Below are 230,686 nucleotides of genomic sequence, written 5' to 3'. Positions count from 1 at the left end.
GTATGGTTAGCATATACCATCGTTATCGAATAGATACCTGACATTGCAAGCCCTAAAAACGCTAATAAAATATAGCCTGCTACTGCTTCTTTTAACAAGATAAACAGCCCTAAACTCACAATTGTTCCTCCAATGCTGCCAAAAAGATAGCGTTCGTATGTAACGATTCGAATAATCCATCCAGTAGCCACTCGTCCTATGAGCATAGCCACCCAAAAAACACTTATGCTTAAAGTAGCCTGTGACGGAATTACATCTAGATACACGATAAAAATAGACGAAAGAAAATTATTCATGCTGCTTTCCACTCCGGCGTACATAAAAATCATTACACTAAAAAGAGCGAGTATTTTCCATCTTTGATTTTTAGCAAGCACAGGCGCAGGTTCTGAGTTGGCGTCTGAAGCATCGCTTTCTGAAGTTGAAACAGTCTCTTTTTCAAAAGGAATCATTTTACAGACCACAACCATTAGTAAAGCTAGTACACTTGTTATAAAAAATGAAAACCTCCAGCTGTTCTGTGAAATCAATAAGCTAGCTACTAACGGCATCAACAGCGCACCTAGACCGAATGATACTTCTAAATAACTCATAACAATAGCTCTTCTACCGATAAATACTTCCATCATTAAAGTAGCTACAACTACTTCCAATGCGGCTACACCAATACCGTTTAAAAAATTGAATGCAATAATCCACTCAAATGGAGGCAATAAAAGCATACCTATTTGTGATAGCGCTATCATTAGTGCGGAAATTGTAAGTAAATTCATTTCTCTGAAGCGTCCTAATAAAAAAGAAGATAGCGGAACTCCTATCAAAAATCCTAAAGAACCTACTAATACAAGCTGCCCGCCAACTGTATAGGAAACATGATAATGTATTAACAATTGCGGTAAGACGGATCCTACGGCTGTAATGACTAATCCGCCCAACAAATAAAGTGCATATGAAGCTAGCACAAACTTTTTCATCTTCCCACTCCCTTAAATTCTCTAAAACTTTCTTTCTGTACTTAATTATAAAGCTTTTCCTTTAGTTGTTAACTGAAATTTGAGAAAAAAAACCATTCTTCCTACTCTACTTAATTTCCAGTCATTTATAAGATAAAACAAAAAGAAGAAGACAGGTGTCTCCTTCTTTTTTATTTTTCACTTTACAGTGATGCTTTTAAAATAGCTAAAATATCATCTTTATTTAGTTTCTTAAAGTTACCGAAACCTCCGTGCTCCATTTCACGAGCAGCAATTCCAGCAATTTCGTCTAGTCGCTCTTCTCCGATATCGTAATCTGCTAAGCGAGAAGGTGCACCAAGGCTTGACCAAAAAGCGCTTAGCTTATCGATTCCTTCTAACGCAATTTCTTTGTCACTTTTACCTGCAGTTTCAATATCAAACATGCTTGTCATGACGCGTTTCATACGAGTTACATCTTGATCTACAACGTGTCGCATCCAATTTGGGAATAGGATTGCTAAACCGCCCGCATGAGGAATGTCATATACTGCTGATACCGCGTGTTCAATTGTATGTGAAGCCCAATCTCCAAAGTATCCCATTTGAAGTGTTCCATTTAATGCGATTGTTCCGGAATATAAAATCGTTTCGCGATGTTCGTAGCTTTGCAGATCTTCTAGCAATTTCGGTGCTGTTTCAATTACTGTTTGTAATACGGAATAGCACATACGATCTTGTAAAGGCGTGTTTTTCACGTTATGGAAATATTGTTCGAACACATGACTCATCATGTCTACCATGCCGTAGATAGTTTGATCTCTAGGAACAGACATCGTGTTCACAGGATCTAGTATAGAAAATACAGGGTGCGTAACGGTGCTTCCCCAAACGTATTTTTCATTTGTTTCCCAATTCGTAATAACAGAATCAGGATTCATTTCAGAACCTGTTGCTGCCAACGTTAATACCGTTCCAAACGGCAGTGCTTTTGTAGCCGTTACTTTTTTGTTAATAATATCCCAAACGTCGCCTTCATACTCAGCTCCGGCAGCGATTGCTTTTGTGCAGTCAATAACGCTTCCTCCGCCGACTGCTAACATGAAGTCAATGTTTTCATTTCGGCAAATTTCAATTCCTTTTCGTACCGTAGATAGTCGAGGATTTGGCTCTACGCCCGCTAACTCATGTATATTTACGTTTAACTCTTTTAACAGCGTAAGAACTTGATCGTATAAACCGTTTTTCTTAATGCTTCCTCCGCCATATACAAGCAAAATATTTTTTCCGTATTTCGGGAGTTCTTCTGATAATGCTTGAAGCTGATCTTTTCCGAAGATTAATTTTGTGGGATTATGATAAATGAAACTTTCCATACTATCTGTATACCTCCTAGTTGAATATAAAGTAAGTTGTCGCATTACGCGAACAAGAATGTAAGTATAAATGTAAAACAAAAATTTTTCAAGAGTTAAGTTCTCAAATCGCGTACTTTGTTTTGTTGAGTGATTAAAATGAAGAAAATGGCTTCCTAGACATAAAAAAGAGAGCAAGTAAATGCTCTCTTTAAAGCTCTTTATAAACCATTTTTCTATACGTAACAAAGCCTTCTTTTTCGTAAAAGCTCTCCGCAACCGTATTGTCACTCCAGTAATCCAACTCAATTGTATTTATGTCTTGAGTACGGGCAATGCTATAAATTTCTTTCATCAAACTTGAACCAAACCCTTTGTTTTTGTGGAGTTCTGCGATACTTATTTGATGAACATAAATTGACTTGTAAGCTTTTTTAAACACTGTTTCTGGATACTGCTTTATTTCAACCCAAGCGAATCCTACATGCTGTCCTTCATCTTCTGCTAAAAGAAAGATAAACCTATCGTTTTCCATCACTTTCTTAAAAAATTCATGTATCTTCTGAAAATCATATGTTTGAAAGCGCTCGGGGGATAATTCTACATGCAGTTGATGAACAGACTGATTAAGCTTGGCAATTGTATCAGCATCGAAAGTACGGCTAATCTTCAATTTTTTCTCTCCTATATATCTCGTATTTAGTAGTGGTCGTTATGAATTTATTTCGTTTAATATAGCCGGTGCGTTTGAGGTAAATAACAGATAGTTTTTATTGGTCGTTTTTATAAAGATGCGGTCAGTCGTTCCGTACGGAGGGCCGATTCGAATGGCGTTTGCTTCTTTGCCTCCGTACGTGTCATCTTCCGTTACTTCAAGAATGTCTTCTAACGGAATCGTAAAGTGTGCAAGCTGCCATTTTATAATGAGGCTATCATTTATTTTTTGAACGCTAATAGCTGGTGTAAACATTTTATCCATCCCCTTTGGTTTCTATTAATCTTAACTTTGTCTCTCTGCAACGTGTTCTTTTATCCTTAAAATCGCTTCTTTCGGACAGCCTTGAAAATAGCCTCCGTGATAACAAATAACATGCTCAATCTCATAATTTAGAAACTTTTCGAGTGATTGAACCGCTTGGTCCATATTTAAGGTCGTTTGTTTAACAGGTCCCATTAGTTTTCCATTTACCAATACTAGAGCATCTCCAGCAACCAGCGTTTTTGATTTTCTTAAATAAAAACTAACATGCCCAGGCGTATGTCCGGGAGTAAAAATAACTTCAATACCTCCGCAGTATGGAAGCAGTTGATCTTCTTTTAATACTGTATCTACCTCAACTTTGGGAGGGTTTTTATATAAATATTTTATTTCATCAGGTATAGCTGCTAGTTCTTCGTTACTCATTCGGCTCGCATTCGTTTTAATAAGCGGAAGTTTTCCTTCAATGTACGGCTTATCAAATTCATGAGCATATACGATGATATTTTTATCTGAATTATTTCGTATATCAGTCGCACATCCTATATGATCTAAATCTTGATGTGTTAGAAGAATTACTTTTAGCTGTTCAATAGACATATTTAATTCGTTTAACGCCTCTTTAAGTTGATTGGTTTGGCCAGGCATACCTGTATCAATTAAAATCGCTTCTTCGTTATTCCACACTAATGTAGGATTTAATGTTATGTCTTGATTAAACGCTCTGGCAGTCAACTGTAGCATTTCAACACCTTCTGAAATTCTCATCACAAACCCCTTTTCCTATTAAAGTTACGAAGGTTTTAACCTCCCATAATTGTGCAGATTCCAGTGCTATTCTTGAATTTTATCAATAAACAAAATAAAAACCAGACTGGAAAAAAATCACTTTTTGTGTTATGCTATCTATAGAATGAAGCCTGATACGAATGATTTTTATAAGTAAAAAGGTGAGCCTTGTTGTCTAAGGCTCACCTTTTTTTATTTCTTATCCTCTTTTTGAATACACTCATGCAAAGACACAACCTTGGTTTTCTTTGCTATTTTATATCCCCACCACGTCGCTAAAAAGAGAGGCAGACCGATGTATGAGACCGTCAAGCCGTACCAATCAATTTTGTCGGAAAGTACCGCTTGATAGTTTTGTCCTAAAATAACAATGAGGCACATTCCAAATGCAAGAACAGGACCTAGAGGGAACCATTTTGCTTTATAGGCTAGATCATTTAGATCTTGTCCTGAAGCAACATATGCTTTTCGGAAACGATAGTGGCTGACGGCAATACCAATCCACGCAATAAATCCGCTCATACCTGAAGCGTTTAAAAGCCACATATACATTTGATCACCAAAAACGGATGTTAAAAAGGCAAGACCGCCAATAATAGTGGTTAAAACAAGCGCATTTACTGGAATTCCTCGACGATTAATTTTCCGAAGCGCTTTAGGCGCTTGCCCTTCATTGGCCATTGACCATAACATTCGCGTAGAAGCATATAAACCAGATGTTCCGGCTGATAAAACGGATGTAAGAATAACAGCATTCATCACCGAAGCAGCTGCAGCAATTCCTGCTTTTTCAAAAACAAGCGTAAATGGACTAACCGCAATGTTATCCACATCTCCTCCTAGAAGAGATGGACTTGTGTAAGGAATGATAAGCCCGATTACAGCAATGGCTGCAATATAAAATAGAAGGATGCGCCAAAAGACTTGGCGAATGGCTTTTGGTATATTTTTTTGAGGGTTTTCACTTTCCCCTGCCGCAATACCGACTAGCTCTGTACCTTGAAAAGAAAATCCCGCGATAAAGAAAATGCTTAGTACGGACAGAAATCCGCCGTTGACCGGCGCTTCTTCTAATGTAAAGTTTTTAAAGCCGATATATTCACCGCCGAAGATGCCAAAGATCGTCAGAAGGCCCACTCCGATAAATACAATGATGGTTACTACTTTTACGAGAGCAAACCAATATTCAGATTCTCCATAGCTTTTTACAGATAGGAAATTAAGTAAAAAAATTAAGCCTAAAAACAAAGCGCTCCAGATAATACTTGGCACATCAGGGAACCAAAACTTCATGATAATAGCAGAAGCAGCTATTTCTACAGCGAGCGTAACAGCCCAGTTAAACCAGTAGTTCCAGCCGAGCGCAAACCCGAGAGCTGGGTCTACATAGTGACTGGCGTATGTTGAAAAAGAACCTGATACCGGCATAAACGTGGCCATTTCTCCAAGGCTAGTCATGAGAAAATAAACCATAATTCCAATAGCCCCGTAAGCAATCAGCGCTCCTCCCGGTCCAGCAGTTTGGATGGAAGATCCCGTGGCTAGAAATAAGCCAGTTCCTATTGAACCTCCAATGGCAATCATGGTCATATGACGAGCTTTTAAATGGCGTTTTACATGCTTATCGTCCTGTTTTTTTTCTTCTTCATTACGATTTATATCGACTGCTTCCATACTTATCCCACCTTCATAAAAGAACTATGCGAACATGTTTAACGTAAAGCGTATAAGAATATCCATCTCCTATAAAAAGTAGGAGATGGATCCTTTATTGCTCACTTTGAAAAATCAAAGTAGTTTCGTTTTAATAGACGAGGCAGGCTCATAAGCTGTTCGTACGTTACACTTTTTTCTAAGGCAGAGGTGTTGATTAAAAACAGTTGATCTTCAATGTGTCCAACTGTTTCGTCTGTTTGATACGTAATTCCACATTCTGAACATGTAATGGAAGGCGTCTCTTTAATTTCTATAGCTTTTGTACCGTCAGGAAGCTCCCAATAAACCGTTGCATCCGTCTCCTTGGCTTCATATGATTCGCACCATTGGCACTTCAATATTATTCCTCCTTCGCTCCCGCTGTTTCGTATTTTTTCATTTGCGTTTCAAATTTTTTCTCTTTTAATTGATCGCGCTTTTCACGCTTGTCTTTTAAAGAGCTATGCTCTGGATTTTGATCATACGTTTTCCGGCGGTCAAGACGGTTTAGACCTTCTGGCGTTAAGTTGAACTTTGTATCATCGATAATCGAAAGAACACCATTGCTTTCAAATTTTTCAAACACTTCAGGATATACTTTTTTATAAAATTCTTCTGCGCTTCCACTTTGGTAATTTTGCGGCTCTGGATAAGACGTAATAACACCTTCAAAGTTTCGAAGCACCACTTTATTGGAGCTTTGAGAAATAATATAGTTTGGCTGCAGCGGAATTTTACCGCCTCCTCCAGGAGCATCCACGATAAACGTAGGAACTGCATAGCCGGACGTATGGCCGCGAAGTCCTTCCATAATTTCTAGCCCTTTGCTGATTGGCGCACGGAAATGGCCGATTCCTTCTGATAAATCACATTGATAAATGTAGTAAGGACGCACGCGGATCTTTACTAAATCATGCATAAGCTGCTTCATGATTGGCACGCTGTCGTTAATTCCAGCTAAAATAACCGCTTGGTTTCCAACTGGAACTCCTACGTTCGCAAGCATTTCACATGCACGCTTTGATTCTTCTGTAATTTCAATTGATGTGTTAAAGTGCGTATTTAGCCAAACCGGATGATATTTCTTTAAGATGTTGCACAGATTTTCTGTAATGCGCTGAGGGAACACCACCGGCGCTCTTGTACCGATACGAATAATTTCTACGTGCGGAATATCGCGCAAATTTTTCAAAATATATTCTAAAATATTGTCATTGATTAATAGGCCGTCTCCTCCGGAAATTAATACATCACGAATTTGAGGGTTGGCTGCAATGTAATTAATCGCTGTATCCAGCTGTTTTTTTGGAACGCCCATTCCGATTTGTCCTGAAAAACGTCTTCTTGTACAATAGCGGCAGTACATGGAGCACTGATTTGTAACTAAAAACAGGACGCGGTCGGGATAACGGTGCGTTAAGCCAGGAACCGGTGAATCTTCATCTTCATGAAGCGGATCTTCTAAATCATACCTTGTTTTATGCAGTTCTTCTGAAATAGGAACGGACTGCATTCTGATTGGACATTTCGGATCGTTCACATCCATTAACCATGCGTAGTAAGGAGTGATATTTAACGGAATCGTTTTGGTTGCAATTTTAACACCTTCTTCTTCTTGAGGTGTTAAATTTATGACTTTCTTTAAATCTTCCAATGTTTTAATCGTGTTTGTCAGCTGCCATACCCAGTCGTTCCACTGCTCGTCCGTTACATCTTTCCAAAGCTCGATTTCTTTCCAATGTCTGCTTGCTTTATATAATGTATTTTTCATTTTATATTCCCTCCAAGGTTCATTTTTTGAATAGATGTTCTACTAAGAAATTGACCGCACCATATAATAGCGATCTTCTCCTTCGCCAAACTCTCCTGCTCGCGTTTCTTTAATCGTAAAGTCCATTTTTTTATACAGCTTAACAGCGCCTTCATTTTTTACATTCACAGTCAAACAAACACTTTCAAAATTATCTTTTTGTAGAATCGAAAATATCTCTTCTAAGAACAGCTGTCCAATTCCGCTTCCTTGTTTATCAGAGCGGACGTAGAACCCAAAGATATAAGCTTTTGTGACATCTTTGTAATCTCTAAGCAGCTCGCAAATGGCAATTGGCCTTGCGTCATTTTCCTGGAAATATTGAATGAGCTTTCCGTAGCGCGCTAAAGGTACAAGCGTCTGTTCATCAACGGCTCCCATGCCCGGAAACGCATCTTTTTCAAGTTCAATCATCATTTTTTGCTGCGCGGGACTTAACGACTCTGGGACTTCGATATAATACTGCTCTTTTAATGCATCCATTTTTCTTTCCTCCTTTTTTCACTTTCATATTTTGCATCTTGCAGCGGCCATATTGGACTTGGAAGGTGCTGATAATTAAAGGTCGTTAAGCGATTTGACGCTAAGCCTGGAGCATCCACATAGACGATAGACCCTACAAGCGGTTCAAAAGCGGCTCTGAAATGATTTTTAGCTTTTAAACCAATTATTTTTTTCCTTGCTGGCTCGATACCGATATGGCGAAAAAGTTCAGGATCGTTTGCTGATACCGGCCTTCCAATCAACAAAATATCCAATTCTCCTACTCGAATATGAGCTGCGCCTTTTACATTTACTTTTAAATGCTGATTAAACGGTCCCGAATTGTAAAACTCACCTTCTGATAAGCCAATGACCTTTGCTTCAACTTCAACGGGCTTTCCAAACTCAGGAGAAACTTTTCCTCCTAAGGAAAGAGAGACGTAGCTTCCAACTCCTGCTTGCACGCATTGTTTAATAGATTCAGGGTCATAAAGACCTCCAAACAGTGTCCCCGGCATATTTAGCTTCAGCATGTATTCTAAAAGCTCTGTTGTATCACCGCTTCCACAGCTTAAAGGATTGTCCGCTATATCAGCGAGCACAATTGGCTGTTCGTTTGATCGTTTTAACGCTGTTTGCAGACCTTCTTCAACGGTAGGCAAATCCATGATAAAATCTTCTTTTATACTCCAAAACTGAGAAGCTAGTCTATTTGCTGTTTTTTCTGCTGTTTCAGGATTCAAAGCTGTTACGAGCACGCTTGCTCCCGCAATTGGAATATCAGAATACGGAAAGCCTCCAAAAATGGAAACATTGTATATGTCTTCTTCTTGCTCGGCTTGCTTAGCAAGATCAATCATTTTTTTCATCGGCCCTTCTGCTGTTCGCATATTAATCGACGGCAAAAGCATGGGCAGTTTTTTTAAAGACGCATAATAGATAGCGCTTTCTTTTACTTGTGTTAAAAGCGCTCGCGCAGCGTTAACTCCTTGTTCATACATATCAACGTGAGGATATGTTTTAAAACCAAAGTGAAGCGACGTGTACGTAAGCATATCTTCACTGACATTTGCATGCATATCGAGCGTAGTGGCAATAGGAACGTTATTTCCTATACAGCTTCTTATTTGACCTAACAAATGAGCTTCCGGATCGAAAAGATGCTCTGCTACCATTGCGCCGTGCAAGGCGATTAATAAGCCATCTAGCGGGCCGGCGTGAGTAAGCATATGCAGCATTTGCTTTTCAATTGTGTAATAAGCTGCCGAAGATACAACCCCAGACGGAATTGCAGCTGCACAAACAAGGGGAACGATTTCTACTTGCTTCTCTTGCTTTAATACATCCAAAAATCCCCCTACTTCTGTTTTGGTTCCTGAGTATGCTTTATATATTTCCGTTCCAACAAAATATCCTTCTTGTACAAACTGTTCTATTTCTGTTTTTAATGGACTAAAGCTGTGAGATTCATGATAAAAAAAGGCAATGCCAATGCGATATGAAGACATGTGCTCCTCCTTTTCGCTAAGGTGCGAGATTAATAGTTGGTGTAGACAGACTTCCATTCTGTCATCACATCAAATGCATGATGAGAAACTTCCCTGTGGCCGTTGCCAGACATTTTCATTCCACCGAATGCTACCCCCATTTCAGCATTAGATGTTCCGTTATTGATATAGACTAATCCGCTAACAGCGTCTTTGGCAGCTCGGCTGGCATAGTGCAAGCTGCTTGTATAAATAGAAGTGGAAAGTCCGTACACCGTTCCATTATTGACGCTCATTGCTTCTTCGTAGCCATCTACTTCAATAAAAGCAAGCACGGGACCAAAAATCTCTTCTTGAGCAATTGTGTGATTTGAATAGACGTTATCGATGATTGTAGGCATGTAATAACAAGTTCCTAACTCTGATAAAGCACGACCTCCGAGCGCAATATTCCCACCTTCTTCTACCGCTTTTTGTACGTAATCTTCTACTAAACGGCACTGCTGTTCATTAACAAGCGGTCCTATTGCAACCCCTTCATCAAGACCATTTCCAATCTTCATTTCTTCTGTAAGAGCTATTACTTTTTTCAACAGCTCTTCTTTTACTGAACGCTCCACGATGACTCTGCTAGCTGCGGTACAGCGCTGACCCGTTGTCGTGAATGCTGATTTAACGATTCCCTCTGCTGCTTTATCCAGATTGGCATCTTTTAATACGATAACCGCGTTTTTTCCTCCTAGCTCTAAAGAAATACGCTTTAAGGTTTTGCTGCTCATTTCTGCTAATTGCTGACCAACTTCCGTAGAACCTGTAAATGAGATGATTTTCACTTCAGAGTGCGTAGCAAGCTTTTGTCCAACGATTCTGCCCGATCCTGTAAGCAAGTTAATCGTTCCTTTTGGAAGCCCCGCAGCGTGCAATACTTCCATAAAAATCTTCGCTGAGAGCGCCACTTCTGAAGCCGGCTTCCAAACAACCGTGTTGCCAGCAATTAAAGCAGCAAACATTTTATAAGAAGCGAGAGAAACAGGAAAGTTCCAAGGTGTAATACATGCCACAACTCCAAGCGGTTCGCGCACCATTTTTATATCTCGGTCAGGAAAGCCAGCGGGCACTATTTCGCCAAACAAACGTCTTCCTTCTCCCGCCATATACTGAGCTGTTGCAATGACGACACCAACTTCCCCTATGGATTCTGTCAGTGGTTTTCCCATTTCTTTTGTCATCACTTGAGCTAGCTCTTCTTTTCTGTCTTCAAAAAGCAAAGCTGCTTTTGTTAAAAATGCTGCACGTTCAGGAATAGATGTATTTTTCCAGTGGCTGTAGGCTTTACTAGCCGCGTTTACGGCAGCATCGACTTGACTAGCCGTAGCGGCTGCGCACATTCCGACGAGCTCTTGTGTTGCAGGGTTTATACTTTTAAAATAGGTTTGCTCCTCTTCACTTACCCACTCGCCGTTAATATATAAATCTCCTTGCAGCAGTTCGGTTTTAGTTTGACTCATATCGTTACCCTCCTTTTCATTTAAAAAGCTAGTTAATTGAAACTGCTTCTGTGATGACTTCTTCTAATAAAGACAGCCCTTGATTCAGCACGTCTTTATCAATATTCAGCGGCAGCATTAAGCGAATGGTTTGCCCTTTGACTCCACAGTTCATGATAAGCAGTCTTCTTTCCAGCGCTTTTGATTTAATGGCAGGAACATAAGCAGCTGCTGTTTCAACATGAAATTCAATGCCAATCATCATGCCAATTCCTCTAACCTCTTTAATAGCCGGTAAATGTCCGATAGAATGCTGAAGACGTTTCACAATATCGGCACCTACTTTTTCACTGCGCTCTACAAGCTTTTCTTCTTCAATGATTGAAATGTTAGCTAAAGCAGCTGCGCACGATACTGGATTTCCACCAAAAGTAGAACCATGTCCGGCTGTTGGCCATTTCTCATGCAGTTCTCGGCTTGCTACAATCGCTCCTAGTGGCATACCACCGGAAAGAGCTTTTGCTAAAACTAAAATATCTGGTGTGACTCCAGCATGTTCCGCGGCAAACATTTTTCCAGTGCGCCCGAATCCCGTTTGCACTTCATCAAAGATAAGCAGAATGCCATAATCATTCGCTATGTCTCTCAGTGCGCGTAAAAAGCTAGAAGGAGCAGGGTAATAGCCTCCTTCGCCCATGACTGGCTCAATAACAATCGCCGCTACGCGTGAAGGATCCACTCGCAGTTCAAACAGCTTTTGCAGTTGATTTAAGCAATATGCTTCCGCTTCTTCCTCGTCAATATTAGGAAGCTGACTTGGATACGGATAAGGCGCGTGATACACTTCTCCCAAAATCGGCTCGTAGTAGCTTCGGTACTTGGAGCTTGAAGCCGTAATAGCTGTAGCTCCGAGTGTACGGCCATGAAAAGAACCTTCAAAAGCGATAATCCCTGGTCTGCCAGTGGCCGCTTTTGCTAACTTAAGCGCTCCATCAATAGCTTCTGCGCCTGAGTTTGAAAAGAAAACCGTATCTAAGTTTCCTGGCGTAATTTGCGCAAGTTTTTCTGCCAAATTCACAGCTGTTTCGTAGTATCCGTAATTTAAACCGAGGTGAAGCAGCTGATCTGCTTGTTTTTTAATTGCTTCTACCATCTTTTCATGTGTATGACCTACTGCATTGACAGCTACTCCTGATACAAAATCAATATATTCCGTGCCATCAGCTGTCCAAAATTTCGCACCGTGCGCTTTTTCAATAACAAGCTCTGTTACTCTTGTCATCACGGGTGATAAATGTTTTTTGCCTTTGATTTGAAGCTCTTCTGTTTTATTTTGCACTTTCATATGACTCATCCTTTCTTATGTGCTGATGAAAAATAGAAAACGCATGATCTAGCAATCTCACTATTTCATCAACTTCTGATTTCGTTATATTTAAAGGAGGACTAATAATGATATGTTCTCCTTTATGTCCATCTATAGATCCGGACCCTGGATAAAATACGCCTCCAAGCTCCATACAAATTTCATTGAGCTTTTCGCTGGCTGCTTCACCTGGCTCGAAAAATATCTGTTGATTGGCGTCTTTCATTAGTTCTAATCCAATTAAAAGTCCGCGGCCGCGAATATCTGAAATATACGGATGCTTGCGCTGCAGCGCTACTAAACATTCCATTAAATACGCACCTTGAGTTTCTACATTTTGAAGGATATTTACTTCTTCATACATGTCCAAAGCAGCAAGTCCTGCCGCTATCGAAACAGGATGTCCACTGTACGTATAGCCGTGAAGGAATTTTCCGCCGCTATTTTCTAACAGTCCTTGAATCAGACGGTCATGGACAACCATTCCTCCTAAAGGAGCGTACCCTGCTGAAACTCCTTTACCAAACGTTAGAATATCCGGTTCGATTCCGAATTGTTCCACTGCAAAATCAGTTCCCGTTCTCCCAAAGCCTGTCATCACTTCATCAACAATCAAAAGAATGTCATAACGGCTGCAGAGCTCACGTACTTTTTTGAAATAGTCAAGCGGAGGTACAACAGCTCCTTGCTGACTTCCTACGATGGGCTCTGCGATAAAAGCTGAAATATTTTCTGGACCAAGCTCTAAAATGGTGCGTTCAATATCGGTGATGCAGCTCCAGTTTTGATTTGCCACGCAGTCTTCTTGATTGCGATTATACGGACAGCGATGACAATACGGCGAATAGACGTGCGCAAAATGTAAAAGATTAGGTGTATAAGGATATCGTCTTTTTACGTCTCCTCCAGCTGATAGTGCCCCTATCGTGTTTCCATGGTAAGACTGCCACCTTCCGATTACGATGTGTTTTTGCATCTTTCCGGCATCCCTGTGATATTGCCTTGCTAATTTTAATGCACTTTCATTTGCTTCTGATCCTCCTGATGTAAAATAGACTTTGTTTAAATGAAGCGGCGCCATTTCTCCAATTTTGCCTGCAAGTTTATGCAAAACATCCGTTTCAAAACGTAATGTATGAACAAACGCCGCTTTTTTTGCCTGCTCCGCCATCGCCTCGGCTATTTGCGCAATGCCGTGCCCTAAGTTTGCCGCCACGGCGCCGGAGCAGCCGTCTAAATACTTTTTTCCTTGTTCATCTATTAAGTAGCTTCCTTCACCATGCGTAATCATTGGATACTTTTTTGTTAAATCTCTATGAAAAACATAATCTCTTTTTATTTCGTCCATCTTTCCACCACCATCGCCATTCCTAATCCTCCTGCAACGCAAATAGTAGCCAGGCCGTATCGTCTTTTTTGCTTGTGGAGTTCATGACACAGAGTTGTGATGATTCTTGCCCCGGAGCAGCCTAAAGGGTGTCCAAGAGCAATCGCTCCTCCGTTTACATTCACTTTTTCTGATGTGATGTCCCATTCTCTTAAGCAAGCAATACTTTGAGCGGCAAATGCTTCGTTTAATTCAATCAAGTCCATATCACCTAAGCTTAAACCAGCTTTATTTAAAGCAATTTGCGAAGCAGAAACGGGGCCAATTCCCATTTCCTTTGGAGAGACGCCGGCTGCGGCAAACGACACAATCTTTGCCATAGGCGTTAATCCAAGCTGCTCAGCTTTTTCTTCCGACATCAACAGCATCATTGAAGCGCCATCGTTTCTGCCGGATGAATTTCCAGCTGTCACCGTTCCATTTCTTTGAAAAACGGGCTTAAGCGTACCAAGCTTTTCTTTGCTAGTAAGACGAGGAAATTCATCTGTTGCAAAATGCCTCATTCCTTCTTTTACAGGAACCGGTATAATTTCTTCTTCGAACAAATCAAGTTCTATAGCCCGCCTAGCTTTTTCCTGACTATAAAAAGCAAACTCGTCCTGCTCCGTACGGCTAATGCTATACTTTTCAGCAAGCCACTCCGCCGTCTGTCCCATTGTAAACGTTCCGTATAGCGTTTCAGGCTGTGATTTTGGCTGACTTTCTGTATTAGAGTCATAGAGTGTTAAATCACCAACGTGAAAACCAAAACGAGTGCCTACCGTATAGTGCGGTGCTTGAGACATGCTTTCCGCTCCTCCGGCTAATACCACTTCGGCTTGACCTGATAAAATGGACATAGCTCCATTCATTACAGCCTGCATGCCTGAACCGCACTGGCGGTGCACGGTATAAGCTGGAATACGTTCAGAGAATTGAGCTCTCAGCCCGGCTACTCTCGCTATATTAGGAGCATGAGCGCTTTGTTTCGTCTGTCCGACAATGATTTCATCAACAATCTCTGAAGTATATCCCGCTGAAGACAAATTGTTTTTCATCACAAGAGAGACTAGTTCTTCTGGAAGCGTATCTGCAAGCGAACCGCCAAACTTTCCAATAGGGGTTCGAAATGCATTTACAATCACTGCCATTATGCCGTCACCTCATTGTTTTTATTAAATAATTTAGAAACATGAAAAGAAGCCTCTGTTTTTTGTTTTACTTCCTCTAAAGAAACACCCGGAGCTGTTTCAAGAAGTTCAAGACCAAGATGGGTTACCGAAAAGACAGCTAATTCCGTAATAATCATATCGACTCGTCGCTCTGAAGTAAGCGGATAGGTTAAATTCCTAACTAGCTTTGACTCTCCTTGACTATTCGTATGAAGAGTCGTCACAATCACTTTTTTCGATCCTTCTAATAAATCCATTGCTCCTCCTACGCCAAGAACACTTTTCCCAGGGACAGCCCAGTTCGCAATTCGCCCTGCTTCATCTACTTGAAGCACTCCAAGAATGGATACATTCACATGACCTCCGCGTATCATCGCAAAAGAATCAGCGCTGTTAAAAAATGAGGCACCTTCCAAGACCGTGACGGGAAGCTTCCCAGCATTCACAAGCTCTGGATCTATATAGGTTTCTTCAGGAGTAGGGCCAACGCCGAGAATTCCGTTTTCTGAATGTAAAAACACGTGAACATCGGGTGAAATATAATTAGCAACCAAAGTAGGAATCCCTATCCCTAAGTTCACTACATCTCCTTGACAAAGCTCTTTTGCAGCGCGCCCAGCAATATATTGTTTGACGTTCATCTTATTTTTCTCCTTTCACTACGATATAAGTAACGTATAAATGAGGAGTGATAATTTCTTCAGGAGAAATTTGTCCAACTTCAACCACTTCTTCTACTTCAGCAATCACGATATCAGCGGCCGTTGCCATCATTGGATTAAAGTTTCTTGCTGATTTGCTGTAAATAAGATTTCCGAGTCGGTCTGCTTTTTTAGCTTTTATAAGCGCTACATCTGCGTGCAGCGATTCTTGCAAAACATATTTCTTTCCTTTTAATACTCGTTCTTCTTTTCCTTCAGCGAGCTGAGTCCCTACGCTCACAGGCGTGTAAAATCCTCCAATGCCCGCACCTCCTGCTCTAATAGCCTCGGACATTGTTCCTTGCGGGATAAGCTCCACTTGAAGTTCTTGTTGTTGATAGGCATGCACAACTTCAGGATTGGAAGTGAAATACGAACCTATAGCTTTTTTTACTTGTTTTCTTTGAACCAATATACCCAATCCTTTTCCAGGTTCACCGAGGTTATTACTAATAATCTCTAAATCTTTAAGGTTTGATTTGGCAATCGCCTCAATTAGACTAAGCGGGCTTCCTACAAGACCAAATCCACCTACCATAATGCGTGCGCCATCAGTTATTTTTCCTACTGCTTCTTCGCGCGTGATGATTTTGTTCATTTTGTTTCCTCCTTTTCTTTTTATATTTCACAGCGCTTTACACGAAAAAAACCAAGCAGGACACAATGACTCCCCAAAGAAACAGGAACGTCCCCCATTCTTTGTAAAGCGTGTGTGTCTGCTTGGTTTTAATAAGACCATGAAAAGAGGTTGTCTTCTCACTTTATTCTAACCAAACGCTATGTAATTTTTTGATTCACATTATCCCAGTAACGTTGGATTGCAGCCTGAAGCGCTACGATAATCGCCTGTTGAGATGGAGCAAAATAATAATTTTGAATACGTTCAATAAGAGGTTCAATTCCATCTGCAAGGCAGTAACCAATAAGCAGCTTCCGGAAAAAATTTTGCGTCAGCTCCGTAATAAACGTAAACTCAGCATTTACAATTTTATGCTCTGTCAGATCCACTTCTAGTACAATTCCCGCATGCTTATACATTTCATACATGGAAGTTCCCTGTGGAGCTTTTGCATATCCTGTCACAATGACTGTATTCAGTATTTGCATGCCCCTTAATCTCCTTTTAAAAACTATTTAATTACTCTGCACATTTACACTAATAATTCTGAAAGGTCAAATGAGACTAACTCATATGCTTTTAGTTATGTAAGTGCTTTCATTTTTAAAAAGATATGTTCTTACACAACTAACATTTCGCCTTTTCTAGACAAAATCCTTCTTTTCTTTTAAAAAAACTTTCTATTTTTTTATTTATTCGGCTTTATTGAAATTTATTCGAATCTCCATCAAACTTTTCATCTGCTATACGGATGGACTCTGTTGGACAGCCTTCAAACGCATCTATTAAATCGTCTTCTAACTCTTGGGGCACTTCAACAGTGCCTTGATTATCATCAAGGATAACGAACGCAATTCCTTCATCATCATAATCATAAATATCAGGTGCCGCAGCTCCGCATGCGCCGCACGCAATACACGTTTCTTTATCGACTATTGTATATTTCCCCATGATCATTCTCCTAACTAAGTTTAAAAGTTATTACTTATTACCAGCCGCGTTCTTGCATACGATTTTCTGGTAATAATGATGAAATTTCAATTCCTTTCATTGCACTTCCTAGCCCTTTTGACAAGCTTGCAATGAGTTCATAATCTTGATAATGCGTTGTTGCCTCAACGATTGCTCGAGCAAATTTTTCAGGGTTGTCGGATTTAAAGATTCCTGATCCAACGAACACGCCGTCTGCTCCAAGCTGCATCATTAACGCTGCGTCCGCGGGTGTTGCTACGCCGCCTGCTGCAAAGTTTACAACCGGTAAGCGGCCTTCACGTTTAATTTGCAGTAATAGCTCATAGGGGGCACCTAATAGTTTGGCTTCTGTCATTAACTCGTCTTCATCCATGCCTACCACTTTACGTACTTGAGCGTTGACTTGGCGCATATGACGCACTGCTTCCACGATATTTCCTGTTCCTGGTTCGCCTTTTGTACGAAGCATCGAAGCACCTTCACCAATTCGTCTTGCTGCTTCCCCTAAATCACGGCATCCGCATACAAATGGAACCGTAAATGTACTTTTGTTAAGGTGATATTCCTCATCAGCTGGAGTAAGTACTTCACTTTCATCAATGTAGTCTACACCCATCGCTTCTAGCACGCGTGCTTCAACAATATGGCCGATTCGGGCTTTTGCCATAACTGGAATGGATACAGCGTTCATCACTTCTTCAACAATTGTTGGGTCTGCCATACGAGACACGCCGCCTGCTGCACGAATATCAGCTGGAACACGCTCTAACGCCATAACAGCAACAGCGCCTGCTACCTCTGCAATTTTTGCCTGTTCTGCATTGATCACGTCCATGATAACGCCGCCTTTTTGCATTTCTGCCATTCCCCGCTTCACGCGGTCCGTTCCATTTCTCACCATATTCAATTCCTCCTTTATATGTTCAAACACTTATTATGCAACTTCCATGCCAGTGTTAAAATATAGAAGAAATTAGTAAAAAGTACTGATTTTTATGCCAAATTATTAAGCGGTTTTTAAAAATTTGGCAGGCGAAAGCCAATTTTTTAAACTAAAACAGCTTCCATCCCTATTAGAGACGGAAGCTGTTTTGTTAAGGAACTAACACTAATTTTCCGGTCGTTTTTCTTCCTTGAAGCAGACGATGTACATCTGCTGCTTCTTCAAGTGAAAATGTACCGCCCAGCATTAATTTTAACTGACCGGAATTCACGTAGTTTAATAGCTCATGCAGGCTTTGCTGATAAAGTGCTGGTTTTGCCATCATTTGAGGTAAGAAAAAGCCGAGAACCGACTGATTTTTTTCCATCAGGCGAGCAGGGTTAAACTTTACAGATTTTCCGCTAGCCATTCCGTAAAAAACGAGGCGTCCAAATGGTGCAAGACATTGAAGAGATTCATAGAATATATGCCCTCCTACCATTTCTAAAATAATATCGGCTCCTTTTCCTTCTGTTACTTCTAAAATCCGTTTTTCCCAGCCTGTTTCTGTATAGTTAATCACTTCGTCGGCTCCAAGATTTTTTGCAAGCTCAAGCTTTTCTTTAGAGCTCGCTGTAGCAATAACTTTTCCAGCTCCAAAAATTTTCGCAAGCTGAACAGCTAAGGTTCCGACGCCGCCTGCTGCTGCATGAACGATGACGATTTCTCCTTTTTCAAGGCGACCCATTGTTTTTAAAATATGATAAGCCGTTAGTCCTTGAAGAGGCAAAGCAACGGCCTGTGTTAAATCCACATTCTCCGGCAACGGAATAAGGCCTCTTGAATCTGCCAGCGTGTACTCAGCGTATCCTGTTGCTCGATTAGATCCCAGCAGTGTCACGACTTTTGTACCTACTTTTATCCCTTGTACATCCTCGCCTACTTCAACCACTTCGCCTGCTACTTCAGAGCCTGGAATAAAAGGCAGCGGCGTTTCGACTACATATGCTCCTTCGCGCCGCGCAGCGTCGGCATAATTAACGCCAATTGCCGCAACTTTAATGAGCACATCTTTCTTTTTAGGTACAGGGCGTGCAATATCGATAACTTGCAGAACATCAGGCCCTCCATACTGCGTGAATTGAATAGCTTTCATCTTTTATATCCCCCTCTTATTTCCCTTGAAATAGTGGCTTTCTTTTTTCTTTAAATGCAGATATTCCTTCTTGATGATCCCTCGTTTCTACCATAAGAACTTGCGTTAGCCTTTCTTGTTCAAGCACTTGTTCTAGCGTTAAATGGAATGAATCGTTGACGATTTTTTTCATTTTTCCGTACGCTTTCGTTGGCCCTTGTGATAAACGGCTTGCAAAAGACGTAACCTCATCTTTCAACTGATCTAACGGCACTACACGGTTCAAAAAACCGGCTTTGTAAGCCGTATCGGCATCCAGAGGCTCTGCTAAAAATAGCAGTTCTTTAGCTTTGTGGGGGCCAACGACCTTTGTGAGAAAGTAAAGACCTCCTCCATCTGAAATCAATCCCACTTGAGAAAAGCTTAATACAAATCGGCTTTCTTGTGATGCGATGATAAAGTCAGAAGCGAGAGCTAAATTAAAAGCAGCTCCTGCTGCAAACCCATGAACTGCTGAAATAATTGGCTTCTCTAGATTTTGCATCGCTAAAATACATTCATTTAAACGGCCGATATGTTCATAAACATCAGCTCCCGATGCTTGGCCCATCGTTTTCACATCGCCTCCGGCAGAAAACGAGCGCCCCGCTCCATTTAATATAACCACTTTAATAGACTCATCGCTTTGTGCCTGTTTTATTTCAGCTGTTAACTTTTCAATCATTTCCTCACTGAATGCATTTAAACGATCCGGTCGATTTAACGTTAAAGATAAAATAGTCCCCTGCTTTTCTACTACTAAATCACTCATAATTTCGACTTCCTCCTCTTTGCTTTGTATTAAACGATAAGCCACCCGCCGTCTACTAATAAATCACTTCCCGTCATATACGATGCCTCTTTAGACGCTACAAAAGCAATAACATTTGCAATTTCATCTGGTTTACCTACACGTTTTAAAGCCGTATTTTTTTCGATTGCCTTAGTGAAGCGCTCATTTTCAAGTCCAGGCTGTGTTAAAGGTGTTTCTACGAATCCAGGAGACACAGAGTTTACTCTGATTCCGTGAGGTGCTAATTCAAATGCCATTGCTTTTGTAAAGTTGATTAAAGCAGCTTTAGCAGCGCTATAGTGGGGAATTTGCGCACCTGCTTTATGTCCTGAAAGAGAAGCGATGTTAACAATAGAGCGATTTTCTGCTATTTCTTCAGTTAAAAAAGGAATCAAATGTTTTGTTACAAGAAATACGCTTGTTAAATTGACGTCCTGCACCTGTTTCCACTGTTCAAGCGTTGTTTCTTTGATTGTGGAATTAACAGATCCGCCTGCGTTATTAATTAATAAATGAATTTGTCCGTACTTTTCTTTTATAAACTCAGCAAGCTCTTTGACGTCTTCTTCTTTCGTTACGTCAGCTGGGAAAATATCTGTACATTTTCGTTCACACCGTGTGTCAATAGCGGATGCAGCCTGTATTAGTTTTTCTTTCGTTCGCCCGACAAGAATGACGCGAGCGCCTTCTTTCGCCATTCTTTGAGCGGTCGCTTCTCCAATGCCGCTTCCAGCTCCTGTAATAACAGCTATTTGCCCTTCAAAACGCAGCATAATATCCCTCCTTATACAACATATCGTCCGCTGTCGATAAATTCACGGGCGATGTCTCGATTGCGCATGAACTCTCCTTCACTTTGCAAATCATTCATCCATTTTCCAAGAATTGTGCGGTACTGTCGGTGTTTTTCATCCGTTAACATCCCGTTTATTAATTGTCGAGCCTGCTTTTCAATTTCAAAGAGCGTTTCACTAACAACTGTTGCTGTGAGCTTGCTTTTTAACGTTTCTTTTTCTTCTCCATTTCTGGTTACAGCTTTTTCCACGCGCAGCACAGATGACTCCATAGCGAATAGCCCAATAGCAATTTCTGCTAATTTCATCAGCGTTTCTTGTTCTTGCGCTAGATTTGTCTGAAACGTTTGGAATGCTGTTCCTAGCAATGCAAGAAATAAATGCCTTGTTGTAATAACAGCCTGCTTTTCTCGTGCTAGAAGTTCATTTGAAGATATTTCCCACTGACCGCTCATCAATTCACTAACGGCATGTTCTACTCGTTTGTTCAGCTCTATTTCTCCTTTGCCTGCTTTTTTTAGAAGCTGAGTTGGAAGCAAAAGGCGGTTGATTTCATTTGTACCTTCAAAAATACGATTGATGCGTGAGTCACGGTATACTTGTTCAATTTTATATTCTTGAATAAATCCTGCTCCGCCATGAAGCTGCAGCGATTCATCGGCAATTAAATCAAGAGTTTCCGATCCATACACTTTACACACTGAACATTCCATTGCAAATTCAGCCAGCTGTTTAGCTACTAACTTATGATTTTCACTTTCATATAGTCCACCAAGCGCCTCTTCTAGTAAACCAGCTGTACGGTACTGGATAGATTCAGATGCAAAAATACGAGCCGCCATTTTTGCTATTTTTTCTTTTGAAGCGTTAAATTCCGCAATAGCTGTTTTAAACTGCTTGCGTTCTTTTGTATAACCTAAAGCAAGTTCAAACGCATATTTTGCTGCGCCCATACATGCAGAACCTAAGTTAAAACGTCCAAGGTTTAAGACGTTCAACGCAATCAAGTGACCTTTTCCTACTTGTCCAAGTACGTTTTCTACAGGTACTAAACAATCTTCGTAAATAACTGGACGAGTAGACGACCCTTTGATTCCCATTTTCTTTTCTTCTGGGCCGAGAGACAGTCCTTCAAAATCTTTTTCTACAATAAAAGCAGTAAAATGTTCTCCGTCTACTTTTGCATATGTGATGAACGTATCTGAAAAGGCAGCATTGGTAATGTACTGCTTCGTTCCATTTAATACATAATGCGTTTTTTCAGGATTTAATACGGCTTTTGTTTGGGCTGCAAGAGCATCAGAACCAGCTTCTGGCTCTGTCAAACAGTAAGCGCCAATATATTCACCGCTTGCCAATTTGGGCAAGTATTTTTCTTTTTGCTTTTTGGTACCAAAATACGTAATAGGAAGTGTCGCAATGCATGTATGATTAGAATGAGCGACTCCATATCCGCTTGTCCGGCCGATGATTTCACCGACGAGTCCTTTGCTTACTTTATCAAGACCTAGTCCTCCATATGCTTCTGGAATACTGTGAGCAAGAAGTCCGAGTTCGCCTGCTTTGTGCATCAATTCTACTACTTTATCAAAATCTTGCTGCTCAATGTCACTGTGGTAAGGGTCGACTTCTTTTTCAATAAACTGCTTTGCTGTCTGAGCGATCATACGATGCTCATCCGTTAAGTCTTCAGGTGTATAGACGTGCTGCGCAGATGTTTTTTTAAGTAAAAATGATCCGCCTTTTGCTTCGGTTTTCATTTCAGACATATCATTTCCTCCCCGTTTACTAGCTTTTTCTTCACTACCTTAGGAACTACAGAATAGACGTTTTTCCGGCTTACAAAGCCAATTTCGTCTAGAAAGCCATACTGAGTGAGCATTTCTCCTACGGCTGAGTGTTTCAATATTTCAAGAGATGAATGCTCATAAGCCTTATACAAAAGCAGTGCGGCTTTTGCAGCATCCGTTAAATAAAATGTTTTTAGTTGCAGAAGACAGCTTATAAAGTACCCCGCTCCATATAAATCTTCTAGACAGAAGCGATTGGATGAACCTGAACAAACCAATAAAACAGTTTCATCTTGACTTGGTTGACAAACAGCACTGGCAACCGCTTCTCCGTTTAACAGTGAAGCTGCATAGACATGTTTTGCTTTTTCAGCGTTATGAATGGCCACCGTTCCATTAGTGGTGGACAAAATAACCGTTTTATCTTGAACATGCTGCTTTATCGTGCTGGGGCTTGGATCAAAAAACCCTTCAATCGTTTTCCCTCTATATTCGCCTACAAGCGCAATTTCGTCAGGATTATACGTTTTTGCTTTATTGCGCGCTTCTTCTTCGTTTTTTACGGGAATAACCTCTATTGCTCCTTGTTGTAAAGCAGCCGCAATTGTTGAAGTAGCCAATAAGATGTCAAATATAACGACCGTTTTTCCTTCTAGTTTTTTGGCAAGAAGCTCTTCTTTTTTGAGTATTACGTGAACTTTTCTTTTCATATATGCCCGCGTTCTGTATGCAGAGCATGAATAATCAGCGTTTTTACATACTCTCCAAATTGTGAAAACCGTTTGTCATTTGTTTGGCCTTTTTTATAACGGTAATAAATTTGCTGACAAATGACAGCAAGTTTGAAGTACGCAAACTTCAGGTAAAAGTCAATGTGTGACACATCTCGTCCGCTTTTTTTAGCATACGCTTCCACAAAATCTCGACGGGAATAAAAGCTTTTTTGCACAGTAACAGGTGGGTTCCCCAATCCTCTTTTTAAAAGTTCAGGGTCGCTGTCTTCCATCCAATAGCTCATCGCCACTCCCAAATCAGCAAGCGGGTCTCCAACGGTTGTCATTTCCCAGTCAAATAATCCTACAATTTTATTTCCATCCGGTGAAAATAACGTATTGTTAAGCTTATAATCATAGTGAATAATGGTTGGATGCTGTGAAGTGGGGATGTGTGTGGTCAACCATTTCTTTAGTGCTTCTACTTCCGGTATGTCACTTGTTTTTGATTTTTCATAACGATGAATCCAGCCGTGTACTTGACGTTCTAAAAAACCTTCAGGCTTGCTGATTTCTTCAAGGAGCGTACCTTTATAAGGAACGTCATGAAGCTGAACAAGGACATCCACCATTTGTTCTGAAATACGACGGCAAAGTTCGCTAGTTCCTTTCACGTCTTCTGGAAACGCTGTGTCGATGAGAACACCGTGCTTTCGCTCCATTAAAAAAAAGGGTTTCCCGACCACCGTTTCATCTTCACAAAACACATACGGCCTAGGAGCGAGAGGGAAAGATTTCGATAAAACAGATAAAATCTTGTATTCTCTTTCCATGTCATGCGCTTTTGGCGCAACTGGCCCAAATGGCGGGCGTCTCAACACCGCCTCCCACTCTCCGACTGAAAGAGCGTAGGTTAAATTGGACGCACCCGATCCAAATTGCTTGATTAAAAGAGGCTCTTTAGGTAAATCAAGAATCGAAACACGGAGAAACTGATGCAGTTTTTCCGTGTTTAATTCCTCTCCTTTTCGTACAGGAATGATTTGTGACATTCTTTTACCACCTGCTTTTTTATAGTTAAACAGCTACTTTATAATTCATCAAAAACTGCTTAATGTCCGCTGGAATAGCAATGCTTTTTTGTGCATCAAAATCAAAGTACACGATGACAGCTTCTCCTTTAGCAATCAGCGATCCCGTCTTGCTGTCGGTAATTTCATGGCCAATTGTAAAGCTTTTATTGCCGACATTAGATACAAAGGTTTTAATCGTTAACACTTGATTAAAATATCCTTGCGCAACAAAATCACATTTAGTAGACGCTAAAATATACTCCCACTTTTCTGTATGCATGGATGCTCCCATTTCTTCAAAAAAAGCAATGCGTGCCTCTTCTAAATAAATGAAATAGCTTGTATTGTTAATGTGACCGAGTGCGTCTGTTTCGCAAAAACGCACTTTGACCTGTGTTTCATACATGGTTTTCTCCTCCTTTACTTATGTGAAAAAACAGCGGGACGCTTTTCAATAAATGCTGATACTCCTTCTTTAATATCTTCTGTTTGAAAGACTTCTTCAAACAGCTCTGCCTCAAGTTCAAGACCTTCAGATAGTGTACGATTCATTCCTTCGTTTACCGCTGCCTTAATTCGAGAAAGTGACGGAAGAGAGTGACGGTTAAATTTCTTAGCCAGCTCTTTTGCTTTTTCGAGCCCTTTTCCTTTAGGCGTTACATGATTGGCAAAGCCTGCATGAAGTGCTTCTTCCGCCGAAACAGGACTGCCGGCAAACATCCATTCTTTAGCTTTAGATGCGCCGATTACGCGCGGAAGACGCTGAGTTCCGCCGCCTCCGGGAAACAATCCGAGCTTCACTTCCGGAAGACCGATTTGAGCATGTTCTTCAGCAATGCGTATATCAGCGGTTAGTGAAAGTTCGCACCCTCCCCCAAACGTTAAACCGTTTAACACGACAATTGTTGGTTTTTCAATGTTTTCAAGTTTTTGCAAAACACGATGGGTTTTCATAAACTCTTCTTTAATACCGCTTTGTCCCATTAGCTGTGGAAATTCTTTAATATCAGCTCCAGCCATAAACGCCCGGTCGCCCGCTCCCGTTAAAATGATTGTAATGACATCAGGATCTTTACTAAGCTCTTCATACGTTTCTTCAAGCTGCTGCACAACAGCCTGGCTCATTACATTTAAAGGCGGATTATCAATGGTTACAATAGCTGTTTTCTCTTCTTTTTCAATACGTACAAATTTTTTCATCATTGCTTCACTCCCTGTGTGTGGTATGTGTAAAAACCTTTTCCTGTTTTGCGTCCAAGCTCGCCTTTTTGAACTTTTTCTTCTATGCACGCAGCTGGCTTGTCCTCAGGGTCCCCTGTTTCGCTATAGCGCTGCTGCATCACAAAATATCCGACGTCAATTCCTGAGAGATCCATCAATTCAAAAGGACCGATCGGGTGATTGAGCGCTTTTTTGCAAATCGTATCAATGTCTTCAAAATCTGCGTATCCATTTTCGTAAAGGAAAACGGCTTCTTTTTGCAGCGCTCCTAAAATTCGATTGGCAATAAAACCTGAGATTTCTTTTTTCAGAAGGACTGCTGTGCGATTAATTTGCTTGCAAACTTCCATTGTCGTTTGAGCTGTTTGTTCACTTGTCTTTTCACTCATCACAACTTCTACGCAGTCCATTACAAGAGGAGGAAAAAAGAAATGCATGTTAACGATTTGCTCTGGACGGTTTGTTGCACTTGCAATAAGCGAGTTAACAATTGTTGAACTATTCGATGCTAAAATGGCGTGACTTGGTGCGTACTCATCTATTTCTTTAAAGACGCTTTGTTTTACATCTAACTTTTCTACAACAGCTTCAATCACAAAATCAGCACTTGAAACCGCTTCCTTTAATGTGCTTGTAAAAGACAACCTTTGAAATGCGGCTTCTTTAGCATCAGAGGAAATTTTGCCTTTGTGAACCCACTTGTCTATAATTGCTTCCAGCTTATTTTTTGCCTCTATGAGTGATTGTTCATTCATATCTTGAATAATTGTTTCATATCCTCCAAGTGCACAAAGCATACCAATTTGATGTCCCATTTGTCCTGCGCCAATGACAGCAATACGCTGTATATCTTTACTATTCATGTTATAGCCTCCTTTTAATATAAAAGGAGAGAAAGAGCTTATACTTTCCCACCTTTTACGAGCACTGTCCAGCCTAGCAGCTACTGTGACTGAATACCTTTCATTAACATCTTATAAAAAATAGCCGCAACTTCTCGATCTGACTTTTCACCATCCGGCTGAAACCAAAAATAGCTCCAATTTGTCATTCCTAATATGCCTAGCGTCACGATATCTGAAGGCAAATCTGAACGGAACTGCCCTGCTTCCATTCCTTTTTCAATAATTTCCTGTACGTTTTCTTTAAAACGATCGCGCTTTGGAATGATTTGCTGTAAGTGTTCTTCACTCAAATGACGCATCTCTCGAAAAAACACTTTAGCTCGAAGACCTTCTTTCTCAATATCATGAACAAGTTTAAAAATAATGCTGTGCAGCTTTTCAGGATAAGATATTGTCTTATCTGCAAGAATCGTCTCTTGGTTTTCTATTAATCTTTCAATATATTGAAGGTGAATATCCATTAAAAGCTCTTGCTTGCTTTTAAAATAATAATAAAACGTTCCTTTTGTGACGTTTAATTCATTTACAATATCTTGAATAGACGTTTCTTTGAAACCTTTTTGAGCAAAAAGCTGAATGCTTCGTTCCATCATCAAATCTTTCATCGTCAAACCCTCTCTGTCTTTTCTCATTTTCACAAATTATACCATGGCTTAGAGGGAGCTTTTGAAAAAGTTTGTTTATGTTCAGCTTCTTTACATCGTTTCTTTCACCACTTCTTCTCGCAGTGCTCTTCGTAAAATTTTCCCTACATTGGTCTTAGGAAGCTCAGCGCGAAACTCAAAGATTCGCGGAATTTTGTAAGCTGCAAGATGATGTCGACAATAAGAAGTAAGCTCTTCTTCAGAAAGAGATTTTCCTTCTTTCACTACTAAAATCGCTTTAATTGTTTCTCCTCTGTAAGGATGCGGAACGCCAATGACAACGGCTTCTTTAATGTGGCTGTGCTCATATAAAACTTCTTCAATATCTCGAGGATACACATTAAAACCACTCGCAATAATCATATCTTTTTTGCGATCAACAATGGATAAATACCCATCTTCGTCTATCTGTCCAATATCTCCTGTGTACAGCCAGCCGTTTCTAAGCGCGTGAGCTGTTTCTTCAGGCTGATTCCAATAGCCCTTCATAACTTGAGGGCCTTTAATCACTATTTCTCCAAGCTCTCCTCTTGGCAGTTCTTTTGTTCCTGTAGCCACGTCTACAATTTTATAAGCAGTTTGCGGAACGCCAAGTCCGACTGTGCCTGGCTTTCGTTCACAAAACGGCAGGTTGCAATGCGTCACGGGGGATGCTTCTGATAAGCCGTACCCTTCTAACACTTTAGCGCCCGTTTTTCGTTCGAACTCTTTCATCAGCTCAACAGGCATCGGCGCACTGCCGCTGTTGCAGATACGAATACTTTCGATGTTGTATTCTTCTGCCCGCGGATGATTTGTAATCGCAACATACATAGTTGGCACGCCAGGAAAAATACTAGGCTGCTCTTTTTTGATTGTATTTAGTACTTCTTCCAAATCAAAACGTGGCAATAGCAATATTTCATTTCCGCAAAGAATCGATAAATGCATACAGGAAGTCATGCCAAATACGTGAAACAATGGAATAACAGTTAAGCATTTTTCTTTTCCTAATTCAATATCATGTTTAAATATTTCGTATGATTGAACTGCGTTTGTGTAAATATTTGTATGTGTAAGCATCGCACCTTTAGATGGTCCGGTCGTTCCTCCCGTATACTGAAGAACAGCAATATCGTGTGCTGGATGGATAACCGGCTGATGAAATTCATGCTTGATGGTTAAAAAATCTAGGAAGGAAAGGTCTGGTGATGTAGGAACAAAAGGTTTTTGCAAGCTGACGGTTATCGCTTCTTCTATCTCAACACGATTCCTTATCTCTTGAAGTCTCGTATAAAAATCATCGAGCAGAATTATTTTTTTTGCCCCGGAATCGTTTAAAATATGCTCTAGCTCTTGTTCGACAAGCATAGGGTTGACCTGAGTAACAATGCCGCCCGCTGCTACAATGCCGAAATAGCTTATTATATATTGCGGACAGTTTGGCAGCATAATTGCTACACGATCTCCTTTTTTAATCCCTTTTTTCTGCAGTGCTCCTGCAAATACGCGAACTGAGTGGTACAGCTCCTGGTACGTTAACGTATGCTGATACATGCGCGTGGCTGTGTGAGCAGGATAATGTTCGGCTGTTTCTTTCAGCATATCAAATAGTGAAATATCTTCGATGTGAATGTCATGAGTGTAGGCTTCTGGATAAGGTATAAACCATTTTTTAACGTCTTCCATTGAGTAACTCCTTTCTTATTCACATAGCATGAACTCCACCGTCTACTGTCAGAATATCGCCCGTAATATAATTAGACGCTGCAGAAGCAAGAAAAACAGCCGCTCCTTTTAAATCAGCTTCGGAGCCAAAGCGTTTTAAAGGGGTTTGACTTAGAAAATAATCTTTTCCTTGTTCCATAATCGCACCTGACATTTTAGTAGGAAAAAATCCCGGCGCAATTGCATTAACTTGAATATTATGCTGTCCCCATTTGACAGCTAAATCTTTCGTGAACGTAATGACCGCTCCTTTACTCGTGTTGTACCCGATTGTATCCATATACTGAGGGTCCGTTCCTCCAAGACCCGCAATTGAAGCAATGTTAATAATCTTACCAGCTTTTTGTTTAATCATTTCTTTTCCAGCTTCTTGTGACATTAAAAACGTGCCCGTCACATTAATATTCATCACTTTTTGCCATGCTTCAAGAGGCATTTCTTCAGCCGAAGCTCCCCACGTAGCTCCGCTGTTGTTAATTAAAATATCAATGCGTCCAAATGTTTCAATCGTTTGATGCACGACATTTTTAATATCTTCAGGCTGACTGATATCGCATGCTAAAGCGAGAGTTTTTACGCCCATGGTGGCCAATCGATCAGCCACTTGCTGACATGCTTCTTTTTTTCTTGAACATAGAACAATATTTGCCCCTGCCTCTGCAAGCCCTTCTGCCATTTGCTCTCCTAATCCTCTGCCTCCTCCGGTAATAATAGCTGTTTTTCCAGTTAAATCAAACAGATCCTTTATGTGCATAGGTTGCCTCCTGTTCTTGATAGGATTTTAGCTCAAGTCTTGCAAGCTGTGCTTTGTGCACTTCGTCTGGACCATCGGCAAGGCGCAAAGTGCGGGCATTTGCCCAAAGTGCCGCAAGCGGCGTGTCTTCTGAAACACCTGCTGCTCCAAATGCTTGAATGGCACGATCAATGACTTTTAAAGCCATAGCAGGAGCTATTACTTTAATCATGGCAATTTCTTTCCGCGCTTTTTTATTTCCAACTGTGTCCATCATATAAGCAGCTTTTAATGTTAATAAGCGAGCTTGCTCAATTTCAATACGCGATTCTGCCACCCATTCTTGAATAACCCCTTGCTGAGAAAGCAACTTATTAAATGTAGAACGACTTTGAATGCGCTTACATAATTCTTCCAGCGCTCTTTCAGCTGCTCCTATTAGACGCATGCAGTGATGAATACGTCCAGGCCCTAATCTACCTTGAGCAATAGCAAACCCTTTTCCTTCGCCTAAAAGCATATTGGATGCTGGCACACGCACATTGTCATAATGAATTTCAGCATGTCCATGAGGAGCGTGATCGTATCCAAAGACTGGCAGCATTCGTTCAATTTTAACTCCCGGAGTATTTAATGGAACTAGAATCATAGACTGCTGTTCATATTTAGATGCGTTAAAATCGCTTTTTCCCATGACAATAGCAATTTTGCAGCGAGGATCTCCCGCACCTGAAGACCACCATTTTCTTCCATTGATTACATATTCATCGCCTTCTCTTACAATACTGCACTGAATGTTTGTGGCATCAGAAGAACCTATATCCGGTTCTGTCATAGAAAAGCAGGAGCGAATGTCTCCATTTAACAGAGGCTTTAGCCATTTTTCTTTCTGTTCAGGCGTTCCGTATCGAACCAGCACTTCCATATTGCCAGTGTCAGGAGCTCCGCAGTTAAAAGCTTCTGGTCCAATAATAGAACGGCCCATAATTTCGCAAAGAGGAGCGTATTCTACATTTGTTAGACCTGCTCCGTATTCGCTTTCTGGCAAAAATAAGTTCCATAGCCCAGCTCGCTTTGCTTTTTCTTTTAACTCTTCCATGATTGGAGGAACAGCTGACCATCTAGATGGCTGTTCATTCAGCTGTTGTTCGTATAGCTGTTCATTTGGATAAATATGCTCTTCCATAAAAGAGCTCAATTCTTTTTGCAGCTTCACTACTTTGTCAGAGTAAGAAAAATACACGGTAGTCCCTCGCTTTCATTTACTTACTAACCGGTTGGTATGTTACATATTCATCATAAATGAAGGGAAATAATTCAGCAAGATATTTTTAGAAAAATTCTAAATATTATATTATTTATAAATAAAAAAAAGAGAGGTTGTAACCTCTCTTTTTACGCGGATGTCATTTCCTCAAATACGGCTGATACTTTTTCAAACTCATCATCATCTTCAATTGAAGACCATTCACCATCATCTTCAATTTTTAAAAAGAAAACATCAATTTCTTCTTCTGTTTCAATTAAAACTTCTTCCACAAACGCAACGGCAATATAATCGTGGCCTTCAATCGTCATTTTTCCAAGCACTTCAATATCTTGCTCTTGATCATTTTCATCTAAAATTGTAAAAATCTCTCCCGTTTCAATACGTTCCATCGTATTCCCTCCTATTTTAACCTCATTATTCGTTCACTAACATGTATTCCCCTTTAGAAAAGGTTTCATGCTTATAAAAGTAGAATCTACTTTTTAAAAGGCAAAAGAATGTCTACGGTAGTTCCTTTTCCAAGTTCACTTACAAAGTTAATTTCTCCTCCATGTTCTCGAATGATCTTATAGCACACCATCAGTCCAAGCCCCGTTCCTTTCTCTTTCGTACTATAAAAAGGTTTTCCTAAATGCTGCATTCGTTCCTGCGTGATGCCTGGCCCCTCGTCGCTAAACCGGACAACAAGGTTCTCCTGATTAAATCTTTTTAGTTGAATCGTTACAGTTCCTCCACTTGGCATGGATTCGACGGCATTTTTAAATATATTGCTAAAGACCTGTTTTAACTGGTTTTCTTCGCATAATACGAGAGGAAGATGAAGATCAATCTCTTTTTTTACGTGAATTTTCTCTGTAATCCCCTGCACCTCAGCTAGCTTTAACGTGTTCTCTAAGATATCTTGGACGTGTTTGTCTTTGTAGGTTTTCGCCTGAGGCTTTGCAAGACTCAAGAACTCGTCGGCAATCAATTCGATTCTATCTAACTCATGATTTATCATTTCTACATAGTAAGGCTGACCGCTCGTTTCTTCTAATAACTGCATAAATCCTTTTACCGCTGTTAGAGGGTTTCTGATTTCGTGAGCGATACCCGCTGCTAACTGTCCGACTAAGGAAAGCTGAGCGGATTCACGCAGCAATTTTTCAGTTTTTTTACGTTCTGTAATATCGCGAAACAAAACTTGAATGGCCTGCTTTCCCATATAGGGAATAGGAAAGGCAATGGTTTCGGCATCAATCGTATGACCGTCTTTATGAATAAACTTTTCTTCCTGCAGATCTACAGATTTATTTTCTGTTTTCATTCGATAAATTCGCTGTTTTACAACATCATAGTAATCAGGATGAACAAACTGATAAACACAAGCTCCTAATACATCTTGAGGATTCTTGTATCCTAGTGCTTTAGCTCCTGCAGGGTTGATATAATCAATTTTACCTTCACTATGAACGATAATCGCTTCCGGGGATAACTCAATCAAACTTCGGTAGCGCTGTTCGCTTTCTTTTAAAGCCGTCTCATCCTGCTTGCGCGATGTTATATCTCGATAGACAAACGCAATGCATAACGGCCAATCATTCATATTTTCAACGCGAAATAGTGTGACGCTTACATTAATTAAATGCCCGTCTTTATGCTGTCTGACCGTCTCAAATTCCGTTTTCGATTCCCCTGATTGAATAGTCTTATGAAGTTCGCACACGGGCTCCTTTAAAAACGAAGGTATAATCGGAAGAGGCTTTTGATAAATTTCTTCAAACGTCCAGCCGAATGTATTCTCAAACGCAGGGTTCACTTGAAGCGTTTTACCCTCTAAGTCAACGATAGCAACAGCATCTGCGTTATGATAAATAAAAGGCTGAATCTGTTCTTTTTTCTCCTGATAACTAGTTATATTCACGCAATGTCCCATAATTTCAGGTTTTTCTGTGTAAGATAAAGGGGTTAAGTTTACTACATAGCGTTTATCATTTATTTGAAGCTCGTACATAAGCTTTTTCTTTTTATTTAGCGCTTCGAAAAAATGCTCATACGAGATCCATTCTTCTAGAGGTATTTTTTGCTCAGAAACGCTTTCTCCTTGATACATACTGTAAACAAGATGGTCACCTTTTTGTTTGTAAGCAAATATGATTCCTAGATTCTCAGCTGAATGATTTTCTGCATGTAATCGGACTATTTTTTTATTTTCGTTCATCGTTCATATTTACCTACCCCTCACTAGCATCTTTCCTACTCGTTCTCATTCTCTTAATTTTACATGAGGCGTTTAAAATTTACTAGATAAAGAAGCGGATATTTTCCATTCATTCACATAAAAAAGCGCCTGTATAGGCGCTTTTTTATGTGAATAGGAATTACTTTGAATGATGCATTTTATGACAGTGACGCTTCGGGACAAAACCATTTTGCTCCATATGCTGATAGCGATTTTCCATATGTGAAGAAATGTTTTGACTCTCCGTTTTGCTTAGCACGCCGTACTCCACATATTTTGAAAGTATTTCTTTCTTTTTTTCGAACATTTCTTTGTACAGAACGGATAATTCCTGCTTTTGCTGAGACGTCAGCTGCACGTCTTTTGTTTCTGGCTGAGGATTGTTTTCCGCTAATACAGGCGTCCCGCTCATAAATAAAAAAGCTGCTGCTGCACTTATCATAACCTTTCGCAAACAATCTACTTCCTTTCATCATATAGTAGTTATAGTTTGCGAACTTCTATTTGTTTTCATTCATTCTATTTGCTTAGGACTCAATAGCTCCTCTTACATCATAATCGCTAAGATCAATTTCCATTTCCATTTCAAGTGCTAATTTAGCAAGCTCTGAACCAAGATAAGGACCCGACGTTAAGCCTGAAGCTCCGAGACCATTCGCTACTAGTATTCCTTCGTAAGCTGGAAGAGCCCCAATGACTGGCAAGAAGCCTGGAGTAAATGGTCGAAACCCTACCCTTGTTTCTAAGACTGTGCTTTCTGTTAAGCCAGGAGCAATTAATAAGGCCTTTGAAAAAATTTCATGAAGCCCCCCAGCCGTTACTCTCAAGTCATAACCCGTGTCGTTTTCATGTGTTGCTCCTATGACAATTTGACCTTGTTCAAACGAAAGAATATATTGGTCGCTTGGAGGCATTACAACGGGCCAGTCTTTTGTATCTAAATCAGGAAGATGCAAGTGGACAATTTGTGCTTTTTGAAAGCTTGCTAAAAATTTCACTCCAAGAGGCTCTAGTAATTGATTTGCCCACGCTCCTGCTGTCACGATTGTTGTACTTGCTAGAAGGGTTTGTCCATTTACGGCAACGCCCGTTACTTGATTATTTTCATAAAGTAGTTCTGCGTTTCCTTCTATTATTTTTGCACCGTTTTTCTTCGCTGCATTCACAAGTGCGTTTCGAAGAGCTCTTCCGTTAACGCGAGCGGCTCCACTAATATGAACTGAACTGTATTCTTCCGAAAGAGCCGGAAACAAAGCCTGTGTTTCTTTAGCGGATAAACGTGTAATCTCGCCTATTTCGGGGGCTTCTTCCCGACGCTTATATGCTCGTTCTTCCATTTTTTTAAGCTTTTGTTCATCAGTGTGTAAACTAATTGCTCCTACTCGCTTATATCCCGTATCCGTTTCTCCATCTTCTTCTAATTGCTGAATTAATGTTTGATAGTACTTGGCGCCGCCTTTTGCTAAGCGGTACCATGCTTTATTTCGACGCTGCGAAAGCCACGGACAAACAATTCCTGCTGCTGCATCAGTAGCTTGACCAGCATCCTTGCGATCTATCAATGTCACATCTGCTCCTGCTTTTGCTAAATGATATGCCGTAGAAGCTCCAAGTACCCCAGCTCCAACTACGATGTATGTTTTCATACCGAAACACCCTTTTCTTTCTTCTAGTATTCTCATGCTATATGTATGCAATTTTAGCATAGCAAAAAAAGAAGTCACATACTAGGCGAAGCTATTTTAAGCTTATTTTTAAGCCTTGCTGACTTTGACATATAGCTCCTTTAGTCTCGTAAGCAAAAGCGGTAGAAGTTCTTTTACCAAGATTATAACAGGGTGAAGAAAGCCATAAATAGTGGTAGTACGTCTTTAACGCTGTGGCTTACGGCTTTTCTATGATAGGTGCTGAATAAAAAAATGAAAGAATAAAACCACTATAATATGTAAATAAAAAGAAATAACCATTATTTTAAGGAGAGCGTATGCAATCTTCATTTGTATTATTTTTTATCATTCTTGGTTTACTATTTGGCAAGTGGCGAAGGTATCAAGAATACTACCCTACTTTGCTGTTTTGGGTCACGGGGAATTTGCTTTATGAAGTGCTGCTGTTTCATCACCGCGTATGGGTATTTCACCCTGTTGGTATTGATCATCTTTTTCTACCCGATCACCTAATGGTTTCTCTTGGAATAACCTTAATTATTTATCCGTTTGTTATACCGGTTTTTTTAGGAAGGCTGCCGCTGCATGTAAGCGGCCGGCTGTGGTGGATTCTTTTATGGGCGCTTTTATTTACTGTGATTGAGTTCATTGCTTATGTTAATCACAGTATCACTCATCATTATGGATGGTCGCTGCTATGTTCTTTTCTCTTCAATATTGTCACGTTCTCACTTTTAATCATTCATCAGAAGACAGCGCTGGCTGCTTGGATTCTATCTGGAAGCTTCATAGCTTTTTTATTTATCTTCTTTGATATTCCTATGCCTTAACTTTTCATTGACTAGACAGAGGAAAAGGAAATATAATAGGAGTTACATTTAAATATAATTTTCCTCTCTGAGAATAGAGGTGCATGAAATCAAGAGTCACTTATTGGAGACTAATGGAGTCTGTGAAGATAAGTAAAAGGGATTTCGTGCCGAAGTATATAAACATCCATTGTGTTCATATACTGGTTCAGTATTGAATAAATGCTGAGCTGTCACAAACCACTTGGTTTGTGGAGAGCTATTGAAGAGATGTTGATGCCTAGAATGTAATAATACTTTATTATTATGAAACCAAGACGCGTGAACATCACTTCACGGGTCTTTTTTGTGTTTTTCTACTGACCATCAAAGTTATAGTTGAATGATTTAAATGGAGGGATACGGATTATGTACTTACATGGAACGAGTAAAATTAACAGCAGCAATCATTTAGAAATTGGGCAGTGTGATACGGTCGAACTGAAAAAACAATACGGCACTCCCCTATACATCTACGATCAAGAATTAATTGAGACGAAATGCAAGGCCTTCCATTCAGCCTTTCAAAGAAGCGGATTTTCATATCAAATCGCCTATGCAGGGAAAGCGTTTCTTTGTATGGAAATGGCTAGCCTTTTAACGAAGCTTGATATGTCATTAGATGTGGTCTCAGGAGGCGAATTATTTACAGCTCTTGAAGCGGGATATCCAGCTGAACGCATTCATTTTCACGGAAATAACAAAACGATTGAAGAAATTGAAATGGCTCTTGATGCGAATATTGGCTGTTTTGTTGTGGATAACTTTACCGAACTTGAAGTTTTACATGCCTTAGCAGCTGAGCGCAAACAGAAAGCATCTATTCTTCTGCGTGTTACTCCAGGGATTGAAGCCCACACACATGAGTATATTATGACCGGACAGGAAGACTCCAAGTTTGGATTTGGTCTTTCCAATGACCAGGCTATGAAAGCGGTAAGTTCTGCATTAGAAAAGCCTTACTACGATCTTTTAGGCATTCATTGTCATATTGGTTCGCAAATTTTTGAAGTAGATGGTTTTTCTCGCGCCATTGATATTTTAACTGATTTCTTATTCAGTATTCGTGATAAAATGGAATTTGAAGTAAAAGTTTTAAACGTAGGTGGTGGTTTTGGTATTCGTTATACCGAAAGCGACTCTCCACTTCCAGTTGAGTATTATGTAGATGCACTGACAGAAAAGCTAAGCCGCACGTTAACTGAACAGAATTATACCCTTCCGGAAGTCTGGATTGAGCCTGGAAGAAGCATCGTAGGAGAAGCAGGTACAACGCTTTATACAATCGGCTCAACGAAGGAGATTCCAGGTGTACGCAAATACGTAGGAATTGATGGCGGTATGACCGATAATATCCGTCCTGCTCTTTACGATGCAAAACATGAAGCTGTCTTGGCTAATAGAGTGACGGATAAAAAAGATGAAACAGTATCAATTGCGGGGAAATGCTGTGAATCAGGAGATATGCTTATTTGGGATATCGATTTACCGCGCGTTAATCAAGGAGATTTACTAGCAGTATCCTCTACAGGTGCCTACAACTATTCAATGGCTAGCAATTACAACCGTATTCCGCGCCCTGCTGTTGTATTTGTGAAAAATGGAGAAGCTCGTCTTGCTGTAGAGCGAGAAACATACGAAGATTTGGTGCGTAAAGATGTAAAGCCAGTCGTTACTACGTATGCAATGAGCAAATGATAGCTGTTCTTGCGTAGTAAAGAAGCTATTGTTGTTTGGAGGAAATCTATATGGTTTTAAGTGTATTTAAAACGTACAGATCATCGCTTATTCTGCTTCTCGCTATTTTAATTGGCGGGATAGCAGGATATGCTATCGGGCCCGATGTGGCAGTCGTAAAGCCCTTTGGTGATTTGTTTCTTAATTTAATGTTCATGATTATCGTTCCCCTTGTCTTTTTTAGTGTGGCTTCGGCGATCGCAAACATGAACGAAATGAAACGTCTTGGTAAAATTATGCTAGGTATCGCCGTTGTGTTTGTCGCCACTGCTGCTGTTTCAGCCGTTCTAGGCTTTTTAGGCGCATCACTTTACAATCCGCTGCACAACGTAGATACTTCTGCCATTAAAGAATTAATGGGTGACAGTGAAAATACAGCTGAAAAAATGACGCTTTTAAATCAGCTTGTTAGTACATTTACTGTACCTGATTTTGTTCAGTTATTTTCGAAAGAGCATATTTTACAATTAATTGTCTTTGCCGTTATCTTCGGTATTGCTACCACGATGGCTGGTGAAAAAGGACAGCCTATGGCGAAATTTCTGACTTCGGGTCAAGAAGTATCGATGAAAGTCGTTAAAATTGTCATGTACTATGCTCCAATTGGTTTAGGGTGCTATTTTGCTACTGTAGTAGGAGAACTTGGACCAAAGATCTTGCAAGGGTATGCTAGAGCATTTATTCTTTATTTATTAATTGCAATCGTTTACTATTTTGGCTTCTTTACGCTATACGCATGGATTGCTGGCGGTAAAGCAGGAATTAAGCTGTTTTGGAAAAATGCAGCTGCTCCTTCTATCACTGCTATTGCTACCTGTTCTTCCGCGGCATCTATTCCAGTCAATTTAGACGCAACAAAGAAAATGGGTGTGCCGCTGGATATTGCTGAAACAGTGATTCCATTAGGAGCAAACACCCATAAAGATGGTTCTGTTATCGGTGGTATTCTAAAAATTGTTTTCTTATTCAGTTTGTTCGGCAAAGATATGACGTCTGCTACGAGTATTTTGAGCATATTAGGCGTAGCCTTTTTAGTTGGAGCCGTAATGGGAGCAATTCCTGGAGGCGGTATGATTGGCGAAATGTTAATCATTACAATTTACGGATTTTCGCCAGAAGTTCTGCCCATCATTGCGGTCATTTCCACAATTATTGACGCCCCTGCTACGCTCTTAAACAGTACGGGAAATACAGTAACAGCGATGCTTGTTACAAGGTTTACAGAAGGAAAAGACTGGATTAACAAAATTATCACCACCGATAAAGTCGCCTAGTAAAAAAGCAAAGGGAACAGTCTTAGTGACTCTCCCTTTGCTTTTTTCGTGTGCAGTAATATCGATAGCCGTGTATAAAGTTTGTAAATACGCACATTCTATAGGTATGTTTCATAACCGGACTGGAGGTGTCGTCTAATGAGTAACGCTGCAGGAGGTTCAAAGAAGAATCAACCGAATGATGCGAATCACGTAAGTGCAGAAACAAAAGCTCATCAAAAACGTCTCACTGAGCAAAACAAACAAGAGCATCAAGCTGAAGAGCGAAAATAAAATGACGTCAAAGAACGTTTGGCACAGGCCCTGCGTTCTTTGACGTCATTTTATTTTGAGAGAGCTTAATGACGACGCTCTTTATAGGTCTATCGTACAACCTCCTTTCAAACTTTTACATATTCTATTAATAGGTTTGTAAAAGGAGGAATGATATGGTGTTTTCTTGGATAGAGATTACAGCTGCAGCCTTTGGGCTTTCAGTTATTTTGATAAGTTTTGCATTTTTGCCCGAACGTACAGGCAAAAATCTTTATATTCCTCATCAGCTAGTAGCAAAATCTATGTTTCTCTATAAAAAGATTATTGGTTTTATAAATCAATTTCGACAGAAACTTTAGTTCATTTCCTTTCCTCGTTTTTATTCATTGGATAGCTCCCTTTTTTAATCAGCGCATTTACAGTAAATAATTTAATGGTTAAAATAAAGAGTAAAAAAAAAGGATAAGCAGTTTGCAGAAATGGAGTTTCACATGGAAATCAGAGACTTAGAATACTTTATAGAGGTAGCGAATCATAAAAATTTTACAAAGGCAGCGCTGCAAGTTCATTTGTCACAAACGGCTTTAAGTAAAGCCGTCAAAAAAGTAGAAAATGAACTAGGATTTGAGCTTCTTGACCGTTCAACAAGAGAATTAAAGCTAACCGATGCAGGAGAAGTCGTGTATCATCAGGCAACTAAAGCGCTGTCGGTGTTAAAAGACATGCCTCACTTGTTGGGCGATTTAATGAACTTGCAAACAGGGCAAATCAAGATGGGAATCCCTCCGCTCATCGGGACCTTGTTTTTCCCGAAGATTGCAAAAGCATTTAATGAACAATACCCTAAAGTATCTCTAGAGCTTATTGAATTTGGAGCAAAAAAAATTGAAGCCCTTGTGGAAGAGGCTGGTGTAGATATGGGGATTGTTATGCTTCCTCTCACAAGCGGTCATGATGAGCATTTTCACTTATACCCGTTCGTTAAGGAGAGATTCCTTTTATACGCCCATAAAAACCATCCTTTAGCGAAACGTTCTTCCGTCTGGATGAAAGAATTGGAGCATGAAAAATTCATTATGTTCAGTGAAGAATTTACGCTGCACGACCGGTTAATTCAAGATGCTTTAAAATCAGGATTTGTGCCTTCTATCGCATATAAAAGTTCTCAATGGGATTTAATTATTGAATTAACAGCAGCAGAACTAGGTATTGCTATTTTACCCGAATCGCTTTATGCCAAAGTGAAAGATTCCAATATTATTACGGTACCTATTGCAGATCCTGAAATGATGTGGGAACTTGGAATTATTCTGTTAAAAGAACGCTACAGTTCATTCGCTGTAAGAGAGTTGATTAATTTTCTGACAGCAAAACAAATAACAAATAAGTTGGACGCAAATTAAATAGAGGCTGGGAGATAACGAAATCAATCCACAGCTAGAAGCACCTACGCCTACACACATGAAATTTACGTTCACTATCACCATGAAAAAATCCGACCGAAGAATCGAGATTCTCCATCAAGAATTTGAATTCATCGGTCGGATTTCCCTTCAACAAAACTACTTTTGTCCCAGCCTCTTTATATGTAACACGAGTTCTATCATTCAACAATCCCTACAATGAATCCATCATAGCCTTTGCTTCCAACGGTTTGTATAGCCGTGGCGCTGATTCGTTTTTCTTGAGCCAGAGCATCCATAAATTGTCGAATTCCCTTTACATTTTCATCTTCACTTTCTGAGTTCACCACATGCCCTTGACGAACAACATTATCACAAATAATCGTACTTCCTCGTTTTGATAATTCTAGAGCCCACTTTAAGTAATTTGGGTTATTCGGCTTGTCAGCATCAATAAAGATAAGATCAAACGGCTCTGTTCCCTTATCCTTTAATACAGCTAATGTATCAAGCCCGGGGCCGACAATGACTTCTACTAAGTGGCTTACTCCCGCTCTTTTTAAATTAGCTCGTGCTACTTCTGCATGCTGAGCGCTTAATTCGAGCGTAATCAGCTGTCCGTCTTTCGGAAGAGCTCTGGCTAGCCAAATCGTGCTGTACCCTCCAAGAGTACCAATTTCCAAAATGCGTTTAGCCCCTTTTAATGAAGCTAACAAATGCAGAAACTTTCCTTGACTAGGCGATACGTCGATGGCAGGTAATCCAGCCTCTTGATTTGCCTTCAATACCTCATCAAGAATAGGGTCAGGTTGTATGAGCTTATGATTCATATAAAGATCCACTTCATTCCAAATTTCATATATAGACATTTCCATACTCCTCCACATAAGTGATAAAAGCTTTATTATTCAAAGATACGAATATGTTTTTCTCATATTCAGCTTGTTGCCGTAATCGTTCGTATTATGAATGTGTTCTAGCTCTCTAATAAACTATCCTGCTCGCTCTTAAAAAGAATTGTTATATGTCCATAAAAAAAGACCTTCAGAGAGGTCTTTTTTTATCTTTAAATAATCGTAGCTCAATCCGTAAAAAATATCCGGTACCTTTCTACCGGCTATTTTCTAGAAGACATCTTATTATCCGTTATGACTGAACTTAAATACTATCGGTGTACGTTCTGTTTCTATTTTCCAAATCATGTGATGATATCCTTTGCTCCAGTAATCTTTTACTAAGTAATCGGGAATTCCAAATATGTTTTTCCATACTTTCTGAGCATTCTTGTATCCGCTATCCAAACAAATTTTTTTAATTTCTCTGCTTTGAAGCGTAAGCAGCATAATATGTATAAGCAGTGTTCCTACCCCTTTTCTTTGGTACTTTGGATGAACAAAAACTGTGCCGATTTCAATCCATCCTTGCAGCTCCCCTTTTGTACATGCCATAATTAATTCACTAACAGGGCCATATTCAATGCAGCCAATAATCTTATTGGTGCACGTATCTATTCCGAGCCAAAAGAATCGACATTTCCCATCGCTATCAAGGTCACTTTTTAAATATTGTTCTTTACTTTCAATTTCTATTTGTATATCGTTCACCATGTCAGATAGACCCTCTCTATGAAAGGTATCTGTGATCACTTCATTAAAAAGCTCGTGGAGTTCTGCGCTGTCCTCTATTTTTGGTCTTCTTATTTCAATATGATTCAATGTTCATCCCTCCTGATTATTTCACTGCCAAATATGAAGTTTTACTTTTATTATTTATCAATATATGTTGATAATCCTTTTCTTTTTCTACAGTTTTCCCAACAAAAAAAGCACGAGAAGCTTTAAGTTCTCGTACTTTTTTATAATATGGATTCTGCTTTTCTATTGGGAACTGTTAATACTGATTCACAAAGCTCTGGATTTTACATACGAATTCAGAAAGATTCTCCTTTATCTCTTTATCTTCTGTTTTCGTTACTTGCTCTTGTATGGCATCAATCATTAAACGTGCTCTTTTAGGATCTATAGAGGCCGGCTGGCTGCTATTATTTGATAAACTCTTCAAAATTTGATTAGTCATTTTGTTTTTATCATGAATATAAAATAACATTTGAGGAACTTGATTAATTAACAAATTTACATACCTGCGAAACTCCTCTATCTCATATAATTCTCTTGAAGTACCTTTAAAGCCATCAACGGAAAGCATAAGACTCTGGTAGCCTTTATCACTGCGTTGATTAAGTGCTTTAATGACTTTTAAAAATCGATCGAACTTTAGATAACGTATTTCGTCTTTCTTTAATTCTAAAAATTCAATTTCTCCTTTTTCTAAAAAAGGATCTTTGATAAGACTATTATCATTCATATACATTCTCTCCCTACTAATTTATTAGTTGCAGAGCTTGTTTTGAATTCATTTGTCTATCGTTTTAGTAATTGTTTACCTCTTTTAGGACCGTTTTAAAACCTTTATTTGTAAAACGCTTACATAAATGTTCTCAATTGCCTGACGCGTTGATGGAACCCTATTTATTATCTGATAAATGACGAATGAAAAAGAGCTCCTTTACAGAAGCTCTCTTTTTAAGATTATAGGAATGCTGATAACTTTATATCTTATTTGCCTCTTTTAATACTGCTAATAAGTATTCCCATGTCTTAATAGTAGACGGAATGCTCAGGTGTTCATCAGGTGTATGAACGTCGTACATATCGGGTCCGAGCGAAATGGCATCTAATCCAGGGATTTTTTCTAAGAAAATACCGCATTCAATTCCAGCATGGATGGCGATGATCTCCGCCTCTTCACCATACTTTTCTTTGTAAACCTTTTTACATAATTCGCGAATTTTTGAATCTCCATTGTACGCCCATTCAGGATAATTACCTTTTGTTTCAACTCTTCCCCCGACTACCTGAGCAAGTATGCGCACTTGACTTACTATTTTTTCTTTTAAGCTTTTTACTGAGCTGCGAATTTCATTTTGAAAAACAACCTCAGATTCTGTCGTCGTGATCACACCTAAGTTGGTAGAAGATTCTACTAATCCTTCAATATTCATACTCATGCTTTGAACGCCGTTTGGTGTTAGCATAATAGCTTGTACAATTCGTTCTGTCGTTTCTCTTGTAAAACATTTCTCAACGGAAGAAAATTTGTTTATTTTTACATATACGCTCGGATCAGCCGCTTGTAATTCATTTTTTACTATTTCGTTCCACTCACGAATCTTATTTTCTAGCTTTCCTACCTCAGAAGGCTCAACTGATAGAATTGCTTCTGATTCACGGGGAATTGCATTTGATTTTAATCCTCCGCTAATGCTGCTTAAAGAATAGGGAAGTTCTTGTTGTAAATCATATAAAACTCTCCCTAGCAGTTTATTCGCATTTCCTCTTTCTTTGTCAATTTCCATTCCGGAATGTCCGCCGCGCAGTCCTCCGATGCTTAAGCTATATGTTTCTGAGTTATTGGAAGACGACTCCCAGTTTATAGGAATACGAAGCACGCCTTTTACCCCGCCTGCGCTGCTGACAAGGAGCTTTCCGTCCTCTTCTGTATCAAGGTTAATAAAGATTTTCCCTTCAAAATAAGCTGGATTTACAGCAATGGCTCCGCCCATAGTCGTTTCTTCTTCAGTGGTAATGACTACTTCAAGAGAGGGGTGCGCTATATTTTGAGCATCTAGTAAAGCCAGTGCATATGCAACGGCAATCCCGTTATCAGCTCCTAGCGTAGTACCATTTGCATAAAGCATATCTTCAACAATTCGCAGTTGAAGCGGATCTTTTTCAAAGTCATGGACAGTTCCTTTATTTAACTCGCATACCATGTCCATATGTCCTTGCAAAATGATAGCTGAAGCATGTTCATATCCTTTAGTTGCCGGCTTTTTAATGATTACATTTAAAGCTTTGTCTTGGATAACCTCAAGGCTTCTTTCTTTTGCAAAAGAAACTAAATAGTTACTAATTTCTTTTTCATTTCCAGATTCTCTAGGAATAGCTGAGATTTCGTTAAAGAAATAGAAAACCGGATGTTTAATTAATTCATTTACTGTTTGCACCATATGTATCATCCTTTCTAATCTGTACGCTTTTTTATCCTACTATTTATCTTGACAGTAGAAATAGCATATGAGGCTTTTTTTATGTATCGCCTAGTTATATTTTAACGTTGATTAACTCAATAGAATAGATATAACCTAAAAAAGCATAAATGAGCCCGTTGGACTCATTTATGCTTTTAATGATTTGTTCTATTTTTATTGAGCTGTATATCCGCCGTCCATTACTACCGCTTGACCAGTTACACCTTTTGCTTTATCACTCGCTAAGAAGATAGCGTAGTCAGCAATTTCGCTCACGTCTAGTAATCTTTTTTGAGGGACTAAAGGATAAATAACTTCTTCAAGAACGCTTTCTAATGGTACGTTTCTTGTTTTAGCTAAACCATCTAACTGACCTCTCACTAGTGGTGTATCCACATAACCAGGACAAAGTGCATTAACCGTAATACCGTGTGCTGCACCTTCAAGAGCAGCTACTTTTGTTAGCCCAATTACACCGTGTTTGGCACTGTTATAAGCTGCTTTGCCTGCAAAACCGATTAAACCGTTGATAGAAGAAACGTTAATAATACGTCCGAACCCTTGTTTTTTCATAATCGGAAACGCGTGCTTAATCGCCATAAATGGAGCTGTTAGCATAATTTTAATCATTAACTCATACTTTTCAGTTGGAAACTCTTCGATTGGAGAAACATGCTGCAAACCAGCGTTGTTAATGAACGTATGAACCGCTCCAAAATGTGCGTTTGCTGTTTCAATTAAATGTTTGATTTCTTCTTCTTTTGTTACATCCGCTTTGACACCAAGTGCTTCGAATCCAGCTTCACGAAGATTTTGTGCTGCAGCTTCTACGGCAGTTTGATCAATATCAGATAACACAATTTTCCCGCCGTTTTCAGCGAATCGTTTACCTATTTCAAATCCAATTCCTCTTGCTGCTCCTGTGATTACAATTACTTGATTTTCAACCATGTGTATTCTCCTCCTGTTTTTAAATAATACCGGCTGCCGCTAATGCGACTCCTGCAAATAAAGCGATTGTCGGGATGATAAATGCAACAACAAATACGTCTTTATACGTTTCTTTATGCCGAAGACCAGTTACAGCTAATAGCGTTAACAACGCACCGTTATGCGGTAAAATAGATGCACCTGACGCAACGCTTGCAATACGGTGAAGCGCATCGGCGCTTAAATTCGTCGTTTGAGACAAGTGATACCACGTATCTCCTAATGCTTGAAGCGCAATACCCATACCACCGGATGCTGAACCCGTGATCATCGCTAGCACTTGAACGCTTAACGCTTCTGAAACGAGCGGATTACTCGAAATGTTTAGTAGTACGTGCGTGACATCTTTAAACTCTGGAACTGCTGTAATAACCGAGCCAAAGCCTACTGCTGCACTCGTGTTAATAACAGCCATTACGGATCCTTTTGCTCCTTCATTTATAGAAGAAATAAACGTCTTATAGTGTTTGAAATTAATAAGTAAAATAGAAAAAATACCAATTAATAATGATACGATAGGCTCCCATTTTAAAACGTTTAATGTCACGACAACGATAATCAGCGGTAAAATAGCTAACATTACATTCATCGAGTCCTGCTCTTCACTTGCGGCAACCGATGATTCATTAGGCTCAGTAAACCCTTGATTTTTAGCTTTTAATTTTTTATCGCGATAAGCTAACCATAAATAGCCTCCCACTGCCATAATAAGACCTGAGACAATTCCAATAATCGAACCGGACATTGCATTGGTTTTAAATGTAGCAGTCGGAATCAGATTTTGAATTTGAGGCGTACCTGGAATCGCTGTCATTGTAAATGTAAATGCTCCGAGTGCAATGGTTGCTGGCAGTAAATTTCGCGATACGTTAGCTTCTCGAAATAATGCGATTGCTAAAGGATAAATCGCAAAGACAACAACGAATAAACTGACTCCGCCGTATGTCAAAATGGCTGAAGCAATCAGCACCCCTAAAATGGCTCTTTTACTTCCAAACAATTTAGCAATGCGCTGCGCTAGCGACTTAGCTGCGCCTGTATCTTCCATTAGCTTTCCAAAGACGGCTCCTAATAAAAAGATGGGGAACCATTTTGCAGCGAAATCTACAAACCCTCCCATATACACATCTGTATAAGTAGGCAGTACTTTTAAACCGCTAAAATAAGCAACAAACGTAGCGACAACAGGTGCCACCCAGATAATAGACCATCCTAGATAAGCAAAAAACATCAACAATAACAATCCTACAATAATAACCACACGGTAACCTCCTTTCCTTTTAATACATATACATAATGGATTATTTCACAACACAACAAGTTTACACCCGTTAGTTTTATAAGTAAAATGAATAAAAGGAATCAAAACTATGAATAAAAGTCGTAGTTTATTTAAAAATTCACACTCAATTATTTTTTTCCTATAATTTCACTTTGAGTAGAAGCTATAAAATATACTTCCTTCTTTTTTCCTTGTACAAGCTAAGTTTTTTTCTGTTATATCCCGCGCTCTTCCTTTATTTTCTTTTCTCTTATAAGTTTTTCCGAACATATAGATGGGTATTTGAATGTTATGACACAGAAAAAGAGGCGATCTTATGCTACACTTCATAACAGACTTACTGAAACAATTTGGAATTTGGGGACTTTTAAGCGGACTGGCCATTGAGGCTTCCTCCCTGCCGTTTCCTGGTTCTCTTCTCACCCTTACCTACGGATACTTATTAAACATGCACATAGTGAAATTATTATTAATCGCTCTTGCAGGAAGCGCCGTTTATACAGCTTTTAGCTTTATACCGTATGGGATAGGCTATAAATTAGAAGATAAGGTAAAGAAAAAATTATCAAAAAAGAAAAAAGCATTTGAGAAATCGCAAAAATGGTTTAAAAAATGCGGATTATGGAGTATTGCGATTGCTCGTCCTTTAGGGCTCGGCAACTACATTTCTTACCTTTCAGGGCTATCTAAAGTAAAACCTATGCCGTTTGCTCTGCTCACATTTCTTGGTATCTTTCCTTTGAATATTGCCATGCTTTGGCTAGGACAAATCGGAAACTTTAAGTCCATTCAGTCTTTTATCTCAGATGCACAAACTTATATTCTAATTGCAGCGGTAGTGGCTGTATGCGGATTTTTAATTTATAAGTTCTATTTTAAAAAGAGCAGCTGCAGCGAACAGTCTAGTTCAACTTAAGATTAAGAATATAAAAAAAGACCCCGAGGGGTCTTTTTTTATTAAATGGAAATAACACCTAAGATTAATGCAGCTAGTGTCATCACCGCCGTAGTTCCTAGCGCCCACTTAATTAAAAATCGTTGCAAATCACTAAATTCAATTCCTACCATTCCAATTAATAAGTGAGCTGCTGCTACCAAGGGACTTATCACGTGAACAGGTTGTCCTAAGATAGCAGCTCTTCCAATTTCAGCTGCGCTAATGCCATAACTTTCGGCAGCTTGAGCAATAATCGGCAATACGCCAAAATAAAAAGCATTATTAGACATAAAAAATGTAAAAGGAGCACTTAAAAATGCTACTACAACTGGCAAAAAAGGGCCCATTGCATCTGGAATTATTCCTACAAGTGTATTTGCCATAGCATCAATCATCTTTGTTCCAGACATAATTCCTGTAAAAATACCTGCTGCAATAACAATTGAAACGACGGCTACCGCATTATTTGCATGAGATGAAATTCGCTGCTGTTGATCTTTGATGTTTGGATAATTTATTAGTAATGCAATAGCGAATGCTACCATGAACAAAAGCATCAGCGACATGAAGTCCATAATTAAGCACACCATAAGACTAACGGTAAGCAGAAAATTAAACCATACTAACTTAGGACGTCGATAGTCTGAATATTGCACTGTTCCCTCTACTTCATGTGCGTGTGCAATTTCATTTGCAGAATGTTTAATATTGATAACTCCTAATCTTTTTCTTTCCCTTCTTCCAAGTACAACAGAAACAAACAGCACCCATAGAAGCCCAAAACCCATTACAGGTATCAAAGGCAAAAACAACTGAGATGAATCCAAATTTAATGAACTCATAGCCATAGCAGAAGCACCTCCCCACGGAGTCATATTCATAACTCCCATAGATAGCATCGCTACTCCTGCAAGGATAAGTGGATTCATTTCTAAGCGTTTATATAGCGGAAGCAAAGAAGAAACCGTTATCATATATGTAGTAGTTCCATCCCCATCTAAAGCAACCATCATTGAAAGCACAGCAGTTCCTACAACGATTTTTAGAGGATCTCCTTTTACAACCTTTAAAATGAATGAAACAAGAGGGTCAAACAATCCTGAATCAATCATCAACCCAAAATATAAAATAGCAAATAAAATCATAATAGCTGTAGGCGCAATGTCTTTTACACCCTCGAGCATCATAGGTCCCATTCCACTAGCAAAACCGCCTATTAGACCAAATATGATGGGGATAATGATAAGAGCAACCATTGGGGTAAGTCGTTTTGACATAATTAAATACATGAAGACTGCAACCATTAAAAATCCTAATAAAGAAAGCACAGATATTTTTCCTCCTTTTTGATAACGTTTTCATTTTTATTTGCTACACGTTATTAAAAAGGTATCACTTGTTGAAGCTGGTTCATAGATAACCAACATAAGTTTAATATCTTTTATAAAAGTAATTTTTTTCATTTTTTTCATGCATCATTTCTACATAAAAACGAGATAGCGGATAAAAACCCACTATCTCGTTTTTATGTAAGATTAGTTACTCGATATTTCCGTTCGGGCCTCCCTACACTTCCATACACTATTTCAACCTGCATTTCCTTACACGATACTAAATACTCTAAATACCTTCTCATTGTTGAATAACTGATACCGACTAATTGAGCAAACTCATCTACATTCAAGCTTTCCTGAACTTTGCAAACTTTATCTCTTACCAAACGAAGAGTATGTTTATCAATACCTTTAGGAAATGCTGTTACTGCAGCCGCTGATTGATTGCGGCGACTATGATGTGTTCTAAATAAATGGTCTATTTTGTCTTGATTAATCATTTTATTTTCAGTTAATTCTATTCTCGTAGACTGATAATGTTTTAAAGTAGATAAAAATTTATCAATAATTACAGGTTTCACCAAATAACCAAACGCTCCGCCTCTTATTGCTTCTCCTACTGTTTCAACATCATTGGCTGCCGTTATTAAAATAATGTCGATTCCTCGATACTTCTTTCTAATTTCCCATAGCAGTTCTACTCCATTGATATCTGGCAAAAAGACATCTAATAAAATTAATTGCGGTGTAAATATTGTCAGTAATTCTAAAGCCTGTTCTCCAGATCCTGCTGTCGCAACAACAGTGAAATGCTCTAGTTTCTTAGTAAATTGTTCATAAATTTGTGCAGCTGTAGAATCATCTTCTATAATCATGACATTAATTTGATTTTCAGTCATATCGATTCTTCCTTTTCATTATTTAATAGCTTTGGGATAACTAATGTGAATCTTGCTCCCTGTAACATACTTTTGCTTATGTATAGTTCACCTTTAAGCAACTCTACAGATCTTTTAACAATGGTCAATCCAATCCCGTGATTTTCACCTTTTTTCGTTGTGTAACCATCTATAAAAATCATATTTTCTACTTCTTTTGATATCCCTTGTCCATTGTCTTCAACTTCAAAAATCAGGTCGTTTCCTACATCTGTAAAAGATACTAGCACGTTCCCTTTATGTTCTCGCACAGCCTCGAGCGCATTATCAATTAAATTCCCCAAGATGGAAACAACGTTTTTTGCCTCTTCGATATCTAAAGTACTTGTTAAGTTACTATCTTGATCAATTTCTAAAGTGACGTCTAATTCTTTCGAACGATTGATTTTCCCAAGTAAGCAGGCAGCAATCAAAGGATCCTTCACAGAAGACATTAAAAAAGAAAGAATATCTTGGCGTTCCTTTACCTCTGATGAAATCATTTGCATGACATGCTCATATTTCTTTAACCTTAATAACCCGTAAATCACGTTCAGCTTATTTAAAAATTCGTGATTTTGAGCGCGTAAATTATCAGAGAACATTTTAATTTTAGAAATCTCTTCAGTCAATTCTTCAATTTGTGATAAAGTTCTTATGGTAAGAACGATACCTTGCACTTCTTTTTTTCTTACAATAGGAGATAAATCTAAAATATACTGCTGACCATCTAGTAGAAGGGATTGGTTAGAATACACGCATTGCTCTTCTATTGCTTGATCAATTAGCTGTCCTAAACGGGTGTTCTTTATCTCTCCTCCTATTGCTAAATGAAGGTTATCAAAGAGCTCTCTAGCCCTTCTATTCATCGACGTTACATATTTTTCGACATTTACAGTAACAGTAGCATCTCGAATAGATTCAAGGGTAGCCTCTTTTTCTTTAAAAAGAAAGGAAATTTCCTCTGGTTCCAGTCCAAATATTAGTCTTTTTACCCGCCTTGCAATAAAGAAAGCCCCAAATGCTCCAATAAGAAAAGGAATACAGGACAATTTAATAATTTTTATTCTATAATCATTAATCTGTTTTTCTATATTGCTTACAAGAAACCCTACCGAAGAAACACCTATAACGTTTCCTTGGCTATCCCATATGGGGGTTTTGGCTTTAATTGCAAATCCTGAAATTCCTTTTCCTTTATAAATAATGGATTGATGCTTCTTTAAAGAAGCTTCATTGCTTGTTTTGGTATGTTTTCCAATGTAACTACTATTGGGATGAGAATAGCGTATTCCTTTATCATTGGCGATGGTGACATAATCTGCCCCCGTGGTTTTTCTTATTTTTTCAGCAACAGGTTGGATGTGCTCAGAAGGATTTTTCTGCTTAAAAGCTTTTACAATCATTTTATCTTCAGAAGCTAATTTTGCTACTGTCATAGCTTGATTACCTACATATTTTTCGACAATTTCATCTACCATTGCAGAAAATAAGATGCATACAAGGACGGTACTAACAAGAATAACTACAGTGATGAGTAATGTAATTTGGGCAAGTAAGCTAAGTCTTCTATTCACGTAAAGAGAACGCATACATTCCTCCTTTTAAGGAATTAATAATGAAATAAAATACCGTCTTTTGTTTTAAGTTTAGCATAAAAAAAAGGAAGTTTAGCACCAAACTTCAAATGTTTATAATCAGACTGATAAAGGGAAAAATAAATCGAATAAACGCTTGACTTAAAGTATACTTTAACAATTATAATCAATTCGAAAACATCGCAAATGGAGGAATTAACATGAAATATACAGTAATCACTGGCGCAAGTTCGGGAATTGGATATGAAACAGCTTTAGCTTTCGCAGCGCGCGGAAAAAACCTTATATTAGCTGCACGTAGAGAGGACAAGCTGGATGAGTTAAAAGAAAAGATTGAAAAACTGAACCAAGATGTAAATGTTATTATCCAGTCGGTTGATTTATCCGTGGCAGAAAATGCTCACACGTTTTATGAGTCGCTTAAAGAATATGAGTTAGAAACATGGATTAACAATGCTGGATTTGGAAACTTTGCTTCTGTCGGTGAACAAAAATTAACTAAAATTGAAACAATGCTTCACTTAAATATCGAAGCCTTAACCATTCTTTCTTCTCTATTTGTAAGAGATTATGAAAATGTTGAAGGTACACAGCTTATTAATGTCTCTTCTGGAGGCGGCTACACCATTGTTGCTGATGCAGTCACTTATTGCGCAACAAAATTCTACGTAAGTGCATTTACAGAAGGTCTTTCTCAAGAATTGAAAGGAAGAGGATCAAAAATGCAGGCTAAAGTTCTAGCTCCAGCGGCTACTGAAACAGAATTTGCACAGCGTTCGATGGATATGAGTGATTTTGAATACGAAGGACGAGTACCTAAGTTTCATACGTCAAAAGAAATGGCTGCTTTTATGCTGGACCTTTATGATAGCAATAAAACGGTAGGACTTGTAGATGGCGTGACTTACGAATTTCAATTAAAAGATCCTATCTATCCATATGCAGACAGAGCGACAAGTTCAGATTCTTAAACAGAAAAGCACCCTTTTAGGGGTGTTTTTTTATGGACTCTTGAATGGGTATCTTGTTTATGTGATGAAAATGCTTAAAGATAGTCGTGTTCAAACTCGACTTATACTTGCACTCTTTATTTCCTGATTTTTGTTTCACTTTTTTGCACATACTAACCGAACGGAGGTGACGAAAATGGGTACAAAAAAATCTGCTAACCGAGGTCAAGTAGCTCCTGGTGTTAACCCTCAAGGGCACGGAAAAGATGTTGAATTTTCAACAGAACCGAAAAGTGAACTTGAAAACAAAGCGAAAAAATCAAATACAAAAATTTAACTAAAAAGGAGAAGGTTCCTCTTCTCCTTTCTCCCCCTCTTAACTGCTTTTCCTAAATACACTCTACAGGTCGTTTACTTCTTTCTGCTTCTTATAAAACTGTATCAATAGTATAAAAAAGTATACTATACAACAAAAATGTGCGTACTTGTTAGGATGAATTATATGATTTATGATAAATCTGCAAACGGATTTTACGACAAATTGTATGTTAACTGACTGTTAGTTGTAAGCTATACAGGGTATAGATTACTCTGAACAGTTCATCATTAAATATTTTTACAGAAAGGTTGTTTACACATGAACAATACAGATAAGAAACAAGAAATTTTAGACGCATTTAACTTTCGTCATGCTACAAAAGAGTTTGATCCAGCGAAGAAAATTTCCGATGAAGATTTCCAATTCATTTTAGAAACGGGGCGCTTATCTCCAAGCTCAGTAGGTTACGAGCCGTGGAAATTTTTAGTCGTTGAAAATGAAGATTTAAAAGAAAAATTAAAAGCTGTTTCTTGGGGAGCACAAGGCCAAATTCCTACAGCAAGTCATTTTGTTATTATTCTTTCTCGTACAGACGCAAGATATGACTCTGAATATGTGTTAAATCTTCAGAAAAACGTAAAAGAAATGCCGGAGGATGTATTAGAGACATTAATGCCTCGTTACAAAGATTTCCAAGAAAATGATTTTCACTTGTTCGAAAGCAAGCGAGCGCTATTTGATTGGGCCAGCAAACAATCTTATATTGCACTAGCTAATATGATGACATCAGCTGCTCAAATTGGCATTGATTCTTGCCCAATTGAAGGGTTTAACTATGACCAAGTACATGAAATTCTAAAAGAAGAAGGATTACTAGAAGACGGCAAGTTTGATGTTTCTGTTATGGTTGCGTTCGGCTACCGTATTCACGAACCTAAACGCGAAAAAACAAGAAGAAGTATGGATCAAGTTGTACAGTGGATCAAATAATAAACCAAAAAAAGAAGAGGTGACGTTGCTCACCTCTTCTTTTTTATATCTTTATATGCTGCTATAAAATCACCAGGATCGGTGTGTATGGTATAAGCGAACATTCCTTGATTTGTATGTAAGTACAAAAAGCCGCTTTCTTTTGAAACGCATTTGTAAGAGATGTCAAATACGCTGTTAATGTGAAAGGACTCATTCTCTGTTTCAATATTATCAGTATATAAGCACATGTCTTTTGAATGCTGAATCGTCACTTTTTTTGTTCGTTTTATTTTTCTTTCAACGTATGTATAAGGAATCATAGAAATAATGCTCATAGCACAGCTCCCCTTCTTTATGAATATTTTCCTTTTGGAGCATAAAATATCTCGTTAACAAAACTCTATCACTTACCAAAAAACAATTCCAGAAATACTCTTTCTGGAATTGTTTTTAAGATTGTTGCTCTTTATTTTCTTCATCTTTGCAAAAGTCGATATTACTGTTTGTCATAGAGGCAATAGCAGGAGAGCTATTTCCAAACGAAAAACAAGCTCCTACCGATTTTGTATTGGCCGTGTGACTATTTTGTACAACACAGCCTACGCTTACATTTGAATTGTCTTTTAACCCGTTAGTCACGATATTCTCAATGTTAATAATACATCCCATTTTACCACCTCTTTCGTTTCTATTAACGTATGTCATCTCTGTATATATGTATAGGATGTTCGCCTATTAATGATAAGTTGTTTGCTGCAAAATAGAAAAAAAGAATCTTCGTATACCCTTTAAACAGAGAAGACACTCAAATGATGTCTTCTCCTTAAGTGAATTTAACTTTTCACAGCTTTTTCCCAGTCTGATGCAAACTTTTCAATTCCTTGTTCTGTTAACGGGTGTTTTACTAATTGTTCAATTACAGCATACGGAATGGTCGCAATATGAGCCCCAGCAAGAGCTACTCGTGTGACATGATCTGGGTGTCTGACTGACGCTGCTATAATTTGTGAGTCAATGTGTTGAATTCGAAATAGCTCGGCAATTCGAGATACCAGATACACACCGTCTTCTGAAATATCATCTAAGCGTCCTAAAAATGGCGATACGTATGTCGCACCAGCACGGGCTGCTAGAAGCGCTTGATTCACTGTGAAAATTAACGTTACGTTTGTTTTCACGCCTTTTTTAGCTAGATAACGGGTTGCTTCCAATCCAGCAATGGTCATAGGAAGTTTAATTGTTATATTTTTGTCTCCTCCGTTAATTTTTATAAGCTTTTCTGCTTGCGCAATCATGTCTTCTGCTGTTACTGTGTCGGGGGTGACTTCTGCTGAAACGGATTCTACTTCCGGGACGGTTTTTAAAATTTCTTCGATGCGATCTTCAAACTTTACGCCTTCTTTAGCTACTAGCGAAGGGTTTGTGGTAACACCTGATAATACCCCGATTTTATATGCTTTTTTAATATCTTCCAGGTTAGCTGTATCAATAAAAAATTTCATCATGTATTCCTCCACTCGTTATGTTAAAAACAGCTTTTCAGGGGCATTTTTGCATAACTTTATGTTCAAATGGAATTGCCCTCTTCATATTGTCTTCATAAAATAAAATTTATTTCCTTTCAAATGCTGTATGTTTTTCTCCAAGTTTTCCCTTCTTTAAACTCATCTGAATAACTTCTATTTGTATGTATCATACTAATGATGTTGAAAAACCTCTCAGCTACTCAACTAAAAAACCTCCAGCATTTATGCTGAAGGTTAAGATGCATCATTCTACTCTTAATTTTTTAGTCCTCTATAGCGAGCTGTTTTTAATTCTTGAACGTAGGGTTCAAAGTCCGGCATCTCTACAGCTCTCGCCAATTCAATTGCTTTTTCAATATCGTATGGAATACGCACAAATTGAATAGAAAATGCTGAAGGACTTTCGCCTTGATCCTTTCCTTCTAAGATAAGATAGGAAGCTTGTGGTAAATCAAGCGGGTTTCCTACACTTCCTACATTACACAGCGTTTTCCCTTTAATATGTTGAATAAATGCATTATGTACATCTCCGTAACAGATGACATCCGGTTCTCTTGATCCTTTTATATTTTCCGTATATTCCGTATTAGCAAATAGACTAAGGCGCTTTTCAAGTGAATCCCAGGGTTGAATTCGGTCATAAAGACTTCTAGGTGAAGCGTGAAACATTCTAATTAATTTCCCGCTCATCATAAACTCAACAGAAAAAGGAAGTTCCTTTAAGTATGCTTCTTGGTTTGAACTTAACTTCTCTTGATGCCATTTTAACGCTTCAAATTCCGCAGGCTTTGTAATGAAGTCATCCCAGTTCCCCATTACTGTTACTTCGCACTTTTCTTTTATGATATCAATTGCTTTACTTGAATCCGGTCCTTTTCCTACTAAATCACCTAGACAAATGATGCGATGGATATCTCGTTGTTGTATGTCAGCTAAAACTGCTTCTAATGCAGGGAGATTTCCGTGGATATCTGAAATAACAGCAATTTTGTCCATTGATTCCTCCACTCCTTTTTCATATGTATGTATTCAAGCCTTTTCTTTATTATAACATTTTATGATAAGACCGTTTACTAAAACGGGTCCTCTTCATTTAACAAGCAACGGTATAATTCGAATGGATATAAAAGGGAGGAATAAGAAGTGGATTTTTATGGATTGGGAAGAAATCTATCTTCATTATTTATTAACATAAAATAAAGGAGTACTGTAATATATTTATACGAGTACTCCTTTATTGGTAGTTAGGTAGTATAGAGAGTCGCCAGATACCTCATTTATCTTGCGACTTTTGGTTTATAGCTTATTGAACACCAACTGCGTCAAATGACTTGCCTACTGAAATTACTTCTTGAGAGCCTGAACCGTATAGATCAGCAGCAGCTTGTACTAAACCTGCACGCGCTTGGCTGAACGTTGTAGACTGAGTGAAGTATAGCGTATTGGCACGGTAATAAATTTTCCCTAGCTTATCTCCGCCGATTCCTATTACAGTAACTCCGTAATGAGTTCCTCCGTTAGCTAGCAAGTAGGCAGCTTTGTTAATAATACCGCTATTTGTATGAACCCCGCCGTTGTCACTAGAACCTGTATAGCGCTTTGAATAATGATCCGGATCTCCGTATTTCGCTGGGTTGCTCATTGAACGAAGTGCATCGCCGCTTGTTCCAGGCGTATAAATATCCTCTCCAATTTCCCAATCTGGATTTCGGTTGTCATAGTATTCTACCAACGTTCCGAAAATATCGGAAATCGCTTCGTTTAATGCACCTGATTCATATTGATAGATTAAATTAGAACTTCTTTCTGTCACCGCATGCGTCAATTCATGTCCGATAACATCTAATCCTCCTGATAGCGGAACAAAAGTAGTTCCATCCCCATCTCCATATACCATTTGAGAGCCATTCCAAAACGCATTGTTGTAGCCGCTGCTATAATGAACAGTCGATTTTAGCGGAGCTCCTGCATTGTCATAGGAGTTGCGGTTAAATTTGTTTTTATAATAATCATATGTCACGCCTGCATAATAGTGAGCATCTACTGCAGCTGCATCGCGAGTTGCATTGTACGTATTATCGGTATCGGCCCATAGCGTACCCGGAAGAGATGTACGATTTTTTGCATCGTACGTATAGATTGTAGCGCCTCTTGTATTATCTTGTAAGTAGTAAGTAGAACTAGATAACGTTGTCTTTAAGGATTTAGTATCTCCAAGAACTCCTTTACCTGAGCCAATAGCATTTGTGCCTGTTACAGGTTTCGCTGCCGGCTTTGCCACTTGCTTCACGTCGGCTTTTGGACCAGCTACGGAATCAATTGTATTGTACTTATCCAGTACTTTACCGCTAGTAGCATCAACAAAGTAATAATAGTTGCCTGGTTCAGGATTTAAGAAATTTAAATTTACTACATAAGCATATGTAGTGTCTGAACCATTTCGATAAATATACAGTTCAGATGAAGGAGATTTTTCATACGTCGGCTTAAAGCCTAAGTCTTTTTCAGCTACTTGAATCGCCTTTTTGCTGTCAAGTTGCTTTTGGCCTTTTAGCTTTTCCTTTTTATCTAAATCAGGAGCTACTGTACCTGATACAACTTTTAAGGTTCCATCTTTCGCTACGTGTGCTAATTGAGTAGATCCCCAAACGGGAATATTATTATATACTTGCTGCAAGCGTACCACGGTTGCTTGTTCAATAGGATCTTTCACCACTTCTGTCACTTTAAATGAGTTTTGAGCATTTTCGTTTCCTAATTTATATTTGTCTTTATTTGTATTCATATAGTGAAATACGACGTCTTGAGCCTTCTGCGATGACGGGCCCGAGAGCTTTCCGGAAATAAACTCAGGAGATTTAATTTCTTTGTTATACTTTTCAGTTGAAAGTACATTGTTTGGCGCAGCACTGCTCGTATGTGCAAAAGCAAATGATGAAGAAAGAATACCAACTGATAATAATACCTTTAAAGCCTGTTTTTTCTTTTTCATAGTTTTTTTCTCCCTATCCCTAGTAAATTTAATTACCTCAATTTTTCTGTTAATTGCGATAATTAGCAACATTATAGCAACTAAAAATTACTACGTCTATATATTATTTCAATATTCCTATTATTATGAAAATTAAAAATGATTCCTCTGCAATAAGTCTTTTTTACCTATTTAAACTATATGAAAATCATTTATGTTGATTTTCATACAAGTAAAATAATTCTTCTAGCCAGCTGATAAAAACTAGTAGGATAGGTAGCGTTATTCGTTCTTACTGTCAGTTCTATGAAGCATTTTACAAAAATTACTTATAAGGAAAATTATAAATTTCAGACCATTTTTTCGGCTTAAATATACTCTTCCTCTTCATTTTTTTATTTTTTTAATCTATTAATTAAATTTTTTATATGTTTTTTATGTACGTGCACAACATTATTTTATTATAGTACTGTACTTCTTATGAACGTAAAAAAGCACGAATCTACTAAAATCTTTGTAAATCCGTGCTTTTTCTGATTATTTCAAGCATACACAACCAACGATAACTAATAAAACAAATAGTACAACGATTAATGCAAAACCGCCACCGTAATTACCGTAGCCGCCGTAACCGCCGTAGCCATAACCACCGCCGTAACCCCAGTTACAAAATCCCATTTCACTTCACCTCCGTAGCCTGTTTACTCTATAGCATATGTACAGGCTAGAAAAAATGCTCGCCCATTTATCGCCCTTTTATAACGATAAAAAAGAGATTGAGACATAATGAAATCACTCCAATCAACCGCTAGAAGCAACCAGCTAGATTAAACCCATGTTCGCCATAACAAAAAAATCCGAACGATAAATCGTTCGGATTTCCCTTCAACTAAACTGCTTTTGTCACAGCCTCTTTTAAGATAACAACTATTAACTTATTTACTTTTAGAAGCTTGTTCTTTAAAGCGAAGTATGTAATACGGAACAATACAAATAACCGCCAAAACGAGAGCCGTTAAACTGACTATGCGGGGATTATTAAGCCCGAAAGAATAGTCTCCAAAAGATGCTCCAATTGCAATAATAGCAAAAATAATATACAGAATACGAAATATGTTAATCCACTTTTTCTGTTTAATCGTAACCACTCCTTTGCTTATTTTACTCCAACATAGAATATTATAACTTTACTAAACAACTTGTTGCAAAATTTCTTCTGCCTTTAACTGATTACCTTTTATTTTAACGGTAAACAAATTTCCACATTCGTCCCTTTGTTTACTTCACTTTCAATACTAAGAGTTCCTTTATGCTGCTGGATAATATTAAAGCAGATCATTAACCCTAACCCAATACCGTCTTCTTTAATACTGTAAAATGGTTCACCTAAATGTTTAATGCGATCTTTTGAAATTCCTACACCTTCATCAATAATTTGAATATGAAGGTGATTGTCGTCTTTTTGTCTCAGCTCAACTTTAATTTCGCCTCCGGAAGGCATTGCTTCAATCGCATTTTTAAGAATATTTATAAACACCTGTTTCATTTGATTGCTTTCACAATATACAAGAGGCAATTCTCCATATGAGTGAAGTTCAATAAAAATGTTTTTCATGGTTGCTTGAGGCTGCAGCAATAAAATCACTTGTTGAATTAACAGCTGCAAATCAATCGACTGAAATGTTACAGCCTGTGGTTTTGCCACAGACATGAATTCATCTGTAATCATTTCAATACGCTCAATTTCAGAGGATATAATGTTCATATAGGTTAACTCTTCTTTACTCGCTTTTTCAGTTAATAGCTGCATAAACCCTTTGATGGCCGTTAAAGGATTTCTAATTTCATGAGCAATAGCTGTAGCAAGCTGACCGACCGCTGCTAATTTCTCAGATTTCTGCAACAGCTCTTCTGTTTCTAGGTATTCTGTCCTGTCTCTTGAAACAATAAGAAGCACTTTTTTGTTTTCTATATTGAACAATTTCCCACTATATTCTAGTTTTTTTACTTCTCCAGACTTAAATGTAAACTGTGATTGCAGCGTGAAAGAAAGATTTCCTTGGCGAATTTCTTCAACCGTTTTTCGAACAATGTCAGAATCTCTAGGTATAATATCTTGGCATGGCATGGATAAAAGCTCTTCTCTCGTATATCCAAAGCGCTTACATCCAGCTTCATTTACTTCGATAAAACGAGAAGGAAAATGATTAGAACCTATTTCAAGTAAATAAATTGCATCGTTTGCATATTCAAATAACGTTCGATATTTCAACTCACTTTCCTTAAGCTTACGATGTAACAAGTCAAGCTCTTTTCTCGCTTTTTTAGCCTCAGATATATCCACACATACTCCAGACAAACCTATTAACTCATCTTTCCCATTAAAAATTGGCGAAATAGTGATGCGAAGATCTACTAAACTTCCGTCTTTACGAGCTCTTACAACTTCTACTCGATTGATTGCCTCTTTTTCAGCAACCGTCTTTTTTATATTCTCATGTACGTCCTCACTAAAAGCCCCTGCTATTTCGTAATATGTTTTCCCAACTACTTCGTGGGCTTTCCAGCCATATACTTTTTCGTAGGCTTCATTAACTCGCAAGATCCGCCCTTCTAAATCAGTTATGATCACCGCATCCATGTGATGATTAATAAAAGACTCCAGCTGTTCTTTCGTATATTCTAGTTCTTTTTTCATTATTCTGACAAAAAAAGAATCTTCTTCATCCTTACATGAATCTGATCCAGCATAAGCAGCTTCTTCTGCTACAGCGTAAAATTTACGATAAAATTCTATCGTCGCTACAGCTACTCCCAGTCCGAGAATTCCGAACACTAAATATTCTATTTCGCTATAAAACGGCGACTGAATAGGTGTATTCCAGAAGTAATTCGTCAGTAAGACATGGACGATAAAATGAATAAAAAAACAAAGAAGAGATTGTTTTAATAAAGAAAACTGCTTTCTATATCGAATAAGAGGAAGGGAAAATAAAAAGGTAAAGATTAAAATTAAGATAGTCAGTAACCAATGACTTTCTAAATAGATACTGCACACAGCCATAGTGATACCTGCAACTGCACCGGCTCTATAACCAAAGTATAGAACGGTCAAAATAAGAGGAAGAAAACGTAAATCATATGTAATCTGTTGATACGTAACGCTATATATCATAAGAATAGCAGAAACAATACTTGCATAAATACCACTCATCCATTTGTATTTATGGGCTAGACGCTGCAGCAAAAATATTCGTATCGCAATCATAATGCTGACAAAAAACGAAAAAATACATAAGTTAACAAATAATCCGCTACTAATCACTCCTTCTATTCCTCCTTTACTTGTAAATATGCGTGAAATAATTCCCTTATATAGAGAGTGTAACATGAATAAGCGCTGCTATTTATAAAATTGATAAAAAAAACTAGTCTCGCCCGAGGCAAGACTAGTTTTTTTATTATCTATGCTGATCTTGATACATAGGTCCTTCTGAAATCATATTGCTTTCAGAAACGTACGTAGGATCTGAATGCGCATCTTTATTTAGGCTAGCATTTACCTGCTGTTTTTTGGATAAACTTGAAAGTTTTACTTTGGCACTTCGAACAAGTCCTTTTACTTTTCGGCGTTTCGCAGCATCGCTTAATAGATAAGACGTAATGCCGACTCCTACCGTTGATAGCGTAATACCTGATATCAATGCTTTTTGTTTTCGTTTTCTCATAATAGCTCCTTCCTTGTACCATTTTGAATCTTACAATAACTTTTCCCTCTCAGGTACTCTCTCAAACCCGATTATTCAGATTATTCACTTCTTTAACAAGACGCTGCAGCGTGTCCGCTCCTGCTATTCCATCTGAAAAAAGGCCATACCGATTCTGGAATTTTTTCACTGCAGCGATTAATTCATCTCCATAGGAACCGTCTGCTCCAAACTTCGGAAGAGAAAAACCTAGCGTAAGTAAGTTTTGCTGAATTTGTTTGACTCCTAACCCTCTATCACCTTTGGAATAGACAAATGGTCCTTTTGTATTATTCGTCATAGAGAGATTTGTTGTGACTTCTTTAAAAAATGAGCAGTCCATTTCATTTATATCCACATTTGTAGAAATTCCTTTTACTCTGCCAGAATCCGTATACTGAAACATTGCCCATCGCTGCCATTGACTTAGCTCACCAGGGTGCTGCATACCGCCTTGTCTATTGTTTGCACTATATCTTGCTACCCACAAAGGATACTTACTTATTTCAGTTGTAAAAAAAGTTTTAGCAAAATGATAATTAGTATATACGATAGGCTTAATCCCTGTTGTTTTGTGAACATGCTCGAGCCAGCTTACGGCAAAGCGAGAAACAAATTCTTTGGATTTTTTCTTGTCTTCTTCTAGATCCAAACACGGCGGAAGGTCTAGTTTCATTTGTCCAAGCTGAGCAATAAAAAAAGCAGCTTCTTTCTCCGGGCTATTTGTACAGTGAGCATAATGATAAAATCCTACTCTCAAGCCCGCATTTTTAGCACCTATATAATTTTCATAAGATCTAGGATCTACAAAAGTTCCGCCTTCTGTTAACTTTATATACACCCCTTTCACTGAGGTGTTTTTTATTTCTTTCCAATTAATGATTCCTTGATGATGAGAAACATCGAGAATAATAGGATTATTTGAATGTCGACTTTGCATAGTTTTCACCTCTTTTGCTAGCTTCCTTATGTATACGACGAATATTTTAAAACCCCTGTTTTTCCGGATCTTGATATTGTTTTATAACGATGTGTAAAACGTTGCTCATTTGAATAGCTAAATAAGCTTCGTGTTTTTTGTCATAATAACGATACCATCCTTGCGTATGAATAATAGATTCCTCAAGCTCTTTTACATTTTCTGATTCAACCAATGTACTGATTGATTTTTCATTTCCAAAATAAAACTTCACTTCGTACGTCACTTGAATCCCTCCTTTATAAAGATGTAAATACCCTAATCGTATGTACTTGAATCTAGTACAAGGTAGTGTAAAATTTCTTTTAATCCGCTTTCTCTTTTTATATGTTTATTTAGAACAATGTTCATTTTATTATAAAACAAGAAGCCAAGCATTCTGAGCTGCTTGGCTTCTTGTTTTATTTTGATGGATGAATCATATTAGCTGGATTTACCCATTGCTCAAATTGTTCTTCTGTCAGAAGGCCTGTTTTTACCGCTGCTTCTTTTAATGTCGTTCCTTCTTGATGAGCCAGCTTGGCGATTTTAGCCGCATTTTCATACCCTATGTGCGGATTTAACGCTGTTACAAGCATAAGAGAATTTTCTAGATTATGCTGGATTTTCTCTTTGTTGGGTTCAATTCCTACTGCGCATTTATCGTTAAAAGCCTGCATGGAATCTGTCAGCAGTCTGACTGATTGTAAAAAATTATAAATAATAACCGGCTTAAATACATTTAATTCAAAGTTTCCTTGACTAGCCGCAATTCCAATCGTCACGTCATTCCCTAACACTTGTGCAGAAACCATTGTTAGAGCTTCACTTTGAGTTGGATTTACTTTTCCAGGCATAATAGAACTTCCTGGTTCGTTAGCAGGAATCGTGATTTCACCTAATCCGCTCCGAGGACCGCTTGCCAGCCAGCGTACGTCATTGGCGATTTTCATTAAGTCAGCTGCTAAGGCTTTGAGTGCACCATGGGCATAAACCACTTGATCGTGACTTGTTAATGCATGAAATTTATTAGGTGCTGAGATAAATGTTTTTGCAAGCGTGCTGCTGATTTCTTTCGCTACTTCATCGCCGAAGTCAGGATGTGCATTTATCCCCGTCCCAACAGCTGTACCGCCAATAGCTAGCTCCTTCATATACTCTACGCTTTGTTTAATCATTTCTTCATTTTTTTCGAGCATATGATGCCATCCGCTAATTTCTTGTCCTAGTGTTAGCGGTGTAGCATCTTGTAAATGGGTTCTTCCTATTTTAATAATATCTTTAAACTGCTCTTGCTTCGCAGCAAACGTTTCTTTTAATGTTTTTAGAGCAGGTAATAATTGATCTTCGACTTCTAGTACAGCTGCAATATGAAGAGCTGTAGGGAAAGTATCGTTAGAGCTTTGTGACATATTAACATCATCATTTGGATGGAGCGTTTCGTCGCCGTTTATTAGCTGGTTTCCCCGGTGGGAAATCACTTCATTTACATTCATGTTTGATTGCGTTCCGCTTCCTGTCTGCCATACTACTAAAGGAAAATGTTCATTCCATTTCCCTTCAATAATTTCGTTAGCAGCTTGCACGATGGCTTCCGATTTCCCTGCTGATAGTTTGCCTAGTTTATGATTGCTAATAGCCGCACTTTTCTTCAGAACCGCAAAAGCGCGTATTACTTCAATCGGCATTTTTTCAATCCCTATTGGAAAGTTTTCTTTACTTCTTTGCGTTTGCGCTCCCCATAGTTTATCTTCTGCCACTTTGATTTCTCCAATTGAATCTCTTTCGATACGATAGCTCATAGTTAGAACTCCTTTTCAATATTTTCTTTACCTATTAGTATTGATTATATGGATGAATTTCATGACATAATAACAATTATTCACTGTTGAAAATTCCCTTTTTTCTATTTTTTAAACGGGCTTAACTTATTTGATTATTTAGCTCATAGTTTATTTTGATTTTATGATACAAAAAAAGATCCGAAGAATACGCTCTTCAGATCTTTTTAATAAGTCCAATTTTACTTATGAATCCATACAGCACCAGCTGAATTGTCTTTTGCTTCACCAATTACGTCTAATTTTAATCCGTTTTGAGGAAGCAAGCGGCCTGCATCTTTAATTCTTTCATCTAAATACGATTTTTTATCGTTAAAGCTTGTAACACCATTTGATTCTTTAGATGAAATCGTTCCCCACGTTTTATGAGAATATGACCAAGCAGGTGATTTATCAAATGAGAACGCCGCGTCTGCAATTTGATATCGGCTTGAATTTGCTGTAGTGCTAATACCATTCACATTAAAGTAAAGAACTTTATGAGCATGTGAATCAACTACACCAAGGAATCCTTCACCCGGATGTTGTCCTACCCAGTTATCAAGATAGCTTTCATCTGCGTACCAAAGCAGCATGCCTGTATTATATTTTGCACCGCGCGCGAATTGAAGTGCTTTATCACTGCCTGCATAGTTTCTCCACTCAAGGTAATAATAGTTATCTTTATAGCTGATGCCGTTTGTCTTTTCAAATCCATCTAACGTTACTTTTGGAGCTCCTTCAGCATCGTCCGTGAATACCGTTTTTCCATCTACTACTAAACTAGCATTATCAAGAGCGAATCCTTGAAGAGCAAGTCCGCCGTCCGTGACGTATTCAAATTGAAGCTTGATTTTTTTACCTTTAAACTGCGTTAAGTCATAACTTTTATCTTCCCATTTTCCGTTAGATGTTTCAGCAGAACCATCTGCATTATTCGCTTTATCACCAATTGTATCTAACAGAACTTTTGAACCGTCAGGAAGAATCGCATTTACATATAAGTAATCGTATTCTGCCTCTACTTCATAGAACGCTTTGTAATTAAATTTAGCTGTGTTGGCTGTTGTTAAATCAAACTCTGGCGTTGTCATCGTCGTATGCAGATCGTCTCCGCGTTTACTGTAATAATAGTTGCTTCCAAACTCAGGCTTAATCCCTTGAACAGCTTTTTTAGGTAAATTAATCTTTACAATACCTGGTCGGTTAGATTTTGTGACACTTTGATCAACCACGCTCACAGAGCCCGATTTTGTAATGTTTTTGCTGTCAATTTGTTGAATATTTGCCCAGTTCCCACCCATATTTGCTTGGAAAAACTCTTTATTTTGCGGGGAGAAACTTGTCGGTTCTGTTCCAGCTACTTCACCAGCCCAGCTCCCTCCGCTCATAATTGACCAAACGCCTACCGGCTCACCTTGACCCGTATACTGTGTATCATACTCATCCGGCAAACCTAAATCATGGCCAAATTCATGAGCAAAAACCCCAACTGCTCCGTCTTCTGGTTCGATTGTATAATCATAAGCAGCCATGTTTGTTCCAGGAACTTTATATACTTGTCCCAAAGTAGAGCGGTGAGACCAGATAGCATCGTTTCCTAGTTTACCTCCACCTGCTTCTTGCCCAGTTCCAGCATGAATGACCATTAAGTGATCCACTATGCCGTCAGGCTCATTGCGGTTGCCATCTCCATCGATATCATATTGATCGAACTGATCATAATCTGAAAGGTTAATGCCGCTTTTTGCTGCTGCAGCAAGCGCTTCTTTTACAAGGTTACGAGGCCCTTTAGATCCAGGCGCATTATCGTTTCCTCCCGCTGGATTGTCTGCTCCGTATTCTTTTGCGTTTCCAGGTACGGTTAACCAGTCAGAAACCGTTCCATCTACTGTGTAACTACCTCCAGACTGTTCTTCATAATATTGTTTAAACGTTTTAATTTTCTTTCCGTTGAATAGCGTAAAGTCTTTCTTTCCAAACATTAATTGCTGATAGTGATTTCGGTTAAAGTCTTTTGCATACATGTAACCAGGTTCTTGAACGACATTATTGTGCTTAAAGTCTGCGTATTCGACTAAAAGTACAAGAACTTTATCTTTTCTCACTTGTCCGTTATATTTTGCCTGAGCTGCAGGTTTAACGTTTACCCCGTTCCCCGAATTGTTTCCTTGAGACTTAATGTTAGCAAATTCGCCTCGTTGAAACTTTTCTTTTTGTTTTGTTTGCATTTCTTTCGCTTTCAAATCAATTTTGCTAGCTTTATGTCCTTTCATGCTCTCTTTATGTGCATCTTTTTTGTTTATGTAAGAAGTAACGGCTTTCTTCACTTCTTGCGGTGTTGCACTTTGAGAAATAACTCCTTGGTTTTTCAGTGCGTTAGCCAATCTTTCTTCCGGTACTGTATTCATATCAATTGGTGAACTCGGAAGTTCCTCCGATTGTGCGGTTTTAGCTGAAGCAGTACTTCCATTCATAAGTACTGGTCCCACTCCGCTTAATGTAACAGTTGTGGCAAGAAAAGATGTCCCCAAAATCTTTTTCCAGCTTTTCAAGTAAACCCCTCCATTTTAGAATTTTCAAACTATTAGCAACATTTATTTTATATTCTAAAACTAGGAAGGTCAACTACATTTTACTATATTATTAAAATTTTTTGATTCTAGTAGATAATGTAAAATAGTTTTATAGTATGTAACTAGTTTTCTTTGCCTGACAATTAAAATGTCTGATAAACCCTTCTTGCGTATGCAAATTCCATGCCAAATCGATAACCACAACTAAAACTGTATGAAGCGTATTTTTTTAGGGAATTAGAACCACCTTTTCCGTATTACTATTATATAAAAACAAAAAATTCCCCATTATGGATACAGAAAGATAAAAAAATCACTTCTCGATAGACGAGAAGTGATAACCTTTGTATGCAAGTAAATTTAAGAATGTTCTTTTTGACGATGCAGCAAGATATGATAGAGCGACGTGCTCCAAATAGACATATTGCGCGCTGCGATTTCATAAGGTTTTTCATCAATTTTAAACAAGAAATCCCCTTCATAACTCACGGATTTCCCTTGCTTTTCCAGCTCTTGTTTAACAGCTTCAATCCATTCTACTGCATTCGTATAATGTTTGTTCAAACGAACTTTAATAGTTTGATTCCTGTAATGAATAAAAGATGTAATTCCCCAAAAAATTAAGACAAGAAAAAGTACCATATACAGCAATTGCATGATAACAATCCCCTTCTTCCTTCATTTCATTATTTTCAATGAAGACTTAATTTAGATGAGTAAATATTACTATTCTCCTTTGCTATCGTCATCTCCTTTAAAAAAGTAAATTCCTTTTCCACGTGGGCGTATAAAATAAACCCGTGTACATGCTTGCTCATCTTTTTTACTAACGTTTTCTGTTAAAAAATGATAAGCTAATAGAATGATAAATAGAAAAGGAGGGCGACGAGTTGTCAACTGAACAAGTGAAATTAGCAGCCGTTTTAGATGTTGAAACAACGGGATTAAGTGCTCAAACATGCGATATTATCGAACTGGCAATTGCTGTTGTTTCTTATGATTCTTCTACCGGAGAAATAATCGACATTGTAGAAGAATATGAAGAATTTAATATGCCTTCAACTCCCATTTTCCCGTACATTACAAACTTAACGGGAATTACAAATGAGATGGTCAAAAATAAAACATTAGACGATAAAAAAGTGGAATCATTGTTAACTAGCGTTTCGGCTATCATCGCTCATAATGCTTCTTTCGATCGCAGTTTTCTTTTAAAACGGTATCCATCTTTATTTAACCAAAAATGGCACTGCTCTATGCGTGCTGTCAAATGGAAAGAGTACGGCTTTCCTAACAAAAAACTAACAACACTTCTTGACCATCATAAGATTGAGAGAGAGAACGCTCACAGAGCTATGGATGACGTGAAAGGAACCATTGACTTGCTAAGACAGCAAAATCCTAGCGGAGAGCCCTATTTTTCTGAAGTATTAAAAAAAGCAATGAGCAAACCTAAAAAAACAGCGGCTTCCACTCGTTTTTAACTTAATAAAAAAAGCGCAGCTTCTGCGCTTTTTTTGTTTTTATTTGCCTATTTCTTAAGTGTTGAGTTATATGTTTGAGGAATATGGTTGTAAACAGCGAGGTTGTAAACGCACCGGAAGAAAAAGAAAAGTGCCTGCTTTCAAACCAAAAAATCGCGGAGGAACAAACTGAACAGCTGGTGTTTACAGACATATACGAAATCAGCTGAATTGCTAATAATCTAGAAGATTCAAATTATACTTCTCTTACCTTTTGGCTTTGAAGGTCGTGATGCGTTTGTTCTAGTTCACTTAAATTCAATTCGTACAAATGTCTCCCGTCTTCTGCTTTAAAGTAACCCGATTCAATAATTTGATTCATTAAAAGATCTTTCTTTTGCTCAAATGCTTTTTCAGATGTCATGTTATCATCTCCTTTTTTAGGTGAATATCTTTCATAGAAAAGACGTACACCGCTTGTGGCATACGTCTTGTTGCTTTTCACACTCGTTACCTATGTTTAAAAACAACGCAATCGTTACATTTTATCGAGAAGGCTGCTTACGTCTTGCAGCCATATTGAACATTTTGGTGATGCACTACTTTTATACCCTTCATGATGTTCTTAAAACGCAATTGGAAAAAGATTTTCATAAAATCTGTTTGCCATCTACTGCCCCGCTTTCAAAATGCGGCTGTGAGGCGATTTTTTTTGTTGCTAAACTAACCACCATTAATACAACTAAATTAATAAATAAAGAAATGACGCCGACATTTGTATCTTTAATGATTTGTGGCAACGCAGGAAACAACGTGCCAAGCGTTGTTTCAGTAATCGTTATATACATCACAGACGCAATGCCGGCAACAATACCTGCACACGCCCCGTATTTAGTCACGATATTGTTTTTCATTAAACTAAAAATAAAAGCAGGAAACAGCTGCGTCACAATGCTGTAGCCCATTAGTAAAAGCGTTACAATTGTATTCCCTCCATGAATTGTAAAATAGACTGAAACAAGCGCAATGACTGGTACGAAGCATTTAGCCAGTATCGAAATTTGTTTGCCCGTCGCTGAGGGAACAAGCACGCCGTAAACGTTTTTAGATAGTGACGTAGAAGCTGCCATCAAGAGCATCGATCCAGGCACAAGCGCTGTTAATAAACCAGCTGCGCCGATAAAGCCGACAATCCACGGGTCAAATGTTTGAATGGAAAGACGAAGCAGTGACAAGTCCGCTTCTGCGCCTTGTAGTCCAGGTACCTGCATAAGAGCAGTAAACCCTACAAAAAAGACAAAAAGCAGCATTAACGTATAAATAGGACTTATAATAGAATTCTTTCTAAATACATTCTCGTTTTCAGCTGAATACGTTGCATTAAACGTATGCGGCCACATGTAAAATCCTAATACGGTCAGCATGACTGTAGAAATAAACCACGAAATACTGAGACCTGTCTTGGGAAGAGTAAGAAACGTTGGATTTGCTTGATGCACAGCCTCAAACATTGGCTGTAAGCCTCCGTAGTAATGAAACGGCATATATATTCCTAAAAATAAGACAACAATAAAAATCATAATATCTTTCACAATAGCCGTCCAAGCAGAACCATGTATGCCTGATATCATTAAGTAAACCGTTAATGATATGGCTCCAATCCAAATGGCTGCAGTTGAAGAGATAGAGCCATAAGAAGCTTCAGATACAATAATACCTAGGCCTTTGAATTGTAAAATAATATAAGGAACAATTGCCAGCACCCCTGCACATGAAACAACGATACCAAGAAACGGACTTTTGTATTTTGAAACAAAAAAATCCGGCTGAGACATAAGCTTATGCTGCTTCGCATATCGCCATATTTGCGGACCAATCCAATACCCTAACACGTACGCTAAAGAAATATAGGCTAAAATATAAAACGCCGGCCCTCCTTTCCCATATGCCCAAGCGCTTCCACCTAGAAACGTAAAAGTAGTATAGATTTCACCCGCCATCAAAAAGAAGACAAAAATAGTTCCAAAACCTCTGCCCCCTACGCTCCACTGTTCTAAATCCATTTTTTTGCCCCGCGTAGCTCGAATTCCAAGATAAATAGCTAAAAGTAAAAAACCGAAAATAATAATCAGTGCGGTATTCATTGTTTATCTCCTCCTTTAACAGCAGGATCGAGCTTGTACACAATACCCATAATAAAAGATGTAAGGATTACCCACATAACAATCCAAAAAAGAAAAAAAGGCATCCCTAAAATAAACGGCGTCACTTTGTTAACAAAAGGCAATGAACCTAATATTCCTACAAACGGAAGCAGGCAAAGAAGATAAATTTTTTTCATAGAACTCCTCCTTAATCACACGGCTTATCAGTACTTATCTAAGGCTTTAACTATCTCATTATGTACTTCTCTTATTCTTCTCTTTACACCTCCATTCTTGAGCTAAACGAGACGTTTGTCATAGAAAACCGCCGTTTGTTTGCTCCTTAGTATCTTCCATTTGTCCCCATATGAAAAGGAGTTTGTAAGACATGCTTACAAAATTTTGAATGCAGCAGAATATTATTTCATATTTTCATATACAGAATATAGACAAACAAAAAAACGGAACTGAAAGTAAAGGTCTCAAACAGTTCCGTTTCGATCTAGCATTTCTATACTTTATTCCTCTTCTTTTTTCTTTACACCAAGCGAAGAGAGCGCTTGTTTTAAATGTCCGAACGTTTCAATTTTATTAAAACTGATTCCTACATTAACAGCCGTCTGAGCCATGTCAGGACTCACTCCTGACATAATCGCATGGATGCCTAGCAGCTGCAAAATGTTAATCAAATCAAAAAATTTGTGAGCGACATACGTATCTACATAATTTACACCCGATAAGTCAATGACTAAATGCCTTATATGTTTTTCTGCACACCTTTTTGGAACAACCTCGATAATGGAATCACCTTTGATTTCATCAATAAGCCCTACCAAAGGCAAGACCGCGATGTGGTCTACAATTGGAATAACAGGAAAACTCGTTTCGTCGATTAGCTCTTGCTGAAGACTTATTTTTTGCCTTGTGATTTTATAATACTGTTCGGAAAATTCATTAATGAGTTTATCAAATGTTGTATGATAAACTTCACTCCAAGACAGTATATCTTCTTTTGTAATAGATGAATGTATCAGGCTATATGTTTTGACATATGTCCAAATAATTTTTCTTGTTTTGCTTAGCGCTTCTACCACTTCGTAAATCGGCGTATCAAATTTAATTCTGCTGTTTACTACTTCCGTCGTCCATTTCATCATACGTTGTTTAAAAATCTCTTGATCGTCAAGAAAGCCGCTCGCAATTGTTTCGATCGTATAACGATGCTGCTCGCGCAGCTTTTTCTCAACTGATGCGTCTGCGTCCTTTGAGTAAATCGATCCTTTAATATTACTTCTTTGGTGCAGCCATTCTTCACTGATAGAGGCTGAATTCTCTAAAATATATTCAAAAAGACGTTGATTTTGTTCACTCACTACTGTTTAACCTCCGTTCACTTTCTCCTTCTGTACAATCACTTACAAAACGCACCTTATGAGAAATTCATGCTTCATGTTTTTTCCTCGTCCATCTCTATCATACACGATAACCGCTCTGCATACTTATAGAGAATTAGATATAAACAAGCAGGTATTTGATTATCTACATAGATAAACTGCCGTGTATGATGAAACTATCATTTATTTTGACATGAAAGGATGTTAATTGTATTGAAAAAATCAATTATTTTGTTGGGGCTTCTCGCTACAAGTATTGGATTATCAGCTTGCTCAAACAATACAACAACTTCTTCTGCTACAAACTCTTCTGCACATTCAGGTCATGAACATCATAAAGCTGCAGTTGCTGATATTCGCGAAGAGACTCCAGGAGCAGATGTTTTACCACAGTTTTTGAAGAACCAGCCTAAAGACATGAAGCTAGTTTATCTATCCGTTGCTAAAAATCGTGAACTACTTGAAAAAATCCCTTGCTACTGTGGATGTGGCATGGAAGCGAATCACAAAAATAGCTATGACTGCTTTATTTTTAAAAACAAAAGAAATGGAGCAGTTGTCTGGGATGATCATGGAACAAAATGCGGATTGTGTATAGAAATTGCAGCTAAAGCTATGCTCGACTATAACCGAGGCAAATCAATAAAAGATATTCGCAAAGACATCGATGAAAAATATAAGGAAGGCTATGCACAACCCACTCCTACTCCTTCCTTGTAGAACATTGGCATTGTTCAAGTAAACATTCGCGACAGATATATGTAAAAGTAGAAAACATCAAAAAACACTCAAATAGCTATTTGAGTGTTTTTTGTGTACTATTCTTTCACAAACTCTTTTGTACTTCTTACTGTATCAATCGGACGCACGAGCTTCTCAATTTCTGCACGTTTTGGCTCTAAAAATGGAGGAAGTGATAATTTTTCTCCGAGCGTTTCGTAAGGTTCATCTCCCATAAATCCTGGTCCATCTGTCGCAAATTCAAATAAAATTTGCGGAGCCACTCTTGCATACAACGATTCAAAGAAGTGACGATTCACATAACCAGACGTATGGAAACCGAAGCTTGGCATTCGGTTAATCCATTCTTCAAGAGCCTGTCGATTTTCTACGCGAAAAGCAACGTGATGAACCGTTCCAAAACCTTGCTGAGCCTGCGGAAGTTTTTCGTTGTGTTCGACTACTACTTGCGCACCGTTTCCCCCTTCTCCTACTTCAAATAGATGGAGATTTCCTTCTTGAGCAATCTCTTTAAATAAAAGGACTTTTTCGATCATTTCTTTAAAGTAATTAAACTCGGCGATACGAATAAAGATAGGACCGAGTCCCGTAATAGCGTATTGAAGAGGTACAGGACCTTTTTGCCAAGGAGTGCCTGATTCAACTCCTTGATTTCCTTCATCGGAAATTAACTGATACTGCTGATCATCAAAATCAACAAACGAAAGCGTCTTTTTCCCAAATAGCTCTTGAATCCCCGTATGCTTCACTTCTAAGCGATCAAAGCGCTTTACCCAATAGTCTAAAGCCTCATCATTTGGAACGCGGAAAGATGTTTTTGAAATTTCATTTGTTCCGTGAGAACCTTTTGGAATTCCTGGAAAATCAAAAAAAGTCATGTCCGTTCCGGCACTGCCTTTATCATCTGCGAAAAACAAATGATACGTTTGAATATCATCTTGATTGACCGTTTTTTTTACTAAGCGCATGCCTAACACATAGGTGAAAAATTCATAATTCTTTTCTGCGCTGCTCGTAATAGCCGTTACGTGGTGTATTCCTTTTAAGTGGTTCATTCTACATTCCTCCGGATAAATCGTCTAGTTTATCATTCGTTATTTATCTTTAATTTAAATATCTTTAATTAAAGATAATATACCATGATTAATTTTCCTTTGTCAATAAAGTATGGATGATCTCGGAAGGAAATATGTAGGTTTTTACATTTTAGCAAAATCTCATAAATGAGGACGGACCAAATCGGTAATAAAACACCGTATTGTTGCCTAGTTCATTCTCTAACCTATACTAATTTATTTCTCTTACACGATATCATGTTTTTAAACCTTTGTCCGGTATTGGCTGAGATCATCACCCAACAGGCAAACATCAATTAATTCAATAACTCCCGGCAGCTAACTTTTTTAATCTTTTTATATAAAAGGAATAGTAAGAAAAAACTTCATCACATATACTATATAAATTTATATAAAAGGCAGGGATATCATGAAAGCACAGCGCTTGGTAGATGACAAAAAAGGAACGTACAGCAAGGAAGTTCAGAAGCACTTCAAAATAAAAATAAATGGAAAAATTTACACAAAATCCTCACCGCAACCACCTTCCTCACCCCCTGTGAATAAAAAAAATCTTAAATATAAACCTCAAAATAAAGTTCTACGCACGTATGATAAAAAAGATCAAGTGGTAAACGGCACACAAGAAAGGCTCATAAAATCTGCCAAAACTAGATTAACTAAATACGAAAAGCTTCTATTAAGCAATCAGCTTTCAGAATCCGCGGCTCTTTACTCACCTTTTGGGTTAGAAGAGCTCGTGCGAATGGCTAGTAGAGAGGAGTGAACGATTTGTGTTGGGTGAAAAAGTAATCATTGATACAAACATTTGGGCTTCACATGCGCTTAATTATCCAGAAGTTGTGGAATATATTAATGAACTTATTTCAAATAATACGGAATTTTTAATGCCTACCGTTGTACAAATGGAACTTCTGTCGCATTGGGAAGTAGAAACAAATCCTCAAGTCAAAGCAGTAAAAAATCATTATATTTACGATATGACCGATAAGATTGTAGACGTTACAAGTGAAATTGCACAGCTAGCAGCTCAAATTCGCAGAAAAGCCAAAATAGAATCAAATAAAAAAATTAAAGGCCCGGATGCGATGATTGCCGCATCTGCTTTTATACATAATGCAAAACTAATTTCCAACAATAATAAAGATTTTGCTTGGATTACATTTAATTTCAGCTACCGAGGTCAACCATTATCTTATGTAAATCCTATTAAAGACACGATTGCTTACGCTTCTTTTATTAAAAGCTTTGAATCTCCCAACCTTCCCGGTGCTGATAACTTACAAGAAAACGAGAAGGAAAGTTAATTTGTTTTTGCTTTCAAAATACTCCTTGTCTCCCGCCTTTTTCAAATTAAAAGTTTGATGGGTACATACTCCAATTCTTTCTATATTGAATACAGTAAAAAGCATAAAAACTTAGGCGGTGAAAAGAGTGAATTACCCATATTACCCGGAACAACCTTTAGAAGAGTATCAATATGGCTATGATTATTATTCCAATCCCCAAAAAACTGAAGAAAGATTCCCTTATGGTTATTATCCATATCCTCGCCCACGTCCATTTTATCCTTACCCTTACCCACGTCCTATTTATTACCACCCCCCTTACTTTTACCCTCGTCCTCGTCCGTTTTACCCACACCCAGTGTATTGGAGATAAAAAAGAAGAGCTGTCAGCTCTTCTTTTTTGTTTCTTGATATTTAGACATCTCTTCTTTAATAATGGTCACAAACGCTTCATTTTGCTCAATTTCAAAAACAGTAATAGCTTTTTCTAGGTAAGCTATTCCTTCTTTAAGCTCACCAAGCTGACAGAGTGCTTCTCCAATTTGATAGTGCAGTTCTCCTAATAAATAAAGCGTCTCATGCTGAATACACAGCTCTAGTCCTGCTTGTGCATATTTAACCGACTTTTCATAACGTTCCATTTGCAAAAGCGCATGTGATAATCCATATAAAATTCGAATTTTGACAAGAGGATCTTTTAACTTAGGAAGCAAAGCAATATGCTGCAATCCTTCCATAAACGTACTGAACGCTTTTTTTAAATGACCTTCTTCTTCGTAAATAATGGCAATACTATTTAAAATAGCAATCTCTTTTTCTGAATAAAACTGTTCGCTCGTACGCGTGAACGCAATCGCTTTTTCCAATTTACGAAGCGCTTGCTCAAATTTATTTCCAATATAATAATCACATATGGCTTCGTGCCATAGGAAAAATTGTGCGTGAAAAGGATCTTGAAACATAGGATTATCTTTTTCTTTATCCACCATATGTAACACGGTTGCATAATCGCGTTTTCGTATATAATGCCTAATGGTCGATTTAATTTCTTTTGAATAATCGTTGGGCGTTAGCTCTCCTGCTTCAAAGAAATAATTCATCGGAACCCCTAAGCGTTTCGATAAATGATAGAGAACTTCACTGCTTGCATGAATTTCACCTTGTTCAAATCGATGTAGCTCTTCTTCTGTACAAATTCCTTCTGATAACTCGACAGTTGTCATTTCCGCAATCTTTCGCAGATCTTGAATCAGCTGACCTACTTGTTTTTTATCATTCAAAAAATCACCTTACTTAATGTCAATGAACTCTGTGAAAACAACATTCCATTATGTTTTTATAAGTCTATTGTACCATTTAGGTGGTTTTTTTATCAATAGAAATAAGAAAATAATTCCAAAGGAAATTCTTGAAATTATAATTAAATTATTTCAAACAACCTCCAGCTTCTTCTTTAGTCATATCCCCTCTTTGTACAGCAGTCATAACTTGATCGCAATAGTATGATGTTTGACTATATCCTTCTTCATCAATTTCTTTTTGAATCTGTTCCTTTGCTTCATCGGAGAAATTAGCATCTTGTTCAGCAATGATTTGAGCTTCATATGCTTCATATGCTTCTTGTTCTGCCTGTTCTTTAGCTAATCTTTCTTCTTCTTCCTTATTCAGTTCCTCCTCAATCTCAGCCTCTTCAGCCCATGTTTCAGCTTGATTTGCTTCATAATTATCGATTGTTTCTTGACTAACTGGAGATTCCGCTTCCTTCTTTCTTTTGCTCTGCTTGTTCAGCTGCTATACGTTGTTCTTCGGCAATCTTTTGTTGTCTTTGTTGCTCGGCTATTTCTACTTGTCGTTTAGCTTCCGCTTCTTCTTTTACTTTTTGTTCTGCTAATTCCTTAGCCTTTCTTTCTACTTCAACTTTTGTAGCGTAGGCACGTAAATCTTTCTGTTCATCTTGAATTTGTTGAGATTCAGATTTCTTATTTAATTCTCTTTCATTAGTCTTTTTTTCTGGCTTTACAGCAGTTTCTTCCTTAGAATTCTCAGCGTTCTTCTCTTCCCCTTGGTCACATGCTCCCATAGTGAAACTCAAAGACAACAAAATGCTACCAACTAACAACTTTTTCACAGCATTCTCCCCTTAACTTTTCTCTGTATGGAGTGTTACATTAAACTGATAAATTGATTTGACTAACTAATTTTTCTAAGTCCTTAATTAATTCTTTAGGCGTCCCTATATTGTTCATTACGTCATTACATATCTTTAGAAGCTCAAGTTTAACTTCTATGCTAATTTCCTCAGGTTTTAATTGTTCATTCACAACACACAGCCCCTTAACGAGTAAATAATATCACGAAAAAGGTTATTTTTTTATATATTCAATTATTTCCCTTATCAGTTTTTCGATAATTTTCTTTTTGAATCATTCTCATTCTCTGCATTTTCTTTCCTATAATTAATGTAATCCATCACTATACTTTCTATAGCTTTTAATAATTCTTTTACTTGCTTTTCTGTAAATAAGCATTCTCTAATAGGTTCTCTTATCTTCTTAATCTTCGTGTACTTCTTACCATCTACACCAAAGTGAACCTTATGGTGATGTGCTTTACGATCACTCTATAAGTTTTACTCCAATCCTCTTTAACTTCTATAAGGTGATAGGCTATTTCAATAGGAGTACACCTGCCTTCTTCAAGACAGACTTCATCTAAAGGATTTAATCTCTTCTTCCTATTGCATAATTTAATTCATGGGTTACTAGATTAAAAGGCTTTCCCTTCCTTATCTACTCTCTGTTCCTTGTACTCTTAATGATTATCTTTTTTGCACTTGTCACAATATGTATCATAAGCTAATTGACGACATTCCTCTGTGTTACATATCTTAGATGGCTTCTTAGGCATGTTGTTTAGCCACCTTTTTTACCATTTATTATTTAGCACATATTTTAATTTGCATACTATAGATATAATAAAAAGCCACTCTTCAGAGTGACTTAGCATTAGATTTATTTTTTTACTTCTTCAGGTACATAATCTAAAAGTGTGGATATTATCATATTAAAATGCCATGGAGTAAGGTTATTACCAGCACTTTCTTTTAGCTCAGTTCTTAGTTTTTCGCCCCATACTGGATATTTATTATTACTTTGTGCTTCCTCTAACATATGACCTACTACATTTATTACTTTATAATACTCATTTTCTTTTGCACTGATATAATAATCTTTTTGTTCATAATCCATAACTCCACCTCCTTTTAGTTACTTATTATTTTCTCTTCATTAACCAAATCAAACTTGTTAATTACCTAAAATAAAAAGTCGACCCTATGATTGACTTTCTCGACTGAATTAAATATCATCTCTTTCAGTCGCTTTAAATACTGCTTTAATTTTGTAGGTATCTTTCTTACCTTTTACGGCAGTAACCCTTGTAATCAGTTCAATAATAACCCCTGAAACTGAATGGTATTGCAGGTCCTGAAATAGGCGTCTGCCCCCCACCCAAAAATTTTGGAGCTTTCGCAGGATACCCTAACGGATAATTTCCCCACCAACTGTCAACTTCACCACTAGAATTCAGTACATATCCAGTAGGACGTCCAAAAGAAGGCATGAAATAAGGGTAGAAAGCATAGTTAAAAGGAGTATAAAAATTAGAATAGAACATTTAATCACCTACTTTGTTTCAACTTGTAAAAAACCTTCATTAAGATATGAAATCTTTTCTTTTATTGTGAAGCATCATTTTCAATAACTTCTATAACATTGTCTTTATTTATAACATTGAAATAACTTTAAAAGAGATAATAAGCTATTTTTTTGAAACTCTTTTTAACCTTTTCTCCCTCCAAATACAGAAAAGAACAGCACATCAATGTGCTGTTCTTTTCGAGTTTATATGATTTATGACACTATATATCCTTAAATAGAATCAAATACTTGACGCAGTTGAGCTGCGCTTTTATTGATCGCCTGCTGAGCGAGTGGAACAAATTCATGAAACCCTAAAAACCCGTGAATCATTGTTTCATAATTTTCGTAGGTGACGGGAACACCATGATTTTTTAATGCGTCCGCGTAGTCTTTTCCGCTATCTCTTAGAGGGTCGTACTGTGCTGTAAGAATGGTAGCGCTCGGCAGGCTCGATAAATCTTCTAGTAATACCGGAGCGTTATAGGGATGCTGTTCTTCTTCTTTATTATTTAAGTACTGAAGGCGAAACCAATCCATAAGATCTTTTGAAAGAAGATATCCTTCGGCATTTTCTTTCATAGATGCAGGGTGCTGATTTTTAAATCCTACAGATGGATAAATAAGCAGCTGATGAACAATGGATGGACCTTGTCTTTGTTTTGCTAAAATGCTTGCAACCGCAGCAAGGTTGCCACCGGCACTATCTCCTCCAACGGCAATTTTGTTTGAATCAATATTTAATTGAAACGCGTGAGCTGAAATCCACTCCAAGGCGTCATAGGCATCGTTCACCGCAGCGGGAAATTTACTCTCAGGAGCAAGGCGGTAATCAACAGACACTACAATACAGTTTGTTTCATTTGCATACGACCTGCATATGGAGTCATGAGTATCCAGGCTTCCTAATACCCAGCCTCCTCCGTGATAATAAACAAGAGCGGGAAATGGCCCTGTTCCTTCAGGCTCATACACTCGTATAGTGAGGGTACGTTCATTTAATTGGATTTCTTCATTATATACTTTTTTAACTGCTTCTTTAGAAGGAGTTAAAGACATTTTTTCCATTTCCCTCAGCTGCAGGGGTGTAACGTCCTCTAAAGAAGGACGGGGCATTTCGTTATATTGATTTAGAAATATTTGAATATGCGGATCTAACGGCATTTTTCTTCTCTCTCCTTTCAAGGTAACTCTATATGTAATGATGAATGAAATTTCAGAAAAAATCCAATATATTGTCTTCTCGGCAGGCTTTTGTTTGTTTTAATTAAAAATGGGTATAACAATTAAATAAAGAGGATGATATTCGTATATATTTTATTCTCACCTATATAAATATAAATACGTACAAAGGAGGCACAATGATGATTATTGTTTATATAAGCTTAGCTGTTGTTTTGGCATCACTTGCGTATCTTATTTACGCAGGCGTATCATTTAATAAAAAAATCAAGCCAACTGTGAACTCTTTAAACGCCACTTCTCAACATCTTCAAAACGAAACTGATCATATTAAAGAAAAAACAAACCATTTAAAAGTAACACAAGCAGCGATTAAAACGGATATACAGTACAAAAAAGATTCGGTCAAATATACAGCCAACTCATTTAAACAGCTTGTTAATAGCTTTAAACGTTAAAAAAGGAAACCTTTATAAAGGTTTCCTTTTTTATTACATCGCCTGAGACGTATCTTTAGGAGGTGCAGCCGTTTTGTTTCGGTGATAAATAGCATTAATCTCTCCTCCAATGACGAGAATTAACCCCGTTAAAAATAGCCAAAGCATCAGAACAATTACGCCTCCTAAGCTTCCATAAGTAGCAGAATAATTGCCAAAGTTGCTTACGTAAAATGAGAACCCTAAAGATGTCAGCTGCCATAGCAGCGTAGCAGCGAGTGCTCCGGGCCATACGTGAGCAAAAGGAAATGTTTTATTTGGCGCTAATCTGTATAATACGGATAAAACAAGTACCATAGTGCCGACACCAACAATCCAGCGCAGAATATTTAAAACCACTGTTGTACCTGAAGGAAGAGAAAACCATTCGCTTATCCAATTTAACAAAACCCCTCCGAACACTGGTAAAAGAAGCGATACAACAATTGTTACAATTAATCCAATTGTTAAAAGAATGGACAAGCCTCTTACTTTAATAAACGAGCGCTGTTCTTTCACGTCGTAGGCTTGGTTCATTGCACGAATAAAGGCGTTCATACCGTTTGAAGCGGACCAAATGGTTCCTAAAATCCCTACAGTCAGTAACCCGCCGTTTGGTTGGCTCACAAATTGAGCTACGTTATCTTTAAAGATTGCAGCCGTTTCTCCCGGCATAACGCTTTGAAGAAGATCGATTGCCTCTTCCGGTTTAATCGATAGATACGGAACAATCGATATCAGTAAAATAAGCATAGGGAATAATGATAGCATATAATAATAGGCTTGCTCAGCCGCTAGTCCCGTTGCTTGGTCTTCTTGAATTTCTTTACCAAGACTTTTTCCAAATGATAATAGCTTTTTCATGATAAACCTCTACTTTCTCTTTTTTTGTTCTTTTCCCATTTTATGCACTTTTCAACCTTGAAAGTGGAGAATTTCGAGCAAAATCTCAAATCAAGCGACCATGAGAAAGTAGAATGATGTTTCCTACACAAAAAAAGTTCCGGCTCAAAAGAGCCAGAACTTTTCATCAAAGTGTTTATGTAGAGCAGACTAGCGAATGTGTCCTTGTGCACCGCTTAATTGCTGCTGCGCCATTGCAACAAGATGCTTCGTCATTTCTCCACCAACAGAACCATTTGCGCGAGCCGTTTGTTCCGCGCCAAGCTGAACGTTAAGTCTTCCCGCGATTTCCGTTTTTAACTGATCAAGAAGCTGTTCAGCACCTTGAACTAAAATAGGATTACGATTTGCCATGTTTATCACTCCTTTCCTTCAACAGCTTATATAGGTTAATGTTCCTTTCACTTGAAATTTTATACAATATCCTTCAAAAAAAAGATCCCTGGCTATCGCCGAGATCTTTTTTTCTTTTTAAGCTTTTTTACACTCGTTCAAGAGGCATTGTACAGCAGCGGAAAGAACCGCCGGATTTAATAATTTCAGATATATCAACTTCAATTACTTTATAGCCTCGTTTCCTTAACTCTTCATTCACTTCTGTATTTATTGGCAGACTGATTACCCGTTGATTACCGATTGATAATACATTGGTTCCCATCGTAAACTGCTCTTCTTTTGTTACTTCAATTAAGTCATATTTCATGCGAAGTAAATTTAATTCTTTTTCATGTAAAGCGGGTGAAAATACGAGCGCTTCTGTAGGTGATAAAATATTTAATACACAATCAAGATGAAGATAAGACCGATCAATAGGAATCGGAACAACCTCATACGCTGGAAGCAGCTCTTGGATATGCTCCACGCCTTCTTTACTTGTACGGTCGCTGAGTGCAATAAAAATAGCTTGTCCATCAATCAGCACATCTCCACCTTCAATGGGATGGTCCGGTACCTGATGAAAGGGAATACCTTGCTGCTGCAGCCAATCGGCTAGCACTTGTTCTTCTCCGCTTCGAATTTCGCTGCCCATTTTCGTGACAATAACGGTATCTCCGAGCGTATAGCCAATATCCCGTGTAAATACTTGTTCTGGAAATGGCTCTTGTGCAGATAGTCCGATGACTTCAATCCCTTCTTTTTGAAGACATTCGACAAATTGACGGTGCTGCTTTGAAGCTAAGCTCTCATCAATGTTTTCGTCCGCATAATGCTTTTGTGTTTCATTAATAATTTCTTCAATTTTCATATATGTAGGTGGACAAACGACCACACGTTTTAATGTATCATACTCATTTTTACATCCATAACTATTCGTCATTTTAGCTGGCTGTTTCATTTGCATCTTTTTAAATCCCCCTTCGTGCATTTATGTACAGTGTTCCCTAAATCGCCTGAAACATAAACACGATTTTGCTAAGGAAACACCCCTGCGCATCTATCTGAAAAGCTTTTTCAGGCAAAAAAAACAAAAAAACACAATACTTCTTCTAATTACAATAACTGTTAGTATAAAATAGTCTAGTAACTGTACAAAAAATTGGAGGTAAATATGAATAAAATAGCGAACGCATTATATGCGGGCAGAAAAATTTTATTACTACTGTGGGTCATCCTAATTGTCGGATTTGGCTTTTATGCGGCTAAGCTTCCTTCTGTGCTTGGAGGAAACGGATTTGAAATGAAAGGAATGTATAAAGATACCGAGCAGCTTTTAGTTAATAAATTTGATGTTAGCGAAGCTCAGATCATCGTTTTGTTTGAAAAAAAAGACGGAGTTTCTGACTCGAAATTCCAGCAAACGATCGCTCAGTATATGCAAAAAGCAAAGGACAAATCAGACGCGTCGAAAGTTGACATACCAACGGCTTCTAACAAGATGATAAAAGGAAGCACAGCGTATGGAATTATCCACTTTAATCACGATGATGGAACGATGGATAAACGAGTGGAAAAGATCAGAACTCTTTCATCTGAAGAAAAAGAAGTTAGTGTAAAATTAACCGGTGGTCCTATTATTGAAAAAGATATGAATACAGCAAGCCAAGCAGATTTAGCAAAAGCAGAAGCCATTGGTATTCCTGTTGCTTTAGTTGTGCTTCTTCTAGCTTTTGGCGGCGTGGTAGCCGCTGCAATTCCTCTTATGATAGGAATTGTAACCGTCGTTACCACCATGGGCGTTGTCTATTTCTTTCATCCGTACACAGAGCTGTCCATCTTCATTTTAAACGTGATTCCAATGATTGGATTAGCTCTTAGTATTGACTTTGCCCTTTTATTTATTAATCGCTTTAAAGAAGAAATTCAAACGAAATCGGTAGAACAAGCAATCAAAATCACCATTCAAACAGCGGGACGCTCGGTCATCTTCTCAGGATTATGCGTATTTATTGGATTAGCGGGAATGCTGTTTATTCAAGTTGATATTTTTCAAAACGTCGCTCTTGGAGGAATGGCTGTTGTTTTTATTGCTGTGTTTTCAGCTCTTACGCTGCTTCCTTCCATACTGGCTATACTAGGTACACGCATCAATCGTTTACGCATCTTAAAAATCAGTGAACAAGGCGGTCAATCTAGGTGGCGTTCATTCGCTACATTTGTCATGAAAAAGCCTGTAGCTATGACGATTGTTTCTCTTATTATTCTGTTAGTAGCACTTATTCCCGTTCGAGACATGCATCTAGAAATACCGTCTTCAGAAGCACTGCCAACAAAATACGAGTCTCGTCAAGCTTTTGACACGTATAACGATACGTTTATAAATAAAAACGCGGCAGACGTTTATTTTGTGTTAGAAGCTAAGCAAGATATGCTGAAGGAAAAGCCTTTAACAAATGCCTTTACTTTTATAAAACAATTAAAAGAAGATTCGTTAGTTAAGCAAGTTGATTCTATTTCTACCGCTTTAAACGTAAAATCCAGTGATCAGCTTCAAGCTATGCTGAACAACCCGCAGATAAGCGCGCAGACAAAGCCAGCTGTAGATTCGTTTATTAACGAACATTATATGCTCATAAAAGCTACGCTAGATACAGACCAAAATTCAGATCAAGCAAAAGATTTTGTTCGAAAATGGAAAGAGAAACGTTCACCTTTCACCGTTCATATTGGCGGCTATCCAAAATTCGAACAAGAAATATTTGATGAAATTTATAAAAAGGCGCCTTATGGCCTGGCTCTTGTTTTATTTTCAACGTATGTCATTTTAATGATTGCTTTTCGTTCCGTCCTGATTCCTTTAAAAGCTATCATTATGAATATTTTAAGCTTAACAGCTACGTTTGGTTTACTTGTATGGCTGTTTCAAAATGGACATTTAGGTCTTACCCAATCCAATATCGCTTTAGTGCTGCCGGTCTTTGTTTTCGGCCTTGTATTTGGGCTTAGCATGGACTACGAAGTCTTTTTGATTTCACGCATTCACGAAGTGTATCATCAAACGAAGGATAACAATGTAGCAACGGTAGAAGGCCTAGCTTCCACTAGTAAAATCATTACGAGCGCTGCTTTAATCATGATTGTCATTACAGGAGCCTTTGCTTTTACAGATGTAACGCCTGTTAAACAAATGGGTGTAGGAATTGCTTTAGCTATATTTATCGATGCAACGATTGTCAGAATGCTTCTTGTCCCTTCTCTTATGAAATTGCTTGGAGATGCCAACTGGTGGTTTTTCACTAAAAAAAGCGATAAGTCCAGTTCCAACGAACAGGTAAAATCATGATAAAAAAACCCGCTCAAGTGAGCGGGTTTTTCATTGGAGATTTCTTTATCGACTTAATTTAGCAAAAGCGATAATGCCTTCTTCATCGTCTAATTCCAGTTCTAGTCCTGCTGCGTATGGGTCTACGTTCATTTCAGTATCCAGCCAATAGCGCAGGGCTTCGATAATGTTCAAAGTAATATGAACCTGTTTACGATCATGCACGTATGACTCTGCTGAAAAACCGTAGTCATCATCATACATTAGCTCAATCTCTACTTCTTGAGGCTGAACTTGTTTTTTTTCTGCGATATACAAACACATCGCATTGATAATATCTTGTTCAGAAATTTTTATTGTCTCCAAGATTTCACTTCCTCATTTTTACGCTTGTTGCTACGTACGCTTTGGAATAACTTTACTACAAGAAGAATTAAAGCTACAATCACAAGCATATTTACCATAAAGCCTAAAATTGGGCCTAATGGTCCTAAGCTAGATAATAAGCTTCCAAATAATAAGCCCGCAATTCCTCCCATTAAAAGACCTTTCATTAAGCCGCCGCGCTTTGAACCAGCTGCTGTACTTTTAGATGATGAGTTTTTAGACGTATTGTTTTGCTTAACCGAATTACTGTTATTGTTTTTAAATAAGCTTGATTGGTTATTGCTTCCGCTGTCAAAAGAGCGCTTTCCTGATTTATACCCTTTTGCACTTGCTACGTTTGAACCGTCATGAATAAGTGATCCACCGATTGGTGAAAACACAACCGCTAATGCGATAAATGCGGCCAATAATTTTTTTACCATTGCTTTCCCTCCACTAAATGACTAACGTCACATATGTTTTTTCATATATGATTTCCATATATGTTCCTACGTTTCATCATACCAAAAGGTTTCACTTTTTTATATAAAAATGCATAAAGCTCCATCAAATGTTCACAGGATTAAACATTTAGACGCGTTTCATATGGATATAAGACCCTTTTATGTACACATCAGTGAAATTTATAAAACTAACAAAGACTCTTCATCTTCGTTAACGCTTATTTTACACTTCGCCCAGCATATTACTTTCGCAGAGTTCTGTAGCAAGTCCCCTCTTTTAAAAATACCTTTATACGCTCCCTTCGCTCCTATTGGTAATAAAGGAGATATGAGTTTACATGACGAATACCATACAGGAAACAGCGTCTCAGTATAGTACAATGCATCGAAAAATGGTTCTGAACACCTTTAATATTCCACGTTTGTAGTCGATTCGTAGTCAAATGTTATCTACTCCCCCTTTCATAAATAAGAGCTTTCTCTTATATGAATATGTATAGATAAACTAAAGTTACAAAGGAGAGATATGATGTTGAATGAACAGCTCCCATTATCAACAGCAAATTTATCAGATGCAATGGAAGGTGCCAACCACTTAGACTTTTCTATTAAGCCATTACAGCGTCATTACAAACTATTTGGGCCGGCTCTTACCGTAGATACGCCTGCTGGCAATAATTACTCAGTGCTTGAAGCGATTCGACTAGCGGAGCCCGGAAGTGTGCTCGTTATTGATGGTAAAAGCTACTGTAACCGTGCCTTAGCAGGAGATTTCGTAGTAGCCATGGCGAAGCTTGTTGGAATAAGCGGTATTGTACTAGATGGGGTTATACGAGATCAAGAAGACATCGAAAAGCTCGATTTCCCCGTATTTTGTAAGGGCTCTACGATCGCAGCAAGCAGCAAAAAAGAAAAAGGAAAGGTAAACGAGATCATTTCCTGCGGGGGCGTAAAAATCCGTCCTGGGGACTTTATTGCAGGTGATGACGGTGGAGTGATTGTCATTCCCAAGGAGCAAGCCGAAGAAGTATTAGCAAAAGCGCGAGAAAAATGGCAAAAAGATAAAGACCGAGAGAACGAAGTATTAATTAGCAAAGAAACGGTATATACCTATTTAGATAAAGCCCTAAAATAAAAGACCTCCGCTTGGAGGTCTTTTATTTGTCATATTGTAAAAATTCTAATCGATTTCCAAACGGGTCATGGACAAAAAAACGCTCTCTCCCTGCAATAGGCTCTTCTTCAGAAAGAACGCAGCCCGAATGTGCCAATTTACGTCTAAGCGTCTTGATATCTTCCACGACAAAAGCTGGATGCGCTTTTTTAGCAGGTATGTAGTCATCTTGAATACTGATATGCACTTCTTGAGTCCCACATTGAAACCATATGCCGCCTCTGTTCCTTAAATTTTCCGGCTTAAGAACAGTTTTCATTCCTAAAAGATTTTCATAAAAATTTCTTGCTTCTTGCTCGCATCCTTCTGGACCAAGAAGCTGAACATGATCAATTCCCAGAAACATCCACAAACCCCTTTCAAAAAACGTCTTCCTAAAAGTTATTAATCAATGACTCTAGGATTATGAATAACCTGCAGCTCTTTTACAGCTTGCTTCATTTCGCTTTTGCAAATTGGACAAGTTGGCTGATCTCCGCTTTTAAAGTTATCTCGAACCCAACAATTACACGTATCTGATGTACATTCCCAAACTTTTGTTTCTTCAATAACAGCCGGCTCTAAATTTTTACGATTATACATACACATCGTCTCCTTTAAACAGTACTTTTTAAGTGGATAATAAATGAAGATTAACTTAGCGTGTAAATGCGGTAAATGGTGCAAGATAAAGTGATACTATACATCCGTAAATCAATCTTTGAGGAATAATACGGCGTCTTGAAAGACTAAAATAAAAATGAAGTTATAACAAAGCAGATAGCAGTTGCTTTTCTTAAAACAACGGGATAGTCTGAAAAGAACAAAAATGAAGATCACAAAAATTATATATTTTACTATTATAACAGAGTTTATAATTTTTTACAAATCAGCTTCCATTTACTTGTTTTGCTTTTCATAAAAAAAAGCGAGCACATGATTAGGCTCGCTTTTGATTTCTTATCGAGTTTGTCCGTTTCCACTCATAATATATTTAATTGTCGTAAGTGCAGGAAGTCCCATTGGACCACGTGCATGAAGCTTTTGAGTTGAAATCCCAATTTCAGCTCCAAATCCTAAAGCTCCTCCGTCAGTAAAGCGCGTAGATGCATTATGATACAGTGCGGCTGCATCAACTAATGACATAAAGCGTGAAACGGCTTGTTCATCTTCTGAAATGATGGCTTCGGAGTGTTTTGTTCCATATGTTTCAATATGGTCAATCGCTTCATCCACACTCTCTACTACTTTCATCGCAATTGCTAAGCGTAAATACTCTTCGGCCCAGTCTTTTTCAGCCGCTGGTTTTGCTCCAGGAATTTCACCTACTGTCGCTTTGTCACCATATACTTCAATACTATGATCGTTGAATGCTTGAATCAATTCATCTTTATGAGAATCGAGCCAGTTTTTGTGCACAAGAACCGTTTCTGCTGCGTTACACACCGCTGGTCGATCTGTTTTTGCGTTAATCAAAATCGGAATGGCCTTCTTAACGTCAGCTTTTTCATCGATGTAAATATGACAGTTTCCGACTCCCGTTTCTAACACGGGAACGGTTGCGTTATTGACGACCGCTTGAATCAATGAAGCCCCTCCGCGTGGAATCAGCACGTCAATATGCTCTTTCATTGTAAATAATTCTTGCGTAGCCGCACGATCTGTACTTGAAATAAACTGTACCGCTTCTTTAGGAATTGGCGTTTCATCAAGAGCTTTATGAATAATGTCCACGATAGCTTGATTAGATGAAATAGCTGAAGAGCCGCCTTTTAACACAATAGCATTTCCAGATTTCAACGCTAGCCCTGTTGCATCTACGGTTACGTTTGGACGTGCTTCATAAATCATTCCGATCACGCCAAGAGGCACCCGTACTTGCTTTACATCTAGACCGTTATCCAATGTCCAGCTTGATAAAATATCGCCTGTTGGATCATCTAGCTCAGCAACTTCACGAAGGCCGTTTGCAAATTCTTTTACACGTTCCGCTGAAAGAGCAAGGCGGTCCATAAGCGCTTCGTCAAAACCTTTTTCTTTCCCGTTTTTTAAGTCTACTTCATTTGCTTTTAAAATATACTCCGTGTTGCTTTCAAGTGTAGAAGCAATCGTTAACAGCGCATCGTTCTTTTGCTTTGTTGTTAGTAAACTTAATTGCTTAGCTGCTTTTTTTGCTGAAATAGCTTGTTCTTCTACTGAATACGTTTCATTTGTTTGTAACACCAAATCACTCCTGGATTCGTTTTAGTTTTGTTTGATTTTAAAGTGTGAGGCATAAGAGGTAAATGCAATCATGCAAAGAAAAGGAAGGGCTCCTTTTCTTTACAGCATGTTTGCTTACAAACCGACCGGTACTGGAATTTCTAAGTGACACACTAGACCTTCGCTGTCAACAATCGGTTGATCAATTGGCTCGTTCAGTGCAAGTTCATCAGATGAATAATTTGTCACGCCAAGAGCCAACTCATTGTCATCTTTATCTAGAATACGTACAACTGCTCGTTCACTAAAGTGTCCTTTAATATATTTAACATGCTCGCGAAGTAAAGGCTCTTTATCTTCAATAATTGCACGTTTCGCGGCATCTTCGACTACTATTTCCCCTTCAGGACCAGAGTTAAACGCAATCCACTGCTTTTTCTGATTAAGGTTCGCAGAATCATCTTCAGATTCAAAATACGTTCCTGTTGCATCTCCGTCAACCGCTTGTGTTAAAATGTTTGGCACGCCAGCTCTTCCTAAAAATGCTGGAATTCCTGACGCCATAGCGATTTTGAACGCGTCAATTTTCGAGCGCATACCGCCTGTTCCAACTGAACTTCCTGAATCTCCTGCAGATTCTTCGATGTCTTGCGTGATTTCCCCTACATGAGGAACTAATTTTGCATTTGGATCCTGACGAGGGTCTGCGCTGTATAAGCCATCGATATCCGATAAAATAATAAGCAGGTCGGAATCCACTAGTCCAGCAACTTTAGCTGAAAGTGTATCATTGTCGCCAAATTTTAATCGATTGATGGTTACCGTGTCGTTTTCATTGACAATTGGTACGATACCACGTTCTAACAGCACATTAATTGTATTTCGTGCATTGTTGTAACGATTTTCGTCTGAAAAATCGTCTCTCGTAATTAAGATTTGAGAAGCAACGTATCCATGTGATAGAAACAGTTCTGAATAAGCCTCCATTAACAGTCCTTGACCAATTGAGGCAGCTGCTTGTTTTTCAGGTAAAGAGCTAGGTCGCTCTAAGCAGCCAAGCTTGCGGTATCCTGCAGCTACAGCTCCTGATGAAACCAATAGCACTTCATGACCGCTATCTTTTAAGTCTACGACTTGATCCACAAGGCGCTCGAGCTTCCGTCTGCTGATTTCACCGTGTGAACTTGTTAATGAACTACTTCCAATTTTAATTACAACCCGCTTCTTATTGTCGGGACTCATCAAATCACTCCTAGTGTGTTCTGTATGTTTTCTTGTTTATGATTATTTTTTTGTGGTGAGGAATTCACGAAGAAGATAAGTGACGAATTAATTAGTACTTGCCACTTTTTGTAGTTGAGCACTCATTTCTTTTGAACGCTTTGATGCTCCTTTGACTGCTTGCATCATTGCTTCTCCGCCGCCGTGTTTAGCTAAGGCGTCTAAACCAGCTGCTGTTGTACCGTTTGGAGACGTCACATTTTCACGAAGCTCCGTCGGCGTTTCATCTCTTTCCATCATCATTCTTGCTGCACCGTAAATGGTTTGGGCGCCAATTTCACGTGCTAGCTCAGGATCGAGACCTTCTTCTTTAGCTGCTTTTTCGATATGCTCCATAAGGAAATAAAAATAAGCGGGTCCACTTCCGGCAATTCCTGTGAAAATGTCCATTTGAGGCTCATCAATCACGTACACTTTTCCGATTGCAGAAAGCAGCTCTTTTGCTGTTAGCACAGCATCCATTGCAGCATATTGACCTGGAGATATAGCCGTTGCTGATTGCTGAATCATACTTGATGTATTCGGCATCACTCGAATGACCTGCTGTTCATCATGCAATAACTCTTCCATGTAAGAAGATGAAATCCCTGCAAGAACAGATAGGACAAGCTGGTCTTTGTTGATTTGAGGCTTTAATTCGTTTAATGCCTCTTCAGCGCCTTTTGGCTTCATCGCTAGAATAAAAACGTCAATGTCATCTGTTTTCAGCTCGCTGCGCTTTACTGCTTTGATACCATATCTATTTTCAAGTTCGTGCAGTCGCGCATCATTGCTGCGATTTGTTACGATAATATTTTCAGCAGGTAATTTCTTTGCATTGACCATACCAGAAATCATCGCTTCTGCCATTGATCCAGCACCTAAAAAAGCAACTTTTTGTTTTTGATCCATCAAATCTCCCCTGTCATTTGTTCGTATTTTTGTTCTCGTTTCTTTCAACGGTTCCTATAGTAACATGCTGAAAAAGAGTGTCAAGTTGAATTTAACCGTTTTTTTCCTCCTTGAGCGTATAACCTTATGCGTATGTAAGCGTAAACAAAATTTTTTTAAATATTTTTTTCTGCAAAAAAAAAACGATTTTTTTTATAAAAATACGTTTATATAAGGAAAATCGGGGCATACTATATAGTTTGGACTTTAAAATTTTTTTGCGAAAAATAGAGGAATTTTGAAAACGTTATTTGAACAATATAATAGGTTTGCTAAAATGAACCTATGTACCAGCATCTTGGTTTTTTTTGAAAAATTTACTTTTGATGTAAACCACGCTGTGCTGTCGACATTAAAATAAACAAAACGACATACAATCTAGGAAGTGTCGAAACATTATTGGAGGTTCTATTATGAAGAACAACTCGTTTTCTACAGTTCCATCGTCTTCAGAAGGAATAGAGAAACAGGATTTACACGTTGTGGGAATTGGCGCTTCTGCCGGAGGGTTAGAAGCTATTGAGCAGTTTTTCGCTAATATGCCTTCACCAAATGGAATGGCGTTTATTATTGTACAGCACCTTTCCTCTAAATATAAAAGTTTTATGCCAGAACTTTTAGCAAAAAAAACAGGAATGAATATCAAACTGACACAAGACGGGATGACTTTACAAGAAGACACAATTTATTTAAATCCTCCCCATCATTATGTGACCGTTGTGGATCATACTCTTCGCCTTCGTCCTTATGAAGAAAATGATCAGGTAAAGTATCCGATTGACGCCTTTTTTCATTCTCTGGCCGCTGCAAAAAAACACCGGTGCACAGCCATTATTTTATCGGGAAAAGGAAATGATGGAACAGGAGGAGCAAAAACGATAAGAGAGTATGGCGGAACTGTACTTGTACAAGATGAAAGCACAGCAAAGTACAGAGATATGCCCCTAAGCGCTATTGATGCACACCTTGCTGATTATATTCTTTCTCCTGCTGATATGCCTGACCTTGTGCAAACGCATGTCAGCCAAACTGAATTTACATATAATGAAGAAACGCTGCAATACATTTATTCATTAATAAAGAAGAAAACAGGCATCGACTTCTCTATGTACAAAAAAAACACGGTGCTGCGACGACTTGAAAAAAGAATGGCTTTACTCGATCCGCCCTCTCAAACGATGGAAGAGTACCGGGACTATTTATGTAAGGAAGCCGAAGAAATCGTCGAACTGCAGCGAGACCTGCTGATTGGAGTGACGCAATTTCTTAGAGATAAAGAAGCATTCTCTATTATTGAAGAACAAGTCATCCCTCAATTAGTTGAAAGAAAGATTCATAGCCAAGAAGATGAAATCCGCATCTGGGTAGCAGGTTGTTCTACTGGTCAAGAAGCATATACATTAGCTATTTTGCTTCATGACTATTTATCAACAATCAACCGTTATTTCGATGTCCGAATCTTTGCTACGGACATCGATCGTCATGCAATCAAAAGAGCGAGTCAAGGCATTTATGAAGAAGCGGAAGTTCATTCCTTCTCAGCAGCTCAGATTAATGAATATTTTGAGCAAACAAAACACGGTGGTTATCAAGTTAAAAAAACAATCCGTAAAATGATTGTTTTTGCCCCGCATAATATAGGAAAAGACTCGCCTTTTGTAAACGTTGATTTAATCAGCTGTCGAAATATGATGATTTACTTCCAAGCTGAACTGCAGCAGCGCATTCTGTCTCTTTTTCATTTTTCTTTGACAGAAGAAGGCGTACTTTTTTTAGGTCCTAGTGAAACAACGGGAAATTTGTCTGATTTGTTCCGCCCTATCAACAGTAAGTGGAAAATATTTAAACGTTCGGGGCAGCCCAGCCGACAAATTACAGGAGCTTTTAATCTTTCAAAATCCAGCTTGCATGAAGGTGATTTTTCTAGCGTACCGCTGCCAAGTCAACTTTATAAGCCTCTTCCTTCGCTTAAATTGGATGAGATGTATCAGTCAATGATTGATCATTTTATGAGCCCTTGTCTTGTATTAAATGAATACAACGAAGTGATATTTTGTTCAAAAGAAGCGACTCAGCTTATTAACGTTCCTGTGGGGAAGATTAATTATACCATTTTCAAAATGGTTCCCGTTCATGTCTCTTTAGCCATTGGAGCAGCTATTAAACGCGTAAAAGAGCAAGGTATGAGCGTATGCTGTCAGCACATTGAATTTGTCATAAACAACGTGCAGCGCCGTTTTAATATTACGATATCTGCCCTTCCAACAAATCACTCTCTTTACTTACTTATGTTTGATGAACAGACAGATAGTGCCATTATTGATAAGGAAGAGCCCATGTTTCTTAATCAAACAAGCTCTATTAGTGAGCTTGTAGTAGATTTAGAGCAAGAGCTTCATTACACACAGCAGCATTTGCAAACGACGATTGAAGAGCTAGAAACAGCAAATGAGGAGCTAAAGTCCACGAACGAAGAACTGATTGCTTCCAACGAAGAGCTGCAGTCCACAAATGAGGAATTGCAGTCTGTTAATGAAGAGTTAATTAGTGTTAACAACCAATACGAGCGAAAGATTGAAGAATTAACGGACTTAAACAACGATATTGATAATTTATTAATCAGTACAACTATTGCTACCATCTTCTTAGACGAGCAGCTGAATATTAAATTATTTACGCCGGAAACGAAAACAGTAATCAACGTTCTTCATCAAGATATCGGAAGACCTTTCTTTCATATTTCGCATAACTTTAGATATGACCATCTAATTGAGGACGCAATGCACGTTTTAAGAACAAATAACACCCTTCAAAAAGAAATTCAAAGCTACGATAACCAATGGTATAGCATGAAAATGATGCCTTATCGTACGAACGAGAATTTAATTAACGGTGTAGTTATTACGTTTATTAATATTACAGAAATTAAACGATCAAATGAAGAATTGGCTATTACATCATTTGCAGTAGCTCACAGTCCTACGGGCATTTTTATTACCGATCATCAAGGTAAAATTAAGTACATTAATCAAAAATTCATGGAGCAAAAGCATGCGCCGCAGGAAGTATTTGGACTGCACCTCTATGACTTATATACAAAAAAGCTGGGCGTTAAAAGATTCCCTAAGATTTGGAATGAAGTATATAGAGGAGAAAAATGGAACGGAGAAATTTCCTACGTCCAAGAAGACGGAGAAACCGTTTGGGAACAGTTAGCCTTAATGCCTGTTAAAAATGATCAGGATGAAATCATCCATTACATTGGGTTAAGCGAAGACATTTCGCAGCGCAAACAGTCGGAAATGATGCTCAAAAATTCAGAGATGCTGTCAGCACTTGGACAGCTGGCTGCCGGCATTGCTCATGAAATACGAAACCCTCTTACATCATTAAAGGGCTTTTTACAGCTTATGATGCAAGAAGAAACGTATAAAAAAGAATATATGGACGTTATGATGTCCGAGTTTAACCGCTTAGAACTGATTATTAGCGAACTGCTCATTCTAGCCAAACCCGAAGTCGTAAAATATGAAAATAAGCAGATAAATTTAATTCTTCAAGACGTATGTACACTGCTGCATACACAGGCCATTCTTAAAAACATTACTATTTCAACGGATTTTGAAGAAAAATTACCTGTTGTTCATTGTATTGAAAAAGATATGAAACAAGTATTTATCAACATGGTGAAAAATTCTATTGAAGCGATGGATGACCCCGGGTCTATTCTAGTGGTATCTAAATTTGATCCAGATACAAATCAAGTAGTCGTCCAAGTGATAGATGAAGGAAAAGGCATGCCGAAAGATCGATTAACACGAATTGGCGAGCCTTTCTATACAACAAAAGAAAAAGGAACAGGATTAGGATTGATGGTGAGTCATAAAATCATTAGTAATCATAAAGGAAGCATTTCGTATGATAGTGAAGAAGGCAAAGGAACAACGGTAGAAATCCGATTGCCGCTTTCTTAATGTACTTTGTTCTTCTGTCTTAAGCAGTCAAGCTCCTGATTAATTAAATCTTGAATGTCAAACAAATGTGTAGAGACCAATTCAATATACTCTCCTTTTCCTGCTTCAATTACGTCGGAGCGGATAATACTTAGGAGATCTTGAATGGTTAGCACATTTGTTTTCATTTCTCGAAAATGACGCTGAAGATCAACTAGCTGCATTTTTTTCGCCGTTTCTACATCTGTTTCTCTGACCGAAAAACCTTGGTTCACTTGTGGTGAGTCTTGCATAAGTATAGAGCGAAACTGTTGAAGGGTTGATTGAACACTCGTCATATGCTCATGAATAGGATAGCAGAAAACAGCATGCAGCGAATGGTACGCTTCAGGTTTAAAATGAAAATCAAAAAGAGCAACCGGGTTGGAAAACGTGCGCATATTTACTTCGATTTGCACTTCTTCCTTTCCCTGGAGTGCTCTTTTTACTTTTTCTTGGCTGTCTTCATCAACTAGATCTAAAAAGTTCTGAACAGGCGGGAAATTTTTCGTGACGCTTGGTGTAAATTCAATTATTTCGTTGTCTTTATTGAGTAAAAACATTGGAACCGGAATGTGTTGAATCGGCAAACTGATCATATTTCTTCCCCCATTGCTAACATTTTATCTTGCGTCGAACTTTCTTTATTGTTGATTAGAAGCCAGTCTTTAAAAGCTTGAATATGATTAATGAATATAGTTTTTGAAGATCCTGAAGCCGATAAATCATGCGTGCTGAGAAGCCTGCTGCCTACTAATACAAGAGGACTTTGCGGCATGCTTTCAATCTCAGCAATGTATTTTTGTAAATCAGGCAGCAAATGCACTTGTGAGACGGACAAACATACTACATCAGGATCCCATCTTTCAATGCTTTTTAGAGCGAACGGCAGCGGCAAGTTTGCTCCTAAGTTTTTAACTTCCCATCCGTGTTCGCTCATAAGTCCTGCAATCATTTTAATGCCTAAGTAATGCTCTTCTCCTTCAATACAAAAAAGAAGTGCTCGATTACGCTGAAGCAATTGATGCTGTGATAGATGAAAGCGAGTTAACACATAGTCACAGGTTGCAGTAGCCAAATGCTCGTCCGCGACTGAAATTTTATTTTCTTGCCACCTTTTCCCTATGTCATACATCGCTTCTGTCAGAAACGTATATACGTCAGTTGAAGAATGGCCTTCTTCTATATATATAGCAATGAGCAGCCAGCTTTTTTGAACGTCTCCTTCTAGCAAACAATCAGCTAAAGCCGCTACACTACGAGAGTAAACGATAAGATCACGCCCTTTTCCTAAAGTTACAATAGATCTCTAGGCAAAACTTCTTTTTTGCACGATGGACAACATGCGTAGACGCCTTTATTTTCATCATACTCTACGTTCATCGGCTGCTTGCATGCTCTACATACAGCATGTACGTAGTTTAAATATTTTTCCACTAATAAACGTGTTGCCCCACTTGTTTTCCCGCAATAATAGCAAATAAACCTTACTTTTCCTTTTTTTGTTATCTCTACTTCTCGCATATGCTGACAGGATTCACAGCGATCCCAGCTGCGAAGGTAATTACTCAAAGAATATTGTGGTTTATTTGTTTCTATATGCATTTTTGTTTCTTGATTTCTTGTTTTATCTTCTGTAAAATCAATTGACCGAATAAGCTGTTTAGCGCCTAGCTTTGACTCAATTCTAGCTGCCATAAACGCTTCATTTTTTCCGCCGTAAGGCATATTGATCCATATAGTGGATTCATCGATGATAAGCAGTGACATCGGAACAGCAGATGAAATGACATGAGCACCGTCAATTCGAACTTCTTTTGGTTCACGAGTAAGAACGGTCACTTCACCTTTAAATGAATGTAACATCTCCCGTATTTCTTGAGGAACAAGCGAAGCATAAGGAATACACAATAAAATTTGCTGCCGAGCTTGATATAAATCTTTTTTTAACTGACTGCTGTTCGATGGATGGTACCAAATCAATTTCCGATGCTGAATGACTTCTTTTAAAAATTGCTGAGGTTGGTATACTTTTTGATTTTCGTTAAAGTGGTTGACCAACTTCCATAACGCTCGCTCCTTTGGTACACGCTGCTGGACAAACGACTCGTCTGAAAGCATCATAAATTTTCCTTTTGAACGCGTCACCGCTACATTTACCAATCGGTCGCTATTTTCATTTGTTAAAAGTAAACCTGGTTTTGACTGCGGCTTTGTATCGACCGTATCAAAAATCATGATATCTCGTTCCGCGCCTTGAAATTTGTGTACGGTTGCTGCGATTATATCGCTGGCTGGTTCAATATCTTGAAGAAATGCATTGATCAATTTAGCTTGAGACTTATAGGGAGTCACATAGCCAATAGTAGCCGAAGAAGCTTTGCGTGCCCGCAGTATCAAACTTACCGCCAAAACAGCCGTTATCACATTATAGCGTGAACCGGAAGCGACATCTCGCATAGCGGAAGAATGCAACTGACCAATGTTAAGCATAAGCGCTGCTTCATGAGCAAACGGCCGGCTGCTTGCTACTACTTCTCGACTTGTTGTGACAGATGGATGATCCCCTACTCGATTGCTGTAAATATAGCGATTTGTAAAAGCTGAGATATCTTTATGCATTCTTCTTTGCTTTTTCAACATAAAAAGATGCGGGTGGATCTCACCGCTTTCTACTTGCTCTACAAGACCCGTCTGCTCAAATAAATCTCGCTGCAGCCACTTCTTCACTTCAGCATGAGAAGATTGAGATACCGGGGGAAGCTGTTTAAAATCGCCGCATACGACAATTCGTTTTCCTAACGTAGCTGCAAAAGCAATTTGCGGTGCATATGCCATACTAATTTCGTCTACCACAACCATATCAAATTCACTTTGATAAAGTAATCGGTCAATAGCCGCTTTTGATAAAGTAGTGCCTACAATATACGCTTGATCAAAAACATTTTTCTCCGCTTCAATCCACTTGTTACGAAGGGCGTTTAGCTTTTTGTTAACTTGGTGAAGCTGGTGAGCTCTATTGGGATATCTGCTTAAGTAGACTCGTTCTTCTTGCAAATCACGCATCTCCTGAGCTAAATCCGGATCATCTTCTCCAATGACTTCTTCTACTTTTATATTTTCTAAGCCGCTGCTTTTTGTTGCTCCGTATCGAATGAGTTTTCCTTTTTTCCAAGCTTCTTTCTTTTTTAACTGACGTGCAGTTTCTTGCAGCAAACCGTCCACCGCTGCATTACTGTGAGATAATAAAAGGACACGCTTTGATTTCCGGTAATAGCTTGCCGCGATTTTGGACAGCGTATATGTTTTCCCTGTTCCAGGAGGCCCCCAAATATAAGTAGTACGGTTATAACGCGCTCGCAGCAACACTTCATGAAGAGCGTTCTTAGACGTATACTCTTTATGACGAACAGGACTATCGCCTCTCATAAGACGTTTGATTCTTACTATTTTTTGCTTGTAGTCTTTTGCTTCCGTCAGTCTATCAATGAGCGCCTGCAATAATTCCCATGGTTCGTTATATATATCGAGTTCGTCTACTTCTTGTCCAATAAACGCATCTATTTTAAGGTACAAATCAAATCCTTCCGTTCCGATAACTTCTCCTTTACTTTCTTTATGCTGGTGGACAAGGCGTACCTGAGCTCCATCAAAAAGGTATAAATCGGCTGTGCGTTCAAAGCGGTAAAGATACGCATCTCCCTGCTGCCCTAAGTACTCTCCTTTTCCTACCGTATGCTTTTCTCCGCCGTGTTTCTTCATATAATTAATCTCAATTGAAAGTGCGCGCACCCATGCTTTTAAATATGAAGAGATAGAGCGTTTTTCCATAGATGTCTAACTCCCTTTTTATCCGTTCATTTCTAACTTGTCTATTCTATCATGTCATTTGAATATAGCATAGCTTCTTTCCTCTTCATTTTTATAAAAGGAGAACACCTTTTTTACTAGTCTATCTCTCCAGACAAATTAAGACTTTTTTCATCATAATCGTAAAAAAACTGCGTTTTTTCTATATTTTTAGACGTATTGTTACAAACTTGTAATATAAAACCTACCATTTTGTCATGAGTTTGTTACATATTGCTGATAGAATAAGAGACAACTATTGGAAATAAAGGAGAATTATTAGATGAAAAAACACATTTTTACATTAGGGGCCACAGCTTTAGTATCAATTGGAATTGCAGACGCAGCATCGGCTGACACAGACACGCATAAAGTAAAAGCTGGAGAAACGTTATTCAGCATCTCACAGCAGCATAATGTAACAGTTGAGGACTTAAAAAAGTGGAATGGTCTTTCTTCCACACTAATTTATGCAAACCAAACATTACAAATTGGATCTACATCTACTGACTCTTCATCTAGTTCAACTCCAACTACAACATCTTCAAATCATACATATACAGTAAAATCAGGTGACACGCTTTATCGTATCGCTAAAGACAACGGTACTTCTGTACAGCAGCTAAAAGAGTGGAATAACTTATCTAGTCATTTAATTTATGTGAATCAAGTATTAAAAATAAACGGAACAGGAACAGTTTCATCATCACCTTCAGCACCTGTACAAGAAAAAACAAACGAAACGCAAGCATCCCCGGCTCCTAGCAACAGTAAAAGTTATAAAGTTCAGCCTGGAGATACAATGTGGAGCGTAGCACAGCGACACGGCATTTCAATTTCTCAATTAAAACAGTGGAATAACTTATCGTCTAATACGATTTACATTAATCAAGTGCTACAAGTAGGCGGACAAGCTGCAGCTCAGGCGAAACCATCAACGCCATCACCTGCTGCTCCTTCAACACCGTCAACTTCAGCACCGTCGACTTCAACGCCGGCACCTGCTCCAGCGCAAGAAAGTAAGTCGGTTTCGAAAGAGATTACGGTTGAGGCAACAGCTTATACTGCTTACTGTGCGGGCTGCAGCGGAATCACTGCTACAGGCATCGACCTAAGGTCAAATCCTAATCGAAAAGTAATTGCAGTTGATCCTCGCGTGATTCCATTAGGTTCTCGCGTATACGTAGAAGGTTACGGAGAAGCAATTGCTGGAGATACTGGCGGTGCCATTAAAGGTACTCGCGTTGATTTATTTATGGCATCTCAAAGCTCAGCTTTAAATTGGGGACGCAAAACGGTAAAACTTCAAATTTTAGATTAATCATTAAAAGCAGAAGCGTGTTAGTCGCTTCTGCTTTTTAATTTCTTTTCAAACATAATCATATCGATAGCTTGCAGGCCATTCTCGTAAATTGGTGGAGCGTACTGCAAAAAGAAATTCTTTTTGACACCGCTTTGATAAAAGCCTGCCTTTTTATAAAATGCTATGTTTTCAAGACTGGAGTCCGCTGTTCCTACAATCATTTTAGAATATTGGTTACGTTCATACAGTACTTCTAACTTTTTAATGACTTTGCTGCCGATTCCTTTTCCTCTGTATGCTTCTTTTAAACCGATATTCTTTACTTCTACTGCCGATTCCCCTTCATCGGTGAGGCACTGCACAACTCCTATCTCCTTCTTTTCATACACAATGGTAAATAAGGAACCTTCATTTATATACGACTTCACTACTTTTTCGTCTTCATCCCCTATTAATAGCAGGTTTAAATAGGAAGCGTGCCGGTCTTTATCAATTTCAATAAGGTTGATACTCATTTTCATCCTCCAAAAAATAAGTCAATAATATTGCTGCCTCTTGAAGATGATTTATTATATAGCTCTGAATACCCGCAGCTCGTGCAATATACCACAGTAAATTGATTGTGCTGAACGTCTAAGTATCTAGACAGCCCCGTTCCCGTTGTAGCAATTTCTTTTGTTTTTGCTTCTGTATGTCCGCATTTTACACAACCGTTTTTCCCCATTGCCATACTCCTTTACAAATAAAATAACTTCTTATTTATATGAACGGATATAAAAGGAAAAAGTTTCATTAAATTGATAAATAAAGGAAAGTAAGAAACCGCATATCCAACAGAAGATGCGGTTTCTTACTTTTAATATCAACGGGATGACTGTACACTCGATTTCTATAACAGCAATTCTCTTTTCATAATTTCAACGTTTTTCTGATGACATTGTGCCGTGAAATCAGATGGGAATGCCAATTTGTCGTTTAGCTTATCAAGCGCTTCTTTACTGTCTTCTTTCACTGCAGCTTGCAGTTCATCTAAATAAGAGCTGGCCATCTCCACTCGTCTTTGAATTTCAGCTCGATGATGTGTCGTTTTTCCGTGTCCGGGAACTAGCGTTAGATTTTGGTGCTTAGCTAAAATGTGTCGCGCAGTAGCAAGCGTGTCGCGGTAATCGTTTACACTTTCATATATGTACGGATATTCAAAGTCCGATAAATAATCCCCTGCGATCCATATTGAATTATCGACAATCATAAATAGTCCATCGTTTGTATGACCTTTTGCAAAATAACAGGTAATAGATGTTTCACCTAAGGTAATGTGCTGTTCATTTTCGGTTACCACAATATCCAGCTCCGGGAATATAATATCATGAGATCTTTTTATATAATAGTCATGATCAAACTGCTTAATCATTTGAACTTTTTCTTCTTTGTCCGGATGATTTTTTAAAAATTTGCTGCCGATAAAGGTGGCATTTAATTCTAAGAAAGCGCCATACCCAATGACATGATCAAAATCTCCGTGAGTAAAAAATACATACAGCTTGCGATGATTTAAAATCTCTTGAACATGCTGTTTAATTTCATTAATTTCGTGAGGAAGCCATGTTGGATCAACAACAATCACACAGTCTTTTGTTTCAATCACTGCAGATGTTGTTTGAAATAGCGCGCTTTCAAAAACCGTCATTTGCTCCGTTTTGTATTGAATCATAGAGAACAGCTCCTTATTTTTTCTATCACCCTTATTATAGCGGAAATAGAAAGATAAGGGCGCGTATGACGATTTATAAAACGAAACTATGCAAGATGTGATAAAATGCGGAACCAGCCAAACAATGAAATCCAAATAGGAATACTAAATAAGGTTCCCCAAAATAAACCTTTCAAAAAGTTCCCTTGATTCATTCTGATATTCCTCACCTTCATCGTATGTTGGTTCTTAGTCTAGCTCAGCTTAATGAAATTTTAGTGAAAAATAAAAAAGAAGCAGCTGCTTCTTTTTTATTTATTATAAAATTGGTGATCGTACTTAATTTTCGGCAGCTCGCGTACTTCCTGCGACATTCCTGTTCCGCACATCGGACAGTTATAATCAACCGTAACAAAATCTTCTCTCATCCACCCATTACATGATTCAGATTGACACGCATATACAGTCGTATCCATCATTTGATCTACTTCTTCTTCTACGGCTTTTTTTGCAAAATACATGTGCACAGCTCCCTTTTTTTCTTAGTATATGTAAAATTCCCATTTTTTATTTACAGCTTGATCACTTTTTCATCCAGCGTTATTGGACACCCCTATTTAATTGTGTATAATTAAATAAAAAGCAATAGACTGGAGGCAACATGAATGGAACAACTTTATAAGCAGCTGCAGCTAGAAAATCAGCTTTGTTTCTCAATTTACGCCACGTCTCGAGAAATTACAAAGGTGTACAAGCCGCTGCTCGATAAATTAGGAGTAACCTATCCGCAGTATTTAGCTCTTCTTGTTTTATGGGAACATGAAACACTCAGCGTGAAAAAAATGGGCGAACTTCTGTATTTGGATTCAGGCACCCTTACTCCTATGCTAAAAAGAATGCAGGATCAAGAATTAGTGATTCGTGAACGTTCTCATGAAGATGAACGCGTTGTTTTTATTAGTTTAACCGAAAAAGGAAAAAAATTACGTGATAAAGCTTGTCATATTCCAGAAGAAGTTTTTAGCATGACAAATAAGTCACAGGGAGAATTAGAAAAGCTGAAAGAAACGCTGCAGGAGTTACTGCAATCACTGCATACGTACAATCAAAAATAGACCATATAAAATTGCACATAAAAAAAAACGCCTGGATTTCAGAAAAATCCAAGCGTTTTTTTATTTACTCAACCGTTGTATTTAACGTTACGTTAACATTTCCGCGCGTTGCTTTAGAATACGGGCAGAATTGATGTGCATCTTCTACTAGCTTCTCAGCTACTTCTTGTGAAACGCCTTTAATATGAGCGTTTAACACCACGCCAATTTTGAATCCATCATCAGTGTGGTCTTTTAGTAGACTTACTTCTGCAGTAATAGACGAATCAATGTCTTTTTTTTGTTTCTTAGCGATTAAATTTAAAGCGCCGTCAAAACAAGCAGAATATCCTGCTGCAAACAGCTGCTCGGGATTTGTTCCTTCTTTTTTGTTATTTGGAGAAGGATTTACAAGGGTTAAATCAATAATACCATCATCTGATTTAACTCGACCATCTCGGCCTCCAACCGCTGTTGCTTTAGATGTAAATAGTGCGTCTGACATAAGATCACCTCATAGATTATTTTATGTAATTTCATTGCAGACAATTAAAAAAGTCGCAATCAAATTCATTTTGTAATCACTTTGATTACCGTGATAGTAATGTACTTCCCCTTCTATAATGAGTGTAAACCTATTATTTTATACAAAAAAAGAGAGTTACCTCTCTTCTTTTCCTCTTTGTTTTTTTAAACCGCTTTGAATAATGTTATCTCCATATTTTTCACGCAAACTTTCGACCGCTTTGTATAAAGGCTCTTTTTTTGCTTGTTCTCCGTATGTAAACAAATCCAACTGTTCTTCTTCTTGGAGTTGGTGACTCACTTGAAGAGCAGCTACGCCCAATAAACGAATCGGTTCTCCGTTCCAATGCTTTTGAAATAATACCGCACTGTAATGAAAAAGATCGTTTGGCTCGCTAATTGCTTTAGAAATAGTTTGGCTTCGAGTAATGGTTTTAAAATCACTATATCGTATCGTTAACTGAATCGTTTTGCTTACAACTTTTTTCGCTTTCATACGAGAACTCACTGAGTGCGATAGTTTATTTAAAATAGGCAGAACTTCATGTTCATCTACTGCATTTTGAGATAGCGTCGTAGAGTTTCCAATTGATTTAAACTGTGATTGGCGATCAGGGTTCACCTGTCGATCATCTTGGCCCCACGCTCGGTCTCTCATAACTTCTCCTTTTACTCCGAGAGTTTGTTTAAGAAGACCGGGAGCGGCATTTGCTAGATCACCGATCGTCACCACCTTAATCGCATTTAGCTTTTCAGCTGTCTTCTTACCGATTCCGTGCATTTCCTCTACGGCTTTTGGCCAAAGAACTGTCTGGACATCTCTTTTTCGAAGAACGGTAATTCCTAAAGGTTTTTGCATATCACTTGCAGTTTTGGCTAAAAATTTATTCGGTGCGATTCCAATTGACACAGGAATTTGCAGCGTCTGTATTAAATGCTGCTGAATGGACTTTGCTATGTCAAGAGGAGAGCCTAATTCAGCACAGTTTGTAATATCCAAATAGCCTTCATCAATTGAAGCGGGCTCTAAAAGAGGTGAAATGGTTACTAAATAATCAAACATGTTTTTGGACACTTGGCGATATAATGGAAAATTAGGCTTTATAACAACCAGCTCGGGGCATTTTCTTTTCGCTTCCCAAAGAGGCATAGGCGCATACACTCCGCGTTTACGAGCAATATAGTTACAGGTTACAACAATTCCTCTTCGTTCTTTTGGATTGCCAGCAATAGCAAGAGGCTTATCTTTGAGCGTATGATCATGTGCGGTTTCAACAGATGCATAAAAAGCATTAGCATCAATATGAAGAATAACTTTGCCGTTTTTAGGGTACATCATTTTCATACTATCACCTCTTTCTGTATAATTAATCCCCGAAAGAAGAACGTACATTCTTATTTATTATAACTCTTTTTTCCTAAGTTGTGCGTACCTATACTTTATTTTTATTTTGAGCGAACACTGTGTGTCACTCTCTCGTATTCTAATGAAGAAAGGAGGAAGAAAACGTGATTGATCAGCTTATCGGAGCCATTAACCAATTAGGCTACGGATATTTCTTTTTTATCATTTTAGTCGGAGCCAACCTTACTCCTATTCCTGACCCAGTATATATTATGCTTGCAGGCAGCCAGGCTACGTCTCCATCCGTTCAGTATATTCCAGCTTTTATACTTACCTACAGCGGCATGATGCTTAGCTTATACCTCAAGTTTTTGATAGCCAGTCTTTTTTCAGCTCAGGCGCTTGCGCTATTAAAACGCCCGCGATGGGAAAAGAATGTCATGAAAGTTGAGCGAACAATTCAAGAATATGGATCTCACGCCATCATCGCAAGCTACTTTTTACCAGGAATGCGACATGTGATGCCTTTTTTTCTCGGGGCAAGCGGAATGAATCATCGTCATTACATTAAAGTCTCATTTTCTTTTGGTTTCATTTGGACGCTGGCTTTATTTATTTTCGGTTCCTTTTTTAATACGACATCTTCTTATACTGATGTGATTGAGATCACTTTAGCTTTTTGTGCGATCAGTTTGATTATCTATGCCGTCCAAAGAAGAAAAATACGAAAAAAACAGCAGTAGTTTGTGTAAAAAAGTTCTTTTTCACAAACTGCTGCTGTTTCATTTATATTAAATGACTTCATTATATCCCTTCACAAAGTATTTGCGCGCGCGGTAAAGAGCTGATTTTAACGTAGTCATCTGCATATTTAATAACTCGGCAATTTCTTCATATTTAAATCCTAATCCATATTTTAACAGAAGCAAATTGCGATACTTAGGATTCAATTGATTTAAAATCGCCTGACATTCAGCCGCTTCTTCATTTCTGAGGACCTGCTGAATAGGCGTATACATAACGGGTTCTTCTTTGTAAGAAGACGTATAGCGGTCTTTCACTATTTTACGCCTTCCTAAGTCACAGCGTTTATTTAATGCGACGCGAAACATCCAAGCTTTTATTTTTTCAGGATCGACCATTTCTTGTTTTTCTAAATATTTTAATGCTACTTCTTGCGTAATATCTTCGGCGTCTTGTCTATTCACACCATTTTTTAATAAATAAGCCAGCACCTGATTTAAATAATCTTGTAATTCCTCGCCGCACATAATAAGTTCTCCCTTGTTATTTTAGTTTTTCTTTTAGTTCTGCTGGCAATTCATTTTCATTCAACATATAAATCTGAGGAGTATCTACTTGGTCTTTGTAATAAAAAGCAACAAGATAATCTCCCGTGTCTCGTAAGTTCGCATGTTGAAGAAGTGTTTCTACCTGCTGATTGTTTTTTACTTTAATTGCTTTCTCATCCTTCATTAGAGATGTAAACTCTTCTTGAAGACGATAATCGTTTTTAAGATGAGAAGAATTTTTAAACACTTCGGTTTTTTCTACGTCCTTTGGCATGAGACGAGCACGTTCATATAAACCCTCTTTTTTCAGCCATGCTTCTACTTCGCTATAAGACTTATCCCAAGATGCAGTTTGTACGTACTGTCCTTTTCCATCCATAAACTCAATTGAAGCCCAGCTTTCTTTTGTGCTGTACATTTCATCAAACGTTTCGTTCATCATCGACTGTTTGACTACGTGTATAAGTCCTTGTACTTTATCTGGATTTGTAATGTTGATTGAATTTGACTTTCCTTGAACAGAAAAACTCACGCTTTTAATTTTATCCGTGTTTTTTGTTCGTAAAAGCGGATGGAAATTTTCTTTGTATTCTTTTGTTTCTGCAATTTCTTTATAAAAAGCTTTATAGTCTGAAAATGGAATAAAGTATTCTCGGACCATTTGTTTTCCATTTTTTAATTTATAAGCAAATACAGCCATTTTACCGTTTCTGCTTTCTATTTCACTTTGTTTATCAGGATCCAGCTTCTTATCTTTAGATGCTGTAATTTGTTTTTGCAGCTGACGAACGCTCTGAATCGTTTCTTTACTTGTATAGTAATATGGAGCTTCATAATAGCCATTCATTCCATTTGCATAGTTTTCAGGTTTATCAGTCAATGGATATATATCTTCATCGAAATATACACTTTCAATCTCTGAAGCTGCCGGTACTTTAGTAGAGTAGCCAAATACATCTAAATGAATGATAAAGCCAACGATAGCTGCGGCTATAACAAAGCCTAGATACCCTTTCCATTTCGTAAAGATCCGCCACGTTTTATTTAAGATAATTTGAGCAACTATATAACCTATTAATGAACCAATAATATAGCCTACGACCATCCATGAAAATTCACCTTTCATGCTAATAAAGTAAAATCCGCCTAACATGAGTGAACAAGCGGTTACTCCGTATACGAATACCGGTTTTAACCAGCTAACTGAAATGGTTTGCGTAGCAGCTTCTACTTTTCTTTTTTGGTAGGTGATTAAAGCAATGATGTAAAATAAGACAATGAGTCCAATATAAACAAATGCACTAGTAGAAAAGCTTTTATGAGCTACCATTTGCGCTACGTGTGAAAACGGAACAAGGCTGTCAACATTTTTGTTCACGTAATAGTCATACGCATAACCGTACCAGTAAAACTTTACATTAGATATAGCTAAATAAGAGATTCCGCCGGGTAGAAGAAATAGAACATATAAAAAGATTCCTTGGAGGACAGACATTCCGGTGAACATTCCCGCTAAAACAGTTCCAGTCAGCACAAATAAGTTAATTAAAATACTGTAACCGACCCAGCTTAGAACATCTCCTGTTGTATAAACATCCTCAACGGTTAAAACTCCTTTAACGGCAAAAGTAACGACTCCCGTAATTAAAATAGGAACAACTAAAACCAACGCGCCCAGAAGCATATTTTGATGAAACAGCGTAGAACGCTTAATTGGTAAACTATGAATATAGTCAGCCGCAATCTTCGTTTGGATATATCTAAATAGAAAAATACCAAGTAACACTGGTACAACAAACATAAACACAAATTCCAGCCCATCCAATACGTTAAATAGCGTATCTGGTTTTTCTATATAAGGCTCTACCTTTCCTGTGAAAGTAAAAATCAGTTGTAAAGGTAAAGCGAACAGCAGTACTAGCAAGTATACAAGCCCAATCCATCCCACGTTTCTCATGGATTGAATCCACATGCCGCGGTTAAACGATGATGTTTTCGATTGCATAACCCACATCCCCCATTTCATAAATAAAGATTTCTTCCAGCGTAAGTGGCAAGATGTCAAAAATTAAAGGTTTATACGATCGGACTTTGTTGACTAAGTGATTTTCTTTTCCTCGAACAATACAAAGCAAGACGCTTCCTCGTTTTTCTTGATATAAAATGTCTAGCGTGTCATAAAGCGCTAGCGGCACATCTCCTTCGAATGCAACTTGAATTTTGTGCACATCAGACTTTAAATCATCCAGCTCTTTTTCAATTAATAATTGACCGTGATGCAAGATGCCTACATGATCACACAGATCTTCCACTTCTCGCAGGTTATGTGACGAAATTAAAATCGTCATTTCCCGTTCTGCCACGTCTTGAACAAGAAGGTTTTTGATTTTTTGACGCATTACCGCATCTAAACCGTCGAGCGGCTCATCTAAGATAAGTACATCAGGCATAGCAGACAGCGCTAACCAAAAACCTACTTGACGCTGCATTCCCTTGGACATTCTATGTACCTTTTTATGTAATTGAATTGGGAAAGCTTCTTTTAATTTTTGGAACCGTTCTTCGTTCCAAGTCGGATAGACGCTTCTATAAAAAGACGCTAATTGCTTAATCGTTGTTTGAGGGAAAAAATAAAGAGAATCTGGCATAAAAATAATACGTTCTTTTAAACCAACGTTTTCGAATACTTCCTCGCCGTCTATGGCAATCTTTCCGTGATCCTGCTTGTAAATACCTGCAATGATTTTTAATAGCGTTGTTTTCCCTGCCCCGTTGGAGCCAAGCAGTCCGTAAATAGATCCTTTTTTTATAGAAAGCGTGACGTCTCTTAGAGCTTCCATTTCTTCAAACTCTTTTTTTATCGCCTTCAGTTCAATCACTATCGCTTCCTCCTTTTACTGCTTTTTCAGCCTGTGAAATAAGTGATAGAATTTCATCTTTGTCCATTCCTAAATACATAGCTTCTGCCAACAGCTTTACTAATTCTTCTTTCATCTTTTTCACCTTCTCGTTATTTAGTGTATCAACTTGAGGCGTTACAAAACTTCCTTTGCCTGGAACTGAATAAATATAGTTTTGATGTTCTAGTTCACGATACGCTTTTTGAATTGTATTTGGATTAATCGTTAATTCTTTTGCTAACAGCCGAACAGATGGAAGCTTTTGATCAGCCTTAAAGACTTCATGAATAATAAGCTCTTTCAATTTATCTACTAATTGCTCGTATATCGGCTTACGACTACGAATATCTAAATCGAACATAGTCTGCCTCCCTTCATCTACCCAAAATCATGATGTGTGTACTAGGTGTATTAACTGTATTACTTATCGCATTACAGTTAATATTATAGTATGTTTTCTGGAAAAAACAAGTACTTTTTTTACTTTTGTTACAAATAGATGACAAAAAAGTGTTTAATAGCTTTATAGATGAAATAAAAATAACTGTAAACAAATTGCGCAGGTTGCCTTCGTTGCAAGCTAACATACTCCTTTAAGTCAGCACCTTGTTTTACTTTTCTTAACCAAGTGCCTCTAGTTATTACCATAATAATGTTTTATAATGTTTATAATTAATTTTTTTAATATAAAAGGAGCCATACTCTATGTACTATGATGCGTTAAAGACGTTTGTTTCTGTTGTAGAAGAGCAAAGCTTTACAAAAGCTGCGGAAAAATTAATGATTTCACAGCCAAGCGTAAGCGTACACATCAAAAATCTCGAAAAAGAATTTCAAACTTCCCTGTTCCTGCGTTCACCTAAAATGTTAAAAATCACACCCAGCGGCGAAATTTTATACGATCGTGCTAAACAAATGATTCAAATATATGAGCATACGAAACGAGATATTTACGAACACCATCACCGTGTCAAAGGAATGCTAACGATTGGCGCCAGCTTTACAATTGGCGAATATATTCTTCCTTCCTTTTTAGCAAAGCTTCGTGAACAATATCCTGATATTGATGTAGAAGTGACGATCGGTAATACAAAAGAAATTGCTCAGCTTGTTCGTCATTTCAAAGTGGATGTAGGGCTTATTGAAGGTCACACGGAAGAGTCCGATTTACATATTCAGTCCTTTATGGACGATGAGCTTGCCATCGTTGCGTCAGTGGATCACCCTTTAGCTCAGCTTAAAAAAGTAGAAATTGATGATTTACAAAATCAGCGGTGGGTAGCGCGTGAAAAAGGCTCTGGAACAAGAGAATATTTAGATCACGTTCTAATGTCCAACGGTTTAAAAATGAAAAGCATGCTAACGATCAGCAGCAATCAAGGAATTAAAGAAGCGATTGTTCACGATTTAGGAATGTCTGTACTCTCGCTTTGTGCTATTAAAGAAGATGTAGAACAAAAGCACCTGTCGATTCTCAATGTTAACACCGCTCCTTTTAAGCGCCGCTTTTCTTATATCTATCCTGCTAACAGCGCTCATAAAAAAGTAGCGGAGCTTTTTATACAGCTTTTAAACTAGGGAATGAAATTAAGACATAACTAAATTATTTCAATCTAAAGACTAAAGTAGCTAGTATAAATTACTTGCGACACCGCAGTTGATTTCCGTGCAAGACTTCGCTTTCCGCGGGCGTCCGTTGAGCCTCCTCGTCGCTTCCGCTCCTGCGGGGTCTCACCTGTTCCGCTTTCCCGCAGGAGTCTCCGTCTTGCCCTCCAATCAGCTGCTAGAAGGAACGAAACAGATGAAACTATGTTCACCATAACAAAAAAAAACGAACCACTAATCAAACATGTTGATCAATGGTTCGTTTTTCACTTGGGCTAAAATCCTTTTGTACCGGCCTCTTTTTTTAAATCAATAGCTATATGTCTTTACATTTTCTTAGTGAACATGCGTCTGCTGAGCCGGCATTTTTGATAAACGAACAGCTAAGAAAAAGGCTGTTGTAAGAAACACACCAATTAGAGCAATCACACCTTTCCAGCCGTACGCGCTCCAGCATAAGCCAGCCGCAGTCCCTCCAATGCTCGATCCTGCATAGTAAAAAAACAAATACAAAGACGAAGCCTGCGCTTTGTCATGCGTTGCTCTTCTTCCTACCCAGCTGCTTGCGATGGAGTGACTTCCGAAAAAGCCAAACGTCAGCAGCAAAAGCCCGGTAATTTTTATCCATAAAACGGGATGCAGCGTAACGATTGAACCTATAAGCGTAACAGCAATCGTACATAACAGCACCTTTTTCCGGCCGTATCGATCCGCCAGCGTCCCCATCCAGACTGAGCTGAATACTCCAACAAAGAAAATAACAAAAATAAAACTTACAAGTGTATGATTCCAAGAATACGGAGGAGAAGATAAAGCGTATCCAATATAATTGTATAAAGCTACATTACTTCCAAGCAGTGCAAAACCAATAGCAAAAAGACAAAGCATTCCTTTATCTTGAAGATGACTGCGAAGAGAGCTGGTAAGCTGACGAAGTTCAAAAGACCGGGAAGTAAAGTTCTGTGAATCAGGCAAGTTCATAAAAAAAACAAATGTGGCCAATAAGCTGATTGCGCTTACAACATCAAGAGCTACAGACCAGTTAAAATACTCCGTGAGCACTCCTGTCATAAGCCTTCCCGCTACGCCTCCAAAGGCGTTTCCGCTTATATAAATCCCCATCGCTTTTCCTAAACTTCCGGGTTCAATTTCTTCTCCTAAGTAAGCCATGGCCACAGAAGGCAACCCTGCTAACACGATTCCTTGAATAACGCGAAAAACTAACAGCGTTTCAAAGGTAGAGCTAAATGCTGTCATGATACATAGCAATGACGCAAAAATTAACGATAGGCCCATCAGTTTCTTTCGTCCCCACACTTCCGACAAAGAACCTAAAAAAAGCATACTAACCGCAAGCGTGATAGTCGTTAACGAAAGAGATAAACTCGCAAAAGCCGGAGATATCCCAAATTCTCTAGAAAATTCAGGTAAAATGGCCTGTGTACAATATAAAATTGAAAATGTGTTGAATCCTGCTGCAAAAAGCGCAACGTTTGTTTTGCGAAAAGCCGATGTTCCAATTACGGTATAACTCACAGTTGGTCACTTCCTTTTTTCTCTAAAAAAAGCATATCACGGTTTTTTTATTCTGTATAATTCATTATGTAAATCGTTTTCATGCATTTCGGTAATGAGTAAAATGGCAATAGGAATGGACAACAGCCGGAGTATTTTCAAACGACTGTATGCAAGACTGCTATGCTTTCTTGCTTTACACACAAAAAAAATCGAGCCAATTTTTCATGGCTCAACTTTTTAATTCAATACATAAGATGCTAATACTTTTTGCACGTCGTAAATGCTTTTATCTTTACGAAATTCTTTTGAAATCGGCGCGCTAGAACCAGATACCCAAATATTTAATTCGGCATCTAAATCGAACGTTCCAGCCGTTTCTACGCTAAAATGGGTAATCGTCTTATAAGGAATGGAATGATAATCTGTTTTCTTTCCCGTCACTCCTTGTTTATCAACGATGATTAAACGTTTCGTCGTAAACACCATTAAATCGCGAATGACTTTATACGCTTGTTCCACTCGCTCGTTGGCAATTAAAATGTTTTGTAAATCTTTTTCAGTTCCTCTTATATCTGCTTCTGATGCATTTCCTAATAGTCCATCTAATATACCCATGCTTATCACTCCTTTCTATCTACACTACCGCATTTTGTTCTGTCTGGAAACCCAAAACGTTTTTTTAATGAATTAATTTACTTTCACGCGCTTTTTTTGTTAATTTTGCACTCGTTTTACTAAGAGGCTTATGAAGGAATATACCCACCAGCAGCACGCCAAGCCAAATGCAAAGAAGAACGGTAACATCTTTTCTTACAATATCCGCTAACATGCCTCCTACAACTTCTCTCATCATGCTTATTGCGTAGGTAAATGGCAAAAACGGATTGAGTGCTTGGAAAAAAGCAGGCACGACTTGAATCGGAAATGTACCGCCTGCAGCGGAAAGCTGAAGTACAAGCAAAACAATCGCCATCGCTTTTCCTGCATTGCCAAATATCGCTACAAGCGTATAGACAATCGTCATAAACACGAAGCTGCACAGCAAGCCTAAAAAGATAAAAGGCACTTTGTCTACGACGTACGTTTTGATTAAAAATAAATCGCCTAGCGTCACAATAAAAGCTTGCACAAGAGCAATAGACAAAAACGTTAAAAGTCTTCCAAGATAGACTTCATAGCTTTTGAACCGCTCTTCATCCGCTACTTCTACGCTTAAAATTGAAACTAACAGCAAAGCTCCGACCCACAAGCAAAGCGTTGTATAAAACGGCGACATAGCCGAGCCGTAGTTCGGAATAGGATAAAGTCTTTCTTCTTTTAAAAGAACCGGCTTAGCAAAAAAATCACTTTCTTTTTGTACATCGTTTTTTAACAAATTAATAATATCTTCGATGTTTTCTTTTCGCTGAAATTCGCGTATTTTATCCGCTATATTGTGCACGTTTTGTTCAATTCGCGGAAAGTCTTTTGTTATTTTCGCAAGCTCCTGCTGTCCGAGCAAAATGCCACTCGCTGTTTTAGACAGCACGTTCGAAACATCCGGCATGCTTTTATTGGCTTCATCAAGCAGTGCGTTTGCGCTTGCTGTTTTATCTTTCGCTTCTTTGATAGCTTGTTCAATAGCCGGCACAATCGTAGAAGAATACGAATTCGTTAACGTATTTAATTTAGAAACAGCTTGGTCGGTGCGAGAGCTGAATTTCTCAAGCACACTTGGATCTGGTGCACCTCCATTTTTTGTTTGCTGCTGCAAGTCGTTTACATCCGACAGCTGCTGCTGTAAAAGCGTATGTACACTTTTTATTTGATTAATAACCGGTGAAAGAACGTTCCCTTGAGACACCGCATTTAAATCCGTAAGAAGCGTAAGGATCTCTCCTGTGTCAGCAACTTGTTTTGTTAACTGCACTTTTAGCTGTTCCGCTGCTGCGCTGACTTCAGCCGGCGCTATATCTTTTTCCATCAGCTGATTCTTCAATTCTTGAACTCTGAGAGCTCGTTGTTGAACACGGTGCAGCGTTTCGCTGATCGTTGGCTCAGCGTTTTTTAACACTTCATCGCTTTTAGTTAAAAAAGTGTTTAGCTGCTGAGTCATCTGTGCGCCGTCAGCTGTTAATCTCTCTACTTCAGGAAGAGCGGCCTGAGCTTTCGATACAATAGCTCCAGCTTTTTGAGTGGTGTCATTCGCTTCATTAATCACTTTTTTGATTTCAGGAAGACGATTTTCAAGTTCAAAAATTCGTTGTTCAACTTGTTGAATGGTCGGTAAATCCCGCTGCAGGGTAATACCTAGTTCGTTAAAAACAGAAAAAATGGCTCCATTCGCTGTTTTGACGAATTTTTCACTAATCTGTTGTGTTAAGCTGCTGGCTCCTTTACTTGTAATTTTAGGCGCCACGGCGTTTATTTTTTCGTTTACTTTGTAAATAATGACCGGCTTTTCCAAACGATCTTGAAGAACGGTACCAAGCTTTTGTGAAAAATCTTTTGGAATAACAATACTTGCATAATAGTCTCCGTGCTTTACTCCGTGATCAGCTTTTTCTTTTGAAACAAACGTCCATCCAAGCGTTTTATTTTTCTTTAATGTTGCAATAATATCTTTTCCCACGTTTACGTGCTGCCCTCTTATCGTAGAACCTTCGTCTTCGCTCGTTACTGCAATGGCAATACCTTCAGTCCGCCCGTATGGATCCCAAGATGCTTTTATATTAAACCATGCGTAAAAAGACGGCAGAATCATAAGCGTCAGCACAATGATAATCATCGCCCAATTGGTGAAAATTCTTTTTAAATCGCGCGTATAAATATAAACAGTATTTTTCATATGTCCCACCCAGTTTTATTATTACAAGTTAGCTTATCCATGTTCGAAGAAACATATTTCTGATACTATAGAAAAAGTTAGATATGGTTTTAGTAGAAAGGATGATGAACATGACAGAAAGACTTTATTATAGCAATCCCTACACAAAAACGTGGGAAACAGAAGTGACAGAGACGCGCGCTCTTTCAAATGGCTACGCTTTAACATTAAAACAAACTGCTTTTTATCCAGAAGGCGGCGGACAGCCTTCTGATTACGGTACTATTGCCGGAATTGAGGTAAAAGATGTGTACGAAGAAAATGGAGAAGTCTATCACCTCGTTGATACGCTACCTGTACAAACGAACGTCACGTGTGAAATTGACTGGAATCGCCGCTTTGATCATATGCAGCAGCATAGCGGACAGCACTTACTTTCAGCTCTATTAATTGATACATATGATATTCATACCGTTAGCTTTCATTTAGGAAGCGAAGCTGTCTCTATTGATTTAAATGTGCCTCAGTTATCTCATGAGCAGCTATTACACATTGAAAAAGTTGTAAACGACGCTATTTACAGCAACCGCCCCATTAAAACGTACGAAGTGAAAAAGGAAGACTTACATACTCTTGCGCTTCGCAAAGTGCCCGAGCTAGAAGACGAAGTGGTACGCATCGTAGAAATTGAAGGCATTGATGTTTCTGCCTGCTGCGGTACTCATGTGAACCAAATTGGAGAGCTGGGTCTCATTAAACTTACAAAAACAGAAAAGCAGCGCGGCAATACACGCCTCTTTTTCAAATGCGGTATGCGTGCATTAGCTGATTATCAGCAGTCTCAAGAAATCGTAGCAGAACTTAGCAACAAATTCAGCACAAGCCGTGAATTAGTTGTAGAACGAATTAAAAAATTGGAGACTGAACAAAAAGAGCTGCAAAAACAACTAGAAGAATTAAAAAATGAAAATGCAGCTTTTTTAGCAAATGAATTAGAAGCCAAAAAAGAGGGATCATTTCTGTACCATCACTTTGAAAACCGTACATTAAAAGATGTGCAAGCTTTGACAAAGCAGCTGCTTCAAACGCCTGATACGACGCTTCTTTTTGCTTTTTCAAGTGATCAAAAAGTCTTACTGGCTCACAGCGGCAGTGAGGTAAAATGCGGAGAGCTTTATAAAGAGCTGCTTCCGCTTTACGATGGAAAAGGCGGCGGCGGACCAAAACAAGCTCAAGCCAGCTTTTCATCTTCTGAAAATATGAACGCATTTCTTAGCGCAGTAAAAGAAAAAATAACTGGAGCATAACAAAAAGCCTGTCTTTAAAAAGACAGGCTTTTTCAACACAATCAGCTTACTAAATAGCCAATTAATAACCCAATTGATAAAGTAAATCCAAAAAACGTATTTGTTTGAGCAGTTGCTTTCATTGCAATAAGCTCTCCGCGTACAAATGCTTGTACGGCTTGAATTGGCTTAGGTGCACTAAGAAACACTAAGAAAATCCAAGGACTAATATCGAAAAATACAACTAATGCAACGGTCCAAATATACGCAATGCCGAACAAAGCAGCTAAAAATCTGATCGCATTTTTAGAACCTAATAAAATAGCTAGCGTACGTCGTCCCCCTTTTGTATCTTCTTCTATATCACGAATGTTGTTAGACAAATTAATCGCGCCTACTAAAATCGCAATAGGGAGTGATACAAAGATGCTTTCAGACGTTACGGTATTCGTTTGAATAAAAAATGAAATCAACACGAACATCGCGCCCATGCACAGACCTGAAAATAACTCTCCAAACGGCGTATACGCAATCGGAAGCGGTCCGCCTGTATACAAATAACCAATCGCCATACCGACTAATCCAACTAAAGCAAGCCACCAGCTGCTGTTTGCACATATATATACGCCTAAAATAAGAGCAATTCCATAAGAAATCAGTGCTAAATTTAATACCGTTTTCGGCTTCATTCCGTGTCTGACGATGGCTCCTCCAATTCCTACGGAGTCTTCTGTGTCTAACCCGCGTTTAAAATCATAGTACTCGTTAAATAAGTTCGTCGCAATTTGAATCCACAAACATGAAAAAAGCATCGCTAGGAACATCCAAACGTTCACATGGCCATAAAACATAGCTAGAACTGTTCCAATCAAAACGGGTACAAACGATGCCGTTAACGTATGAGGACGGGTTAATTGCCACAAAATTTTCCCTTTACTGTACTGCTCGACTGCAGCTTTGTTTTCTTTGTTATGACTTGTCATCATCCTCTTCCCTTCTATTACGAACCGTATCTCTATTTAAAAGTGCTGCTTTTAACATAATGAATGATAGCAAACTTACTCTAAGACAATACACGTCCGCCCAACAAAAAAATCACGGAATCCTTTAAAATATAAGTTCCATCTTATATCATAATAATTTATTGCTCTTTTTACAAGATGACCGCTTATACATTTCCGGCTTTTTTCTACAAAAATCTGCTTTGACACGGAAATTCATAGGAAAAAGATTAAAAGCCTGTATGAAAAATGAGATTGAGACATAACTACATCAATGCCATCTAAAGAAGCACAAATGGGATACACGAGCTGAACAGCTTGTGACCCCGCAGCTGATTTCCGTGCAAGACGTCGCTTTCCGCGGGCGGCCGCTGAGCCTCCTCGTCGCTTACGATCCTGGGGGGTCTCACCTGTTCCGCTTCTCCCGCAGGAGTCTTTGCCTTGCCCTCCAATCAACTGCTAGAAGGAACGAAACACATGAAAGCTACCTTCACAATAAAAAAAGCCGAACGAATTGGATTCTCAATCGAGAATCGAACTCGTTCGGATCTTCCTTTAACTAACATACGTTCATACAAGCCTCTTTTTTTATCACTACATCTTAGTAATTAAAATCGTCGTCCCCGTGTCTTCTGCGAAATCTTTTATGAAAACACGAATCGCATATCGCATGATCATGATTCCAAGGAAGGTCTTTAGAACACGCACTGCACGTTCTTTTAAATTTTTTCATATCTTTTCTTAATACGTCATGTATTTTGTTTGTAAGCTCTTCTCGGACACGCTCCCAGTAAATAGCTTCGGGTCTTCTATCCATTCGATATAGAAATAAAAGATGCAGGCCAATCGCTTTATAAGACAGCTCTAATTTTTCGAGTGAACCTTCTATTATCCTTGGTTCAGGTAATTCTTCTCTGTTAACAATTGCATTCATGCTAGCCACCCACTGCTTTTTCAAAGAGCTTTCTTTTGCTGAAAACGGCAGCTGCAAGTAACCATATAAATCAACAATGGGCATTTTCGCTTCAATCAGCGTGTCTTTCACTTCCTCATAAAGCTCACGTTCTTGTGCCAGGTTTGATTTTTGTGTACCTTTTGGATTTTTAAATTTAGCCCACATGTCAAAAAACGTTCCGAGGTCATGATGATATTCTTTAAATCTTCTTAGCATATCTGAAGTAGGCGCAATTGAAAATTTGCTGATTTGCTCGTCTGTTGAAAATAACAGTTCTCTCATTTGCTTTGCATCTTTAGCGAATGCAACTTCTCCCACATTATAGAGACCCTTTCTTCCAGCACGACCTGCAATTTGCTTTAACTCTTGAGAAGTCAACAACCTCCGTTTTTGCCCATCAAATTTCATGTTTTCTAAAAGCACAATTCGTCTAATTGGAAGGTTTAACCCCATTCCAATTGCATCTGTAGACACAATGACAGTTGTTTCTCTATTAATGAACTGCTCAATTTGTTTTCTTCTTGTTTCAGGCGGCATACTTCCATAAATCACGCTCACTTTGTGACCATCTTTTTCTAGCTTAGCTGCTGTCTGGAGCACCTTTTTACGCGAGAAAACAATTAAAGCATCTGCGGGTTTCACTTGTTCAATTTTGAAATTTCGAAGATCTACTTTTAAAGGTATATCTCTTTCGTACTCATAAATTTCTGAGATCACACCGTCTAACATCTCTTCTAACATACTTCGAATGCTTAAACTTCCGATCACATGAACTTGTTTGGCATTAGCTCGGGTTATGGCTTTATACCATGAAAACCCCCGATCTCGGTCTTGAATCATCTGTGCTTCATCAATTACGGTTACATCGCCATGTTCTAATTCACTAAACATTTCTACCGTACCGGCCATGTGCTGAGCGTCTTCAACAATCTTTTCTTCTTCACCTGTTTTTAACGAACAAGCAACTCCGTCTTTATTCAGCTTTTCAAAAACTTCTAAAGCTAACAGGCGAAGCGGCGCTAAGTAGCTACCCGAAGCAGCTTTCTTTAATGACTTTAATGCTGTATACGTTTTTCCTGTGTTTGTATCACCGAGATGAAGAATGTATTCCGTTTCTTTTCTTGGGTCCATTTCGTATTCTGCACCAAAAATATAATTTAACTGTCGCTGTTCTTCTTCAATCAGCTTGTTCTTTTCTTCACGTTCACGTTCTTGTTGTAATCGTCTTTCTTCCAGCTGCTGTGCATATCGCTTTTTATGCTCTTCGATCGTTAAGTTGTGATCTGAAACTTCTAGTACATCGGAAAGCTTTTCTTCTACAAGCATTCTTTTATATTCATAGACCAAATCCGATAAATCACTTCTGAGTGCTTTTATAATATCCATTCGTGTTACCGAATCATTTGTATAAGATTTATACTTTTCTTTAAATGAAGCAGGAAGGTCATCCATAATCATAGTTGGAATGATTTCATAAATTTTATCGGTGATAAATACCTCGTATACATCTTCATACGTTTCAAACAAGATAATCGTTGAATATCTGTCTAATTCTGAGCTTACGTTCCCGGTGATCTCTTGAAAAAAGTCATGAACCGTTTCATAATCATGACGTGTTAAATCGCCGTTTTCTATTAATTCATCTTCAAGCTCAGTATGCGGCGCATAGTTTTCAATATACTTTGAGTTTGTTTCAATGTCTTTTGATAGCTGATGTGAAAGCTGTTCTCTTATATGTAGGTAATACAGCTCTTTGTTTACTTCCAAAATAGGAGCTGCTTCTAAATTTAACTGTAATTGATATCTGGCTTTTCGATCATTAATACTTTGCTGTCTTTCTTTCTCTTTTCTTTCTTCTTCTTTTTTGGCAAATTCAACTCTTGCTTCTCCGTATAGAGATAGCCACTCTGCTTTATTGCCCTTTCCGTACTGCTTTTCTAACCAAGAAAAAGCATCAAATTCTATACCTTTTCTCGTTTCTTTAGCAAATAACTTATCGATAGCTTGAGGTTTATATCCTTTTATCTCAAAGCCTCTTTCTGTTAAATACGATCTTCTGTTTTTCTTAGATACAGAAGAAACAACTATTTTTCTCCACGCAGTCCCCCAGGCTTTTTTAATAAAAGAGTGCCTGTCTGTTAAATACGTCTCTAAATCCGGACATTCGTCTTGTTCACCTAATACGCTTTTTATATCCTGTAGCAATGTATGCTTAGTTTTTTCAATGGCCCTGCTTTGAATAGCCTCTAATTCGAGCATAAAATTCTCCTTTGGAAAGTTTTCCTACATTTATTATAGGAAAGACCCCTTATAGAATCAAATACATTGTTATTACTTTATTTGAGGCTGGATTAAGAACTTCTCTTCCCCATGCTTTTGCTTATTTCTCACCTATTTTCAAGACAAAAAGCTCCTTTAAACAGGAGCTTTCGATACATTTTAGATAATTCAGTCTTTTTTGAATATCTATCAAGCATTTTTGTCGATTCCCTTTGAGTAAGTGATGGAGAGCTGTGAAAGCTTGGTTAACGATACGTGTAAAACACCTGTAAATAAAAAAGCTAAGATTGTTGCGCCTGTGGCTAGGGGGTGAACGTACGTAAAGTAGTAGGCAAATACAGCCCCCACTATGTATGATAGATACACATGAAGGTTAAATCCTTTTGTATACCAATATATTTTATTTTCCTTATCTAAAATAGCTGAAATGTCATAGTGTTTTCGGCGAATGATATAGTAATCAACAAGAACAATCGCAATAATAGGAATAAATAAGACGCCGATCATAAGCAAAAAGCTTTGAAAATTTGTCATTAACCACTCTTTTAATAAAGAACCTAGGACTGTGACAACTCCCATCGTTAGTGCCGGTATCCAAAAGCGCTGCTTTGGGAAAATAGACAAATAAGACATTGTTGCGCTATACAGTACCATTACGTTGGTTGACAACACCGATAAAAAAATGACGATGGCTGCTACTAATCCCAACAGCGGGCTATATGCGCCAATTAAATTTACCGGGTCATACGTTTGCGTCATATTTCCGAGAATGGAAAAGCCGGAAACCGTTGCGCCTAATCCCATCGCAATCAAAGTCGCAACGTTATAGCCTAAATACGTTCCCGCAATTCCCGTTTTTTCAGATTTACAGTTTCGGTTATAATCGCAAACAATAGGAATCCACGTAAAAGCTGTAGCTACTACAATATCAAAAGCTAACATTCCTGTAATACCAGGATTTTCACTTGCTTTCATTTGAATTAATTTTGCTGCATCAAATTCGATAAACAAATAGCTAAACACAACGGTTGCTAAAATGACCATAAGCGTAGCTACTAATTTTTCCGTTGCTTCAATGCCTTTGTGTCCATATATAGAAATAGCTACTACTAGTACTTGAGTAAGAATTGTAAATAGATTGATGTTGCTGTAACCGGTCAAAAAGGTGACGGCATGATTTAAACTTAGCCCTGCCATGTAGGCTTGAAGCCATGCCCATCCTATTAATGTAATAAGATTAACAGCAGCAGGAAGCATAGCTCCTCTTTGTCCAAAAGCAGGTCTCATCAAAACCATGGTTGGAAGACCGGTTCGAGTTCCGATATTCCCCATCAGCACGAGCGGCATAGCACCAACTAAAGAGCCAAGCACAATCACAAATAATGCCTTTAAAAAGGTCATATCGGGTACAAACAGCATTCCGGTAAAAACGGTCGTTACTACCACATTGGCTCCTATCCACATGGAAAATGTAGAGAAGAAGCCCATACTTCTTTTATTCACTGCAATCGGCTGCACATCATCATGGGCGAGACCACTTTTTGTTGTCATCCCTTTTCCACCTTTCACTTTTATTGATACCAATTAGCTCGGGCTAGCTTGGAATTTGTATTCACATGCTTTGTTTCAGTAAAAGCAGCTAATCCTGATGGACCTAGCTCCCGGCCAATGCCGCTTTCTTTAAAACCGCCCCAAGCCGTTTCAATATGAGGCGTATGGTAGCCGTTGATCCAAATCGTTCCCGCTTGAAGCTGTTCAGCAACTCTCTCTGCTTTCATTAAATCATTCGTTAAAATTCCTGCAGCTAAACCAAATCTCGTACCGTTAGCAAGTGCTATGGCTTCTTCTTCACTTGAAAAAGATTGAACAGTAATGACGGGACCGAATATTTCTTCTTGGACGACTTTCATATGCTGCTCCACGTCAATGAGCACCGCTGGCGTTATATAGTTTCCACCTTCGCAGTCAATTAACGTTCCTCCTGTTAATAAATTCGCACCTTCTTCTTGACCTAGCTTAATAAAACTCTGTATTTTATTCAGATGCTCCTTGCTAATAACCGGACCCATCTCCGTTTCTTCTCTTAACGGATTACCAATTTTTATAGCAGCAACAGCCTCCGTAAGAGCAGAAAGAAACGAGTTATAAATAGATTTGTGTACGAGTATACGCGATGAAGCTACACACACTTGTCCTTGGTTAAAAAATGAGCCAAACATTGTCCAGTCTACTGCAATATCAATTTCGCTATCTTCAAAAATAAGAAGCGGAGATTTCCCTCCCAGTTCAAGTGAAACTCTTTTCATCTCTTTTGCACACTGCTGATAAATACGTTTGCCTGTTTCTGATCCTCCTGTAAAAGAGACTTTGGCTACGTCATTGTGTTCAACAAGGGCACTTCCCACTTCACCGTCTCCTGTAAGTAAATTAAACACGCCTTCTGGTATACCAGCTTTTTTACATAGTGAAGCTAACTTTAAAAAAGAAAGCGGCGTTAATTCTGACGGCTTAAACACCACCATATTTCCAGCTGCTAATGCAGGAGCCAGCTTCCACATGCCAAGCAGCAAAGGGAAATTCCAAGGAACGATTAGCGCACATACGCCAATAGGTTCTTGAATGATTTTACTGTTTGTGTCGTCGAACATGTTCTTTGTCCACGGCTGATTTTCTTCTATTAAATTTGCGTAATATCTTAAACAATTAATTGTATCTTCGATATCTAACTGCGCTTCTTTTATCGGTTTGCCAGTATTTAATGTTTCTGTTTCAGCGAATATACTCGCTTCACTTTCTAATAAGTCTGCTAGTTTCGTAAGCACCGCTACACGCAGTGATTTATTTTTCTTCCATTCACTTTGTTCAAAAGCCTGCTTTGCTTTACCTACCGCTTCCTCTACTTGTTGAAGCGACGAGTCAAACACTTCCGCTATAATCTTATTGGTCGCTGGGTTGATTATTTCTCTTTTACATGGTTTTGCTTGTTTCTTATCTATTTTTACATTTACTTGCCCTTTCATAGTCAAACACCCCTCATAGAGAACTCTTATATAAAAATGGGAAGATAATAGTACCTTCCCACTTTTACTGTCTTGCTTATATTCAGTCGCGTGCTTTTACTAACAGCGTTTCTTCTTCTTTTGCTTTTTTTCTTAACGCAATAAGGGTGATAAATTCATAGACAATATTAGCGGCCGCCGCTGCTGTAATTTGGCCATGATCATAAGCTGGCAGTACTTCTACTAAATCAAAACCGACAAAATCAATATTTGTTAAGCCTCGAACGAATTGAAGCGCATCGTCAATACTTGCACCTGAGACTTCAGGCGTTCCTGTTCCCGGCGCGTAAACTGGATCTAAAAAATCAATGTCAAACGATAAAAATACGGGTCCTTCCCCTACACGCTCATGAATAATGTCTAGCATTCTTTCAACGCTAAGCTTTTTATATTCATTTGTCGTATACAGAGCTAAACCTAGATTTTTTGCGTCTTCTAAATCTTCAATGCCGTACAGACCGCCTCGCATACCAATTTGAATCGAACGCGATACGTCGATTAACCCTTCTTCAATTGCTCGTCTGAATACCGTACCGTGATTGTATTTTTGTTCAAAATAACTATCCCACGTATCCGAATGAGCATCAAACTGTATAAGCGCTACCGGTCCGTGTTTTTTTGCAATCGCACGAAGTTCACCAAGGGTCATCGAATGATCACCGCCTAGTGAAATAGGAATAATTCCTTCATTCACAACCGGCGTTAACCCTTCTTCAATTTTTTTATACGTTTCTAAAATATATCCGGGAACAACTGACAAATCACCGTAGTCCACGCCTGAAATGTAGTCAAAAATATTAATCTTTTGTTCTGGGTTATACGGGCGGAGCAAAATGGAGAAATCTCGAATGGCTTCCGGTCCAAAACGTGCTCCTGTTCGAAAAGATTGACCTGAATCAAATGGAATACCTGTGACAATAAAATCCATTTCTGAATTTACTTGTTCTACATACGGAAGTCTCATAAATGTACGTGGTCCGCAAAAACGCGGAGATTCAAATGAATTTTTCGGCTCATATTTTGGCATAATTTATTCCTCCTAGTGGGTTTCATTCATTAGCGCCGCATCATTATTTTAAATACTGACGCTTTTTATTTAGATACTTTTTATTAATGCAAAATGCATGCCAATTTTTATTATCTTATTCCGCGCAATTATGGACGATTTTTAATTCATAATAGAATCAAAACAAAAAAACTGATTCAGTATTGAATCAGCTAATTCATTTTGAATTAAAATCTCATTATTTTATATTGTACTTTCGTAAACGTCTTACGACCGTAGGCTGGCTGATTCCTAATATATTTGCCATTTCATACGTTGTTTGACACTGACGATAAGCGCGAATCAGCCAGTTTTTCTCCACTTCTGCAAGTGCTTGCTGAAGCGTCATTCCCTGAGAGGTTAACGTGTCAAGAGACTCCCATTCTTCTTTTTCACTGCTGCTATTTTCTGAATAAAACGGGAGGTCTTGAGACGAGATGCTGTTTTCATCCGTTGTTAACACAAGGCGTTCAATTGTATTTTCAAGTTCGCGCACATTTCCAGGCCACTGATGTTCAAGAAGCAGATTTAATGCTTCTGCGTGAAAAAATTTCTTCATGCTATATTTTTCATTTTGCTTATGTAACACGTGATAAAGCAGTGCCGCAATGTCTTCTTTTCGCTCTCGAAGCGGAGGAATGGTAATCGGAATAACGTGTAAACGATAAAATAAATCTTCGCGAAACGTTCCTTTTTTGACCATTTCTTCAAGCCGCTGATTTGTGGCTACAATCAGCCTAAAGTTTGCGTGTTTGGCTCGTTCACTTCCAATTTTGGTGACTGTTTTTTCTTGCAGCACTTTTAACAGCTTTACTTGCATATCAAGGGGAAGCTCTCCTATTTCATCTAAAAAAAGCGTACCGTTATGAGCTAATTCAAACTTTCCTATTTTCCCTTTTGTACTGGCACCTGTAAAAGAGCCTGCTTCGTATCCAAACATTTCAGATTCGAACAAACTAGCTGGAATGGCTCCGCAGTTAATTTCAATAAACGGCTCTTCTTTTCGTTCACTTCCACAGTGTAAAGCACGAGCAAAAGCCGTTTTACCAACACCCGATTCACCTAGCAGCACAACCGTTGCATCGCTGTCTGCCACGCGATTAATAATCGACCATACCTTTTTCATCGATTCACTTCGTATGACCATATCATTCGACTGCTGTTCCCGGAGTTCTTCCATTTCGAGCTGATATGTTTTCATTTTCACTTCGAGCTGCTGATAATCTTCTTTTAAGCGCTGAAGCTCTGTTAAATCATGCGAAAAGCTGATGACTCTTTTCATACACTGATGTTCATCATACACGGGAATACCGGTTGCCATTACAACTTTACCCGTTTCTGTTTGTTGCATCAGCTGTACTTCTTTCTTTTTCTTTAACACTTCAATCGTAACGGAAGGTGAAAAGATCCCGCGTTTTTGCAGTTCGTAGACGGTTTGACCGACCAACTCTGACACATCGTATCCATATATATCACGGCAGTTTTGACTTGCTCGTAAAACAAGTCCTTTTTCATCAGTGATCACGATATTGTCGTGAGAAGCATGCAAAATCGCTTCAAGCTCTCGTTCAATCATTCCCCTTCACTCCTCCTTTTTATGTAATCTGATTTTTCTAACATTTATATCTATTATTTTATCAGTAAACTCGCTTATTCAACACAAAAAGCTCCTTTAATAGGAGCTTTTTGTTTACGATAGCTGCTTCATTTTTTGTTTAAACAGTGCTACTTTTATCATAAAATAAGTGATGTTTTCAGGTAATTCTTCTTTGATTGGCTTTAACTTTTCATCGCCTACTGACGAAGCAGCTTGTAAAATTTGCTGTTCGTCTTCATCCGAAAGAAAAGGCGTCCAGTCGATTTCTTTTTCTTCTTCCGCGCATTTAAACAAATGGTTTTCAATGGTAATGCGGCTCAACTCACGTTCTTCAGCAATTTCGTCTAAAGATTTTCCTTGCTGAAATAGCTCATACGTCATTAAGTGAGAGCCTTCTTTTGATGAAGCTCTTGCTTTTTTTGGAGCAGGCGCTGAAACTTCTCGCTTTCGGTCTGGATGTTCTTCACAAAACTGTTTGATTTCAGTCGTGAATCGTTCTCCGTATCGCTCTTGTTTTTGTTCTCCAACTCCTTTTACAGTGGCGAACTGTTCAAGAGTTACCGGAAGTTTTGTACACATATCATGAAGAGTGTCGTCTGAGAAAATAACAAAAGGAGGCACGCCCGCTTCATCTGCTAGCTGCTTTCGAACGGAGCGCAAATGAGCAAACAGTTCGTCATCTTGGACAATTTGCTTCACTTCCATTTGTTCTTTCCTCATCACTTTTTCCGTACCAAGAAGCACCCCTTTTCCTTTGGACGCTACGGATAAAGTAGGAAATGACCCTTGTCCTACTAAAATAAACTGCTCTGAAATCAAATACTCGATAAAATCGCTCACTTCTTTAGCCGACCGGTCGCTCATGACGCCGTACGTTTTCAGTTTATCAAAACCAAAATCAACTACTTTTTTATTTCGAGAACCCGTTAACACTTGAGCAATCATCATTTTACCGAAACGTTCGCCCATACGAATCATACAAGATAACACTTTTTGCGTATCGACCGTTACGTCTATTTCCACGCGATCATCCGTACAGTTGCTACAGCGGCCGCACTCATGTGCTTCACTTTCTCCAAAATAATGAAGAATATACGCTTGCAAACAGCCTTCTGTATGACAGTAGTTCACCATATTTTGCAGCTTTTCAAGATCTTGAATCTGCTTTTTAGGATTCGACGTTGACTGTTCAATCAAAAAGCGCTGCACGCGAATATCTTGAGGTGAATAAAGTACGATACACTCACTTGGAAGTCCGTCACGACCAGCACGTCCTGCCTCTTGATAATAGCTTTCCATATTTTTTGGAAGCTGATAGTGAAGAACAAAGCGAATATTCGATTTATCGATTCCCATTCCGAAGGCAGACGTGGCTATCATTACCTGAACATCATCTTGAAGAAAGCGGTTCTGCTCTTCATCACGGCTGCTTGCGTTCATACCAGCATGGTATTTTGATACGTTAACTCCTGATTTTTGCAATCTAGCGTGAAGCTCTTCAACATCTTTACGCGTAGCGGCATAAATGATGCCTGCTTCTTGGTCATTTTTACGGATATACTGATCGATATAACTGATTCGATCCTGACCTTTCACAACAGCGAACGATAAATTTTCACGTTCAAACCCAGTCATCACCGTGTACTCTTCGTTAATATGAAGAGCTCTGCAAATATCTTCACGCACTTGAGGCGTCGCAGTAGCCGTTAGCCCCATCACAATCGGCGCATTAGACAGCTTGCTGATGAGTTCATTGATACGCAAATAACTTGGTCTGAAATCATGCCCCCACTGTGAAATACAGTGCGCTTCATCTACCGCTACAAGCGGGATAGGAAGCATTTGAAGCTGTTCTAAAAACTGCGGAGACTCCAGTCGTTCCGGCGCTACATAAAGTAACTTATATTCACCAAGCGCTACTTCTTCTAAGCGCTGCTGTACCTCCGTGTGAGTCAGCGAGCTGTTAATATACGTGGCCGGAATACCAGCTGCATTCAGCGTGTCCACTTGGTCTTTCATCAAGGAAATCAACGGAGAAATCACCAGTGTTGTACCTTCTAATAATAATGAAGGAATTTGATAACAAAGTGATTTCCCTCCTCCTGTTGGCATAATACAAGCGGTATTGTGCCCTTCTAAAACATAACGAATCGACTCTTCCTGTCCTTTTCGAAACGAATCATAACCAAAATAGGACTGTAAATGTGTTAAAGCTTGTTCAAACTGCAAAATAGCGTCCTCCTTTAAAATAAGTAGAAATAGTAGTTGAGGGATTCATTAGAAGGAATTGAGACGTAGGATTTTATTTTATCAAATCTTAGAGGAAGTTGCACAGAATTCGTTGATTTAAGGATATAGCAAAAATGATAAGCGAAAAGCCATCAACTTATAACTCTCTTTCCTATCACAAACAATCTTTTTATGTATGTCAGGACTCCTTTCCTAAAAATCTTTCCCCATTCCATTCTTTTTTCCTGTATACTTAAGAATAGGAAAGAGGTGCTTATCACGAGACATCCTGTAGAAACGATTTATTATTTAGAAAATCCACAGCGTAATATCTCAACATATGCTTCCACAACTCAGTTAACGGTTGAGTCTGTTGTGAAAGATGTGTTTGGTGTTGCTTGCGTAGCAGATATTCAAATTATGCTTCAATATAATAAAGAATTCCGCAAAAGTATTAGTCAATTACACAATGCGATGGACGATGATCTTACGTTAGAAATGGTTTTTCGAGTTGCTTCAAAAGAAGATTTGCTTCGATTTAAAAAACGTTTACTTGAAAGTAGTTTAGATGACGCAGAAACGTCAATAGACTGTCCATTCAGCGCAACCATTCAATTACAAGATGGTCGATATACATGGAACGAGTCTACTTCTGTTTATGAAAAACAAAAAGAACGTCTTTCATCTTAAATTTCTCTATTTTTATGTATGCAAAAAGCCTGGATCTTAGCTGTTTAAGATCTAGGCTTTTTGCAGTTTGTACTGTACCTTAAAAGGTCAAAAAAAAGATGCAGGAAAAAGGCTGGCTAAAGCCTTCTTCTGCTTATTGTCCGCCAGATTCTCCTCAAAGATAACCGCGCTGTTTCCTCTTCTCCTATGTTAGACTTTTTAACTCAATTTTATGAAATAGGTTTTATCTCTTCCAATAACGTGTATACACAAAGCAAGAGGATAAGTTACTTAAACTTCTCTTCATTACTAAACATATTCTAGAAAGTTGTCTATCATACAAGGAGGTTTTTTGAAATGGTAAATGTAAAAGTAGTTGAAAATGGCGTACAGGCAAAAGATACAATCGAACAATTTTTGCGTGAAGGATTTACAAAAGACGAAGTTTATTTACTTGCACACCATCAAGATCGCTCCGAGGATTTAACAGCTGCAACAAATACAAACAATATCGGCCTTTCTGAACAAGGTGTTTTTGATGCGATTGCGAATGTATTTCGTTCTCGAGGAGACGAGCTTCGTGCCAAAATGCGTTCATTAGGCCTATCACAGCCGGAAGCTGAACGCTATGAAGAAGAATTAGATCACGGCAAAGTAATCGTGGTTGCATCAAAAGTTGCTTAATCTAAAAGCCCTACAGCAGGGCTTTTTTATTTTTGTCTTCTGCCCTTTTTCCCCTTTCATTAAAGAAGTCATCCCTACATATTATTATGAAGATAAGAGTTACTGTGAGGAGTGATATATTTGATTATAGGAATTGAGTACACAAAGCGTGTGAAAAATGGATTAGTCGTTAAAAATATTCCTTACAAGATACACGATAAACCTTGTGATGAAGGCTGCTGTAAAAATGATAAAACGATAGGCGTCAGAGACAAATTAAGGGTTAATTGGCTGTTAAACGTTTTTATGCCCAGTAAAAATATAACGGTATTTGATTATAAATATTGGTCAGAAGAGCTAACTTCTTTATGGAGAGAGTATCGGAGAAAAACTGTATAATACTCAAGATAAAAAATCTCCTTGATGAGCAAGGAGATTTTTTTCTATTGACTTTATCTTCTAGCACCAACCTATTTATTAAGCATTTCAACAATTTTTATACCTTTAGATGTTTGTACCATCACTATTATAAATTGCTGAATGGGATGCTTTTTCTTCCACTCATCATAATCAATTTTATATGTAACATTTCTTAGCTGTGTTTATCCTTTTCTGCTGAAGGTAATAATGAAGATGCATAAACTATATAAAGGGTGAAAAGTTATGATTAACGTCATTGAGACACTACTTGATTATATAAAGAACTCTTCTACAGATGATCCGCCCCCTCGCCCACATATCGGTGAGACTATGGGATGCTGGCTGTATTTTACTGCTTTAGCGGAAGAAATACCTGCCTTAGAAACTTGTCTTAATACAACAACCAACAGTGAACTGCTTAAGCTTGCTCAAGACTCAAAAAACCTGGCTGAATCTCAGATTGATACACTAAAAAAATTAATGATTAAAGAAGGAATTCCCCTTCCTGAAATACCGGCTACCAAACCGAAATCCGACCCTAACAGTATTCCATTAGGAGCAAAAGCCACGGATTCTGAAATCGCTAACTTAATATCTATAAAAATTGCCTCTAATATCGTCATGTGCAGCACGAATATGGGACAATCTATTAGAACCGATATTGGATTAATGTGGTTGAAATTCCACACTGAAAAGGTCATATTAGGATCAAAAATAAAAATTCTAATGCAGCAAAAAGGATGGCTCAAAATTCCGCCTTATTATTATCCACCTGGAGCCCCTCATAACTCTAATTGAAGTGTTCTTAGGTAAAACAGCATAGATAATCTTACATCCAACACATTTAACGAGGTGCTTGAACATGGATTTCCCTACAATTCATACAAATTTTTGGGACGCAGTCATTGGTGTTCCTGTCGTATTAATCGTGACGCAGCTGATCAAATGGCTTTTTCATCCTAAAAAGCAATTTGTTCCGACTATCGCTTTAGCTGTCGGCGTGCTTTTTTCAGTATTGATCAGTCACCCTCATCATATTATTGCCGGATTGTTTATGGGATATTTTTATGGATACGCCGCAATTGGAAGCTATGCAGGTCTTAAAACAACGTGGAGAACGATTAGAAAAGATACGTCTCCTTATTCATCAGACTAAAAACCAGCGAAGTATTCGCTGGTTTTTTATTCTTCATTGCTTATTTCTTCTGCTCCTAGCTCTTTGGCTAAGTGAACAACCGATTGATTGATTTTCCATACGTAATAAATGTTATGCAGCAGCTGCAGATGCTGTAAGTTTCTTGATTGAACGGACGTATCAAAATAATCTAAAGATTGTTCAATCTTTTGTCTTACATCTTCAAGCGTGTATACATACGTTCCTCTTTCTCCTCGTAATGCTTTTTCAAGCTGAGTGAAGTTGCTTGCCACTTTCTCTTCCACTTCCTTTACTACGCCATGAAATTCTGCTTCCTTATAAAAAGCTTCGTTTCTAGTAGAAGATGCCACCAAATGCTTAGCGTAATAATTAATAGCGGTAAAAACAGTTAAAAATTGCTGAAGACGTGAACGGCCAACGAAACCTTTGATAATAGGATCTGAATCGACATGAAGCTGTTTTAGCTTTTTTTCTAATTCCATTCCTTTATCAGCTAAATTGGCAAATGCGTACTGATTCGTAAAACGATGTAAATAAGTATGAACAAATTCTTTTAAAGCCGCTACGTATTCTACTGAAGTGTCGGTTATTTTATCTCTTGTTCTTTTAGGAAACACAAGAGCAGATACGGCTAAGCCAATTCCAACTCCTACGACCGTATCTAACACGCGGGCCAGCAATAAACTCTCTGAAATTCCGCCAAGAAGCATGTCATACATAAAGGCCAGCATCATCGTAATCCAAAAACTCATAAACGAATACGTAATGGGAAAGAAATAAAAAGCCATAAACACACAGATAAAAAGCAGCGTTACTTCAAGTATTCCAGGGGAAACGTAGCTTGCAACAACAAAGCCGACAGCTGCTCCTAAAAGCGTGCCTACGCTTCGCTGCACGGCTTTTACAAACGTACTTCCTATCGTTTCTGTACCGAGAAGCACTAAATAGCCTGCTAAGAGCGCCCAATATTGATGCGATGGAGATAAAAACGAGCCAAATATTAATGTCGCAACAGCAGTGATGACCGCTTGAATAGACTTTTTCGTAGACGGTTTTAATCCTTTTTCTTCATCATTATCCTCTTCGTCTTCTTGTTCTTCCGCTTCTTTTTGAGGCTGTTTTTCTTGTTTCACAATTGCTTGCTGCAGCTCATACGCTTCATCAATGACATGATTTGATATCGTTTCGATACGGCGTATTAAGTAAAGCCAGTCTTTATACCTTTCGTCTTGAGGTTCGAGTTCGCTTAATTTTTGGCGCAGCTCTTGCAAATGCTGAGCTGCATCCGTTAAGGAATGAGTAGGATTTTCATTTAATACCTCTGCTTCGCGAATCGATTCCACTAGCTTTAACAGCACCTGCTGAATATCAAAATGATTAAATGCCTTTAATTCACTGAGTTTTCGGATCGCCGGAGAATATGTCTGCAGCAGCATCACTGTATCAAATACATAAAGGCGCATTTGCTCAGCTGTTACGCCAGGCCATATGTCGTGAGGATCTGTATTTCCAAGCTCTTCTGATGCTACACGGGCATACTCCGCTAGTTTTTTAATATTGCGGTTATACTGTTTGATTTGAGCTGGTTCAATTTGTTTCTTTTGAATTAACTCAATAATTAAATCAAGCACCAAATTTACTTGAATATGAAAGGATTTCATTGAAGACCTTAGCACGTTGGAAGGCCGGTCTTTAAAAATAACAAAATTATAGATAAATGCACAGCAGGCTCCTACTATAACGCCAGCTAACAGCCACGGCAGCTGAGAAAATGTAACGTGTAAAATAGAAGCAAAATAAAACGACATAAATGCTACCATCGACAGAGAGAAGTAGCGAATACCAAATTTCTGTAAATAAAAAGACAAAAACACCAATAGAACGAGAAAAACATTTTCTGCTTGTCCATATCGTGATAAAAACGAGCCAATTCCAAGAGAAACGGCGCTAGAAAGTGCTACTAAGACGGTTGTCACTTTTTTTGCTTTTGTTGTTTCATCATTTACAACCAATATACCCATCAGGCCGATTACGCCGGATAAAATAGCAGCGGTAATTTGAGAGCTTCCCGCTGCTTTTAATACAATCAGCATAATAACGACCGCTGTAATGACACTGATTGTAGCTTTAGAAGCTGTTTTGAGCCTTTTTCGTCCAGGATCTGCAGCGACTAAGCGACTAAACCAATATGAAAAAATAAACACCCTCTCCTTTCGTGCTGTAAAGTTCTTTGTAGAAAGAGTAATATTATTACTTATACCCTTTTTAATTCTTTTCTATCGTATGTAAGTATGTTTTTCACTATAACATTGCAAACGGCTAAAGAGCTAAACAAATGATTAAAAACACATCTGTTTTCTGTCAGATGTGTTTTTAAAAAATAATGGTTCATTACAGTGTAAGAGAAGAAATTTCCCACCCGTTTGTTAACGGATTTCTTTTTAAAGTAAAAACCATCGTTGTCTTGTGAGCCCCTTTATTTTCGTAATAAATAAGGCAATCTACGGAGATTTTCTCTTTTGTTTTATACTTTTTTGCATGAAATAAGTCCGTTTTATAATAAATGGTGGAGATACTATGCAGCTTTGCCCATAGCTTATGCTCTTGCTTTACGCGCAAAACCGGCTGCATTAAGGCATCGTCATCTTGCTTTAATCCGGTTAAAAACATATTGACGACTTCTGCCGGCTCAGCTTTTAATGCATATTCATCAAGCTTTCCTCCTGCTTTTAATACCATTAACTGATGACCTGGATCTACATTTTGGGACTTGTGAGTCGTACTTCCTGCAAAATGAATGCAAAAATGACCGGGGAACCCATTGTCAAGCGCACCGGCTCCATGAGGCATTCCATTCATGGAAGCTGCAAGCATTTTTCCTTTAAATGGAATAAGAACAGCTCTTCGGTTCCAGCTCCATTTTCCATTATATAAGTGCTTCATTACTTTCGTATCTTGACGTGTAAGCGGCTGAACATCTGCGTGGTGTGAGCCTGCTCTTCGCTGCACATAAAAGTAAAAACCGGTTTCTACATCGATTACTTTAAATTTTTTTCCCTTTGGCAGTAAGGTTTCTACACGTTTCCACTTTAATACTTTTCCTGTGTCGCTTACCGGAAAGTACGTAAGGTTTTCTTCTGCTTTCATCTTTTGGGGATGCACAAAAAAACTAATAAGCATAAAGACTAAAATCATTAATTTTATCATTGTCTACCCTCATTACCTTGTAGTTTCTCTATGTAATATGCGAAAGTACACATACAATTATAAATAGAAATTTTTACACGCTCGTCTCATGGAAAATAATACAAAAAAGAGCTTGTGAATCCTATACATTAAACGGTTCATTTTATTCATACTAACAGGTGAAAGCGAGGTATATGATATGAATTTCACTTGGATGGTTGGACTTTTAATGCTTATTCAACCTCTTTCTACACAAGACCACCTATCTATTACTCATGACGGTAAACCAATTGAACGGATTGAACGGGACAAAGTGGCAGTACCTCTTCTTCCTGTACCCATGGTGGATTATGATCGATACAATCTTCTTCTAAAAGAATTGGATAAAAAAACATATAGAGAGCCCATAAATGCCCGCATTGATAAAAGCGGACAAATTGTTCCTGAGCAAGCGGGTGTCAAACTATATCATAAAGATTTTGCGGAGAAATTTTATACTTATTTTTTTAACGGCGGTACGTCAATCTTAGAAATCCCGACGCTTCCTGTTCCGCCTCGCGTGGATAAGGAGCTGCTTGCAACGATTCGTATTAAGCAAATCGGTCATTATCATACGGTATTTAACCCCCATAATAAAAATCGTTCTCACAATATTTCTCTTGCAGCTGAATCACTAGACAGCAGCGTCATATTTCCTGGGGAAGTTTTCTCTTTTAATCAAACCGTTGGAAAAAGAACGGCAGCAAAAGGGTATATGCGTGCCCCAATCATTGTAAAAGGAGAGTATTCTGAAGGAGTTGGAGGAGGAATTTGCCAAGTTTCTTCTACTTTATTTAACGCCGTCGATAACGCTGGCGTCACGATTACGCAGCGCTACTCCCACAGCCGCAGTGTTTCCTACGTACCTCCTGGGCGAGACGCTACCGTCAGCTGGTATGGACCTGACTTTCATTTTAAAAATACGTATAGTGATCCTTTGTTGATTCGAGCACAGGTGCAAGGCGGAGTCGTAAGCGTAGCCGTTTATTCTACCGATGCGATTGAATATAAGCCTCGCCGCGTGCCTTGGTCTTCTAATGAACCCTTGCCAAAAGAGAAAAAACCTAAATCACATGTTCATAGTGACATTGCTGATTAAAACATAAAAAAGCAAGGAGTAAGTTCTCCTTGCTTTTATTTATACAGCTTTTGTTTCATCCGCTTCTTTAATCGCAGCATTTTTATCTACCTTTGTAGTTCGATCGTATTTGGCTGGATTTTGAGCAATTTTGACTAACGCAATAAGAACACCTATACCTAAAAACAGTGCAGGAACTCCTCCTAGATTGGCTAACATTTTAATTCCGTCTAGCTTTGCAAAACTAATCATTACCCATCCTACCAAACTTACGGTCACACCCCATACTACTTTAATCATAATGCCCGGAGACGGACTTTGAGGAGAAATCCCCGATGAACTGATTCCGCCCATCGCTTCCATGTTAGAATCCGCGGCTGTAACGAAGGAAATGAACACGATAAACAAGTAGAACGGAATAACAAATTTCGCAAATGGTAAAGCAGCAAATACTGCATACAAAACGGCTTCAGGCCCGTTTTGTGCCATAATATCTGCGAGTTCCCCTCCTGTCATTTGCATATGAATCGATGTTCCGCCAAATATCGTCATCCATACGCCTCCAAAAAAGGCTGGTAAAATAAAGTTAACAAGAATCATCGTTTTCACTTTATATCCATATGCAATTCTTCCTAAAAATAATGCGGTGATAGCGGCCCATGAAAACCAGCTTGCCCAATAAAAAGTAGTCCATGACTGCGGCCACGTATCACCTGCTGCCGCTCCTGTAAATAAACTTTTTTCAAAAAAATGAGTAAAATAATTACCCGCCGATTCCGTTCCTAAATTTAAAATATAAGAGCTTGGTCCTACAATAAAGATAAAGATGGCAATTCCATAGAATGCTTTCATATTAATATCTGATAAAATTCTAATTCCTTTCATTAAGCCGCTTGATGCGGATAAAATAAAGGTAATGGTAACGGCAGCCGTTATAATCGCCCACAGTAAAGGGTTGCTGGCAATACCGCTCAAATGATTAACGCCTCCTGCTAAATTTAAAACACTCGTTCCAAGAGAAGAGGCCATTCCAAGAGCAAGAGTGTACAAACATACTGCATCAATTACTTTTCCTGTTTTCCCGTTAATTTTATCCCCTAAAATCGGAGCTAGCGTAGACCCTAGACTGAACGGTTTTTTCATATTGTAATAAGCAAATGCAAATACAATTGCAGGTACGCAATAAATTGCATATGGCGAAATGGTCCAGTGAAGATACATAGAAGACATAGAGAAAATGGCTGCTTCTGGAGAATTCGGTTTAATTCCTAACGATTCAGGAGGTGCAGATACATGGTAAATCGGTTCCACAATCCCCCAAAACGTAACGCCTGCAGCTATTGTTGTACATAAGGTAATCGCAAACCAGTTGCCAAATTTAAGAATGGGTTTTGCATCAGGTCCTCCTATTTTAACATTGCCAAGCGGTGAAAAATAAACACCAATGCATGCAATTACCATCAGCAGCCCGCTAATGCTAAACAGCCAGCCTAGATTGGAAATAACCCAATTATTTGCATTAGTTGTAACTGTAGTAAATGTTTCACGGTTTGTAAAACTTAGTAATGCAGCTCCAATTAACAATAAAAATGGAGGCCAAAATACAGCATGTCTGATCTTTTTCATTACGCTTCCTCCTGCCTAATTAATGAGATGGTACATACCGCTTCTTGGAAACGGTATGTGCTTCTATCAAACTTTCGACGCTCCTACGCTCATAATTGCATGTGCAAACTGCTGTAAATCATCTTCACTGGCAAAACGTGCATTATTTACTCTCATCGGTTCATTTTCAACTGAAAGCATCACGTCCACAAAGTCAGAGATGTTCACAGCCGGTTCATGCCCCTCTCCAATCGCAAGGTTTAATCCACTTACAGCCACTAGACGCTTAAATTCTTCTGCCCCTGCATAAGCAAGCTCTTCCTTCGTTGAAAATGTTTCTTTTACTCCCAAAGCTCTTGCTACGTCTGCATACAGTTCCACTGCACCTTCAGTATTCCAGTCGTACACAGCGTGCAAGGCAATTGAAACCGCACGGCCGTGATGGATTTTCCCGACTGTTCCCAAGGCGTGTCCTATGCAGTGTGCAAGCCCCGTTCCTCCTTGTTCGATTGCCATTCCTGCAAGCGTTGCCGCTATCGCGAGGTTTCCTCTTGCCTCTAAGTTTTCAGGTTGTTGCAGAGCTGTTTCTAAATTTTGACTCACTAATGAAATCGCTTGAAGGCTCAGCGCTTGAATAAAAGGGTTCGTACGCTTGCCTGTGCATGCTTCAATTGCATGTACAAGCGCATCTAACGTAGTGGCAGCTGTCAAGAAATCCGGCAGTTTTGTAGTAAATCGCGGTTCTAGTATCGCTAGTTCCGGTGCCATATCTTGATCCCACGCCCACACCTTGACTTGATTATGTGTAGAGAAGACAACCGTGCTCGTGACTTCTGCTCCTGTACCGGAAGTAGTGGGAAGCATAATCGTTTTCACTTTCTTTTTCGCAAAAGGGTTCGCCATGAGAGCATAATGCATCGTTTCATACTGATCACCTGCAACTAGCGCAGCCATTTTAGCCACGTCCATAGCTGAACCGCCTCCAAGACCAATGACGCACTTTATCTGTTGTTCACGAATAAGCTGTGCAGCAGCATCTATTGAAGCGGCCGTAGGATCACTTTTCACATCATGAAAAACGAACGTTTCTACACCATTATTTTGAAGCGCTTTCAATGCAATGTCTGCTAAACCAACTTTTATTACCCCTGGATCCGTCACTAACACGGCTCTTTTTTCCCCGCTCACTGCTTCAACATCTTTTCCAATTTGCAAAGCTCGGTCTACTCCATACGCTATGCTTGTTTTTGTTGTAAATTCAAATACTGAATTCATTGTTTTTCCCCTTTCTTAGCTCATTTACATTATGAAACGATGTCAAATTCATCTCCGTTTTCTAACGAATCTTGAGATGCAATTGATGGAAATTCGATTACTGACCGGCCTACGTTTACACAATTACAATCGTGAAATGATTGAAAAGCTTCGTTAATATCGTCAAGCTGCATGCGCCCAAGAATCAGTTCGTCTAACATAAATTTTCCGTCTAAATAAAGCTGAGCAATTTTAGGGAAATCACGAAACGGCTGCGTGTCTCCGTAAAAGCTTCCTTTCAATATTTTGCCGACACGATGAAACCCTCCGCCTGGTAAACTGATAGACATGGATGGGTTAAAGGCTCCTACTACAACTACCGTGCCTCCTTTTCTCGTTCCATTCCAAGCAGATTCAGTAGCTTTTGTATGACCCGAGCAGTCAATCGCGAAATGGACGCCGTGGCCTCCTGTTAAAGCTTTTAAAGCTTCACTTGCTTCTTCTGAAGCTACATTTATCGTATGAGTAGCTCCGAATGTTTTAGCAAGTTCCAAATTAGCTGGTTTTACATCGCATGCAATAATTTTGCTCGCTCCTGCAATCCGAGCCCCTTGAATGGCGTTAATGCCTACTCCTCCGATGCCAAAGACGGCTACGGTAGAACCCGGCGTAACTTTGGCTGCGTTTACAGCTGCTCCGTACCCCGTCGCTACACCGCATCCAATTAAAGAGGCTTGAGCCATCGGCATCTCATCAGGAAGCTTAATACAAGACATTTCCGGCACCACCGCATATTCAGCAAAAGTGGAAAGCAGCGAGTTGTGAAAAACCAGCTCTCCATCTTTGCTTAATCGAGAGGTACCGTCTAACAGCGTTCCGTTAAACATCGGACCAAAAGCTGAATCACACAGATGTACGGCCCCCGTCACACAAAACTCACACGTGCCGCAGTAAGGAACCCAGCTAAGCGCTACTTTATCTCCTACTTTTACCGTTTTTACATTCAAACCGACTGCCGTTACAATACCTGCACCTTCGTGTCCTAAAATAGTAGGCGTTGGTGTAGAAGGATCTTCCAAAGCATTTAAATCACTATGACACACGCCCGTTGCTTCTATTTTCACAAGTACTTCATTGGCTTTTGGTGCTGCTAAATCCACCGCTAAAATTTCAAGAGGCGCATTAACGCCCGTCATGACCGCTGCTTTCATCTTCATCATACTTTCCTCCAGCTTTTTAATTTAATAAGCCATCCATATTGCTTTTACTTTTGTGTAAGATTGAAGAGAATGAATCGCATATTCTTTCCCCCATCCGCTTTGTTTCCATCCTCCAAACGGGCTAGCAAAATCATAGCAGCCGTATTTATTGATAAAAACCATGCCTGCTTCTAGCTTTTTTGCTACACGATTGGCTCTTGATACATCTTTTGTCCAGAGTCCAGCTGCTAAACCATAAATCGTATCATTCGCAATTTGCACCGCTTCATCTTCTGTATCAAATGGAATCACACACAGGACAGGGCCAAAAATTTCTTCTTGTGCAATAGTCATCTTATTATCAACATCTGCAAAAATAGTAGGACGGATAAAATACCCGTGCTTATTATCTCCGCTCATATCGCGCTCGCCGCCCGCTGCTAGCGTAGCTCCTTCACGTATGCCACTCTCGATATAGTGCAAGATTGACTGCATATGAGATTCAGAGACTTGAGCTCCTTGATTTGAATCAGGATCAAAAGGGTTGCCGCACTTGTAGCTATTTGCATAATCTGCTAGCTTATCAACTACTTGCTTATAAATGTCACGCTGTACTAACAAGCGCGTAGGCGCTGAGCATTTTTCTCCTTTATGTGTAAACAAGCCGTAAAAAGAACGTTCAATCGCTTCATTCAAATCCGGTGCATCGCTAAAGATAATATTAGGTGATTTCCCTCCAAGCTCAAGCGTGACAGGCTTTAAATTAGAGTCAGCAGAATCGTGAACCAATTGTTTGCCTACTCCTGTGCTTCCAGTAAAAGATACTTTATCAACTCCCATATGACGGCTGATATGAGAACCAATCGATCCTTTTCCTAGAATTAAATTTAAAACACCTGGCGGTAAGATGTTTGCTTCATCGATGATTTCTACCAAGCGAATCGCAGAAAAAGATGTGGTGCTAGACGGCTTTAAAATAACGGTGTTCCCCATTGCTAGAGCCGGCGCTAGTTTCCATGCGGCCATATCGATTGGAAAGTTAAATGGTACAATTTGACCGCATACACCGATCGGATCGCGGGTTGTATAACTCACAAAATCTCCTTCCACCGGATTATTTTCACCGTAATATTTATCCGTCCAGCCAGCGTAATACTCAAATAAATCGGACGCTTCTTGCACATCATCATGGTATGATTCTGTATAAAGCTTGCCGTTATCAAGAGACTCTAATGTGGCGAGCTCTGCCTGATGTTTTTTAATTAAGCTGCTTATTTCTCTTAAAATTCGCGCGCGTTCTTTTCTTGTAACGCTTGGCCAAGGACCGTGGTCAAACGCGTGTCTAGCTGAGGCTACTGCTTCATCGATATCTTGTTTTGCTGCACTTTGAATTTGACCATTAATTTCTCCGTTTGCAGGGTTAATAGAATCTATTAATTCGCCGCTTGAACTCTCTTGCCACTTGCCGTTGATGTATAGTTTTTTAGGCTCTTTCAGCCACTCTTTTGCCCATACCAATGCAGGTTGTTCCATTCCTTTAAATAAGGTTTTTTCATTTAGTTTTGTCATATTCACGTTCCCTCCATTTTTTGAGTCCTTCATATCCTGTCTTTTTTAAACGATCTGCAACGCGGCTGTAGCCATGCTTTTCTTTCATTTCTACAATCAATGGAATAAACGATTGAGAAAGCTGCTGACAGCGCTCTGAATTAGCTGATAAATCTTGCACACAAAAAGTCGCAAAATTCCTTACAGCTTTTGTTAAAAACTGAATGCTGTCTAAAATATTAATTCCAGCAGCTCCTTCAAATACATTTAAATTCAATTCTCCATGTTCAAGGGCAGCTTGAACGGTTCTGTCACACCCTAACACTTGAAAACAGCATTGAATCAACGTTTCTGGTACAACCGGGTTGACTTTGCCCGGAAAAAATGAGGAACCTGCTTGAACAGACGGCAATTGAATTTCTCCAAAGCCAGCTTCTGGTCCGGAAGACAGCAGTCTTAAATCTTTAGCAAATTTTATAAAAGATGTAGCCAGCTGTTTTAATTCGTTCGAAACATTAGCTAAATCATCAATATTTTGTGCTGCATCAAATAAATTAGCGCGGTGGTAAAGCCCCATACCAGATAGACGAGACAGCTGCTGAACGACTTTACTTCGGTATATTTCTGATGCTCCCGTCCCAGAGCCAATAACCGTACCTCCAAGATTAACAGCGTGCAGTTCTTCTGCAGCTCTTTTTAAATAGTGCGTACGCCGTGAAAAAACCGCTTCATATCCGCTGAATATATTACTAAGCGAAATACTCATCGCATCTTGCAAGCAAGTCCTTGCGATTGTCATCACAGGCTGGAACTCTTCAATCTTTTTTTGAAGAATAGAATGGAGATGCTCCATTTCTTTTTCTAAAAAATGATAGCTTTTAATAATCGCAATTCGAATAGCGGTATGACACACATCAGAAGTTGATTGAGATGCATTTACATGTTCAATCGGATGAACGGGAAGATGATGTGGCCACTGCTGGTTTATCCAGCCTGCTATTACTTCGTTCACATTCATATTCGTCCCAATACCGCCTCCGCCGTGCAGCACATCAATCAAAAAATGATGTTGATAAGCAGTGCTTTGCAATTGGTCACATGCATTTGATATGGATTCTCCAATGTCTTTTGGAATTACGCTAGCTTCTACATTTGTTAAGGCAGCTGCTTTTTTTACGGTTAACAGTGCATACACGTAGTCCGGATATTCATGCAATCTTTTATTAGAAAATGATAAATTTTCAATTGTCCGGGCCGTCTGAATGCCATACAAAACCTCTGCTGGGAGCTCAACTTTTCCTACACTATCTTCTTCCACACGCGTTTTCTCCACCTGTGTTCACCTGCTTTTTAAAATTAAAATTTCATATAAACTGTTTTTACCTGTAAAAACTCTTCAAATCCATGCTTGCCATCGTCTCCGCCGATTCCCGACTGCTTCCAGCCGGAGTGATAGCCTTGATACGCCTCGCCCTGCTGGCGGTTCACGTATACTTCACCGCATTCTAGCTGCGTAGTCAGCTCCATTACGTAGCGATAGCTGGATGTATATACATTAGCGGTTAAGCCGTATTCAGAATCGTTCGCTAGATCAATTGCTTCTTCAAGAGATTCAAACGAGATAATTGGAAGAACGGGTCCAAACACTTCTTTTTGCACGATGTTCATTTGTTGCGTGCACTGATCTAACAGCGTTGGCGGATAAAAGCTGTCACCTAATTCCTCTAGCAAATAGCCTCCGCATAATATAGCGGCTCCTTCTTCTGCGGCCTCAAGTACCATTTGATGAACGCGATTTGCTTCAGATTTGTTAATCAGACAGCTCATTTCTGCATCTGGATTAGCCAAACCATCTTTCACTTCTACATTTTGAAACGCTTTCAATAGTTTAGTAGTAAACGCTTCTTTTACACTTTTATGAACGTATACACGCTCAGTATTATTGCAGACTTGACCGGAGTTAGCTAACCTGCCTCCCTTAATTGCTTCAACCGCTAAATCAATATCGGCATCTTCCATTACAATAGCAGGAGCTTTTCCGCCTAATTCAAGCGATGTCCGGATCATATGACGAGAGCATTTTTCCATAATGCCTTTGCCTACTTTAGTACTTCCGGTAAATGTCACCATGTTCACATCAGGAGATGAAGTTAACGTTTCTCCTACAATGTCATCCATACCTGTTACGATATTAATAACACCTTTTGGAAAGCCGGATTGATGAATGCACTCCGCTAATGCTAAAGCAGATAAAGAAGATTTTACGCTTGGCTTGACTACAACCGTATTACCTGCGACAAGCGCCGGCACGATTTTTCTCATCAAAACATAAATTGGAAAATTCCAAGGTACAATCACCGCGACTACGCCAAGAGGCTCTTTATAAGAAATAATCTTTTCTTTTACGTTATCGCTGTCTACTACGTGACCTTCAATGCGTCTTGCCCACTGAGTTTGGTATTCGCCAAGCTCCGCTCCGTAAAACACCTCTGATTTCGCTGCATTTAAAGGTTTTCCCATTTCCTGTGTAATAGCTGTTCCAATGCGTTCAATATGTTCTTCTGTTTTCATGTTTGTTAAAAATTTTTTAATTTGTTCAGACCGGTCATATGAAGGACGAAGCTTCCACTCTTTAAAAGCTTGTTTAGCGCAATAAACAGCGTGCTCTGTTTCTTCTATACTGCAGGAAGAGACTTGGGCTACGACTTCACCCGTTCCTGGGTACGTAACATTCATTTGATTGCTGCTTTGAACAAATTCTCCGTTTATATAAGCACTATATTTCTTCATTTTGTGTTCACCCTTTATATCAGTTAAATAGAAACTGTATTTTTTTCACCCACGTAGAAATGATTAATTTCGTACTGCTTTAAAGCTTCTTCATCCAAATCGATACCTAAACCCGGCTGTTCTGGAGCTACTAAGTAACCATCTTTGTCGATCATAAGTGGTTTTTGCTGAATATAATCTCTCCGTTCGTTAGACCATGCCGGAGGATCATAAGGAAATTCTAAATACGGACAGTGGCTGACCGCCGCTGCTAGATGTAAATTTGCCAGTAAACCAATGCCGTTTGTCCATGTATGCGGGCTGAACCAAGCGCCGCTTCCTTGAACAAGATCCGCAACTTTTTTCGTTTGCGTAATTCCTCCTGACAATGCTACATCCGGCTGATAAACGTCTAATGCATTTACTTTGTTCAACTCTCTAAAGTCATGCATATGACGGTTCATCTCTCCCCCTGCGATTCGAATACCTACTGAGTCCCGAAGTTTTGCCATCAGTTCAAACTGATGAGAAGGCAGTGGTTCTTCAAGCCAAAAAACTTTCAGCTCTTCGAGTTCTTTCGCTACTTGATAGGCCATTTTTAAATCCCACGTCCGTTCAACGTCCCAAGGCATTTTCCATCCTTGATTTGCGTCAACCATAATTTCTAGCTTGTCGCCAACTGCTTTTCTGACCGCTTCCACTACTTGAATATCGTCTTTTACATCTTTGTGATGAAAACGAATTTTCATTGCTTTGAACCCTTGCTCTACAAATCGAACCGCACGTTCCGCACGTTCTTCAGGAGTCACGATTTCTCCCGTTGAAGCATAAGCGAGAAGCTTGTTAGATCGGGCTCCAAGCAGTTTATAGACGGGCTGTTTTGTTGCTTTTCCCATCAAATCCCATAGAGCTAAATCAAGCGGCCAGCATCTTCCATAGTGAAAATCTATATTTTGTATCACTTGTGCATGTCGTTCAATGGCAAAAGGATCTTGACCGATAAACAAATGTTCATGTCCCTCAAGCCCCATCATTAAATCTCCTGATCCCACTCCCGTTATTCCTTCATCCGTATGTACATAGACAACGGTAGAAGCAAACTTCTTGCGGGGCTCGGGGTCCCAAGCTGCTTTAAAAGGCGGATTTAAAGGCAGTAAATAATGTTTGATCTCTATTCCCGTAATTTTCATTGAATACTAATCTCCTTACATTTCAGCATTTTTACTTTCACTTATATCTATTGCAAGATGCGTGCCAAGTTTAAATGATTGATGTAATCAATACTTAATAGAAAACAAAAAATAAATTGTAGAAAATTCACACAATTAACTGTAGAAATTTTCTACACTCTACAATAAAAAAGAGGTTGAGACATAACGAAATAAATCCAATTGAAAGACGAACAAATGAGATACATGAGCTGGACTGCTTATGACACCGCAATTGATTTCCGTGCAAGACTTCGCTTTCCGCGGGCGGCCGCTGAGCCTCCTCGTCGCTTTCGCTCCTGCGGGGTCTCACCTGTTCCGCTTTTCCCGCAGGAGTCTTCGCCTTGCCCTCCAAATCAACTGCTAGAAGCAACGAAACAAATAAAACTATATGCACCATCACAAAAAAAACGAACCACTCATCAAACAGGTTGATGAATGGTTCGTTTTTTACTTGGGCTCAACTACTTTTGTCCCAGCCTCTTTTTTTATTATATCTATCAACGAGTAATCAAGTGATTTTCCAGTAAAAATTTATAGGCAACATCTGATACGTCTTTGTGTAAAATATCAACTTGGTAATTCAGCTCTACCATCTTTTTATTCGTTAGTTTACTTGATAGTTCATTTAAAGTGGAAACAACAGACGGATAACGGCTTGCTAATGATTGTTTTACTACAGGAGCCGCATAATAAGGCGGAAAAAGAGATTGATCTTCCTTTAGTAACACAAGGTCGTATGCTTGAATTCGACTATCAGATATCATTCCAATCCCTACGTCTACTCTGCCTTCTTTCACCGCCAAAGGAATAATTTCTGAATCGATTCCAATGATTTCAGTTGAAACGGACTTTAACTCATAGTTATTAGCTAATTGCATCAAGCCGTCTTTTCTTTTTAGAAATTCATTGTTTGTAGCTATCTTTACTTCTTTATTTTGCTTTTTTATGTAGGAAATCAAGTCAGAAACAGAGTTTAAATGATGCTCCTTTGCAAAAGAACGGTTAACTAAAACCCCCCAGCTGCTGTTAAAATGGCTAGTGTTCAGCCACGTTAAGTGGTTTTTCGCATCCGTTTCTTTCACCAGCTGATACAACTTTTTTTCATTATAAACCGGCTCTTGGTTTTGATGCACAATCCTTGCCGTACTCGTATATTCCCAGTACATATCAATATAGCCCGCCAAGCTTGCTTTTCGAATAGAATCGCTGTCTAAAAAGCGCCTTTCGTGTACAGTAGCTCCTTGTTCTTTTAATAGAAGCGCGGTCATTTTCATTAGTAGATATTGCTCTGTCATAGATTTCGACCCAACTGTAATACTAACAGAATCGAGAGACTTCTTTTCTTCCCTAAGAGGGGTAGTACTGTGCTGCTGACATGCTCCCAGTACTGTAAAACACAGTACTAGTAAGCTGAATATTTTACGATAGGTCATTTCTTTCATATCCTTTTTCTAAAATTTAAGACCCATTTTTTTCATTTTATAAATTAACGTATGGCGAGCAATTCCTAGTTTTTGAGCTGCTTTCGTTTGATTGCCTTTCATTTCTTCAAGAGCGTTTTTAATCATTTCTTCCTCTACTTCACCTAATGCATGTGATAAGTTTGTTTGTTTTGCTTTCACCTGCTGATTCCTATATGAATGAGACTCTTGCTTATTAAAAAGATATGTTAAATCAGAGAGCTCAATTGTCCCATACCGTTTTAAAATATGAACTCTTTCAATCGCATTTAACAGCTCACGAATATTTCCCGGCCACTCATAAGAAATTAGCTGTTGAAGTGCCGCGTTTGAAACAGCAAGCGTCTTATTGTATTTTGTATTTAACTTTATAATGTGGTGATGAATGAGCGGCTCAATATCTTCTTTTCGGTGCCTTAGAGGAGGAATGGTGATCTCCATTAAATTTAATCGATAGTATAAATCTTCCCGAAATTTCTTTTGTTCTACTAACTGTTGAAGCGGTTTATTTGTAGCTGAAATAATTCGGACGTCCAAGGATTCATACTCGTTGCTTCCGAGCTGCATTACTTTTTTTTCTTCGATTACATGCAATAGCTTTGCCTGCATGCTTAACGAAATTTCTCCAATTTCATCTAAAAAGATTGTACCGCCGTCCGCAGCAGAAAACTTTCCTTTTTGAGAAGAAGCAGCCCCTGTAAACGCTCCTTTTCTATAGCCAAACAGTTCACTTTCAAGAAGGGCTTCTGGTATGGCTGCGCAGTTGATAGCCACAAAAGGATTGTTTTTTCTATGACTCTGCTCATGTATCCATTTAGCCATCGCGGTTTTACCTACTCCGCTTTCACCTAGAATTAAAATGCTAGCGTCTGTATCTTTTACGTACTCTACCATTTCCACTAACTTGTTCATTTCTGAGCTTTTTGAAATAAAGTCTTTGTCTTTACCTTTTTCCATCACGGCATCCGGTTGCTTGTCCGTACATAGCGAAGCAATAATATTCTTTAGTTCTTCAAGTTCAACAGGCTTATTCAAATAATCAGCAGCCCCTATTTTCATAGATTGCACAGCGCTCTCAACATTTCCGTATGCAGTAAGCATGATTACTTTTGATTGCGTTACCTCTTTTAACTTCTTTAACACATCGATCCCCGTCATATCCGGAAGCATATAATCTAGTATCACCACATCGATATCCAGCGTTTTAGCCATTTCGATTCCTTTTCCTCCAGTATATGCCGCGTGCGTATGAAAACCAGATTTCTGAAGCTTTTTGGCTACCAGCTTACAAAGGTTCTGTTCATCATCAATCATTAACACACTGCACTTATTCTCCATGTTTTTTAGCCTCCTTTTGTATTTTTCTGTTTGGGAAAACGACATGTAATGGTTGTCCCTTTGCCTTCTATACTTTCAATAAATAATTCTCCTCCATGTTCTTTTACAATATCTCTTGCAATCGTTAACCCTAGTCCTGAACCTGTTTCTTTCGTTGAGTAAAAGGGATTAAACAGCCACTCTAAGTCCTGCTTGTTAATGCCTGAACCCGTATCTTCTATACGAACAACCACATATTCTTCGTTCATATTCATCGTTTGAATGGAAGCGATAATATACCCGCCCTCATCCATTGCTTCCATTGCGTTTAAGACAATATTTAAAAACACTTGAATCAATTGATCATAGACCCCTGCAATCAAACATTTTTCCTCAAAGTCTTTTACAATGCTAATGTTTGCTTCATTACACTTTAAACGCAGTAAATGAAACACTTCTTCTAACACTTGTACAAGTGACACTTCCTTCTTTTCCTTTTGACTCATGTTTGCAAAATTAAGAAAATTATTTGTAATCTCTTTGAGACGGTTTACAACGATGAATACATCCGCAGCAAGCTCTTTTACTTCTTCTGAGCAGGCGCTTTCTTCCGCTTCATCTAGCAAAAGTTCAGCTGATCCTGATAAAATGGCTAGAGGATTCTTTATTTCGTGGGCAATTCCTGCCGTAATTTGCCCAATAGACGCCAGCTTATCACTTTGCTGCAGTCTTAGCTGTAACTGCTTTATTTCGGTAATATCTTGCATGACCGCGATAATCCCCATCACTTCACTTGTGTCGGTATAAAAAGTAGAGGTCGTAACTTTAACAATTCTTTTTCTGCCGTCTGAATCGAGAATATAGCTTTCTACCTCTTCCATGTCTTTTCCCGATGCCAATGTGTGAAGCAAAATAAAATCTACGCTTTCCGATTTTATTGGTAAATCTTCTAAGTTAACACCAATCATGTCCTGACGCTGAAAAGCAACCATTCTTTCAAACTGCTGATTCACGTATGTAATTTTACTCCTCGGGTCAATTGTAATAATTCCATAAGGAATTCCTTCTAATACATCGTGAAGGTATCTCTCACTTTGCTCAAGCATTTTTTGTTTTTCATAATTGCTATTTCCCATTTCAATAATTGTACGTGTCAATATACTCAGCTCATCATCCCTTGCCGGCGCTTCTTTATTTAATGGCACGAACGTTTGAGAATTCCGGTACGTTTTTGCATAGCTTGTAAGCTTTACGATTGGCTGTAAAATATTTTTGATGCCTAACCATATAAAAAATAAAGCAAGCAGCAATATACTAATAAAACTAACGCGCAGTAAAAGAGATAATTTATGTAAAGGAGAAAAGGCTACGTTAGTCGGTACACCATAAACCAAGTTCCAGCCTTCTTGGTTCGTTTGATAAGCTGCTAAACTCTCTTGTCCATTATGATTTATTTGAGTATAGCCAGAAACGTTTGGTATTTTGTCTACTGAAAACTTCTTGTTAAGCTGCTTATCGCTTGTAGATGCGATGACATTTCCTTTGCGATCTGCTAAAAAACCGAAGTGTCCTCGTGACAGGCTGACGCTTTTTAACACCTCTGATAAATAATCCCGGCTTAGTTCTGCAACAATAATTCCTTTAAATTCTTTATCCTTAGTAAGAACGGGTACAGAAATGGTTACTACTTTTTGATGACGATAATTTTGAATAAGATCCGATAAAGCGTACGTATGTGTCCAATACACCTGGGTAAAATTAGGGTGATGATAAATTAAATTGTTTTGACTTGAAGCAAAAGGCGTTTCAAACTTTACGCGTTTTTGTTCATTGATATAGTAAATGGAATGAATAACTGAACTTTGTGAATTTGCTTGTTTAGCTCGGTTATACATTCTATTTATGTTAAGATCTGACTCTAGCCCCTCTCCTGCAATAAGCTGCAGCTGCGAAGCCACATGCTCAATTTCTGAATTCAGCCTTTTAGCTATAATATCTTTACTTGCAATGTTTTGAACCTTTACATCTTCTTTAATAATTTTGCTTGCATAACCCGTAATGATGTAATAAATGATGATGCCCGGTACAATTAAAATAACCGTAAATAAAAGAAGATATTTAGTTGTAATACTTTTCGAAATAGGAAAGTTCACCTTATGCCCTCTCTTTTTTGTTTGCTTCTTCATAAATGTAAGCGTTATTATCTTTATTAAAAGTATAGCAGATATCGATCGTAATAGGGTTTTTAATTGTTCAACCGTTCATCATAGCCGCTAATGGGTAAGTAATTCTCTTAAAAGCTAACGGACGTTTAAAACACAAAAAAGCCTAAAGAAATTTCTTTAGGCTATTCAGTGATCTAATTAGCAGCCGTAGCCGCCACCGTAACCACCGCTATAACAACTACATCCGATAATTACTAATAGAATAAATAATACAACTAATAAAGCGAAACCAGAACCAAATCCACATCCAGCATTAGACATACAAGCACTCCCTTTCAACGTAATTTTCTGTTGCTAAAACAAAGAAGGTTCAAACATGGGGTGTTTCTCATGGATAGGTTATTGTATGTCTGCCTAGACGTTTTGGTTTGCTGTCCTGCTCATTTTTTAAAAATTGGGCTTGTTTTCATCTTTACAACTCGTAAAATGTAATTCCTTAAGAGTAAAGCTCATTTCCACTCTTCCTTTAAAATCGCGTAATAATATTCATCCCACCATCCTTTTTCAGTTGGAATACATTTTTTGAAATACCCTTCTCTTCTCATCCCGATCTTCTCCATAACACGATAAGAAGAAATATTCTCAGGTTGACAAGTAGCAATAACCCGATGCAGTTTCATTGTATTAAAGCCATAGTCCACGATTGCTTTTGCCGCTTCTGACGCATATCCTTTCTGATGATAGAGGGAATTAAATACCCAGCCAATTTCATAAGTATGGTCCTCAAAATAGTTGAAAAAGACGATATGACCAATTAGGATTTTTTCGTTTTTTAATAAAACTGGAAAATTTTTAACGTTTTCTTTCATATTTTCATTTACAAATTTCTTCGCATCATCCTTACTAAAAACACCTTCTGGTATGTATTTCATGACATTAGCATCAGAAGTATATGTGTAGACATCTTGCCAATCTTCATATTTAAATTTGCGTATTAGTAGTCTGCTAGTCTCAATGTTCATGTGGTTCTCCCCTATCTCAAAGCTATCTTTCTATACGCTTGTTTCGATAGCGAAGAGATAAAAACCTCTTTGCACCAAGTTACTAGTGCTTTTGTTGACGCTTCTTTAAAACAAGGTAAAGCGACTCTGCAAAAAAGAAAAACAAAAGAGAAAAAAGGACAAATAATTCGGCCACTTCCATTACACGAAACGGGCTTAAAGCATTGTATAGTGCCTGCAGTACGTTCGCTCCTTGAAAAAGATCAATTCCTACAGAAAGAGCAATCACAGATCCAAATAGCAGCAGGCTAACTCCAATAATTTTCATTCCTTTCACTCCTTACCTAATGGTTACTTACCTCATAGGGTCGTCATTTTCATTTACCGTCATGCAAAAGATATTTTGTTAAAAATTACATAATTATACGGTTTTTGGTCAAATTAATAAAAACTATAGTAAGGGTGCTTTCATTTATGCCTTCGTTTTTTAAAAATCAAAAACTTAAAAATAAGCTTGAACCTCAGGCAGATCAAACAAACAGCGAACAAACAGCTTCTTCTCTTAAGAATCTGCTGTCGGAGAACCTTACCTTAATCAAAGAGAAAACTGGAAACAGCTCAGATATTGTGATTCGTCATTTTAAACTAGGTGTCAATAACAGCTTGGCTGCTGCTATCGTCTATATAGAAGGGATTGTAGATAATCAGGCTATTCAAGATTACTTACTGCAGTCTCTGATGAAAGATAATCAAAAAAATGACCTAAACGATCAAAATGCATTAGAGTTAATCTCCGAAGACATCGTCACAATCGGCAACGTATCGTTTGCAGACAACTGGAATGATTTACTTTCTTCTTTGATGTCAGGCGATAGCCTTCTTATTGTCGACGGCATAAACCGCGTACTCAGCGTGAGTACACAAGGCGGTGAAAAGCGTGCCATTTCAGAATCTACTACCCAAATGGTAGTGCGGGGACCAAAAGGTGCCTTTACTGAGTCTATTGGCACAAACTTAGCCATGGTGCGCCGAATTATTAAAACACCCGACTTATGGCTAGAGTCGATGAAGATTGGCCGAGTAACTAAAACGGATGTCACTCTTATGTATATTCATGGCATCGCAAACGATAAAGTTGTGAAAGAAATTCGAAAGCGATTAAAAAACATTGATATTGATAGTATTTTGGAATCAGGTTATGTTGAGCAGCTGATTGAAGATCAAACGGTCACTCCTTTTCCCACTATTTACAACACAGAAAGACCCGATGTGGTGGCGGGTAACCTTTTGGAAGGAAGAATTGCTATTTTTGTGGACGGAACTCCTTTTGTCCTTATTGCTCCAGCGTTGTTCATTCAATTTTTCCAATCGGCTGAAGATTACTACGCACGCTTTGATATTGCCACGTCCATTCGTCTTTTGCGGGTGTTTATGTTTATGATTTCACTTATCGCGCCTGCTACGTATGTAGCGGTTACAACATTTCATCAAGAGATGGTACCTACAACGCTTATTGTAGCTCTTGCAGCACAGCGAGAATCCGTTCCATTTCCCGCGTTCGTGGAAGCTTTTTTTATGGAAGTCACCTTTGAAATTTTGCGTGAAGCAGGTATTCGTTTACCAAAAGCTATCGGCTCAGCTGTATCGATCGTTGGAGCTCTTGTTATTGGGCAAGCAGCAGTTCAAGCAGGGATTGTCTCACCAGCTATGGTTATTATTGTATCGATTACAGCCATTGCTAGCTTTGCCACACCATCTTTCGATATGGCTATTTCAGCGCGTTTAATTCGTTTTTTATTTATACTAGGAGCGGCTACATTCGGTTTCTATGGCATTATCCTTATTCTTTTAATGGGGGTTGGACACCTATGCAGCTTACGTTCATTTGGTGTTCCTTACATGACCCCATTAGCACCCTTTATTCCTGCAAGCAATGAAGATACATTGCTGCGGTTACCTTGGTGGACGATGAGAAGAAGACCTAAATTAATTAGTGATAACAAAGTTCGTCAAAGCAAACATCAAAAGCCTGAGCCTCCTTCTTCAAGAGGTATGATTAACCAGGAACTTGAAAAAGGTGATCAAAATGAAACGTAAAAGTTTATTTTTACTGGTAATGACCATAATGATGGTATTGCTTACGAGCTGCTGGAGTAAAAAAGAATTAACAGACCTTGCATTTGTATCGGCAATGGGCATTGATAAAACGAAAAACGGACGGTATGAGCTTACCTTTCAAATTATTAACCCGGGAAACGTAGCTGGCTTACAAGGGGGCGGCGGTACCCAAAGTCCGCCTGTTACGATCTATTCTGCTTCTGGCGATAATTTAGTTGAAGCAAGCAGACGCGCTTCAGCTAGAATTTCCCGAAGACTTTATTATGCCCATACCAACTTAGTCGTGATCGGAGAAAAACTAGCGCGTGAAGAAGGAATTAACATTCTTATTGATTCTATTGATCGCGATCCTGAATTTCGAATTACGACTTCCCTAGTCATCGCAAACCAGTCAAGTGCTGCTGATTTGGTAAAAGCACTAACGCCTGTCGATAAAATTCCAGCAAACAAAATTATGAAAACGCTGGAGTTCACTCAAAGAAAATGGGGAGAAAATCTAAAGGTTTCCTTTCAAGAAGTGATGAGGTCTCTCGAATCTCCCGGAGGAGAAGCACTAGTCTCGGGTTTTCGTTTAGTTGGAAATCCTCAACAAGCAGAAAAATTAGATAACCTCCAGCAAAGCGCACCAGAAGCTACCCTTCGTGCTTCTGGCATTGCTGTTTTTAAAAATGGAAAGTTAATCGACTGGTTGTACAATAGTCCAGCCAGAGGCAGCGTTTGGATTCTTGATAAAATACAAGGAACGGATATTAATATAGATTGGAAAGGAAAAAAAGAAGCGCTTGCCTATCAAACAGTTCGTCAAAAAACGGATGTATCTGTAAAAATGAAAAAAGGAAAACCTTACGTGTCCGTTCACACTCGCGTAGAAGGCGATCTTGGAGAAGTGGAGGTCCCTGTTGATACACGTCAACCTGCCGTAATCAAAAAAATGGAAAAAGCTGCAGGTAAAGAAATAAAAAAAGAATTACAAACAGCTATTAAACAAGCTCAGACAGACAAAGTTGACATCTTTGGGTTTGGAGAAGCACTGGAACGCACGCGCCCCAATCAGTGGGAAAAATTCAAATCAGAATGGGATGACGTTTATTTTCCAAAATTAGATGTAGACGTTACAGTAGAAGCTTACATTCGCCGAACGGGTCTGCGCAATAAATCGTTTCTCTCTAGCGTAAAAGAAAAACAACAATGAGGTAAGGAGGTTCTGGCTATATGGAAAAAGCAAAAATCAGCGCCACTCAATTATTCATTCTCATGGTATTATTCGAACTGGGGAGCGCTTTATTAGTTCCTCTTGCAATGAGAGCGAAGCAAGATGCATGGCTAGCTATTTTAATTGGAATGCTGTTCAGCTTTTTTTTCTTCTTAGTCTATCATAAGCTCTATTCCTACTATCCGGACCTCCTGCCTACAGAGTATATGCAGAAAATTTTAGGTAAGGTACTGGGAACGCTTCTTGCATTCGTATATATTGTTTATTTTTTATACGATGCATCACGAGTTCTAAGAGATTTCGGAGAAATGCTTCTTACTTTTGCTTATCCCGATACGCCTTTATTTATTGCTAATGCTTTATTAATGCTGGTCATTATCTATATAACACGAAAAGGAATTGAAGCGATAGCGAGGTCAGGAGAGCTTCTGTTTATTTTTATGTATTTTCTGGCTGTTGCAGGCTTCATTTTAATTATTAGCTCAGGATTAATTGATTTTAAGAACTTACAGCCGGTATTAAAAGAAGGAGTGCTCCCTGTTGCAAAAATTGCTTTAACCGAAACGCTGTATTTTCCTTTCACAGAGGCTATTGTATTTACCATGCTTCTTCCTTATTTGAGCAATCCCAAAAAAGCGAGTGTCACCATGCTATGCGCAACGGGATTAAGCGGAATTAATCTAATTATTACGATGATCATTAACATTAGCGTGCTTGGAGTTGATCTGACGACAAGATCACAGTTCCCTCTTCTTAGTACTGTCCAAACGATCCAAGTAGCTGATTTTTTAGAGCGTCTAGATGTATTTTTTATGTTCGCTATGGTGATTGGGATTTATTTCAAAGTTAGCATCTTGTTTTATGCTTCTATAATAGGTACAGCTACTTTATTTAAAATTAAATCTCCTTCACGTCTAGCGTATCCTTTAGGCATCATTGTGTTATTTTTGTCGATTACAATCGCTAGTAATTTTCAAGAACACCTTTATGAAGGACTGCACGTAGCGAGATTTCTTTTGCATATGCCGCTATTTTCTATCGTACCCCTACTGCTTCTGATTATCGCCTTTTTGAAGAATAGGAAGAAGCAGCACAGATAGTGTATCTCTACTAAATAAAAAAATGGCGTTAAAATTATTGAGGTGATGTGCGTGTATATATGGTTTTATGATCATTTTGTTAATACCATCTTATTTCCGCTTACTTGTATCATCCTAGTGTGCCTGTCATTAGGACTGTATGCATACTTTAAATTAAAAAAAATGAAAAATTGATACTAGACGGCTATTTTTCTCATTCAAAATAAGAAAGATACAACAAGATAGAAAGCAACTGTTATTCCCGCTGCAATTAAAGCTGGCTTTAATTTATATTTGGCATATTCAATAACAGATAAATCTAATATTTTGGCGATGGTATTCGTATCATCGCTTAAAGGTGAAGAAAACGCTCCAAAGGAACCGCTCGCAAACACCGCACCGATAATTAACGGCAAAGAAAGATCTGCAGAACTTGCAAGCGATACGCCAAGCGGCATTAAAATCCCCCACGTTCCCCAAGCAGATCCGATAAAGTAAGAAATAGCGGCTCCAAAGATAAACATGAACGGAGTGACAAACATTTGAGGAATCCACTTAGAATGTGCCGTCACGAAATTTGAAAAACCTAAGTCTTCTGTCACAGCGGATAATCCCCATACTACCGATAACAACAAAATAACGGACATCAAGTCATTGCCTCCTGTGATAAAACCATTAAGCAAATTCTGTAATGTAAAGCGCTGAAACAAGAAAAAAATGAGGGTAATTAACGTAGTCATAATTAAAGCTACTACCATCGCTTCTAACACGTCTGCTTTAATAAATGCTTCAAAAAAGGTGTGACTCTTACGATGTCCACTCCACCATGTTAAAAGTAAGGTAAGTGAAATCACAACAAGTAAAGGTACTAACAAATTCCAAGGCTTAGAAGGCAAATCCTTCGATACGCAAGGATGACAATCATGCCAATCTTTTTCGTCTTCTTCCTCGAGCTTCATAGGAGCCGTAGACGTTGAATGATGAAAAAAGCTGAAATAAATCCCTACTAAAATAATCACAATCGAAAAGAAATTATAAGGAATGCTTTGAATAAACAAAGAATAAGCGTCTTGTTTTATGCCTTGATGATCAATTGCCATTTGAATGATTGAGACCATATATCCCACAAATGCCGTTGCCACGGGAATTAAGACGATAACAGGAGTAGCAGTTGTTTCAATAACAAACCCTAGCTCTGCTGTCGTCATTTTCACTTTTTTCAGCAGCGCTCTCATAATGGGCGCGATCGTCACAAAACGAAAGGTGGGAGCACTGAATGTTCCAATGGTTGAAACATAGGTTAAAATAAGAGCTTTTTTTCTTGTATCAATTCTTTCTGCAGCTGTTTCCACAAAACCTTTAACTCCTCCAGCCATCTTAATCATTCCGATAAGCCCTGAAAACGCGTATAAAAAGACAACGATTTCTATATTACTTTTATTTCTAAGAGCTTGTACAACGTAGTGAAGTAACTTTTCAACACCTCCGACAATCGAATGATCAATCAAATAAGCGCCTACTAATAAGCCTAAAAACAACCCTGGCAGCACTTGTTTGGTGAAAATAGCTATTGGAATAACAATTAAAAACGGTATAATTGAAAACCAACTAGATTCCATAGGACTCTCCCCTATCTTAAAAACCATATTAGACGTCTTCACGTATCGTTCATTAGCTTTTAATGTAACCCCAATAATATGTGTATATTCATGAAAGCAATACGTATAAGCAGCACTGATTGAATAAACTATTTCTAATTAAAAACAGCATAGTAAAAATCTTTATTTCTACAACAAAAAAAGCAGTTTGCACATGCAAACTGCTTTTGAAAAGAAGCGGAAGACGAGGTTCGAACTCGCGACCCCCACCTTGGCAAGGTGGTGTTCTACCACTGAACTACTTCCGCGCAATATATAAAAGTAAAGATGCGGGTGAAGGGACTTGAACCCCCACGTCATAAGACACTAGATCCTAAGTCTAGCGCGTCTGCCAATTCCGCCACACCCGCGTGTGAATTGAAAAATAACTCCAAAATGGCAGGGGCAGTAGGAATCGAACCCACACTGACGGTTTTGGAGACCGTAGTTCTACCTTTAAACTATGCCCCTAGAAATGATTTCTTCAAAAGAACCTCGTTTATTGACGACGCTATATTATAATAAAACATATATGGAATTTCGTCAATAGGTCTTTTTATGAATCATGACTAGTACTGGCGACTTCAAAAAAACTGTGAGGCATATCACAGCTTTTCACACTTCCCACCACCAGTTGCAGCACCTTTTATCCTCTACCATTTATTTTTATAAGCTTTCTGCAAAAGCACTTTTTCAGGAAAAGTGCAGAACTATACAAAATGTCTCCAAAATCGCGTGAAGACTGAAAGAATATGGAGGAGTGCAGATTTTACAGGAGGCACGTTTTTTTGAGAATCCGTATTAAAACCCACAGGTTCCCCCTCATTTCCCACAAGCGTACTGTGAGAAATTTTAGTTTCAATAGCCCCTGTTAGCTCGGCTGCAAATTCGTCACTATCTATCATAACCATAGATTCAGTATTTAAAAATACAGAACGTGAATCTAAGTTAAAAGAACCAACTGCGCTCAAACGCTGGTCGTAAACAACGGATTTCCCGTGAATGGAATAAGGCTGTTGATATTCATAAAGCTTTGAAGCCGCTTTTATGACGCGGTTTTTCACTCCTAAGTATGCAGAAAAAGCCATAGCATTCGGAGTGGACGTAATAGAATTCGTTAAAATAATTCTTTGCACTTTAGATTTTACTGACTTATCTATATACTGTTCCATCTCTTTTGTTGGTACAATATAAGGACTTTGAACGACAATGGATTTTTCAGCTTGCTCAGAAAGCTTAATAAACGTTTTCCATATAAAAGGGCTTTTATTCATTCTTTGAATAGGATTTGCAATAAAAGAAACCTTTCTTGTAGGCATCGTTGATTCTCTCCATACAATATAAGGATGGACAAAGGGTTCGTTTGCTTTTTTGGCCTCTTCGTATTGATCTATTAACAATTTCTTTCCTGAAAGGCCACGAAATTGTTTAGTTTTCTTGAGCTTCGGAAAAGCTTTGCGCGTATACGGGTGGTTCCATAATTTCTCTACATACTTCTCCATTGAGAGAATGACACTATTACTTTCTTGCTTTGTATTATAAATCAGCACATCACGGTCATAGACAAAATTTTTATCCGGTTGACTGGCCAAGTATTTATCTCCGATATTTCGTCCTCCACTAATACCTAATTGGCCATCGACTACTATTATTTTATCGTGAAGACGGTTATGCCATGTCCAAGGTTTAAGAATAGTAAAGGGCTCATAGTACTTTAATTCAATATTATTGTGGAAAGCTAGAGCATAAAGAACATTTTTTCTCTTGCCTTTTAGCCCATGAGAGATCCCGTCTAACAGCACTCGAATACGTATACCTCGGTCCGCAGCTTCGAATAAAGCACCCATAAGTAAATCCGACGAACGACCTTTGCCGATGGAAAAGTACGCAATATCGATTGTATGCCTCGCTTCTTGAATCATCTGCATCCGAACAAGCCCTGAAAAATAACCGTTTTCCAAAAGCATAACACGGTCTGTGGATTCTTTCTTTCCGTAAAAATTCTCAGTATTCATTACTTTTAAGTCTTTTCCCTTGTGCAAAGGGACATAAAACAGTACCACTGCAGTTACGAATACATATATGAAGTACAATACGACAATCATTATTAGTATATTTATTAGCATGTTTCCTGTCACAATCCCTTTCCATTCTTATCGTTCTGTTTTTATTAGGATTCTTACTTTTTTAACTTCTATACCTTTTAAAATAAGAATGGAACGATGGATTATTTGTTACACTACTGTTGATTTCCGTGCAAGCCTTCGCTTCCGCTCCTGCAGGGTCTCACCTATTCTGTTTTCCCTATAGGAGCCTTCGCCTTGCCCTCCAAACAACTGCTAAAAGCCATTATATACACGAAACCTACATTCACTCTGCCAATAAAAAAAAGCAGAAGTTCATTATCTTCTGCTTTTGCAATTTATACTCTATTGTGAACCTGCTGTAAGTCTAAGTAAAACAGCTACTCTTTTATTGATTAAGGTCGTTTTCCATATCTTTTATGTCTTGCTGAAACTCAGTTAAACGCTGACGCTGTGTTTCAGAAGCATTTTCAAGCGCATTTTCGATTTGCTGAGAGGCTTCGTTCACTTCACCTATCGCTTGCTTCGCTTCATGTCCATACGATGCATCATTTTTAGCTTCATTTGCCTGTTCATATGCATCTACTGCTTCTTTATGCCCCTGCTGTGCTGCTTGAAATGATTGTTGTTTATCTTTGTTATATGGGAATTTTTTCATCATAGTGCTCCTTTCCATTTGTTCACTCTATAGTGTGGCATTTTTCCACTTATTCATACGACGTTTCGATAGGTTGAAGCTGCGTAAATATTCCGCATAACAAATTCCTTTATTATTTAAGAGCGTCCAATGATATCTTTTATCCCTTGAAATACTTTCTATATTTTACATAAATGTATAATCACTTTCTTTAGCGGACATCATACGAATAGCCTATTTGAACGTCAAAATATATTGGGGTTGACTGCATGCACTTGTTTCTTTCCTTTTTGATCATTTGTGCAGGGATTATATGGATGGAAATAAAAAGATTACCTCAACACTCTCATAAAAAAGAACGGAAAATTTTTATTGTATTCATGACAATCAGTATCATGATCGCTCTTGCAAAAATCTTTCGGCTGCCTCTACCGAACCCTTCTGATTGGGTAGAAGCAATGTTTCAGCCTTTAAGTCACTTATTATTCCGTTGGATCACTTAATTCGTGTATATGGCAAAAGGATGTGCTCATTTTGCTTAATGAAATCAATATTTCGGCTGCGCAATTTCGCAAGCTAGTAACTTTATATAGCATCGGAAGCACAATTATTGTTGTGCCTGCTGCTATTACGGCTGATGCTCATCAAGACGCCTGGATTGCAGCACTTTTCGGTGTAGCATCAGGAATTGGCTTAGTTTTGCTTTTTACCTCACTAGGAAAAATGTTTCCAACGCTTACGCTGATGGAAATGAACGAAAAAATTTTAGGTAAACTGTTTGGAAAGATTGTTTCTGCTGTTTTTGTATTATCCAATTTGTTTATCAGCAGTCAAGTTCTTTACTATGTAGGGAATTTTCTCACTACACAAATTCTTCCCTACACGCCGCTTACAGCCATCCACATTGCGTTTATGAGTGTGGTTATCGTAGGAGTACGCCTAGGAATAGAAGTTATTGCACGAAGTGCCGAGATTTTATTCCCTTGGTTTGTCGGATTGTTCGGACTTCTGATTTTGTCTATGATTCCGCAAATTAAAATAGAGCATATTCAGCCTGTGTTCGAAATACATCCAAAAGCTTTTATTCGGGCTGTTTTAACGTTTTTAAGCATGAGTTCTTTGACTTATACGATTCTGCTTATGATTTTCCCTTCCCATACACCAGACACAAAAAAGTCCACTCAATCTTTTTATATAGGGAATATAGCCGGTGGACTAGTGATGGTTACGTTAATCTTACTCGGAATTTTAGTGCTTGGTCCTTATTACTCCCAAATCACCATGTTTCCAAGCTATGAATTAGGAAGAAGAATTGATGTAGGAAACTTTCTTCAAGGAATTGAAGTAGTCATTGCTATTTTGTGGTTTATTACTCTCTTTTTTAAGCTTTGCATTTACTTTTACGCTACTCTTTTGGGGTTTGCCAATGTATTTCATATAAAGGACTACAAGCTATTTTCTTTTCCAGTCGCACTCATCATGATTACACTTTCCCTTATTGTGTATCCAAGCGTTTCTTATCAAAAAGATTGGGATACAAAAACGTGGATTCCCTACAGCTTACTTGTAGGCATCTTATATCCGCTTTTCCTTTTAATTGCAGGATTTATTCAAAACAAAAAGCAGCATTCTTCTAACAGCGACTAAAAAATCAAAAACCTTTAATAGAGAATGCACCTTCAGTATAAGTAGTTATTTTTCTGGAAAATATAACATTAATTATTCATGTATAGGAGCTAGTCTATGCTAGGGGTATTCGGGTTACTTATTGTTTGCACGCTCGTCATTTGGTTTGAAGTACCTAACTTACGGCAAAAAAAAGCGAAGAAAGAATTATGGCTATTCTACACAGTTCTTGTAATTGGAACGTCCGTAAGCATCTGTAAAGCACTGGGTTTGTATGTTCCAAATCCTTCTGATTTATCAGCTGCTATCTTTAGACCAATCAGCATATTTTTACTTCATTTATTATCTTAATACGTAAGACGAGGAAGTGAATACCGTGAAACCTGTAGTTAAAATTTCAACGATTCAATTTCGCATGCTCGTCATGCTTTATACAATTGGAAGCACAATTGTTATTGCTCCAGCGGCTATGACTGTTGATTCTAAGCAAACCGCTTGGATTCCGGCTATCCTTGGAGTAGCATGCGGATTTGTATTAGTGAAAGTATATATAGCTCTCGGACTTTTATTTAAAGATAAAAATCTGGTAGAAATCAATGATGTAGTATTTGGAAAATATCTAGGAAAAGGTGTATCTTGTTTATTTGTCCTATCTACTGTCATAACGTGCAGCCGCATTGTATACTACGTCGGAAGTTTTTTAAATACCCATATTATGATGGAAACGCCGCTGCTTGCTATTCACATTATTTTTATGCTTGTGGTTGTTTTCGGGGCAAGACTCGGGCTAGAAACAATTGCACGCTGCTGTGAAATCTTTTTCCCGTGGTTTGTTGGCCTTCTCGGGATTTTTATTTTTTCACTAACTCCTCAAATGAAACTTGAAAATCTTATGCCTTTAATGGACATTCACTTAAAGCCGCTGACTCATTCGGTTCTTATCTTTCTTAGCATTACTTATTTTACTTTTGCTCCTTTGATGATGATTTTCCCCCTTCATTTAAGAAAACCTGAAAAAGGAGCTAAAGCTTTAATGAGCGGCAGCCTGCTAGGTGGATTTATTATGGTAATTGTTATTTTTTCTTGTATAATCGTTATTGGTTCTTATCATTCTTCAACTACCATGTTTCCCGTATATGAAATGGCTAAGCGAATTGAGGTGGGAAATTTTTTGCAAGGAATCGAGGTAATTATTGCCATTATATGGTTTCTTACTCTTTTCTTTAAAGTTTCTCTTTATTTTCATGCTTCCATCGCTGGACTTTGTCATATTTTTAACATCAATGAAACTCGATTTCTAACGTTACCGATGGGATTAATTGTTACGACTTTTTCCATTATTGTGTACCCAACCATTACCTATCAAAAAACATGGTTAGCCGAAACGTGGATTCCCTATAGTTTTTTGATGGGAGCTTTATATCCTTTTATTCTTCTTATCATAGGATGGATTCGTTTTAAACCAGCTAAAATAAAAATAAAAAAGATAATAAAATCCACATAAAAAAAGGTTGAGACATAACGAAATAAATCCAATCGAAAGACGAACAAATGAGATACATGAGCTCTGGACTGCTTATGACACGGCAATTGATTTCCGTGCAAGGCTTCGCTTTCCGCAGGCGGCCGCTGAGCCTCCTCGTCGCTTTCGCTCCTGCGGGGTCTCACCTGTTCCGCTTTTCCCGCAGGAGTCTTCGCCTTGCCCTCCAATCAATTGCTAGAAGGAACGAAACAAATAAAACGATGTACACCATCACAAAAAAAGCGAACCACTCATCGAACAGGTTGATGAATGGTTCGTTTTTTACTTGGACTCAACTACTTTTGTCCCAGCCTCTTTTTTTATGCTTGAAGCGCTTGAAGCCCTGCTTGGTTTAAGAAATGCCAAGGCTTATTAAAGTGGGGTTGAAAGAAAAAGTCCATAAAGCCAAGCTCATCGATCGTCATTTCCTGCTGTACGCATACGGACAATGTATTAATTGCTTGAGTAGCATCAATTTTAGAAATAACCTGTGCACCTACAATTCGTCTCGTTTCTTCTTCATATACTACTTTTAACGTAATATTTTCGTACGTTGGCATGAATTCTGGTCGGTTATTTTCTGATATTGTGATACTTTTCACATTCATATCAAAAAGAGAAGCCGCTGTTTCAGTTATGCCGGTAGATGCAACATTGTAATCATAAATATGCAAGCCTGATGTTCCTTGTGTTCCCATATACTTGATCGTCGGTTTAACAAGGTTTTGAGCAACTAATGTTCCCATTCTAACCGCATTTGTAGCAAGCGGAATATAGGCATGTTTCTTAATCGGATTGTAGTAAATCGCACAGCTATCTCCGGCCGCAAATATATCTTTTTTGCTTGTTTGCATATATTCATCAACCACAATTGCGCCGTTTGGAAGCATGTCTACCTGCCCTTTTACTAAGTCTGTGTTTGGACGAAAGCCAACACACAAAATAACAAGATCCGCTTCATATTCACCTGCAGTTGTCACTACTTTTTCAACAGATCCATCGCTGCCTGCAAATTTAGTAACCGCTTGGTTTAATGCTAATGTAACTCCCCGCTTTTTAAATTCCGTTTCCATCAAGCTTGTAAACTCTGGATCAAGATATTTATTTAAAATACGATCAGCACTATCAATGAACGTGACTTCTTTTCCATACACTTCAAAGGCTTCTACTAATTCTGCACCAATATAACCCGCACCAATTACGGCGATTTTTTTTGCTTGTTTTGCTTTTTCGATAATGTGATTAGCATGCTGATAGTTTTTACAAAGCACAACATTATTTAAATCGATGCCTTCAAGGTTTGGAATAATCGGCCATGATCCAGTTGTCATCACTAATTTATCAAATGTATCTTCAAATTCTTCGTTTGTTTCTAAGTTTCGCACCGCTATTTTTTTGTCTTCTGTATCAATATTCGTCACTTCGTGTTTCATTTTCATATTTACACCCATCTCTTGCAATTCAGACGGTGAAGAGTAAAATAAACCATTTGCATCTTTTACGACCCCGCCTACATAGAGCGCAATTCCACAAGACAAAAATGAAACATTATCATTTCGCTCATAAACTGTAATTTTAGCTTCTGGATAAAGTTCTGCCATATTTTTTACTGCTGCTGTTCCTGCATGTGTACACCCTACTACTGCAATTTTCATAGATGATATCCCCCTTAGGATTATAGAAAATATAATTTGTGAAGTTTTTCACATATATTGTGAAATGTTTCACATATCTTTTACAATTCTTATTATACAAACATGTTTGTTCTTTTTCAAGATATATGTGAAAAAAATCACATACTTTTTTAAAAAAATATGTTACAGGGTTCTTTAAATAGCATTGAAGCTTGATATGATGCACTTTTTTTGTTGATGCGCTGCTGATGAACAATTTCATCAGCTTGTTTTTTCACGTAGAAACTCACTATCCAATGCACTCTCTAACAAAAAAAATAAACCGGATAAAATAATCATCGCTAAAATAGATACACGGATTCCGCTTACAAGCAAGTCTGCTATATAAACCGATAGAAAAGTAAAAAATATGTCCACAAAAGCCGCAGATGCTACAAATAATACTCTGTTCATCCTAGCATTCTTCATTAAAAAAATAAGCGCCTTTGAAAAAAGCTCTGTGAAAGAGCCAAACACAAAAATAAAAAATAGAAATAAACATATGGCCCAGTAAGAGTCATACTCCACTCCCATCACTCTAAGGAAGCCTATAAAACCAAAAAAGTAGCTTCCCATTAAGATAGCTAAAATGATTAGTACCATCGTTCCTACTATAAAGAACGCGATTAACCGATTCATTCCCCTGCTTTTTCTTTTCATTGTTCCACGCCACCTTGCTTACTCATCACTTAATCCATATTATACCAAAAAAAGTGCGATACCATGGTATCGCACTTCTACGTTAATTATCTTTTTTATCTTGAAGAGCTTGTTTTAAAGCATCTCCCAAGCTTGAACCAAATGCTCCGTCATCGTTGTATTTGTTAAGAAGCTTTCGTTCTTCTCGTTTTGAAATCTTTTTCTTTTTGTCCTCGGCTTTTTCCACTACTTGACATGAACGGCATTGGAAGTACGTACCCGCTTTTCCTGAATGAATTTCCATTCGTTTATGACACTGCGGACAGCGTCGGTTCGATAGTTTAGGGTCTTTTGCGCGTCTATAGCTGCACTCAAGGCTTGAACAAACGAGCACTCTTCCTTGCTTTGTTTTCTTTTCTTTTAAGAACGAACCGCATTCTGGGCATTTAGAGCCCGTTAAATTATGGGGTTTGTACGTTTGATTACTTGTTTTTACTTGTTTAACCAGCTTTTCCGTTTGCTCGCGAATATTTGTTAAAAACTCTTTTGCATTTCCTTTTCCTTTAGCAATTGCTTCTAAGTCACGTTCCCATTTAGCCGTAAGCTCAGGAGACTTTAACTCGTCTGCTACTAAGTCAATCAGCTGCTTTCCTTTTTTTGTTGCGTGCAGACGGTTATTTTGGCGATCAATGGATTCGTTTTGCAGAAGTTTTTCAATAATATCTGCGCGTGTTGCCGGCGTACCTAAGTTGTGTTTTTCCATTTGTCCAAGAAGATCGGCTTCTGTATAGCGCTGCGGCGGCTCTGTAAATGCACTTTTCATCGTTACATTTTGAATGAGCAGCTTGCTGCCTTCTTTCATATCAGGCAGCTTCACCGTTGCTTCTGAGTCTCCACCAGAAACTTTTTTGAAGCCTGCATTCACAACTTGCTTTCCGCTCGCTACCAACAGTTCCCCGTTTACTTCAAGCTCTGCTTTAACCACTTCATACTCATATGCAGGATAAAACAATGAGATAAATCGCTTTGCAATTAAGTCATACAGCTTTCGTTCATCAGCTGATAAGTCCTGTAAAAACACAGGCTGATCCGTTACGATAATCGCATGGTGATCACTTACTTTTTCATTATTAACCACTCGCTTTGGCAGCTGTGCATTTTTTAAAATTGGACGAACTTCTTCTTTATATACAGCAGAGATGCTTTCCAAGCGCTCTTTCATAGTGGAAACCATATCTGTTGTTAAATAACGAGAATCTGTACGTGGATACGTTACTAACTTATGCTGTTCGTACAATTTTTGAAGTACATTTAATGTCTTCTTAGCAGAGAAGTTAAAGCGTTTATTAGCGTCGCGCTGCAGTTCATTTAAGTCATAAGGAAGCGGCTGCGCTTCTTTATGCATTTTACGCTTGATTGTTTGCACAACTGCTTCACCTGATAATTTTGAGTGCAGCTCTTTTGCACGTTTCTCATCAAAAATGCGCTTTTCATTACCCTTTTGCCAAGCTGCTTCAAACGACGAAAACTGAGCTGTAAGCGTCCAATATTCACTAGGTTTGAATGTGTTAATTACTTGTTCACGCCCAATTATCATCGCAAGCGTCGGTGTTTGTACACGTCCCGCTGATAATGGTTCTTCGTATTTAGTCGTTAACGCTCTCGTTACGTTTAAACCGATAAGCCAATCGGCTTCTGAACGGCAAACCGCTGAATCATACAAACGATTAAACTCTTTTCCTGGTTTTAGCTGTTTAAACCCGTCACGAATCGCTTTGTCCGTTTGAGACGAAATCCAAAGACGTTTAAACGGCTTGTTCCAGCGTACCTTTTCCATAATCCAGCGTGCTACAAGCTCTCCTTCACGCCCTGCATCAGTCGCAATAATTAACTCGCCAATATCCTTTCTTTTTGCTAGATCGGATACTGTACGAAACTGAGAGCTCACTTTACGAATTACTTTTAGTTTCATTTTCTCAGGCATAATTGGCAGATCTTCTAATCGCCATGTTTTATATTGGTTATCATAATCCTCTGGTGTTTGTAATTCAACTAAATGGCCGAGTGCCCATGTTACGACATACTTTGGCCCTTCAATATACCCTTTTTTTGTTTGTGTGCTGCCAAGCACGCGCGCAAGATCACGTGCTACACTTGGCTTTTCTGCTAATACAAGTGATTTCATTTTATGTATACCTCCAATTCACTTGTTCCATTATACATGATTGTATACTTTTTGTACGACTTCAAGATTAAGTTTACATAATCATATTATAATAAATAAAGCTGAAGAATTTCTCTTCAGCTTCTAGCTACTTCTTTTTATAAAATAATCGCGAGATAATTAAACCGATAGCTCCTAAAACGATAAATAACAAGGCTCGTATAGCCATTGGGATAAAAGGTAAATCATATAAAACGAGTTTAAAAAGTGTTAAGAACAAAATGCCCACGCCGACATATGTTGCTGTTTTAAAATTTCGAAGTGATCCTATTACGAATGCAGCAATGGACAAGCATAGCCAAACGGCCGTCATAATAAGCGTTTGTGTATTAGCGGAAAGATCAGTGGTTCCAGCGACCGTCACTTCCGTTGCAAAAATTAAAGAAAGAATAGAAAAAACAATACTTCCTCCAATTTTGAACGTATCGTGCTCATCTTTTTCTGTTTTTTGAATACTGATCCATACAAATACTAGAATAGAAGCTAACACAACAACCCAGTTTAATGTCGGAAGAGACAGCACTTGTTCGATTGGTGTAACTAAGATATACGTGGCACTCAGTATATAAATCGTATAAGAAAACAGTTGATGAAGTAGATTTTTATACGTCATGGCGATATAGTAAACAGCAAGTCCTTGAATCACATATAAAATGACTCCTTCTCTTAAATCGACGAGCTGATGAATAAAAAACGCTACTGCAACAATTAAATAGGTAATAAAAAATTCAAATTTCTCTTTAGAACTTCTTACTGTGTAAACACCTAATGCGTAAATAATAACTAGCGCAAGCAGCACCATGGTGGTCGTGCCATCGTCAAAAACGGCAAGCAGCCAGCCGTACGTAACTGCTAAACTCGATAGAAGGGTAAACGCATATACTTGGAGTACGGATTGTGATAGAAAAAAGCTAGAAATTAAGCATAAATGCTGAATCAGAATCGCCATACCTAATAACGCTTTTACACCATTATCACCAACAAACGAGTAATAAATGAGTAGCGTAAGATTTAATAGTACCGCGGAAAGAACATATAAAATTGAATATTTTTGTTTGATTGCCACATATAAAAAGGCAATATACAGAAGCGTTTCATAGCCAATGAAAACCAGAGCATTAGGCGAATTACTTTCAATAAGAAAAGGAACTAGTACGCCTCCAACCGCGCTAATAATCCCTAATGCCTGTGAACGATAAAAGACTGTTGCTGCAATTCCTAAGATGATCCAACTCGCATTTAGCATAAAAGCAAGCGTTGGTCCTGCTAAATGATATAGGCTATGCATCGCAAACGTCGTTAACATGAGAATAGGAATAGCTCCTCCTACAAGTACTTGCCCGAGCACCAGCCTACCCTTTTTGATTTGAAAATGACCTGTCACAGCAAAACCTATCGAAACAACGAAACCGAGAACAACTTTTGCTTTTTCATTCATTAATCCATAGTCAGAGGCTGCTTTAAATCCCCATAGCACGCCAATAATAAATACGAAAATAAAAATTCTCGGCAGCCATGTTTGAAAAAGGACTTTTTCCCAATCAACAGGCTCTTCTATTGCCTGTGAGCTTTTAGCTGCTGTTTGAGCAGGACGTTTAGTCGTCTCCTGGCGCAGCTTGGGAGGAGCGTGAACTGCTGGTCTTGGAGAATTTGTTTTATATACAAGCGACTTTAGCTTGGCTACGTCTTCTTCTAAACTGCTTATTTTTCGTTCAAGCTCTTCTATTCTTTCGTTTTCCATATTTCCTCACCCTTTCTCTTTAAAGTATTTGTGATTTTTATATGTATACCTTACAGCACTTAACTATTATACCATTAAAAGGAATATCACTTAAAAACATTCTATTTTTAGCAAAAAAAAATACAGCGCCCTTTTCAAAAGAAAAGTTCGTTGTATAGGATGTGCTGCATTTTTTATGTCACTTTCTCGCTGTATGTACTGTGAAATCCCGCTTCGATATGGGCTACTTGAAAGCTATGATGACCAATTAAATATTTAACAATATCCACACGGTCAATTTTACCTGGCTTATTGTTCATTGCTTCTCGCACCATAGATTGAAATGTTTCTTTGCAAAACTTCTTTTCATGAAGCAGAATCGTTTCACAATACTCTTCATGGTCTCCCTCTGAAATACGATAATAATGCATTTCTTTCACCCCTTTTTAGTGTTATACCTATTACATACCCCAAATATTGCTATTTTAACAAATTAATTTTATTATTCTTTATTTTTCCATTTATATATAATTTACAGCGCAACGTTTCGAAACTCATCGTTATAAATGCTAATTTGAAGACGCTGAGAAAAACGTTCTTCTTCAATGTAGGTCTCAGGCATTAATCCAACAGGATATACCTTAGGGTTTTCGCCACTTCCTAATATGTATACATACATCTTTCCTTCGTTTGTATATCGAACCTTCGTCGAAATACCTCCTTGCCCTTGAAGAGGCGCATAAACCGCTCTTACATTATCTCTAATTTCTTGTACAAATCCATGTAGTTCAACATCCGAATCGTAATAGTGGTTTGCTTCATACAAGCCGTAAATACGAGACTTATCGATATCACATAATATGTTCCAAAATTCAGATAAATCTTCTTGGAACAACACTTGAATAAAATTTCGTGCAGCTTCTTGCTGTTCTTTTGTTAATTCTTTTGTTAGCGCAAACTCTTCATTTTTTAACATCTCAGTCACCTCCCTTATGTATGTAATACGACAAGAGATACAAATAACCTCTTTTTTCAGCTTATTAGCAACCAATTTATTTTTCACATTAAAAATTGAAAAGCTATCTCGACTAAGATGTCAAAATAACTTTTCAATTACTGTAGAATAATTACGTAAAATACTCGATTTTCGCATTTGGAAAATACTGATCAATGTAATATTCCAACGTCTCTCTCAATTCTTGTTCTTCATCTTTTGCGTATACATACTTTCCAATCCCGTAACGCCCCCATTTGTAACGGCGCTCTTCTTCATTCATCTCAAGCTTTGTTTTCGGATAGTTTTTCTCAATCACTCGTTTGGCCGGCTTGGTAAAGCGATGCTGAATCATTTCAAATGTAATATCATCTCTTGACTCTTCAGGTATAGAAGCATCAAGCTTTTCAAACAGCTGACGGTATCCCTCTTGCCAACCTTCATGGATGTAAATAGGCGCCACAATAAAGCCAAGTGGATATCCGGCTTTTGCAACTTTATTAGCAGCTTCAATCCTGTAATCAAGAGGAGATGTACCAGGTTCAAAGTTTTTTATAACATAATCTGCGTTTATGCTAAAGCGAAAGCGCGTGCGACCATTATGTTTAGCATCCAATAAATGATCCACGTGATGAAATTTAGTCACAAAACGCAGTTGACCTAGTTCACTTTCTCCAAAATATTCAATCGCGCGCTTTAATGAATGTGTTAAATGATCAATTCCTACGATATCAGATGTACAAGCCGCTTCAAATCGCGTTATTTGAGGGGCTCTTTCCTGCATATATTGCTCTGCTTGACCTAATATTTCTTCAACATTCACGTACGTGCGAATATACGGTTTGCTTCCCATTGTTGTCTGCAAATAACAATAGTGACAGTGCCCCATACACCCTGTTGCAAAAGGTATTGCATATTCAGCTGACGGTTTAGATGTATCAAATTTCAAGGTTTTACGCACACCAACTACTAAAGTAGACTTGGCATTGCGGTATTTTTGCAAATCATTCTTTCCCGGTATATTACGCACTTGATTATGAGAAGTTGTTTGACGAATTTCAATTCCCATCTTCTCAAATTTTTCTTTTAATTGAACACCAAGCGGGTACTCCATTGCCCCTGGCTCAATGTATACTAATTGAGGTACAAAAGGTTTTATCATCATGTACACTTCCTTTTTTCTAATACTAATAGCGTTTGAAAAATAAAAAGACTCTATCCATGGTAATTATTTTCCACATCAAAAAAGACTCTCTATTTAAGAGAGCCTTTCGTCAATCATATTGTTCATAATCAAATATCTTGTTATACATGTTCTCTGCTTCTTCATACGTTGAATACACAGCATCATCTTCAGCTAACAAATGATAAGACTCATGCAGAAACAACGCTTTTTCACCTTTATTTTCAGGATGTTCAACAATTTCAGCTTGATTAATATTGGCAACGTTTGCCGTATGAGGATTTCGGTAAATAACAAATACTTGATCTCCTACTTGATATTCTTTTTTCTCCACGATCATCATCCTTTTCTTCTTTCTTTACTCGTATGATGTCCGCTTTTACTCATTTTATCCGATAAAAACACGTGGTGAGATCATCAAGAATTTATACGCTTTTACGCTCAATAAACCGAAAAGGAAGCTCAATTTTTTGAGGATCCTTGCTCCTAACTAGTTTAAAAAGCGTTTCGCCCATTTCTTTGAGAGGAAGTTCGATCGTTGTGATTTGTAAATAAGAAGAAAGCGGATGATTATCAAAACCAATAATAGCTAAATCGCCTGGAACTGATATACCCGCTTGTTCGCACTGAGCTTTTATACCAATAGCGACTTGATCGTTTGTTACTAAAAGCGCCTGAGGCCGATTTTTCATCTGCACCAATTTTTTCACCACTTTTTCACCATCTGTCACGTTCAAACAGCCTTGAAACACCCATTCCGGATGATAAGGCTCATTTATTCTTTCTACATATTCTTTGTATGCTTGCTGCCTCTGTTGACTATTTGTACCCGTCATTCTTCCAATACAGTAGCCAATATCCGTATATCCTTTTTCTTTTAAATACATGAGCGCTTTCTTAAAAGCTGCATAATGATCAACGTATACGGAGCGAATAGAACGATTTTGTACGTTTTCGCACACGGCTATCGGCCCGTACTGCTGATAATATTCAATCGTGCTCCAGCTGCCTGCTCTAGAACAAATAATCACTCCATCAACCTGCTTTGTTTTTAGCATATGAAGCGCTTCTTCTTCTTTTTTTACATCATAGTTCGTCTGACAAATAACAAGCTGATACTGCTTTTCTAACGCTTGAGAGGCCACTCCTTCTAAAAGCAGACTGAAATAAGGATGATTAATAAAAGGCAAGACGACAGCAATCATATTTGTTTTCCCTTTTGATAAGTGAACGGCATTAATGTTTTGTTCGTAATTAAGTTCTTGAATTACTTCTTCTACCAGACGGCGCTTTTCTTCTTTTACATACGGATGATGATTTAAAACCCGTGACACGGTCGAAACAGATACACCAGCTTTTTTTGCGATATCTCGGATATTTGTCATGTTTTCACCTTTTTCTCTTGCGCTGAAACGCGTTTCATACTTTATTCTCATTATAAAGTGAAACAGCAATAAGCTAAACCCGTTACAATCATGTTTTTATTCACTTATATAAGGAGGTCATATCATGGGTATTTTATTATTCATTTTATTATGCGGAATTGAAATCGGAGGAGCGGCTTATGCACTTAAACAAAATGAGACACTTTGGAAGGAGCTAGATGAAAAAAAGCCGACTGATTTTTTCAAACAGTAAAAAACCCTTAAAAAGAATGTTCTTTTTAAGGGTTTGATATTACGCAGCTTCTTTAGATGATTTTGATTTTTTATTTAAACGAGGAAAGCCAATTACAATCGCAATGATACCGCAAACCGCTGTTAACATTGGATAGAATGTAAATGGAATAATCTCAATTGGTGAAACTTTAGCAAATCCTGCTGCTAGAAGCATTTGTGCACCGTAAGGGATAAGCCCTTGAACGCTGCATGAAAACAAGTCGAGCAGACTGGCTGATTTACGATTATCAATTGAATACTTATCAGAGATTTCTTTCGCTAACGGACCTGCTGTAATAATTGAAATCGTGTTATTAGCCGTGGCTAAATTGGTTAAACTTACTAATCCAGCGATGCTGAATTCTCCGCCTTTTTTTGTTTGAATACGTCGTGTTAATAGGTTCAATAAGAACTGAATACCGCCGTTATAGCGAATGAGTTCAACCATTCCGCCAATTAACAGAGATAAAATAATTAATTCCGACATTCCGCCAATACCTTCTGTCACAGTTTTAGCAAGAGAAGAAAGCGTGTAGCTTCCGTCAGCTAATCCAATCACGCCGGCTAATACAATTCCTCCGGTTAAAATGCTTAATACGTTTGCACCAAATATGGCAGCAACGAGTACGCCGACATAAGGCAAGATTTTAAACCAGCTAAAATCTTTAATTTCTACTGATGACGTATTGCCTAGCGTCATTACAAGTAATAAAATCACTGTAACAATCGCTGCAGGAAGGACAATAAAAAAGTTTACTTTTAATTTATCTGACATATTTGTTTTTTGAGTACGAACTGCCGCAATGGTCGTATCAGAGATTACGGATAAATTATCTCCAAACATTGCACCACCAACAACAGCAGCAATTGCCAATGTAATGGATACATGCGCCTGCTCACTGATTCCTACAGCGATAGGCCCTAACGCAGCGATCGTTCCCATTGACGTTCCCATCGAAATTGAAATGAATGCGCCAATAACAAAGATTCCGACTACCACTAAGCTTTGCGGAAGCGCAGACAGAGCTAAGTTTACCGTTGAATCAACAGCTCCCATGCCTTTAGCGACTTCTGAAAAAGCACCTGCTAAAATAAAAATAAGTACCATAATAATGATATCAGGATGCCCTGCTCCTTTAGCAAAGCGTTCCACTTTTACATTAAGTGAATCTTTGCGGTTCATAGCCAGCGCCACAATGGCTGCAATGATAATAGCTACTAATACAGGCAGCTTATAAAAATCTCCCGTTATAATTCCTGATCCGACAAACAGGACTAAAAAGACGCCCAGCGGTAACAGCGCCCAGCCGTTTCCTTTTTGTTGTTCCATTCTTAACACCTCTTGTTTACGTAATAAAAAAAGACCTCTTCTTATTGATAAGAAGAGGTCTCTTATTTGTATCATAAGATTACCCTTCTCATCTTCCAAACGAAACATCGTCTGCTGGATTTGGCACCGCACTGCGTACAGCCAGTTGCCGAGACATCGTAGGGCCAGTCCCTCCGTCTCTCTTGATAAGAAGTTTGTAGTTGTTTTAAAAATAGTCTTTCACTACTGTAATCTCTTTTTATTTAATTGTCAAATGCTATTTTAGAAAAATATATAGTGTGAAAATTCTCACATCAATTAGCTACGTCACGTTTTAAAAACGCCACCCATGCTACCCCCATAAAGAAGACAAAGTGTGCAACTAAGATGAAGATTGAAAATGGAATTGTCATTCCGTCAAACATCGTCTTCATTCCGTCCATATACTGCACAAAGTTTGTGTTGGCGAACAGTAAAAATTTCCCCCACCATAGACCAAACTGTGATACTATCCCAGTTACTGCTTTCGCCCCAATACTTACGACAATAGCTAGACTTGAAGCAAGCGCGCTGTTTCTAAATAAAGACGACAGCATGAATGCGAACGTCATCATCATAAACGTTTCCATATACGCGCTGTCATACGTAAGCGTAATGTTTTTAAGCAGCTGCGCATCTCCTTCTAGACTGGCAAATCCAAAGAACAATGCTCCCCATACAAACGAAAAAAGCAAATAGCTCAGCAAGTAATACAAGCTAATTAAAACGAGCGTTATGTACTTGGACGTTAAAATCGTTGAACGTCTAGCAGGGCGAATTAAAAGAAGCTTAATGGTACCCGCTTCAAACTCTTTTGCAACCATTGATCCTCCAACAGCAAGCGCGAAAAATTGAACGAGGATCAGCATGCCTGCACTAAATGACAGGAAATTCAATATGTTGTCTTCCGTTCCTGCGCTGTTTGCTACTTTCTTCATTAAAAGAGCCATACAAAGAGTTAAGATGCCGATTGTAATAAACGTGACTTTTGTACTTCTTTTGTAAAACCATTTCATATGTTCATTTTGAATTAACTTAAGCATGGTGCTCTCCCTCCGTAACGGACATAAACGAATCTTCAAGCGTCTCATACACAGGAGTGATTCGGTAGACTAAAATATCGCTGTCCACTAATTTTCTATTTACAGCTGGAATTTGTTCTTTTACAATCGCCACGTCGATAATATGTGATCTCATCGTTACTTCAAATTCTTGTGATAAAAGATCCGCTGCTTTTTGCGCGTCAGACACCTCAAATTCTACGTACATTCCTTGGTCTTGACGATTTGGAGATAGATCTTGAATGGCTTTTAACTCACCGTCTTGAATAATGCCAACGCGGTCACATAATGCTTCTACCTCTTTTAATAAGTGGCTCGCGATTAAGATTGAAATTCCTTCTTCCCTGCAAAGCGTTTGTAAATATGTACGAAATTCTCTCATTCCCGCTGGGTCTAGACCATTTGTTGGTTCGTCTAGTAAAAGCAATGCAGGCTTATGTAAAATGGCTTGAGCTACTCCTAAACGCTGTCTCATCCCAAGGGAATACGTCTTCACTTTTGCATGAATGCTGTTTTCAAGCTTTACTAAAGCAATCACTTCATCCAAGCGTTCTGATGTGACCCCTTCATGCATATTCGCAAAGTGTTTTAAATTTTGATAGCCCGTCAGATAATCATAAAACTCAGGGTTTTCAATAATCGCTCCAATTGATTTCATAGCTGAAGTAAACTGTTCTTTTAAAGGAAACCCATTGACGGTAATTGTTCCCTTTGTTTCTTTAATGAGTCCTACTACGGTACGAATTAGCGTTGTTTTTCCAGAGCCGTTCGGACCAAGCAATCCGAAAATCTCACCGCGCTCAACCGATAAGGATACATCATGCAAAATGGTTTTCTTCCCAATTACTTTACTAACATGATCTACTTGTAGCACTGTTTCTGTCATCAGGTACATCCTTTCTTTAATTAGCAATACGCTTTCTATTGTTTCTCTTTTTTAACTATTTGTCTACTATAACCTTATTTTTGGAAAAGTAGCCCATTCAAATCATTCGTATTATCCGCTTACATTTGATAAAATAAAACAAACTTTAGTTAGAGGAGGACTTCTACATAATGAACTTAACCGTATACCTTGCCGGGCAAATTCATGATAACTGGCGAGACGAAATTAAAAACCAAGCGGAACAATTAAACCTTCCCCTTACCTTTGTCGGTCCCATGACAGACCATGACCGCTCCGACAACATTGGAGAAGAAATTTTAGGAAAACAGCCTAATGCTGTCTTAAAAGATGAAGCTGCTTCTCAAATTAATAATTTACGCACACAGGTGCTCCTTAAAAAATCTGATGTGGTCATTGCTTTATTTGGTGAAAAATACAAGCAGTGGAACAGCGCAATGGATGCGGCGACAGCCATCGCATTAGATAAACCGCTAATTTTGGTTCGCCCTGAAAAACTGCACCACCCGCTTAAAGAACTGTCAAACAAAGCGCAAGTTGTAGTCGAAACGCCAGAACAAGCTCTTCAAGCATTAGCTTATATTTTTGAATAACAACAAATAAGAGCTGTCGAAAACCGGCAGCTCTTATTTGTTGTTTGTTGAAGGCTCTGTACGAAGCATACGATGAGTATTTCGTGGGAAGTTCCGAGATTATTATTTTTTTAGGTTTTTTTCATTTTTGACATAACGATAAGCAAAGTTACAGTCAGGTGCTTACTTTTTTGATCCGGATGCTCCATAATCTTTAATCGTTAACTTCACATCATAGTTAATTGGCACTTCACTAAATGTTTGATCCCAATTTCCTTTGACCCTCATCCATGTTTTAGGCTGCTTAATTCTCAATTGATTTCCGAAACCTGCAACATCAACTTTATATTTTGTTTGCATTTTTTCTAGTACGTTTCTTACCAGGTACTTTACTTTTTTTTCTGAAGTTTTTTGCGCATTCTGTAAAAATTGATTATTAAAAGAGCTCCCTGAGGTCATCCAACTTTCAGATAGCCTTCCCACTGATTCAATGTGTACATCAAAAGAGATATTATCTCCTTTAACATGGGGTTGAATGTGACTTTTCATAGACTCTATTTCATATACAATCAGCTGACCGGTCTTTTTATCAAAGCTTTTTACTAGCCCGCCTTTCCCTTCCCCTGTAATCCAAGCCAAACCATCTAGTTCTTCTTCATTCAAAAAACCAATCATTTTGCTTGTTTCCCCTTTAATTATACCAGCACCCGCAAATTTGATTTCTCCATTTGCTGATAATACATTTTGCAACAGAAAACTAGATCCAGTTTGAATCTTGCTTGCTAATTTAATAAGCGGCATGGGCGGTAAAACCCGCGTTGTTCGATACGTATTGTCTATCATTCCATACAGGTGAAAAGCTGGGATCTCTCCTGCTGTTTTTGATTCTAACGTGTCGCTAGCTCTTCCTTTACTAATAAACACAAGGCAACTAGGTCTAAAATCATTGTCCCGAAGAGTTTGGTCCACTAATTGCTCTAAACTATACGCTCGTGCAAGGGCCTCACTGATAACCATTACTTTCATATGAGGACTAGTTAAAGGAGTGTCACTTCTTAAAGATAATTCACGAAGCATTTGAAAAGGAGAATCTCCTGTTTCCGAAATATTTACGTAAGATTTCTGCTGCGGTCCTCCTTGTTTAGTGGTTGAACTTGCGACTTGAGGAGTGATAAGTTGATAAGTTGACGTAATCAGGTTCTTTTTAGTATACCCTTCTCCTTGTTCATCAAATTCTTTTTCAGCTATGGACTCCTTACCTTTATCATAGGCCACACCCACTCCAAAACTTTGCTCTTCAATTTCATGACTGCTCCAGCAGCCTGCCAGAGGAAAGAGCAAAAAAACAGAAAACAAAACCAATAGGTACTGGAAATGGTTAAAGGTTTGTTTCATATTTTACTCCCTTTACTTTTGAAATAATGAGAAGAAGCAGCGGCAAAAAGCCAAATAAAACTAAGGCGATATTGCCAATCATATCTCCCAATTTAAATACATCATTAATATTTTTAGGAATCATGGAAATAAGATATATGACCGGAAGCAAACCATACATAAATGGATGAATGTTTTTTTGGAAAAGCTGAGACAGTCCTAATGAAGCGGCGTAATGGTTAATAGTAAAAGAAGCAAACATCTGCATGATCCATACAACTAGCAGCAAGGAATCAAATCGTTCAAAAATCAAGCCTGTCAGCTCAAAACTCCTTATTAAATCAAGCGTTGGCCATGTTCTTATTACTACTCCATCAATCGATAACGCTCCAATCACCATTACAACAGTAATCACATAAATAAATATAGGAATAGTAATTCCAACTAGCACAGCTTTTCCTGCTTTGTGCGGTTCTTTCATAAAAGCTAAAATGATTAACATGATTTCAGGACCGGTGAATGCAAGAGCAGTTGTTTTTACCCCTTTTAGTCCAGGAAGGACTCCTGATCCAAGTACGGGGCGCAGATTATCTATTTCAAATATTTTCATACTCATAAAAGCTACCAGTAAAAAAAGAATAACGGTAATAGGGAATATAATTTCAAACAGTCGAGCGATCGGATTAATGCCCCCTCTAATTAAATAGAGGCTTATCCACATAAATGGCATAATAATAGCCCACGTCGGCGTTCCTTCCAGCAAGAGATATCCGGTTACTTCTGCCAATGAACGGGCGTGAAAACCACCAAGCAGTAAAAAATAACCTATCATAAGTAAGCTAATTAACTTACTCAACCATTTCCCTGTAATTTCTTTACTGTATTGATAAAACGTCTTTCCAGGGAATTTCCGGCTTAACTTCACCATGATTATCGCTGCTATCATGGTGACTATTCCTCCTAGAATAACAGTTAACCACACATCTGGTGTTTTCACTTGTTCCGCAGCTGTTCGAGGCAACGTCAGAATACCAGTTCCAAGTATAAAATTGATGACAATAATAGCTGTTTGTGGCGTCGTAATACGATCTTTTGAATTTATCATTACCTCTGATTCACTTCCTTTTATCATAAGCTGCTATCCTTTTCGTAGAGAATCTTTGGTGTGCATCATCTTTGGACGTCTTTTCATCATCATAAGAGGCATACGGACCATCAAGTCTTTCCATTCACTTAAACGATAGGGTACCGCTGGACTCATGTAAGATACGCCAAAACTTTTTAGTTTCACCAAATGACTGGTCATAAAAAGGAAAAATAAAACGACGCCGTATAATCCAAGTATGGCAGCACATAGCATAGCTATGAAGCGAAGAATACGCAATGAAATCCCGACGCTATATTGCGGAATAGCAAACGATGAAATGGCAGTTAACGCCACAATAATCACTAAAATAGGGCTAACAATCCCTGCCTGCACAGCAGCTTCTCCAATAATTAATCCACCGACAATTCCCATTGCTGGACCAATTGGTTTTGGTAATCTGAGTCCAGCTTCTCTCAAGATTTCGATAGCTATTTCCATGAATAAGGCTTCTATAAGGGCTGGAAACGGCACTCCAGACTTTGTTCCTATAATGGAAATAGCCAATTTAGTCGGAATCATCCCTGGGTGGAACGAAATAAAAGCAATATACAAAGCCGGTGTAAAAAGGGAAAGAACTACTGCAATATAACGAAGAAAACGAATAAATGTACCGGGAATCCACCTTTCATAATAATCTTCCGGCGACTGTAGCATCATGCTAAACGTAACGGGGGCAATCAAAGCAAAAGGCGTCCCGTCTAATAAGATGGCTACTCTCCCTTCCATCAAAGCAGCAATTACACGATCAGGACGCTCCGTATTCTGCACCTGAGGAAATAGGCTAAGGTAATTATCTTCAATGAGTTGTTCCACATATCCTGACTCCGGTACATTATCAAGATCAATTTTTTTAATTCGTTTTTCTACTTCTTCAACTAGTTCTGGATCAACAATTCCCTTTATGTAAGCAACAACTAAGTCTTTTTTGGAACGCTTTCCTACTTGAAATTTCACCAGCGACAAATTTTCAATGTCTCCGCTTCCTCTTAATAAAGAAGTATTATCACTTAAAGATTCAGTGAAGCCTACTCTCGGCCCTCTCACTAATGCTTCTGATACGGGCTCTTCAATCGTCCTTGTTTTCACTTTGCTTGTACCAAGAATTAAGGCAGGTGATATTCCGTCAATTAAAAGAGCCGTAGATCCTGTTAAGACTTTTGATGTTACTTCTTTAATGAAATGAACCTCTTCTACATCACTGATTGATAATACTTGGCTTTTAATAAACTGTTTTGAAAGGCTTTCCTTTACGTAAAGCTGATCTTGTTGGTATTCTTTTGAAAAATCAGCCATCAATGATGACAAAATATGTTTTTCAATAAGATCTTTATCTGATAGCCCCTCTACAAAAATAATAGCTGCCTGAATGCCTGTACGTCCTATAATAAACTCCCGAAAATGAACGTCGGAGTTATGACCAATTTCATTTTTAACTGCTTTTAGAGTTAAAGCTAAATGATCCGTAACATGATTAGATGAATTTTGAGATGTAAATTCCTGTTTGTTTTCCTTTTCATTCGCATGGTTTCCTATTTTTTTTATTGTTGATCTCCATTTTTTCACTTTCATCACTCTTCCTCTGAATTACGAATCCCGCTTAATAATTTGTAGATTATATACGGGATGAAAAAAACCAGAACTGCTTGTATAAAAACTGGCCCTTCTGGAAGATAGGAAACAACTAATTTCCACATAATCATCACCCTATTTATGTCCATATCAAAGCAATTTTAGAAATAAGCATCCGTAAAATATCAGTGTTTACTTCATAGAAATTCTTTTATTTACCAGGTAGTATTATTCTTCTTTTTGTTTCTTATACAAAGGAATACAACATCCATCTTAAAAATGAAAAAGAGCTGCTTACTGAAGGCTTAGATATACTAGTTTGCTGCTCAAAGTTTTGGTGAATGCTAGAATAATCAAGCGTTACCGCTCAAAAAATCCCTTAAATGGTTGACGAGTGCTTAAAGTGTCGGTTACACTTTATGTTTGAAATATTGTATTCATATCGCTCTTATCTCAAAAGAATGGTATAATTTTATAGATATTGAATTTGGAGGACTGCTCATACATGATTACAGTTAGTAATGTAAGTTTACGATTTGGCGACCGAAAGTTATTTGAAGATGTGAATATTAAATTCACGCCTGGTAACTGCTATGGATTAATCGGCGCAAACGGTGCTGGAAAATCAACGTTTTTAAAAATTTTATCTGGTGAAATTGAATCTCAGACTGGTGATGTACATATGGGCCCTGGCGAACGCCTTGCTGTCTTAAAACAGAACCACTTCGAATATGAAGATCAAGAAGTTATGAAAACCGTTATTATGGGGCACGCTCGCCTTTATGAAGTAATGCAAGAAAAAGATGCTATTTATATGAAAGCAGACTTCACAGATGAAGACGGAATGAAAGCAGCTGAGCTTGAAGGTGAATTTGCTGAATTAAACGGTTGGGAAGCAGAATCAGAAGCGGCTATTCTTTTAAAAGGATTAGGTATTTCTGAAGATCTTCACGCAAAAAAAATGGCTGAACTAACGGGTAGTGAAAAAGTAAAAGTGCTTCTTGCACAAGCTTTATTCGGAAAACCTGATGTATTACTTCTAGATGAGCCTACGAATAACTTGGATATCCAAGCAATTCAATGGTTAGAAGAATTCTTAATTAACTTTGAAAACACAGTCATTGTTGTATCACATGACCGTCACTTCTTAAACAAAGTATGTACGCACATTGCTGACCTTGACTTCAGTAAAATCCAAGTCTACGTTGGTAACTATGATTTCTGGTATGAATCAAGTCAATTAGCACAAAAAATGGCGTCAGATGCAAACAAGAAAAAAGAAGAAAAAATTAAAGAGCTTCAAGCCTTTATCGCTCGCTTTAGCGCAAATGCATCGAAATCAAAACAAGCAACGTCTCGTAAAAAATTGCTTGATAAAATTTCATTAGATGACATCCGTCCTTCTTCTCGTCGTTACCCATACGTGAACTTCACGCCGGAACGTGAGATTGGAAATGACGTACTTCGCGTTGAAGGTTTAACAAAAACAATTGACGGCGTAAAAGTACTTGATAACGTAAGCTTTATTATGAATAAAGATGACAAGATTGCTCTTGTAGGCCGAAACGAACTTGCAAATTCAACATTAATGAAGATTTTAATGGGTGAAATGGAAGCAGACAGCGGTACGTACAAATGGGGTGTCACAACGTCTCAAGCCTTTTTCCCAAAAGACAACTCCGAGTACTTTGAAAACGGAGATTTAAACTTAGTAGACTGGCTGCGTCAGTATTCACCTAATGATCAAAGCGAAAGCTTCTTACGCGGTTTCTTAGGTAGAATGCTATTCTCTGGTGAAGAAGTGTTGAAAAAAGCCAACGTTCTTTCCGGAGGAGAAAAAGTTCGCTGTATGCTTTCTAAAATGATGCTAAGCGGTTCAAACGTTCTTTTACTAGACGACCCTACGAATCACCTTGACTTAGAATCAATCACAGCACTAAATAATGGACTTATCAGCTACAAAGGTTCAATGATTTTCACATCTCATGACCATCAGTTCGTTGAAACGATTGCAAATCGTGTAATTGAAATTACGCCAAATGGAGTAATTGACAAGCAAATGACGTACGATGAGTATTTAGAAGACAGCAACCTGCAAAAACAAGTAGCTAGTATGTACGCTTAATAAGAAATCCCCTTTCTATAGAGAAAGGGGATTTTTTTATATACGCACCTCTTGATTTAGCGATGACTTCGGAGAATACGTTAAAAACGCTAAGCTAGCAAATACTAGTGCTGCTCCGCATATGTTCACCAAAGTTAGAGATTCTCCTAAGAAAAAGACGCCAAGTAAAAAAGCGGTAACGGGCTCTGCTAACGATAACGTTACGGCGGTAGACGCTTGCACTGACTTAAGCGCTGTAGAAAATAATACATAAGCAATCGCCGTCGTAAGTATTCCTAAATGAAGAGCAATCCCCATTCCATTTAAAGAGACCAGCCAGCTCATATCGTACATAAACCAGCATGGTATCAGTAAAACGGCGGCGGCTGTGAACACAAGCGAAGCTCCTACTTGCGGATCAACATGCTGAACAATTTTTTTATTGACAGTCGTATAGCAAGCAAAAGACGCCCCTGCTCCTATCGCCATACCCAAACCTATCACGTCGATTTGAGTATCTTTTCTTAACAACAAGCAGCAGCACCCTATAATACCAGTAACCGTAGCAAGCAACCATTTTTTTGTAGGTTTCTTGCGGTACACTATGTAATCTAATACTCCTGATAAAACAGGCGCACTGCCAATTGCCACCATTGTTCCTACTGCAACACCCGTTGTGATAACGGCTGAAAAAAACAGCGGCTGATAAGCGGCCATGCTTGCTGCAGCAACCGCAAGAGGCAAAATAGGAAGACGTCTTACGTCCACTTTCTTTCGTTGTATAAGACAAGCTCCAAGAAGCGACAGTCCCCCTACCGCTAAACGTACGGCTCCAATCGCCACGGAATGCGCTTCAGCAGATGCTAAAGCTTGGGCAGTCCCTGTTGTTCCCCATAGTACAGCTGCACATAAAATAAGTATTTTTGATAATGAAGTATTCATCGTTTCATCTCCTTTCTTTTATCATAGCTAAAAGAAAGAAAAAAGTTTTTCCGCTTTTATGATCTTATTTGTCTGTTTTTAAGATACTTCGATATCGCGTCGGTGAGACTCCCTCTTGTTTTGCAAACCATTTCGTAAATGAAGACAAGCTGTGATAGCCCACTTCATGCGCAATATACGTTACCGAGTAGCTGCTCTCTTTTAGCAGTTCTTTTGCTTTATTTAAACGTATATGCGCTACATAGCTTTGAGGCGAATAACCCGTTTTTTGTTTAAACCAAGTGGAAAAATAGGCAGGATGATAATTTTCCAGCTTAGCAAGACTTTCTATATTTAACTCTTGATTGAAGTTAGCATGAAGGTAATCAATGGATTTAAACGTTTGTTTCTTTGGCAAATAATGCTGAACGTAACGGACTAAATCTTCAAGCGCCCCCCTGTCAGTGCTTTTTTGAAGCCCCTCAAGTAACAGGTAGCGAAGTGCTTTCCACGTTGAATCCCATTGAATAAAAGCTGCTTCTTGAGAAAGATGCGCACTTTCTGTAAATTTCAAAGGAATATCAACAACCAAACATTCATTTGTATTTTTAGCTTGATACGTATGCAGTTGACGAGGCGGAATGTAAAAGCATCCTTCTTGCAGCGTTAAGTGCTGCTCGCTTGCTTGAATATCAAGAGCACCTGCTAGCGGAAACAAAAGCTGACTGTAGTTATGATCATGAGTATGAGGTGAATAGCTGTAGGCTCTTTTTTCGCAAATAATTTCACGTAGCGTATCCATTTTGTTCTCCTTTCCTTATTTCCTGTCTCATAGAAGCTGTTCTATGCCGTCCAAAACGGTTCCCAGCGCCCTTAACGATTCTGCTGGAGCATATAAAACATCCAATGAATGATCGGCATTTTCGATGACCGCAATATTCATTGGATTTGTTTTTAATCGATAAACTTCTTCAGTATAATAGTGATCACCACTTCCTATTACAAGAAGACCTTTGTGAGAGCTTTTTAGTAAACTTTCAAACAGTTCTGTTCTTGTTAAAAGCGGCGTCAGTAAAAGCATCACTGCGTCTTTGTAAACTTCATCTTTCATAACTCGCTGAATTAGAGGAATGGTCCCAAGCGATTTCCCTGCAAATATGATATCTTTATAGCTATTTTGAGGCAAAACGTCCTGCAGCACTAAACAAATGTCTTTCATCATAACGTCTGCAATCTCATCTGTAGACTTTGTCATCAGCTCTTTTGAATATGTATAGTGAATCTGAACCACGTCAATTCCGTGTTTTATCATCAGCATCGTTACATAATACAACAGGGGCTTTTCGTACGTATAGCCTAGCCCTGAAAACATAAAGCAAATGCGAGGCCCTCCTGTTTTAATATATGTATAGGTAATCTTATTAGTTTGGCTGCTTACACTTTTTTGCTCTACTTGCATGTCACTCCTCCTTTTTAAATATTCTAACATTTAATTACGTAAAAAAACCCCATCTTTTTCTTAGAAAAATGAGGGTTGAGGAAATAGCTCTGCAAGCAGTTGATAAGACTTCTTTTTTGCTTCATAATCATGGATATTTGTAATAATTAAAAATTCGTCGTTATCGTATTTTTGCTGCAGCTGCGTTAATCCTTGTTTTACTTCAGCTGGATTTCCTACGATCATACGAGGACGATTGGTGCTTATTTTTTTAAGCTCTTCTTCTGAATAAGAACGATTGCGCACTTCTTCTATCGATGAAACCGTTGTGTCTCCGCCTTTGGCTACTTTCAACAGCCAATCATCTAGCGTTTTGGCGTGCTCCTCGGCTTCTTCTGTTGTTTCTGCACATACAACAAATACACATACGTTGGTTTTAGGCTTTGATTGATACGAAGAAGGGATAAATTCTTGTTTATAATGACGAATGGCTTCTTGTCCACCAACTGAATAAATAAAGTGTCCAAACGTAAAAGAAATGCCCAGCTCAGCAGCTGATCTTGCTCCTCTTTTATTGATACCAAGATGCCACAGTTCCGGCTTTGTTTCACTTAACGGATAAGCTGTCACACCGTAATACGGATGATCAGACGGCAAATTATGCTCAAGATGCCCTTTTAACGCCTGAATTTGACGCGGAAATTCATTGAGGCTTTTACGTACTCCATCTGTAAGCGCTATCCGCGTCAGCGCATCTCCTCCCGGTGAGCGTCCAAGACCTAAATCGATTCGGTTCGGAAACAGATTTTCAAGCAGCTGAGCATCTTCTGCTACTTTATACGGACTGTATTGAGGAAGAAGGACTCCTCCAGATCCAATTCGGATTCGGCTCGTTTGAGAAGCTAAGTGCGTCATTAAAAGAGTTGGAGATGAGCCTGCAAGACCGTTCGTATTATGATGTTCCGCTACCCAAAAGCGGTGGTAGCCCAACTTTTCCGTTAATTTTGCCAGTTCCACCGTACGTTTTAACGCTTCCTTTGGTGTTGATCCGCTTGAAACTGGAGACTGATCCAATACGCTTAGCTTAATCATAGCTGATTCTTCCTTTCGATTTTCAATTTCTATTGTATCTATTGTAGGAGAAAAATATGAATTCGTCTTGAAATTTGCTTCACGCTCATAAAAAAAGCAAATGCTAAGGCGCGTTTGCTTTTTCTTTTTCTTATTTTGCTTCGTGTATTTCTTTCACACGCTTATCGCTCGGCAACAGCCATGTTAACAGCCCTAGGATTGGTAAATAGCTGCAAAACAGCATAATAAACTGAAGGCTGAAGACATCGGCTAATTTACCGAATACAACAGCTCCTAAAGCTCCCATCCCAAAAGCAAGCCCTACAATTAAGCCGGAAACCAAGCCAATTTTCCCCGGCATCAGCTCTTGAGCATAGACGACCGTGACGCTGAAACTTGACTGGAGAATAAAGCCGATTAGTATTAAAAGAGGCGCTGCGACTCCGAGAGAAACGTGAGGGAGTAATAAAGTAAACGGTACTGACCCTAACATAGAAAACAATAAAATATTTCGTTTTCCGAAACGATCGGCAAGCGGACCTCCAAAGAATGTTCCAAACACCCCTGCAATCATAAATAAAAAAACGTAAAGCTGAGCGCTTTTGATAGGCAAATTAAATTTTTCAATAATATAAAACTGAAAGAAATTAAGGATGCCTGCTCCGTACCATGAACGTGCAAAAACGAGAAAAATTAAAAGTCCAATCGCAAAAATAATTTGCTTGTTCATCGTAAATGAAGCATCTGACTGCTTTTTCTTCAAGCGTTGACGAGTAGCTAACTCTGATTTATACCATTTAGACACGCTGTATAAAACCACTACGCCAATACCTGCAATTAACGTAAACCAAATTGTTCCAAACTGACCAAGTCCGATAAAGATAAATGCCGTAAACAGCGGAGCCATCGACTGTCCAGTATTCCCGCCAACTTGATAAATAGACTGTGCCAGCCCCCGCTTTCCTCCTGCTGCCATATACGCTACGCGAGAACCTTCCGGGTGAAAAATAGCGGATCCGAATCCTACAAATAAAACAGATATAATCACAAAATAAAAATTTGGCGCTAAAGCGAGTCCAACCATACCAATCATGCTTAAACACATTGCAATTGGCAATAAAAACGGCGAGGGACGCTTATCGGCAAATACGCCGAATACCGGCTGCATAATCGATGACGTCATGTTTAAAGCAAAGGCAATCCAGCCGATTTGCGTGTAGTTTAAATTCATCGATTTTTCAAGGACTGGAAAAAGTGCCGGTATAACAGACTGCATACAATCATTTAGAAAATGTCCTAAACTAATAGCAAATAAAATACGGTAAATCGTCGCCGGCTGCGCTTGCTGCGTTCGTGCTGCTGCTTGCATTCATAACCCTTCTTTCTTATTTAATCTACATTAAAACTGTTAAAGTCTTACAATGTCTTTTTCTATTATACAGTGAAAAGTAAAATTATAGTTGTTTTCTTTTTTATAAAAAAGGGAAAATTGCCTGTGAGGTGAGAACAGTGAAAAAACATGTGCATATGATTGTAGACGGACGCGTTCAAGGGGTTGGGTTCCGTCACTACACGCAGCTAAAAGCAATGGAATGCTCCATTAACGGATGGGTACGAAATCGAGAAGATCAAAAAGTAGAAATTGATGCTGAAGGTGAAGAAAGTAATATCCAAAAATTTATTGAAGAAATTAAAAAAGGTCCCTCGCCGTTCGCTTCTGTCAGCAATGTGGAAGTAAAGGTAGTAAACACCCCTTCCCACACCCATTCTTTTCGCGTAAAGTACAGTTAAAATACTCGCTAAATTAAGATAATTTTTGATAAAATGGAAAAGTAAGCGATTTTATATCATCTACATATAAGGGGGAAAAAACGATGGTTGAAAACAAAATTGTGTTAATTACAGGTGCAGCTCAAGGTATTGGTTATCAAATTGGTGAGCGCTTTGCTGAAGACGGAGCGACTGTTGTCTTAACTGACTTGAATGAAGACGGAGTTAAGAAAGCAGCAGACAAATTGAAGACAAAAGGCTACGAAGCATTAGGCATTAAAGCAGATGTGACAAATGAAAGTGACATTGAACAAATGATTGCTCAAACGGTTGAAACATATGGCCGCCTTGATGTATTAATTAACAATGCTGGCATGCAATTTGTTTCCCCGCTCGAAGAATTTCCTACTGAAAAATTTGAACTTTTAACGAAAATTATGCTTGTTGCACCTTTTGTTGCGACTAAGCATGCGTTTCCTATTATGAAAAAGCAAAAATTCGGCCGCATTTTGAACATGTCTTCCATTAACGGATTGATTGGTTTCTCAGGAAAAGCGGCATACAACAGTGCTAAGCACGGCGTGATTGGCTTAACGAAAGTGGCTGCTCTTGAAGGTGCGGAGCACGGCATTACGGTAAATGCGATTTGCCCTGGTTATGTTGATACACCGCTTGTTCAAAATCAATTAAAAGATTTAGCACGTACGCGAAATGTAGCGCTTGAAAAAGTACTAGAAGAAGTTATTTATCCTCTTGTTCCTCAAAAACGCTTGCTGGCAGTTGATGAAATTGCAGACTACGCAATGTTTTTAGCAAGTGATTTAGCAAAAGGCGTCACCGGCCAAGCTGCTGTGATCGATGGAGGATATACGGCTCAATAAAAAAAGAGTGTCAGTTAGACTGGCACTCTTTTTTTATTTATTGAATTTCAAATTCTCCTAAAGAACCGGTCGTCTGACCTGCTTTTACTGCTTCTGCGTATAAATAATACGTTCCCGCTGGAAGAGCTTCACCATTAATTTTTCCGTCCCACGTTGCGCTAGAGAATCCTTTTCCTACATTCGTATACGAACTTAACAATTCCCCTTTTTCTAGCGTTGCATCGTAAATGTAATAGCTAAGCTTCTCTGCTCCTCCTGGTAAATAACTGCCGTATTCAAATGAGCCATTTCCTAGTACATCTACATACGCAGAAGTAACGCGAGGATAATCCGGCTCTTTTACAAATAAGATCGTTGGAACATCGTACGTTTCTTTATTGTTACTTACCGTAATGGTCCCTTCGTAATAGCCAGGAGATAATTTCCCCGCATCTACTTTTACATTGAGATTTACTTTTTGCGTTTTTCCTGCATTAACAACTAAATCGTTTGTTGATTTAACGTCAATTGCTTGATGGCTTTTCTTAAATTTCACTTTGACCGAGTATTTTTGACTGTGATTTGATAGATTTTTAATCTTAAAGCTTTGTTTTTCTACTTGTTTCCCTTTATCTTTATAAAAGACGCCGTACGAGTGACTTCCTGGGGTGATAAGCGTTTTTGCTTTAATTGCATCTACTACGCGCATGCTTCCTGCACCTTGCGTATTATGAGGGTAAATGAGCCCGTTGCGGTCACGAAGCAGTTCCGTTGTGTTCATTAAAGATGCTTTTACGTCTTCTACTTTATAATTGGGATGCGCCTGTAAAATTAACGCTGCTGCTCCTGCTACGTGCGGTGCGGCCATACTTGTGCCTTGTTTTGATCCATATCCATGAGGATTGCTCGGATCATCTGTTGGCACTGTACTGATAATATCGACTCCCGGTGCCGAAATGTCCGGCTTAATCATCCACGTATCCACAACGGGTCCGCGAGACGAAAAGTCAGCCATTGTTTCATCGACTGTCTGATCAAATGTTGCGTTAAAAGAGCCGGTGACGGATCCTTTTGCTAAAGAAGCTATCAAAGCTTGTCCATCGGCTTTCGATAGGCGAATACTCGGCAGAGATGTACCTGGAATATCAGGAATTGTTCCTTCTACGTTATTGTAAATGACTGTTGCAACAGCGCCGGCTTTTTTCGCATTGTCAACTTTATCTACAAATGCAATGTCACCGCGGGAAATAACCGCTACTTTTCCTTTTACATCCTTTCCTTCAAAGTCTTCTGGTTTTCCAAGTCCGACAGGGACAAATTCATAATTTTTACCGCTTGCATCCAGTAACGCCTTGTCGTTTGGAAAGCCCATTACTTCAGCTGAAGCATAGCTTGCGTTATCTACGGTTAATGTCGTTTTATACAAATTGTAAGGAAGCTGAGTCGCACCAACTGAAATAGCTTCACGAGACGTTCCCGGAGAGCCTACTGTCCAGTTAGCTGGTCCACTGTTTCCATTTGATGTAACGGCTACTACTCCTTCTTCCATTGCCCAATCTAATGCAATACTCGTTGCCAAGTCCGGATTATTAATCGTATCTCCAAGCGACAGGTTCATTACATCCGCCCCGTCTTCTACCGCACGTTCAATACCGGCAATTACGTCTTCTGTTGAACCTGTTCCTCCTGGGCCTAGTACACGATACGCAAGTAAATGAGCATCAGGAGCTATCCCTTTAATTTTCCCGTCCGCTGCAATTGTTCCCGCTACGTGCGTACCGTGCGTTGTCGCTTCGCCTTTTGGATCTCCAGCCGGCGTTTCTTGAGGGTCTTTGTCATCATCAACAAAATCCCATCCTTTATATTTCTCAAACGCCGACTTTAAATCCGGGTGGTCGTAATCAACGCCTGTATCGATAACAGCTACGGTCATATTTTTACCTGTATATCCTGATTTCCACGCTTGATCTGCTCCCACGTAGTAAATGCTTTTATCCATTTCAGAACCGTATTCTTCGGCGCTCACTTCTTTCGATTTCACTTCTGTTGTATGATATTCAACGCTTGGATAAATAGCTTTTACTCCAGGTAAACTTGCTACTTTTTCAAGGTCATTAGCCGGAAGTTCCGCTGAAAACCCAGAAAACACTTGGTCGTATTCTCGCTTTACTTTTGAAGTTTTAGAAGCTTTTGAAAGTTCTTTTTTCACTTCGTCACGCGCTTTTTTAATCTTTCCTTTACTTTGCGCTACTCCTTTTTTCTTGGCTTCCGCTACAGACTCTTCATTTAACTCCACAATAACTTTTACTTTTTTAGCCGATTTTAAGTTATAGTCTCCTTGAATTTTAACTAGTGACGGTTCCAGCGCCGGCTTTGAATTTCCATTAGCCGATGCTCCCATTGCAAAAGAAGATAAAGCAACCGAAAATGCTACTGTACTCAATACAGCCCGAATTGATACTTTTTTCATCGTTTTTCCCTCTCCATTTCTCTCTATAATTCGTACGACTATGTATGTCTTCATCCCCAAAACATACGCATCTTTTACTTAGCTAATGAGCTAAAAACTAGAATAGTATGGAAGTTCTATATATTACTATAAAATCCTTGAGTCTATGGAATCATTTTATATATTTCTCCAAATTGAGCACTACTGCTCAAAAAAGGAAGAATTTTGTCTGTTCTTTGCTTTTTCACCACTTTTTTATTCCTCAAATTATGAAAGAATTAGATGAATATACAAGAATACTGACGAATTTCTGTTAATTTAGCTATTTCGATGAGGGACTCATTCCTACTTTCTCTTCGTTTACTTATAAGGTTTTTTTATTATTTTAAGAAAATTGTTCTTATAAGCGTTTTTTATTTTATTAATTATTATTTAGAACATAGTTTAATTAAATATTAAATATCACATTTAACTAAATGAAATTTTTAAAAATTACGAATAATAAAAGTAGTTCGTGCAGATACTAACGTCAACGCTCGCAAAAAGGGAGGTATGATTATGATAGATTTAAATTTCATCCTACTCATCCTTGATCTTCTTTCATCTCTTGTCACGATTGGCATCTACTTTACAACTAAGTAAGTGCTTAACCTTCTCTTTACTCTTCTAGCGTATGTACTTAAGCTATCACAAAAAAGAAGCAAGCCAATTTTTACTGGCTTGCTTCAACTATATAATAAAGTAGTTAGAGTGGAAGGGATTTATCCGCGTCTTCCGCCTCTGCCACCTCGTTTTGATTCAGTGCTGCGTTTTAGTGTAGATAAATTATCTTCACTATCTTTTAAGAAACGCGCCATTTTTTGTTCGAAGTTTTCCTTTGGTTGGAAGTTGCTTTTAGAACGATTATCATTATTTCTTGCCTGACGTGGCGGGCGTTGTGAATAAGAAGATGAGGGTCTTTCCGGTTTATCTATCGCTTTTTTAATCGATAATCCAATTTTTCCGTCTTTCTCATTAACGACTTTCACTTCAATTTCTTGACCAACTTTAAGATGGTCATTAATGTCTTTTACATAGCTGTCAGCTACCTCACTAATATGTACAAGCCCAGTTTGACCTCCAGGTAATTCTACAAATGCTCCAAAATTAGTAATACCTGTTACTTTACCTTGTACCTTGCTACCTACTTCAACTGCCATAAAAAATGTTCCTCCTCAATAATATTAAAAGCACTTCATTATACCAAAGTGCGTAAGAATAACAAAGTGTGTATGAGAAAACAATTCATTAAATTACACTTTTTCCGCCTCTTTTTTGTTTTTTGAAAGAAATCAGTCAAAATAATGCCCATATTAGATATCCCTAATATGGGCATTTCTCTCATTTCCACCATTCATCAAACATGCTAGCCGGTAACTGACGCTTATGTTCAGTAATACGATAGCGCTGTTCAATTTTTTCAGCAGCTTCTTGTGATACTTCTTTTCCTTCCAAATAGTCGTCTAGTTCATCATAAGAAATTCCTAGTTCCGTTTCATCAGATTGACCAGGACTATTATCTAATAAGTCAGCTGTTGGTACTTTTTCGTACAATCGTTTATCTGCACCTAATTCTTTTAGCAATGCTTTTCCTTGACGTTTTGTTAATCCCGTTAGAGGCAGCACGTCTGCTCCGCCATCTCCGTATTTTGTAAAAAAGCCTGTTACTGCTTCTGCTGCATGATCGGTTCCGATAACTAAAAGGCCGTTTTCTCCTCCGATTGCATACTGTACGATCATACGCGTACGTGCTTTGACATTTCCTTTATGAAAATCAGACAGCGCTATATCTGTCGCACCTGTAAACGAACTTTCAAATGCTTCCACCGTGTTTTTAATATTAAATGTATATGTTTCATTAGGTTTAATAAATTCTAGTGACGCCTTCGCATCTGCTTCGTCATGCTGCGTGCCATGAGGCAAGCGAACGGCTACAAATTTTGCTTCATATTCTTCTTTTCGCAATTCGTCTACAGCAATCTGCGCTAATCGTCCAGCTAAACTAGAGTCCTGCCCTCCGCTTATACCTAATACAAAGCCTTTTGCATTTGCTGACTTTAGGTAGTTTTTCAAAAAATCAACGCGGGCACGAATTTCTTGTGCTGGATCAATTTCAGATTTCACATGTAGCTCTTTTCTTATTTTTTCTTGCATGTCTGACATGATACATGCTCTCCTTCCATTATATGTAGATTTCTTACTGATACAAACCATGTTCTTTACTATAAAAATAACAGAGATCAGGCATTAAATATCGTGGTTCTCCGCCCCTGGCAAATTCTTGACGAATATAAGTAGAGCTGATTTCCATTGCAAGCCCCTTATCAAGAAGCTGAAACCGGCCGTCGTCATAATTTCGAAGCAAAGGAGAATGACTAATAGCTTTCAACATGTCTATTCCCTCTCTTGCCATGATGATAAACTGGTTTTCACTAATAAGTTCATCTGCTTTCTTCCACTTGCCCTCACCAATATCTTGCAGTAAGTCGGCTCCCATAATAAAAAATAAGTCAGCGTGTGGGAGCAATTTTTTAAAGTGCTCCATAGTGTAGTATGTGTAATGATAGCCGGGCAATACGTCTAGCTCATACGTATCGAGCAAAAATTTCGGGTTGTCTTTAATCGCTAAGCTAACCATATTTACACGGTGTTCATCGGACGTTTGGAGCTTTTTATCTGTCCGTTTGTGCGATGAAGGCAAGAAGATAATAGCATCTAACTTCTTTCGATGCGCAACCGTTGATGCCGTCCAAAGATGAACGTTGGTAACCGGATCAAAAGATGAACCATAAATCCCAATTTTCGCTCCTTTTTCTAAAAGCGTATCTATTTTCTTATCAGGGTTTAGCTGTTGAAAATAAGCAAGCGTATCTGACATGTCTCCAGCTCCCTACTATTTTTTATTTAGGGCTTCCGCTACTTTTTGTTTTACGTACGCAATTTGACGCGTTTTATTTTCCCAACACTTTTCGCTTAAATCTACTGGATATTCTTCTGGATTGCGCGTGCGCTTATATTCATCCCAAAGCAGCTCTAAATTATCTTTTACGTACTGCTGAATTTCCTGAAGTTCTTCTGTTTCATACACAAGCTTTCCGTTTACAAAGATATCATGATGAAGTTCTTTTGCCTCAAAATTTGTGACGAATTTACTGATAAACGTATGAACAGGATGGAACATTTTTAAACGTTCTTCGCTTTGAGGGTCTTCGTCTTCCATCGTAATATAATCCCCTTCAGATTTCCCATTCAAATTATTAATAATACGATATACGCGCTTTAACCCTGGTGTACTGACTTTTTCAGGATTCGCACTAATTTTAATCGTATCCATCATCTCGCCATTTTCTCCTTCAATAGAGACGAGTTTATACACTGCTCCAAGCGCCGGCTGATCATATGCAGTAATGAGCTTCGTACCAATTCCCCACATGTCTATCTGTGCACCTTGCGACTTTAAATGCATAATCGTATCTTCATCTAAATCGTTGGAAGCAACAATTTTTGTCTCTGTAAACCCTGCTTCATCCAACATTTGACGAGCTTTTTTAGACAAATAAGTTAAATCGCCGCTGTCTAAACGAATTGCCGTAAAATTAATTTTGTCTCCTAATTCTTTTGCTACTTTAATCGCATTGGGAACTCCTGATTTTAAGGTGTCGTACGTATCAACTAGAAACACACAGTTTTTATGGCGACGAGCGTATTTATGAAATGCAATATATTCATCTTTATAAGCTTGCACCATTGCATGGGCATGCGTTCCTGCAACTGGAATTCCAAATTTCTTTCCTGCACGCACGTTAGAAGTAGCACCAAATCCGCCAATATAGGCTGCTCTTGTTCCCCAAATAGCAGCATCCATTTCTTGAGCGCGTCGCGTTCCAAACTCCATTGCCACTTGATCTCCTACTACATGTTTGATTCGGGCTGCTTTTGTTGCAATCAGCGTTTGGTAATTCACAATATTTAAAATCGCTGTTTCTACAAGCTGAGCTTCAATTAATGGTGCTTCTACACGTAAAATTGGTTCATTATGAAACACAAGCTCACCTTCACGCATACATCGAATTGTCCCAGTAAATGTAAGGTCTTTTAAGTAAGCTAAATAATCTTCTTTAAAACCTAATTCTTCGTGCAAGTACGTTAAATCAGATTCGCTAAATTTAAATGCTTTAATATATTCAATAATTCTTTCTAATCCAGCAAAAACAGCATACCCATTCCCAAAAGGAAGTTTGCGGAAAAAAACTTCAAAAACAGCCTTCTTTTGATGAATGTTATCTTCCCAATACGTTTCTCCCATATTAATTTGATATAAATCGGTATGTAGCATTACGCTGTCATCTGTAAACATATTCATTGATTTCCTCCACTTTTATGTCCTTAAATAATTTCTGCTCTGAGGCAAGATTTAAAGTGTTCGAGCGCCCACTCATGGCCTTTTTGATTAAAGCTCGCTACGGCTTTTTTATAAATATAAATAGCAAATCCTTTATTATAAGCATCTACTGCTGTATGAAGTACACAGATATCCGTACATACACCTGCTAAGTAGACATCGGTAATCTGTCTTTCTCGCAGTTTAATCTCCAGATCTGTTCCAGCAAATGCGCTGTATCTCGTTTTATTTATCCATTCTACATTTGCCTTTGATTGATACACATTATATAAATCGTTTAACTTTCCGTATAGCTTCCTTCCTGCAGAACCTTCAATATTATGAGGCGGAAACAGCGCTGATTCTGGATGCAAGGAATCATTTTCTTTATGAAAATCAATGGCAAAGACGACATACTCGCCTTGCTCAATAAATTGACGCGTGATATCGCTTATGGATGTTTCAATGTGTCGCCCTGGTTCTCCGCATGTCAAAGCCCCGTTTTCAGCTACAAAATCATTGGTATAATCAATGTTAATCAGTGCTTTTTTCATTATGTTTCCCCCTCATAAATAAAAATTAACAGTTAACATATTGTTAATTATTTGAATTGAAAGTTTTTTCTTTTAATAGCGTGCTGTATAGATTGGCTTCATCACATTCATCTCAACAAACCGGTAGAGCTTTGTTGGCTTTTTAGACGTTCTCGTCGTTGTTTTTCCGTCTACTTCTTCAATGAATGGCAGCATTCTTATTTTTCGTGCAAACGCCTGATCACTTTTAATTGCCGCATCATCCGTTACGGTAAGCAGCACAGCCTGCAGTTCAGAGTATGTAAACTGAGAAGGCAGAAACTTCTGAGCAATAGTCGTTTGCAATAAATCTTTCTTAATTTCCTTGATTGCATCTCGAATGATGATTTCATGATCAAAAGCTAAAGGCAATGAAAAGATTTCATCTATTTTAAATAATTCAACTCGAGCAGCATCATCATTCGCTTTTCGTTTTATTAGACTATCTTCTGGGACAATTGCATAATGTGCGTTTGTGATGACCCATCCCCTATCGTCTCTTCCGGGCTCATCATAGACACCATAGTGTTTTAAATGGATATCGTTCACGCCCGTTTCTTCTTCGAGCTCTCTTTTAGCCGCTTCAAAAGCTGATTCATCAGGATGGACAAATCCGCCGGGAAGCGCCCACTTTCCTGCTTCGCTGTTCTTTTCTCCCTCCGCGTTTAGCATTGCTCGCTGGATAAGCATTAATTTTAAATTCATTTTAGGTGGTTTGTATGGTTCTTTTTCTTCCGTCACAATCGTAAATACAGCAATATCTGACGTATAGCCATAGGGTTTAGGGTATTCTTTTTTCATTTGATTCGTCATTGCTTTTTTGTTCGACATTCAGCATTTCTCCTGATCACTCTTTTTACAATTAACAATATGATTAATGTTAATTATATTTGTTTTATGGAAAATGTCAATACTTTTCCCACTAATTATAAAGAGAAGGTAATTTATGTTGTAAATAACGTTATGTTTCGTATTTTTTAAAGTTTATATGCATAAAAAGCCGAGTGAAGAAGTTCTCATTCCCCCTCTTCCCTCAGCTTTTTTCCTTTTAATTAACGTGCTGCTAAACCAATCATCATTTTACCGTCTTTAAAATATTCAATGACATAGTCAACAGACGGACAGTAAATAAACGCTTCTTCTGTAAGATCAGCTGTTTGTTGGAAAAACGTTAGAGCCTGAGCTAAATCGACGCTTACGGCTTTAGTTGCTCGTTTCCAAAATAAAACAACCTGATGTTCTTTTATATTCATCTCTTGAAGCCATTTTTTGATTTCTTCAATATGCCGGGCGGACTTTTTAATTAATACTTTTCTCCAATTAATTTGCATGATTGTTAAAAAAGGAAAGGTGTTTGAAAGTTTTTCGAAGTAAATGCTTGTCTGCTTTTTCGTTAGCAAATCTGCACTGTTACCCAATGTTTGAATATAATGTTCTACTTTTGTCATAATCATCCTCCAGTCGAAATTGGAGTTTGCTAGAATTTTCAGAGACGTTCTCTACTCTTCTTGCTAAAAATCCTGCAGCTTTCCAACCGTGCTTTTTCTCAACAATGTTTAAATTTCACCTTTTTATACAAATTATTCAAAATAATTTGTGTATTTTAGTTTACCATAAAACTTAATCTTTGACTTTGTTTATGTAAAACCTTATTTGTGTTTCGACCAAAGAACGAATTCCATAGAAGAAAAGCTATAAAAAAGTTGACATTAACATTTATAAAAGTTAATATACTTACTAAAAGTAACTTAATTGCATATAACAAACAAGGTGAAGAAAATGAACTATCAAACAGATGTGTGTATAATAGGAGCCGGACCAGGCGGTGCTCTACTAGCCTATCTACTGGCTAAACAAAATATATCAACTATACTGATAGAGAGATCTGATAAGCTTGGAAAAGAATTTCGAGGCGAACATTTAAATGAAGATGGAGAAATGATTCTTAAAAAACATCATATATTTGAAGAAATTGAAAGCTTAGGCCTCCTTCGAATGTCTAGGGTCGAATACTGGAAAGATGGACATGTATTCAAAACGATAGAATCTGAACTTGGACATGCAGGAATTCATGTTCCACAGCAGCATCTTCTTCAGTCTATAGATAGCCGAGCAAGCAGCCATCCCTCCTACAAACTTATGCTGGGCACAAAAGTAACGGAGCTAACGCAAAATGAAAAAGGACAATATACTGGAATAAAATCTCAGCAAAAAGGCCGGGGTGAAATAATAGTTGAAAGTAAAATCATTATTGGAGCAGATGGTCGATATTCAACTGTTCGCAAACTTGCGCACATAAAAAACAATATTCATAATCATGGATACGATTTGCTTTGGGCGAAAATTCCTGCACCTGAGAAATGGGAACCTACTATTCGCTTTACGGTAGTGAACAATCAGCAAATGGCACTGTTTACACAGACAGGCGGCTTTATTCAAATAGGCTGGAATATTAAAAAAGGGTCCTATACTTTTCTAAAGAAGCAGTCTGTCCAGCCTTTTCTTGATCAGCTAATTCTGGCATTTCCTCAATTAAAAGAAAGTATGGAGCAGAACCTTCATTCATGGAAAGATTTCATTTTATTGTCTGTTTATAGCTCTCACTGTGATACGTGGGTAAAAAACGGATTAGCAATCATAGGAGACGCCGCGCATACTATGACTCCAACCGGCGCATATGGTATGAATGCCGCTATAATGGATGCTGATGTTCTTTCTCAAATTTTACCTAACTTACTTTCTCAAGGTTCCTTAGAAGCTGGAAAATTAAAAGTATTTGAAAATGCAAGAAGAAAAATAGTAGAAGATTTGCAGGCTCAACAAGTGGTGACCGAAGATTCTTTTATGGAAAAATTCACAAATTCCTTAAAGATCGAAAAAGAAAATATTACTCTTTATTAATTTCAATAAAACAAAAAGAAGCTACCTCTTTGTCGAGCGTAGCTTTGCTGTTAATAAACCTTATCATATATAAGCAGATTTTTCTCATTCAGCTTTCCCACTTTTAAATGTTAGTACGTTAATTTCAGGTGAGTCAAAAAGCCGAAAATTCAAAAATGGGATGGGACCGTTGCTTCCTAATCCTGCACTAACATATTGCTTAATATGTTTGTATTCCCACAGTCCTTTAACTCGATCTTGAGGAGGAAACAGGCCACTCTTTTCATACCATGCTTCCGGGACAAAAAGTGCGCCGAAAAATGGAATACGAAATTGCCCTCCGTGATAATGCCCAGCCATAATTAAATCGTAATACCTAAAGGTAACGCTGGGATCTGCAAGAAGAGCATCGATGTGAGAATCAACTACTGGAAAGTGATTCAACCCAATAATAAGATTTGTGGTTTCCTTTTTCGGATAATTTTTGTTTTTCAACAAATTATTTCTGTCTTTTTCTAATTTATTCTCTGTCTTCAACGACCAGTCAAAGTTAACAAACTGAGCATAGGCATTTCCCCTTTTTACTGTATACGTGGAATCAAGCAGCTTAACGCCCTTTTTTTCCATATGTTTAACAAATTCACTTTTCTCAAGACTATTTGAAGAAGTACGATAGCTTTTAGGATCTGTATTTCCGGGTACAAATAAAGCAGATCGTTTATTTTCAATACCTTCTATTAACGTGTAAAACGGCACGGCGTTTGTACTATTATTTTTCATCATGTCACCAGTAAAAACAATAGCATCATAATGAATTGAATTAATAGCATTTATTAGTCTTTCTTGATTTTCCCCAAATTCTTTTTCATGCAAATCTGTAATTTGAACAATAGAAAATCCTTCAAGCTCTTTAGGTAAGTCCTTAATTATGATGTCTTGCTTAGCTATAGTAATTCGTTGATTATCCCAAACTGTATATCCAACTACTACAGCTATTAAAAAGAAAGAGGCTGCTATCACTTTTCCTTTCATCTTTCTCACTAGCATCCCCTCCTATGTATGAAGATTAAAAAGTGGTACAGACTTCTTTATAAGTTAAACTCTCTATAAATTCGAATCTTAAGACCCTAGAACTTTCACCAAACTATTACATCTCTGCTTATATAACATAAGTAAACTATAAGAATACGAACGTTGTTTTGACGTCTCTTTTAACTGAGAAGTTACTTCAAACCTATTCGGTAATAACCAGCTGCGCATTTCACTTAAACTATGCCAAACAGAATCATAGCTGAAAAATTGATAATCCATAAAGGCAAAATATTTTTTAATTCCTTTCTTTTCTTGTTCCAATGTTGAAGACATAGAACCCTTGAATTGATTTTCTATAGAACTTAATTTCTTTATTTCGTTCAATATGCTGTACTGACTGTACACGATGGACAATGTTCGAACCATCCTCTTATATGTTTGATGACGTTTTGCATCCTTAAAGAGAGTTTCATAGCTTATCCTATCTTTTACAACCTCAATTATTTGAATAATATCTAAAAAGTGCTTAGGCGAATCTAAATTGTGCCTCCAACCGTGAAGACATATCATATAAAACGTATGATAGTCGGATAAAGTCTTTACAAACTGAAAGCCTTCTAACCTTACTGCTTCACCCCAAAACTCTTGGATGTTGAAGTTAGCAGTTTTTTCTTTCAATATATCCCAATGAATTTCAACTGTTAGCGGGATAGCCAATCCAGGGATTTCTTTACTAAAACTACTGTGAAAGTGAGAAGGAATAAATTCTTCTTCAATTTCAAAATTCATGGATTTTACTGCTTCTTTCGCTTTATTTATGTCTTTCCTTTTAACTAAGATATCGATATCTGAAGTCCCTCTAGCACCTATGTGACCAAAATATTTTTCAGCAAAGTAGACTCCCTTAAGAGGTATAACTTCTATCTGTTCTTCTTCAAATTTTCGAATAATATGATCCGTTTGATTTTTAATAAATAAATTTTGATATAGTGTTTCTTGATATTTTTGCTTGAGTCTTGTTTGAAAAAATAAAGGAGTATTTCCTAGCTTTCCTTTTTCTTTCAATAAGGAGTAGACTTGTGGGGAAATGAAATACAATTCAATCTCTTTTATTACTTCATAATAAAATTCATCATCACTTGGTAGATTAGCGTTAGAATCGTAAAGGTATGTTATGAGTTTATCGAGCAAAGTACTTCTTCCCTCCTATTATTTAGCTTTCAGCATGATTGGATTCTGTTCACTGATTTCTTGTGCGTTATTTAATCTGCGGTACATTCCACTTTGTCTCATTAACTCTTCATGGGTGCCCTTTTGAACAACTTCTCCTTGATCCATTACCACAATGAGATCTGCATGTTGAATAGTAGACAATCGATGGGCAATCATGATAGTTGTACGATTAACCATTAAACGGTCCAATGCTTCTTTTACCAAATGTTCCGTTTCACTGTCTAGTGCTGAAGTTGCTTCGTCTAATAGAAGAATAGGCGCATCTTTTAAAATGGCTCTTGCGATGGCTAATCGCTGTCTTTGACCTCCTGACAGCTTAGCTCCTCGTTCCCCGACTTCTGTTTCATAGCCGTTAGGCAGCGTCATAATATGATCATGAATATTTGCATGAACAGCGGCATTAATCATTTCTTCTTCCGTAGCCAAAGGTCTCGCTATCATTAGATTATCTTTTATCGTACCGCTAAAAAGAAATGTCTCTTGAGGAACGTATGCAATTGAACTTCTTAGTTCTGAAATGGTTAACTCATCAATTGAATGTCCATCGATTGAAATAGTGCCAAAATGAGGTTCATAAAAATGTTGAATCAAATTAAAAAGCGTTGATTTTCCGGCACCACTTGGACCAACTAGCGCTACTGCTTTACCAGCAGGAATGTATAAGTTGAAATCCTTGAATACAATCGCGCTCTCATGATAGCTAAATGTAAGATTTCTAACCTGTATATCCTTTTGAACAAGCGTTGCGGAAGTATAGTGAGGCAGCGCCTTCGCTTGAGTTGGATAATTAAGTAGTTTAGTAATTCTTTCTAACGCTGACACAGACCGCTGATAGCCAGCCCACTGTCCAGCTAGTCCTGTCAAGGGAGAAATCAACTGGTTCACAAGGTTAATAAACGTTAATAATGCACCAATCGTAATAATCTTGTCTGTTACAAAAAAAGCACCTATAATTAAGCTAATAAGAAACGCAATGGCTCCAATTGCTTCGCTTCCAGCGTAAAACCAGCCTCTTAACTTTGCCTCTCTCATTTCCAATGAATAAAGCTGCTCGTTCTTTTGTCTATAATCTCTATAAAACAGTTTTTCCAATGTAAAAGATCGAATTACAGTAAATCCGTGAAACGTATCATTCAGTTTTTTAATAATATTGCTAATTAATTCATTCATGATACGGCTATTATTTCGAAGTAAAACCCCAAATATAGCTCCACCAGTAATCGCAATAGGAGATACGAGCACAATTAATAACGATAATTTCCAATTAATTTGAATTAAATAGATAAAGGCAGCGATAGAAATGATAGGAAATCTAACTAGATTGATTAAGCCTCGTCCAATTACGCCTTCAACATTATGTATATCGTTAGTGAAATGAGACAACAATTCGCCGGAATGTAAATTTGAAACATCTCGTTCTCGTAAAAGTAAAATATGTTTATATAAATCCAAATTCAGGTCTCGCTTGACGGCATTGACCGCAATTGTTTCAAGGTATGTATCAATAAAATTAGCTGTAATACTTGTTACTGACAACCCTACACCAATAGCTACTAGCCACTTAAGCCGTTCAAAATTACCATGAACAGCAGCATCGGTAATGTTTCCAATAAACCATGCAGATAATAAAGTAAGGGTAATTTCAACAAATAACAAAATAAACAGTCCAATATAAGCACCTTTATGCTTCATTACGTATGGCCAGAGCCACTGAACCATGCTTTTTGTCTCTTTGATAGAAATATATTCGCGGATGTCGAATTGCTTTATCTTTTTTAAACTAATCATAACGACATCCTCCTTTCAATCTGCTTTTTTCCATTCTTGATAGTTTATATACCTTCGTAACAGCACTGACAGAAGAGGAAAAGCAAGAATGAGCTTTCCCCACAAAACAGCAGCTACATTTTTTTCTTGAATCGTCACTGATTTTTTTTGAATAACAACAAGTTTTCCGATAATCTTTTCTTGGGTAACCAGATCATCCACCCCGTAGTTCGTATCACCTTTAAAAATATAACATTCTTCTTCTTGAACGTAGGAACAGTTTAAAAGTCGATGAGCAATGAGTTTATTAGCTGGACTTTCAAATAAAACAATGTCTCCTCTTTTTAGCGGAGAATGCTTTATTGAAGTAAACCGGCAAATATCTCCTCGTTTAATAAGAGGATACATACTCGTTCCTTCAGCAGGAAGTTCAAGTAATCCATTCCGATCAATCAAAGCTTTTAGTATATGCCCCTGCTTATCATCAGCTTGCATACTGTTCAACAAGGCCGCAATCAATTAACTTATTTAAAAAATGCTGTATATCTCCTTTAATCAATTCAGCTTCTGTATTGTAATAGGCTGCAACAGCTTTAATAATTTCCGCAAGCGTTTTTTTATTTTCTATTACCTTCCAACAGTAGCCTCCTACTTCGTTTAAAGTAGTCACTGTATAGGCCTGCGGATTTAAAACCACCCACTCTGAGTCTACTTCCATTACTTCATAACCGCCTTTTTGAATATAACTTGTCACGATGACATCAACTCCCAAAATGTATTATTTTTTTGAAAATGAAGCTCATACACAGGAACTTGTTTAACTAACAGTTTTAACAGGACCATGATTGTTTTCGTTTCTTCAGGTTTATAAGACCAGTAAAACACTTTATCTATTAGCTTCATCAACGCTTCTATTCTCCTTACCTCTATCCGTTGATTAGATAGTGACTGATGCAATAGCTGAATACTTTCTAAAGGTGTGTTTTTTTCACTTCCCTTGGCTTTTAACTCACTCCTAAACGGTGAGTTAAAAACTGTTACACTCCCTTCTGTAATCTTTAAAATCGTAGCTTCATCAGAAAGAAGTTCCCTTGGCATTGATAACTTTGCTGCAGTCGACTTTCCGGCTCCTGAATGCCCTGTAAAAATATGCGCCTTACCGCTGTTAATAACACACGATGAATGGAGAAGAATCCCCCAGTTATGATGAACGATGAACGAACTGTATAAGTTCATAAGAGCATGTTTTAAAGCCAATTCATCGTGGATAGCTACGTTAGCCAGTTTATACTCTGAATCTACTTCAATTAAATAGTCTGCTCTTTTAAAAGTAATTGTATTGAGTTTTTCTTCTATAGCGACTTCATAATCTTGAAACGAAACACCATAGCCATTTGTGATTGTGACGGTCAGATCCGGCTGGTTTTCGGCTATACTAACACATAAAAAATATTGTTTGAGTATTTTCCATACGTCATCAAATTCTGTTTTAATATCAATATAGTGATCCCCTATTTTTGTATGCAACGTCTTCATTATTCGTCTCCTCAATCAATTTCTCTTAAAACAGCAGTCAATGGAACACCATTGACTTTCTGCTTTATATATTGCTGTATTAAGTAAATAAAATAGCTAAAAAATATTTTATTTATTTTTCCCTTTTCCTTTTCCTGGGGCACCTGCACCACCTGGAGTAGGATTTGGATTCGTAGACGGCCAGTTGGAACCATTGTTTCCTTTTCCAGGATGATCTAAGTTTCCTTTTCCAGGATTCCAGCTTTGAGCGGTTTCAAAACGGATTGGCTGATGATTTAACACTTCTGGAGCGCTATAAGTCTTCTCTTGCATATGATCACCACCTTTCAATTAGTTCTTTATTAAGAACGATTGGTTTTAAAAATTTAACTCACTGCTGTTTAGTAACGGTCTAATGAGCAACTTCCATTTGTTTTCCTAGTAATTGACTAAATGTATTACTCTTTTCTTCAGCAAGTTGAGTAAAGCCGCCTTGTTGAATAATTTCACCTTGCTCCAGCACGATAACCTGATCAGCATTACGGATTGTAGACAGACGATGAGCAATAACAATAATCGTCATTTTTCCTTTTAATCGTTCCAATGCTTCTTGAATTTTCGTTTCATTTTCCGTGTCAAGCGCGCTCGTTGCTTCGTCTAAGACTAAAATAGATGGATTGCGTAAAATAGCACGGGCTAGCACAAGCCGCTGCCTTTCTCCTCCTGAAAGCTTAATTCCTCGGTCTCCAATTAATGAATCTAGACCTTGCGGAAGCCTCCTTACAAATTCTGCAGCCGATGAAAACTCAAGCGCTTCCCACATTTGCTGTTCACTTGCGTTAGGTTCTACTAACAATAAATTTTCTCTTATACTCGCATTAAACAAAAAAGGATCTTGTGGAACATAGCTAATAGCTCGTCTTAACGATAATAAATTATCTTTTGATAACGGAATCCCATCAATTAAAACCTGACCTTTTTCAGGCTGATTAAGTCCCATCAACAAATCTATCAGCGTGCTTTTCCCAGCACCGGACCGACCTACAAAAGCTGTCATTTGATTAGATGGAATGATTAAATTAATATGCTGCAAAGCGTAAGATGCACCTTGGTTATAGCGAAAATAAACGTTTCTGCACTGAATGTCTTTTTTAAATTGAACTGGTTCGACACTTTGATTAGCTTCTTTTTCAAATTCTCTTGCATTTTTGCATTCATCTTGCAAGGCTTTCACAGCTTTAAATGCTGGTAGAGTTGTCGCAATCTGTTCCATAGAGGCTTGAATACCGGCGACTTTTGGCCATAATCGTGAAAAAATAAGAATGATAAGCATTAATTGGCTTGCTTCAGCATGAAACAACTTCACTGCAGCATATATAAAGGCTGCAACTAATACAGCAGATGATATTTTATAATAAGATTGTGACGTTGTATTTAGCTTAGTATATTCAACTTGCTCATTTTTCATTTCTTCTGTAATTGATCGGTACCAGTTCATTCTCGATTCTTCTAAAGTATTACTTTTAATATCTTTAATTCCGTTAATCTGATCGGTTATCCCTGCAAGATAGCTTTTTCCCAGCTCAAAGTTTCTATTGCCCAATGTCAGCGATCGTTTGAGAAATTTACGGTTCAGAAAGATAATCACTACACCGCAAAGCAATACAAAAAGAGTTATTTTAGGTGAAAGCCAAAATGCCAGCCCAATTTGTATGCACGTAAATATAAGAGAAGCTATAAACTGCAAAAACGAGGTTGTTCCTCCACTAGTACGAGCAATTTCTGTAAGTACTATATTAATAAGATCTGACTTTCTTTTTTTTATAAAGAACTCCCAGTTCGCATGAAGTAAGGTGCTATAAGTCTCCATTTGCATATGTCTAAGAAAACCGAGCTGAATGACTCTATTTTGAATCGTTATCTGTCGTTGTAATATAGTTTGACCAGTAACTATTAACACATAAATACTCAAAATTAGAAGCAAGGTCATAGATACAGGGGTATTTTGTAAAAATGAAAATACCCTTAAAATTGATGGTCCTCCTGTATCAAAATCCACGATACCACTTAAGCTAATCATCGGAATTAATAATAAAATCCCGATACCTTCAAGTAAACTCATAAACACCGTTGCTAAGAGGTTAATATAGAGCCTTTTGCCAGCAAACGAACGTATTTGCTTCAAGAAGTATACAAGCTGTTTCATTATGTTCTCCCCTTACGTAACTCATCTTTTTTAGTCTTCCTCCAAGCCCATAAAACAGGACGCAAAGGAAAATATAAGAAATGAAGTTTTTTAGGCAAAGGTAACATCTCTGCATCTTCAGGGTAAGGATGCAATAAACTTGCGGTAAAGAAAAGTTTTTGTTGAGCAGACATTAATGAGAATAAATGGCGACTATGATATTTGGATACATATTCAGGCACGGGATCAGTATGTAAATTTATCATAGTTTCAAGATAAAAGACTGCCTCTTGAGCTAGTTTTTGGGATCGTTTGCTTATTAATAAAGGTTTCATTTTTTTTTCTACCCTCACGTTTAACAACTGTGAGGCCAAAATAATTGCCTGTCCCCCTACATAAGGATTATGATAAGTCGTAAATAAAGTATAAAGTTTTACCCAATCAATTTTTCTTTTCACTATTTGCTGAATATCAATCAGCCAGCGAAGGCGAGACCAGCCATGACGCGCTCCGTGAGCCACAAGAAATTGAAATAGGTCTTCTGTGCCTAATAAGTACACAGGATAACTGGTAATTGAACTTTTCTCTTTTCGCTTCCATAGTTCATCAAAACATGGTTCCTTTCCAGGACCTGGGTGTAATCTCCAATGAATTTCTAGTTTTATTTCTGTATGAGGATGAATATATGTGACATGATGATGCCTCCACTTCCAGTCATTTAATACAGTGTGAATATAATCATCCTTTTCATATCCAAGACTTACTAAAAGGTCTTCTGCTTTCGCAAGATCTTGAATTGGAATAAGGAAATCTAAATCACTGGAAGTACGAAGAGAGATATCTCCATACAAACATTTAGCCAAAATGGGACCTTTTAAAAATAGAGTCTGTATTTGATGTTTAGAAAAGAGCAGGCTAACTTTTTCCATTTCTGCACTTAAACAAAGCATTTGAAATGTATTTCTTTTATATTGTCTATTTAAAAATTGAACTACATAGGTTGGGACTACATCCGCATCCAACATTTTTATTTTGAAATTTATCGCTGGATAAACACGATGATGCAGCGTCAGTTTGATAAAAAGGTTCCAGTCAATATCTCGACATAATCCTTCGCTATATTTTTCAAGGTATTGTTCATTCCCTTCCTTCAATAATTCAAGAATTAGTTTTAATTCCTTAGGCATGCGGTCTAAGTTGAGTATGTTATCCATAATTTTCTCCTTCACGCTTTTTCACACTGATTTCCTTTCCAAACTTAGCTATAACGGTAAATTTCGCTTTACCTTCTGCACCGGAAATAAAAAATGGACCGCTGCGCAACCATGCATGTGCAATTAATTTTCCGTTTTCATCTTTAGCAGTACCTAAATAAAGTGTACTTTCAATCTTCCGTTTTTCTAACATCTTCATTCCTGCAATTGCTTTAACGAGACATTGACTTTCCCAAAAAGTGTAACGGCTCATAATATGAAGAGATTGGGCTATATCCTTTAGAACTTTATCATCGGATGAACTAGTAGTGAACGCTGTTTCCCTCATTTGCTGTCCTAAGGAAGGAGATATTTTAGAAAAAGGTAACGTTTTAAGAAAACGGGCCCATCCTAAATAAATAAATGCCTCTATCAACAACAGTTTTGCTCTCATGTTCAATTTTAAAAAAACCGTTATTTTTCGCAAAATTTTCATTTTTCCCTCCCACGGATAAAAAAACATTGAAACTAAGAGCGATTATTCTCTGCTACTTGAATTAAACCTTCTTTTATCAGCCCACTTAAAAAAGCAATGACTTGTTCTTCACAATCGGATTGTTCGACATTATATTGAGTTACTAATGTAGAAATTAATTCGCTTACTGAAATGGGTTCTTTAATTTTCTCCCATATTTCTCCACCTATTTCACCTAAATTATAGTACTTACCATTGCTGATACTTAACATCACTTTTTCTCCATCCATGTCACTGGCGATATGGCCTGTTCCTTGACTAACTAATTGATTCATCGAAATGTCTTGATTTTTAATCATTTGTTTTCTCTCCTTTTTATTGTAGTTAAAATTAAGTCTGTTAAATCATAAGCCGTAAAACCAGAGATTGGTCGATGCAATCGGTAAAGGTCAACTTTATTAACGATTTTTGCTGATGCATTAAAGTGCCATTTCATTAAACCAGAGAGTTCAATGAAAAAATTACGGTATGTATGGTTGAAAAGCATATGAAGCCTTTCTAATTTTTCAATAGACTGAATTTTAATTTCATTACTGTCGTTTTTAATTAATTCAAATATACCAGCAAGAGGATAAGCTTCGGTGGCAAACTGAGATTCTACTGGAATAGTAAACTTGGTTTCCCGGTCAAAGATTGGACGGTAACAAGTTGATTCCATTCCAAGTTGAGTTAAGCTTTCCTGCCATAATTTTTGTTGTGGATACGCTGGCCTTACAATAGGAATATTCTCTTCAGTAAACGTTACGGGTATGACATCATCACTTAGAAGCTGATATCCTCTCTTTAAAAAAGCAGAGGCAAGCGTTGATTTACCTGCACCCGATTCACCTACTACTGCATAGGCCTTTCCATCAATAGCTATAGCACTTCCATGTAAAGGGAAGATTTTTCTTTGTATTAATAATGCTCCCATGCATGTTCCTAGAATATATAGCCTACTCAAGTCTTCATTAAAGCCCTCTGTCGGAGAAACCGTAATCTCTTTACCATCTTGAATTAGATAAATAGCTAAACCAGGAACTTTAAACATACACAGGTTTTCTTTTACGATAAAATACGCGCCTGATTTGTTTTTTTTCGACCATAGTGTGGTTAAATCCCCCTTCTTAACTATGATTTCTACTGATCCTCCCGAGATACTTATTTCAGGTAGTTCAGGTAAAGGAATTTCACTGAGTAATTTTAATCCAAATGCCTCATACACAACCTTTTTGGTAGTATCTATCATTGAGACTCACCTTTGTTTGTAAATAATTTTTTCATAATAGATACCCTCCTGTACTTTTTCAACAACATAGTCATTACCTAATAAAATCAAACACTTAAGTTCATTATAAAGAACAAAAAAGATAAAAAAAATACTTTTACGTGAATATGTTAGAAAAAATCGCTTAGTTAAAACAAAGTTATTCTTTATAAAGAACAATATCTAAAATAAAGTTATCACCTTTTCTTGATGGTGTCAATCACTTAAAATTACTACCTATATCTTGAGTAATAAATATTCTAAACAATAACTTACTTAACTGCCTATTTTATTTATTTCATTAGGATATGAAAATCAGAATTTAGCACCTCACTCTAACTTTTAAAATAAAAGCCCCAAATACACTATTATGTATAAGGGGCTTTCAAAAATTCGAGAAAAATGAAACAAGAGAGGTTAATATAAGATCAAATTTTATATTTTATTTGTCTCAACTCGTAAAACGTTTCCATGTACCAGGGTTATCTTTATCAACATCTTTACCTGGTACATATGCTTCATCCGTATAAGGACCATAGACTGTAGAAGCCATTGTCATTGTAATATCTAACGTTTCCAATACAGGTATTTGCCACTCTTTCTTCATCATCTCACCTCCTCTCAATTAAATTTTTTTATAAAGCGATGTACGATTAAACTACGCATCATTATCTTATAATAAGGATTAATTGCATGCTTTGCATGCACGCCTTCATGAATATTAGACATCGCTTCTTTTATTCCTTTCCCATCTAAAAATTCAAGAATTGTTTGATCTTTACTAAGTTGGTGCAGCTCATCCGTAAATTCACTCCAGTGCGGCATCATACGATGGACCCAATCCGCACCTTGAACACCACGAATTCGTTGATTTAACCTCACTGTATCAGGTAAAAGCTTTTCTGTTGCTCTTCGAATCAGAGCTCGATCCATTCCTTTTTGAACATACTGTTCCTCAGGCAAAGACAAGCAAAAACGAATCACTCTAAGATCATTGGTGGGATCCCGCTTCCATAATGGGTAACGCAAAGATAATTTGGTTGCAAGTGTATTACTTGCATTCCAATGAAAAATATCTTCAAAATGCCTTTTTCTCTGTTCATATATATTTGTTGCTGAAAACCATCCTGTTTCATCTATACCGTAGTTTTGCAGCTTATGAAAAACACCTGTTCTTTTTGCAAATTCTGGGTTAATCAGCATCGGAAACTCATATGAATCTCCTAGTGGAAAAAGTCGCTCAATAAAAGGAAACGCTACTCTTGCAATAACTGGGATTCTTCGAAATCTACTTCCTCCAGCTTTGTGGCTATAGTGGTGAAGTTCGCTAGCTAATCGAATCCATTTTAATTTTTTTAAAAGAAGAGCATAGTAATCAATAGCTGAACCCCAGGATATGCTTAAATTCCCCCTACCGCCATTTAGCAACACTCCTACACCTTCCTCACTAGCCTTCTCAAACATCCCTTTTAACCAGAAAGAATTTTCAAAAAATTTATAAGGCATTTCCATAGTGTTGAGAAAATCATCAATTTCCGAATAGGAATCTCTTCCTTCAAAATCTAAATAATGATCTTTGATACCACCTATATGCCGTACAGTTGATTGAATAAAGGGCGTTTCGTTTGGCATTAAGTGTTTAGGTGTAAAATCTTTAAAATCATTAGGAGGAACATAGCTAAATGTATATAGTTGCTTACGTGTCCCACTAAGACTTTTTGCAGCGAAACTAACAATTGAACCTGAGTCTAAACCCCCACTCAACTGAGCTCCAACTTGGCGATAAGTGCGTAAACGCGAAGTAACTGCTTTTTGAAACACTTCTTGAAACGCTTCTATATACTCTTCATTAGATTTCAATTTTAATGGTTGGACGGAAGTTAATGTACAATATTGCTTAATCTTTATTGTTTCTTCCATCACGGTAATACTATGTGAAGGGGGCATCTGTGCTATATTTTTATATGGGGTTAGTGATGCATCTACCACATCAATCATTCCAGAAATCGCCAAAAATTCCGCAAGCCACTGTTCATTTAATTTCTTTTCTACATAGGGTAGTGATAATAATGGTTCTATGGTAGTACAGAAAGCAAATCTATTTGTATCATGATAAAAGTAAAGGGTTCTACTTCCCGAAAAATCTCTCGCACCAAAAAGTATTTGCTTTCTCTCATCCCAAATTACAAAAGCAAAATCACCTACTAAATATTTTGGAGACTCCTCTCCCCACTTGTGATAGGCAAGTAAGATTAATTGACTATCCGTCATCGCTTTTCTTTCAATATATTCAACCTGCAGTTTCTCGAATAATTCATCTCGATTGTCGATAATGGCATCAGCTGTAATTGCTAGCTGCCTTTCATAATCACAATAAGGCTGCTGCTCTCCTACTGATTCCGGTGTAATCCATTGTGCATGGCAACCAAGAAAGATATTTTTCTTATGCGATATTTGAATATCATTAGCAGGGTATTTTTGTAAAGATTGCATAACTCTATTCACATGCTCGACAGGTACAGGTTCATTATTAGAATGATAAATACCAGCAATTGCACTCATGATTTTCTCCCTTTCAAATATGTATCATGATAAAACTTATTCTTTTTAAAGAACGACCATTTAAAATAATTTATTTTTATATTTTAAATCGTTTTAATTTAACTTTATACATTCCAAATCATTTTTTCTATCCAGTTTATATTGTTCTTTATAAAGAACAATATAAACAAATTATATCTCATTTACATCAGATGTCAATAACTCAAAAGAAAATTTCAGATGATATTTTAATTAACGCATGCATTTACCGTAATTTAACAATAATTACCGTTTAGTCCAAGCAATAAGAGGAAATTTCGAATTTAATATTATAAGGAAAAAATAAAGATGAGCATCTCTTTTTATGCTGGAAACTTCTTTACTCTTTTTATTAAAGGTATAACAATTAACGGGGGGATTTGCATTGGCATATAAGATACAAATCAGCAGTAGTTTAAAGAAGGATTTACCAATTTTAGATATTGGGGAATTTGGATTATGCACAGATACAGCTGAATTATTTATTGGTTCTGATTCTGGTAATATCCAAATAGCAAATAAAAATGAAATTGGGCTTTTATCAGATTTAACAACTACCGATAAAGAAAATTTAGTTAATGCAATTAATGAAATAGAAAGAAAAATTAGTGACAATCACGGAGCTACTAGTTTAGATGAGTTGAGTGACGTAGATATATCCACATTATCACCTAAAAATGGGGATATTCTCAAATATGAAGCTGGCATTTGGAAACCAGCAACAAATTTATCAGGTACAATATCCTCATCTCCTTATGTAATTGAACTCAATAGGTGGAATATTAAAAACGATGGAACTTCTTCGAAAACTACTACCCAGGGTATCAATGATGCAATTATTTGGGCTAAGTCTCAAGGCGTTAACCATGTAATATTACCTAGTGGTTTTTATAAACTAAAGCTAAAACCATGGGTATGGCAAGATGCTGTTTCATTATCCTTCACATGTATTAATATGGTAAATGACCTTCACTTTGAAATGGCAGATGGTTGCATACTAGAATTAGAAGGTAACAGTTCTCCAGGCTACAGTATTTTTCAAGTTAAAGATGTTAAAAACGTAAAGATTTCTGGCGGTAAGATAATCGGAGACCGAAAAACACATTATTACGAAATTGGTGTGAAATTTGTTCGGGGTGGAATCAACCCTGATGGATCATTAAACGATAATCCTAATTTCATAAGAAGTGAAATAATTGATAGATTTAGGGATCCAGGACTTTTAAACAATTTCAGGCTATGGAAAATCGAAGGCATAGACGTATCCAAAGGTTATAGCTTTTATCAGTACAAAGACACAGTTTCTAATAACACATTAGTTGGTTTTAGAAATAACGGACAATTTGCTCCATCAGCACCAACAGGCAGAGGATGGCTCTTACAACCTAATATAGAAGCAAACAACAAAATGGTTTTCACTATTGATATTACTAATACCCCATTAACAGATAATCAAATTACGGCTATTACTGCGAAAGTTGATAATGAAAGATATACTCATGAATGGGGACAAGGAATCGAAATAGCAGGTTCAAATCATGTAGAAATTAAAAACACAGAGATATGTGATTGTACTGGAGATGCTGTTTCAACAGGTTGGTTACAATACCGAACTAATTCATCTGACTATACTCAGAACGAAATGGGACACCACATTTGGGTTCATGGTTGTGATATACACCACTGTAGAAGACAAGGTATTACTCTTGCTTCAGCAAACGATGTATACATTTATGATAATAAGATTCATCATATAGGTAAAGCAGACGATAATGTTACATCAGACTTTCGCAATGGAATCCCTCCCATGTTTGCAATAGATATTGAGTCTATGGTAGGTGAAAGCAACATACCATATAAACAGCCTTACTATAATAAAGATGGTTTAGAGCTGAACTTTAGATTATATATTTTTAATAACTACATTCACAATAATGAAAGAGGTCACTTTGTGAATGCAGATGGTAATCATATAACTTTAGAAAATAATACTTTTGAAGGTTGGAATGTCGGAGGCGTTAGTTCTTATCCTACAAATATGTATATAAAGTATTTAAATAATACTTTTGTTAACACAGAACTTATTGTATCGGGTGACAATTATGTAAATGGCTTAGTTGGTCAACAATCTAATCTTAGATTAATGGACGTTAGAGGTTCTGTTATCCAAAACGTACGTTTGAATAATGGTATCTTTTATGGAAATGCAAACTATGGTTATTTTGGTACACCTACAGTTGATGTTTCAACGAGTTCGTTTATTGTCAATAATCATGGTATGGGAAATACAGCTAAAATTTGTTTTGAACAATGGGTAGGAAAAGTTCCTAGCGATATTAATGTGGATAAAATATACTATGTAGTAAATCGTACTACTAATTCTTTTCAAATATCTGAAACCGAAGATGGACCTCCTGTCACATTTTATGATTCTGGGGAGTCGGGATTTAATGTTAGCCGATTTAATTATGGAAGGTGCTATATTAATAATGTCGTTATTGAAAGAGACTGGAATACTGGTGGAACAACACCAGGCTTTGCAGTAACTGCAGCAGGTAGCATTATTCAGAATGTCACAGTTAAAAATCATAGTGTAAGTATTAATGGAAACGGATCTAATATTTATGTAGGCAGGCCCCTAATAGTTGACGGTTTAACTATTATAGATGGCAGTGCGAATATTAAAGATTGCAATATATTGAATAGTCAATTCATCAGAAACAGAAACAAGTCAATTAGTCCTGACTTAAAATTTGGCGATACACCTTTTCCAGAGACAAGGATTAATATCAAGAACAGCCTATTTAGAAATATCGACGCAACTTTAATAAATTCTACCGTAGATAATTGTTCATTTTATAACGTAAAGCTTAGTAAAACTGACAACAACACCCAAACAGTTTTGAACCATTGCTATTTAGAAAATTCTATAGTTGATGGGTACTGGCTAGAACTAAAAAAAGGATATTTAATTACAAGATGTACTCTTCTCAATACAACTATGACTGTAAATAAAAATCCTGGAACAACCTTGTTACTAGAAAATATTGATATCACTAATTCCACAGCTGACCTTAACGCACCTAGCGTAACTGTTAACCCTAATGGCGGAATATATAATACAGATAAAATGGTAACATTAGTAGCAAATGAAGATGCAATTATTTACTATACCTTAGACGGAACGCTTCCAACTACATCTAGTATTCAATATTCTGCGCCCCTTAAACTTTCAAATCCCACTACCCTAAAAGTCATTGCAGTAGATGCTGCTGGTAATCAAAGTAAAGTTAAATCAATTCAGTTTAATATAGATAAAACTCCTCCAACCAATGTTACAAATTTAACTGCTACACCGTTTAATGATAAAGTTAATTTATCCTGGACAGCTAGTACTTCTAACGATGTATTAAACTATGAAATATATAATGGGGATACACTCATTGGGTCCGTTAACAGTACTACTTACACTGTTACTGGCCTTCTAGCTTCAACTCAATATTCGTTTACTGTTAAAACGATAGACAAAGCAGGAAACAAATCCTCTGGTATTTCTATTATAGTTACTACTTCACAAGATACTACACCGCCAGAAGAGATTTCAAACTTACTAGCGAGCAGTATCACTTCAGACTCGATTGGATTAACTTGGACTCGAAGCCCATCATCTGATATTGCATGTTACGAAATATACCAAGATAATGTGTTATTAAACGGAAACATTACAACTACAAATTACAGTGCAACTGGATTAAAAGCAAATATACAATATAAGTTGACTGTAAAATCAAAAGATATCAATGGAAATGTTTCTAATGGTATTAATATTACAGTAAAAACTTCAACCATATCCGCTAACTATGTAACAAATGGCCTTATTCTATATAAAAACAACCCTACTAATAATTCAATTGTGGCAAATCCAGATAGCTATTTTATGAACAATGATAAATTTACAATCTCATTCACTGCAAAAATCCCTAAATATGGTGATTTAATTAGTAGATATGAATTGGGTGGATCTCAAAATAAAATATTGTTAGAGCGCAATGGAAACAATGCTTTTGGATTCTCACTGTGGGGCGCTAGCTCTAACATATCAGTTACTTCTCCTCAGTATGCAGACGAATCTTTATATTATCACATTGCTGTAATAAGAACCCATACAACATTGTCAATGTATGTAAATAATATTAAAGTCTCCGAATCTGGAATAGCTAATAATTTTTACGCTAAACCTTCTTTCCTCCCGCTCATTATAGGTGATAAAGCAATATCTGTCTTATTTAGAAACATAGCATATTATAATAGAATATTAACTCCTGAAGAATTAGCCCTTAACTTTAATGCGCTTAAGTAATATGATTACATTTTTAATTTCCCTAAAATAATAATTCAAAAAGACTAGAATACCTTTAATAATTAAATCATTCTAGTCTTCTATATTTCTGCGATTATTTCTTTACTCTTTTCTTTTTTAATTTTGCCACTTTTTCTACAAACCATTATTTAGATACAATGGTATGTCAACACTAAACTAGACAGTTTTTTTAAGGTGTTTCATTTTGTATTGAATAGGACTCATATAATCAAGGGTTCCGTGGATACGCAAGTGATTAAACCAATGGACATAGTCTTGTAATTCCCTTGTTAATTCTTCTAGACTAGCGAAATTTCGCCCGTTCACAAATTCCGTTTTAATGATTTTAAAGGTAGCTTCAGCGACCGCATTGTCATATGGACAACCTTTCATGCTTAACAATCGTCCGATCGTAAATATCTCTAGTGCTTTATCTATGAGGTTATTTTTAAATTCATTTCCTCGGTCCGTATGGAAGAGCTGAATTTGATGAAGATTTGCTTTTATGGGTGCAAACGCTCGATAAACCAAGAGGGCATTCTTATTGGCTCCTACACTATAACCAATGATTTCTCGATTAAAGAGATCGACAAATACACATATGTAAGACCATTTTTTATCTACTCTTACATACGTGAGATCACTGACGACAACGGACAACACTCTCTCTTGCTTGAACCGTCGGTTCAATTTGTTTTTTGTTCGGATTCATTTGGTTCAGTAGAACGTGGTTTAAACTGAGCGACTGTGTAGATAGAAACTAAACCTTGCTCTTTCATGATGCGGCTAATGCGGCGTCTTGAGACAACTTTCCCTTGTTTCTTTAACTCATACTTAATTTTGCGTGTCCCATAAACCTGACGATTGGCATGGAAAATGTCTATGATGGCAGAGGTAACGTCATCTTCCGTCGGACGTTCCTTCGCTTCATAATAATACGTACTTCTCGGGAGTTGTAGGACTTTGCACATTGCTGATATCGAGTATTTGTGTTGGTTATTTTTAATCACTTTTACTTTCGTCCTAGTATCAGCGCGGCTTGCTTTAAAATATCATTCTCCATTTCTAATTGTTTATTTCGTTTGCGAAGCTCCATCAGTTCTTTTTGTTCCTCGGTCAGGTTATCTTTTTCGTTAAACGAACCAGATGTTTGACTTTGCTCTATCCACTTATCTAAAGACGAAGGAGTCAAGTCATATTCACGAATGATCTCTTTTCTTGGTTTTCCGTTCTGATACAGCTGCACCATCTGTTGTTTAAATTCCTTTGTAAATGTTCGACGTTCTCTTCTGGTCATTGTAGATGCTCCTTTAGTATGTTATCTGTAGTCTACTTGACCTTAAAAATTCTGTCCAACTGAGTGTAGCCTATCCAGTTTTTATTTATTACATACTATAATGATGAAATTATTATTACCGCTAAAACTAACATTTAACTTTTATAAGTAACTTTTTTATTTATTTTAAATCGTTCTAATATCGTTCCCATTATGTTTTTAATTATATTAAATAAATATTTGAACTCCTTGGTTTTGTAAAAAACTAATATATATATCGTATTAATAGTTATTAAACAGATAATCCCCTTTAAAACTAATGTTACGAAAGTGTCGGGTTCTATAAGACTCCACACTAAATTTGTCGTAAAATAGGTTCCTGTAGCTATAATTGTAAAGTAAAAATATCTTACGAAATACATTATTATGGGTTTATTAAATACTTTTTTATAGACTAAATAAGGTGTTACCCAAAAAGGCACGACTAGGGCACTAATAAGAGTTCCGATAAAAACACCTGCAATGCCTATGTGCCGAACCACAATAATTGAAATAACTAGATTAACAGCCGCCTGAAATAAAGGGGCAAACCTGTCTTCATGAAAAATTCCTGAAGTTGTTTTCACTGTAGAAATTGAATTTCTCATGCCTCTTTCATAAAAAATAATAATTAGTATTACTACTACACCTTTACTCATTAAAAATTCGGATCCTATCCAAATAGCAATGAACGGTTCTAACATGATTAGTAGCAAAATACCCAGAGTTGAATATAGCCAGAAGCTCAATAACATAGTTACTTTATAAATGCTATAAACCTTCTCTTTAGTTTCTTGTGCTATTAAATTCCCAACACTATGGTAAATATTACTGAAAACTTGATTTACGAAAGTCCTACAAATTTCTATTAGCATATTATAATTAGAGTACAATCCAACTGCTGTTACGCTGACAAATGTAGATATGATAATATTGTCAGTACCAAACACAAGATATGTTCCAATATTCTGCAAAACAATAGCCTTTATATTCCTAATAATGTTGATTTTAGTTTCGTTGTCTAATTTTCTAGTTACTTTATTTTTTAAAAATGGATACATTTTATTTACAATGGTGGCTAAAATGGTAGATGTAACTATTGTTATAAAACAATCTGCAGCTAAGTATAAAATAAAGTTTTTGGTATAATATAATATACCTATTTTAAGAGAAACAGATGCAATTGAAGATACAGCGTAGACTCCTGTCACCATATATGTTTTTTGGCATACGCTTAAAAAGTTATTTTTGTGTAAGTACAAGTATGGTAAAACAGTATTAATCAAAAAAATTAGATAGATCAAATGAATGTTTTCTACACTAGTACTCTTCGTAAAAAGTTCAAGAAAGGGCATAATAGATAGACCTACAAGCAATACAACTAAGGCAATCACCATATATGCTTTCTTATATAAATTCATTAGAACATTTATCTTTTCCTGATCATTTTCTGCTACTGGCTTATAAAGACTATAAACAATGCTTGAACCTACACCCGCTTCAGCTAATGCTAACATTGCCAGTATACTAGTGAACAATCCACTAATTCCTAGATATTCTACACCTAAATAATTAATAAATATCGTTCTTGAAACAAAGCTTAGTGAAGTAATAATAATTTGATTCCCTAAACCTGTTGCTATATTGATGATTGAGTGTTTAGTTCTCATTTTATCTCCTTTAGGTCCTACATATAAGAATTATAAACATATATCTATTCAATATATTTAGTAACCTACTTAACAAATCCTATTTTACTTTTCAGTTGTTCATACATACCCTTCTTATCATTATCTGATATATTTCCTTTTATTGTATAGTTACTGTCATATATATTGGTTACAGAATCATTAAGTTGTTTATTAATTTTAATTTTATATTCTTCTAAAGTAGATATAATTCGTGCCGGGTTACCAGCTACTACGCTATTTTCCGGGATAGATTTTGTTACTATGCTACCAGCAGCAACGATTGAATTTTCACCAATGGTTACTCCCGGCATAATTAAAGCTCGAGCACCAATAAATACGTTATCTTTTATACTAATGCTACTAATCTTTGTATAATCATTTAGCATCTTAGTGCTAGCATCATGTGCTAATAAATACGCTTCAGGTGCTATAGTGACATTGTCGCCAATTCGTATCAACCAACAATGAGAATAATCAAATATTACACCTGGCTGAATAGAACAATTATTTCCAACTCTCATTCCCATTCTAATAAGATCTTCTAACCATATTTCTTCTAGCAGAAATTTTTTAAATCTTGCTCTAAAGTAATTTTTAATTATTTTCAACATACAGTTTTCACTTCCTTAGAGTAGGAATAGCGTTTATCATTCTTATACAAAACCCTTGCGTAAATGGCAATATATTAAATAGCATTGCATATACCCCTATATCCTTCGTATCTCCTTGAGAAAAATCAACTTCTCCGTTTCTTCGTGTAACTGTCATTAGATAATTTATAGCTTTAGTAGTACTATCTAAACAATCTTTTTCAATTTCATCAATTTTTGAAGCATTAATTAAAAACCACCCTAGCGTAGCAGTAGTAGAAGAATCCGCTCTAGATTCACTTCTGGTAACTGTCCAGTTCCAACTACCATTTTTTTGCTGGAAGTTCATAATCGCTTTAGCAAATTTTATTACACTTTCTTCTAATTCCAATTTATATTTACTATCTGCCGGAAGCTCAATCCATGAATCTATAAGACCAATAGCAAACCACCCTAGCCCTCTTCCCCAACCGTACAATCCTAACGGTATTTTATTATCTACCTTATAGGCATGACACGGGATAGAGTATCTTTCTAACATGCCATATCGTTCGTACTCTTTAATTTGTTTTGCTGCTAAGTCTATGCATTCACCTTTATTGTATTTTGTTCCATAAGCAATTAAAAAAGGACATATGAAACCTATCGTATCTACATACCTATAGCTCGGCATAGATTTCCTATATTCAACTGTGCCTTCTTCGCCTATATGCTCTTTTATCATTTCCCATGTATAATCTAATGCTTTTCTGTACCTATCAGTTTCTATAAAATCCAATTTCATGACAGCATAAGCTAATATTGCCCCATCTACATGTACAGGCTTCTGTTTCCATTGACCAGCACTATCAAACTTGTTGTTTAAAAACTTTACTATCTCATTTTCAGTTCTGCGATCCTTTTTATTTTTTAAATATTCTGATAATCCCAATAATATAGGTGCCTCTTGCCAGTGCTGTATAGCACTTTTTGTATACTTTCCTTTTAACATATCTAATACAATTAAACGTGTATTATCAGTTACCTTTATCTTTGGAGTATCATTTAACCAACTAACTGCTTTCTCAGTAATTAATTTATTCCAGATGTTTTTATTGTCATATCTCCCTATATGAATCCGCCCCAACCAGTCTTTAAATATAGGAATAATATCTATTAGTATAACTATTACTATTAGAGTGATTACTAAAAATACACTTGTTTGAATAATCATTTCTATGTCCTTTCTTATCCTGCATTAAACAATTTATATAACTTTTCTATCTCAGACTCAGTTCCCAGCTTTTCGTTTGACAAATTGTTCGTTAGTTTCCCTCTTAAATAATCATCATCTAGTAATCTTTTGATTCCCTCAGCAATTGATGAGGATGTCATATTTACTATTAACCCCGTTTCCTGATCTTTGATTTGATCTTTAACTGTAGTAAAATTAGTTACTACAATTGGCTTATGAAGTATCTTTGCTTCATCAATAGCTATAGATTTGCCTTCAAACCTGGAAGGGTGAACATAAATATCTGCATCTTTTATGTATGGATATGGATTTTCTTTTAAGCCTAGTAGCATAAAGTTCTTTTGAAGACTGTAAGCTTTAATTAGCTTTTCAAGCTTATCTCTATCTTCTCCTTCTCCAATAACGTACCATTTTACTTTGTATCCACTATCAATTAAATTCTTACATGCTTCTACAGCCATCTCAAACCCTTTTTGATGGTGTAACCTACCTAATGAAACTAAATTTATCCCATGATATTTTATTTTCGAATCATTCAATGACATTTTGTTTATAACTTTCGGTGAAACAATATTATACATCACTTCAACTTTGTCTTTGTATACAGGAAACCTTTGTTTTAAAACACTAGCGCACTCTTCAGATACTGTAACGATATTATCCAGTTTATCGAAATATTTTTGATCAATTTCAGGATCCATTCCAAGCTTGTCATAATCATTATGAATAAATCCTATTTTCTTTTCTGCATTTACTTTGTCTATACAAAAATAAATAGGGGTTTTTTCCAGGTATCCAATTGCAACGTCATATCTCTTGTTTATTCTTTTTAACGAGTATGATAAATGTTTCCAAACTCTTTGTTCACACCGCACTCTATTTTTTTCATTTTGGAAAATAATCCCTGCTCTTATCCTTGACCAAGCTATATCAAATTTGCCTTGTTTTATGCAGCTTTTAACAGCCTCTTTTGCGGACATATCAAAATATTTATATCCAAAAGGCTCTGTTAGTAAATTAACTTGTGGAGGTATCTTAGAAAGAAAGAGTCCCTCATGTTTAAACAACAATAGATCCACATTGAACTGGGAGTAATTTATTGTTTCTAATAGAGAAATGAGAGCCTTTTCTGCGCCACCACAATTTAAATTATTCATTACAAATAAGATATTTTTTTTCATTAAGATGATCACCACCTATAATATTTCATACAATTTATGGATTTCTTCTTCTGTCCCTAACTTTTCTGCAGATAAATTTTTTATAATTCTTTCCCTGAACTTGCGATCCTGGGATAATTTTTCAACACCCGCAGCAATAGCATTCGAATCCAAATCTACAATTAAACCGTTTTCTCCATTATTTATTTGATCTTTTGCTGTTTTAAAATTAGTAACAATTATTGGCATATGAAGAATTTTAGCTTCGTCTATTGCAATAGATTTACCTTCGTACCTAGAGGGTTGTATATATATATCTGAGTTGCTTATATATGGATAAGGATTTTCCTTTGTCCCTAATAATTTAAAATTATTAGTTAAGCCACTTCTTTCTATTAAACCTTCTAATTGCTCTCTTTCGTTCCCCTCACCTAAAACACACCAATTTACTTTATGACCTTTTTCTATTAATAGCTTACAAGCATCTATAGCAATATCAATACCTTTTTCATGACTTAACCTGGCAATTGTAATGATATTAATATGATTTTTTTGATTAATAATATCATAATTTATTTCTGTGCCAGATAAACTTTTTATAATTCTAGGAGATACAATATTGTAGATAACTCTTACATTATCTTTTAGATGCATGAATGTTTCTCTTAAAGAATTTGCACATTCTTCAGAGACGGTAACGATATGATCTAGTTGCTTAAAAAATGGATTATCGTAACGATAATCCATTCCTGAATTTGAATAGTTTGTATGAATCCAACCAATTTTCTTTTTAGAATTTACTTTGTCGACTACAAAATAAATAGATGACTTTTCAAGATACCCAACAGCTACATCATATTCTTTTTCTAGGTTATCAAATGACGAACTTACGTATTTCCATGCAGTCTGTTCCGCTTTAGTAGAATTTTTGATTACTCTATTTATTAAAGTGAACATTAATCTAAAACATGCTAAATTAAATTGGCCAGCTTTTAAAAATAACTTTATGGATTCCTTAACTTCGTGTTTGAATTTTTTATAATTAGCGGGTAACTCTAATATATTAACCTCTTCGGGGATTGAATTTATAAATAAGCCAGCTTTATGAAATAGAAATAAGTCAACATTGTATGAATTATAATCAATTTGAGATAGTAAATTTACTAAACTTTTTTCTCCACCGCCAGCGGATAAACTTGGCATCACGAACAATATATTTTTCTTCATTTTACACCTCAGGTTACCTATTTAATTCATTTAAATAGTCAACTGCTTTATATGACATTTTTTGAATTCTTGGTACGGATTGCTGTAAATTTTCCCTTATTATCTCTTCTTCTTCCACCATTTGATCAAAATTAGCTTTTAACTTGACACTATCAGAAATATCATCGATTCCTAAAACTAATTTTTCTTCCCCGAAGAGATCTTTAGCAATTCCTTTCGACTTTACACTATACCCCAATACCATAGTAGGAACATAAGAAGAGTAAGCTGCTATTGTTGCATGCGTTCTTGCTCCAATAAAAAATTTCATTCTTGCTATATAACCTTTATATTGTATTGCGTTTAAATTCTCTGGCAATAACAGGACTCTTCCTGTATTTTTAAATTCTTCATAATAATTTTTTAAAACTTCATAATCATTATTTCCTTCTTGAATGACATGTGGAGTCAAAGCAATTGTTAAATCTGTAGTATTCAATATATGATTAATGAGAACTCGTACCGCTGCCCGAGACTGTTTATTTCTATTCCAAACAAGCGGACTAAAATTTAACCCTACTGTTTTTCCTTCTTTCCACCCTTCAGGCAACTCTAGCTCTTCTTTTTCCATTGTAAATGCAGGATCTGCACATAATTTAACATTTGTAAGCCCCTTATTTTTCAACATATTGTAAGTAAGAGTTTCCCGTGCTAGTATTAAATCAAATGATTTCAGGTCTTCTAGTTTTTGTGGTGATATGTCTTCTTCCCCAATAGAACATCCCCATAAAACCAATTTCTTTCCCTGCGCTTTTATTCTTCTATCTATTTCGTACCAGCCAGGTTGCTCTCCATAACAATAGTTATCTCCGCCGATGGACAAAAATACATCTATATTTTTTATATGCTTAATTATATTATGTTCAATTTTACCTAAAGCATAAGACTGGTCATTAAAAACCTTCACTTTAATTGAAGATAGTATCCAATCAAGTGAATATTTTTTTATGTGTTTCTTTGAACCATCATAAATTCCATCTAATTTAACTAATATTTTATCTGTCTCAGGCTGCCCAGACGCTAAATATATTTCTGTTCCATTTATTTTTTCTTTTATTATATCATTAGAAGACCTCACAATAGCTTCACACCCTCTATTAAGACTGCCATCATGGGCAAACATCATAACCTTCATTAAAAAATACCTCCAAATATTATTTATTCCGTACTCTGCTGTACGCCGTAGCAAAGTATAGTCCTAAAGTTGATTCTCTTTTTATCATATTAATAATAAACTTTTCATAGTTTCCTATTGTATTGTAATTTTCGTTACAATAAATCGGTAACGCTTCTTTAACATATTTATTACTTATCATTTCCTTTATATATCTGTACCTCATTTTAAAGCTCAATTCTTCAGCTGGGTGAGAATATACATGTACGTATGACATCACATTTTTTATAAGCTTTAATGCTTTGAATTTTTGTACCTTAACTTTGTTAATGGTACCCATCAGGTTTTCAGGTAATTCTAGTCTATAAACCTCTAAGGCTCTTTGAAAATAGTCCTTTTCTGCTACATTTCTAGTAGCACTTCCTTTAACCTCTCTGTAATGATATCCCGTATAATTTATATATATCATAGTATCGATACACCCTATAAAACTCATATTAAACATTCCATCTTCACCAAGTGGAACATTTTCAGGAAACCTTATAAGGTTTTCTTTTAATATTTTATGCCTATAGAGTTTATTACAAGCAGTATTTAAGTCATCAGCCTTAAGAAAATAAGGCAATATTTCTCTCTTTATGTAACTTTCATCTAAAATAATACCAATTGGAAAAGAATATTTAGTGATTAACTTATGTCCTTCTATCTCACTTTCAAAGTTTGATAAAATAAGATCATAATTATTTTGCCTTGCACAGTTATATAATGTTTGATACATGTCTTTTTCTATATAATCATCCGCATCCACAAATCCTACATATTCCCCTAAAGCTATTTCTAAGCCATTATTTCGCGCAATACTGACTCCGTGATTCTCTTGATTAATTAGCTTTACCCTATTGTCTTTTTTTCTATAGTTCTCTATAATTTGAACACTATTATCTTTTGACCCATCATTTACGAAAATAAATTCGCATTGTTCAAGCGTCTGGTTTAAGAGTGACTCAATGCATTCAGTAATATATTTTTCTACATTGTATACAGGTATAACAACACTTACTTTTACGTTATTCATTAAATCACTCCTTTCCTACAATCTATCTTTGTGTAAAATGCTATAACTACCATTAACTTCTATTAACTGGTATAATTTTTCTAATTCTTTGCTGTTATTGAAGTCTACAGTCTTACAATTATTAGATAGCTTACTTCTCAATTGTTGATCTCTGTATAAAGTTTCTATTCCCTCTGCTATCTCTTCGATTGACAGTCCACAAATATATCCATCAAGTCCATCCTTAACTTGACTTTGGGCAGTAGCATAATTAGTAATCAAGACCGGCTTATAAAGAATTTGAGCTTCCCCCACCGTAACAGCTTTTCCTTCGTATCTAGACGGTTGAACATATAGATCGGCTTCTTTCATATAAGGGTATGGATTGGTTTGTTTCCCTAAAAGAACAAAACAATTTTCCAAACCATTTTCTTTTATTAGCTCTTTTAACATTTTCTCATCTCCGCCATATCCAACGACATACCAGGCAATGTCTTTATAACCTTTATCTTGCAACAGTTTCAAAGCTTTAACTGCATTATCAATTCCTTTAGCATAAGATAACCTTGCCACTGTTATGATTTTAAACCTTTGATCATTTAGCATAGGGTTTTCAACTTTCTCATTGGCTAAGGTTCTAACAAAATCTGGAGAGGTAATGTTCTCCATAACAATAATCTTCTTTTCTAAACTAGGATATTTTTGAATAAATGCATTTTTACATTCTTCCGATACCGCTACAATGTAATCAAATTTATTCCACATTTGAATATCTACTTTTTCGTCTGTATCTACCGTAGAAAAATCAGTATGTATCCAAGCAATTTTTGTCTTTGCTTTTACTTTCTCTGCGATAAAGTAATGAGGCCATAAGTAGCTGATAGCAAGATCGTATTGCTCTTCATGCTTAGGAAGAAAAGGCAATGAATATTTCCACATATATTGCATTTGCTTATAGCCCTTTTCGGAAGACCGGCTTAAATTTGCTTTATACTTTGCCATTAGCCTTACTAGTCCGAGTAGTATTTTTCCAGATTTTAAAGCTTGTCCTATCGACATTCGAAAGGTTTTATAGGCTACAGATTCTTCTAATAAGTGTGGTTGATTTGGAAGCAAGTTCATAAAATCTCCAGTATGACTGTATAGCATCAAATTAATCCGATAATGTTGATAGTCGAAGTTATTTAGCATACTGATAAGACTTCTTTCCACTCCTCCAACTTCCATGTCAAAAGAGGAAATTAATACCTTTTTCATATATTCCTCCATTATTTATTATGATTTGTAAATATTTATTAGGTGGTAAATCCCTCGATTTAACGAATATCCATTTTTTTCAAAAGCATCAATAATCATACTTGTATCTTTTTCCTTTGTATTTACTCGTTCAATTATTTTATCGGCCCACACATCAGGGCTATCGGCTAGTGAAAGTTGTGACACTAACCCTATATTTAAATCGGCTTCTGGCTGAATAGCTTCTGATACCACACATGGTAATCCACTTGCCTGAGCTTCTAACAGCACTAGTCCTAGACCTTCATATAAAGAGGGAAACACAAAGACATCCATACTATGAAACATAGTGGGTATGTCCTCTCTTACTCCCGTGAACTTAATGCTGTTATGTATTCCTTCTTTTTTAACCTGTTCTTCAATTTGTTGTTTTAAAACCCCGTCTCCAACTAATAGCAGCTCAGCTTCAGGATTCTTTTCAAGTATTTTTTTCATAATTTGTAATAAAAACGTATGGTTCTTTGCTTCCATAAATCTGCCAATGTGTCCAATAATTATTTTATTTTTTATCCCCTCTTCACCTTTAAATCTATTAACTTCTGATTGAGGACATTTTAAGAAATGCGCGTAATCAATTACGTTAGGAAAATAGGAATAACTTTTCTTAGTCAAGCTTCTTTGTCCAAATAAATAGCTTCCTGCACCAGCACTACAAGCTAACAAATTCGTTGAAAACGTATTAATTATAGATTTCATTAACTGAATATAAATTTTTTTTATAAAATGGTCACTATTGTCTAAAGTTGTGTGAGCATGAGAGATTCTTACTTTAACACCAGCTAAAAAAGCAGCCATAGTAGCAATTCCACAATGAAACAAAGTATGAGCATGAACAACATCGTAAGGGCCATATTTTTTTATTGCTATATATATTTCTTTTATGGATTGAGTTTTCGATAGTTTTATTATTCTACCACCTAAAGCTTTTATCTCTTCGTCATAGTGAGCATCTTGTTGGCTATACGAAATAAAATCAAACTGGACTTTCTTTTGATCAATATTTCTATAGATATTCATTAGCATTGTTTCTGTCCCTGCTCTATTCATTGCTCCTACAACTTGAAGAACTCTTATTGGTTTGAAATTACTCATTGATCTCTTCCTTTGGATTTATAATTAACGGTTAAGATTTATTTACTAATTATTTTTATTTTCTACCTTCTCATTCTGCCATTTTATAAATTCAATAATAGCTTTATACTCTGGAAGCTGTTCTTTTCTAACCCCCAGTTTTTTTAATTCGTTTACGAAATGAAGCCATTCACTTTCTAAAAAATGTGAGGGTTCATGCTTAATTTCGATAAGTGTATGTAAATCTACATTTAACACAGCCACAATTCTTTCAACTACTTGGATAGAAGGATTATCATTTAGATTACGCTCGATATTACTTAAATACGACTTGGACATATTAGCTCTTTCAGCCAGTTCAGATAATGTAAGTCCCTTTTTTTTGCGGATTTTATGAATTTTGTCTCCAATCATTCATCCTTACCTCATATTTTCTAATATTGGACGATTCCTTCTTTATTTAAGGCTCCTAATCCTTTTTTTAGACATCTAATGACTTTATTTTGTTCATTTTCCGTCATACTTGAACCTGATGGAAGGCAGATGCCAGTTTTAAATAGCTGGTGGGCTACGTCTTTATTTTCATCATGGGGATAGTAACGAGCTCCTTTAAAAAAAGGCTGCATATGGAGGGGCTTCCATACCGGGCGCGCTTCAATATTTTGTTCCGTGAACGCTTGTACCAGCTCTGCTGCAGATGTTCCTGCTTCTTTTTCATTAACAGTTAAAACAGTAAGCCAACGATTTGTTTTCGTATTTGATAGCTCGGGCATGAATGCAATACCTGATAAACCAGATAATTCTTGATAATAATGCTCGAAAATTTTTCTTCGTGTTTCTACTCT

At 37.7% G+C, this 230,686-nt stretch carries 216 protein-coding genes, 3 tRNA genes, 2 pseudogenes and 2 riboswitches (2 of these 223 cut by a window edge); of the genes and pseudogenes, 43 read left to right on the top strand and 178 right to left on the bottom strand.

Annotation, left to right across the window (positions count from 1 at the left end):
* The 36 genes from LJY09_RS11795 to LJY09_RS11620 all read right to left on the bottom strand — a co-directional run.
* Positions 1 to 974: the 5' portion of an MFS transporter gene (locus tag LJY09_RS11795; RefSeq protein ID WP_098112613.1), read on the bottom strand. Its footprint begins 232 nt before the window's first position; 974 of the gene's 1,206 nt are visible here — the first part of the coding sequence; its start codon is at positions 972 to 974; the stop codon falls past the left edge of the window.
* 182 nt (positions 975 to 1,156) lie between these two features.
* Positions 1,157 to 2,329, bottom strand: coding sequence for an iron-containing alcohol dehydrogenase (locus tag LJY09_RS11790; RefSeq protein ID WP_098112612.1), 1,173 nt, complete (start codon positions 2,327 to 2,329; stop codon positions 1,157 to 1,159).
* 190 nt (positions 2,330 to 2,519) lie between these two features.
* Positions 2,520 to 2,981, bottom strand: a complete 462-nt coding sequence (locus tag LJY09_RS11785; protein WP_028413326.1) for a GNAT family N-acetyltransferase — start codon at positions 2,979 to 2,981, stop codon at positions 2,520 to 2,522.
* A gap of 39 nt (positions 2,982 to 3,020) precedes the next feature.
* Positions 3,021 to 3,278, bottom strand: coding sequence for a SunI/YnzG family protein (locus LJY09_RS11780; RefSeq protein ID WP_098112611.1), 258 nt, complete (start codon positions 3,276 to 3,278; stop codon positions 3,021 to 3,023).
* Positions 3,279 to 3,308: 30 nt separating this feature from the next.
* The gene (locus LJY09_RS11775; protein WP_028413328.1) at positions 3,309 to 4,055 is read right to left on the bottom strand and encodes an MBL fold metallo-hydrolase; all 747 of its coding nucleotides are present in this window, start codon (positions 4,053 to 4,055) and stop codon (positions 3,309 to 3,311) included.
* 213 nt (positions 4,056 to 4,268) lie between these two features.
* On the bottom strand, positions 4,269 to 5,750 hold the full coding sequence (locus LJY09_RS11770) for an amino acid permease (protein ID WP_028413329.1): 1,482 nt from the start codon (positions 5,748 to 5,750) through the stop codon (positions 4,269 to 4,271).
* A 101-nt stretch (positions 5,751 to 5,851) separates the two neighbouring features.
* On the bottom strand, positions 5,852 to 6,130 hold the full coding sequence (locus tag LJY09_RS11765) for a YokU family protein (protein WP_013057076.1): 279 nt from the start codon (positions 6,128 to 6,130) through the stop codon (positions 5,852 to 5,854).
* A gap of 2 nt (positions 6,131 to 6,132) precedes the next feature.
* The gene (gene ablA, locus LJY09_RS11760) at positions 6,133 to 7,542 is read right to left on the bottom strand and encodes a lysine 2,3-aminomutase (protein ID WP_028413330.1); all 1,410 of its coding nucleotides are present in this window, start codon (positions 7,540 to 7,542) and stop codon (positions 6,133 to 6,135) included.
* A 42-nt stretch (positions 7,543 to 7,584) separates the two neighbouring features.
* Positions 7,585 to 8,064 carry a GNAT family N-acetyltransferase gene (locus LJY09_RS11755; protein WP_028413331.1) on the bottom strand — a complete coding sequence of 160 codons (480 nt, stop codon included), beginning with the start codon at positions 8,062 to 8,064 and terminating at the stop codon, positions 7,585 to 7,587.
* On the bottom strand, positions 8,052 to 9,572 hold the full coding sequence (locus LJY09_RS11750) for a M81 family metallopeptidase (protein WP_228307749.1): 1,521 nt from the start codon (positions 9,570 to 9,572) through the stop codon (positions 8,052 to 8,054). The genes LJY09_RS11755 and LJY09_RS11750 overlap by 13 nt, the downstream gene beginning before the upstream one ends.
* A 29-nt stretch (positions 9,573 to 9,601) precedes the next feature.
* Entirely contained in the window at positions 9,602 to 11,059 is a 1,458-nt protein-coding gene (locus tag LJY09_RS11745) for an aldehyde dehydrogenase family protein (protein WP_028413333.1), read from the bottom strand.
* A gap of 28 nt (positions 11,060 to 11,087) precedes the next feature.
* Complete coding sequence (locus LJY09_RS11740; RefSeq protein ID WP_028413334.1) at positions 11,088 to 12,383, bottom strand: aminotransferase class III-fold pyridoxal phosphate-dependent enzyme; 1,296 nt, start codon at positions 12,381 to 12,383, stop codon at positions 11,088 to 11,090.
* Entirely contained in the window at positions 12,367 to 13,752 is a 1,386-nt protein-coding gene (locus LJY09_RS11735; protein ID WP_098112608.1) for an aminotransferase family protein, read from the bottom strand. Before LJY09_RS11735 ends, LJY09_RS11740 begins: the two co-directional genes overlap by 17 nt.
* Positions 13,740 to 14,921 carry a thiolase family protein gene (locus LJY09_RS11730; protein WP_028413336.1) on the bottom strand — a complete coding sequence of 394 codons (1,182 nt, stop codon included), beginning with the start codon at positions 14,919 to 14,921 and terminating at the stop codon, positions 13,740 to 13,742. Before LJY09_RS11730 ends, LJY09_RS11735 begins: the two co-directional genes overlap by 13 nt.
* Positions 14,921 to 15,583 (bottom strand): 3-oxoacid CoA-transferase subunit B, encoded by a 663-nt coding sequence (locus LJY09_RS11725; RefSeq protein WP_028413337.1) that lies wholly within the window; start codon positions 15,581 to 15,583, stop codon positions 14,921 to 14,923. The genes LJY09_RS11730 and LJY09_RS11725 overlap by 1 nt, the downstream gene beginning before the upstream one ends.
* A 1-nt stretch (position 15,584) precedes the next feature.
* Complete coding sequence (locus LJY09_RS11720) at positions 15,585 to 16,241, bottom strand: CoA transferase subunit A (RefSeq protein ID WP_028413338.1); 657 nt, start codon at positions 16,239 to 16,241, stop codon at positions 15,585 to 15,587.
* 179 nt (positions 16,242 to 16,420) lie between these two features.
* Positions 16,421 to 16,750, bottom strand: a complete 330-nt coding sequence (locus LJY09_RS11715) for a DUF3870 domain-containing protein (protein WP_013057066.1) — start codon at positions 16,748 to 16,750, stop codon at positions 16,421 to 16,423.
* A gap of 214 nt (positions 16,751 to 16,964) precedes the next feature.
* Positions 16,965 to 17,213: a ferredoxin gene (locus LJY09_RS11710; RefSeq protein ID WP_013057065.1), complete on the bottom strand. Its 249-nt coding sequence runs from the start codon at positions 17,211 to 17,213 to the stop codon at positions 16,965 to 16,967.
* A 37-nt stretch (positions 17,214 to 17,250) separates the two neighbouring features.
* Positions 17,251 to 18,135: a pyridoxal 5'-phosphate synthase lyase subunit PdxS gene (pdxS, locus tag LJY09_RS11705; protein ID WP_028413339.1), complete on the bottom strand. Its 885-nt coding sequence runs from the start codon at positions 18,133 to 18,135 to the stop codon at positions 17,251 to 17,253.
* A gap of 193 nt (positions 18,136 to 18,328) precedes the next feature.
* Positions 18,329 to 19,312 (bottom strand): quinone oxidoreductase family protein, encoded by a 984-nt coding sequence (locus LJY09_RS11700; protein WP_028413340.1) that lies wholly within the window; start codon positions 19,310 to 19,312, stop codon positions 18,329 to 18,331.
* A gap of 16 nt (positions 19,313 to 19,328) precedes the next feature.
* Entirely contained in the window at positions 19,329 to 20,102 is a 774-nt protein-coding gene (locus tag LJY09_RS11695; RefSeq protein WP_028413341.1) for an enoyl-CoA hydratase/isomerase family protein, read from the bottom strand.
* Positions 20,103 to 20,131: 29 nt separating this feature from the next.
* A complete protein-coding gene (locus tag LJY09_RS11690) occupies positions 20,132 to 20,893 on the bottom strand; it encodes an SDR family NAD(P)-dependent oxidoreductase (protein WP_048021471.1) in 762 nt (253 codons plus the stop codon).
* A 14-nt stretch (positions 20,894 to 20,907) separates the two neighbouring features.
* Positions 20,908 to 22,686, bottom strand: coding sequence for an acyl-CoA dehydrogenase family protein (locus LJY09_RS11685; protein WP_228307748.1), 1,779 nt, complete (start codon positions 22,684 to 22,686; stop codon positions 20,908 to 20,910).
* A complete protein-coding gene (locus tag LJY09_RS11680) occupies positions 22,674 to 23,417 on the bottom strand; it encodes a 2-phosphosulfolactate phosphatase (protein ID WP_228307747.1) in 744 nt (247 codons plus the stop codon). Before LJY09_RS11680 ends, LJY09_RS11685 begins: the two co-directional genes overlap by 13 nt.
* The gene (locus LJY09_RS11675; RefSeq protein ID WP_228307746.1) at positions 23,414 to 24,472 is read right to left on the bottom strand and encodes a phosphotransferase family protein; all 1,059 of its coding nucleotides are present in this window, start codon (positions 24,470 to 24,472) and stop codon (positions 23,414 to 23,416) included. Before LJY09_RS11675 ends, LJY09_RS11680 begins: the two co-directional genes overlap by 4 nt.
* 25 nt (positions 24,473 to 24,497) lie before the next feature.
* Positions 24,498 to 24,899: an acyl-CoA thioesterase gene (locus LJY09_RS11670; RefSeq protein WP_155010159.1), complete on the bottom strand. Its 402-nt coding sequence runs from the start codon at positions 24,897 to 24,899 to the stop codon at positions 24,498 to 24,500.
* A 14-nt stretch (positions 24,900 to 24,913) separates the two neighbouring features.
* A complete protein-coding gene (locus LJY09_RS11665) occupies positions 24,914 to 25,696 on the bottom strand; it encodes an enoyl-CoA hydratase (protein ID WP_028413346.1) in 783 nt (260 codons plus the stop codon).
* Positions 25,693 to 26,577 (bottom strand): 3-hydroxyacyl-CoA dehydrogenase family protein, encoded by an 885-nt coding sequence (locus LJY09_RS11660; protein ID WP_033578977.1) that lies wholly within the window; start codon positions 26,575 to 26,577, stop codon positions 25,693 to 25,695. Before LJY09_RS11660 ends, LJY09_RS11665 begins: the two co-directional genes overlap by 4 nt.
* 80 nt (positions 26,578 to 26,657) lie before the next feature.
* The gene (locus tag LJY09_RS11655) at positions 26,658 to 27,224 is read right to left on the bottom strand and encodes a TetR/AcrR family transcriptional regulator (RefSeq protein ID WP_028413348.1); all 567 of its coding nucleotides are present in this window, start codon (positions 27,222 to 27,224) and stop codon (positions 26,658 to 26,660) included.
* 90 nt (positions 27,225 to 27,314) lie between these two features.
* Positions 27,315 to 28,931 (bottom strand): long-chain-fatty-acid--CoA ligase, encoded by a 1,617-nt coding sequence (locus tag LJY09_RS11650; RefSeq protein ID WP_155010161.1) that lies wholly within the window; start codon positions 28,929 to 28,931, stop codon positions 27,315 to 27,317.
* Positions 28,932 to 28,950: 19 nt separating this feature from the next.
* Complete coding sequence (locus tag LJY09_RS11645) at positions 28,951 to 29,724, bottom strand: SDR family oxidoreductase (RefSeq protein ID WP_033578975.1); 774 nt, start codon at positions 29,722 to 29,724, stop codon at positions 28,951 to 28,953.
* On the bottom strand, positions 29,702 to 30,946 hold the full coding sequence (locus LJY09_RS11640) for an acyl-CoA dehydrogenase (protein WP_028413351.1): 1,245 nt from the start codon (positions 30,944 to 30,946) through the stop codon (positions 29,702 to 29,704). The genes LJY09_RS11645 and LJY09_RS11640 overlap by 23 nt, the downstream gene beginning before the upstream one ends.
* Positions 30,947 to 31,098: 152 nt before the next feature.
* A complete protein-coding gene (locus LJY09_RS11635; RefSeq protein ID WP_013057050.1) occupies positions 31,099 to 31,362 on the bottom strand; it encodes a DUF1292 domain-containing protein in 264 nt (87 codons plus the stop codon).
* Positions 31,363 to 31,448: 86 nt separating this feature from the next.
* Positions 31,449 to 33,173 (bottom strand): PAS domain-containing sensor histidine kinase, encoded by a 1,725-nt coding sequence (locus tag LJY09_RS11630; protein ID WP_155010162.1) that lies wholly within the window; start codon positions 33,171 to 33,173, stop codon positions 31,449 to 31,451.
* Between the two features lie 160 nt (positions 33,174 to 33,333).
* Complete coding sequence (locus tag LJY09_RS11625) at positions 33,334 to 33,648, bottom strand: YckD family protein (RefSeq protein ID WP_155010163.1); 315 nt, start codon at positions 33,646 to 33,648, stop codon at positions 33,334 to 33,336.
* 73 nt (positions 33,649 to 33,721) lie between these two features.
* Complete coding sequence (locus LJY09_RS11620) at positions 33,722 to 34,840, bottom strand: NAD(P)/FAD-dependent oxidoreductase (RefSeq protein ID WP_033578972.1); 1,119 nt, start codon at positions 34,838 to 34,840, stop codon at positions 33,722 to 33,724.
* Positions 34,841 to 35,178: 338 nt separating this feature from the next.
* Between LJY09_RS11620 and LJY09_RS11615 the strand changes: the two genes are divergently transcribed.
* From LJY09_RS11615 to LJY09_RS11595, 6 genes are all read left to right on the top strand, one after another.
* Entirely contained in the window at positions 35,179 to 35,691 is a 513-nt protein-coding gene (locus LJY09_RS11615; protein ID WP_028413355.1) for a CBO0543 family protein, read from the top strand.
* Positions 35,692 to 35,757: 66 nt separating this feature from the next.
* A riboswitch (Lysine riboswitch) is annotated at positions 35,758 to 35,940 on the top strand.
* Positions 35,941 to 36,078: 138 nt separating this feature from the next.
* On the top strand, positions 36,079 to 37,407 hold the full coding sequence (gene lysA / locus LJY09_RS11610; protein ID WP_014460106.1) for a diaminopimelate decarboxylase: 1,329 nt from the start codon (positions 36,079 to 36,081) through the stop codon (positions 37,405 to 37,407).
* Positions 37,408 to 37,457: 50 nt separating this feature from the next.
* The gene (locus LJY09_RS11605; RefSeq protein ID WP_033578970.1) at positions 37,458 to 38,720 is read left to right on the top strand and encodes a dicarboxylate/amino acid:cation symporter; all 1,263 of its coding nucleotides are present in this window, start codon (positions 37,458 to 37,460) and stop codon (positions 38,718 to 38,720) included.
* A gap of 138 nt (positions 38,721 to 38,858) precedes the next feature.
* Positions 38,859 to 38,993, top strand: a complete 135-nt coding sequence (locus tag LJY09_RS27640) for a hypothetical protein (RefSeq protein ID WP_013057043.1) — start codon at positions 38,859 to 38,861, stop codon at positions 38,991 to 38,993.
* A gap of 155 nt (positions 38,994 to 39,148) precedes the next feature.
* On the top strand, positions 39,149 to 39,334 hold the full coding sequence (locus LJY09_RS11600; protein WP_028413357.1) for a hypothetical protein: 186 nt from the start codon (positions 39,149 to 39,151) through the stop codon (positions 39,332 to 39,334).
* 132 nt (positions 39,335 to 39,466) lie between these two features.
* Positions 39,467 to 40,378, top strand: a complete 912-nt coding sequence (locus LJY09_RS11595; protein ID WP_098112601.1) for a LysR family transcriptional regulator — start codon at positions 39,467 to 39,469, stop codon at positions 40,376 to 40,378.
* Between the two features lie 200 nt (positions 40,379 to 40,578).
* Here LJY09_RS11595 and LJY09_RS11590 read toward each other — a convergent pair whose 3' ends face one another.
* The 6 genes from LJY09_RS11590 to LJY09_RS11565 form a co-directional block, all read right to left on the bottom strand.
* Positions 40,579 to 41,265: an O-methyltransferase gene (locus LJY09_RS11590; protein WP_028413359.1), complete on the bottom strand. Its 687-nt coding sequence runs from the start codon at positions 41,263 to 41,265 to the stop codon at positions 40,579 to 40,581.
* A gap of 252 nt (positions 41,266 to 41,517) precedes the next feature.
* Complete coding sequence (locus LJY09_RS11585) at positions 41,518 to 42,093, bottom strand: GNAT family N-acetyltransferase (RefSeq protein WP_028413360.1); 576 nt, start codon at positions 42,091 to 42,093, stop codon at positions 41,518 to 41,520.
* Positions 42,094 to 42,268: 175 nt separating this feature from the next.
* Positions 42,269 to 42,742, bottom strand: a complete 474-nt coding sequence (locus tag LJY09_RS11580; protein WP_034266114.1) for a hypothetical protein — start codon at positions 42,740 to 42,742, stop codon at positions 42,269 to 42,271.
* 244 nt (positions 42,743 to 42,986) lie between these two features.
* The gene (locus LJY09_RS11575; RefSeq protein ID WP_228307745.1) at positions 42,987 to 44,447 is read right to left on the bottom strand and encodes an aminoacyl-histidine dipeptidase; all 1,461 of its coding nucleotides are present in this window, start codon (positions 44,445 to 44,447) and stop codon (positions 42,987 to 42,989) included.
* Positions 44,448 to 44,642: 195 nt separating this feature from the next.
* A complete protein-coding gene (locus tag LJY09_RS11570) occupies positions 44,643 to 45,419 on the bottom strand; it encodes a 3-hydroxybutyrate dehydrogenase (protein WP_028413363.1) in 777 nt (258 codons plus the stop codon).
* A gap of 19 nt (positions 45,420 to 45,438) precedes the next feature.
* Positions 45,439 to 46,719 (bottom strand): GntP family permease, encoded by a 1,281-nt coding sequence (locus tag LJY09_RS11565; protein ID WP_014460118.1) that lies wholly within the window; start codon positions 46,717 to 46,719, stop codon positions 45,439 to 45,441.
* Positions 46,720 to 47,056: 337 nt separating this feature from the next.
* On the opposite strand from LJY09_RS11565, the gene LJY09_RS11560 reads away from it, so the two are divergent.
* Complete coding sequence (locus tag LJY09_RS11560) at positions 47,057 to 47,656, top strand: DedA family protein (protein WP_014460120.1); 600 nt, start codon at positions 47,057 to 47,059, stop codon at positions 47,654 to 47,656.
* A 41-nt stretch (positions 47,657 to 47,697) separates the two neighbouring features.
* Here LJY09_RS11560 and LJY09_RS11555 read toward each other — a convergent pair whose 3' ends face one another.
* The 3 genes from LJY09_RS11555 to LJY09_RS11545 all read right to left on the bottom strand — a co-directional run bounded on the left by LJY09_RS11555 (position 47,698) and on the right by LJY09_RS11545 (position 51,520).
* Complete coding sequence (locus tag LJY09_RS11555; RefSeq protein WP_034266108.1) at positions 47,698 to 49,005, bottom strand: CitMHS family transporter; 1,308 nt, start codon at positions 49,003 to 49,005, stop codon at positions 47,698 to 47,700.
* A 197-nt stretch (positions 49,006 to 49,202) separates the two neighbouring features.
* Positions 49,203 to 49,910 (bottom strand): response regulator, encoded by a 708-nt coding sequence (locus tag LJY09_RS11550; RefSeq protein WP_098999322.1) that lies wholly within the window; start codon positions 49,908 to 49,910, stop codon positions 49,203 to 49,205.
* Positions 49,907 to 51,520: an ATP-binding protein gene (locus LJY09_RS11545; protein ID WP_034266101.1), complete on the bottom strand. Its 1,614-nt coding sequence runs from the start codon at positions 51,518 to 51,520 to the stop codon at positions 49,907 to 49,909. Before LJY09_RS11545 ends, LJY09_RS11550 begins: the two co-directional genes overlap by 4 nt.
* Positions 51,521 to 51,726: 206 nt before the next feature.
* Between LJY09_RS11545 and LJY09_RS11540 the strand changes: the two genes are divergently transcribed.
* The 3 genes from LJY09_RS11540 (at position 51,727) to LJY09_RS11530 (ending at position 53,785) form a co-directional block, all read left to right on the top strand.
* Positions 51,727 to 52,497, top strand: a complete 771-nt coding sequence (locus LJY09_RS11540; protein WP_028413364.1) for an SDR family NAD(P)-dependent oxidoreductase — start codon at positions 51,727 to 51,729, stop codon at positions 52,495 to 52,497.
* A gap of 175 nt (positions 52,498 to 52,672) precedes the next feature.
* Positions 52,673 to 52,813, top strand: a complete 141-nt coding sequence (gene sspL / locus LJY09_RS11535) for a small, acid-soluble spore protein L (RefSeq protein WP_013057030.1) — start codon at positions 52,673 to 52,675, stop codon at positions 52,811 to 52,813.
* A gap of 300 nt (positions 52,814 to 53,113) precedes the next feature.
* Complete coding sequence (locus LJY09_RS11530; RefSeq protein WP_047750986.1) at positions 53,114 to 53,785, top strand: NAD(P)H-dependent oxidoreductase; 672 nt, start codon at positions 53,114 to 53,116, stop codon at positions 53,783 to 53,785.
* Between the two features lie 29 nt (positions 53,786 to 53,814).
* Here the strand turns inward: LJY09_RS11530 and LJY09_RS11525 are convergent, their stop codons facing one another.
* The 13 genes and pseudogenes from LJY09_RS11525 to LJY09_RS11465 all read right to left on the bottom strand — a co-directional run bounded on the left by LJY09_RS11525 (position 53,815) and on the right by LJY09_RS11465 (position 68,021).
* The gene (locus LJY09_RS11525; protein ID WP_028413366.1) at positions 53,815 to 54,102 is read right to left on the bottom strand and encodes a hypothetical protein; all 288 of its coding nucleotides are present in this window, start codon (positions 54,100 to 54,102) and stop codon (positions 53,815 to 53,817) included.
* Positions 54,103 to 54,217: 115 nt separating this feature from the next.
* On the bottom strand, positions 54,218 to 54,436 hold the full coding sequence (locus tag LJY09_RS11520; protein ID WP_033578963.1) for a spore germination protein: 219 nt from the start codon (positions 54,434 to 54,436) through the stop codon (positions 54,218 to 54,220).
* A gap of 164 nt (positions 54,437 to 54,600) precedes the next feature.
* Positions 54,601 to 55,269, bottom strand: a complete 669-nt coding sequence (fsa, locus tag LJY09_RS11515) for a fructose-6-phosphate aldolase (RefSeq protein WP_028413368.1) — start codon at positions 55,267 to 55,269, stop codon at positions 54,601 to 54,603.
* Positions 55,270 to 55,548: 279 nt separating this feature from the next.
* The gene (locus tag LJY09_RS11510; protein ID WP_028413369.1) at positions 55,549 to 56,289 is read right to left on the bottom strand and encodes a metallophosphoesterase family protein; all 741 of its coding nucleotides are present in this window, start codon (positions 56,287 to 56,289) and stop codon (positions 55,549 to 55,551) included.
* Between the two features lie 307 nt (positions 56,290 to 56,596).
* Positions 56,597 to 58,195, bottom strand: a pseudogene (locus tag LJY09_RS11505) (M4 family metallopeptidase); the annotation flags it as partial.
* Between the two features lie 606 nt (positions 58,196 to 58,801).
* The gene (locus tag LJY09_RS11500; protein ID WP_028413371.1) at positions 58,802 to 58,942 is read right to left on the bottom strand and encodes a YjcZ family sporulation protein; all 141 of its coding nucleotides are present in this window, start codon (positions 58,940 to 58,942) and stop codon (positions 58,802 to 58,804) included.
* Between the two features lie 559 nt (positions 58,943 to 59,501).
* Positions 59,502 to 61,589 (bottom strand): PAS domain S-box protein, encoded by a 2,088-nt coding sequence (locus LJY09_RS11495; RefSeq protein WP_155010164.1) that lies wholly within the window; start codon positions 61,587 to 61,589, stop codon positions 59,502 to 59,504.
* Between the two features lie 136 nt (positions 61,590 to 61,725).
* The gene (locus LJY09_RS11490; protein ID WP_028413373.1) at positions 61,726 to 61,992 is read right to left on the bottom strand and encodes a hypothetical protein; all 267 of its coding nucleotides are present in this window, start codon (positions 61,990 to 61,992) and stop codon (positions 61,726 to 61,728) included.
* A 61-nt stretch (positions 61,993 to 62,053) separates the two neighbouring features.
* Positions 62,054 to 62,950 (bottom strand): GH25 family lysozyme, encoded by an 897-nt coding sequence (locus LJY09_RS11485; protein WP_155010165.1) that lies wholly within the window; start codon positions 62,948 to 62,950, stop codon positions 62,054 to 62,056.
* A 46-nt stretch (positions 62,951 to 62,996) separates the two neighbouring features.
* On the bottom strand, positions 62,997 to 63,215 hold the full coding sequence (locus LJY09_RS11480) for a hypothetical protein (RefSeq protein ID WP_155010166.1): 219 nt from the start codon (positions 63,213 to 63,215) through the stop codon (positions 62,997 to 62,999).
* A 175-nt stretch (positions 63,216 to 63,390) separates the two neighbouring features.
* Positions 63,391 to 64,770 (bottom strand): class II fumarate hydratase, encoded by a 1,380-nt coding sequence (gene fumC / locus LJY09_RS11475; protein WP_028413375.1) that lies wholly within the window; start codon positions 64,768 to 64,770, stop codon positions 63,391 to 63,393.
* 221 nt (positions 64,771 to 64,991) lie between these two features.
* Positions 64,992 to 67,343, bottom strand: coding sequence for an immune inhibitor A domain-containing protein (locus LJY09_RS11470; RefSeq protein ID WP_099330986.1), 2,352 nt, complete (start codon positions 67,341 to 67,343; stop codon positions 64,992 to 64,994).
* A 381-nt stretch (positions 67,344 to 67,724) separates the two neighbouring features.
* Positions 67,725 to 68,021: a hypothetical protein gene (locus tag LJY09_RS11465; protein ID WP_028413377.1), complete on the bottom strand. Its 297-nt coding sequence runs from the start codon at positions 68,019 to 68,021 to the stop codon at positions 67,725 to 67,727.
* 233 nt (positions 68,022 to 68,254) lie between these two features.
* Here LJY09_RS11465 and LJY09_RS11460 point away from each other — a divergent pair, with 233 nt between their 5' ends.
* A complete protein-coding gene (locus tag LJY09_RS11460; RefSeq protein WP_028413378.1) occupies positions 68,255 to 68,848 on the top strand; it encodes an exonuclease domain-containing protein in 594 nt (197 codons plus the stop codon).
* 235 nt (positions 68,849 to 69,083) lie between these two features.
* Here the strand turns inward: LJY09_RS11460 and LJY09_RS11455 are convergent, their stop codons facing one another.
* The 4 genes from LJY09_RS11455 to LJY09_RS11440 all read right to left on the bottom strand — a co-directional run bounded on the left by LJY09_RS11455 (position 69,084) and on the right by LJY09_RS11440 (position 72,344).
* On the bottom strand, positions 69,084 to 69,251 hold the full coding sequence (locus LJY09_RS11455; RefSeq protein WP_080754423.1) for a Fur-regulated basic protein FbpA: 168 nt from the start codon (positions 69,249 to 69,251) through the stop codon (positions 69,084 to 69,086).
* A 226-nt stretch (positions 69,252 to 69,477) separates the two neighbouring features.
* A complete protein-coding gene (locus tag LJY09_RS11450) occupies positions 69,478 to 70,971 on the bottom strand; it encodes a sodium:solute symporter family protein (protein WP_099330985.1) in 1,494 nt (497 codons plus the stop codon).
* The gene (locus tag LJY09_RS11445; protein ID WP_028413380.1) at positions 70,968 to 71,168 is read right to left on the bottom strand and encodes a DUF3311 domain-containing protein; all 201 of its coding nucleotides are present in this window, start codon (positions 71,166 to 71,168) and stop codon (positions 70,968 to 70,970) included. Before LJY09_RS11445 ends, LJY09_RS11450 begins: the two co-directional genes overlap by 4 nt.
* A gap of 321 nt (positions 71,169 to 71,489) precedes the next feature.
* On the bottom strand, positions 71,490 to 72,344 hold the full coding sequence (locus LJY09_RS11440; RefSeq protein WP_028413381.1) for an STAS domain-containing protein: 855 nt from the start codon (positions 72,342 to 72,344) through the stop codon (positions 71,490 to 71,492).
* Positions 72,345 to 72,578: 234 nt separating this feature from the next.
* On the opposite strand from LJY09_RS11440, the gene LJY09_RS11435 reads away from it, so the two are divergent.
* Entirely contained in the window at positions 72,579 to 73,085 is a 507-nt protein-coding gene (locus LJY09_RS11435) for a PCYCGC motif-containing (lipo)protein (RefSeq protein WP_028413382.1), read from the top strand.
* Positions 73,086 to 73,183: 98 nt separating this feature from the next.
* Here LJY09_RS11435 and LJY09_RS11430 read toward each other — a convergent pair whose 3' ends face one another.
* Positions 73,184 to 74,161: a ring-cleaving dioxygenase gene (locus LJY09_RS11430; protein ID WP_228307743.1), complete on the bottom strand. Its 978-nt coding sequence runs from the start codon at positions 74,159 to 74,161 to the stop codon at positions 73,184 to 73,186.
* Positions 74,162 to 74,955: 794 nt separating this feature from the next.
* Between LJY09_RS11430 and LJY09_RS11425 the strand changes: the two genes are divergently transcribed.
* Entirely contained in the window at positions 74,956 to 75,489 is a 534-nt protein-coding gene (locus LJY09_RS11425; RefSeq protein ID WP_028413385.1) for a PIN domain-containing protein, read from the top strand.
* 368 nt (positions 75,490 to 75,857) lie between these two features.
* On the opposite strand, the gene LJY09_RS11420 is transcribed toward LJY09_RS11425, so the two are convergent.
* The 5 genes from LJY09_RS11420 to LJY09_RS11400 form a co-directional block, all read right to left on the bottom strand.
* Positions 75,858 to 76,751 carry a helix-turn-helix domain-containing protein gene (locus tag LJY09_RS11420; protein WP_028413387.1) on the bottom strand — a complete coding sequence of 298 codons (894 nt, stop codon included), beginning with the start codon at positions 76,749 to 76,751 and terminating at the stop codon, positions 75,858 to 75,860.
* A gap of 461 nt (positions 76,752 to 77,212) precedes the next feature.
* Entirely contained in the window at positions 77,213 to 77,599 is a 387-nt protein-coding gene (locus LJY09_RS11415; protein WP_098999316.1) for a hypothetical protein, read from the bottom strand.
* A 40-nt stretch (positions 77,600 to 77,639) separates the two neighbouring features.
* Positions 77,640 to 77,792, bottom strand: a complete 153-nt coding sequence (locus LJY09_RS11410) for a hypothetical protein (RefSeq protein WP_155017243.1) — start codon at positions 77,790 to 77,792, stop codon at positions 77,640 to 77,642.
* 690 nt (positions 77,793 to 78,482) lie between these two features.
* Positions 78,483 to 78,719, bottom strand: a complete 237-nt coding sequence (locus LJY09_RS11405; RefSeq protein WP_223546589.1) for a hypothetical protein — start codon at positions 78,717 to 78,719, stop codon at positions 78,483 to 78,485.
* A 681-nt stretch (positions 78,720 to 79,400) separates the two neighbouring features.
* Entirely contained in the window at positions 79,401 to 80,333 is a 933-nt protein-coding gene (locus LJY09_RS11400) for an alpha/beta hydrolase (RefSeq protein WP_098112591.1), read from the bottom strand.
* Between the two features lie 200 nt (positions 80,334 to 80,533).
* Here LJY09_RS11400 and LJY09_RS11395 point away from each other — a divergent pair, with 200 nt between their 5' ends.
* Positions 80,534 to 80,809 carry a hypothetical protein gene (locus tag LJY09_RS11395; RefSeq protein WP_228307742.1) on the top strand — a complete coding sequence of 92 codons (276 nt, stop codon included), beginning with the start codon at positions 80,534 to 80,536 and terminating at the stop codon, positions 80,807 to 80,809.
* A 33-nt stretch (positions 80,810 to 80,842) separates the two neighbouring features.
* Here the strand turns inward: LJY09_RS11395 and LJY09_RS11390 are convergent, their stop codons facing one another.
* The 3 genes from LJY09_RS11390 to LJY09_RS11380 all read right to left on the bottom strand — a co-directional run bounded on the left by LJY09_RS11390 (position 80,843) and on the right by LJY09_RS11380 (position 83,072).
* Positions 80,843 to 81,691, bottom strand: coding sequence for a YihY/virulence factor BrkB family protein (locus tag LJY09_RS11390; protein WP_028413391.1), 849 nt, complete (start codon positions 81,689 to 81,691; stop codon positions 80,843 to 80,845).
* Positions 81,692 to 81,880: 189 nt separating this feature from the next.
* Positions 81,881 to 82,084 carry an alpha/beta-type small acid-soluble spore protein gene (locus LJY09_RS11385; protein ID WP_013056997.1) on the bottom strand — a complete coding sequence of 68 codons (204 nt, stop codon included), beginning with the start codon at positions 82,082 to 82,084 and terminating at the stop codon, positions 81,881 to 81,883.
* A 127-nt stretch (positions 82,085 to 82,211) separates the two neighbouring features.
* Positions 82,212 to 83,072, bottom strand: a complete 861-nt coding sequence (locus LJY09_RS11380; protein ID WP_028413392.1) for a dimethylarginine dimethylaminohydrolase family protein — start codon at positions 83,070 to 83,072, stop codon at positions 82,212 to 82,214.
* Positions 83,073 to 83,279: 207 nt separating this feature from the next.
* Between LJY09_RS11380 and LJY09_RS11375 the strand changes: the two genes are divergently transcribed.
* On the top strand, positions 83,280 to 85,451 hold the full coding sequence (locus LJY09_RS11375) for an MMPL family transporter (protein ID WP_028413393.1): 2,172 nt from the start codon (positions 83,280 to 83,282) through the stop codon (positions 85,449 to 85,451).
* Positions 85,452 to 85,496: 45 nt separating this feature from the next.
* Here the strand turns inward: LJY09_RS11375 and LJY09_RS11370 are convergent, their stop codons facing one another.
* Both LJY09_RS11370 and LJY09_RS11365 read right to left on the bottom strand, forming a co-directional pair.
* Positions 85,497 to 85,796 (bottom strand): YxcD family protein, encoded by a 300-nt coding sequence (locus LJY09_RS11370; RefSeq protein ID WP_014460159.1) that lies wholly within the window; start codon positions 85,794 to 85,796, stop codon positions 85,497 to 85,499.
* Positions 85,784 to 86,239, bottom strand: coding sequence for a hypothetical protein (locus tag LJY09_RS11365; RefSeq protein ID WP_028413394.1), 456 nt, complete (start codon positions 86,237 to 86,239; stop codon positions 85,784 to 85,786). The genes LJY09_RS11370 and LJY09_RS11365 overlap by 13 nt, the downstream gene beginning before the upstream one ends.
* A 550-nt stretch (positions 86,240 to 86,789) precedes the next feature.
* Here LJY09_RS11365 and LJY09_RS11360 point away from each other — a divergent pair.
* Complete coding sequence (locus LJY09_RS11360) at positions 86,790 to 87,395, top strand: RraA family protein (RefSeq protein WP_034266024.1); 606 nt, start codon at positions 86,790 to 86,792, stop codon at positions 87,393 to 87,395.
* 22 nt (positions 87,396 to 87,417) lie between these two features.
* On the opposite strand, the gene LJY09_RS11355 is transcribed toward LJY09_RS11360, so the two are convergent.
* The 5 genes from LJY09_RS11355 to proC form a co-directional block, all read right to left on the bottom strand.
* Positions 87,418 to 87,780, bottom strand: coding sequence for a VOC family protein (locus tag LJY09_RS11355; RefSeq protein WP_028413396.1), 363 nt, complete (start codon positions 87,778 to 87,780; stop codon positions 87,418 to 87,420).
* Between the two features lie 38 nt (positions 87,781 to 87,818).
* Entirely contained in the window at positions 87,819 to 88,016 is a 198-nt protein-coding gene (locus LJY09_RS11350) for a cold-shock protein (RefSeq protein ID WP_013056990.1), read from the bottom strand.
* A gap of 357 nt (positions 88,017 to 88,373) precedes the next feature.
* Positions 88,374 to 89,636: a glutamate-5-semialdehyde dehydrogenase gene (locus LJY09_RS11345; protein WP_028413397.1), complete on the bottom strand. Its 1,263-nt coding sequence runs from the start codon at positions 89,634 to 89,636 to the stop codon at positions 88,374 to 88,376.
* Positions 89,637 to 89,750: 114 nt separating this feature from the next.
* Positions 89,751 to 90,857, bottom strand: a complete 1,107-nt coding sequence (proB, locus tag LJY09_RS11340; protein WP_028413398.1) for a glutamate 5-kinase — start codon at positions 90,855 to 90,857, stop codon at positions 89,751 to 89,753.
* Between the two features lie 87 nt (positions 90,858 to 90,944).
* Positions 90,945 to 91,787 (bottom strand): pyrroline-5-carboxylate reductase, encoded by an 843-nt coding sequence (gene proC, locus LJY09_RS11335; protein ID WP_028413399.1) that lies wholly within the window; start codon positions 91,785 to 91,787, stop codon positions 90,945 to 90,947.
* A 452-nt stretch (positions 91,788 to 92,239) separates the two neighbouring features.
* On the opposite strand from proC, the gene LJY09_RS11330 reads away from it, so the two are divergent.
* Positions 92,240 to 95,800: a CheR family methyltransferase gene (locus LJY09_RS11330; protein WP_028413400.1), complete on the top strand. Its 3,561-nt coding sequence runs from the start codon at positions 92,240 to 92,242 to the stop codon at positions 95,798 to 95,800.
* Here the strand turns inward: LJY09_RS11330 and LJY09_RS11325 are convergent.
* Genes LJY09_RS11325 through LJY09_RS11315 form a run of 3 tightly spaced genes read right to left on the bottom strand, consistent with a single transcriptional unit; the run spans position 95,797 to position 99,649 of the window.
* Positions 95,797 to 96,417, bottom strand: a complete 621-nt coding sequence (locus LJY09_RS11325) for a hypothetical protein (RefSeq protein ID WP_028413401.1) — start codon at positions 96,415 to 96,417, stop codon at positions 95,797 to 95,799. The two genes, LJY09_RS11330 and LJY09_RS11325, sit on opposite strands and share 4 nt — an antisense overlap.
* Entirely contained in the window at positions 96,414 to 97,091 is a 678-nt protein-coding gene (locus LJY09_RS11320; protein WP_261763673.1) for a cobalamin B12-binding domain-containing protein, read from the bottom strand. The genes LJY09_RS11325 and LJY09_RS11320 overlap by 4 nt, the downstream gene beginning before the upstream one ends.
* Before the next feature lie 23 nt (positions 97,092 to 97,114).
* Positions 97,115 to 99,649 carry an AAA domain-containing protein gene (locus tag LJY09_RS11315; RefSeq protein WP_028413403.1) on the bottom strand — a complete coding sequence of 845 codons (2,535 nt, stop codon included), beginning with the start codon at positions 99,647 to 99,649 and terminating at the stop codon, positions 97,115 to 97,117.
* A gap of 301 nt (positions 99,650 to 99,950) precedes the next feature.
* On the opposite strand from LJY09_RS11315, the gene LJY09_RS11310 reads away from it, so the two are divergent.
* Complete coding sequence (locus tag LJY09_RS11310) at positions 99,951 to 100,988, top strand: LysM peptidoglycan-binding and 3D domain-containing protein (RefSeq protein ID WP_028413404.1); 1,038 nt, start codon at positions 99,951 to 99,953, stop codon at positions 100,986 to 100,988.
* Between the two features lie 20 nt (positions 100,989 to 101,008).
* Here LJY09_RS11310 and LJY09_RS11305 read toward each other — a convergent pair whose 3' ends face one another.
* From LJY09_RS11305 to LJY09_RS11290, 4 genes are all read right to left on the bottom strand, one after another.
* Positions 101,009 to 101,485 carry a GNAT family N-acetyltransferase gene (locus LJY09_RS11305; protein WP_028413405.1) on the bottom strand — a complete coding sequence of 159 codons (477 nt, stop codon included), beginning with the start codon at positions 101,483 to 101,485 and terminating at the stop codon, positions 101,009 to 101,011.
* Positions 101,486 to 101,487: 2 nt separating this feature from the next.
* Positions 101,488 to 101,694, bottom strand: coding sequence for a zinc ribbon domain-containing protein (locus tag LJY09_RS11300; RefSeq protein WP_016764047.1), 207 nt, complete (start codon positions 101,692 to 101,694; stop codon positions 101,488 to 101,490).
* 165 nt (positions 101,695 to 101,859) lie between these two features.
* Entirely contained in the window at positions 101,860 to 102,681 is an 822-nt protein-coding gene (locus LJY09_RS11295; RefSeq protein WP_028413406.1) for an MBL fold metallo-hydrolase, read from the bottom strand.
* Between the two features lie 290 nt (positions 102,682 to 102,971).
* Positions 102,972 to 103,181: a cold-inducible protein YdjO-related protein gene (locus tag LJY09_RS11290; RefSeq protein WP_014460174.1), complete on the bottom strand. Its 210-nt coding sequence runs from the start codon at positions 103,179 to 103,181 to the stop codon at positions 102,972 to 102,974.
* A gap of 144 nt (positions 103,182 to 103,325) precedes the next feature.
* Between LJY09_RS11290 and LJY09_RS11285 the strand changes: the two genes are divergently transcribed.
* Positions 103,326 to 103,775, top strand: coding sequence for a MarR family winged helix-turn-helix transcriptional regulator (locus LJY09_RS11285; RefSeq protein WP_014460175.1), 450 nt, complete (start codon positions 103,326 to 103,328; stop codon positions 103,773 to 103,775).
* Positions 103,776 to 103,839: 64 nt separating this feature from the next.
* Here LJY09_RS11285 and LJY09_RS11280 read toward each other — a convergent pair whose 3' ends face one another.
* Positions 103,840 to 104,259 (bottom strand): organic hydroperoxide resistance protein, encoded by a 420-nt coding sequence (locus tag LJY09_RS11280; RefSeq protein ID WP_016764045.1) that lies wholly within the window; start codon positions 104,257 to 104,259, stop codon positions 103,840 to 103,842.
* 156 nt (positions 104,260 to 104,415) lie between these two features.
* The gene (locus LJY09_RS11275; protein WP_047751006.1) at positions 104,416 to 105,624 is read right to left on the bottom strand and encodes a DNA polymerase IV; all 1,209 of its coding nucleotides are present in this window, start codon (positions 105,622 to 105,624) and stop codon (positions 104,416 to 104,418) included.
* A gap of 164 nt (positions 105,625 to 105,788) precedes the next feature.
* Here LJY09_RS11275 and LJY09_RS11270 point away from each other — a divergent pair, with 164 nt between their 5' ends.
* Positions 105,789 to 106,367: a DedA family protein gene (locus tag LJY09_RS11270; protein WP_028413408.1), complete on the top strand. Its 579-nt coding sequence runs from the start codon at positions 105,789 to 105,791 to the stop codon at positions 106,365 to 106,367.
* 48 nt (positions 106,368 to 106,415) lie between these two features.
* Here LJY09_RS11270 and LJY09_RS11265 read toward each other — a convergent pair whose 3' ends face one another.
* From LJY09_RS11265 to LJY09_RS11250, 4 genes are read right to left on the bottom strand one after another with little or no spacing between them, the layout of a single operon-like run.
* Positions 106,416 to 106,895, bottom strand: a complete 480-nt coding sequence (locus LJY09_RS11265; RefSeq protein ID WP_028413409.1) for an RNA polymerase sigma factor — start codon at positions 106,893 to 106,895, stop codon at positions 106,416 to 106,418.
* A 16-nt stretch (positions 106,896 to 106,911) separates the two neighbouring features.
* A complete protein-coding gene (locus tag LJY09_RS11260) occupies positions 106,912 to 108,921 on the bottom strand; it encodes a DUF6449 domain-containing protein (RefSeq protein WP_028413410.1) in 2,010 nt (669 codons plus the stop codon).
* The gene (locus tag LJY09_RS11255) at positions 108,896 to 109,795 is read right to left on the bottom strand and encodes an ABC transporter ATP-binding protein (protein WP_028413411.1); all 900 of its coding nucleotides are present in this window, start codon (positions 109,793 to 109,795) and stop codon (positions 108,896 to 108,898) included. Before LJY09_RS11255 ends, LJY09_RS11260 begins: the two co-directional genes overlap by 26 nt.
* Positions 109,788 to 110,177, bottom strand: a complete 390-nt coding sequence (locus tag LJY09_RS11250; RefSeq protein ID WP_013083081.1) for a GntR family transcriptional regulator — start codon at positions 110,175 to 110,177, stop codon at positions 109,788 to 109,790. Before LJY09_RS11250 ends, LJY09_RS11255 begins: the two co-directional genes overlap by 8 nt.
* Before the next feature lie 344 nt (positions 110,178 to 110,521).
* On the opposite strand from LJY09_RS11250, the gene LJY09_RS11245 reads away from it, so the two are divergent.
* Positions 110,522 to 111,394 (top strand): selenium metabolism-associated LysR family transcriptional regulator, encoded by an 873-nt coding sequence (locus tag LJY09_RS11245; RefSeq protein ID WP_013083080.1) that lies wholly within the window; start codon positions 110,522 to 110,524, stop codon positions 111,392 to 111,394.
* 363 nt (positions 111,395 to 111,757) lie between these two features.
* Here the strand turns inward: LJY09_RS11245 and LJY09_RS11240 are convergent, their stop codons facing one another.
* The 3 genes from LJY09_RS11240 to LJY09_RS11230 all read right to left on the bottom strand — a co-directional run bounded on the left by LJY09_RS11240 (position 111,758) and on the right by LJY09_RS11230 (position 115,766).
* The gene (locus LJY09_RS11240; protein WP_028413412.1) at positions 111,758 to 112,957 is read right to left on the bottom strand and encodes an MFS transporter; all 1,200 of its coding nucleotides are present in this window, start codon (positions 112,955 to 112,957) and stop codon (positions 111,758 to 111,760) included.
* Between the two features lie 219 nt (positions 112,958 to 113,176).
* Positions 113,177 to 113,554: a PH domain-containing protein gene (locus tag LJY09_RS11235; protein WP_028413413.1), complete on the bottom strand. Its 378-nt coding sequence runs from the start codon at positions 113,552 to 113,554 to the stop codon at positions 113,177 to 113,179.
* Positions 113,555 to 113,618: 64 nt separating this feature from the next.
* Positions 113,619 to 115,766, bottom strand: a complete 2,148-nt coding sequence (locus tag LJY09_RS11230) for a YhgE/Pip domain-containing protein (RefSeq protein ID WP_028413414.1) — start codon at positions 115,764 to 115,766, stop codon at positions 113,619 to 113,621.
* A 110-nt stretch (positions 115,767 to 115,876) separates the two neighbouring features.
* On the opposite strand from LJY09_RS11230, the gene LJY09_RS11225 reads away from it, so the two are divergent.
* Positions 115,877 to 117,052: an alanyl-tRNA editing protein gene (locus tag LJY09_RS11225; RefSeq protein ID WP_028413415.1), complete on the top strand. Its 1,176-nt coding sequence runs from the start codon at positions 115,877 to 115,879 to the stop codon at positions 117,050 to 117,052.
* Positions 117,053 to 117,093: 41 nt separating this feature from the next.
* On the opposite strand, the gene LJY09_RS11220 is transcribed toward LJY09_RS11225, so the two are convergent.
* From LJY09_RS11220 to recQ, 8 genes are all read right to left on the bottom strand, one after another.
* Positions 117,094 to 118,014, bottom strand: a complete 921-nt coding sequence (locus LJY09_RS11220) for a 1,4-dihydroxy-2-naphthoate polyprenyltransferase (protein ID WP_025752322.1) — start codon at positions 118,012 to 118,014, stop codon at positions 117,094 to 117,096.
* Positions 118,015 to 118,248: 234 nt separating this feature from the next.
* Positions 118,249 to 118,488, bottom strand: a complete 240-nt coding sequence (locus tag LJY09_RS11215; protein WP_028413416.1) for a hypothetical protein — start codon at positions 118,486 to 118,488, stop codon at positions 118,249 to 118,251.
* 145 nt (positions 118,489 to 118,633) lie between these two features.
* Positions 118,634 to 121,246 carry a helicase-related protein gene (locus LJY09_RS11210; protein ID WP_028413417.1) on the bottom strand — a complete coding sequence of 871 codons (2,613 nt, stop codon included), beginning with the start codon at positions 121,244 to 121,246 and terminating at the stop codon, positions 118,634 to 118,636.
* 210 nt (positions 121,247 to 121,456) lie between these two features.
* Entirely contained in the window at positions 121,457 to 122,818 is a 1,362-nt protein-coding gene (locus LJY09_RS11205) for a purine-cytosine permease family protein (RefSeq protein WP_028413418.1), read from the bottom strand.
* Positions 122,819 to 122,838: 20 nt separating this feature from the next.
* A complete protein-coding gene (locus LJY09_RS11200) occupies positions 122,839 to 124,287 on the bottom strand; it encodes an aldehyde dehydrogenase family protein (protein ID WP_028413419.1) in 1,449 nt (482 codons plus the stop codon).
* 82 nt (positions 124,288 to 124,369) lie between these two features.
* Positions 124,370 to 125,353: an agmatinase gene (gene speB / locus LJY09_RS11195; protein ID WP_028413420.1), complete on the bottom strand. Its 984-nt coding sequence runs from the start codon at positions 125,351 to 125,353 to the stop codon at positions 124,370 to 124,372.
* 217 nt (positions 125,354 to 125,570) lie between these two features.
* The gene (locus LJY09_RS11190; protein ID WP_028413421.1) at positions 125,571 to 126,947 is read right to left on the bottom strand and encodes a sigma-54 interaction domain-containing protein; all 1,377 of its coding nucleotides are present in this window, start codon (positions 126,945 to 126,947) and stop codon (positions 125,571 to 125,573) included.
* Between the two features lie 114 nt (positions 126,948 to 127,061).
* Entirely contained in the window at positions 127,062 to 129,197 is a 2,136-nt protein-coding gene (gene recQ / locus LJY09_RS11185; RefSeq protein WP_028413422.1) for a DNA helicase RecQ, read from the bottom strand.
* Positions 129,198 to 129,467: 270 nt separating this feature from the next.
* Between recQ and LJY09_RS11180 the strand changes: the two genes are divergently transcribed.
* From LJY09_RS11180 to LJY09_RS11160, 5 genes are all read left to right on the top strand, one after another.
* Positions 129,468 to 129,887, top strand: coding sequence for a hypothetical protein (locus tag LJY09_RS11180; RefSeq protein WP_028413423.1), 420 nt, complete (start codon positions 129,468 to 129,470; stop codon positions 129,885 to 129,887).
* Between the two features lie 336 nt (positions 129,888 to 130,223).
* Positions 130,224 to 130,550, top strand: coding sequence for a YflT domain-containing protein (locus LJY09_RS11175; RefSeq protein ID WP_013056955.1), 327 nt, complete (start codon positions 130,224 to 130,226; stop codon positions 130,548 to 130,550).
* A gap of 120 nt (positions 130,551 to 130,670) precedes the next feature.
* Positions 130,671 to 130,928, top strand: a complete 258-nt coding sequence (locus tag LJY09_RS11170) for a hypothetical protein (RefSeq protein WP_028413424.1) — start codon at positions 130,671 to 130,673, stop codon at positions 130,926 to 130,928.
* Between the two features lie 264 nt (positions 130,929 to 131,192).
* The gene (locus LJY09_RS11165) at positions 131,193 to 131,747 is read left to right on the top strand and encodes a DUF3231 family protein (RefSeq protein WP_033578924.1); all 555 of its coding nucleotides are present in this window, start codon (positions 131,193 to 131,195) and stop codon (positions 131,745 to 131,747) included.
* A 64-nt stretch (positions 131,748 to 131,811) separates the two neighbouring features.
* Positions 131,812 to 132,105: a hypothetical protein gene (locus LJY09_RS11160; protein ID WP_028413425.1), complete on the top strand. Its 294-nt coding sequence runs from the start codon at positions 131,812 to 131,814 to the stop codon at positions 132,103 to 132,105.
* Between the two features lie 26 nt (positions 132,106 to 132,131).
* Here the strand turns inward: LJY09_RS11160 and LJY09_RS11155 are convergent, their stop codons facing one another.
* A complete protein-coding gene (locus LJY09_RS11155; protein ID WP_098112575.1) occupies positions 132,132 to 134,309 on the bottom strand; it encodes an FUSC family protein in 2,178 nt (725 codons plus the stop codon).
* Positions 134,310 to 134,496: 187 nt separating this feature from the next.
* The gene (locus tag LJY09_RS11150; RefSeq protein WP_028413427.1) at positions 134,497 to 135,312 is read right to left on the bottom strand and encodes a hypothetical protein; all 816 of its coding nucleotides are present in this window, start codon (positions 135,310 to 135,312) and stop codon (positions 134,497 to 134,499) included.
* Positions 135,313 to 135,490: 178 nt separating this feature from the next.
* On the opposite strand from LJY09_RS11150, the gene LJY09_RS11145 reads away from it, so the two are divergent.
* Complete coding sequence (locus tag LJY09_RS11145; RefSeq protein WP_028413428.1) at positions 135,491 to 136,429, top strand: VanW family protein; 939 nt, start codon at positions 135,491 to 135,493, stop codon at positions 136,427 to 136,429.
* Between the two features lie 39 nt (positions 136,430 to 136,468).
* Here the strand turns inward: LJY09_RS11145 and LJY09_RS11140 are convergent, their stop codons facing one another.
* From LJY09_RS11140 to LJY09_RS11110, 7 genes are all read right to left on the bottom strand, one after another.
* A complete protein-coding gene (locus tag LJY09_RS11140; protein ID WP_034327768.1) occupies positions 136,469 to 138,034 on the bottom strand; it encodes a BCCT family transporter in 1,566 nt (521 codons plus the stop codon).
* 66 nt (positions 138,035 to 138,100) lie between these two features.
* On the bottom strand, positions 138,101 to 139,288 hold the full coding sequence (locus LJY09_RS11135; RefSeq protein WP_028413429.1) for an iron-containing alcohol dehydrogenase: 1,188 nt from the start codon (positions 139,286 to 139,288) through the stop codon (positions 138,101 to 138,103).
* A gap of 29 nt (positions 139,289 to 139,317) precedes the next feature.
* Positions 139,318 to 140,487, bottom strand: a complete 1,170-nt coding sequence (locus LJY09_RS11130) for a Zn-dependent alcohol dehydrogenase (RefSeq protein WP_223546581.1) — start codon at positions 140,485 to 140,487, stop codon at positions 139,318 to 139,320.
* Positions 140,488 to 140,508: 21 nt separating this feature from the next.
* Entirely contained in the window at positions 140,509 to 142,035 is a 1,527-nt protein-coding gene (locus LJY09_RS11125) for an aldehyde dehydrogenase family protein (RefSeq protein WP_028413431.1), read from the bottom strand.
* Positions 142,019 to 143,347: a lyase family protein gene (locus tag LJY09_RS11120; protein WP_028413432.1), complete on the bottom strand. Its 1,329-nt coding sequence runs from the start codon at positions 143,345 to 143,347 to the stop codon at positions 142,019 to 142,021. Before LJY09_RS11120 ends, LJY09_RS11125 begins: the two co-directional genes overlap by 17 nt.
* Positions 143,348 to 143,370: 23 nt before the next feature.
* Positions 143,371 to 144,804, bottom strand: coding sequence for an aldehyde dehydrogenase (aldA, locus tag LJY09_RS11115; RefSeq protein WP_028413433.1), 1,434 nt, complete (start codon positions 144,802 to 144,804; stop codon positions 143,371 to 143,373).
* Between the two features lie 23 nt (positions 144,805 to 144,827).
* Positions 144,828 to 145,973 (bottom strand): mandelate racemase/muconate lactonizing enzyme family protein, encoded by a 1,146-nt coding sequence (locus tag LJY09_RS11110; RefSeq protein ID WP_033578916.1) that lies wholly within the window; start codon positions 145,971 to 145,973, stop codon positions 144,828 to 144,830.
* A 201-nt stretch (positions 145,974 to 146,174) separates the two neighbouring features.
* On the opposite strand from LJY09_RS11110, the gene LJY09_RS11105 reads away from it, so the two are divergent.
* On the top strand, positions 146,175 to 146,426 hold the full coding sequence (locus LJY09_RS11105) for a hypothetical protein (RefSeq protein ID WP_028413435.1): 252 nt from the start codon (positions 146,175 to 146,177) through the stop codon (positions 146,424 to 146,426).
* A 65-nt stretch (positions 146,427 to 146,491) separates the two neighbouring features.
* On the opposite strand, the gene LJY09_RS11100 is transcribed toward LJY09_RS11105, so the two are convergent.
* The 6 genes from LJY09_RS11100 to LJY09_RS11075 form a co-directional block, all read right to left on the bottom strand.
* Positions 146,492 to 147,427: an ABC transporter substrate-binding protein gene (locus tag LJY09_RS11100; protein ID WP_176521395.1), complete on the bottom strand. Its 936-nt coding sequence runs from the start codon at positions 147,425 to 147,427 to the stop codon at positions 146,492 to 146,494.
* An 18-nt stretch (positions 147,428 to 147,445) separates the two neighbouring features.
* A complete protein-coding gene (locus tag LJY09_RS11095; protein ID WP_028413437.1) occupies positions 147,446 to 148,792 on the bottom strand; it encodes a sigma-54-dependent transcriptional regulator in 1,347 nt (448 codons plus the stop codon).
* A gap of 5 nt (positions 148,793 to 148,797) precedes the next feature.
* Entirely contained in the window at positions 148,798 to 150,924 is a 2,127-nt protein-coding gene (locus LJY09_RS11090; RefSeq protein ID WP_028413438.1) for a sensor histidine kinase, read from the bottom strand.
* Positions 150,925 to 151,134: 210 nt separating this feature from the next.
* A complete protein-coding gene (locus LJY09_RS11085) occupies positions 151,135 to 151,257 on the bottom strand; it encodes a YjcZ family sporulation protein (protein ID WP_013056948.1) in 123 nt (40 codons plus the stop codon).
* 188 nt (positions 151,258 to 151,445) lie between these two features.
* Positions 151,446 to 151,958 carry a GNAT family N-acetyltransferase gene (locus LJY09_RS11080; RefSeq protein ID WP_028413439.1) on the bottom strand — a complete coding sequence of 171 codons (513 nt, stop codon included), beginning with the start codon at positions 151,956 to 151,958 and terminating at the stop codon, positions 151,446 to 151,448.
* Between the two features lie 82 nt (positions 151,959 to 152,040).
* Positions 152,041 to 152,265 carry a YczF family membrane protein gene (locus LJY09_RS11075; RefSeq protein ID WP_028413440.1) on the bottom strand — a complete coding sequence of 75 codons (225 nt, stop codon included), beginning with the start codon at positions 152,263 to 152,265 and terminating at the stop codon, positions 152,041 to 152,043.
* A 146-nt stretch (positions 152,266 to 152,411) separates the two neighbouring features.
* Here LJY09_RS11075 and LJY09_RS11070 point away from each other — a divergent pair, with 146 nt between their 5' ends.
* The 3 genes from LJY09_RS11070 to LJY09_RS11060 are packed head-to-tail and all read left to right on the top strand — an operon-like array spanning position 152,412 to position 156,368.
* The gene (locus LJY09_RS11070) at positions 152,412 to 154,034 is read left to right on the top strand and encodes a spore germination protein (RefSeq protein WP_098112571.1); all 1,623 of its coding nucleotides are present in this window, start codon (positions 152,412 to 152,414) and stop codon (positions 154,032 to 154,034) included.
* Entirely contained in the window at positions 154,024 to 155,247 is a 1,224-nt protein-coding gene (locus tag LJY09_RS11065; RefSeq protein ID WP_028413442.1) for a Ger(x)C family spore germination protein, read from the top strand. Before LJY09_RS11070 ends, LJY09_RS11065 begins: the two co-directional genes overlap by 11 nt.
* A 20-nt stretch (positions 155,248 to 155,267) precedes the next feature.
* On the top strand, positions 155,268 to 156,368 hold the full coding sequence (locus tag LJY09_RS11060) for a GerAB/ArcD/ProY family transporter (RefSeq protein ID WP_028413443.1): 1,101 nt from the start codon (positions 155,268 to 155,270) through the stop codon (positions 156,366 to 156,368).
* A 197-nt stretch (positions 156,369 to 156,565) separates the two neighbouring features.
* Here the strand turns inward: LJY09_RS11060 and LJY09_RS11055 are convergent, their stop codons facing one another.
* From LJY09_RS11055 to LJY09_RS11030, 6 genes are all read right to left on the bottom strand, one after another.
* On the bottom strand, positions 156,566 to 157,966 hold the full coding sequence (locus LJY09_RS11055; protein WP_028413444.1) for a Na+/H+ antiporter NhaC family protein: 1,401 nt from the start codon (positions 157,964 to 157,966) through the stop codon (positions 156,566 to 156,568).
* Positions 157,967 to 158,181: 215 nt separating this feature from the next.
* Positions 158,182 to 158,253, bottom strand: a tRNA-Gly gene (locus tag LJY09_RS11050).
* Positions 158,254 to 158,273: 20 nt separating this feature from the next.
* Positions 158,274 to 158,355 (bottom strand) — tRNA-Leu (locus LJY09_RS11045).
* 26 nt (positions 158,356 to 158,381) lie between these two features.
* A tRNA-Trp gene (locus LJY09_RS11040) sits at positions 158,382 to 158,455 on the bottom strand.
* A gap of 239 nt (positions 158,456 to 158,694) precedes the next feature.
* Positions 158,695 to 160,089 carry a phospholipase D-like domain-containing protein gene (locus tag LJY09_RS11035; protein ID WP_416339301.1) on the bottom strand — a complete coding sequence of 465 codons (1,395 nt, stop codon included), beginning with the start codon at positions 160,087 to 160,089 and terminating at the stop codon, positions 158,695 to 158,697.
* 367 nt (positions 160,090 to 160,456) lie between these two features.
* On the bottom strand, positions 160,457 to 160,726 hold the full coding sequence (locus tag LJY09_RS11030; RefSeq protein ID WP_014460213.1) for a hypothetical protein: 270 nt from the start codon (positions 160,724 to 160,726) through the stop codon (positions 160,457 to 160,459).
* A 296-nt stretch (positions 160,727 to 161,022) separates the two neighbouring features.
* Here LJY09_RS11030 and LJY09_RS11025 point away from each other — a divergent pair, with 296 nt between their 5' ends.
* The 4 genes from LJY09_RS11025 to LJY09_RS11010 all read left to right on the top strand — a co-directional run bounded on the left by LJY09_RS11025 (position 161,023) and on the right by LJY09_RS11010 (position 163,835).
* Entirely contained in the window at positions 161,023 to 161,208 is a 186-nt protein-coding gene (locus LJY09_RS11025) for a hypothetical protein (protein ID WP_028413446.1), read from the top strand.
* 22 nt (positions 161,209 to 161,230) lie between these two features.
* Positions 161,231 to 162,352: a GerAB/ArcD/ProY family transporter gene (locus LJY09_RS11020; protein WP_224980117.1), complete on the top strand. Its 1,122-nt coding sequence runs from the start codon at positions 161,231 to 161,233 to the stop codon at positions 162,350 to 162,352.
* 96 nt (positions 162,353 to 162,448) lie between these two features.
* A complete protein-coding gene (locus LJY09_RS11015; RefSeq protein ID WP_028413448.1) occupies positions 162,449 to 162,682 on the top strand; it encodes a hypothetical protein in 234 nt (77 codons plus the stop codon).
* Positions 162,683 to 162,707: 25 nt separating this feature from the next.
* Positions 162,708 to 163,835, top strand: a complete 1,128-nt coding sequence (locus tag LJY09_RS11010) for a GerAB/ArcD/ProY family transporter (protein WP_028413449.1) — start codon at positions 162,708 to 162,710, stop codon at positions 163,833 to 163,835.
* Positions 163,836 to 163,907: 72 nt separating this feature from the next.
* Here LJY09_RS11010 and LJY09_RS11005 read toward each other — a convergent pair whose 3' ends face one another.
* From LJY09_RS11005 to LJY09_RS10960, 10 genes are all read right to left on the bottom strand, one after another.
* Positions 163,908 to 164,045 carry a hypothetical protein gene (locus tag LJY09_RS11005; RefSeq protein ID WP_186806706.1) on the bottom strand — a complete coding sequence of 46 codons (138 nt, stop codon included), beginning with the start codon at positions 164,043 to 164,045 and terminating at the stop codon, positions 163,908 to 163,910.
* Positions 164,046 to 164,173: 128 nt separating this feature from the next.
* Positions 164,174 to 165,508, bottom strand: coding sequence for an FAD-dependent oxidoreductase (locus LJY09_RS11000; protein ID WP_028413450.1), 1,335 nt, complete (start codon positions 165,506 to 165,508; stop codon positions 164,174 to 164,176).
* Positions 165,509 to 165,748: 240 nt separating this feature from the next.
* The gene (locus LJY09_RS10995) at positions 165,749 to 166,186 is read right to left on the bottom strand and encodes a YrvL family regulatory protein (RefSeq protein ID WP_028413451.1); all 438 of its coding nucleotides are present in this window, start codon (positions 166,184 to 166,186) and stop codon (positions 165,749 to 165,751) included.
* Between the two features lie 82 nt (positions 166,187 to 166,268).
* Entirely contained in the window at positions 166,269 to 168,350 is a 2,082-nt protein-coding gene (locus tag LJY09_RS10990) for a DNA topoisomerase III (RefSeq protein ID WP_228307740.1), read from the bottom strand.
* A 127-nt stretch (positions 168,351 to 168,477) separates the two neighbouring features.
* A complete protein-coding gene (locus tag LJY09_RS10985; RefSeq protein ID WP_224980114.1) occupies positions 168,478 to 170,130 on the bottom strand; it encodes a DUF2339 domain-containing protein in 1,653 nt (550 codons plus the stop codon).
* A gap of 173 nt (positions 170,131 to 170,303) precedes the next feature.
* Entirely contained in the window at positions 170,304 to 170,540 is a 237-nt protein-coding gene (locus LJY09_RS10980) for a hypothetical protein (protein WP_013056931.1), read from the bottom strand.
* Between the two features lie 101 nt (positions 170,541 to 170,641).
* Complete coding sequence (locus tag LJY09_RS10975; protein WP_028413454.1) at positions 170,642 to 171,085, bottom strand: hypothetical protein; 444 nt, start codon at positions 171,083 to 171,085, stop codon at positions 170,642 to 170,644.
* Between the two features lie 151 nt (positions 171,086 to 171,236).
* Positions 171,237 to 172,265, bottom strand: a complete 1,029-nt coding sequence (gene splB, locus LJY09_RS10970; protein WP_025752275.1) for a spore photoproduct lyase — start codon at positions 172,263 to 172,265, stop codon at positions 171,237 to 171,239.
* Between the two features lie 112 nt (positions 172,266 to 172,377).
* On the bottom strand, positions 172,378 to 172,626 hold the full coding sequence (locus tag LJY09_RS10965; protein WP_033578899.1) for a transcriptional regulator SplA domain-containing protein: 249 nt from the start codon (positions 172,624 to 172,626) through the stop codon (positions 172,378 to 172,380).
* An 85-nt stretch (positions 172,627 to 172,711) separates the two neighbouring features.
* Positions 172,712 to 173,671 carry a LacI family DNA-binding transcriptional regulator gene (locus LJY09_RS10960; RefSeq protein WP_028413456.1) on the bottom strand — a complete coding sequence of 320 codons (960 nt, stop codon included), beginning with the start codon at positions 173,669 to 173,671 and terminating at the stop codon, positions 172,712 to 172,714.
* 124 nt (positions 173,672 to 173,795) lie between these two features.
* On the opposite strand from LJY09_RS10960, the gene LJY09_RS27635 reads away from it, so the two are divergent.
* A complete protein-coding gene (locus tag LJY09_RS27635; RefSeq protein ID WP_255219815.1) occupies positions 173,796 to 173,924 on the top strand; it encodes a hypothetical protein in 129 nt (42 codons plus the stop codon).
* 39 nt (positions 173,925 to 173,963) lie between these two features.
* Here LJY09_RS27635 and LJY09_RS10955 read toward each other — a convergent pair whose 3' ends face one another.
* From LJY09_RS10955 to LJY09_RS10945, 3 genes are all read right to left on the bottom strand, one after another.
* Positions 173,964 to 175,274 (bottom strand): Na+/H+ antiporter NhaC family protein, encoded by a 1,311-nt coding sequence (locus LJY09_RS10955; RefSeq protein ID WP_098999819.1) that lies wholly within the window; start codon positions 175,272 to 175,274, stop codon positions 173,964 to 173,966.
* Between the two features lie 85 nt (positions 175,275 to 175,359).
* Positions 175,360 to 175,466: riboswitch (SAM riboswitch) on the bottom strand.
* 101 nt (positions 175,467 to 175,567) lie between these two features.
* Positions 175,568 to 176,335, bottom strand: a complete 768-nt coding sequence (locus tag LJY09_RS10950) for an ABC transporter permease (protein ID WP_034265853.1) — start codon at positions 176,333 to 176,335, stop codon at positions 175,568 to 175,570.
* Positions 176,328 to 177,239 (bottom strand): ABC transporter ATP-binding protein, encoded by a 912-nt coding sequence (locus LJY09_RS10945; protein ID WP_098999818.1) that lies wholly within the window; start codon positions 177,237 to 177,239, stop codon positions 176,328 to 176,330. Before LJY09_RS10945 ends, LJY09_RS10950 begins: the two co-directional genes overlap by 8 nt.
* 170 nt (positions 177,240 to 177,409) lie before the next feature.
* On the opposite strand from LJY09_RS10945, the gene LJY09_RS10940 reads away from it, so the two are divergent.
* Positions 177,410 to 177,850 carry a YtoQ family protein gene (locus LJY09_RS10940; protein WP_025752263.1) on the top strand — a complete coding sequence of 147 codons (441 nt, stop codon included), beginning with the start codon at positions 177,410 to 177,412 and terminating at the stop codon, positions 177,848 to 177,850.
* Between the two features lie 162 nt (positions 177,851 to 178,012).
* On the opposite strand, the gene LJY09_RS10935 is transcribed toward LJY09_RS10940, so the two are convergent.
* The 3 genes from LJY09_RS10935 to LJY09_RS10925 are packed head-to-tail and all read right to left on the bottom strand — an operon-like array spanning position 178,013 to position 181,919.
* Complete coding sequence (locus LJY09_RS10935; protein ID WP_228307739.1) at positions 178,013 to 179,224, bottom strand: Ger(x)C family spore germination protein; 1,212 nt, start codon at positions 179,222 to 179,224, stop codon at positions 178,013 to 178,015.
* Positions 179,208 to 180,335 (bottom strand): spore germination protein, encoded by a 1,128-nt coding sequence (locus tag LJY09_RS10930; RefSeq protein ID WP_028413461.1) that lies wholly within the window; start codon positions 180,333 to 180,335, stop codon positions 179,208 to 179,210. Before LJY09_RS10930 ends, LJY09_RS10935 begins: the two co-directional genes overlap by 17 nt.
* A gap of 6 nt (positions 180,336 to 180,341) precedes the next feature.
* Positions 180,342 to 181,919, bottom strand: coding sequence for a spore germination protein (locus LJY09_RS10925; RefSeq protein WP_228307738.1), 1,578 nt, complete (start codon positions 181,917 to 181,919; stop codon positions 180,342 to 180,344).
* Positions 181,920 to 182,424: 505 nt separating this feature from the next.
* Between LJY09_RS10925 and LJY09_RS10920 the strand changes: the two genes are divergently transcribed.
* A complete protein-coding gene (locus LJY09_RS10920; RefSeq protein WP_013083037.1) occupies positions 182,425 to 184,044 on the top strand; it encodes an ABC-F family ATP-binding cassette domain-containing protein in 1,620 nt (539 codons plus the stop codon).
* A gap of 36 nt (positions 184,045 to 184,080) precedes the next feature.
* On the opposite strand, the gene LJY09_RS10915 is transcribed toward LJY09_RS10920, so the two are convergent.
* The 5 genes from LJY09_RS10915 to LJY09_RS10895 all read right to left on the bottom strand — a co-directional run bounded on the left by LJY09_RS10915 (position 184,081) and on the right by LJY09_RS10895 (position 188,822).
* The gene (locus LJY09_RS10915) at positions 184,081 to 184,965 is read right to left on the bottom strand and encodes a DMT family transporter (protein WP_098999813.1); all 885 of its coding nucleotides are present in this window, start codon (positions 184,963 to 184,965) and stop codon (positions 184,081 to 184,083) included.
* Between the two features lie 64 nt (positions 184,966 to 185,029).
* A complete protein-coding gene (locus LJY09_RS10910; protein ID WP_028413465.1) occupies positions 185,030 to 185,746 on the bottom strand; it encodes a helix-turn-helix transcriptional regulator in 717 nt (238 codons plus the stop codon).
* A gap of 27 nt (positions 185,747 to 185,773) precedes the next feature.
* Positions 185,774 to 186,403, bottom strand: a complete 630-nt coding sequence (locus LJY09_RS10905) for an alpha/beta hydrolase (protein ID WP_098999812.1) — start codon at positions 186,401 to 186,403, stop codon at positions 185,774 to 185,776.
* A 60-nt stretch (positions 186,404 to 186,463) separates the two neighbouring features.
* Complete coding sequence (locus tag LJY09_RS10900; protein WP_098999811.1) at positions 186,464 to 187,474, bottom strand: LLM class flavin-dependent oxidoreductase; 1,011 nt, start codon at positions 187,472 to 187,474, stop codon at positions 186,464 to 186,466.
* Between the two features lie 130 nt (positions 187,475 to 187,604).
* The gene (locus tag LJY09_RS10895; protein ID WP_028413468.1) at positions 187,605 to 188,822 is read right to left on the bottom strand and encodes an MFS transporter; all 1,218 of its coding nucleotides are present in this window, start codon (positions 188,820 to 188,822) and stop codon (positions 187,605 to 187,607) included.
* A 140-nt stretch (positions 188,823 to 188,962) separates the two neighbouring features.
* On the opposite strand from LJY09_RS10895, the gene LJY09_RS10890 reads away from it, so the two are divergent.
* On the top strand, positions 188,963 to 189,244 hold the full coding sequence (locus LJY09_RS10890; RefSeq protein WP_028413469.1) for an acylphosphatase: 282 nt from the start codon (positions 188,963 to 188,965) through the stop codon (positions 189,242 to 189,244).
* 83 nt (positions 189,245 to 189,327) lie between these two features.
* Positions 189,328 to 190,104 carry a 3-hydroxybutyrate dehydrogenase gene (locus LJY09_RS10885; protein WP_013056911.1) on the top strand — a complete coding sequence of 259 codons (777 nt, stop codon included), beginning with the start codon at positions 189,328 to 189,330 and terminating at the stop codon, positions 190,102 to 190,104.
* 37 nt (positions 190,105 to 190,141) lie between these two features.
* Here LJY09_RS10885 and LJY09_RS10880 read toward each other — a convergent pair whose 3' ends face one another.
* The 8 genes from LJY09_RS10880 to LJY09_RS10840 form a co-directional block, all read right to left on the bottom strand.
* The gene (locus LJY09_RS10880) at positions 190,142 to 192,553 is read right to left on the bottom strand and encodes a S8 family serine peptidase (protein WP_028413470.1); all 2,412 of its coding nucleotides are present in this window, start codon (positions 192,551 to 192,553) and stop codon (positions 190,142 to 190,144) included.
* A gap of 740 nt (positions 192,554 to 193,293) precedes the next feature.
* Positions 193,294 to 193,731 carry a S1 domain-containing RNA-binding protein gene (locus LJY09_RS10870; protein WP_013056909.1) on the bottom strand — a complete coding sequence of 146 codons (438 nt, stop codon included), beginning with the start codon at positions 193,729 to 193,731 and terminating at the stop codon, positions 193,294 to 193,296.
* 181 nt (positions 193,732 to 193,912) lie between these two features.
* On the bottom strand, positions 193,913 to 194,734 hold the full coding sequence (nadE, locus tag LJY09_RS10865) for an ammonia-dependent NAD(+) synthetase (protein WP_014460241.1): 822 nt from the start codon (positions 194,732 to 194,734) through the stop codon (positions 193,913 to 193,915).
* Positions 194,735 to 194,768: 34 nt separating this feature from the next.
* A complete protein-coding gene (gene nadD / locus LJY09_RS10860) occupies positions 194,769 to 195,449 on the bottom strand; it encodes a nicotinate (nicotinamide) nucleotide adenylyltransferase (protein WP_028413472.1) in 681 nt (226 codons plus the stop codon).
* Between the two features lie 15 nt (positions 195,450 to 195,464).
* A complete protein-coding gene (locus tag LJY09_RS10855; RefSeq protein ID WP_028413473.1) occupies positions 195,465 to 196,934 on the bottom strand; it encodes a nicotinate phosphoribosyltransferase in 1,470 nt (489 codons plus the stop codon).
* A 23-nt stretch (positions 196,935 to 196,957) separates the two neighbouring features.
* Positions 196,958 to 197,506, bottom strand: coding sequence for a cysteine hydrolase family protein (locus LJY09_RS10850; RefSeq protein ID WP_228307737.1), 549 nt, complete (start codon positions 197,504 to 197,506; stop codon positions 196,958 to 196,960).
* Positions 197,507 to 197,578: 72 nt separating this feature from the next.
* On the bottom strand, positions 197,579 to 198,355 hold the full coding sequence (locus LJY09_RS10845; protein ID WP_028413475.1) for an NUDIX domain-containing protein: 777 nt from the start codon (positions 198,353 to 198,355) through the stop codon (positions 197,579 to 197,581).
* Between the two features lie 221 nt (positions 198,356 to 198,576).
* Entirely contained in the window at positions 198,577 to 198,972 is a 396-nt protein-coding gene (locus LJY09_RS10840) for a CDI toxin immunity protein (protein ID WP_014460246.1), read from the bottom strand.
* Positions 198,973 to 199,303: 331 nt separating this feature from the next.
* Here LJY09_RS10840 and LJY09_RS10835 point away from each other — a divergent pair, with 331 nt between their 5' ends.
* Positions 199,304 to 200,425, top strand: a complete 1,122-nt coding sequence (locus tag LJY09_RS10835) for an FAD-dependent monooxygenase (protein ID WP_108674690.1) — start codon at positions 199,304 to 199,306, stop codon at positions 200,423 to 200,425.
* 84 nt (positions 200,426 to 200,509) lie between these two features.
* On the opposite strand, the gene LJY09_RS10830 is transcribed toward LJY09_RS10835, so the two are convergent.
* The 14 genes from LJY09_RS10830 to LJY09_RS10765 all read right to left on the bottom strand — a co-directional run bounded on the left by LJY09_RS10830 (position 200,510) and on the right by LJY09_RS10765 (position 213,672).
* Positions 200,510 to 201,436 (bottom strand): metallophosphoesterase, encoded by a 927-nt coding sequence (locus tag LJY09_RS10830; protein WP_226313326.1) that lies wholly within the window; start codon positions 201,434 to 201,436, stop codon positions 200,510 to 200,512.
* A gap of 87 nt (positions 201,437 to 201,523) precedes the next feature.
* On the bottom strand, positions 201,524 to 202,627 hold the full coding sequence (locus LJY09_RS10825) for a nucleotidyltransferase domain-containing protein (RefSeq protein ID WP_228307736.1): 1,104 nt from the start codon (positions 202,625 to 202,627) through the stop codon (positions 201,524 to 201,526).
* 18 nt (positions 202,628 to 202,645) lie between these two features.
* Positions 202,646 to 204,457, bottom strand: coding sequence for an ABC transporter ATP-binding protein (locus LJY09_RS10820; RefSeq protein ID WP_228307735.1), 1,812 nt, complete (start codon positions 204,455 to 204,457; stop codon positions 202,646 to 202,648).
* Positions 204,458 to 204,472: 15 nt separating this feature from the next.
* Positions 204,473 to 204,892 (bottom strand): signal peptidase I, encoded by a 420-nt coding sequence (locus LJY09_RS10815; RefSeq protein WP_189643461.1) that lies wholly within the window; start codon positions 204,890 to 204,892, stop codon positions 204,473 to 204,475.
* A 28-nt stretch (positions 204,893 to 204,920) separates the two neighbouring features.
* Positions 204,921 to 205,190: a PqqD family protein gene (locus tag LJY09_RS10810; protein WP_098626851.1), complete on the bottom strand. Its 270-nt coding sequence runs from the start codon at positions 205,188 to 205,190 to the stop codon at positions 204,921 to 204,923.
* Positions 205,187 to 205,972, bottom strand: coding sequence for a hypothetical protein (locus LJY09_RS10805; protein ID WP_226313293.1), 786 nt, complete (start codon positions 205,970 to 205,972; stop codon positions 205,187 to 205,189). Before LJY09_RS10805 ends, LJY09_RS10810 begins: the two co-directional genes overlap by 4 nt.
* Positions 205,973 to 206,080: 108 nt before the next feature.
* Entirely contained in the window at positions 206,081 to 206,284 is a 204-nt protein-coding gene (locus tag LJY09_RS10800; protein WP_098626850.1) for a hypothetical protein, read from the bottom strand.
* 79 nt (positions 206,285 to 206,363) lie between these two features.
* Positions 206,364 to 208,157 carry an ABC transporter ATP-binding protein gene (locus tag LJY09_RS10795; protein ID WP_108674684.1) on the bottom strand — a complete coding sequence of 598 codons (1,794 nt, stop codon included), beginning with the start codon at positions 208,155 to 208,157 and terminating at the stop codon, positions 206,364 to 206,366.
* The gene (locus LJY09_RS10790) at positions 208,157 to 209,350 is read right to left on the bottom strand and encodes a nucleotidyltransferase domain-containing protein (protein WP_228307734.1); all 1,194 of its coding nucleotides are present in this window, start codon (positions 209,348 to 209,350) and stop codon (positions 208,157 to 208,159) included. Before LJY09_RS10790 ends, LJY09_RS10795 begins: the two co-directional genes overlap by 1 nt.
* Complete coding sequence (locus LJY09_RS10785; RefSeq protein WP_228307733.1) at positions 209,343 to 209,825, bottom strand: lasso peptide biosynthesis B2 protein; 483 nt, start codon at positions 209,823 to 209,825, stop codon at positions 209,343 to 209,345. The genes LJY09_RS10790 and LJY09_RS10785 overlap by 8 nt, the downstream gene beginning before the upstream one ends.
* 32 nt (positions 209,826 to 209,857) lie before the next feature.
* Positions 209,858 to 210,163, bottom strand: a complete 306-nt coding sequence (locus LJY09_RS10780) for a lasso peptide biosynthesis PqqD family chaperone (protein ID WP_228307732.1) — start codon at positions 210,161 to 210,163, stop codon at positions 209,858 to 209,860.
* Positions 210,160 to 211,092, bottom strand: a complete 933-nt coding sequence (locus LJY09_RS10775; RefSeq protein WP_228307731.1) for an aldolase — start codon at positions 211,090 to 211,092, stop codon at positions 210,160 to 210,162. The genes LJY09_RS10780 and LJY09_RS10775 overlap by 4 nt, the downstream gene beginning before the upstream one ends.
* 469 nt (positions 211,093 to 211,561) lie before the next feature.
* Positions 211,562 to 211,717: a paeninodin family lasso peptide gene (locus LJY09_RS10770; RefSeq protein ID WP_108674682.1), complete on the bottom strand. Its 156-nt coding sequence runs from the start codon at positions 211,715 to 211,717 to the stop codon at positions 211,562 to 211,564.
* 14 nt (positions 211,718 to 211,731) lie between these two features.
* Positions 211,732 to 213,672 (bottom strand): lasso peptide isopeptide bond-forming cyclase, encoded by a 1,941-nt coding sequence (locus LJY09_RS10765; RefSeq protein ID WP_228307730.1) that lies wholly within the window; start codon positions 213,670 to 213,672, stop codon positions 211,732 to 211,734.
* 403 nt (positions 213,673 to 214,075) lie between these two features.
* On the opposite strand from LJY09_RS10765, the gene LJY09_RS10760 reads away from it, so the two are divergent.
* Positions 214,076 to 218,050: a chitobiase/beta-hexosaminidase C-terminal domain-containing protein gene (locus LJY09_RS10760; protein WP_228307729.1), complete on the top strand. Its 3,975-nt coding sequence runs from the start codon at positions 214,076 to 214,078 to the stop codon at positions 218,048 to 218,050.
* 177 nt (positions 218,051 to 218,227) lie between these two features.
* On the opposite strand, the pseudogene LJY09_RS10755 reads toward LJY09_RS10760, so the two are convergent.
* The 12 genes and pseudogenes from LJY09_RS10755 to LJY09_RS10700 form a co-directional block, all read right to left on the bottom strand.
* A pseudogene (locus LJY09_RS10755) lies at positions 218,228 to 219,347 on the bottom strand (IS3 family transposase).
* Positions 219,348 to 219,481: 134 nt separating this feature from the next.
* Complete coding sequence (locus tag LJY09_RS10750) at positions 219,482 to 221,035, bottom strand: lipopolysaccharide biosynthesis protein (RefSeq protein ID WP_228307728.1); 1,554 nt, start codon at positions 221,033 to 221,035, stop codon at positions 219,482 to 219,484.
* 65 nt (positions 221,036 to 221,100) lie between these two features.
* Entirely contained in the window at positions 221,101 to 221,667 is a 567-nt protein-coding gene (locus LJY09_RS10745; RefSeq protein ID WP_228307727.1) for an acyltransferase, read from the bottom strand.
* Positions 221,668 to 221,674: 7 nt separating this feature from the next.
* Positions 221,675 to 222,859 carry a glycoside hydrolase family 88 protein gene (locus LJY09_RS10740; protein WP_228307726.1) on the bottom strand — a complete coding sequence of 395 codons (1,185 nt, stop codon included), beginning with the start codon at positions 222,857 to 222,859 and terminating at the stop codon, positions 221,675 to 221,677.
* 14 nt (positions 222,860 to 222,873) lie between these two features.
* On the bottom strand, positions 222,874 to 224,061 hold the full coding sequence (locus LJY09_RS10735) for a glycosyltransferase (protein WP_228307725.1): 1,188 nt from the start codon (positions 224,059 to 224,061) through the stop codon (positions 222,874 to 222,876).
* A gap of 15 nt (positions 224,062 to 224,076) precedes the next feature.
* Positions 224,077 to 225,267 carry a glycosyltransferase gene (locus LJY09_RS10730; protein ID WP_228307724.1) on the bottom strand — a complete coding sequence of 397 codons (1,191 nt, stop codon included), beginning with the start codon at positions 225,265 to 225,267 and terminating at the stop codon, positions 224,077 to 224,079.
* A 13-nt stretch (positions 225,268 to 225,280) separates the two neighbouring features.
* Positions 225,281 to 226,441, bottom strand: a complete 1,161-nt coding sequence (locus LJY09_RS10725; RefSeq protein ID WP_228307723.1) for a polysaccharide pyruvyl transferase family protein — start codon at positions 226,439 to 226,441, stop codon at positions 225,281 to 225,283.
* Between the two features lie 19 nt (positions 226,442 to 226,460).
* Positions 226,461 to 227,495: a glycosyltransferase gene (locus LJY09_RS10720; RefSeq protein WP_228307722.1), complete on the bottom strand. Its 1,035-nt coding sequence runs from the start codon at positions 227,493 to 227,495 to the stop codon at positions 226,461 to 226,463.
* Positions 227,496 to 227,510: 15 nt separating this feature from the next.
* Entirely contained in the window at positions 227,511 to 228,731 is a 1,221-nt protein-coding gene (locus LJY09_RS10715) for a glycosyltransferase (protein ID WP_228307721.1), read from the bottom strand.
* A gap of 18 nt (positions 228,732 to 228,749) precedes the next feature.
* Positions 228,750 to 229,862: a glycosyltransferase family 1 protein gene (locus tag LJY09_RS10710; RefSeq protein WP_228307720.1), complete on the bottom strand. Its 1,113-nt coding sequence runs from the start codon at positions 229,860 to 229,862 to the stop codon at positions 228,750 to 228,752.
* 45 nt (positions 229,863 to 229,907) lie between these two features.
* Complete coding sequence (locus LJY09_RS10705; protein WP_228307719.1) at positions 229,908 to 230,255, bottom strand: helix-turn-helix domain-containing protein; 348 nt, start codon at positions 230,253 to 230,255, stop codon at positions 229,908 to 229,910.
* 20 nt (positions 230,256 to 230,275) lie between these two features.
* Positions 230,276 to 230,686, bottom strand: partial view of a DegT/DnrJ/EryC1/StrS family aminotransferase gene (locus tag LJY09_RS10700; protein ID WP_228307718.1) — the 3' end only. 762 nt of this gene lie beyond the right edge of the window; only the last 411 of its 1,173 coding nucleotides appear in the window; the start codon falls outside the window, past its right edge — the gene reads right to left on this strand; its stop codon occupies positions 230,276 to 230,278.

The sequence above is a fragment of the Priestia sp. J2 genome, from assembly GCF_020790095.1.
GTDB classification, from domain to species: Bacteria; Bacillota; Bacilli; order Bacillales; family Bacillaceae_H; genus Priestia; species Priestia zanthoxyli.
Note: the sequence above shows the minus strand (reverse complement) of the source record. Positions and strands in the feature narration are given on the sequence as shown.

What these genes read in the sequence shown, in the direction of transcription:
- LJY09_RS11790 (WP_098112612.1), bottom strand. Translation starts at nt 2,329, where the DNA reads ATGGAAAGTTTCATTTATCATAATCCCACAAAATTAATCTTCGGAAAA.
- LJY09_RS11780 (WP_098112611.1), bottom strand. Translation starts at nt 3,278, where the DNA reads ATGTTTACACCAGCTATTAGCGTTCAAAAAATAAATGATAGCCTCATT.
- LJY09_RS11775 (WP_028413328.1), bottom strand. Translation starts at nt 4,055, where the DNA reads ATGAGAATTTCAGAAGGTGTTGAAATGCTACAGTTGACTGCCAGAGCG.
- LJY09_RS11770 (WP_028413329.1), bottom strand. Translation starts at nt 5,750, where the DNA reads ATGGAAGCAGTCGATATAAATCGTAATGAAGAAGAAAAAAAACAGGAC.
- ablA (WP_028413330.1), bottom strand. Translation starts at nt 7,542, where the DNA reads ATGAAAAATACATTATATAAAGCAAGCAGACATTGGAAAGAAATCGAG.
- LJY09_RS11755 (WP_028413331.1), bottom strand. Translation starts at nt 8,064, where the DNA reads ATGGATGCATTAAAAGAGCAGTATTATATCGAAGTCCCAGAGTCGTTA.
- LJY09_RS11750 (WP_228307749.1), bottom strand. Translation starts at nt 9,572, where the DNA reads ATGTCTTCATATCGCATTGGCATTGCCTTTTTTTATCATGAATCTCAC.
- LJY09_RS11745 (WP_028413333.1), bottom strand. Translation starts at nt 11,059, where the DNA reads ATGAGTCAAACTAAAACCGAACTGCTGCAAGGAGATTTATATATTAAC.
- LJY09_RS11740 (WP_028413334.1), bottom strand. Translation starts at nt 12,383, where the DNA reads ATGAAAGTGCAAAATAAAACAGAAGAGCTTCAAATCAAAGGCAAAAAA.
- LJY09_RS11735 (WP_098112608.1), bottom strand. Translation starts at nt 13,752, where the DNA reads ATGGACGAAATAAAAAGAGATTATGTTTTTCATAGAGATTTAACAAAA.
- LJY09_RS11730 (WP_028413336.1), bottom strand. Translation starts at nt 14,921, where the DNA reads ATGGCAGTGATTGTAAATGCATTTCGAACCCCTATTGGAAAGTTTGGC.
- LJY09_RS11725 (WP_028413337.1), bottom strand. Translation starts at nt 15,583, where the DNA reads ATGAACGTCAAACAATATATTGCTGGGCGCGCTGCAAAAGAGCTTTGT.
- LJY09_RS11720 (WP_028413338.1), bottom strand. Translation starts at nt 16,241, where the DNA reads ATGAACAAAATCATCACGCGCGAAGAAGCAGTAGGAAAAATAACTGAT.
- LJY09_RS11715 (WP_013057066.1), bottom strand. Translation starts at nt 16,750, where the DNA reads ATGCAAATACTGAATACAGTCATTGTGACAGGATATGCAAAAGCTCCA.
- LJY09_RS11710 (WP_013057065.1), bottom strand. Translation starts at nt 17,213, where the DNA reads ATGGGGAAATATACAATAGTCGATAAAGAAACGTGTATTGCGTGCGGC.
- pdxS (WP_028413339.1), bottom strand. Translation starts at nt 18,135, where the DNA reads ATGGTGAGAAATGGAACGGACCGCGTGAAGCGGGGAATGGCAGAAATG.
- LJY09_RS11700 (WP_028413340.1), bottom strand. Translation starts at nt 19,312, where the DNA reads ATGAAAGCTATTCAATTCACGCAGTATGGAGGGCCTGATGTTCTGCAA.
- LJY09_RS11695 (WP_028413341.1), bottom strand. Translation starts at nt 20,102, where the DNA reads ATGAGTGATTTAGTAGTAGAAAAGCAGGGGACTATTTTATCTTTAACG.
- LJY09_RS11685 (WP_228307748.1), bottom strand. Translation starts at nt 22,686, where the DNA reads ATGTCTGAAATGAAAACCGAAGCAAAAGGCGGATCATTTTTACTTAAA.
- LJY09_RS11680 (WP_228307747.1), bottom strand. Translation starts at nt 23,417, where the DNA reads ATGAAAAGAAAAGTTCACGTAATACTCAAAAAAGAAGAGCTTCTTGCC.
- LJY09_RS11675 (WP_228307746.1), bottom strand. Translation starts at nt 24,472, where the DNA reads ATGTCACAAATCATTCCTGTACGAAAAGGAGAGGAATTAAACACGGAA.
- LJY09_RS11670 (WP_155010159.1), bottom strand. Translation starts at nt 24,899, where the DNA reads ATGTATGAAACACAGGTCAAAGTGCGTTTTTGCGAAACAGACGCACTC.
- LJY09_RS11665 (WP_028413346.1), bottom strand. Translation starts at nt 25,696, where the DNA reads ATGATGAAAAAATTTGTACGTATTGAAAAAGAAGAGAAAACAGCTATT.
- LJY09_RS11660 (WP_033578977.1), bottom strand. Translation starts at nt 26,577, where the DNA reads ATGAATAGTAAAGATATACAGCGTATTGCTGTCATTGGCGCAGGACAA.
- LJY09_RS11655 (WP_028413348.1), bottom strand. Translation starts at nt 27,224, where the DNA reads ATGAAAGATTTGATGATGGAACGAAGCATTCAGCTTTTTGCTCAAAAA.
- LJY09_RS11650 (WP_155010161.1), bottom strand. Translation starts at nt 28,931, where the DNA reads ATGGAAGACGTTAAAAAATGGTTTATACCTTATCCAGAAGCCTACACT.
- LJY09_RS11645 (WP_033578975.1), bottom strand. Translation starts at nt 29,724, where the DNA reads ATGCACATAAAGGATCTGTTTGATTTAACTGGAAAAACAGCTATTATT.
- LJY09_RS11635 (WP_013057050.1), bottom strand. Translation starts at nt 31,362, where the DNA reads ATGGAACGTATTGAAACGGGAGAGATTTTTACAATTTTAGATGAAAAT.
- LJY09_RS11630 (WP_155010162.1), bottom strand. Translation starts at nt 33,173, where the DNA reads ATGAACGAAAATAAAAAAATAGTCCGATTACATGCAGAAAATCATTCA.
- LJY09_RS11620 (WP_033578972.1), bottom strand. Translation starts at nt 34,840, where the DNA reads ATGAAAACATACATCGTAGTTGGAGCTGGGGTACTTGGAGCTTCTACG.
- LJY09_RS11615 (WP_028413355.1), top strand. Translation starts at nt 35,179, where the DNA reads ATGCAATCTTCATTTGTATTATTTTTTATCATTCTTGGTTTACTATTT.
- lysA (WP_014460106.1), top strand. Translation starts at nt 36,079, where the DNA reads ATGTACTTACATGGAACGAGTAAAATTAACAGCAGCAATCATTTAGAA.
- LJY09_RS11605 (WP_033578970.1), top strand. Translation starts at nt 37,458, where the DNA reads ATGGTTTTAAGTGTATTTAAAACGTACAGATCATCGCTTATTCTGCTT.
- LJY09_RS27640 (WP_013057043.1), top strand. Translation starts at nt 38,859, where the DNA reads ATGAGTAACGCTGCAGGAGGTTCAAAGAAGAATCAACCGAATGATGCG.
- LJY09_RS11600 (WP_028413357.1), top strand. Translation starts at nt 39,149, where the DNA reads ATGGTGTTTTCTTGGATAGAGATTACAGCTGCAGCCTTTGGGCTTTCA.
- LJY09_RS11595 (WP_098112601.1), top strand. Translation starts at nt 39,467, where the DNA reads ATGGAAATCAGAGACTTAGAATACTTTATAGAGGTAGCGAATCATAAA.
- LJY09_RS11590 (WP_028413359.1), bottom strand. Translation starts at nt 41,265, where the DNA reads ATGTGGAGGAGTATGGAAATGTCTATATATGAAATTTGGAATGAAGTG.
- LJY09_RS11580 (WP_034266114.1), bottom strand. Translation starts at nt 42,742, where the DNA reads ATGAATGATAATAGTCTTATCAAAGATCCTTTTTTAGAAAAAGGAGAA.
- LJY09_RS11575 (WP_228307745.1), bottom strand. Translation starts at nt 44,447, where the DNA reads ATGGTGCAAACAGTAAATGAATTAATTAAACATCCGGTTTTCTATTTC.
- LJY09_RS11570 (WP_028413363.1), bottom strand. Translation starts at nt 45,419, where the DNA reads ATGGTTGAAAATCAAGTAATTGTAATCACAGGAGCAGCAAGAGGAATT.
- LJY09_RS11560 (WP_014460120.1), top strand. Translation starts at nt 47,057, where the DNA reads ATGCTACACTTCATAACAGACTTACTGAAACAATTTGGAATTTGGGGA.
- LJY09_RS11550 (WP_098999322.1), bottom strand. Translation starts at nt 49,910, where the DNA reads ATGACTGAAAATCAAATTAATGTCATGATTATAGAAGATGATTCTACA.
- LJY09_RS11545 (WP_034266101.1), bottom strand. Translation starts at nt 51,520, where the DNA reads ATGCGTTCTCTTTACGTGAATAGAAGACTTAGCTTACTTGCCCAAATT.
- LJY09_RS11540 (WP_028413364.1), top strand. Translation starts at nt 51,727, where the DNA reads ATGAAATATACAGTAATCACTGGCGCAAGTTCGGGAATTGGATATGAA.
- sspL (WP_013057030.1), top strand. Translation starts at nt 52,673, where the DNA reads ATGGGTACAAAAAAATCTGCTAACCGAGGTCAAGTAGCTCCTGGTGTT.
- LJY09_RS11530 (WP_047750986.1), top strand. Translation starts at nt 53,114, where the DNA reads ATGAACAATACAGATAAGAAACAAGAAATTTTAGACGCATTTAACTTT.
- LJY09_RS11525 (WP_028413366.1), bottom strand. Translation starts at nt 54,102, where the DNA reads ATGAGCATTATTTCTATGATTCCTTATACATACGTTGAAAGAAAAATA.
- LJY09_RS11520 (WP_033578963.1), bottom strand. Translation starts at nt 54,436, where the DNA reads ATGGGATGTATTATTAACATTGAGAATATCGTGACTAACGGGTTAAAA.
- fsa (WP_028413368.1), bottom strand. Translation starts at nt 55,269, where the DNA reads ATGAAATTTTTTATTGATACAGCTAACCTGGAAGATATTAAAAAAGCA.
- LJY09_RS11510 (WP_028413369.1), bottom strand. Translation starts at nt 56,289, where the DNA reads ATGGACAAAATTGCTGTTATTTCAGATATCCACGGAAATCTCCCTGCA.
- LJY09_RS11500 (WP_028413371.1), bottom strand. Translation starts at nt 58,942, where the DNA reads ATGGGATTTTGTAACTGGGGTTACGGCGGTGGTTATGGCTACGGCGGT.
- LJY09_RS11490 (WP_028413373.1), bottom strand. Translation starts at nt 61,992, where the DNA reads ATGAGAAAACGAAAACAAAAAGCATTGATATCAGGTATTACGCTATCA.
- LJY09_RS11485 (WP_155010165.1), bottom strand. Translation starts at nt 62,950, where the DNA reads ATGCAAAGTCGACATTCAAATAATCCTATTATTCTCGATGTTTCTCAT.
- fumC (WP_028413375.1), bottom strand. Translation starts at nt 64,770, where the DNA reads ATGAGCTATCGTATCGAAAGAGATTCAATTGGAGAAATCAAAGTGGCA.
- LJY09_RS11465 (WP_028413377.1), bottom strand. Translation starts at nt 68,021, where the DNA reads ATGCAATTGCTGTATATGGTACTTTTTCTTGTCTTAATTTTTTGGGGA.
- LJY09_RS11455 (WP_080754423.1), bottom strand. Translation starts at nt 69,251, where the DNA reads ATGACATCTGAAAAAGCATTTGAGCAAAAGAAAGATCTTTTAATGAAT.
- LJY09_RS11450 (WP_099330985.1), bottom strand. Translation starts at nt 70,971, where the DNA reads ATGAATACCGCACTGATTATTATTTTCGGTTTTTTACTTTTAGCTATT.
- LJY09_RS11445 (WP_028413380.1), bottom strand. Translation starts at nt 71,168, where the DNA reads ATGAAAAAAATTTATCTTCTTTGCCTGCTTCCGTTTGTAGGAATATTA.
- LJY09_RS11430 (WP_228307743.1), bottom strand. Translation starts at nt 74,161, where the DNA reads ATGAACCACTTAAAAGGAATACACCACGTAACGGCTATTACGAGCAGC.
- LJY09_RS11405 (WP_223546589.1), bottom strand. Translation starts at nt 78,719, where the DNA reads ATGGATTATGAACAAAAAGATTATTATATCAGTGCAAAAGAAAATGAG.
- LJY09_RS11400 (WP_098112591.1), bottom strand. Translation starts at nt 80,333, where the DNA reads ATGCCGTTAGATCCGCATATTCAAATATTTCTAAATCAATATAACGAA.
- LJY09_RS11395 (WP_228307742.1), top strand. Translation starts at nt 80,534, where the DNA reads ATGATTATTGTTTATATAAGCTTAGCTGTTGTTTTGGCATCACTTGCG.
- LJY09_RS11390 (WP_028413391.1), bottom strand. Translation starts at nt 81,691, where the DNA reads ATGAAAAAGCTATTATCATTTGGAAAAAGTCTTGGTAAAGAAATTCAA.
- LJY09_RS11385 (WP_013056997.1), bottom strand. Translation starts at nt 82,084, where the DNA reads ATGGCAAATCGTAATCCTATTTTAGTTCAAGGTGCTGAACAGCTTCTT.
- LJY09_RS11380 (WP_028413392.1), bottom strand. Translation starts at nt 83,072, where the DNA reads ATGCAAATGAAACAGCCAGCTAAAATGACGAATAGTTATGGATGTAAA.
- LJY09_RS11375 (WP_028413393.1), top strand. Translation starts at nt 83,280, where the DNA reads ATGAATAAAATAGCGAACGCATTATATGCGGGCAGAAAAATTTTATTA.
- LJY09_RS11365 (WP_028413394.1), bottom strand. Translation starts at nt 86,239, where the DNA reads ATGGTAAAAAAATTATTGGCCGCATTTATCGCATTAGCGGTTGTGTTT.
- LJY09_RS11360 (WP_034266024.1), top strand. Translation starts at nt 86,790, where the DNA reads ATGTTGAATGAACAGCTCCCATTATCAACAGCAAATTTATCAGATGCA.
- LJY09_RS11355 (WP_028413396.1), bottom strand. Translation starts at nt 87,780, where the DNA reads ATGTTTCTGGGAATTGATCATGTTCAGCTTCTTGGTCCAGAAGGATGC.
- LJY09_RS11350 (WP_013056990.1), bottom strand. Translation starts at nt 88,016, where the DNA reads ATGTATAATCGTAAAAATTTAGAGCCGGCTGTTATTGAAGAAACAAAA.
- proB (WP_028413398.1), bottom strand. Translation starts at nt 90,857, where the DNA reads ATGAGTCCCGACAATAAGAAGCGGGTTGTAATTAAAATTGGAAGTAGT.
- proC (WP_028413399.1), bottom strand. Translation starts at nt 91,787, where the DNA reads ATGGATCAAAAACAAAAAGTTGCTTTTTTAGGTGCTGGATCAATGGCA.
- LJY09_RS11330 (WP_028413400.1), top strand. Translation starts at nt 92,240, where the DNA reads ATGAAGAACAACTCGTTTTCTACAGTTCCATCGTCTTCAGAAGGAATA.
- LJY09_RS11325 (WP_028413401.1), bottom strand. Translation starts at nt 96,417, where the DNA reads ATGATCAGTTTGCCGATTCAACACATTCCGGTTCCAATGTTTTTACTC.
- LJY09_RS11315 (WP_028413403.1), bottom strand. Translation starts at nt 99,649, where the DNA reads ATGGAAAAACGCTCTATCTCTTCATATTTAAAAGCATGGGTGCGCGCA.
- LJY09_RS11310 (WP_028413404.1), top strand. Translation starts at nt 99,951, where the DNA reads ATGAAAAAACACATTTTTACATTAGGGGCCACAGCTTTAGTATCAATT.
- LJY09_RS11305 (WP_028413405.1), bottom strand. Translation starts at nt 101,485, where the DNA reads ATGAGTATCAACCTTATTGAAATTGATAAAGACCGGCACGCTTCCTAT.
- LJY09_RS11300 (WP_016764047.1), bottom strand. Translation starts at nt 101,694, where the DNA reads ATGGGGAAAAACGGTTGTGTAAAATGCGGACATACAGAAGCAAAAACA.
- LJY09_RS11295 (WP_028413406.1), bottom strand. Translation starts at nt 102,681, where the DNA reads ATGATTCAATACAAAACGGAGCAAATGACGGTTTTTGAAAGCGCGCTA.
- LJY09_RS11290 (WP_014460174.1), bottom strand. Translation starts at nt 103,181, where the DNA reads ATGTATTTTGCAAAAAAAGCCGTAGAAGAAGAAGTAGATCAAATGATG.
- LJY09_RS11285 (WP_014460175.1), top strand. Translation starts at nt 103,326, where the DNA reads ATGGAACAACTTTATAAGCAGCTGCAGCTAGAAAATCAGCTTTGTTTC.
- LJY09_RS11280 (WP_016764045.1), bottom strand. Translation starts at nt 104,259, where the DNA reads ATGTCAGACGCACTATTTACATCTAAAGCAACAGCGGTTGGAGGCCGA.
- LJY09_RS11275 (WP_047751006.1), bottom strand. Translation starts at nt 105,624, where the DNA reads ATGAAAATGATGTACCCTAAAAACGGCAAAGTTATTCTTCATATTGAT.
- LJY09_RS11265 (WP_028413409.1), bottom strand. Translation starts at nt 106,895, where the DNA reads ATGTGCGGCGAGGAATTACAAGATTATTTAAATCAGGTGCTGGCTTAT.
- LJY09_RS11260 (WP_028413410.1), bottom strand. Translation starts at nt 108,921, where the DNA reads ATGCAATCGAAAACATCATCGTTTAACCGCGGCATGTGGATTCAATCC.
- LJY09_RS11250 (WP_013083081.1), bottom strand. Translation starts at nt 110,177, where the DNA reads ATGTTCGATTTAGATATTCGTAGTCGTAAGCCGATATACGAGCAATTA.
- LJY09_RS11245 (WP_013083080.1), top strand. Translation starts at nt 110,522, where the DNA reads ATGTACTATGATGCGTTAAAGACGTTTGTTTCTGTTGTAGAAGAGCAA.
- LJY09_RS11235 (WP_028413413.1), bottom strand. Translation starts at nt 113,554, where the DNA reads ATGGGTATATTAGATGGACTATTAGGAAATGCATCAGAAGCAGATATA.
- LJY09_RS11230 (WP_028413414.1), bottom strand. Translation starts at nt 115,766, where the DNA reads ATGAAAAATACTGTTTATATTTATACGCGCGATTTAAAAAGAATTTTC.
- LJY09_RS11225 (WP_028413415.1), top strand. Translation starts at nt 115,877, where the DNA reads ATGACAGAAAGACTTTATTATAGCAATCCCTACACAAAAACGTGGGAA.
- LJY09_RS11220 (WP_025752322.1), bottom strand. Translation starts at nt 118,014, where the DNA reads ATGACAAGTCATAACAAAGAAAACAAAGCTGCAGTCGAGCAGTACAGT.
- LJY09_RS11210 (WP_028413417.1), bottom strand. Translation starts at nt 121,246, where the DNA reads ATGCTCGAATTAGAGGCTATTCAAAGCAGGGCCATTGAAAAAACTAAG.
- LJY09_RS11205 (WP_028413418.1), bottom strand. Translation starts at nt 122,818, where the DNA reads ATGACAACAAAAAGTGGTCTCGCCCATGATGATGTGCAGCCGATTGCA.
- LJY09_RS11200 (WP_028413419.1), bottom strand. Translation starts at nt 124,287, where the DNA reads ATGAAAGGGCAAGTAAATGTAAAAATAGATAAGAAACAAGCAAAACCA.
- speB (WP_028413420.1), bottom strand. Translation starts at nt 125,353, where the DNA reads ATGCCAAAATATGAGCCGAAAAATTCATTTGAATCTCCGCGTTTTTGC.
- LJY09_RS11190 (WP_028413421.1), bottom strand. Translation starts at nt 126,947, where the DNA reads ATGATTGAACGAGAGCTTGAAGCGATTTTGCATGCTTCTCACGACAAT.
- LJY09_RS11175 (WP_013056955.1), top strand. Translation starts at nt 130,224, where the DNA reads ATGGTAAATGTAAAAGTAGTTGAAAATGGCGTACAGGCAAAAGATACA.
- LJY09_RS11165 (WP_033578924.1), top strand. Translation starts at nt 131,193, where the DNA reads ATGATTAACGTCATTGAGACACTACTTGATTATATAAAGAACTCTTCT.
- LJY09_RS11160 (WP_028413425.1), top strand. Translation starts at nt 131,812, where the DNA reads ATGGATTTCCCTACAATTCATACAAATTTTTGGGACGCAGTCATTGGT.
- LJY09_RS11150 (WP_028413427.1), bottom strand. Translation starts at nt 135,312, where the DNA reads ATGATAAAATTAATGATTTTAGTCTTTATGCTTATTAGTTTTTTTGTG.
- LJY09_RS11145 (WP_028413428.1), top strand. Translation starts at nt 135,491, where the DNA reads ATGAATTTCACTTGGATGGTTGGACTTTTAATGCTTATTCAACCTCTT.
- LJY09_RS11140 (WP_034327768.1), bottom strand. Translation starts at nt 138,034, where the DNA reads ATGAAAAAGATCAGACATGCTGTATTTTGGCCTCCATTTTTATTGTTA.
- LJY09_RS11135 (WP_028413429.1), bottom strand. Translation starts at nt 139,288, where the DNA reads ATGAATTCAGTATTTGAATTTACAACAAAAACAAGCATAGCGTATGGA.
- LJY09_RS11130 (WP_223546581.1), bottom strand. Translation starts at nt 140,487, where the DNA reads ATGATGAAGATGAAAGCAGCGGTCATGACGGGCGTTAATGCGCCTCTT.
- LJY09_RS11125 (WP_028413431.1), bottom strand. Translation starts at nt 142,035, where the DNA reads ATGACAAAACTAAATGAAAAAACCTTATTTAAAGGAATGGAACAACCT.
- aldA (WP_028413433.1), bottom strand. Translation starts at nt 144,804, where the DNA reads ATGAAGAAATATAGTGCTTATATAAACGGAGAATTTGTTCAAAGCAGC.
- LJY09_RS11110 (WP_033578916.1), bottom strand. Translation starts at nt 145,973, where the DNA reads ATGAAAATTACGGGAATAGAGATCAAACATTATTTACTGCCTTTAAAT.
- LJY09_RS11100 (WP_176521395.1), bottom strand. Translation starts at nt 147,427, where the DNA reads ATGACCTATCGTAAAATATTCAGCTTACTAGTACTGTGTTTTACAGTA.
- LJY09_RS11095 (WP_028413437.1), bottom strand. Translation starts at nt 148,792, where the DNA reads ATGGAGAATAAGTGCAGTGTGTTAATGATTGATGATGAACAGAACCTT.
- LJY09_RS11085 (WP_013056948.1), bottom strand. Translation starts at nt 151,257, where the DNA reads ATGTCTAATGCTGGATGTGGATTTGGTTCTGGTTTCGCTTTATTAGTT.
- LJY09_RS11080 (WP_028413439.1), bottom strand. Translation starts at nt 151,958, where the DNA reads ATGAACATTGAGACTAGCAGACTACTAATACGCAAATTTAAATATGAA.
- LJY09_RS11075 (WP_028413440.1), bottom strand. Translation starts at nt 152,265, where the DNA reads ATGAAAATTATTGGAGTTAGCCTGCTGCTATTTGGATCTGTGATTGCT.
- LJY09_RS11070 (WP_098112571.1), top strand. Translation starts at nt 152,412, where the DNA reads ATGCCTTCGTTTTTTAAAAATCAAAAACTTAAAAATAAGCTTGAACCT.
- LJY09_RS11065 (WP_028413442.1), top strand. Translation starts at nt 154,024, where the DNA reads ATGAAACGTAAAAGTTTATTTTTACTGGTAATGACCATAATGATGGTA.
- LJY09_RS11060 (WP_028413443.1), top strand. Translation starts at nt 155,268, where the DNA reads ATGGAAAAAGCAAAAATCAGCGCCACTCAATTATTCATTCTCATGGTA.
- LJY09_RS11055 (WP_028413444.1), bottom strand. Translation starts at nt 157,966, where the DNA reads ATGGAATCTAGTTGGTTTTCAATTATACCGTTTTTAATTGTTATTCCA.
- LJY09_RS11035 (WP_416339301.1), bottom strand. Translation starts at nt 160,089, where the DNA reads ATGATTGTCGTATTGTACTTCATATATGTATTCGTAACTGCAGTGGTA.
- LJY09_RS11030 (WP_014460213.1), bottom strand. Translation starts at nt 160,726, where the DNA reads ATGAAAAAATTCCCATATAACAAAGATAAACAACAATCATTTCAAGCA.
- LJY09_RS11025 (WP_028413446.1), top strand. Translation starts at nt 161,023, where the DNA reads ATGGAAATAAAAAGATTACCTCAACACTCTCATAAAAAAGAACGGAAA.
- LJY09_RS11015 (WP_028413448.1), top strand. Translation starts at nt 162,449, where the DNA reads ATGCTAGGGGTATTCGGGTTACTTATTGTTTGCACGCTCGTCATTTGG.
- LJY09_RS11000 (WP_028413450.1), bottom strand. Translation starts at nt 165,508, where the DNA reads ATGAAAATTGCAGTAGTAGGGTGTACACATGCAGGAACAGCAGCAGTA.
- LJY09_RS10995 (WP_028413451.1), bottom strand. Translation starts at nt 166,186, where the DNA reads ATGAAAAGAAAAAGCAGGGGAATGAATCGGTTAATCGCGTTCTTTATA.
- LJY09_RS10990 (WP_228307740.1), bottom strand. Translation starts at nt 168,350, where the DNA reads ATGAAATCACTTGTATTAGCAGAAAAGCCAAGTGTAGCACGTGATCTT.
- LJY09_RS10985 (WP_224980114.1), bottom strand. Translation starts at nt 170,130, where the DNA reads ATGGAAAACGAAAGAATAGAAGAGCTTGAACGAAAAATAAGCAGTTTA.
- LJY09_RS10980 (WP_013056931.1), bottom strand. Translation starts at nt 170,540, where the DNA reads ATGCATTATTATCGTATTTCAGAGGGAGACCATGAAGAGTATTGTGAA.
- LJY09_RS10975 (WP_028413454.1), bottom strand. Translation starts at nt 171,085, where the DNA reads ATGTTAAAAAATGAAGAGTTTGCGCTAACAAAAGAATTAACAAAAGAA.
- splB (WP_025752275.1), bottom strand. Translation starts at nt 172,265, where the DNA reads ATGATAAAACCTTTTGTACCTCAATTAGTATACATTGAGCCAGGGGCA.
- LJY09_RS10965 (WP_033578899.1), bottom strand. Translation starts at nt 172,626, where the DNA reads ATGATCGTGGAGAAAAAAGAATATCAAGTAGGAGATCAAGTATTTGTT.
- LJY09_RS10960 (WP_028413456.1), bottom strand. Translation starts at nt 173,671, where the DNA reads ATGACAAATATCCGAGATATCGCAAAAAAAGCTGGTGTATCTGTTTCG.
- LJY09_RS27635 (WP_255219815.1), top strand. Translation starts at nt 173,796, where the DNA reads ATGGGTATTTTATTATTCATTTTATTATGCGGAATTGAAATCGGAGGA.
- LJY09_RS10955 (WP_098999819.1), bottom strand. Translation starts at nt 175,274, where the DNA reads ATGGAACAACAAAAAGGAAACGGCTGGGCGCTGTTACCGCTGGGCGTC.
- LJY09_RS10950 (WP_034265853.1), bottom strand. Translation starts at nt 176,335, where the DNA reads ATGCTTAAGTTAATTCAAAATGAACATATGAAATGGTTTTACAAAAGA.
- LJY09_RS10945 (WP_098999818.1), bottom strand. Translation starts at nt 177,239, where the DNA reads ATGACAGAAACAGTGCTACAAGTAGATCATGTTAGTAAAGTAATTGGG.
- LJY09_RS10940 (WP_025752263.1), top strand. Translation starts at nt 177,410, where the DNA reads ATGAACTTAACCGTATACCTTGCCGGGCAAATTCATGATAACTGGCGA.
- LJY09_RS10935 (WP_228307739.1), bottom strand. Translation starts at nt 179,224, where the DNA reads ATGAAACAAACCTTTAACCATTTCCAGTACCTATTGGTTTTGTTTTCT.
- LJY09_RS10930 (WP_028413461.1), bottom strand. Translation starts at nt 180,335, where the DNA reads ATGATAAAAGGAAGTGAATCAGAGGTAATGATAAATTCAAAAGATCGT.
- LJY09_RS10925 (WP_228307738.1), bottom strand. Translation starts at nt 181,919, where the DNA reads ATGAAAGTGAAAAAATGGAGATCAACAATAAAAAAAATAGGAAACCAT.
- LJY09_RS10920 (WP_013083037.1), top strand. Translation starts at nt 182,425, where the DNA reads ATGATTACAGTTAGTAATGTAAGTTTACGATTTGGCGACCGAAAGTTA.
- LJY09_RS10915 (WP_098999813.1), bottom strand. Translation starts at nt 184,965, where the DNA reads ATGAATACTTCATTATCAAAAATACTTATTTTATGTGCAGCTGTACTA.
- LJY09_RS10910 (WP_028413465.1), bottom strand. Translation starts at nt 185,746, where the DNA reads ATGGATACGCTACGTGAAATTATTTGCGAAAAAAGAGCCTACAGCTAT.
- LJY09_RS10905 (WP_098999812.1), bottom strand. Translation starts at nt 186,403, where the DNA reads ATGCAAGTAGAGCAAAAAAGTGTAAGCAGCCAAACTAATAAGATTACC.
- LJY09_RS10900 (WP_098999811.1), bottom strand. Translation starts at nt 187,474, where the DNA reads ATGATTAAGCTAAGCGTATTGGATCAGTCTCCAGTTTCAAGCGGATCA.
- LJY09_RS10895 (WP_028413468.1), bottom strand. Translation starts at nt 188,822, where the DNA reads ATGCAAGCAGCAGCACGAACGCAGCAAGCGCAGCCGGCGACGATTTAC.
- LJY09_RS10885 (WP_013056911.1), top strand. Translation starts at nt 189,328, where the DNA reads ATGGTTGAAAACAAAATTGTGTTAATTACAGGTGCAGCTCAAGGTATT.
- LJY09_RS10880 (WP_028413470.1), bottom strand. Translation starts at nt 192,553, where the DNA reads ATGAAAAAAGTATCAATTCGGGCTGTATTGAGTACAGTAGCATTTTCG.
- LJY09_RS10870 (WP_013056909.1), bottom strand. Translation starts at nt 193,731, where the DNA reads ATGGCAGTTGAAGTAGGTAGCAAGGTACAAGGTAAAGTAACAGGTATT.
- nadE (WP_014460241.1), bottom strand. Translation starts at nt 194,734, where the DNA reads ATGTCAGACATGCAAGAAAAAATAAGAAAAGAGCTACATGTGAAATCT.
- nadD (WP_028413472.1), bottom strand. Translation starts at nt 195,449, where the DNA reads ATGTCAGATACGCTTGCTTATTTTCAACAGCTAAACCCTGATAAGAAA.
- LJY09_RS10855 (WP_028413473.1), bottom strand. Translation starts at nt 196,934, where the DNA reads ATGAATATGTTTACAGATGACAGCGTAATGCTACATACCGATTTATAT.
- LJY09_RS10850 (WP_228307737.1), bottom strand. Translation starts at nt 197,506, where the DNA reads ATGAAAAAAGCACTGATTAACATTGATTATACCAATGATTTTGTAGCT.
- LJY09_RS10845 (WP_028413475.1), bottom strand. Translation starts at nt 198,355, where the DNA reads ATGTCGAACAAAAAAGCAATGACGAATCAAATGAAAAAAGAATACCCT.
- LJY09_RS10840 (WP_014460246.1), bottom strand. Translation starts at nt 198,972, where the DNA reads ATGACAAAAGTAGAACATTATATTCAAACATTGGGTAACAGTGCAGAT.
- LJY09_RS10835 (WP_108674690.1), top strand. Translation starts at nt 199,304, where the DNA reads ATGAACTATCAAACAGATGTGTGTATAATAGGAGCCGGACCAGGCGGT.
- LJY09_RS10830 (WP_226313326.1), bottom strand. Translation starts at nt 201,436, where the DNA reads ATGAAAGGAAAAGTGATAGCAGCCTCTTTCTTTTTAATAGCTGTAGTA.
- LJY09_RS10820 (WP_228307735.1), bottom strand. Translation starts at nt 204,457, where the DNA reads ATGATTAGTTTAAAAAAGATAAAGCAATTCGACATCCGCGAATATATT.
- LJY09_RS10805 (WP_226313293.1), bottom strand. Translation starts at nt 205,972, where the DNA reads ATGAAGACGTTGCATACAAAAATAGGGGATCACTATATTGATATTAAA.
- LJY09_RS10800 (WP_098626850.1), bottom strand. Translation starts at nt 206,284, where the DNA reads ATGCAAGAGAAGACTTATAGCGCTCCAGAAGTGTTAAATCATCAGCCA.
- LJY09_RS10795 (WP_108674684.1), bottom strand. Translation starts at nt 208,157, where the DNA reads ATGAAACAGCTTGTATACTTCTTGAAGCAAATACGTTCGTTTGCTGGC.
- LJY09_RS10790 (WP_228307734.1), bottom strand. Translation starts at nt 209,350, where the DNA reads ATGGATAACATACTCAACTTAGACCGCATGCCTAAGGAATTAAAACTA.
- LJY09_RS10785 (WP_228307733.1), bottom strand. Translation starts at nt 209,825, where the DNA reads ATGAAAATTTTGCGAAAAATAACGGTTTTTTTAAAATTGAACATGAGA.
- LJY09_RS10780 (WP_228307732.1), bottom strand. Translation starts at nt 210,163, where the DNA reads ATGATTAAAAATCAAGACATTTCGATGAATCAATTAGTTAGTCAAGGA.
- LJY09_RS10775 (WP_228307731.1), bottom strand. Translation starts at nt 211,092, where the DNA reads ATGATAGATACTACCAAAAAGGTTGTGTATGAGGCATTTGGATTAAAA.
- LJY09_RS10770 (WP_108674682.1), bottom strand. Translation starts at nt 211,717, where the DNA reads ATGAAGAAAGAGTGGCAAATACCTGTATTGGAAACGTTAGATATTACA.
- LJY09_RS10765 (WP_228307730.1), bottom strand. Translation starts at nt 213,672, where the DNA reads ATGAGTGCAATTGCTGGTATTTATCATTCTAATAATGAACCTGTACCT.
- LJY09_RS10750 (WP_228307728.1), bottom strand. Translation starts at nt 221,035, where the DNA reads ATGAGAACTAAACACTCAATCATCAATATAGCAACAGGTTTAGGGAAT.
- LJY09_RS10745 (WP_228307727.1), bottom strand. Translation starts at nt 221,667, where the DNA reads ATGTTGAAAATAATTAAAAATTACTTTAGAGCAAGATTTAAAAAATTT.
- LJY09_RS10740 (WP_228307726.1), bottom strand. Translation starts at nt 222,859, where the DNA reads ATGATTATTCAAACAAGTGTATTTTTAGTAATCACTCTAATAGTAATA.
- LJY09_RS10735 (WP_228307725.1), bottom strand. Translation starts at nt 224,061, where the DNA reads ATGAAAAAAAATATCTTATTTGTAATGAATAATTTAAATTGTGGTGGC.
- LJY09_RS10730 (WP_228307724.1), bottom strand. Translation starts at nt 225,267, where the DNA reads ATGAAGAAAAATATATTGTTCGTGATGCCAAGTTTATCCGCTGGCGGT.
- LJY09_RS10725 (WP_228307723.1), bottom strand. Translation starts at nt 226,441, where the DNA reads ATGAAGGTTATGATGTTTGCCCATGATGGCAGTCTTAATAGAGGGTGT.
- LJY09_RS10720 (WP_228307722.1), bottom strand. Translation starts at nt 227,495, where the DNA reads ATGAATAACGTAAAAGTAAGTGTTGTTATACCTGTATACAATGTAGAA.
- LJY09_RS10715 (WP_228307721.1), bottom strand. Translation starts at nt 228,731, where the DNA reads ATGAAAAAGGTATTAATTTCCTCTTTTGACATGGAAGTTGGAGGAGTG.
- LJY09_RS10710 (WP_228307720.1), bottom strand. Translation starts at nt 229,862, where the DNA reads ATGAGTAATTTCAAACCAATAAGAGTTCTTCAAGTTGTAGGAGCAATG.
- LJY09_RS10705 (WP_228307719.1), bottom strand. Translation starts at nt 230,255, where the DNA reads ATGATTGGAGACAAAATTCATAAAATCCGCAAAAAAAAGGGACTTACA.